This window comes from Psychrobacillus sp. NPDC093200, from assembly GCF_050280345.1.
Classification (GTDB): Bacteria; Bacillota; Bacilli; order Bacillales_A; family Planococcaceae; genus Psychrobacillus; species Psychrobacillus faecigallinarum.
Genome location: NZ_JBNNVC010000002.1, coordinates 690,941 through 921,626, shown reverse-complemented (window position 1 = coordinate 921,626; position 230,686 = coordinate 690,941). Strand labels below are relative to the sequence as shown.

Below are 230,686 nucleotides of genomic sequence, written 5' to 3'. Positions count from 1 at the left end.
GATTCAGCAGTTGATTAATGGTATTTCACTCGGAAGTATATATGCCTTAATCGCCCTTGGATATACGATGGTATATGGAATTATCAAGTTAATAAATTTTGCTCATGGTGACGTGTTCATGGTAGGTTCTTTTATTGGTTTTTATTCTATTACAGTATTTGGATTAGGTTTTTTCCCAGCACTTATTATTTCAATGACAGCTTGTGCACTATTTGGTGTGATTATAGAAAGAATTGCCTACAAACGACTAAGAAACGCTACGCGTATAGCTGCGCTTATTACTGCTATAGGGGTTTCCTTATTAATCGAGTATGGAGTGATTTATATTAGGGGCGCTCAATCTGAAGCGTATCCAGACTTCTTTAAGAAAACCTTTGAACTTTATGGTGTTCAAATAAGCATGCAATCAATTTTAATCCTCTCTGTTTCTGTTGTGTTAATGATTATTCTACAATTTATTGTACATAAAACTAAAACAGGGAAGGCAATGAGAGCTGTTTCTCATGATACAGAGGCAGCAAAATTAATGGGCATCAACGTAGACAACACAATCTCTGCAACTTTTGCTATTGGTTCAGCTTTAGCAGGTGCTGCTGGAGTTATTTTCGGAGTGTATTATACAAAGATTGATCCACTAATGGGAGTTATTCCAGGAGTAAAAGCATTTATTGCAGCGGTTCTAGGAGGTATTGGAATCATTCCAGGAGCAATGGTAGGGGGACTTCTTTTAGGAGTGATTGAATCTGTTGTCAGTGCAGTAGGATTTTCTTTGTGGAGAGATGCTGCAGCATTTGTCATTCTAATATTAATACTCATCTTTAGACCATCAGGTATTTTCGGCAAAAATGCACGAGAGAAAGTGTAGGTGTATTAAATGAAGAAAACTTCTAAACAATTTTGGCTATTTATTGCTTTGGGAATAGTTGTATATGCCGTTATACAGTTTCTTATTATGAATGGAATGTTAGATCAATACTATAGCAATACGATTATACTCATATCAATTAATATTATTTTAGCTGTAAGCCTCCATCTGATTATTGGTATTACAGGGCAGTTTTCTATAGGTCATGCTGGATTCTTGGCTGTTGGTGCCTATATATCTGCTATTGTAACGATGAAGCTGGGACTGCCATTCTTTTTAGCGATTATTGTAGGGGGAATTGTTGCAGCATTGGCCGGTTTAGTGGTAGGTATTCCTAGTCTACGGCTAAAGGGAGATTATTTAGCGATAGCCACTCTTGGCTTTGCTGAAATCATTCGTATTATTTTTTTGAATATCGACTATGTCGGTGGGGCTTCAGGCATGCAGGTTGAGCATATGACAACATGGACCTATACATTTATTTGTTTAGCCATAACAATTATAGTTATAGTTAACTTCACCAATTCACGCCATGGTATAGCTTCTATCTCTGTAAGAGAGAATGAAGTTGCAGCTGATGCTATGGGGATTAATACTACGTATTACAAGGTAGCAGCATTTGCTATTGGCTCCTTTTTTGCGGGAGTGGCAGGGGCGCTATACTCTCATAATTTTTATATTATACAACCAAGTCAATTTGGATTTTTAAAATCATTTGATATATTAATCCTCGTTGTTTTAGGAGGGTTGGGCAGCCTATCAGGAGCTGTTTTATCAGCAATTCTTTTGACGGTTGTATCAACTTACTTGCAAGGTTATCCTGAAACGCGAATGATTATTTATAGTCTTGTATTGATCATCGTTATGTTATATAGACCTAAAGGTTTGATGGGAACTATGGAAATTACGGATTACTTTAAAAGCTGGAGAGCACCGAAAGGGGGCAGTCAATATGGTAAATAAGCCTTTACTAGAGGTTCTAAACGTAGGGATACAGTTTGGTGGTCTAAAAGCTGTCCAAAATTTAAATATAGTTTTAAAACAAGGTGAACTTGTAGGATTAATCGGACCTAACGGAGCTGGTAAGACAACGAGCTTTAATCTGTTGACTGGCGTTTATGCACCTACAACAGGTGATATTGTGTTTAATGGAGAGCGTATCAATGGATTGCCCCCGTTCAAGGTAACTAGAAAAGGGATCAGCAGAACCTTTCAAAATATTCGTCTGTTTAATGAATTGACTGTCTTAGAAAATGTTAAAGTTGCTTATCATTCTTTAGCAACACATTCGATGATTAGCTCAATTTTAAGACTTCCTTCTCATTTTAAAGGTGAGCAAGAGATGGAAGAAAAATCAATCGAATTTCTGAAGATTTTTAAATTAGATAAGTATAAAGATGAGCTTGCAAAAAACCTTCCTTATGGTCAACAGAGAAGACTTGAGGTTGCTAGAGCATTGGCGGCAGGTCCAAAGCTGCTTTTATTAGATGAGCCAGCAGCAGGTATGAATCCTCAAGAAACTAAGGATCTAATGGACTTAATAGGATTTATCCGAGAAAAATTTGACCTGACCATTTTATTGATTGAACATGATATGAATTTGGTGATGGGTGTCTGTGAGAGGATATATGTGTTAGATCATGGACAGCTTTTAGCAGAAGGAACTCCACAGGAAATAAGAAACCATCCTAAAGTTATTGAAGCTTATTTAGGAGAGGAGGTTCCGGGCATCCATGCTTAAAGTAGAAAATATAGATGTATTTTATGGAAATATACAGGCGCTACATAATGTAACGATTGAAGTGAATGAAGGCGAAATAGTTACGTTAATAGGGGCAAATGGAGCAGGGAAAAGCACATTGCTTAAAACCTTATCAGGATTGTTAAAGCCAAAAAAGGGGAAAATAGAGTTTTTAGGTAAATCAATTTCCGGGAAAGCAGCTCAAACTATAGTGAAATCTGGTATTTCTCATGTACCTGAGGGTCGAAGAGTTTTTTCCAATCTTACTGTGGAGGAGAATCTAGAGCTAGGAGCATTTCTACGTAAAGACAAAGCTGGAATTTCTTCGGATTTAAACAAAGTTTACGAAACGTTCCCTAGGCTATTAGAAAGGAAAAAACAACTTTCTGGTACGTTGTCTGGTGGTGAGCAGCAAATGCTTGCTATCGGTCGAGCAATCATGGCAAAGCCTAAACTTGTCTTATTAGATGAACCTTCCATGGGTTTAGCGCCGCTTATGGTGCAAACAATATTCAAAGTTATAGAAGAAATAAATAATGATGGAGCAACTGTCCTGCTTGTTGAACAAAATGCCCATATGGCTCTCTCTGTAGCTAACAGAGGCTATGTAATTGAAACAGGGAAAGTAGTACTTTCTGGTCCATCAGCTGCGCTTCAATCAAGTGAAGAAGTTAAGCTCGCATATTTAGGTGGATAATTGGGTAATGAATTTTATTTATTAAAATTAAGGATTTAATTAAAACAAAATATTAATTAATCAGAAATAATTACAATCGATTAAGAGGATATGAATGACAATTGTCATTTGGTATCCTCTTTTTGTTTTTTTTAATGAATCTTTCTCTTAAATTATAATTTTATAGCAAAACTACCAATTTACTATAGTTTTTACTATACTAATAGTGCTATAATCAGAAAATGTGATATTAATATTGTATAATTTTGGAGGAAGTATGATAAAAACGTTACGTTTTTGGATTTTAACATTAATTTCGTTTACTATAATTGGCATACTTACTAGTTCTCTTTTTTCGAGCTATTTAGTGACTAAAAACAGCCTAATTGAGAACTCATTAGAGCAAAATCAAGTCTATTCAAAAAAGCTTGCTCAAATGTCTGAGGAGCTATTTGCCTCTATGCAATTGAATTTAGAGGGAAGAAAAGCAGATATAATAAAGTTACTGGATCAGCCAGAGGAGTTAACAGTAGTTCTTGACCAGCTAATTGTCACAAGCAGAAATTTTAATTCAGTTTCTGTTATAGACAAAAATGGTCTAGCTATAGCGACTTCACCTAACGTTGGGATTGCCGGTAATATTATTGAATCAGAAGGTGTTAGGGAAGCGTTAGATAAAAAAGAGAATATTATTACAAAACCATATATGGCGTCGACTGGGAGATTATTAATCCTTGTATCTACTCCGCTTTTTAATGAACAAACTGAATACTTAGGCATGCTTAACGGAACGATATATTTGGAAGAGGATAATTTTATAAGAAATATATTGGCCGAGCATTACTCCAAGGATGGATCCTATGTTTATGTAGTAGACCATTCAGGTACACTTATTTATCATCCTGATGAAGAACGAATAGGCGAAGTTGTAAAAAGTAATGAAGTAGTGGAGAAACTTATAAAGGGTAATAGTGGTTCTAGCTTAACTGAGAACACGAAAGGTGATCTTTACTTAGCTGGTTACTCTTTTATAGAAGCAAGTAACTGGGGAGTTGTTTCACAGACTCCATATCAGTCTAGCTTGGAGCCTCTAATTGGGATTATCTTGAAGATATTTTTATATGCACTTCCTTTTGTTGCTTTGTTTTTAGTAGTAGCTTTTATTATTTCTAATAAGCTCGCATTTCCTTTGCAGAAGCTGGCTATGTATACTATGAATAAGGAATTTAATAAGAAAGAGTTAAGAATTCCTACATGGTATTTTGAAGCGAAACAGCTGACCGAAACGGTGGAAGAATATCGCAGGCATCAGGAGGAAACAGTAGCAGACTTTAAAATGCAATCCTTAACAGATCCCTTGACAGGTCTAAAGAATAGAAGGTTCGCTGAATATTTATATAGTAATCTAAAAGAGGAAAAACAATATTTTTCCATGTTAATGGTAGATATTGATTTCTTTAAAAAAGTTAATGACGAATTTGGGCATAACTCGGGTGATGAAGTCCTTCAGTTTTTAGCTTCTCGAATGAATCTCGTTGCCAGTGATAATGACTTTTGCATCCGTTTAGGTGGAGAGGAATTTGCAATCGTTTTCCCAAATACTCATTTAGATGAGGCCTACAGACTCGCAGAAATACTGAGAAAAGACATCGAAACAACTTTGCCACCTACAAGAAAGCTCATCACAATTTCTGCAGGTGTAGGAGAATACGTAGATTTCAATGAGCCAATTACTTCATTTATAGAACGAATTGATCGCGCGCTTTATAAAGCGAAGTCAAATGGACGAAATAATACTATGAAATCAAACTGATCAATAGAAAAATAAAGAATCATGAGAATTTAAGTAGTCTCATGCCATGCAAAAGTGAAATTGAGACTTCCATTTCACTTTTTTATTTTATTTTGAAAATGCAGGGATGGCTACTCCTGTACCTACTTCTGTTGTGACTGCTAGCGGAGAACAACTGCTATAAAGTAGATAAAAAAACCTGGAAATTTTACGAATGGTAAAATTTCTAGGTTTTTTTAAATTCTAAGATGGATTTTGTTCTAGCCTCTTTTATTGATTGTTTGTTTTTTTAATGAGGTAAAATATTGCCTCAACAATCATTCCTAATACTAATCCAAATGCAGTGAAGATAAAGAGAGAAAGAATTCCGAGTAGGTCTCCATTACCTCCGGTATTAATGATAAAAGAGCGGAAAAGATCAATGAAACCTATTGCTAACCCAAACGTAAATAAATAAAATGCTTTATGAAGATTGTAAAAAAGCATAGCTCCTGCTATGACTCCAGTTACAATTGAAAAAGCTGCAAATGCAATAAAGTTCATAACAACTAGATCTTGACCTAACACGTATCTTACTCCAAGAATGAGTAGAAAAAGAGAAGCAACGATGATAAAACCAGCAATTTTTCCGTAATTTTTAAGCAATCTAAACGCCTACCTTCTCTTCAATAATATAGGAAATCAATGAAATTTCCAATACATCCATTTGAAAGGTTTGATGAAAATTATGACTGAACACATTTTTCACTTGAAAGCAAATTGGCCAGGGAATAGAAATGACGTTGGAGATATTAGTTCTGGAAATTTACAAACTAATATTTCTATACCAAAAGAGATGGATGGACCTGGTGTAGGAACTAATCCAGATGAAATGCTCCTGGGAGCTGCTGCTACCTGCTATATCATCACACTAGCAGCGATGATGGAACGGAGTAAAATAGAAAAAGAAAGTTTAGAAATGCAGTCCACTGCGATTGTTGATGTTACGAAAGGTGTATTCACATATAAAAAAATTATTCATCGACCAAGTATCTTACTTAAAAATGCAAAAGACATAGCTAAGACAGAAAAGCTAGCCATCAAGGCAGAGGAAAACTGTATGATTAGTAAGGCTTTGCGAGGAAATGTAGATATAGAATTAGAATTTTCCGTAAATATTGTTAATTAGTTATTTATTTCCTAATTTCTTTAATGTATATTCTAATCAGGTAATACTAGGGAAGGGTGAATGCAGTGGAATGGATTATAATACCGGCGCTTATTTTTTTAGTTCCAGTTATTAAGTCTGTAACTGATCATTTAGAAGAAAAAGCACGCATAAAAGCTGGAGCAGTTAAAGATGCCTTAGAGTTAGAAAAGCTTAGACAAGAAAATTTTATTATGGAAACAGAAAAGATGAGAATCGAACTTGAAACAATGAGATTACAGTCTCCACCATCAAATATAGATTTTACTTTAACTAAAAAAGAATTCTAGCTTTCTAGGAAAGGTGCTTTTTTATGATTAAACGAGCTGAAACAAAAGATGCTCTCGATGCGGCAACTCTAGCTTCACTATTATGGCCAGGGCATAATAAAGAAGAATTTCTAGAAGAAATGGAACAACTAATTACGAGCGGTGACGTCGTTGTTTTTCTTGCCTATGAACCATCAGGAGGTCCAATTGGATTTGCACAGTGCCAAATACGAAAAGACTATGTGGAGGGGACAAGTACAACACCTGTAGGCTATTTAGAAGGACTTTTTGTACTGGAGGAATTCAGGAATACAGGTATTGCAAGGCAGCTGGTCGAAAAATGCGAACAGTGGTCGATTACAAAAGGCTGTGAAGAATTTGCTAGTGACTGCGAACTGGACAATGAAGAAAGCTTAGCAGTTCATTTAAAATTAGGGTTTAAAGAGGTTAATCGTATTATTGCTTTTGCTAAAAAGCTGAAGTAACACACTTGCTCCAACGCAAAGTGAGTTTACATTAAATAATAAAAGGGTGTCCATTAAGTAATTGGACGCCCTCATTATATATTCTAAAACTTTTTATAATACGTATACATACACGCATATGAAGTGGGAAAAAGTGCCTAGCAATATAAAAATGTGAAATATTTCGTGGAAACCTAGCTTTTTAATAAAAGGAAGATTAGGCTTTAGCCCATAAATTATACCACCTATAGTGTAGAATATGCCTCCTGCAATTAAATATAGTAGACCTTGAGTACCTAGACTTTCTGAAAGGGCAGGAGCAAGGAAAATAATTATCCATCCCATTCCTATGTAAAGTGCCGTAGAAACCCATCTTGGACATTCAAACCAAACCATCTTAAATAATATTCCTGAGATAGCTAAAAGAGTTATCAAACTAAACAATACATAACCTGTAGAACCTTTTAATGTTATAAGACAAAATGGAGCATATGTACCAGCAATCAGTAGATAAATCATAGAATGGTCTAACCGACGTAAATACTGGATAACACGATCTTTAGCTAAAACTGCGTGGTAAGTAGCAGAAGCCATATACAGTAAAATCATACTAACACCAAAAATAGAAAGTGCCGTTAATGTAAGATTAGTAGTATTTTGTGAGATTCCCTTCATAATCATGAGAGTGAGCCCTATTAAACCTAAAACAGCTCCCAATAGGTGTGATAATGAATTGAATGGCTCTCTTATATAATTTTTTAGCACGAAGTAAATACCTCCATCTCATTAAGTAGTTTTAATAACTACATATAATGATATAACTATAATTATTAGTAGTCAAGGTTTACCTTTAATGAGTTTTAAGTTACTATATTTTTAAAGTATTACGAGGGGGTTTATTTATGAATGATATAAATAGCTTGATCGAACGTTTGGCGTTGGATACCGCGATTAAAGAAGATGACATACCAGAAATAGACTTATATATGGACCAGGTTATACAGCTTTTTGATGCAAAATATGGGTCCACCATTAGAAATGCTGAAGATAAGGTATTAACAAAAACAATGATAAACAATTACGCGAAGGGCAAGCTTTTCGTTCCAATTAAAAATAAAAAATACTCTAAGCAGCATATTATGTTGATTAATCTCATTTATCATTTAAAAGGATCCCTATCTATAAATGATGTGAAAGAAACGTTATCCCCTTTAAAAGAAATAATGAACTCAAGGGACTTCACTTTAAATGATTTTTATGATAACTTTATTTCCCTTCAGCAAAATAATAAACTTGTCTTTAAAGAAGAAATTCAAGTATTGGATAAGGAAACAAAAAAAATAGAGGGTGAGGAAGAAATGCAAAAGCTATTGTTAATCTCCTCTTTAGCGAACATGAGCAATCTCTATAGAAGGGCAGCAGAATTGCTCGTTGATGAGCTTATTCCAAAAGAAAAGGAGAAAAAATAATGAAAACTCTTTGGACAAATGGAAGTATTTTTACAATGCAATCAGAAGATTCTATGGTAGAAGCGGTATTAATCGAAAAAGGTAAAATTATTCAAATAGGAAGTAAAGAAGAGCTTCTTCCTCATGCGGACAAGATTATTTCCCTTGAAGGTGCAGCCATGTATCCTGGTTTTGTGGATAGTCATATTCATTTAATTGGACATGGGGAGAAGCTGTCTTATCTCGACCTTTCTTCCTTTACATCTATAGAGAAAATAATGGCTGAAGTATGTAAAAAAGTCACTCCTGGTCAATGGTACATAACAGAGGGATGGAACGATAATCAGTTAATAGATGGAAGATTCCTCAATAAGAATGATTTAGATGTAATTCAAGAAAGTCCGATCGTTTTAAAGAGAATATGCCGCCATGTCCTTGTGGCGAATTCTAGGGCCATGGAGATAGCAGGAATAACGGAAGATACACCTAGTCCAATAGGTGGGAGGATAGGGAAGGATGAAGACGGTAGATTAAACGGGCTTTTTTTTGATGAGGCTCAGCAGCTGATAACGTCCCACATACCCCCAGTCACCTCAGAATATTTAGCAAAAGTAATTCGTTTAAGTATTGAGGACTTACATAAGAAAGGGTTCACAGGTGTCCACACGGAAGATATGTCATATTACGGTCCATACGAAATACCCTTAAAAGCATATCGCGAGGTAGTGGAAGATCAATTTAAAGTTCATCTATTAAGACATCATTTAGTATTCGAACAAATGCAAGAAGAGATGTCCAATGAATTTCTAGAATTTGGTGCGATGAAAATTTTTGTAGATGGTTCATTAGGTGGTCGTACTGCATTATTATCTGAAGATTACTCGGATAAAAGTGGCACAAGTGGAGTTGCAGTTCATACAGAAGAAAAACTTGGACAGTTAGTCCAAATTGCGCGAGCTCATAATGAATGTATTGCTGTTCATGCAATAGGAGATAAGGCGACTGAGCTGATATTAGATAAAATTGAAAAATACCCTGCTCCTAAGGGAAAAAAAGATAGGCTCATTCACGTAAATGTTCTTCGAGCTGATTTAATAGAAAGAATGCACAAGCTACCTATTGTTTTAGATATTCAGCCAATATTTGTTCCATCTGATTTTCCTTGGGTAAAAGAACGACTTGGAGAGGAAAGAATGGAATGGGCCTACGCTTGGAAGTCATTGTTGAGAGCTGGTTTTGAATGCTCAGGAGGATCAGATTCACCAGTAGAGAGTGCGGATCCATTTGTGGCGATAGATGCAGCTGTTAATAATAGATGGAATCCTAGTCAATCAATATCCTTGTTCCAAGCTTTATCCCTATATACTACTGGAAGCGCAAAAGCGATTGGGAAAGAATTTCAGAGAGGGAAAATTGCTCAAGGGTTTGATGCTGATTTTACTATCCTAAATGAACCACTTAATGAAGATAATATCCAACAGGTGTTTGTTAGTAAAACAGTAGTGAATGGAAAGATTGTTTACGAAAGAAAAATATGAAACTAAAACCCTAAGTATCCGTATATATAATAAGATAAAGGAGGTTATATTTAATGGATAATAAAGGACTTAAGGTATTATTGCATGCGAGCACTTGGTTCGCTCCATTTTTAGTACCATTCGTATTATATTTAGTTGTAGATGACCATGAAGTGAAGAAGCTCTCTGTGCAGGCAGTTCTTTTTCAGTTAGTGATGTCAGTTCTACTTTTTATATCGTTTCTTTTAATATTTATCATAATAGGTATCCCATTAGTAATAATTTTTGCTATAATGGCTTTTGTTGTCCCAATTATAGGTATAATTAAAGCAATCAATGGTGAAGCATTTAATTACCCTATAGTGGGATCATGGATTAAATAAGGGTTGTAATGTAAAAGGGGACTAAGTATGACTACTAGAATTGGTATTGATGCAGGTGGAACTTTAACGAAAATAGCTTATTGGGATAGAGAAAATAAGATGTCCTTTAAAAGCTTTCTTTCCTCAGATTTTCAAGGAGTAAGAGAGTGGATAGAAAACAAGCATTCGTCAAGTGCTATCTGCCTCACTGGTGGTCGAGCAGAGCAATTAAAAAAATTCCTATTATCTAAACAGGACCTTCCTTATATGGTTGAGTTTGATGCGACAATGAATGGCGTGATGTATCAGATGAAACAGGAAGTTATTAGCAGTAGCTCGGCAATCATAGCAAATATTGGTACAGGTACTTCAATACATATTATGCATGACAAAACACATTCACGTATAGCAGGTTCTGGAATTGGTGGAGGTACATTATTAGGCCTTGGAATGGCATTAACAGGCCTAACAAATTATAAAGAAATGATTGCGCTTTCCAAAGACGGGAAGAGATCTACGATAGATGTATTAGTAAGTGACATTTATAAGGATAACAAACTTCCGATAACTGGTTCACTTACAGCTAGTAACTTTGGTGGCGTTACATTAAAGCCAGAGCAAGCTCGGTCTCGTGCCGATTTACTAGCAGGTATTCAAGGCATAATTGGCGAAGTTGTCGCTACACTATGCATACAAGCAGCAGAAGCCCACGGAGTGAAAGATATAATATATATAGGCTCAACATTAGAAGAAAATAGTTTACTTCAAGAAATAATAGAATCTTATACAATTTTAAAAAATAAAAATCCAATCTTTTTAGAAAAACATGGTTATAGTGGAGCAATTGGTGCATTATTGGAAAACAATTAAAAAAAGATTATGTATATTTGTTGCATTATTAAAAATGCCATGTTATATTTAAAGAGGATTATTTTTGTTCGGTTAGTTAGTAGGTGGCAACACTTTTACTTAACAGTGTTGAGCAAGGATAGTAACACAATGTATGCACAATTTGCATACGAGGAGGATACACACATGGAACAAGGTAAAGTAAAATGGTTTAACTCAGAAAAAGGATTCGGATTTATCGAACGCGAAGGCGGAGACGATGTATTCGTACATTTCTCAGCTATCCAAAGCGAAGGTTTCAAATCTCTTGACGAAGGTCAAGAAGTAACTTTTGAAATCGAGCAAGGCCAACGTGGTCTTCAAGCTACTAACGTAGTTAAAGCTTAATTTTAAACCTAAACTTTAACAGGCTCTCATTTCGAGGGTCTGTTTTTTTGTGTTATCATATATAGAAAGGTTAACATATTGATATGCAGGGGAGTAGTTTAGATGAAAAAATGGAAAAAAGAGATAGTTATTAATGCACCAATCGAATTTGTATGGCCTTATTTTTACGGGGACTTAGAGAAAAAGAAAGTAATTTTTCCAAAGATAATTGATGAAGAGATAATAAAAGAAACTGAGGAAGTTGTTGGAACAGTAATAAGACAGTCGTATAAAAATGGATCACTTGACGAATATTATAATCTCACCTTAAAAAAGTATATAAATGAGCCTAATCATAAGCTGGTCCAAGAAACATTTATTTTAAACAATCTTTTTAAAATGAAGGTAGATTATGAACTACATCAGGTGGATGAACAGAATACGAAGTTTACTTATGTATCCGTTAATCGCCCAAGAAATCCTTTGTTAAGCTTGTTTCAACTTTTTGGTAAAGATGACGTTATTGTTCGATTCATGGATCGTACTAAAAATAGTATCGAAAATGACTATAACTTAGATAAAGAGGAACCGCAAGACGAGATTGATACTGTTGAGGGCTATGCAGAGAAAGCAGAATAAGGCACTAACAAAAGTTTTAAGTTAACCACACCTCCAACCGATATAGCTGCTGGAGGTGTCATTTCTTTAAGGTAGGTTCTTCCTTACAGCTTCTCTCGCTAAAGCATGGGCTGCTTTGTTTTGATCATCCGGGATCCATTTTATAAAGAATAGATCGAAGGTATCTGTAATGACTAGTATTTTCTCTAATAAGGCAGCAAATTCTGCATTTTTTGCATAACGTTTTTCAACCGCAGCATACACTATTTGAGAATCTGTTCGAATGGATACGATAGTAGGTGAAAGCTTCTGAACTTCTTCCAGCCCTCTCAACAAAGCTTTAAATTCAGTTATATGGTTCGAATAGACACCTATGTATTCACTCATTTTAATTTGATGGCCTTCTCCCTTTATAAAAATTCCAATTCCACTAGGTCCAGGATTGCCAGTTGTAGAGCCATCGATATATAATTCAATCATTGTTACCATCCTTTTAATAATTGTAAGTACTTTTCTTTTTTATGTGAGCTATATTCATAAATAGTGCTTGATTAATAAAACAAACACTTTATAGAGCAATGTAATAGAATGTTACACAAGTAATTAAGTGATCGTAAAAGTCGTTAAAGCGGTAGATCATTTTTTACGTATATTAATTATGATAATTAATTTGTATAGGAGTAAAATAATTGTACAGTTCCATATGACATACCGCAAGGAGTTAAATGTATGAAAAATTCGCAAATTATAAATGAAATTGATCAGCTATTAGAGAACTATTGTGAAGGGTGTTTTGTAAAAAATCAGCTCAGAAAAGAAAAGGGCAAGTCGAAGGCCCACCAGTTTTGTATAAATGAGTGTACGGTAGGAGAAGAGATCAAAGAGGCTGGGAATAAGTTATACGGAAAATAAAAAAAGTCCCACGACCAGTTGCCGCGGGAAGAACCGTTTTACTTGGATTTTATAACGTTTGCAGCCTGAGGTCCACGGTTTCCTTCAACGATTTCAAAAGTGACTTCCTGACCTTCTTCTAAAGCCTTGAAACCTTCGCCTTGAATACCAGTAAAATGGACGAACACATCTTCCCCGTCATTGTACTCGATAAAACCATAACCTTTTTCGTTGTTAAACCATTTTACTTTCCCCTGTTGCATAACTGTTCCTCCCTCAATCCACTAAAAATTCAGTTAAATGGATAAAATAAACTATACATGAAATGCTTGCTATCGTCAATAAAATGTCGAATTATAGCTAACTTTCTATCAATTATATGATGTAAAATAAAAATAAAAAGGCTGTGATTTAGTTGAATCTACATGTAGAACCACTAACTGACTTGAGTATTGCCAAAAATGCGGAAATGCAACCTATCGTAAGGATAGCAGAAAGTTTAGGTCTTTCGAATGAAGCATTGGAGTTGTATGGTAAATTTAAAGCGAAAATTGATTTTACTAAAATCCCTGAGAGAACATCACCTGGAAAGGTAGTTTTAGTGACCGCTATTAGTCCAACATCTGCAGGTGAAGGTAAATCTACTGTAACGGTAGGACTATCAGATGCTTTAAAGCGAATGGGACAATCCGTTGTAGTGGCACTACGAGAACCTTCTTTAGGACCAGTCATGGGAGTAAAGGGAGGAGCAACTGGTGGAGGTTATTCTCAAGTACTCCCGATGGAAGAGATAAATCTACATTTTAATGGTGATCTTCACGCTATAACAACTGCAAATAATGCTCTTTCTGCGTTTATTGATAATCATCTTCACCAAGGCAATGAACTTAATATAGATCCAAGAAGGATTACTTGGAAGCGTGTGCTTGATATGAACGACCGATCTTTGCGCAATATAATCGTCGGACTTGGTGGACCTTCTCATGGTATAACAAGAGAAGATGGATTTGACATCACAGTGGCATCAGAAATAATGGCTGTTTTGTGCTTGGCAAAGAGCTTAGAAGATTTAAAAGAAAGACTATCGAGGATAGTTATTGGTTATACATATGAAAACGAACCAGTAAATGTTCGTTCTTTGGGAGTAGAGGGAGCTCTAACACTTTTATTAAAAGAAGCGATTAAGCCAAATCTCGTGCAAACAATCGAAGGAACACCCAGTATTATACATGGCGGTCCCTTTGCGAATATAGCTCATGGTTGTAATTCAATCATTGCTACTAAAACAGCAATGAATTTAGCTGATATTGTCGTAACAGAGGCAGGATTTGGGGCTGATTTAGGTGCCGAGAAGTTTATGCATATTAAATCTAGACAAGCAAATATTATTCCTAGCTCTGTAGTTATTGTAGCAACCGTTCGGGCTTTAAAGTTACAGGGTGGAAAACATAAAAATGACTTGAAGGATGAAGATGTGGAGGCTCTGTTAGAGGGGACCAAAAATCTTATGAAGCATGTAGAGACTATTCGTGCATTTGGAGTAGAACCAGTTGTTGCCTTGAACAAGTTTATAACAGATTCTGAGCAGGAAATACATACGCTACTCAATTGGTGTAAAGAAAATAACATTTCCATTGCTTTGACAGACGTTTGGGCGAAGGGAGGCGCTGGAGGAGAAGATTTAGCAAAGTTAGTTTTGAGCGAGCTAGATAAACCTTCTAACTTTTCACCGCTATATGAATTAGCGGATTCGATTGAACAAAAGGTTAGAACAATCGTTCAGAAGGTCTATGGAGGAAAAGAAGTAGTATTTGCAGAGAATGCTTTGAAACAAATCCGTCAAATAGAGGATTATGGATGGGATTCACTTCCTATATGTATGGCAAAAACCCAATACTCACTTTCTGATCAGCCAAAACTAATTGGTAGGCCTACTGACTTTACTATTACAGTGAGAGAAATAATTCCTAAGCTTGGTGCTGGATTTCTTGTCTGTCTCACAGGCGATATAATGACAATGCCCGGATTACCCAAAAAACCTGCGGCATTAAATATGGATGTGGATAATGATGGGCAAGCTATTGGGTTATTTTAAACTGTTCACTTCTTTCCTTTGAAAAGACTGCACTATAGCAGTCTTTTTTTCTTTTTTTCGTTATAATGAAGTGGACGAATAGTTTAAGGAGTAAAATATATATGAAAACAATACAACTATGCGAGAAATTAGTAAAAGAAGTCTATAACAAGTTTGATGCAAGTCATGATTTTTTGCATATCGAAAGAGTACGAAAAAATGCTTTATATATAGCATCTACTGAGGTTGATGTAGACAATGAAATTATAGAGTTAGCAGTGTTGCTACATGATGTGAGCGATCCAAAATATGTTACGACAGAAGGAAAATATATGGAGGAACATATCATTCAGCAGCTTGACCTTTCAAAAGAAACAACAGAACAAGTCAAAAACATTATACAAGCTGTCTCTTTCAACGGTGGGCATGAAATAACTGCAGATACTATCGAAGCTAAAATTGTTCGTGATGCAGATCGTCTAGATGCTATAGGAGCAGTTGGAATTGCAAGAACGTTTGCTTACGGCGGAGCAAAGGGCAGAAAATTATACGATGTGACTGAAACGCCAAGAGATAATATGTCTGCAGAAGATTATCGCTCTAAACAAACAGCCTCCGTTACTCATTTCTATGAAAAGCTACTTAAATTGGCGGACGGTATGCAAACTAGAACAGGTAAAGAACTTGCCAAAGAAAGACATGCCTTTATGGAATTATTTTTAGAAAACTTAAGACAAGAAACAGGGGAATCTATATGAGCCATTTAATCATTTCCAATCTAACGAAAACAGTGGGAGAGAAGACGCTGTTTGAAAATATTTCATTTACGATTAACAATCAAAATCGCGCAGGGTTAATCGGTATCAATGGAACGGGAAAATCTACTTTTTTATCGATTATTGCAGGAGAGCTAGAGGCAGATTCAATTGATCGAGATCATCCAAACAAATTTAGAATCGCCTATTTGGAGCAGCAACCAGTATTTGAAAAAGATGAAACAGTTCTTCAAACTGTATTTAGCGGAGACTCGCCTATTCTTAAGATTAACAGAGAATATGAGGAAGCACTGCTAGCATTAATGGCTAACTCCGATTCAACTGATTTACAAAATAGATTGATGGATTTGCAACAGAAAATGGATGAACTTCAGGCTTGGGATGTCAATGCTTTAGCTAAGACAGCATTAACTAAACTCGGTATTACTCAGTTTGAAGATTCAATTTTACATTTGTCTGGTGGCCAACAAAAAAGAGTGGCACTAGCAAAAGTATTAATAGAACCAGCAGATTTATTGTTATTAGATGAGCCGACTAACCATTTGGATAAAGAATCCACAGACTGGTTGCAGGACATGCTGCAAAGAGTAGAGGGAGCCATTATCTTTGTTACACATGATCGTTACTTTTTAGATGCAGTAGCGACTCATATTTATGAGCTTGCTGATAAAACTCTTTATACTCATACTGGAAACTATGCTAATTACCTTGAATCCAAAGCGATTCGTGAAGAAATGAATGCTGCTTCTCAGCAAAAGCTACAAAATTTATATCGAAACGAGCTAAAATGGATTCGCAGGGGAGCAAAGGCTAGATCGACAAAGCAAAAAGCGAGAAAGGATCGCTTTGAAGAAATCGATGCAAAGCTGGATCGCGACAATTCTGCACTCAATCTGGAGCTTGAAATGGCTACTACAAGGTTAGGTAAACAAGTGTTAGAAGGCAAAAATATTTCTAAACGCTTTGATTCTAAAGTAATCGTAGACGATTTTTCTTTTATCCTACAGGCAGGAGATCGAATCGGTATTGTAGGCCCTAATGGGGTCGGGAAAAGTACATTGCTAAAAATGCTTGCAGGAGAGGTCCCAATGGACTCTGGAGAAATTGTCGTTGGTTCTACCGTAAAATTAATGCATTTTTCGCAACAACTTCCAAAACTAAATGAACAAACGAGAATGATTGAATATGTACGTGAATCTTCCAATCTGATAGAAACAGGTTCTGGAGAGAAATTTTCGGCAGCTCAAATGCTTGAACGGTTTCTATTTCCACTAAATACACACGGTACTCAGATAGGCAAACTGTCTGGAGGAGAGAAAAAGCGACTTGTCCTTTTAAAAATGTTAATGGAGCAACCAAATGTTCTATTCCTGGATGAGCCTACAAATGACCTGGATATTCAAACATTATCTGTATTAGAGGATTTTATGGAATCCTTCCCAGGCGTTATTATTACGATTTCTCATGATCGTTTCTTCCTAGATAGGATTGCCAAAAAGCTCTGGATCCTTAATGGAGATGGTTTAGTTCAAGAGTGGTTAGGGCTTTATTCAGATTATTTGGATGATCTTAAAGATGTATCTAAAGTAGCGGTGGAAATAAAAAAGGAAGAGACACCAGTAAAAAGTATAAAGGAAAAGAAAAAGCTATCCTATAAAGAGCAACGAGAATGGGAAGGGATAAGTGGCGAGATTGAAAAAACCGAGCAGTTAATAGAAGAGCTTGAGCAAAAACTTTTAACTACTGGTTCTGATTTTACATTGTTACAGCAACTAACTGAACAATTAGACCAAGCGAACGCAGCTTATGAGAAGCTAATTGAAAGATGGTCCTATTTAGAAGAAATTGCTTCTTCATGATTTATAATACTGGAGGTATGAATTTTGAAAATATTAACGATTGAACCAACACCAAGCCCAAATACAATGAAGATAGTCATCGACCAGGAGTTACCCTTTGGTAAAAGTCATAACTATAAGAAGGATAACATAACAGATGCGCCAAAAGAGATTCAAAGACTCTTTGAAATTGAAGGAGTAAAAGGGGTATACCATGTTGCCGACTTTTTAGCGATTGAACGAATCGCTAAATTTAGCTGGGAATCCATTTTAGCATCAGTTGAAAATGTATTTGGTGGAGAAAACGAAGCAGAAACAGGAGATAAACCATTAGATCATTACGGTGAAGTGTATGTCCATGTACAATCCTTCAAGGGAATTCCTCTGCAGGTAAAGGTATTTGATGGTGACTCAGAATCTAGATTTGGTTTATCTGAACGTTTTACTAAAGCATTAGATGAAGCGATGGAAGGTGACAAAGAAAACTATATCATGCTTCGTAAATGGGTAGATTATGGTGTTCGCTACGGAGAACAAAAGGAAATTGGGGAACAGTTAGTAAAAGAACTGGAAGCCAGCTTCCCAGAAAGTAAGCTGCAGCAATTAATAGTTGATAAGAATAAAGCTGAAGAAGACAAAAAACCAATTCGGGTTCCTTTTACTCTTGAAGAGTTCGAGGTAGGTGATTGGGAAAAGAGATTCCAGCTTCTTAATAATCTTATCAACCCGGAACTTGAAGATATCCCTGTGCTTGCACGAGCTATTCAGGACGAGCAAGTTTCCATTAGACGACTTGCAACAGTTTACCTTGGCCTTATAGAAGATGAATCCGTTGTACCTTATCTAGAGATGACGTTAAAGGATAAAAGTTCATCAGTGAGGCGTACTGCTGGGGATGCAATGAGTGATTTAGGTTTTGAACAATTTGCTGGCGCTATGAAGGAAGCTCTTTTTGACAAAAACAAATTAGTTCGTTGGAGAGCAGCAATGTATTTTTATGAAGTAGGAGATGTGGATGCGTTACCAGCTCTGAAAGAAGCAAAAGACGATAAAGAGTACGAGGTCAAGCTTCAAATTCGTATGGCGATTGCCCGAATTGAAGGTGGGGAAGAGGCGAAAGGTTCCGTCTGGAAACAAATGAGTGAAGCAAGAAAATAAGCGAACAATTCTAGGAAGCATTGGAGATATCCTATGCTTCCTTTTTTGTGGTAATAAACTGAAAAGTTTGATAACTGCTGTATAGGAATGTTTTATTTGTACAGATTCGGGTAATTTTTAAGTAATCAATATAAAAGCCTCGTCCTGTAAAAATAAAAAAATATTCCACTAAGAGATGTGTAAATTCAGGAAAATGGGTGAATAATATAAATATAATTTAAAGCCGAAGAGAGGGATCAAAATGAGTAAGGATCAAGTTAAACAAAAAGGAGCCAACTCTAAGGGAAATAGTCATGTTACGTATTATTTTACTATTATTTTTCTAATCGTAGGTACTCTTATAACCTTATATTTACTTACATTTAAAGTAGAAGACATTAACCTTTTCATTGTAGTTTTATCTATTTTAGCTGGTGGACTTCCAATGGGATTCATAGGAGCCTTTATCGATTACAAACTCTCGCTAACAAAAGTTAAATACAAGCGTAATTCAACAGTAAAAGAAAGCAGACCTGAACATTAATTATTAATGTGGGTCTGCTTTTTTCTATTTCGAGAACACAACAAGGGTTTTGGAAATATTTGTAGAGATAAAAATGTATAATGAAATAAAGATGCACCCGAAATTGTGATAAAAGTTCTTTATACATATATCTATTGGAGAAGTATGAAGACGAGGGTAGAGGGACTTTTTAAGATAATCAGTAGTTGTCCTATTAAGGGGGGGGAGTATAATATGCAGAAAATATTTGTACCATTATTTTTAATAATTGTTTTGGCAGGATGTTCTAATGAAATAGAAATCAAAGAAAAACCTAAAGAGATTGTTTTAGTAGAAGAAAAAATACAGTTACCTTCATTTGATTCAATTGAAAATCCAATTCTTTCGCTAAATAATCAAGTAGGGTTTGATTCTATTTATGAAGAAATTTGTTGGTTGGATTGTTCTGCAGAATATAGATTAAATCATCAGTTTAATAACCAAGGACAAGCACAAATTGGGGATGTAATAAGAGTTAAATGGGATAACATGAATCCGGCTCCGAACAAGGTGGAAATTAAAGAATATACGACCGAGTATCACCAAATTGGCAATACACAATTTATTGCCGATGGACAGAATGGTTTTTACATGAAAGTTAAGGACACTTCTTACAATAAAATATATGAACTAATTTTTATTTGGGAGGAGAATGAGAAATCTGTTGGAAAGAGTAGATTAGCATTTCCCCTAACAAATTAAACAGATCAATATCAATAAAAAAGAGCTGTGAATTTACCACAGTCTCCTTTTATTGATGTTATAAGTACTACATGTTCATGTCATTCAAGCCTGGACTATGTTCGTTTGGCATTGGAGGTAGTACAGGTACTGGGAAACCTGTTGGTGGTGGGGTTACTTGTAAATCACCTTTGTTTCTACTTGGACTTGCACCTTTAAATATTTCTCCTATTCTTGTTGGGTCCAGTCTAAAGTTAAATTGAGCATTATGATAGCCCAAATCCACAAACTTTTTACACTCAGGATATTTATTAATATCATAATTCGGAATTGGGAAGATTTTTCCCCATTCTACTCCTAAAGTTTCTAATGCTTTTGCAAAAGCATTTTGGTGTGCATTATCTCGAACGATTAAAAATGCCAGCGTTTCACGGAAAGTTTGGTTTGAACTCATCTCATAAATACGTGTTTTTTGAAGTACACCAGTAGACTCTAGTACCACATTATTAAGCAAGTCTGCAATCAGATTTCCATGGGAATATACCCAAGAACCATTCCAAGGGTTGCCTGAAGCGTCTACGGGTAGCGATGCCTGAGCACCAATAATATAATGATGTGGGTTCCCATGTTGTACAGGGTCATGTAATGGTGCATGATCAGGTCCGCTGTTTCCAGCCAAATTGGTATCTCCAGAGCCATCGAGAAGTGCATTTATGGTGTTTTGTACAAGCTCGACATGTGCGATTTCTTCTAAAAATACACCTCTTAATAAATCACGGTACTGTTTTTCATTACCTCTAAAATTGGAGCTTTGAAAAAAGTACTGCATCATTGTTCTCATTTCCCCGTAGTGACCACCTAATATTTCTTGTAGGACACGAGCAGCCGCTGGGTCTGGCTTGTCTGGTTTAATAATATTTATTAACTCTTCTTTATAGTAATACATCTATTTCCCTCACTTTTCTAAATTCTAATGCTTTAGATAGCGTGAGCCTTAATAGTGGAATTATGCATTTACTTATTTCTACATAAAAAGACTTAGCTTTAAAACTAAGTCTAGTCGAAATCGTTATATAAGCTTAACAACTTTCTGCCTCTTGCTTGAATTGGGATGATTGTTTTAATAGATAATCTAAGGTTTGCACATCAGAGGTAGTGGAGAGCGTATAACTTTGTTTATAACTTTCACACCCTTTCCCTGTTATCACAATCCAGTCATTTGCTTGAGCCATTTTCCATGCATGCTTGATTGCCTCCGTACGATCAGGGATAATAATACACTTTTCATGTGTTCCTAAAAGTTGGAGCTCATTAATCATTTGCTCTGGTGATACATTATTCAAGTCATCAAATGTCAAAATGCATTGATTAGAGTGTTTTAAAGAAATCTCAATCATTTTAGCTCTTTTATTTACGTCTCGATTCCCCCGGAAACCAAAAACATGATATATATTTTTAGCATTTTGAGATTTGACTGTTTCCAAAATATGTTGAAATGCGTTTGCAGTATGGGCGTAATCAATAACAATGGTTGCTCCTGTAGGATGGGAAAATAATTGAAATCGACCAGGTAGACCTTTGAAGTCATTCAGTGCTTCCTCGACAACCCTTGCATCAATACCTAGTTGTACAGAAGTTGCGAAAGCGACAGAGGCATTCTCAATATTATGTTTACCTTGCATTGTAGTCGCAAGAGAAAATGTCTCTTTAACTTGAGTGGTTTCATCTATAAGACTTGAATCCAGTACTGAATAGGTGGGGAACAGGCCATTAATTTTAATTACCTTTCTACCAATAGACTCTACGTATGTATTTAATCTTTCGCTCCAGTCATTGCTTGAGTAAATAATTGCAGTACCGCTATTTTTTAAAAGCGTAAATAATGACTGCTTTGCTAAATAGTAAGACTCCATATTCTTATGATAATCTAAGTGCTCTTGCTCTAAATTTGTGAAGATACAAACATCAAATTCAAGACCTTCGACTCTTTGTTGAATAAGCCCGTGTGAGGACACTTCCATTATAATGACCTGATCATTACTAGTTGCAACGAGCTCATGAAATGTTAAAGGATCCAATGTAGTGTGAGAGGATGCTTGTTCTTCATTGTTTAAGATAACGGAAATACTTCCAAATAGGGCACAAGAAAAGCCTTGGCTTTCTAAAATGTGCTTAATCATGTAAGAGGTAGTCGTTTTACCGTTAGTTCCAGTTATGCCAATAAGGATTTTATCTTTAGTTGGATTTTGAAAATATTTCTTAGCCAAATATGCCAAGGCTGTCCTAGAATCATTTACTTGAAAGTAAGGAACATTTTTTAAATCCAAAGACTTTTCCCCGATGACTGCGACAGCACCATTTTGGATGGCATCTTCAATAAATGAATGACCGTCCATATGGTTGCCAGAAATAGCCACAAACAAAAAACCTTTTTCAACTTTCTTAGAGTTGAAGGCGAGACCACTTACCAAAATATTTTGTGTCATTTGAGTAGCTTTTACGTTTATTGCTGTTAACAATTCATTTAACATCATCATTTTATTTCGCTCCCCATCAAATTAACTTGTGTGTATTACGAGAGAGCTAATCCATCGTAAGATTTAGTTTCAATACATGAAGGTATCTTTTTGTAAATAGCTTTAACAGATATTAGACGTTTATGCTTTTTGAATTACCTTGTTTTATTTTTGTTGAAATTTGTCTGAAAAAGTCGATTTTTATGATATTTCTAATATTATCATAGTTAAATTTCTATCTCTAAAAATAAGAGTAGTTTAATGCAAAAATGATACCATTTTCCCTTAAATTTTTAATAGAAAGGGCTCAATTTGACAATTGTTGTTTCTAATGAGAAAAAATATTGTTCAATTGGCAAGTTATCAGTGAGAAATTAGCTGGAGATTAATACTTTAGAAATAACAAAATAAGTCCTTCTGATTTTCAGAAGGACTTATTTTGCGTTATTCATTATTTTCTTTAACTAAATTCCTTTATTGTCTCGAAGTTCTATAATTGTTCCTTCAGGAGCTTGTAATTTGCATAGGTTACCATTCTCAACTTGATAAATGAATTCATTGTTTTTCATCAGAAATTTAGCTCCTATTTCACGTAGACGAGCCACTTCTGAATTTAAATCATCAACCCATAAACAGAAATGAACTAACCCTTGCGAATTTGAGTCTCCACGACTAAGTATTTCATTTAGTTTTCCAGTTTGTAATTCAATATAAAAGTTATTTAATTGTATCCATGTGTTAAAATTTCTGTTATGAAAACCGGATGATTCTTTTACTAATTTAAAACCTAGCCCTTCGGTGTAAAAATTTAACGATTCATAATATGTATTTGTTTGAATGCATAAATGATGTACAAAGCTTTCTCCCACATAATTACCTCATTTCAGTAAATTGATATCCTAATTATTATTTCTATTTAAAAGTTTCTAACTTCCTCAATGATTGAATTTCCCTCAGTAGCTTCAGAATCAAGCCATTTCCATTTTTCATATAATCTAATTCGCCCATCAGGTAAAATTTTAGGAGTAGAAGTGCATTGGCCACCTCTAATTTCATTTTTGTTGTTAACGTGGTTATATCGAAACTCTAAGCAACCGTCGCCCTTTATAACTCCAATCAATGTGCCTTTTACAATTTCCCCACCACTATATGCTGCTGAGATAATATGTCCCTCTTGTTTGTATTCAAAAATAGTTTTTGAAGAAACTTCACCGTTATCTGTATTTTCAATTGAAACAAAGCATCGACCATTGTAATCTATCACTTTTCTCTTCCCCTTTGCCTTATGATGTTTAATAATCATACTATTTTTCATTGAACGGAACTATTGATTATTCGATGATTCGTAATAATAAGGATAAAAATTAATATTAAAAGTTAAATGAAGTGAAAAAATTTTAAAAGAGAAGTAGAATAGGAAATATAAAACCCTTTAAATAATGGGAATATGAACATAAATGAAAGTGGGCGAAACCATGAACGCGTACGATGAATATATGAAGCAAGTAGTTAAACCAATGAGAAGTGAGTTAACAGACGCTGGTTTTAAAGAATTGACTACTCCTGATGAAGTGCATAGCCATATGAAGGAGACTGGGGTTTCTTTAATTGTAGTTAACTCAGTTTGTGGATGTGCAGCTGGGCTTGCTAGACCCGCAGTAACTGCAGCCGTTGCGGAGCTAGACAAAAAACCTGAGCATTTAGTAACTGTTTTTGCTGGTCAAGATCAAGAGGCAACTGCAACTATGCGAGATTATTTTAGCGATGTTCCTCCAAGCTCGCCTTCTATTGCTATTTGGAAAGATGGGGAATTGGCTTATTTCATTCCTAGAGAACAAATTGAAAGTAATTCTATGGATACTATTAAAGATCATTTAGCTGGTGTTCTTGCAGATATTATCTAATGGAAAGTATTATTACCACTGCTGGTAGAACAAATATAAGTATGATTCAAACCGCAAAAGAAATAGCATCTCTTTTAAAAATTTCATATGTAGAAAGAAACAAAAAATCTGTTGAAAAAATACAACAAGAGCATCAGGCAAATGTAATGGTTGTGGGTAAGGAGCGGTTAGAGTATTTTCCTTATGGTTCCTTAACCCCTTTTTTCTTTCACCCAAATTCCGCTGCATTCCGAATGAAAAGATTGATCAAGGGAGATAAAGATCCTTTTTTACTCGCAACAGAGCTATCTAAAGGAGATAAATTTCTAGATACTACTGCGGGATTGTGTTCAGATAGTCTAATTGCAGCTTATGCAATAGGAGATACTGGAATAGTGAATGCATTAGAAAAAGATAAAATTATTGCTTACATGGTGCAACAAGGTTTAAAAAAATATAATACTGATTTTTCTATTCTACAACATACAATGCGTCAAATAAGCATCTGTCATGACGACGCTTTAAATTTTTTAAAAAGAGCTGAAGATAATTCATATGATGTAGTTTATATGGATCCAATGTTTGAAGAGGAAATTATTGAATCCACCAACTTTCAATCGTTGAGAGATATAGGGGTACATGGAGGCTTGAGTAATGAGTGGGTGGAACAAGCAACAAGAGTTGCTCGAAAACGAGTAGTTTTAAAAGCTCATTTCCGATCGCCAATGTTCGAAAGCTTTGGTTTTAAGCAAATAACCAGACCCACCTCTAAATTTCACTACGGAGTGATTGAAAAATAAAAAGAGGGGAAGTGACTAATGTCGCTTCCCTCTTTTTTAACAGTTTAAAAATCAGTGCGTGAAGTTTAATGAAGTTAAATAACCTAATAAAAATAAAAATCCAATTCCAATGATTATATCTGTGCTCATAAGAATTTCCTCCTTAGTTTAAAAAACCTACTGATTGTTTACCCTATTTATTGTACAATGAATACAAGGAAGATGAAACCTTTTGTTCTCGATTTCGTATATCTTAATATCCGGTTATACCAAATTTGTACATAATTGAAGGTGAAAAAGATGAAAAAATGGTTCCAAAAGTCGATTATAATTACTGTTGCTTTGCTTACCTTTGGATTAATATCGCCAAACCATGTCATTTGGGAGCAATTATTAGACAATAAAGCTCCGTTGAAATCGGTCACTTCTGAAAGCAATACCCGGGAGTATGACCATGTCAGTCTTCAAGAACCTATTGATTACAGTGAAAGTATTACCATAGCAGCTAAAGAGCAAGCATACATAAAGTTTGGGACAAGAATAGGGCCAGTTATACAAAATGAATTTGATGACATTATATTCCCAAGGATTCAAGAAGCTATTGATGCTACAATTATTACTCTAGACAGTGATAAAGCATCTCAACTAGCAATATCAGAGAGACCATCTGGGGAATATCATGAAAAAATATTTAATATTTATGATGACATTACTAAAAAAGACATAATGCGTTTCCACGTTAGAACAGATAAAAAACCGCTTGATGGTTACTACTTTAATTTTCATTATCACCTGGCAGAAGATAAATATACTAAGCATTATGCTCTAGGTGAGATTTTTTGGTCCAAGAATACACCACCTAAATGGCTCTCTTAGATGAGAGCTTTTTTTACGGATGAAAGGAAGTAATAAAATGAAGCAATACTTAGATTTATGTAAACACATTCTTGAATATGGAGTAGAAAAAGGGGATCGAACTGGAACAGGCACGAAGAGCGTTTTTGGTTATCAAATGCGCTTTGACTTATCTGAAGGTTTCCCTTTAATGACTACTAAAAAAACTGCCTTTCGACTTATAGTTAGTGAGCTCTTATGGTTCTTAAAAGGAGATACGAACGTTAAAACGTTGATAGAGGCTAATAATCATATATGGGATGAATGGGCTTTTGAAAAATGGGTGAATAGTGATAAGTACACTGGTCCAGACATGAGCAATTTTGGCGTAAGGGCTTCAAAGGATCCTGAATTCAAGGTAGTGTTGAAAGAGCAAATGAAACTCTTCTGTGATAAAATTCTCTCAGACGAATCTTTTGCGAAAGAGTTTGGCGACCTTGGCCCAGTTTATGGTAGACAATGGCGTTCATGGCCAACTCAAAATGGTGAAACAATTGACCAATTAGAAAACCTAATAGAGGGCATTCAAAACAATCCTGATTCTAGAAGACATATTATTACAGCATGGAACCCTGCAGAGGTGGATGATATGGCATTGCCACCATGCCATAGTTTTATGCAATTTTATGTGGCTAATGGAAAGCTATCCTGTCAGTTGTATCAGCGAAGCGCGGACGTTTTCCTAGGCGTTCCTTTTAATATTGCATCCTACGCTTTACTTGTTCATCTAATAGCTAGGGAATGTAAGTTAGAAGTAGGTGAATTCATTCATACTCTTGGTGATGCTCATATTTATTCGAATCATTTTGAACAGGTTGAAACTCAGTTAGCAAGATCGCCTCGTCCTTTACCGACATTATTATTAAATGATGAAAAATCGTCTATTTTTGACTTTGAAATCGAAGATATTACTATAGAAGGCTATGACCCACATCCAAAAATCAAGGCACCAATTGCTGTTTAGAGGAGAGAAGAATAATGATATCACTTATCGTAGCACATGATCCAAATCGTGTAATTGGCTATAACAAAGATTTACCATGGCATATACCAGGTGATTTGGCTTATTTCAAAGAGAAAACAATGAATAAAGCAATGGTTATGGGTAGAAACACATACGAGTCGATTGGAAAAGTATTACCAGGAAGAAAGAGTATCATTGTTACTAGAAATCCTTCATACAGAGTCGAAGGAGCAGATGTAGTAGGTAATTTGACTGATGCTGTTGAATTAGCGAAAGCTCATCATCACGAAGTAATGGTTATCGGGGGAGAACAAATATTTAGAGCAATCTTGCCAAAAGCAGATAGATTATATATTACATTTATTCAACAAACGTTTACAGGAGATACTTTTTTTCCGCCTTATAGTTATGATGAGTGGGTTCTTACGGAAAAGTCAGAAGAAATGACGACTCCTGATGGAATAACCTATGTATATTTGGTTTATGATAGAAAGGTTAGTGAATAAGTTGTTTTCTTCTTTAAGGACATTTGGATTTTTATTTGGTTATTTACCATTTAGTCTTCCAAAATTAAACAAGATTAAATCTCTAAAAAATGAGATTTCAGTAGAGGAATACGATCAATTAATTCATGAGGTGCCTCAAAAATGGGCAGGCGGTATTCTTAAAAGAACAAAAAGTGAATTTATTGTAGAGGGATTAGAAAACCTCCCCCAGGGAGCTGTGTTGTTTATAAGCAACCATGAAGGAAACTTTGATATACCGACCCTGTTAACTCATATACCTAAACCATTTGGATTTATCTCAAAAATAGAGGTAAAAAAAATTCCCTTGATTTCTAAATGGATGGAGGAAATGAATTGTGTATTTTTGGATCGGTCTAATAGAAAAAGCAGTTATCGTTCGATACAAGATACTGTGTCACAATTGCAACAAGGACATTCTATTTTGATGTTTCCAGAGGGTACACGAAGCAAAGGACAAGGCATTGGTACATTCAAATCAGGATTCATGCGTATTGCCAAAGAGGCAAACGTGCCGATTGTTCCAATAGCCATACACGGAACCTCAAATATTATGGAGAAAAATAATAACAAAATTTGCCCAGCTCACGTTCAAATTAGTATACTTCCTTCATATAGTAAAGAGATGATTCAAGAAAATGATTCAAAACAAACTATGGAAGACCTACATACAGTTATCTCAAATAAAATTATTGAGCTCCAAAGTAGACACAAATAGTTTACAGATTGGCGTCTTTCTTCTTATAATAGTACTATAGAGGAAGGAAGGGATACACAGTGCCTAAGGTTCATATAGTTACAGACTCGACAGCAGACCTAACAAAAGAGATAATTGAAAAATATAATATACATGTTGTACCTTTAACAATCCAGATTGATGGAGAGTCATACATTGACGGTGTTAACTTACAGCCAGAAGAATTTTTACATAAAATGAGCTCTTCAAAAGATCTTCCAAAGTCCTCCCAACCAGCAGTAGGTGTTTTTAAAGAACTTTATGACAGGCTTGGTAAAAATGGAGATCAAGTTATTTCTATTCATATGACCGGAGGCATGAGTGGTACGGTTAAATCGGCACAGAATGCAGCTGATTTAACGGATTCTGATGTTACAGTTATTGATTCAAAGTTTATTTCTTTTGCCCTATATTTCCAAGTAGAAGAAGCAGCAAAGATGGCGGCAAACGGTTCAACAAAAGAGGCTATTATTGAAAAGGTTTTTGATATTCGATCTAAAACCGATTTATATGTGGTTGTAGATACTTTGGATAATTTAGTTAAAGGTGGACGTATTGGCAAAGGGAAAGCAATGATTGGATCATTACTTTCTATTAAGCCAATTGCTAGCCTTGCAGACGGGGTTTATACTCCTGTAGCAAAAGCTAGAAGTCATAAGCAAGTAGTCAACTATTTGTTTAAACAGTATTTGGAAGACACTAAAGGTAAAATCGTAAAAGCAGTTGGAATATCTCATGCCCATGGGTTATCTATGGCCACACCTTTAATGGAATTAATTAAAGACTCTGGTTTTAAAGATATTCAAGTTTCCTTTACTTCTCCAGTGATTAGTACACATACTGGTCCCGGTGCTATTGGTTTTATGTATATGACAGAATAATGCTAAAAGCAGGGAGGCTCAATATTTCCCTGCTTTTATTTATAGATTTTGTGAAGTTTGCCTAGGACATTAAGTTTTCGTACAGTTAAATAGCAAGGGCGTACTTCAAAAAATAATAAAGGTATTTTTCATCCAGATTATTAATGGGTATAAATAAAGGGGTTAGATATGAAATATAAGTATTTAATAATTCTTGTTTTTGTTTTTCTTTTATCAAGTTGTGCTCCAGAAAAAATACAAGAAGTAAGCTTTTCTGAAAAGGAGACAATTTTATTTGAAGAATATATAATTCCACCTGAATTCTTTCCAAGAACTCTTGAGTTGGTTGGGCTTGGAGATTCTCTAACTCAAGGGGTGGGAGACGAATTAAAAAGAAATGGTTATGTAGGAAGGCTAAAAAATCAAATATTAGAATACAAAGGAATAGAAGATGTTGTCTTAACCAATACTGCTAAAAGAGGAAGACGTAGTGACCAACTCTTAAAATTGTTAAGAGATGGTGAAATCGACCATCAAATTCGAAAAGCAGATTTAATAACAATTACCATTGGTGGTAACGATGTTATGAAGGTATTTAAAAAGGACCTTTTTAATCTTCAAATTGAGGCTTTTGAAAAGGAACTTCAACGTTTCGAAAGAAATTATGATGATATCCTTGAAGAAATTCGAGAGGTTAATAGCAGTGCTCCAATACTAATGATAGGAATTTATAACCCTATTACCATTGTTACAGATGAAACGAGTGAGGTAGACCAAATTATCACTGATTGGAATGACACCATTGAATCACTCTCATATAGTAATACGAATGCATGTTTTGCACCGATTGATACTTTGTTTGATTCTAATGCAAACTTAGTTTATCATACCGACTTCTTCCATCCTAATAGCAAGGGATATGAGTTAATAGTCGAGAATGTAGTAAATTCTTTAGAAAATTGTGGTTTGATAGATGAGCAAAGTAGGGAATTGTTCTTTTGAGGAGTTGGTTAGATGAATAAGTGGAAGATTGCCTTTTTTTTATTGTTATTAGTTATTGTAGGAAGTATTGGTACGTTATTATATTGGATAACAGCTCCAGCAGAATCTGTAGAGGTAAAAAGCGCTGAGGAGGCTAATCCCTCTGGGCATGTATTAACTGTAAATGCCTCTAAGGAGGATTTTCAGGGCATTGCAAACACATTTATAGCGAAAGCAATGGATAATAAACCTATACCCCTTCAATTGAGTGTAGATGATCAAATTATTTTAAGCTCGGAGTTAACTATATTTTCACTAACTCTCCCAGTTAAAATGTATTTCGAACCTTTTGTAGAGGAGAATGGCAATATTCGTCTCGAGCAATCTTCTGTAGAAGTCGGTCAGCTTCAATTACCACCAGAAACTGTGTTAAAGTTATTAAGAGATTCCATTGATCTTCCACGCTGGATGGTAGTTAAGCCTGACGAGGAGGAAGTATTAATTCAATTAGCTAGCATTCCAATGGCTTCCGGAGTCAATGTCCGAGCTAAAGAATTAAATCTTCAGGAAGATAAAATTGTTTTAGAAATAATAGTTCCATCGAAATGAGGGATATATAATGGAAAAAGCAACATTTGCAGGAGGATGCTTTTGGTGCATGGTAAAACCGTTTGATTCGTATGACGGCATTGAAAAAGTAGTTTCTGGATACACGGGTGGGACTGTACCAAATCCAACTTATGAACAGGTCTGCTCAAATGCTACAGGACACTATGAAGCTATTCAAATAACATTTGAACCAAGCAAGTTCTCTTATGATCAATTACTTGAAATATTTTGGTTAAATATCGACCCGACAGACGAAGAAGGACAATTTTTTGATAAAGGTTCGTCCTATCAAACGGCTATTTTTTACCATACTGAGGAGCAACGAAAGAAAGCAGAGCAATCGAAAGAAGCACTTGATGCTTCTGGAAGGTTCCCAAAGAAAATAGCTACAAAAATTTTGCCTGCTTCAGAATTTTATGAAGCAGAGGAATATCATCAGGATTACTATAAAAAGAATCCGACACATTATAACCGTTACTTTGTTGGATCAGGAAGAGCGGCGTTCGTAGAGAACAATAGGAGGCTACAAAATGAAGGATAAACTAACTGAAATGCAATATTATGTTACACAACAAAATGGAACAGAGCCACCCTTTCAAGGAGAATATGATAAGCATTTTGAAGAGGGAATCTATGTAGATGTTGTTTCTGGAAAACCATTATTCCATTCTAAGGATAAATATGATGCGGGATGTGGATGGCCAAGCTTTACTAGACCCATAGAAGCACATGAAGTGATAGAGCACTTTGATGATTCTCATGGCATGAGAAGGGTAGAAGTAAGAAGTAAAACAGCTAACTCTCATTTAGGACATGTTTTTCCTGATGGTCCTAAGGAAGAAACAGGTTTACGATACTGTATAAATTCCGCTGCTATGCGTTTTGTTCCAAAAGCCAAGCTAGAAGAAGAAGGCTATGGAGAATTTTTAAAATTATTTTAAGAACACAAAAGCATGGAATTAATTTTCCATGCCCTTTGTAATATTTTGTTGACGATCTTAACGGATGGGCTCTATGGCACCATAGTTGATCGACCAGGTAGAAAGTGCATTAAATATTGGCACTACTTTTTTAATTTACTTACCAAAAAATTAAAATAGGCCCTCTTATCTTATATTGATTTATTGATTAAGGGTAACGATTCAAAAATACAACTGATATTAATAAAATAATAAGGCTCTGTTTATGGACAAGGTTGATTAATCATTAAAGAACGTGTGCGTAAATAGCGCAAGCACGGTTCAGTAAGGGGGAGGAACACAATCTACTGAAAGGTAGAGAGGTTCTCTTCTACTAGGTCGATAAGGACATAATAAGAGCTCTGTATCAACATTTTTTGTTAATACAGAGCTCTTATTTTTCATGGAGGAATTATTAATCCACTTGACGTAGAACCAAAAGTAGTTCATCTCCATTCGAATCTAACCAATGACCAACGTAATCCTCAGTTTTGGTGGATCGCACTAGACTGTATGATAACGTTCTGACAATGTTATTGAAGGTAGAAGTACTTGTTATAGGGAATTATTTCATAAGTTTTATAAGAGTAAATTGTAATGAGAAAAGGGAATTCTAATGAATTTAAAACATTTTCTTTCTGGTGCTTCAGTAGCGTTTGCGGTTATTCTGTTTAGACTAATTAATGAATATTTAATCGACATTCCTACATTATTAGGTGCATTTATGGTAGCTATCTTTTCAGGGGTTGTTATCAAAGTTATTCAATCTATATCAGCATTAGATAGAAAACTAAAAAAACATACATATTTGACTTTATGGATAATAGCTTTTGTCTGTTTATTAGGTTCTTTTCATTTCTTCGATTTATAATAATAGAACTCAGTATGCAGTATTTCTATAACTAACAAGTGCTTTAGCAAAATATGGCCATCATTTCGATGATCTATTTTTATGTCCAAAACATTAAATTGATCTCAGATATGCATTGTTAAATGTTACAATTAAACTAAAGCAGCAGGATAGTTGAAGAGTGTTGTTTAAATTGTGTTTAACAATCGGGTATATTGAGAGTGACAAGAAAACAGAATGAGTGACGCAAGGAATAAATATTATTTACACTTTGCTGAGGGGGTACTTATGAAAATTCACTATTATTTAGGTTGGTTTGACAATTTTTTCCCAGAGAATCTGGGTAGGGTATTACAGGAGGATATAACTGATAGAAAATCGCTAGCTATGATTAGCTCGAATCCATCTATTTATGAAGATGATGGTGCTACTGAACGCTCGTGGCTCGATCAGGCTGGCATTATGTTTGATGAGTATCATTTAATTAATTTCCGCGTACAGAAGGAAGAAGCCCAAGCGATAATTCAAAATGCTTCCGTCATTTTCTTGTTGGGTGGCAATATTCTTAGTCAAAATGGTTTTTTGATGGAATATGAATTATCGGATTCGATTAAAAAAAGCAGCACCGTTGTGATGGGAGCCAGCGCTGGAGCAATCAACATGTCCGCTAAATGGTTATGCTCGAAAAACTTTGGAGATGAAGTTGAAATGAGCTCTGTTTACGACGGAATCGGTCTTGACAATTTTTCCGTCCTGTCTCATTTTGATCTTGAAAATAACATGGCACTGGTTCAAAGCGAACTATCTCCTCTATCGGAAGAAATAAATATTTATGCGTCGAACAAAGATTGCGCTATACGTGTAAAAGGAGACAAAATCGACGTTTTTGGCAATGTTTATTTAATTTCCAACTCAAAGATTCAGAAATTGGATGAGACGCTCTAGTTGTAGCGAATCGCTAATGGGTTAATTGAAATAATTTCTTTATGCACCGTCTCTAATTTAAATTAAGTGAAGGAGAACTGGCCCGATTGATGAATATGCGTTTATTTTTTCTACTTAACCTAACAGGTGCGTTAGCAAAATCTCGCCATCGTTTCGATGGTCTATTTTTATGTCCAAAACATTAAGTTGATCCCAGATATGCAATGTGAAATGTTACAGTTAAACTAACGGTGCATTATTTGAACAAGGAATTTGTTAGCTCACGTATCAACGTTTTTGTCAGACATATACCGTTGACACATTAAATGGAACTTTTTAACACGAAATTCGACTCATTAAATGAAGGGGGGGTCAGATGAGATTTACAAAGAATTTATTTGTTTCATTAACAATGATTTTATTTGTTATTACAGGGTGTTCTAGTGGAATAGAAAACGAAGGACAAAGTATAGAAGTTCAAAAGCGTATTGGTGATGAAAATAAATATGAAGACTTCAAAGAAATTACTGATAATAAGAAAGTTCAAAAAGTAAAAAGTATATTAGATAAAGCTGATTGGGAAAACGCCAAAGTGGATATGGTGCGTCCTGCTGATTACAGGTTTGGATTTCAATTTAAAAATCCTGAAATAGAGGCTAAAGCAGTGTTATATGAAATTTGGATAAGTCCAAATATAGATAAAGTGGAAGTTGTAAAAGGTGATAATGAGTACGTTCAACTAAACGAAGAAAATTCTACTGTTTTATTTGAAATATTAACAGGAGAAAGACTTTTTGATTTGTGATTGGATAATACAGATGTTTAAAAAGAACTTGAAGAAAATTTTAAACTTTAATCTTTCTTCAATAAACGTCGTGCTTTACTTCAAGAAGGGGTAAAGCTTTTTTTCTTATTGGACTAACGCGGTAGGATAATAAAACAACAGAAAATTCAAAAATTATAATGGAGGTTATTAGTTTTGCAAAAATGCGAGAAATGCAATACATATTTTAGTTGGAGTAAAATCTATGAATCCTTCTGGCTAAATTATAAACCTATTAATTGTAACGAATGCGATACAACACATAAGATAACAACACCAAGCAGGTTAATTTTTGTTTCTTTAACTATTCTTCCAATGCTCACCTTCGGGTATTTTCTTTCTCCTTTTAGTAATGGTCTTTTGACACTTGGCATAGCTATTTTTATTTTAATAATTGGTTCTTTGTTGGCACCTTTTCTTGTTACATATAAAGGGTCTTTGTGAAATAATGTACTTAAACTAACAGGTGCTTTAGTAAAAAAGGAAATCAAAATAAAATGAGCTTAGGAAAAATACCTAAGCTCATTTTTTGTGTCTTAAATCGACCTTTAACATAGCCAAATCTTAAAGCTTAAATTCATTGACAACTTTTCGTAGTTCGTCCGCTTGATGAGACAATTCAACAGCAGATGCATTGATTTCTTGCATCGCTGCGCTGCCTTGCTCAGCAGCTGCAGCAGAGCTTTCTGTGTTGGACGCAGTATTCTCAGCAATATGAGTAACCTCTATAAAGGAGGCAGCTACTTCCTGGCTAAATTCAAGTGTTTGTCCGATTTGATTTACCATTTTATCAATAATACTGATTGTTTCCTCTGTATTTTTCATTATTTGTTCCAGGGAAGCATTTGTCTCATTGGCAACTTCTACACCTTTGATAACGCTCTCTACCCCTTCATGATTTTGCTTAACGATAGAAGTGACCTCAGATTGAATAGAAGTTACAATTCCTGTCACTTCTTTTGCAGCATTTTGAGATTGTTCGGCAAGTTTTCTTACCTCATCGGCGACTACTGCGAAGCCTCGTCCGTGCTCACCCGCACGAGCAGCCTCAATTGCTGCATTCAATGCAAGCAGATTAGTTTGCTCGGCTATAGCGGTAATCGTTTTAATAATAGATGTGATTTCATATGACTTTACCCCTAGAGCTTGTACTGTTTGAGATGTGTTAGCCATCGTTTCTTCGATATCTAGCATGACATTAGACGAGTGCTGTACTGATTTTACACCTAATCTAGCAGCAGAGGTCATATTATCTGTTGCTGATTTTACAGCTTGAGCGTCATCGTTCAAATATCTAGTTGCTTCCTCTAGTGAATTCATTTTTTGAATAGCCAGTGTCATACTTTTCAAGGTCTGTTCACTTCCGGATGCAATTTCGTTTGTAGAGTCGGCTATGGATTGAATCGTGATTGATGTATCATCAGAAGAAGCCATGAGCTGCTGTCCACTTGCTGATACGTTTTCAGTTAACAAACTAACTCGTTTAACCAAATCTGCAATAGATGCTATTAAAACATTTGTATTAGAAGCAATCTCAGCGAATTCATCCTTTGTTCTAACTTTTACTCTTCTTGTCAGATCGCCACCTGCTTGAGCAATATCTAAAATAGAACGGTTAATAGAATAAGTGCTACGTTTAATCGAATTAAATAACAAAATTCCAAATATTAAAGTTAACAATACAGAGAAAATTGTTAATCCTATAAACAAGTACAAGGAGTTTTGATTCTTTTCTTCAAGTAGTGTAATTTGATTAGCATTCTTTTTTGCTAACACTTCATTCATTGCTTCTATTTGGACATCAACATGACTCATAGATGTACGTCCATTTCCTGCATTAACTAGCTTTTGCGCAGCTTCGAAGCCATTTTTATCTCTCAAGCTAAGGGCACGTTCCGAGTATTGAAGATATGTATTAAAATGCTCATTAATTGTTGTCACTTTTTTTAGTTCTTCTGGTCTGTTCTTATAGATCGCCTCTAATTCTTTAAAACGAGTAATGATTGCATCTTTATAACTTCTATAACTTGTCATATAATTTGATTTACCTGTTATGATATAACTTTGCTCCGCGTTTGAAAGTTTCGCTATATCTGCTGACAATTGGTTGACCATAAGCTGCTCTTTAATATCCACGTTCATAAAAGTTTCTAATTCCTTCTGAGACGACTGCATGTTGCCTGAAGTAAGAAGAAGCATGGAAAATAGAATAATAATTAGGACGGAAAAAATAATTAGTACTCTTCCACGGATTGAATTTAACAGATTTGTCTTTTGAAAGCTCTTTCTCTTGTTTGTATCTTTTGTAAAACGGGAAAGTGAAAAAACAAATGGTTTTTTCTGTTTCTTTGGTTTTGGTAATTTAGGTGATTTAGGAGCTTTCTTCTTTTTAATAAAAGAGGTCAAACGAACCAATCCTTTCTATAGGTTTTATCTTCATAATTTTTAGTTTAATTGTTTTAGTTGGAATTATCTACAAATTTTTTTATTAAAGTGCTACTTCATGACTAAAGGAGGAAGAAAAGTATGCATCAATCGTTTTACTTATTTGCTTTAAAGTTCCGGGGAGGACAAAAGAACGATGCTAAAGCCCAGTTTGCTGAACATATGTTTTTACAGCATGATTTTCCTAAGGCAGAAACGTCTTTTCAGGAAATATCTGAATACATCGAAGAACTGGCTCATCCCGAGATGACGGCAATCGTTTTTGATGAAATATGGGGGTTATACGAAGATCACATTAGATAGGCTTCTGCATTGCAATTCCTAGTAAAAAAAGGTATTATTAACTCGATAAGTTTAGAAATGAGGTTATTATAATGAGTATTCATATTAACGCAAAAAAAGGTGAAATTGCAGACACAATTTTATTACCAGGAGATCCACTTCGTGCAAAGTATATCGCAGAAACATTCTTAGAGGATGTTGTGCAGTATAATGAAGTACGTAATATGTTTGGTTACACAGGTACATATAAGGGGAAAAGAGTTTCTGTACAAGGTACGGGGATGGGTGTTCCATCAATCTCTATTTATGCAACTGAGTTAATGAATGATTATGATGTACAAAAGTTAATTCGTGTTGGAACTTGTGGAGCAATTCAAAAAGATGTAAAAGTTCGAGATGTTATTTTAGCTCAGGCAGCATCTTCTGATTCTTCTATGAACAAAGTACTTTTAGATGATATTAGTTTCGCTCCTACAGCAGATTTTGACCTATTATATAATGCATATAACGCTGGTAAAGAAGCTGGGTTAAATCTTCGTGTAGGTAATGTCTTCACAGCAGACTTATTCTACAACGAAAATGCACAAAATGAAAAATGGGCAAGCTACGGTGTTCTTGCAGTAGAAATGGAATCAGCAGCACTTTACACTTTAGCTGCTAAATTTGGACGTCAAGCTTTGTCTGTATTAACAGTGAGTGACCATATCATTACAGGTGAAGTTACTTCATCAGAGGAAAGACAAACAACATTTAATGATATGATAATTGTAGCTTTAGAGGCAGCGCTTAAATAAAATCTTTAAACATAGACTGTCATTCTTGGCAGTCTATTTTTAAAAGATGAACTGTGTGAAAAGGGTGAAGATTTTGGACGAACAAGAGCAACGAAACAATGAGGAACAAGAACAAATTTCAACTGATGCTTCTAAGTATATAAAAATGAAGCCTTTCGTGTTATGGATAATGATTTTTACCCTCGTTATAGTATCATCTGGAATTACAAGCCTTTTTCTTTTGAATAACAAGGATGAGGGAAGTAAAGTCCATACTGAAAATTCACAGACAGAATATGTGGGTGAAAGAGCTGAATTTACCAAATTATATTTGGCCTATGATAAATTAGTAAAAGATTATTATAAAGAAATTGATCAGGATGCTGTTATTAACGGAGCAATCAATGGAATGATAGATGCTTTAGAAGATCCTTATTCAGAATATATGAATCAAGATGAGGCTTCAATGTTTGACGATAGTATACACTCAAGCTTTCAGGGAATTGGTGCAGAGATTCAAGAGCAAGATGGCACTATTACAGTTGTTTCTCCTATAAAAAATTCACCTGCTGAAAAAGCTGGTTTACTACCAAATGATAAAGTATTAAAGGTTGACGGTAAGGATATTCAAGGCTACAGTGTTTCCGAAGCAGTATTATTAATACGTGGTAAAAAGGGGACAGAGGTTACTCTTTCTATTCAACGTGGAGATAGTGCATTGATGGAAATGAAGATAGTTCGCGATGATATTCCTATAGAAACGGTTTACGCTGAAATGCTAAGTGACAATGTTGCCCATATTATTATTTCAAGTTTTTCAGATGATACGTATGATGAACTTGTTACAGCAATAGAAGAAATGGAAAAAGAAGGTATGGAGGCACTTGTATTGGATGTAAGACAAAATCCAGGTGGCTTGCTTGATTCAGCGGTGGACATTTCTAACCTCTTCATCGAAGAAGGTAAAAATATTGTTCAAATTGAAACTAAAACAGATAAAAATAAACTTGTAAAAGAACCGATCGCTGCTTCTCCAGGGCTTCGTGTAAATATTCCTGTAACAATTTTAATTGATGAGGGTAGTGCTTCGGCTTCAGAAATACTAGCTGGAGCGCTAAGTGAATCTTCAAATGTACCTATAGTGGGTGTAAACTCATTTGGTAAGGGTACTGTTCAATCTGTGAATAACCTACCTGATGGTTCCAATATTAAAATTACAACTGCTAAATGGCTAACACCTGAAGGTAACTGGATTCATGATAAAGGTATCGCACCAGATTATGAAGTAGCTTATCCATCCTATGCTATGCTTTCTCCTTTAAATAGTGCGGAGGTCTTAAAGTCAGGGATGACTTCAGAAGCAGTTCAAAATGCCAAGGAAATGCTGAAGGCTGTAGGCTACGAGGTTGGGAAAATAGACAGTAGCTTCAATGATCAAATGGTTTCAGCGGTTAAAAAATTCCAATCAGATAATAAGCTTGAAACTACTGGTGAAATTACTGGTGAAACGGCATATCTATTAATGGATAAACTTCGCGAGAAGCTTTTAAACGAAGATCCACAATTGTCAAAAGCTGAAGAAGTAGCGAAAGATTTGATCAAAAAGTAAATTATTATCTTTACCAACTATAATATTTAATTTAGTGAGGAAAAGAGCTGACCTATTATGGTCAGCTTTTTCTTCTAATATATAGAAAGAGGTGTATGAGCAAGTGAAGGATGTATATTTATTGAGTGGTTTTTTAGGAAGTGGCAAAACCTCTCTTCTATCTAATCTTATTGCTCAATTTAAGGCAGAAGGGATTAAACCTGCAGTTATTATGAATGAGCTCGGCAAATTAGCATTTGACAGCAGGGCAGTAGACGAAGATATACCTCTTAAGGAAATGTTAGAGGGATGTATTTGCTGTACCGGTTCTGAAAAAATGGAAGCACAGCTCCAAACATTGTTGGCAGGGGAAGATTTTGATGTGTTACTAATAGAGACTACTGGAGCTGCACATCCAGTAGAAGCTTTAGATGCTGTTTTTTCACCTTTGTTTGCTAATGAATTAAACATTAAAGGTATTATCACGGTAGCAGATTGCAAAAGATGGCTAGAACGTGAGAAGCTGAGTCCTCAGACACGCATGTTATTCCTTGAGCAAATTAGGCACGCTCATTTAATAGTAGCAAACAAAGTGGACCTGTTAACTGAGGAAGAGGTATTTAATGTCTCTATGCAGCTACAAGCTATTAATAGTAGTGCGCCCATTATTCAGACATCTAATAGCAAAATCTCTATAAATGCTATTCAAAATCTTGAAGCAACCTTTCATCAAAAAGAAGTTCAAGAAGTATCAATAGGTAAGCAACTATTCTTATCATCTAGATTACACACATTCAAGAAACCTATTAATCAGGAAACCTTTGAGGAATGGATAAGAAATCTCCCAGATACAGTTTATCGAATGAAAGGATACGTGCCGCTTGAGGGACATAAGAATCCTTTTCTCTTTCAATATGCTTACGGAATGATTCAATGGCTGCCAGAATACATGAAAATGGCTCCTCAGATTGTAATTATCGGTGAGCAAATAGATAAATTACAGATAGTTGGAGACACGGAGAATGATTGAGGCATTTAAAATGATATATAAGAACCGTATTTCTATAGAAAGAGATATAACTGAAGAAGACGTGCGAAGTATTATAAAGTCAGAACTATTAGATGAATTCACTCATCCTCGTGTAAAGCTTTCTATAGAAAGGAAGCTATCGATGGCATTGGCACGTGTGAATAATAGTAATCTATCACAAATACAAAAAGAGATGATATTATCTGTGATAAATGAGGAATATGTGAAACTGTCAATAGGTTTGAAAAACTAATATTTTAATTGTTTGGATAGTGCTTCCATTTCATTGAAAGAGAATCCTTTATTACTTCGGTATTTTTATATAGAGTTGGTCAAATTGGAATATATTATAAAATTTTTTCTACTGATTTTGTGTTTAAAATGAGAGAGCACAAAAGAAGGAGGAAATGAAAATGAACAAAAAGCAAATCATGGCGGGTGTCCTAGCAGGAGGATTATTATTAACTGTTACTACAGCATCTGCAGAAACAAATGCTAGCAATTCAAAAACTACTTCTGAGGCAAAAACATCCATCCAATGGAAGTCTCTAAAGATAAACTCTAAAGAATTGGCTTGGAGTGACAAAGCAAGTGATAAATTACTTCAAGAGGTTAATATAAATAAAGATTTAATCGTTGCTAACCTAGCAAAAATCATCAAAGCAGAAGCTGAGAAGAAACATGAAGCAACACAACAGGTAGAGAAAGATTCAAAAGAAACAACAAAAGAAGTTACTCAACCTAAAGATGTGAAAAAAGAAGAAGTAGCAGCACCAAAGGCTGAAGCAAAAGAAGAAGTAGCAACACCAAAGGCTGAAGCAAAAGAAGAAGTAGCAGCACCAAAAGCTGAAGCAAAAGAAGAGGTAGCAGTACCAAAAGCTGAAGCAAAAGAAGAAGTAACAGCACCAAAAGCTGAAGCGAAAGAAGAGGCAGCAACAACTCCTCAACCTACTCAGCAAGCTCAAGCTACTGAAAAAACTGAAACTAATACTAATTCAGAAAAAGCTCAGGTCTCTTCTGTTATTCAACAAGTGGTTGACTTAACAAATGCAGAGCGTGCAAAAGAAGGTCTAGCACCACTAAAAATCGATTCTGCTTTAACTAAATCAGCGCAGCTTAAATCACAGGATATGAAAGATAATAATTATTTTTCACATACTAGTCCTACGTATGGTTCTCCTTTTGATCAAATGAAATCATTAGGAATTAACTACAAATCAGCAGCTGAGAATATCGCAATGGGTCAAAGAAGTGCAGAAGAAGTAGTCCAAGGATGGATGAATTCTGCTGGACACAGAGCTAATATTATGAACGGAAGCTACACTCATATCGGAGTAGGTTTGTCAGATAGCGGATATTACTGGACACAACAATTTATTAGTAAATAATATTAAAAGGTGTAAGTGATTGATTTCACTTACACCTTTTTTAATGATAAACAGCTCTATATATGCTTAACTGACTTTCGAAAATTTTTTCTGTAAATATACAAGTCGAGTTCCTAACGTAATGGCTCCTATTGTTAAACCAACAATTAATCCAATCCAATAACCAAATGGTCCGTAGGAGGTGTAGGTTCCTAGTAGGTAGCCAGTTGGCAGCCCGATAACCCAATAAGATATAATGGCCATTATAAAAGTGATTGTCACATCTTTATAACCTCTCAATGCACCTTGAACCGGTGCTTGTATGGCATCCGACAATTGGAAGAGTGCTGCAAAAAAGAAAAATTGTACGGCCAAATTAATTACTTCAGAATCATTTGTATAAATACCTGCTATTGCTTCTCTGAAAATGATTAAAATAGAAACCGAGACGAAACTGAATGCTACTGCCGTACATACTCCAAGCCAGCTGTATACCTTGGCATCTTGATATTTTTTTGCTCCTACCTCGTGTCCAACTAATATAGTTACCCCCATTGCAATACTCAAAGGAATCATATATAACAACGAAGTAAAATTCATCGCTACTTGGTGAGCTGAAATTACTGCAGTAGAATATACACTCATCATAATAGTAACCGCAGAAAAAATAGTAGTCTCAGCAAAAAGGGATAGCCCAATAGGCAAACCTATTTTTGTTAACACTTTGGATTTTGAAAGAGAAGGCATAGTCCAGCACTGAAATATACGTAAATCTGCAAATGGTTGATTGTTTTTTACAATCAAAATAGTAATAAATAAAATAAGCCAATAGGTTAATGAAGAAGCTAATCCCGCCCCCACGCCACCTAAGGCTGGTAAACCGAATTTTCCGTATATCAGTACGTAATTTAACGCTATATTAATAGGTGCGGAAAGAAGTGTGACAAACATCGATACACGAGTTTTTCCTAAAGCATCAATAAAAGAGCGTAGTACACTATAAAGAAATAAAGGAATCAGACCTATACACATCATCAATAAATATTTTCTCGCCACTTCGCGTACATTAGCTTCAAGGGGAATAATATTCAAAATGGGATCAATGAGTACTATAATACCTATGAATACAAAAAAGGCTAGTAGAATTGCAATATAGAAACCCTGCTGAACAAAGGATCTTACATCTTCATGCTTTTTTGCACCGATTAATTGTGCTACAATTGGCGTGATGCCTAGTAGGATTCCGGTTAATCCAGTATATACTGGCACCCATAAAGACGAACCTATAGAAACGCCTGCTAAATGTTCGATACTATATTTACTTGTCATTAAAATATCAAAAAAAGTCATTAAATAGAGTGCGACCTGTGTGATTAAGATAGGAAGCACTATTTTAATCATATACTTAGTCTTTTCTTGTAAGGTTTTCGTTTCTTGCATTTTGGCATACATCCTTTAGATAAATAGTTAGGAGATTAAAATGAATAATAACACAATAGTGCTGACTGGTGGGGGAACTGCTGGTCACGTATCTTTAAATGAAGCGATTATTCCCGAATTGTTAAAAAAGGGCTACGAGGTCCATTATATAGGATCGTCCGATGGTATTGAAAAAACTATCATTGAAAAAGGCTTTCCTACCTTACCATATTACTCCATTTCAAATGGAAAGCTTCGGAGATATTTTTCTGTAAAAAATTTTTCAGATCCCTTCAAAGTTTTGTATGGAACTATGCAAGCTCTTAGAATTTTAAGAAAGGTAAAACCTTCTATTGTATTTTCTAAGGGGGGGTTTGTTTCTGTACCAGTCGTAGTTGCAGCTAAACTTTCGAATATACCTGTAGTTATACACGAATCCGATATTACTCCAGGTCTAGCAAATAAAATTGCTACCCCTTTTGCAGAACATATTTTTTCTGTATTCGAAGAAACCTTAAAGTATCTTCCGAAGGATAAATCCTCTTCTATAGGTGCAATAATACGCCCTGATTTATTTCAAGGAGACGAAAAAATTGCCAGGGAGCTAACAGGCTTTAGTCCTCTTAAAGAAACGATTATTATTATGGGAGGGAGCCAAGGTTCAAAAAATATTAATACTGCAATCAAGGACAATATAGAATCTTTAACAAAAAGATTTCAAATTATTCATCTTTGTGGTAAAGGAAACTTAGATCCTACCTTAAAGAATAACTCTAATTATGTAGCTTTTGAATATGTAACAAACGAATTGCCCCATTTACTGAAAATCACTAACTATGTAATTAGTAGAGCGGGCTCTAACTCCATTTTTGAATTTTTAGAGCTAAAAAAACCTATGTTGTTAATTCCTCTTTCTAAGAACGCAAGTAGAGGGGATCAAGTTTTAAATGCAAATTTCTTTGAGAAGAAAGGATACGCTATCGTACTAGAAGAGGAGAATCTAACATCCGAGACTTTTATGAGCTCAATTTCTGCTCTTGCTTTGAACAAAGAGAAAATAATAGATGCTCAGTGCTTGGCTAATTCTTCAAAGACGCCAGAGCAGTTTACAGAGTTATTACTAACCTACAAAAACTAATGAAACTCCCGTCAAAATATTTGACGGGAGTTTTTTGGTTACATCGCTTGTTCTTCTTCTCTGTTTTGATGTAGCTTTTTCATGTGGAAGAGGTCCTTTGGTATATAGTACAAATCGAATTGGTCCGTACCTTGATTGATCTCATCGTAAATCACTGTATGGGATTCATTTGCTTTTAGAGCGTATCCCAATTTTTCCGTTGCACGAATGCTCTTAACATTATTTTTTCTTATGCGTAAAAATACGGTGTGAATATCTAGGTCAAAGAACAATTCTTCTAAAAACTGTTCTTTAGCTTTTTTATTGTAGCCTTGACCTTGAAATTGTGATCCAATCCAAGTGCCTAAAAAGCCTGTCCCGTGTTTAATATCAAAAAGGTTTATTGTGCCAATAGGTTGCCCATAGTCACTCATAATTGTGCGAGAAATTGCCGTTCCAGCAAGCTCTTCCTCCATCAATTGTTTTGTTAGGAACCAGTATTCGTCTGCAGAATAAGCTTTATGACGAACAAATGGCATAATAGTAGGGTCAGACATGAGTTCAAATAGAATAGTACACTCATGTAATTCTCTTTTTTTCAACACAAAAAAACGCCTCCTCCAGAACTAACAATGAACATAGTCATTCTAGTTCCCCTGAAATTTTTCATTTCGAATTGCATAAAAAATTTCGGGGTAGGAATCGAACCTACTAGAACCAGTTTAATTACTGGTGGCGCACCATTTGCCTTCCCTCGGCAAAGTAACCTTTGCCTTATAAAATTATTTGCATAGAATAATATACTTGATGTTTGTCGTTTTGCATAGTGTTAAATTTTACATTTTTAAAAAATAATAATGTTACACACTTGTATGTTTCACAATAAATACATATGATTAAATTATATGTATTTAGGAAAATGTTTTTCCCTTGAAAATTCTTAGTCTCCCTGTTATTACTAAATAGCATTTTTTACTATTATATAATCTCACAACGGCTTTGTCATATATCTTTTCTCTCAAATTGAGTCGCTTTTTAAAGAGTACTATGATAAAAACATTAGAATGTATCGTAAGCAAGTATGTCATAGAACTGCTATACAGTTAACGAGCTTCTATAGAACAAATATTGTATATTAATATAACATCGATAAAAAACAATCATATACCACAAATGCCGTTCATTATGAGCGGTATTTTTTTAAAGGAAGTGTAAAAATGAAACAACATATTTTATTGATAGAGGACGAGAAAAATATCTCGAAGTTTGTGGAACTTGAACTTAAACATGAAAATTTTGATGTCACCGTTTCCTATGATGGTAGAGAGGGGTTTGAACTGGCTTCAAATAACACATATGACCTGTTGTTAGTAGATGTCATGCTACCAAATTTAAACGGTCTAGAAATTTGTCGTAGAGTCCGAAAAATAAAGGATGTTCCCATTATTTTAATCACTGCCAGAGATGCTGTGATTGATCGTGTATCTGGTTTAGAAGCAGGAGCAGATGATTACGTCGTAAAGCCCTTTGCAATAGAAGAGTTGCTTGCAAGAATACGTGCCGTTTTAAGAAGAGCAATACCATTAGCAACAAGCGTGCATAATATTTTAGGTATAAAAGGTTTGGAGATTGATCAACAGGCTTATAAGGTATCTTTCCATAAGAAGGAGATAAACCTTACTAAAACCGAATATGATCTTTTAGTATGCTTTATGCAAAACTGCGACATCGTATTAACTCGAGATCATATTTTAGAAAAGGTATGGGGCTTTGAAACGGAAGTGGAGACAAATGTAGTGGATGTTTATATTAGACATCTAAGAAAAAAGCTGCCCGAAGAAATTGCTTCTCTAATAGAAACAGTTCGAGGAGTAGGATATGTGATGCGCTCATGATCAAGTGGACATTGCAAAAGAAATGGACATATTCCGCAGCGTTATCCATCTTTCTAAGCTTTTTAATGATGTGTATTATACTATACTTCTCCATCTTTAGCTGGATGCTAATGTCCGAAAAAAAAGTTGCTCAAAACACACTTAATGAAGTGGTTAGCTTCTTCGAGTCGCAAGGGCCAGTTATAAGTGTACAGGACATTCAAAGAAATCGTACTCTTATTAATCAGCTTGTTAATCAAGAGCAATCGGTAAGAATTTTAAATGAAGATGGGATTGAATTACTTCGTATTAATGATGCCAGCCCCTTTAAAGAATTTTCAGCTTCTACAATCGAAGAATTCAAGAAAGACGAAGTAAATGGCCAGCCTATTTACCTAAAGTCAGCACAATTAGATTTTGGCTTATTTAAGGGTTATATAGAAATTTCTCATAGCCTAGCTAATTTTAAAGAGCTAATGCAATACATCAAATTGGCCATGATAATTTTTGCGCTCATCGCTCTTATTCTGTCCGCGTTTATTGGCTATTCTTTGTCCGCATTTTTACTTAAACCTATCAAAGAGCTACGCGATGAAATGCAGCTTGCCAAGGATACTAGGTTTTCTAAAGAAGTAAATTTTGAGAAAATCTCTAATGATGAAATTGGAGAACTGATGAAGATCTATAAAGAGCTAATGAATGAGGTGAATGAAACTATCTCTAGACAAGATGAATTCATCCATAATGTATCTCATGAGCTAAGGACTCCTATACAAGTAGTGGAAGGGCATCTTGCTCTACTTAATAGATGGGGGAAGGAAGAGCGAGAGGTCCTAGATGAATCACTGGACATTTCTCTTTTAGAAGTACAAAAAATGAAAACACTAATAGAAGAAATGCTAAAACTTGCAAAAAACGAAAGAACTATTCAAGAAGCTAGGACAAGTGTTTTTCTAGTGGTTAAAGAACTTGAACAAAAATTTCAGGTTTTATCTCCAGAAGCATCAATAGTTTATCAAGGTAGTGAAAGTATAGTAGTAAATATGCCTAATACAACCTTAGAGCAGATTCTAAGGAACTTAATTGAAAATGCGATAAAATACAATGAAAAAAAGCCTTCCATTATTATTGAAGCTAAGGAAGAGTCTGACGAGACTGTAATTATTGTTTCAGATAACGGAGTTGGTATAACAGAAGAATCACTTCCTAGAATTTTTGATCGTTTTTATACAGCCGACGAGGCAAGAACAAAAACGAAAGGTGGATCTGGATTAGGCCTTAGCATCGTACAAAGATTGGTTGGTGCATATAAAGGTAATATCCAGGTTCAAAGTAACAGTAACGGTTCAAATTTCTTGCTATTTTTCCCTAAATTTACAAGTGAATAATCATTCATTTTTAAAGTATAAAAAAATTATGGAAATAGTAATTTAATTTGCCAAAAAGGATTGTATTTTTTTGAGAGAGTAGTAAGATGGATATGGAAAAATTGTTCTTATAGTTGAACTCTTTCAGTCTAACTAAAAGAGTGGTAAACTGTAAATGTGAAGATTTAATGAATAAATAAGTATATCTTTCGTATTCAGGCTTTTGCATTTATTTTTAATGTACTATTCATTAATGCCAGAATTGGCACAATATGTTGGAGGTTTTTTTAAATGTCGAACAAGCAAACACCTTGGTCCATTTTTTCGGGGCCCAATCTTGGTTATGTGATGGAGCAGTATGATCTATACCTTCAATCACCTGAAGAAGTAGATCAAGAATTAGTTAGTTTATTTGAAGAGTATGGTGCACCTGTATTGACAGGAAATTCTACTGCAGCAGGAACAAACTCCCCAGCAGTAGAGTCAAACAATTTTGAAAAAGTAGTTCGTGCAATCGAATTGGCTGATGCAATTCGTGCACACGGGCATTTGACTGCAGATATCTATCCTTTAAATGACAGAGAAAAAAATGATTCTCGGATCAATTTTAAGACGTATGGTCTTACTCCTGCCGATTTAAAAGATGTTCCTGTAGGCTTTTTACTAGAAGATGCACCGAGTACGGTTAACAATGGTTTAGAGGCTATCGAGTATTTAAAGTCAGTTTATACGAATAAAATTGCTTTTGAGATTTCTCACATTGTTGATGTAGAAGAGCGTAAATGGTTACAGAGCAAGATTGAAAAAGGTGTTGTATTAGAGGGTTTATCTACTGAGCAAAAGAAAGAATTATTGAAACGTTTAACACAAATAGAAGGATTTGAGAAATTTATCCATCGTACGTTTGTAGGTGCGAAACGATTTTCAATTGAAGGATTAGATACTTTAGTAGTGCTAATCGATGAATTGGTAAGACAATCTAACGTTACAAAAACAAAACAAGTTAACATCGGGATGGCCCACCGTGGACGTTTAAATGTGTTGACACATGTTTTGAAGAAACCGTACGAAATGATGTTCGCTGAATTTGCACATGTCCCTTCAGAATCCTTTCTACCAAAAGACGGTTCTTTAGAGTTGTCAGAGGGGTGGTATGGCGATGTTAAGTACCATAAGGGGGCCGCTTATCATTCTCCGTCTGGGTTAACTTTAAAATTGGCATACAATCCTTCTCACTTAGAGGTAGTAAGTCCAGTAGTTACTGGGCAAACTCGTGCAGCTCAGGAAGCTACTGATCAGTCAGGAATGCCGGTTCAGGATAAGAATGCTGCGTATGCTATTTTAGTTCACGGAGATGCTGCTTTCCCAGGGCAAGGGATTGTAACGGAAGTATTAAACTATAGTAGAGTAAGAGGCTTCCAAACAGGTGGGTCTATTCATATCATTGCTAATAATATGATTGGATTTACAACTGAACATTATGATTCACGTTCAACTTTCTATTCTTCTGATCCAGCTAAAGGATATGAGGTTCCAGTCATTCATGTAAATGCGGACGATCCAGAGGCAGTTATCGGTGTTGCGAAGCTAGCGCATGAATACCGCAATAAATTTGGTAAAGATATTGTTATTGATTTACTTGGATACCGTAGATACGGTCATAATGAAATGGATGAGCCATTAGTGACTAATCCTCAGATGTACCATATTATTCACAAGCACCCTACTGTGCGTAAAATTTATGGACAAAAGTTAGTGGATGAGAAGGTAATTCAAGATAATGAGGTTACCAAGCTTGACGAGACTATTTTCAGTGGAATGCAGGAAGCATACGATCGCGTGAAAGAGCTTCCACAAACTACAGCACATGAAATTATTATTCCAGAAGTAGTTCTAGAAGGTATGCCTGAGCTTCCAACGGGAGTTGAGGAAAGCAGACTGAAGAAAATCAATGAAGAACTTTTAACATGGCCATCTGATTTTACAGCGTTTAAAAAATTGGAGAAAATTTTGAAACGCCGTGAAGAACCATTTAAAGGAAAAGGGAAAATTGATTGGGGTCATGCAGAGACACTTGCTTTAGCAACCATTATTCAAGATGGAAACTCTGTTCGCTTAACAGGACAAGATGCTCAGCGTGGAACTTTCTCTCATAGACACTTAGTATTGCATGACGAAAAAACTGGTGCGGAGTTGACTCCTATCCATAGTATAAGCGATGCAAAAGCGTCCTTTACTGTGCATAATAGTCCTTTAACAGAAGCTGCTGTACTAGGCTTTGAGTTTGGTTATAATCTAGAAGATAATAACTCATTAACTATTTGGGAAGCACAATATGGTGACTTTGCGAATATGGCACAAGTGATGTTTGATAATTTTATCAGCTCTGCTCGATCTAAATGGGGACTAAAATCAGGGCTTGTTATGCTGTTACCACATGGTGCTGAGGGTCAAGGGTCAGAGCATTCAAGTGCACGTTTAGAGCGTTATCTACAGCTTGCTGCTGAAAACAACTGGACAGTTGCCAACCTTTCTAGCGCGGCAAATTATTTCCATATTCTTCGCAGACAAGCTAAAATGTTAAAAGAAGATGCAATTCGACCATTAGTAATCGTTTCACCGAAATCATTACTTCGTCATCCATTAGTAGGTGCGGATGTGGCAGAATTGACTGAAGGTAAGTTTGAAACAATTATTGAACAACCAGGTTTAGGTCAACAAACTGACAAGGTCGAAAAAATTGTATTTGCTAGTGGTAAATTAGCAATTGACTTAGCAGACAAAGTAAAAGATGGAGATGGCCATGAGTTTATGCATATTGTTCGAGTAGAACAACTATATCCATTCCCAGAAGAAAAAATTCAAGCAATTGTAGATCGATATCCGAACCTGAAACAGCTTGTATGGGCTCAAGAAGAAACAGAGAACATGGGTTCATGGAATTTTGCACTTCCATATTTACTGGATATTGCTAAAGGAAAAGATATTAAATATGTAGGGCGTGTTCATCGTTCTAGCCCTGCAGAAGGTGATATCGACACTTATAAAGTGGAACAAGCAAGAATTATTGAAGAAGCATTAAAAAGTTTGTAAGAAAAGCATTAGAGGAGGAAAATCAAGTGGCAGAAATTATTGTTCCGGAACTAGCAGAATCGATTACAGAGGGTACCATTGCACAATGGTTAAAACAACCAGGTGATACAGTAGAAAAAGGCGAATTTATCGTTGAATTAGAAACAGATAAAGTTAACGTAGAGGTTATTTCTGAAGAAGCTGGAGTAGTAAGTGAGCTATTATTTGCAGAAGGTGATACTGTTCAAGTTGGTGAAGTTATTGCTATTGTAGGTGCTGGTTCAGGTGCACCAGCAGCTAAGACAGAAGCAAAGGAACAACCAAAAGAAGAAGCGAAAGCTCCTGAAGTTAATGGTAACAAAGCACAAGAAGTAGCAAAAGCAAATGAAGAGGCTTCTAATGAACAAGATCGTACCATTGCAAGTCCTGCTGCTCGCAAACTAGCTCGCGAAAAAGGCATTAACTTAAGTGAAATTTCACCTGTAGATCCTATGGGTCGCGTTCGAGTTCAAGATGTATCTGCGCATGGTTCTAAACCAGCACCATCAAAAGCAGAGCCTGCTAAAACAACAACACCAGCTAAAGAGGATGATGGCCGTACTACTCGTGAGAAGATGTCACGCCGTCGTCAAACAATTGCTTCTCGTCTATTAGAAGTAAGACAAAGTACAGCAATGCTAACAACTTTTAACGAAATTGACATGACTAATGTTATGGCATTACGTTCTCGTAAAAAAGACAAATTCTTTGAGGACAATGATGTTCGTCTTGGATTTATGTCTTTCTTCACTAAAGCAGTTGTAGCTGCATTAAAAAAATACCCATATGTGAATTCTCAAATTGACGGGGATTACATTGTTAAAAACAATTTCTACGATATTGGTATAGCTGTTTCTACAGAAGGTGGATTAGTAGTACCGATTGTACGTGATGCTGACCGCAAAAACTTTGCAGAAATTGAAGGAGACATTGCAGGCCTTGCTAAAAAAGCGCGTGACAACAAATTAGCTCTTTCAGACATGGCTGGTGGATCATTTACTATCACAAACGGTGGAGTATTCGGTTCCCTACTGTCTACACCAATTTTAAATGGTACACAAGTTGGTATTCTTGGAATGCATACAATTCAAAAGCGTCCAATTGCTGTTGGAAATGAAATTGAAATCCGTCCAATGATGTATGTAGCACTTTCTTATGATCACCGTGTAATCGATGGAAAAGATTCTGTTGGATTCCTAAAAACAGTTAAAGAACTTCTTGAAAACCCTGAAGATTTAATGCTAAATTCTTAATCATTTAGAGCAGACATTTAATTTGTCTGCTCTTTTTTTAGTTAAGAAAACATATACTGTTTTCAAAGTATATGTCCAGCTATGCGTAACTAGTTAAATTAGTATCGTGATTGAATTTTCCTTCATTCAATCGTATACTATATTTAAAGGAAGTGGTTAAATGATACATACAAATTGGGCAGTGAAGCCAACTATTAAGACAGTAACATGTATCCATACAGACGCTAAAAAATTCTTAGTTAGCAATGTACTGACAGTTGGAAACACATATGAAGTTAAAAATGAAACCGAAGAATTTTTATTTGTCATAGACAATACAGGTAAGGTCGGCGGCTATTATAAGGAATATTTTCAATAAAAAACTGATGATTCTTCATCAGTTTTTTTTTGAAAACAAGATAGTTTTCGCGTTTTGAGCAAGTAGGCAGTCATAGGCGCTTGAACTTTTCTTATTAAGGAGGAACAACATGATTGATTTAATAGAGAGAGAAAGACAAATAAGAACTAAAAGGTTGCACAGTGAGAAAGATATAGATTTGATTGGCTTTGGAGGATATGTTTCACCAATCGACTTTTTGTATGAGGATGTATTGATTGCGGTTTCCTTAAAAAAGCCTGTTTTATTAAAAGGTCCAACAGGAGCAGGGAAGACAAAGCTTGCTGAAACAGTGTCTCATTTCTTTTCTCAGCCTGTACAGAGCATTAACTGTTCGGTAGATTTGGACGCAGAATCCTTACTTGGTTTTAAAACTATTGTCATTAAAGAAGGAACTAATGTTATTGAGTTTGTAGATGGTCCTGTAGTTGAGGCGATGAAAAAAGGGCATATCCTATATATTGATGAAATAAATATGGCAAAGTCCGAAACCTTACCGATTTTACATAGCGTGTTAGATTATCGCCGTATGCTTACAAATCCCTTTACTGGTGAGGTCATCAAGGCTCACCCAGATTTTTCTGTTATAGCTGCCATTAATGAAGGGTATATCGGAACAACTCCTATGAATGAAGCATTGAAAAATCGTTTTGTCTCATTTACTATTCCATATATTTCTGGAGATTTACTTGCGAATCTATTTCATAATTTATTTCCTGATGCACACGAAGAGCTTCACACTCTAATGCTTAATCTTGCATCAGATTTAATGGAACAAGTGAAGCAAGGTCTATTAGCTGAAGACGCTGCCTCTATTCGAAGCCTCCAATATGCAATGGAGCTAGCACACTATATGGAACCATTGAGAGCTATAAACTATGCGATTGCTGAAAAGTTAGAGGATGAACAAGAGAAGAGACTTGTTTTAGAGCTTGCTTCCTCTTGGATTAAGTGAGGTGATGTAATTGTCTTCGGTAAATCGCTTTATCCAATTCAATAACGAAACGATTGATGCAAGGCAACTGATGCATTACGAAACAATTGCTAAGGCTATGACAAAAAATATGGATATTACAATTAATGAAAGAAAGCTAATTGAGTTTCAACCTGAGGAACAGACTGTTTCTATAAGTGTATTTTGGAGACATCGTAGTGAAGAGGTTATGCATAAAGGTAGACTATCTGATATTTATTTATTAACAGAAGGATTTTGGAAGCACTTTAGTGTTCTAGCTTGGTCACATTACCTTGATCAAAGGGATAGTATCCTACCAAAGCTCATGGATCAAATCATCTTTTGTCTGGAAGAGTTTCGATTGATGGAAAGTATTCAAAAAAAGCGGATTGGTATGAGGAAAACTTTTGATATTAGAATAGAAACATACTTAGCCTTTCATAAGCAGCAGTTAACAGTAAATTTGCAAAAAGGATTTCTAGCAGATGCTTACCTCAGTTATTTGTATATCTGTTTGTATGAGGGAACCATTTATGCTACTGGTCCAGATTCCTTTATCGGAACAAACCAAATTATTCAAAAGGTATATGACAATAAATCTACTCAGGATTCGATTGATCTTGCGTTCCAAATTATAAATATTTTATCAGAGTTTATTTTTGACGATACCCTTCTCCAGTTTTATGCCATCCTATCGCCTTCTAATATAGCAAATATAGATTTTCATTACCATCAAGGGTTGAAGGATTCTGAGATGGGGGAGGAAGAAAAAAAAGATACGATTGAAGAAGTATTTAGATCGTGGCACAGGGAAAATGAGCAGGAGGATGGAGTCCATCTTCAATATGAATTGGAGCATGGCCGGGATGGAAAGGCCGAGCAAAACGTAAATGCAGAACAAGGACAGGAAAATCATGAGATTACCGAAACAGGACGGGGAAACTCCACTGGAAATAATAGTGAAGTTCAGGACGTCAAGCATGAAGAAGAAAAAAGTGGTTATAGCAAAAAAGCGGGCAAGAATTTTGGAAACGAGCATACTAATGTGGTTTATGAAGAAAAAAGGATAGAAATTGTTCCTAACCTCATTCAAAAAACACAACTACAAGCTATTCGACAGGACCAGGCTCCCTTTGTAAAAGCATTTGTACAAGAAATGAAAAAACGAATGGAGCAAAAGAAGATAGACCGACGAACAAACCTCTCTAAAGGCAGGCTTTCCACACAAATGACATCCATTTGGACTGAAGAAAGACCAAAACCGTTTTATAAAAAAAATGCTCCAAGTACTCAGTTAAATGCTGTATTTGGTTTACTTGTGGATGGTTCAGCTTCTATGCAGGATAAAATGGAGGAAACTCAAAAAGCCGTTTTATTATTTCATGATGTTCTAAGAGAGTTGAAGATTGTACACGAAATCGTTCTTCATTATGAAGATGCCTTCGAAGCATCTGAAACTAAGCAACCAAACACCTTTGAATGGGTTCATCGTTTAGAGGATGGTCATAAAGATAGTGGTTTCAGTATTTTGTCTATGGAAGCCCATGAGGATAATCGTGATGGATTTGCTATACGCTGGATTGGTAAACGACTAGAGGCACGACCAGAAAATCATAAATTCTTACTTGTCTTCTCTGACGGAGAGCCTTCTGCTTTTGGTTATGCACAAAACGGCATTATGGACACTGCAGAGGCTGTACTGGAGGTTGAACGAAAAAAGATATCCATTCTTCATCTTTTCCTAAATGATGAGGAAGCCACTGAAGAACAGATAGAGCTTTTTCATCTGATATTTGGTAAAAAAACTGCTACTGCTGCATCTTTGGAAAAGTTCTCAGATGAAACTTTACGGTTGCTACGGAAAATGCTTCATCATATCGTTAAAAGCTGATTAGTGAAAACAAAACTATAGCGTTGTGTTTTTTTGTGTGGTTTTGAGGAGAAAGTGGAGAGAGGCTTTAATGTTAATTGTGTAATTGAATAGGAACTACTAGCTTTTTCTATAAACATATAATATAAAAGGCATCGCCAATAAAAGCAATGCCTTTTTATATTATGGTTGTACGGATCTGTTTTTAGATTGGTCAGCGATGAGAAGTAGACGTTGTTTCAGTTCTTCTTCCATACGGCTAATTTCTATTTCTGCTGCTTTACGTTTTACTCTTCCATCGGCTTGGATACGCATTGTTTCCTCGATTGTTTGAAGAAGATTTTCCTGTGTTTTCTTCAATGTGTCGATTTCTACGATGCCACGTTCATTTTCTTTAGCAGTTTCAATACTATTTACTTTTAACATTTCTGAGTTTTTCAAGAGTAGATCATTTGTTGTTTTCGTTACCTGTCTTTGGGCCGCTACTGCTTTTTGCTGACGATTTAATGTAAGAGCGATAGCAATTTGGTTCTTCCACAATGGAATAGATGTCATAATTGACGATTGAATTTTTTCAGCTAACGTTTGGTTGGTTTGCTGAATCATTCGGATTTGCGGAGCGCTTTGGATGGTAATTTGACGTGAAAGTTGCAAATCATATACTCTTTTTTCTAAGCGGTCTACAAACTGTGCCATGTCATTAACTTCTTGATATGCCATTTGATCGTTAGACATTTCCGCTTTTCTTCTTAATTCTGGTATTGTTACATTTACAATTTCATCTCTTTTAAGCTCAGCTGCAGCAATATACACATTTAAAGCCTGGAAATATGTTTTGTTTTGATCGTAAAGTTTATCTAGCATTTGAACATCTTCCACAAGTCCACGTTTGGAATGCTCTAATTGTATGCCTATTCTGTCAATCTGAGTGCTTAGCTTTTGGTATTTCGTCATCATTTCTTGCACAGAACGGTTGACACGATTAAAGAGTTTTCGGATACCTGATTTCTTTTCTGTGGAAAGCTCCTCGGGATTCAGCTCAGATAACTTTTTCATTAAATCGCCTAAAATATCACCAACTGGCCCAATATCTTTTTTCTGAACATGATCTAACATTTGGTGGGAAAAGCGAGTAAGCTCTGTTTGAGCATTGGCACCATATGTTAGTATTGCCTCATAGTTTCCAGCTGGTATTTGATCAGCTAATTGTTGAGCTTTATGTTTTTCTTCTTCCGATAAACGATCTATTAATTTCGTTGGTAATGCATCTTTTGTTTGTTCGGAAACTGCTTGAGGCTTAGCTTCATTTAGAGCAAATGGGTTATTTAGTAGTTCGTCCATTAAAAAATCATCTGTTTTATTCGAGGTATTTTCGCTCATCTTTTGTCTCTCCTTTTAAATATAAAGGTTTAGCTTTTTTAGATACTGATAATTTAGCAAAGTCTAATTCCATTCTCAAATGCTCCATGTCGCTTGCTAGAACATTTTTTAAGTCATCTTCCATTACAGTGTTGATAGATTCTAAAGTCTCGCGTGTATCTTCTAAAGCTAGCTTCATTTCTCTATTTTTAGAAGGTTGAGAAACTAAGAAAGTATACTTAGAAGTAAGTTCTACAGCTGAATCTAGATGAGCGTAGAAGAAGTTTTCTGCTTGGTAAAATTTTTTAGGGTTTGCTTTAACCAATGCAATAATTCGTTTGGCTAATCTATTTAGTTCAAAAAGCTGTTTAAAGGAACTTATAGATCGCACTTTCAAATAATGACTATTAAGAGTACGGACCTTTGCATTAGCTTCCTTGATTTGATTTCGAATGTGGAAATATTCAGATGCTGTTAAATCATATTTCTTCATAATGGATTTTTGTTGTATTTTTTTAATCGTAAAGTTAGAGGCTGCATAAACGATAACAGCTAGTCCGGAACTTCCTAAAAATCCAAAATCGAGAGGAAAAAAGAATGTAAACCATGATGCAATCATGATTGGAATATTTATAAAATGACGAATGACGGTTTGAACTGCTTCTGTCATAGTCAAGACCTCCTTATATATACACTACATTATACGAATGAGAGAAAAGAAGGTTTCATTTTGCAAAAATAAACAATATGGGAAGAGCCTTTATAAGCTTCCCCAATTTCTCCATTTTGTTTGTAGTTGTTAATTATAACTTAACCCAAAGAGAGAAGATTTTCAATTTAAACAGTTCAAGTAAGTCGTAACAGTAGACAAAATAATTTAGAGCAGTAAAATATGAATTATTATAAAGTATTAGAGGCGATATATTATGTATGAGGTAATTTATATGAAAGCAGATTATGAACCATGGTGGGCTTTCGAAGGATGGGAAGATCATATTTTAGAAAGAGTTTCATTTGAAAAGGAAGAAGATGCACGATTGTATCTTGATAACAGGCTAACAGAATTTCGTAGAAAATTTCCAAAAGAAGAATCTAGAGAGGATAAATTCTGGGCTTTTTGGTCTGTTAAGGAGCAATGCTATTGTGAGTCCTGTGAGGATGATTTACAAATATTTCATGGTATCATCTGGAAAACTATCGAATAAACGATTTAGAATAATGTAAAAATTTGTTGACTAAATTTATCCAACTGCTATAATTTAGATAACAATTAAAATGATAAACCGTATTAGCAATTCACATATCCCATGTAGTGATCGATGATGTGATGTCGGTACTTCATGGAATATGTGAATTTTTAGATTTACATATTGTTAATTTTATTTTTGGAGGTAATAACATGAAACAAGGTACTGTAAAATGGTTTAACGCAGAAAAAGGATTTGGATTCATCGAAGTTGAAGGAGAAAATGACGTATTCGTACACTTCTCTGCTATTCAAGGTGAAGGCTTCAAATCACTTGAAGAGGGACAAAGTGTAGAATTTGAAGTAGTAGAAGGAAATCGCGGACCTCAAGCTGCAAATGTTACAAAACTATAAGTTAGAAAGCCCATCATTTAGATGGGCTATTTTTTTTGTCTCAAAATAAAAAATGTTTATGAAAACACTATCCGCATAGTGTTTAACTTTAAAACTATATGGGTAAATAAGACGAGTGTTCAAATTATCATTAAAATATCTAGGGGGAAGCAACTTGGAAAAGCTATTTTTAGATGAAAGAATTATAGAGTACTTTAAAGAGAACAAGAATCGTGTTCAAGAAAATCTTCTTTCTGAAGCTGTAAATGTCCGTGACAAGATTAATGACATTTTAAGAGTTGGAGATATTGATTTAATTAATAATGCACATAGTCTTATTAAGAATATTATCGAAGGTAATGATGAGGAGTTAGACTTATTTGCTAAACAAGAAGGAATCGCTTGGGCAACTCATTCCTTAACTTTAGCCTTCAAACTTGAATGGGTGCAGGCTATCCGTAGAACAGTCTGGGCCTTTATAAAAGAAATGAATGATCTTGAAGACTATTGGAATATGGAAGATTTCTTTGAAATAGAAAAACTGCTAAATAATCGAATAGATAATTTCTTAAACGCATTTTTCATAAATTATTCTACTTATAAAGATGCATTGATACTCTCTCAAAGAAAGGTTGTCGAAAATCTTTCAGTACCAATTATACCAATTACACCTTCTATCTGTATTTTACCTTTAATTGGTTCAGTTGATACATATCGAACAGCAATTTTAGAAGAGAAAGTATTGACAGAAATAGGAAGACTACGAATACAAACTTTAATCATAGATTTATCTGGAATTGCTGAAATGGAAAATGACGTAATAGAGCATCTTATGAAAACTTTATATGGAACTGCCATGATGGGGTGTCAAACAATAATTACCGGCTTAAGACCAGAGGTTGTTCGTCAAATGATCCGATTAGGAATGATGTTTGATAAAGATACAAAAACCTATGGCACATTACAACAAGCTTTAAATGAGTATTTAAATATAGGTGAAATAACATTAAAATAAGTTTATCTCATAAACAGAACATGCATGGAACAGGGATATTTAATGGCTTATCATTCATCCTATACTTTGTTACAGGTGCCTGGCACCTGTAACAAAGTACGCAAGCTGTTGTGGAAATCAATTATTTCATTTAAGTAGTACTATATATGTTTCATTTACCTAAATATTTGGTATAGTGATAAAAAGAAGGGGGAGTTTTGTATGGACTTAGAGTTAAAAAAGGAATTGCCTTCCTATGATGAACAACAAGATTTTTATACGAAATTACGCGCTAAAATAACAAATTACGTTGATTTAAAATCAAATAAGATGGGAAAGTTTACTCCGTATCTTTTGTTTGCTCCTGATTTTTTTCATTTACTTATTAAATCAATGTTGGATGACCGCATTGACTCGAAAAGTAAAACACTTATAGGGAGTGGTATTCTTTACTTTATTACTCCAATCGATATCTTACCAGAGGGCCTAGTGGGACCTGGTGGTTTCATCGATGATATTATAGTTGCAGCATTTATCGTCAATATGCTATTAAATAAATTTTCACCTGAAATTGTAGAAGAGCATTGGGCTGGAGAAGACAAACTTTTAAACACGTTGAAAAAGGTATCGGAAACTGGAGATACTGTTTTAGGAAAATTACCGGCTCGTTCATTGCTTGGCCGATTTATCAAAACTTCAAAAAAAGCATGAGACAATAATTGTCTCATGCTTTTTTAAAAATTGATAATAGTAACTATTTTTGTTTGAGGTGGTAATAGTGGAATATTTTGAAGAAGCAAAAGCTATTTGGAAAAAATATGTTCCGCCGAATGGACAATCGGAAACCGTAGAAGGAGAATTAATTAGAGCTATTGAGAAGTTAAGATATGAGGCACAGAATAATGGCAATGCGAATTGGGATGTTGAATTTGTTCGATTCTGTGATTATATATGGGATACTCTAAATGATGATGTTGTTTTTAAGCATGATGAGTTAAAAGAGATCAAAAATGATGTAGACGAGTTGCGAAATTCAGTTGCACCTGTTTTTGATGACGAATTGTATGATCGTATTATAGATCGTGTAATCGAGTGAGGTCTGGTACATTATGGACCAATTAATAGAGATTTAGATCCTCTGCAATATAGATGAGAAAAGGGTATCCGTGAATTATCACGAATACCCTTTTTTAAGATAAGAAAATGAAGATTTTATCTAGCACTTCGCTTTTCTATATTATAATTTTTGAGCTTCTTTCCATTCCAAAAATTCATCGTATGTCAGCTGCTTATCTAAGATAGAGCCGTCCTTGCGGATTTCGATTACACGATTTGCAATCGTTTGAATGAACTGATGGTCATGAGAGGTGAAGATCATAGCACCTTTAAACGCGATTAAGCCATTGTTTAGGGCTTGGATTGATTCTAAGTCTAAGTGGTTGGTAGGCTCATCTAATAACAAAACATTACTTTCAGAAAGCATCATTTTGGATAGCATACAACGAACTTTTTCTCCTCCAGATAGTACGGAAGGCTTTTTCTTTACTTCTTCACCAGAGAATAGCATACGTCCTAGGAATCCACGTAAGAATGTCTCACTTTCATCATCTGGTGAATATTGGCGAAGCCAATCAACTAGAGACGTTTCTGAACCGTTAAAGTATTTTGCGTTATCAAGAGGGAAATAAGCACGAGATGTAGTAACGCCCCATCTGATAGATCCTTCTTGTGGCTCTTCCTCTTCAGCTAGAAGACGAAGTAGAGCAGACTTAGCGAGCTCATCACCTAACAAAATAATTTTGTCGTCCTTATTCAAAGTGAAATTCATGCCAGAGAATAGTTTTTCGTTCTCTAATGAGTAACCAAGATCTTGAACTTGTAAAACGTCATTTCCAATTTCACGTTTCATAGCAAAGTTAACATATGGATACTTACGAGAAGATGGTCTAATATCATCTAACTCGATTTTATCTAACATTTTTTTACGTGAAGTTGCTTGCTTAGATTTAGATGCGTTAGCACTAAAGCGAGCAATGAAGGCTTGTAGTTCTTTAATTTTTTCTTCTTTTTTACTGTTTTGATCTTGTGCCATTTTAGTTGCAAGCTGACTCGATTCATACCAGAAGTCATAGTTTCCAACATAAACTTGAATTTTACTAAAGTCTAAGTCTGCGATATGTGTACAAACCTTGTTTAAAAAGTGACGGTCATGCGAAACTACGATAACAGTATTTTCAAAGTTGATCAAGAAATCTTCTAGCCATTGAATTGCTTTGATATCTAAATGGTTGGTAGGCTCATCTAGTAAAAGTACGTCTGGTTTACCAAACAATGCTTGTGCTAAAAGGACCTTCACTTTTTCTGAACCTGTTAATTCAGACATTTTCTTTTGGTGCATACTATCTGGAATTCCTAAACCTTGTAGAAGGATTGCTGCTTCTGATTCAGCTTCCCAACCGTTTAAATCTGCAAATTCGCCTTCTAGCTCAGCTGCACGCATACCATCTTCATCAGAAAAGTCTTCTTTCATATAAATTGCATTTTTTTCATTCATTACTTCATATAAACGCTTATGACCCATAATAACTGTTTCTAACACATTATATTCTTCATACTCAAAGTGATTTTGCTTCAAAATCGCTAAGCGCTCATCTGGATTCATAATCACATTACCTTCTTGTGGCTCAATTTCACCTGACAAGATTTTGATAAATGTAGACTTACCAGCTCCGTTTGCACCGATTAACCCATAGCAGTTACCTGGTGTAAACTTTATATTTACATCTTCGAATAATTTACGATCGCCAAATCGAAGACTTACATTACTTACTGCAATCATACTATACCTCCTAAAATTCACAATGCTCTTATTATAGCATGTAGTTTAAACAAAAGCTATCAAACGTTGATATGTTGGGGTTTAGAGCTGAATTAATTAATGGAGTGCCCCAATTTTGGCCATACTTAATTGTAAAATTTTCTGAAACAAACTTACTGATTATTGTTCAAATTATAAATAGAATAAAAAAATTTGACTTAAGCTTGTAATTTGAACCGAAAATGGCGATAAAGCAGGACGTAATAAATAAAAATGGCTATTTATTTTTTCCTGAAATTTCAAGTTGTAAAAGCAAACAAATGTTCTTATAATAAATTAAAAGGAGGGAACAAATGTGCGTATTACAATTTTGAATTCAATGAAAACAAAACAAGTATTTGAAATGATTTATATGAAAAACAACGGTGAAATCAGCAAGAGGAGAGTAAAAGTATTGAGTATTTCAAAGGAGACATTCCAAGCCTACTGCTTTTTAAGGGGTACTAAAAGGATTTTTAAAATTAACAACGTATTAGCATTTGTCCCTGTCTTTTATAAAGAAAGGACGGTTATTTAACAAAATTACTTGTTGTAGGAAGCTGTCTGAAGAACAATATACTAATTCATTCAAAGAAAAACAAAAGCAGATGGCTTTAGTTATTCTCTAGCTAGCTAATAGGTAATTTAACTTTAAAAAAAGAAAGGCTAATCATTTTTATTGAACCTTATTTATTACATTAAAGGAGAGTTTGACTTATGGGTTTTCATGATGCCTTTTTCGAAGAAGCAAAGAAATCAAAATATAATATTGATCCACGAAGAAATATTAAGTGGGGAACTTCAATGATGCTTCCAGAGCATGTGGCATTGCTACGTGATTATTACGAGGAAGTAAAAAGAGAGCCGAAACCAGAGTTAACAGAATATGATTACGTGACACTATCAGAGAATCTGAACATAGCTTATACATCCAAAAGTGATACAAAAATTAAAAGATGGAAAAATGGTCAATTTGTTTATAATAGGGGAATTATAGAGGAAGTTGACTTAAAGCACAGGGTGATTCAGCTACAGGACCCATTTTATTTATTATCGATAAAAATAGATGAAATAGTAGATGTTACGATTATGGATTAAACTAAATGAATTTAAGAAGAATAAGTAAATAGAAGGAGAGGGTGTTGAGAAATAAATAGATAAGAAAACTAACAGTAGAATATTGATAAAATAAAAAAGAATTTTCTACCGAGTAATTTTTATCTTCTAACTTTGTTTAATAAATAAACTCTCCTCCTACAGTCCATCAACAATAACTTTAGGCTACAAGTTTTAAACCTACTGCAGCCCCTAAAACCATGCTTATAAAAACAATTCTTTTCCAATCTGAGGATTCTCCGTATAAAACCATACCCAAAATTGCTCCACCAGAAGCACCAATTCCTGTCCAAATAGCATAAGCTGTACCCATAGGAAGTGTTTTCATTGAATAAGCAAGAAGTATAAAGCTTGCTCCAAACCCTAAAATTAATATCACAAGCGTTTGCCAATTTCGATCTTTATGCAACTTACTTATCATTGCAACACCAAACATTTCACACAATCCTGCTAAAATTAAAGAAATCCAGGCCATTAGGATTCATTCCCTTCTTGAACTTTGTCGGGTGTAACTAGTTTCAAGCCAATTACTCCTGCTAACAAAAATAATATCAAAAGTACTTTTTCTACTTGGAACGGTTCGCCAAAAAATAGAATTTCAGAGAAGACAGTTCCTGCCGTACCTAAACCAACAAAAACTGCATATACAGTTCCTACTGGAAGTCTACGTCCAGACATGATCATTAAATAAAAACTGATAAAAATAGCAATGACGGTTCCAGCCCATGTCCAAAAGTCATCCGCATGTTTTAAACCAATAACCCAAAAAATCTCAAAGATAGCAGCAACAAATACCTTAATCCAGTCTTTATTCATATAAAAGCACCTCCAAATTTATTATTACCAAAAATAAAAAAGCCTAGAAGATAACTGTTTAACAGTTTCTCCCAGGCTTTTATCCTTCCGTGACACAGCAAAGCTGTGAGTTTTCTCTCGGTCCAGACTAACGTAACTGTTACGGAACCCTAGAAAACATTTAAAGTATATAATTACTTTGTATTATACACATTTTAATACTAAAATCAATATTATGTTGAAAAAAATTAATCCCTTAAGCATAAGCTCAGTCTGTAGTTAGCTTTGAGGTTTATTCCAATGCTTGCCGAGGAATTCATCTCTTCCGGATTGTGCACGATCTTCTTTATAGTGATCAGGACTTTTTTTATAAAAGTCTTGGTGATAATCCTCAGCAATATAAAAGGCCTTGGCATCTCTTATTGTGGTAACGATTGGCTTAGAAAATTTACCGCTTTCTGCTAGCTGCTGTTTCGATTTTTCTGCTAGCTCTCGTTGGTTCTCATTATAAACAAATATAGCAGTACTATAGCTTTCTCCACGGTCCTGGAATTGCCCTCCAGCGTCTGTGGGATCAATTTGCTGCCAATAAATTTCTAATAGCTTTTCATAGGAAAAGATAGATGAATCATATTGTATTTCTACTACCTCTAAGTGCCCAGAATCACCTTTTTTTACTTGTTCATACGTAGGGTTTTCAATATGCCCACCCATATAGCCTGAGGTTACTTTATGTATTCCGTCCCATGTATCAAATGGTTTTACCATGCACCAAAAACAGCCTCCGGCAAACGTAGCTTTTTCTATCATTTTTATATACCTCCTAATATAGTAAAATGATTTTACCATTACTTTTGAAGTTGTACAAAATTCTGAAACCAAGTTTATGAAAATACGTTATTATAAGAGTAGGCTACTAATGGCATTTAAGTGCCTTTTCACATAGCTGAGGAACTTAAGGGGAGATTTATAATGGATGAAGAACAAGTAAAAGAAAGAAGATACAAACCGAAGAAGAAGCTACGAAAAGGTAGAGTGATATTAACTATACTTATCGTATTTGTATTAGTTATAGGTACTTACTCATTTTTACAATATAGAGCAGGATATAATTTAGCGAAGGAAACAAAAGTTCATCAAGAAATCGTTTTCGAGGGCGACTCTTGGTCTAAAGGCGAGCGAGAAAATATTTTAGTCCTTGGTGCTGATTCAGGAGCAGGTGGGAAAGAAAAATCCAGAACTGACACGATGATGGTTATTTCCTGGGATAAGAAAAGTAATGATGTGAAAATTATCTCGTTCATGCGAGACATCTATGCAGATATTCCAAACTATCAATCATATAAGTTAAATACTGCATACTATTTGGGCGGTGTCCCGACTCTTCAGGCAACATTGAAGAATATGTTTGATATCCCGATACATCATTATGCCCTTATCGATTTTAGGAGCTTTGAGTCGCTAGTTGATATTCTTGCGCCCGAAGGGATAAAAATGGACGTGGAAAAAGATATGTCCGAAAAAATTGGTGTGTCCTTAACTAAAGGTGAGCAACAATTAGATGGGAAGGAATTACTAGGTTATGCAAGATTCCGGGCAGATAACGAAGGCGATTTTGGAAGGGTTGCCCGACAACAAAAAGTGATGGAAGCTTTAAAGGATGAAGTGCTATCTATAGATAACATTTCTAATGTTCCTCAATTCTTAGGTGCAGCAGAGGGATATATCCAAACAGATTATTCAAGAAAAGATAAAGCTATTCGAGTGATGGATGCAATAGTTAGTGGAAAATTAGAAATAGACAAAATGACGATTCCTGTAGAAGGAAGTTATTCTTTTAAGATCTATAAGCATGCTGGTTCTGTAATTGTCATTGATAAAGATCAAAATAGGAAGGCAATAGAAGATTTTTTATCAAATTAGTAGCTTCTACATTTGATATTGAATCTTTACACTCGTAAAATAAGGGTATAGGAAAGGATGTTTGGTAAAAGTGGAACCAGAAAAGCCTTCTTTTTTCTCAACGAGATACATAAAGTTTTTAGGTGGGCGTAATACTATATTCACCCTTATATTGCTATTGATGATTGGGTTAATCATTATGATTTATGATGAAATTTCCTTTATCTTTGTCCCGCTCACAGTTTTTTTGGGTAATGTTATACTACCAATCATTTTAGCGGTCATTGTTTATTATTTACTTAGACCGATATTGCGAATGCTAGAAAAAATTAAAGTTAAAAGAGTGCTCGGAATACTTCTGATCTTTTTAGCTTTAGTAGGAATTGTTACCTTATTGGTATTTCTTGTGTTTCCATTTTTAAAAGCTCAATTTTTTAGATTGGCAGAAGAGCTCCCAGGTTATTTTATAGAAGTATTGAGTCAATTAGATTCATTTTTGAGAACAAATACTTTTATTAGCTCTTATTATTTACAAATAGAGAATGATGTTGCTAATCTGTTATATGATTTACCAAAGGAGCTAGGAGCATTCTTCCAAAATACCTTCACTGGTATAGCAACTGGTATTTCATCTTTTATCGGTATACTTACTAGCTTCATATTAGCAATTGTTACTGTGCCTTTTATCTTATTTTACCTTTTAAAGGATGGAGAAAAGCTTCCTGCATATATTCTTAAAATATTTCCACCTCGTATGAGAGAGGATTTAAAATCGGTATTTACTAGCATAGACAAGCAAATTAGCTCTTACATCCAAGGTCAGATACTTGTTTCCATGTGCATAGGAATAATGATTTTTATTGGTTTCACCATTATTGGAATGGATTATGCATTATTGTTAGGCGTATTGGCTATGGTAACAAGCGTTGTCCCTTATCTAGGGCCAGTTATAGCTATTACTCCAGCAGCTATTATTGCTTTAGTCACATCGCCATTTATGTTGATTAAGCTCGCTGTTGTATGGACGGTTGTTCAACTGATCGAAGGGAAATTTATATCCCCACAAATTATGGGTAAATCACTACATGTGCATCCAATTACTATTATTTTTGTATTAATTACTTCTGGTGCATTATTCGGAGTTCCTGGAGTTATATTAGGTATTCCGGGGTATGCCATTTTAAAAGTTATAGTTTCCCATTTTTACACATTGTTTAAAAAGAGGTACAATAAATTTGAACCGGTTGTAGAAAAACATTATGAGTACACAAATAACAAGGTGGAATGAGAGTAATGGCCAAAAAATTTAACTCCAGTATAGAAGTGAAATCAATAAAGATTGATACAATTGTGGATCATCCTTATATCGAACACGGTATAAATCTTTCAGGAACTATCTATATTGATGGCGTACATGACTATGAGCAAATTGAAAATATTAAATTAGAAGTCTTTAAAGTGATTAATGGTAAAGTACCAAAGGTTGTTTCCAAGCATTCTATTGAACTGGTTGGTACTGTCGCATCTAAGGATATGCAAATGATTCCTTTTGAGATAATGCCAGATGAAAGATGGCTTCCAGATGGTGAAGAAGAAATGACTACACTTATCTTAAGAACGACCGTCTTGTTTGAAAATGGTTCCGAATACAATGACGAAGATGAAATACATTTTGATATTGAGGAATAAAAAGCAAAGAATCCCAGCATTTATTGCTGGTTTTTTTGTGGATAAAATTCTATTTGAAGACCACTCTATGTGAAAAGAGACTGCAGATTATTGCTTACAAGTGATAATTGCATCATAAAGGAGCAGCCGATGAAAAAGTTAATTGTTTTGTTAATATTAGTTTTGTTGCCTTTAACTGCTTGTGGAGAAGATCGTACTTCAAATGATGTCCCACCGCCAGAAACGATCGATAATACAAGAGATAGTATTACCCCGGAATCAGGGAATGAAGAAGTTAATAAAGAAAATGATGAAGGAATGCCAAACACGAACGAGCTTAACGATCCTGGCTTAGAGGGCTTAAAAGGTGACGAATAAAAATTCACATTGTAGGAAATAGTGGAATATGTTAAAATAGTCTTACATTAATGATCGGAGGTGAAGAAGGAATGAAAAACACTGTGAATGCACATGGATTTATTTTGGGATTTTTATCCATATCCTGTGCGATTACTCATGGATTTGCTAAGAACGGGACCAGTCTGTCCTTTTTTAAACAATTACATGAAATTCACAGCTGATAAGCCATTCTTTCTGAACCACATTTAGGAGACTGCTCGCTTATGGAGCAGTCTTTTTGTATGCAGAAAAATGCTTCCAGCTATATTTTGGAGAGGAAGCGAATTATAATGATATGTAAAATACAGGAAATTAGTAAAATGCTTGGTGGAAACACAATATTTGAGGATTTAACCTTGGATATAAGGTCTGGAGACAAATTAGGGATAGTTGGTAGAAATGGAAGCGGTAAAACAACTCTTTTTAAATTGATTGCAGGTATTGAAAAACCAGATCAAGGTACGATAACATTCAAAAAAGGGACAAAAATAGGTTATCTTGCTCAAATCCCCACTTTTGAAAATCATATTACAGGGAAAGATCTGCTATATGATGCTTTTGAGGATATAAGGCTTCTTCAGCAAAAGATGAGCGAACTAGAACATGAGCTTGCAGTAGCTGATTCCGAGATATTAGAAAAGCTCTTAAAACAGTATGGGGATATTCAGGAAAAATTCACTTTACAGGGTGGATACGGTATTGACTCTGAAATTGATAAAGTAATTCAAGGGTTACAGCTAAGTGGCTTTGTCAATCAGCCTTTTTCAAGTTTAAGTGGTGGTGAGCAAACAAAAATAATGCTTGGACAGCTTCTTCTAACCAGTCCACAGTTATTACTTTTGGATGAGCCGACCAATCATTTAGATTTGTATGCTATAGAGTGGCTAGAGGAATATTTGGTTAACTATTCAGGCACTGTAGTTTTAATTTCACACGACCGATATTTCCTGGATAAGGTTGTCACTAATGTTGCCGATCTTGAGGACGGGATGTTAACGCTTTATCATGGTAATTATTCTTCGTTTTTAATAGAGAAGGAAGAAAGGCTCACTCGTGAATTCCAGCAATATGAGGAACAACAAAAAAAGATAAAAAAAATGAAAGAAGCCATTAAGAGATTAAAAATTTGGGCTAACCAGGCTGTTCCTCCAAATGCAGGACTTCATCGACAAGCAAGAAATATGGAACGAGCTCTAGAAAGTATGGAAAAGGTTCGAAAGCCTTTGATAGATCCTAAAAAAATGAACCTGACATTTGACGCAGCACCTAGAAGTGGAAAAGAAGTAGTAATAATGGAGAGCGTCTCCAAATGCTTTGGAGATAAAAAGATTTTAAATGACACAAATATGCATGTTTATTGGAAAGATCGACTTGCTATAGTGGGAAGAAATGGAACGGGTAAAACAACCATATTAAATATTCTCAGAGGGGAAGAAACAATTGATATAGGGGAAGCTCGATTTGGGAGTAATGTAAGACTTGGCTACCTTTCTCAACATTTTGAAATAGGAGATCCAAAAGCTCGATTGATAGATATTTTCAGAGGTAAAGTGAACGTTAGTGAAGGAGAAGCGCGCCACATTTTAGCGAAGTTTATGTTCTACGGACCCGATGTTTTCAAAAGAATTGCTGATTTAAGCGGTGGAGAAAGAATGCGTCTTCGTCTAGCACAGTTAATGCATCAAGACATCAATTGTTTAATATTAGATGAACCAACTAACCATCTGGACATTGATTCTTGTGAGGTGTTAGAAGAAGCATTGGATGATTTTAGTGGAACAATTATTGCTGTTTCCCATGATAGATATTTCTTAAATAAACTATTTTCAAGAACTGTTTGGCTAGAGAATGGCAAGCTTACAACTTATGAAGGCCCGTTTGAATGGGCAAGAGAAAAATGGGTTGAATTTAGCTCTAAACAAAATTCGGAGAAAGAAATAAAGGAGCAGCTGCCCATAAAAAAATCACCAACCACTAAACAAGAAAATAAGGTTCCACTAGAACACCAAATAAATGAGCTAGAGAAGATAATAAGTGACTTAGAAAATCAGATTAACGTAGAGGCAGACTGGTCAAACTATGAGTCATTAAGCTTGAAGAAATTACACGCAGAAGAGCAGTTGGAACAATTAATGGAGAAGTGGTTAGAACTATGAGATTAATAGGCTATTCTTGAAAATGGGTTGATATAAATAAGAGACCATGCTAATATTATTTATTGACAAATAATTATAACAATTAAATATTCTTATCAAGAGAAGCGAAGGGATTAGGCCCGTTGAAGCTTCAGCAACCTCTGTTATACAGAAAGGTGCTAACTCCTACAAGACATTATCTTGGAAGATAAGAGCTAAAGAGCAACTTTATGCCCCTCTTTTCTTACATGGAAAGAGGGGCGTTTTTGTTTGAAAGAGGTATCTGGTTTTTGGTTGTCAAGCTCAGAGTTTACCCACAAGGTTCAAGTAAAATCTGAATTGCTTTGTAATTTTACCTATGTTTTCACTATACAAACGTTAGTTCTAATGCTTTTCTATAAGGAGGAAATAAATTGCCTATTAATATTCCAAAACAATTACCAGCAACAAAGTTATTAAAAGAAGAGAAAATCTTTGTTATGGATCAAGAGAGAGCATATAAACAAGATATTCGTCCACTCAACATCGTTATTTTCAATCTAATGCCTGAAAAAGAAAAAACAGAGCTACAGTTATTAAGACTTTTAGGTAATACACCATTACAAGTAAATATAACATTTATGAATACAGCAACATACGAATCTAAAAATGCTAGTAAAACTCATCTAAATACATTTTATTCGACATTTGATGAAATTAAGGAAAAAAAGTATGATGGCATGATTATTACTGGTGCTCCAATTGAGCAACTTCCATTCGAAGAGGTAGATTACTGGAGAGAGATGAAGGAAATCATGGAATGGTCTAAATTGAATGTGACCTCAACGTTACACATTTGCTGGGGTGCCCAAGCAGCTCTTTATTATCATTATGGAATTGATAAATTTCCTCTTACTCAAAAGTGTTCAGGAGTGTTTAGACACATTTTAACTAATCAGGTGGAGGATCTAGTAAGAGGATTTAATGACAAATTTAATGCCCCAGTATCCCGTTATACCTCTGTTTCAAGGGAAGAAATTGAAAGGAATGAACACTTAACCATCCTTGCCAATTCTGAGGAAGCTGGAGTATTTCTTGTGAAATCGAATGACAACAAATTTGTGATGGTGACTGGTCACTTAGAGTATGATGCACATACTTTGGCAGAGGAATATAATAGAGATCTCAACAAAGGAATAGAGGTTGAGATGCCTAAATACTATTTCCCAAATAATGATCCTTCTAGTCAACCATTGAATACATGGAAAGCCCATACGCATCTGTTATTTTCAAACTGGTTAAATTACTATGTATACCAAGCTACTCCTTATGATTGGGAATAATATGTTCTATTGTACAGTCAGAAAGAAAGTAATATTTGTCTTGTATATTGAACTCCTGTTTAAATAAACAGGAGTTTTTCTTATTTTTAGTTTTATTTATTCAGATATTAGGGAAAACAAAAGAGAAGAGACATTGTATTATACAAAGAAACATATTTTTAATGGTATTGATTTACACTTTATTGGAAGCGAGGTTAAGTCTATGAGTTTGACACCAAAACAAAGAATCGAGTTACATGGGTTTAATAATCTAACGAAAACATTAAGCTTTAATATGTATGATATCTGTTATACGAGAACCAAGGAAGAAAGGGAAAAATATATAGAATATATTGATGAGCAATATAACGCTGAACGCTTAACTAATATACTAACCAAAGTATCCGAAATTATAGAAGCGAATATATTAAATATTGCACAGCAGGATTACGAGCCGCAGGGTGCAAGTGTAACCATTTTAGTATCGGAAGGACCTGTCGATCAAACACCGATAGAATCATTTAAGCAATCTCCGGGGCCAATACCAGAAACTGTACTTGGTCACCTAGATAAAAGCCATATTACTGTTCATACTTATCCGGAATATCACCCGGATGAAGGAATCAGTACTTTTAGAGCAGATATAGATATTTCTACTTGCGGAGAAATTTCTCCATTAAAAGCACTAAATTATTTGATTCATTCCTTTGAAACTGATGTGATGGTCATGGATTATCGAGTGAGAGGGTTCACGAGAGATGTGAAAGGCCATAAATTATTCATAGATCACGATATTAATTCCATTCAAAATTATATCCCAGATGCTTTGCAGGAATTTTACCATATGATCGATGTTAATGTTTATCAGGAAAATATTTTTCATACTAAATGTAAGCTAAAGCAGTTTGACTTGAATAATTACCTATTTGGCTACAACGAAGATGAACTTTCAGAAGAAGAAAAAATATTGATAACGAAAAAGCTAAAAACAGAAATGGACGAAATCTTTTACGCAAAAAACATGACTCGATCAGAATAAAATTGAATAAAGCTCTGAGTAAATTACTCAGAGCTTTTCATTTGTGGGGAGAATGGACTTTATGACCGGATAGACCAAGTTTATGACCGGATAGAAAAATTTATGACCGGATAGACCAGGTTAATGACCGGATAAAAAAATTTATGACCGGAAAGACCCGGTTTATGACCGGATAGAAATTTTATAGCCGAATAAACCAGTTGTAAGACAATAGTCATAAAAAAGGTTGATTTATCATTTAATGTTCAGTGAACTACTTATACGACTCTTACTTCATGAAATAATTAGGCTGAAAATTAATATTCAGAAATATTCGAAACATTTTAACCCTTTCTCCGTAAATGTTAGAAAGGGGATGAAAAGATGGACTTTTTAATAAACTTCATAATTATTACTTTGTTTATTAGCCCAATTATTGCACTCATTCACGAAGCTGGACACGCATTTTTTTTGAAAATATTTGGTGCGAAAGTAAGTGAGTTCTCTATAGGGAATGGTAATACACTTTTACAGATTAATAATTTTCTCATAAAAAAAGTTTACTTCTTTGGAGGAAGAGTTTTTTCAGAAAACCATGAGAAATTAAGTAAAAGCCAAAAAACATTTTATTACTTAGGGGGAGTTTTCTTTAACTTTATTTCTGCTATAGTACTTCACTTATTAACTGGTTATGAATTCCTAGTTTTTAGAAACTATTTGGATAGTTTTATTTTTGTATCGTATCTAACTGTTTTAATCAATCTAATTCCACTTAATACAATAATAGGTGCTACGGACGGTAAACAATTAATAGAACTATATAAGAATTAGTTAGAGGTTAATAGTAAAAACATATTGGAATAGACAGGATATTTCTGGAATGATAAACTTTAATGACCATACAATATTGGACGGCAAAGTGTAATGCTACCTTTATTTTGGATAAATTTTAATGGGAGTAGCTGCCAATAACATATACCTATTTTTAAATTTGTTTTTGTCTATAAAATGACGTACAAAATTATGATAGGAGTGTAATAATGATTGAATTAGACACAGAAAGATTAATATTAATTCCACTGACTGCAGAAAATCTAAGATTACTAATTGATAATCCAAAGAAAATGGAACAGAGTTTATCTATCAATGAATCAAATAGATTTCTTAGTTCGGATCTTAAACAAGCTATGGAAATTAGACTTTCAAAACTGTTAAGTGATGAAGAAAATTATATTTGGTATACCAATTGGTTAATCGTTTCGAAAGATCAAAACTGTAGTGTTGGTGGAGTAATGTTAAAAGGTCTTCCTAATGAAAATGGTGAAGTAGTAATAGGGTACTATACTCTTCCAGAATATCAAGGGAACGGCTATATGACGGAAACTATTAATAACATGAAAAACTGGTTGCTAAATCAGGCCGATGTTATGTATGTTATTGCTGATACGGATAAAGACAATATTCCATCGCATAGAGTTTTAGAAAAATGTGGGGCGAAAATTTATAAAGAAACAGATGAATTATATTTTTGGAGATTTGTTTAAAATAAATTAACGTAGAATGAAACGAGGCATCATTTGGCAATGGTGCCTCGTTTTTTTGTATTATTACCAAGGTCTATAGCATTAATAGTTGTTCCCAACATTCTAGTTCTATTATAGGTGCATAAGTAAATATGAAATTTTGAAAAGTAGAAGTATAACTGAGATTGTGATTTTTAATTGAAGATGTGTTTCATTTCGATGATTTGTTTATCAGTGTGAAATATTAAAATTCTACTAACGAAAAAGTTTAGTATAAGAGGTTGAATATACTATACTTTATTCTGTATAATAATTCATATAAACGGACATATGAGGGTATTTATTTTTACTTTTGAGAGAAGTGTTCATTGTGAGTTTGTATTTTGCTTATGTAATGGTGGGACTTGCCATTGCAATGCCTGTAGGCGCAATTACAGTCGAAATGACGAAGCAAGGATTGAAAAATGGATTTATACATGGATGGGCAGTAGGGTTAGGTGGTATGACAATTGATTTTGTGCTAATCATTTTACTATCAACAGGACTTGCTTCTATCTTAGCGCTGCCTATTATCCAAATTCCGATGTGGCTTATTGGAGCTCTGTTTTTATTGTACATAGGTTACGATTCAATTAAAAATGCTGATAAAGATATTACTTTATCTGGAGAAAAAGTAACAAAGTCTTTTTTTAGCTCATTTAAGAACGGACTTCTTGTGGCCATATCTCCAGGGAATCTAGTTTTTTGGGTAAATGTATTTGGAGTAGTACTTGCTAAAAACTATGCCAGCGATGAAAGTCATTTTTTCATTGTTGCATTAGGAATTTTAAGTGGAATATTGCTACACGACATTGGATTACTCACTATTATATCGATTACAAGGAAAGCACTAAATAGAAATATGATTAAATGGTTAACAATAATATCGGGGATATTATTAATAGGTTTTGCGGGGTATTTTGTATATGAGTTCATTCAAAGTTTGAAGTTAAATATATAATACTTTTTCACGAACGGGTGCTGAAGTTACACAAGACCATCATTATCGATGGTCTATTTTTACATTATAAATAACAAGTAGAATTCGTTGAACCACTGTGAAATGTTACAGGTTAGTTGAACAAGCTGATAAAGTTTTTGCAATGAAAGTATAAAGAAGGTGAGGTATGTATGGAATGGGAGAAGAGGAACTTGTATTACTCTTTAAAAATGGAGTTTCTGATTTTAAAAGATGGGCTCGCAAAGCTGATAAATCCTCTGAAGAATGGGAAACAGAATACCCAAACTGGAACTGGCAATACCATCACACAGGAAATTTACTTCAAGAGTTATCAGTTGAGCGATGGAACGAAGAACTTATTGAAGATTTTCTTTATATACTAGCAAGAGATAATGAAGTCGAGAATATCATAGAAAACCTTATAGACTTACCTAATCAACTTTTATCATTAACTAAGTATGCTTTAATTTATAGTGATGCCGATGCAAAATGGCAAGTTGCTTATGCTCTCGGAGAAATCAAGGGAGAAAACTTATTGATAAGAATGTATTTAAGTGATTTTCTAAATGATGAACAGGAGTATGTGCGAAGGCGTGCTTCCTTTGCTTTAGATAAACATGGAACACAATAACTAACTTATGATGTGTTTAGTTTTATGAGCTAATTAGTAAACAATATTGGTCAACATACGGTTTGGTACTATTTCTCATTGTATGATTAACATTATATGGAGAAAGCAAAAATAAAGAATTTTTTTCTCTTGTGATGTATATTGATTATTGAGGAGGGATCATTCTTGACTAACGAAGAAATAAACAAACTATCGGATGTATTGTTACAAAGTCTGTATGAGTATCATTTTGCTAATAATGGCGGAAGCTATGTATTACCTAAAGCAATGGTAAATACTGATCTCAATAGCAAACAAGCTATTGAATACCTTATTGAAAAGGAATATGCCATAGATAACGGGCAAGGGTCAGATAACCTAGTTTTAGCGATAACAGCGCAAGGTATGGACTATATTAAAAACAAATAAGTGTATCAGCAGAGGAACGTCCACAGGGGGCGTTCTTTTTATTTTATCCAACTAACTCGAGGGGGGAGAATGATGGAGGGAGTGAGTGTAGGGGACGAAATTTTTGAATAATGGAATTAAATCGATTAGAGTACTTTTAGCGATTATTGGAAAGGTATATGCTCCGTATAGTAAGAGAGGCCATGTGGTAATCTTTCTTTCACGTTATTAGACATGGTAACAGGCCATATTCGACTTGCTTAACTTGCATTCCGTCCAATCTCATTTAGATGGCCTTCATTTTTAGTTCAGCTAGATAACTTATCTTTTTCCCATAGAAAAACACCTCCACGTAGATAAGTTAGGTATTGTTATACCCGATTTTCAAGGAAAGGTGTTTTTATTTGTCTTATTTCTTTAGGTCACTGCATATTGCAGATTTCAAGTATTTGTTACCTTTTTTTTGGTTGATTATCACTTAACGGCACTCTCGTTATGTCCTGGTACTAACCCAGCTCAAGAACACTAATGAGCGACGCTAGAGAATTGTTTCACGATATCCGTAGCAACTTTGGCTAAGGTTTGCTCAGCCATTCGAGTGGCGATGTCGGGAATGGAATCCAACCTTCTCGAAATCTTCTTGGTGGGAGGATAGTCTAGTAGCCACCTCTTGATTTAGCACCTGTTCAGTAAGAAACTCTATATGAGTTAAAATGGTTTTTACCAAAAGTCGTTGATGAGCCTCTAAGCGCTAGTTCCAGTTCAGTTGGAAATTCGTATAATGACCTTGGCAAACGAATTAGAAGATTATAAGATTGTTTGTTGGCTATTATATGCGTTCTGAAGTGTCCATAGATGTTTCTGCTGATTATTCAAATTCATTCTTACGATTTTTGAAAAAGTCGTAAAAAAATCTTACGTTTTCAAGTTCAGTCCATATATATGTTCTCAAAAGGGGTGCATCAAGACTATAAATTTTAGCATCTAGTGTTCCCAACATAAATGGAGAGTGTGTCGCTATAATAAACTGACAGTTAAAAAATCTTGCCAGTTTATTGATTTCTTCTGCCAGCTGAATTTGGTTTGTAGGTGAAAGAGATGTTTCAGGTTCATCGAGCAAGTATAATCCATTTGGGACAAGATACTCATCAAATATCTGGATGGATGTCTCACCGTTAGAATACTTTTCATTAGAAAACTTCATAATCTCGATTTGTTTGTACATCTCTGAAGAATGTTTCAACTTTTCCAAATGCTCCTTAGTATATCCCAATCGAGAGTGTTGGTACAGGTAACCTTCCTTAAGAACTGCCTCCTGTTGAATCTTCTTGATCTCATATAAAATATCTTCGCTTTTGATGTACAAACTATGCGGTATTCGATCTGACTCTCCGTCACTCTTATTTTCACCTAGTCCGTAAGAACAATCCGAAATGTAATCTAACGGGTATTTGTTATAGATATTATTTGTGATTTCCTCAGCCCCTGTAATTTTCAGCTTGTTTGCCATTAAATTTAACAGAGTGGACTTACCAGAACCGTTGTTACCATACAATACTGTAATGTTATTGAAGATTAACACTTCTCCAGTTATTTTTCTAAACACATTGTATGGATAGGCATTTGGATTCTTGACTGTATGGGGAGGAAGTTTGAAGCTTTTCAGATATATCATATGGGTAAACCTTCCTTTTGGAAAAATGAATAGCTATCATCAATAATATCATCTTTTTACCACGGTTCCAGAAATTTAGTGTGAGGGTTGAATTATGTTTTTCATAAATGCTTATTCTCCTAAAGTATAGGAAAACCTAGTCTTTGAGGTATTACAGGGTTGTATTAGACTAACTAAAGCGCACGATGATGGATACCTATTAAATTTCTATTAGCTGCTATTAAACACAATCGATTCTCAATTCTAACAGCCAGTTTTTTACTTTGTATTAATTATTGATCAACTGGACCTCAACTCGATAAGGTTATAAGTTATTACTTTTTAACAGTTTGTCTAAATTGTCAACCAGTTCATTTATGTCATTTAATAGTGTTATGGTATTGTAGCTAAGAATCATGATTATGTTTTCTTCCATCTTGTCTGGTAAATATTTGCATGTTTTTTGTGCGATCTTAATTAACTTTTTTTCTCCAGGGTGTGGCAACTCGTTAATCGCAAATAAGATATCAAAGTAACTTGCAAGTAATGCAGCAACCCTATGATTTATACTTATATAGTCTTTTCTTTTTAGAGCTTTCTCGATTTGACAATAGTAGGATGTAACACTGTCTCGCAATAAGGGGTAATTTTTGTTAAGGATATTTTCTTTTAATTCTTCTGGAAAGGCTACGTTAATTTTATCCTGTAGTTTCTTTAATTTACCATTTTGGTCATATAGTATTTTGGAATTTAAATAATTACTCCATAAGCAAGTGGAGTAACCGACTTGAGCCTGGAAATTGACTACCGTTTTCATAAGTTCATTCTCAATGCCAGCATAATTTCTATATATAATTTCTATACCAATATTGGGTTCATTTAGCTTTCCATCATCTTCTGTTTCCCAATACTGGTTATTAATCTCCATATAATCAGAAAACGGTTCTAACAATTTCTTGCGAGTGCTGGTAGGGATTTCTTGATCACTATATATATACAAATCTATATCAGAATGTTCATCTTGGCTATTTGTTGAAAGAGAGCCAGAGAGCACAACACCTTCCACTTCTTCTAACTGAGAAAAAACAGATGAAATCTTCATAATCATGTCATTAATAGTATTCATTTTGGATTTCTTCCCATCTCTTTTTATTTTTTTGTATTGTCCCAATTATAGGGTATTTATGGGATGTAAACCATTTTTATATTAGTAGATTGCTAACATTAAAGCACCTCATATTTCTAACTACTATATATAAGATTGTAAAATAAAAAAAATAAACCCATCTAAACGTTGTTCCATTCTGTTTTGGTAAAAAACAGCTCAAATAAAATTTTGGCACAGATAATCGGTATAGAAGGTTACTGTGACTCCGAATACAAATCTTTTAGTTTTTTAGCAACCAAACAATCTTTTCCACACTTTTTGTTCATCATTCATTGCTAATATTGCATAATGAAACTTTTCTAATTCGTCTAATAAAATTACAATCAGATAGTTTTATCATTTCTATATGCCTTCTTATTCAACTAAAATAATCCTTTAGTTAACATCCAAGTATAATAAGAATTTTATAACAATTAGAGATGGAGTTATTTCAATTGATTACATTTGAATAATATCTTGTTGAACTAAAGTGTGCTTTACTTAAAGAAGGAGTAAAGCCTTTTTTATTGAACAAACGGTGCAGTTTAGTTGAAGAAGCAATGATATAATATCTTATTAAATTCTCTAATAAGAATAGCTTTTCAGGAGGAACAAATGATTGAATTAAAGCATACAAAGTCTGATACTGCAATTATTTTAATACACGAAATATATGGTATTAACCAACATATGAAAAGTTTTTGTGAATTTTTATCAGAACAGAATTTTGATGTTATTTGTCCAAATTTATTAGGAAGTGATGTACCTTTTGATTATTCTCAAGAAGAATTAGCTTATCATCATTTTATGGAGAACGTAGGTTTTGAAAATGCATTACGTAAAATAAAAGCTGTATTATTGGATATTAAAAATAAATACAAAAGAATATATGTTGTTGGGTTTAGTGTTGGTGCCACTTTAGCTTGGTTATGTAGTGAGGAAGAATCTGTTGATGCAATAGTTGGGTACTATGGTTCACGTATTAGAAATTTTGTAAGCATTACACCGAAATCACCAACAATGCTATTCTTTCCACTAGAAGAAAAATCATTTAATGTCGATGAGTTAATTTCAGTTTTAGATAAAAGAAAAATTAAGATATTTAAATTTACTGGTCAACATGGATTTGGTGACCCTTATTCTTCTAATTATAACAAGGAGTCAGCACAAAAAGCAGCTAACCAAATGGTGCTTTTCTTTCAAAATTTACTTTAATTCCAATTAATTGTCAAAGGTAAAGACAACAACAAGTAAATCACTAGGAGTGTTGTAATTGAAATTTTTTTCTAAACTTTTTACAAGCACAAATATTAGTAGTATGGCTATGTTTCTTGGGTTTTTAACTTTATATACTATTATTTCAGATATAGAACCAAACATATATATTATTGCAATCATTACAATTCTTTTTTGGGTAGCTAATTCATTGCAAGTTGTCAAAGAAAAAAAGTAGAACATTAATACCTTCTGTATAGTTTTTATTAACCTACATAGGCAGTTTAGTTGAACGAAAATTTAGAAAACTAATTGATATAATTGGATAAATAAGGTAAAATAAGAATTGATAACAATAGGAGGATTAAATATGAATTTTACGATAACTGGGCATGAATTGAATCAATATCAAGATATGAAGAAGTTAGACATTGTAGTTATACAAGCTATGTTAAATGAACTACAAAAGGAAAAAGTAAATAAAAGAAAAGTAATCATCTTAACTTCAAATTGTTATATAGTTACTGACAAAATCAATACAGAAGAACCTGATAAAGGGAAATTACCTTTATTAGATCGTGCGGTACTTGAATCAGAGGAAATAATATTTAGAATGGATAATCAAAAGTTTATAAATATGACAGGTATGATTTTACTAAATAATGTTGAAATAATTCCTTTTACACATCCCGACAAGGTAATGAAAAAAGAGAGTTTTATACTCTTTACCGATCAAATAATGGGAATTACTCTTTCAGAGGAGTAAAAGATTAAAAATACTTTTTATTGAACTAACGCAAGCAGGATGTATTTACTAACTATCAACAAGTCCATCAATTTGAACTGCCCCGTAAATGTTAGTTGGTGTCTAACATTTACGGGGCAGTTCATTTCGATGGTCTATTTTTATGACCAAACATTAGAAGTGACCTCACTAATACAATGTGAAATGTTACACTTAAAATAACACAGCACTTTATTAGAGATTAGACATTTTTATCATATTAGAGAAAAGAGGGAGTTAAATGACTAATTTTTTCTTAATACTTATGGGCTTTTTTATGGTATGTGCAAATATTATCGGATTTCTATCATATAAAAAAAAGAAAAATTTATATTTTGCCGCTTTTATAATTTTGTTATTAGCAGTTTTATTTGGGGCAATCGGTGGTGCAATAGCAGTATTTATGATTCGTGATGCTTTTTCAATATTTTATGGTTTGCAACTAGGACAATATCTAATAGTAAATAGTGTCATCGTTTTATTTATAGCAATTTTAGTAACTTTAACAAAGAAATTTAGTAACTGAAAAATCTAATTCACGATTATCAACAATCGTGGTACTTCAGGTAAACAGGATCATTACTTTTATTTTGCATCTGACACAAAAAGAGTCAAAAAAGAGCATCAAAATTTGATGCTTATCAACCCTATTTGAGCATTTCCAAACTGTAATAACATCATTTATACCGTAAATTAATCTGTTATATTCTTTTTTATACAATAAAACTAATCTTATTTAACTGTATATCTAGCTTGTTTGAATATTAAAATATCTCCGTTTTCAGTATCATCGGTAGTTTGCCAAAGTTGAACTTTTGGCCTGTAGTCCGTCCTATGAGCATCTTTGATACCCTGAATGTCAAGTTCATAGGGTTCATCATTTTTAATTTTTTGTTCAAATACTTTTTTATTGGCAACAAAAATAAAAGTCACTTTATTTTCATCAATACCCTCCGTCATAAATTCTAATTGATTATCTTTTGTTGTAATAGTTGGTGTTAATAATTCAATACTTCCGTTTCCAGTTTCTTGTTTAATAGCAATTTCATAATTAGCTCTTTCACTTGAATCTATAGAATTTTCTATTATACCTGAACATCCAGGTAATGTGATACCAGCAGAAAGAATAAAACTTAATCCAATTACCTTTTTCATGAGATTACCCCCCTTGAATTAATATCGTGATATGAAAAAAATGAGCAAAGAAAGAACAGGCATAATACCCGTTCTTTTCGTGTCCAAACTGTTATACAACCGGTTCGTCTGTTCCCCATTGTTTTTTCTTTTGCTCGACGTCTATTTCTCCACCTTTTTTCTTCATGCTTCGTTTCATAATAACAAACCAAAGCTGTGCAGAGATATAAATGGATGAATATGTTCCTGCCAATAAACCTAAGAACAGTGCAAATGAGAAGTTTCGAATTGCCTCTGCACCAAATAGAAGTAGGGAAACAACAACAAATGCAATATTCAACACAATGTTTACTGAACGAGCAAGCGTTTGACGAAGTGATTTATTTACAATTTCCGCTAACTCATTTTCATTATTAATTTTCTTCACTCGATTTAAGTTCTCACGTATGCGGTCGAACGTTACGATTTTGTCGTTTATCGAGTACCCGACAATCGTTAGAACAGCAGCAATAAAGGTTAAGTCAACTTCAAAACGAGTAAAACTGAAAATTGCTACCATGAGAATGATATCGTGTAAAACACCAAGTATTGAAGCAATCCCCATTCTCCATTCAAAACGAATTGCTACATAGATAATAATTCCAATTGCTGCATAGATTAATGCATAAATCGCGTTTCTTATAAGTTCTTTACCAACTGTATTAGAAACTGCACTTATATTTGGCTCAGTTCCAAACTCAGCCTTCATTTCTTTTTTCAATTTCAAAATTTCATCTTGAGGAAACTCATCTACATAACGAACTGCGGCGATATTTTTCGTATCACCAGAAATAACAATATCGTCAGATGGATAACCTAAGTCTTCCATATAAGTTAAGACTCGTTCTTCAGTTAGTGGCTCGTTTGTTAATACCTCAACTCGTGTTCCACTGGCAAAGTCAATACCTAAGTTTAATTTAAATATACTTAATATAATTACTCCAATTAAAATAAAAATAATCGAGAAGGTGAAATATCGTCTACGTGAGTGCACGAAGTCAAATCTATCAAAATTTGTTGAAAGATCAAGTGAACTGACATTTTCTTCAATCGAATGAACTTTTGAATTTCTAACACCGAACCAACCAATTTTATTATCGAAATATCCACTTCGAATAAGTAATCCAAGTAAAACTCGAGACCCCCAAACAGCAGTAATGAAGCTGACTAAAATACTGATAATTAAAATCGTTGCAAATCCTTTTACAGAACTTGTCCCGAAGTAGAACAATACGACTGCTGCAATTAGTGAAGTTACATTCGCATCAAGAATGGCAGACCATGACGATTTTGTTCCTTCTTCGAAAGCTTGTTTAACAGTTTTACCAATTCGAATTTCCTCTCGAATTCTTTCAGCAGTTAAGATATTCGCATCAACTGCCATTGCAATCCCTAAGACAAGCCCAGCAATTCCAGGTAACGTAAGAACTCCGTTAATCCAATCAAATACTAATAAATTTAAATACACATAAACAACTAACGTAAGATTTGCTACAATTCCTGGTAGACGATAGTAGAACATCAAGAATAGTAAAATAAGTACTGCTCCAATAATTCCTGCATTGACCGTCGATGATAATGCATGTTCACCGAATTGTGCCCCTACGGATGTCGAATAAACTTCAGTTAGTTTAACAGGTAAAGCACCAGCGTTTAAAACACCTGCTAAATTCTTTGTTTCTTCAACTGTGAAGGATCCTGAAATTTGAACCTCTGAAGTATTCAAAACTTTACTTACTTGAGGTGCAGATATAAATTTAGGTTTTTCTTTTGATACTTCTTCTTTGAAAGAATCAACACCCTCTTCAAAGTCCAACCAAATTACAAGGACGTTGTTTGGAGCTTTAGCAAGAATATCTTGTGTTACTTGAGCAAATTTATTTGCGTCCTTTAATTGTAATGACACGATAGGTGCTCCATTTTGATCGAAAGAATCATTTGCACCGCCCTCTTTCAAGTCATTCCCATCAAGCATTAAGTTATCATCAGCGTCACGGAATGTTAAATTTGCTTCTGTTGATAATAATTTACGTGCAGAGGTTTCATCATCAACGCCGGCTAATTGAACTCGAATTCGATTTCCTTCTTCTACTTCAATAACCGGCTCATTAACACCTAATACGTCAATACGATTTAAAAGCGCATTTGCAGTAGCCGCTACATCCTTTTCGGTTATTTTGGGGCCATCTTTCAGAGGTTCAACTTGATATAAAACTTCAAATCCACCTTGTAAGTCTAAACCTAATTTAATATCGTTTAAGATTCCCTTTGTCGTCGTGCTCATAGAAGCACCTAATACTACGATAACAAGGTAAAATGCGACAATCCGCCATCTTGTCTTCATATGTAATTCTTCCTCCTCGCTTTAAGTAACGCACAAATCTATAACAAACGAGCGCAGCTTAAGACCGTCACATTTATTTGATAACCTCTGGAGTTACATACAACAACTTTTAAAGATATCCTTTTAATGTTTGCGCCTGATATGTATAAATGATGTCCAACTTATGTATTTAAAGTAAATATACAACAATTTCATTATGAAACACATTGAAAAAAGAGTCAATTTTACTTTAAAGAATTAATAAACTAGAAAGCGAGTTAATCCAAGAAAATAAACTCTTTTTGTTGTTTACCGAGTACTTTACTTCAAGAGGGAGTAAAGCTTTATTTATTGACCTAAGCAGAAGCTTAGCTTAAAAATAAACTGGATTTTTTAAATAAAAATGGGAAAAATGAGTAAAATTGCAACTTAAATTTATTTTAAACGTATTAAAGGAAGGTTAGTACAAAGTTTTAAGAGGAGGGAGTATATGAGTGAACGATTTGAATTAAGTTTTAAAAATAAGGAAGTAAGAATATGGTTTTATGTGATGTTACCGACGTTTATAATAGGAAGCATCTTTATATTTTATGGGGAACAAAAATATCAGTATATTCCTTTTTTATTGTTAGTAATAGCATGGTCTATCTTTTATTTATGGCGTTTCTTTTACCGTAAAAAAAAGAAAGAACAGTGAGAAATTCTTCTTAAACTAATGAGGCAGTTTGTTTTAGGAGGTTTTTTGGTTGTCATCTTACTAAGGAAGAGGTGTTATTTTGAAGAAAAGAAATATAGCTCTCTTTATAGCATTGGCGGTAGTTATGAATGTAATATGTGTATATTTATTTTTTTACATTTGGGAGATGATTGATCAAGGGGAGTATAGGAAATATGATAATGGAGTTACTATTGAGGTAAATAATTTTAGTGATCAAAATCTATCTGATCTTATATTTTCATATAGCGTCAATCAGTTGGATTTTAAAGAAGTAGGAATGATAAAAAGTCTAAAAGCTGGAGAATCAACCCAAATAACTGGGAGCAGCAAAGAGATAAAATCAAGTGATACAAGCTTGTATTTACATTATTACATTGATAATGGTGGAAAAGCAGTGAATAGTTTAGCTTATTTTTATACTGTAGAACCTAAAAAAGCTGTCATTGTTTTAGATATCCATGAAGTAAAACCTCATGGATTTTTAAAGTTTGAATATAGAGGTTATAATGGTTGGACTCAATATGGTCCAGATGAAATTAACTATTGAATAATGAATTATTCAATAGTTAATTAAGCTATCAGAATAATTCATACAATAAAAAGCACCTTAAAGGTTACATTAGTTAAAAACCTTCTTAAAGTAATATATGAACATCAAATTATAAACAAGCTCCGCTACAATTGAAATAGTTAAATCCATTAAATTTGTTTCATCCAGTGAATAATAAGGTATGAACGGAAAAATAAAAGTATATCCAATTACTGTTAAAGTGGTGAAAAGCAATATGTATCTTAGGAAAATTGGGATAGTTAAACTAATAAACGGGAGAAAAAAACCTTTTATATTTCCATTTTTATAGATACAAAATAGAACAAATAAACCGATACCATTAATGACAATAAAGCAAATTAAATCAATAATATCATATTTATTCATTGAAGAAGGATTATTAACCATGGGTAAAGATAATACAGTAATAGCTAGTATGATCCAAAAGGTTACTCGATAGCTTTTCTTCTTTTTTTCAGTAAAGGAATCTTCCTTTAAAGCTGTTACAAGTGCATTAATATTCCAAATATACATAATTGACTCCTTTTATGACTTTCATGTTAAGTATAGAGATAAAATATTTTCATAGCTATTATTATTTTATAGAAAAACTAAAATTTCTACTACTTAGTTTTACAATTCGGTTAAACTGGAGCATCCAGGACACTTAAATTAAATGATAGATTTGAATAAGCAATTATTAAAAGGTTTTAAATTGATTTCCACATTATTAAGACCTGCTAATGGAGTTTGAATAGTATTGTTCATCTTGCATTCAACAATCAGGGGTAGAAAAGGTGATGGCATGAAACTAATTCAAGTTATGTATATGTTGCTTATATGGATAATACCTATTCTGGGTACTTGGTACTCCTACAGGAAAATGGGAGAAGAGAAAAAGAAAGGGCTTATAAACGAGATTAAACATCCTTTATCTGTTTTAGGCATTATTCCTATTTTTATTGGTTTGCTTTTTTTTATTACAGGCTCTGCTTCAGCATCTGGAATAAAAGAGTTGAGCAATACGGGAATTTGTTTAGTGCTCTTTGGTTGGTTTGTGACTTGGGTGATACGTTTGGTAAAAGGAGGAAATACCCTTAAAAGTATTGCTATGATTTTAATTGGTATTTCTGGTTTTATTGCATATATCTATCTGTATTAAGCGGGTGGAGGGCTTTACTTAAGGGACTAGCATTGTTACTTCCTATAGATGATTTATTTGCTCGATGAATGTCCATCAGATTAAGAATGAGAGTGTAGGTTATTTTTTCATAATTCCTTACTACCAGAAATGATAATTTAATTTTTGTTTATAGTTAAGAGGGTGTATTACTAGAAATGGATAAAATAAAAAAACATATCTAAGTATAGAAGAGATTATTTCATTACCAACTTTATCAGATACAAATATAAGTGAAGACGGCAAAAATGTAGCATTTGTTAAGAAGACAGCTAACTGGAAAGACAATAAATAAGAGAATCATATATGGATATATGAAAAAGATAAGGAGCAGTTTTACCCTTTAACATCTAGGGATATAGATAGTACATACCCATTATGGTCTCCAGATTCTAGAAATATCGCTTACCTTAGCCCAGTTCGTGATGGGGATAAGAAGCTATTAATTTTGGGGCAATAGGGTCCATTAAAATTAGGAGAAATAATAGATGTTTTAAATGGTGGGTGGAGAAATAACGAAATAGAGGGGCAATAACTAAACAAGACATTCAGTTATCTGGGCGTTTTGTTTAATGTGAAATACACCTATTGTTTTTGGAATATTATGTTATCATATGGATAGCAGCGAAGTGTTGTTATCAATCCTTTTAGCATAATACACTCCCAATGAAAGAGGTTATGTTATTGAATGCTTCATTTCTACTGCGTTTTAAAGCCTTCATGATTGAGGCCTAAACAACAAACAATACTTATTCTGATAGTTTACATTCTTATTGTGCTGACGATGGCTTCAGTGAAGTAGAGAGCTGAAAATCCAGCTCTCTTTCATTTTGTGGCAGTTTTCCTTGTTCAATGGGAGAGTAGTGGAAGGGCAATTATTTATAAAGTCTTCTAGTCAAAGAGCGCTATTATGGACTAATGAAAAAGCCTAATTTCACATTTTTAATACTATGAAATTGATCTAGTAACAGTTGAATCTGGATTGAAATAGTTTCAAAAATAGTATTTTTGGATGACAAATTGTGTAGTAGGTTACTTCTAAAAACAATAAAGGAGGAGTTTAAATATGTTTATTCCTAAATATTTTAAAGTCACAGACATGGATGAAGTCAAAGAGTTTATTCAAGGGAACTCTTTTGGAACACTCGTTACAACAAAACAAGGGAAACCTATTGCTACACATATACCTTTGGAGTATAGAAAAAAAGGCGATGAATATTATATTACCGGACATATGGCATACGGGAATCCTCAGTGGAGAACGTTCGAAGCATGTGAGACCGCACTTGTTATTTACCAGGGGCCGGATGCTTATATTACTTCTTCATGGTATGGTCATGAAAATGTTCCAACATGGAATTACCAAGCTGTACATGTATATGGAAAACCGGTTATTTTAGAGCAAGAAGAGTTAGAACATGACCTGGTTATGTTACTAGAAAAATATGAAAAACATCGAAAAAATCCAATTTTATGGGACAAACTTTCACCGGGGCTATTGGAAAGGGAACTTAAAGGTATTGTGGGATTTAAGATTAAAGTACAAGAAATACAAGCTGCTTATAAACTAAGCCAGAATCGAAATGAAGAGGATTACCGCAACATCATTGAACAACTACAGAAGGAAGAAGATTTGAATTCTCATCAATTGGCGATAGCGATGAAAAATAACAAAAAATAAGGGGAATTAAGAAGTTGTTTTGTGAAAATTTCCCTTGTACTAATGGATGGTTTAGTCAAATGAGCGAAGGGTTATTCCCAATTTAATAGAATTATAAACATAGGGTGTTTTACAAATCGTCCAGGGTTAGTTCAATAGGATGCTGACAGTGAAGAATTAAAAGATTTGGTAAATTCCTTAGATAAGTACCCTTGTTGAAATAGGTGATGAACTAAAGTGTGACTACACCATTACGGATTTATCTGTGGTAATTGACTACTGTCGCAATATGCTGAAAATAAAGATGGAACGAAAGGTACTGGTATTTAAGATGAAAAAAATTAAGTATTTAGCCTTTGGGATTAGTATAGTTTTATTATCATTCTATCTTTATAAGAATTTCATATATTTTAGTATTCCTTTCAACCCTATTAAAGAGTACGCATCTGAATCCAAGATTGATTTTTTTATGACAAAAAATATCCCTGATGGTGAAGGAATCAATACAAAATGTAAGGATACAAATACTTGTGACTTAGTTTTGGAATATTTTAGTGATCTAAAATTAGTACCTATAAAGGATAAAGCAGCATATGAGATGTTTAAATATGAAAATAGCACTTTTTATACAGGAATGTTGACGTTTAATGAATCGGATAAGATATTAATCTCGGATATATCTATAGACTCGCCTAATATCCTTCATATCAGTTCTTCTATAGATGGATTCAAGAGTGGATATTATAAAATTGTGGATTCTACTTTTGACTATAACTATATTTATAATTTAATTAGTGAGACTGAGACATGAAACTTTGTTGCTCTCCATTAGTTACCTTTCCGCCCGCCCCTTAGCAACCCCAGAAAATGTTATAAAAAAAGAAAATTTTTGTCTTTAAACGGACCATATAACTGGGAACTCTATTTTCTTATTCAACTAAAGCAGCAGTGTAGTTGAAGGAGGAGAAGGAGGAATATACAACTTCTTTATAGAAGTTGTATTCTCAGCAAGAAAAGAGTGGAGGGGATTAAATGAATGTGGAGAAAATATATGGTGATTTACCTATCTTAGAAACAGAACGTCTTATTCTTAGAAAAGTCACTATAGAAGATATTCAAGATATGTATCTATATGGTTCAGATGAAGAAGTATCTAAGTATGTAACTTGGAATACCCATGAAACGATATCTGATACAAAAGGCTTTGTTGAATTTGTATTGAACAAATATAAAAACAAGCAGGTTTCACCGTGGGGAATTGAATGCAAGGAAAATGGGGAATTTATCGGGACTATCGATTTTGTTTGGTGGCAACCAAATAATAAAACTGCTGAAATCGGATACGTTATTTCAAAAGATTATTGGGGAAAAGGTTTAACTAGTGAAGTAGCGAAAGAAATAATAAAATTCGGTTTTGAAAAAATGAATTTAGTTCGTATACAAGCAAGGTGTGATGTAGAAAATATCGGATCAGCACGAGTAATGGAAAAAGCAGGAATGTCTTTTGAAGGAATCATTAGAAAAGGTATATTTGTGAAAGGAATGCATCGAGATTTAAAAATGTACTCTATCTTAAAGGAAGAGTTTAATTATTTCAATGAAACTCGAACTTGAAGATAAAATTTCTTTTTCAACTTACAGGTGCTTTACTTCAAGAAGAAGTAAAGCTATTTTTTTGAACTACGTATCAGGTTAGCTGAAGAAGTAATCTCTTATTTTGGAGAATAAGGAGAACACCTATATGAAAAATACAATTGATTACGACAAACTCATTAAAGTTGCTTTAGGACATTATGGGATTACTGATTTTTCATCAATATTTATAAGACAAAACGACAATATCACATTAAAAATAGAAAATAATGAAAATAATAATCGTTATGTTTTGCGGATTCATTCTCCTATTACTCCTGGGTTATATGGTGTACAGCATACCTTTGAAGGACTAAATTCTGAAGTGGAATTGCTAAATAGTTTAAACGAACAAACCTCTTTAACTTTACAACAACCAATTAAAAACAAAAAAGGAAACTTGGTTACTACAATTGTTGATATCGATAATAATTTAATTCAATTGGCAACACTCCTCACTTGGAAAGGTGGTGATGTATATACTGGGATGGAAATAAATTCATATAACATTGCTTATGAAGTAGGAGTTGTACTAGGTAAAATACATAATTTCTCAAATAACTGGATTATTCCACAACCATTTATCCGCCCAATTTATGATATTGAAAAGTATAGGGATTTAACTGATCGATTACAGTATGGTGTTGAAATTAACTTATTTACACCTGAACAATATGATGTGATATTGGATACAATGAAATATATAAAAGTTATTTTTGATAGAATACCAAAAACGAATAATAATTGGGGAATTATTCATGCTGACCTACAAGGTGGAAACATAATTGTGAATAATGATATTGTTATCCCTATTGACTTTGGTTTCTCAGGTTATGGTTATTATTTATTCGATATTGGCATTACGCTGACAACCTTTAAAATTAATCACAGAAAAAAAGTGTTAGAAGGATATAAAACATTAAGAAATCTTAATAAAGAAGACGAAATTCTAATAAGTGCGGGTTTTCTTTTAGCTATTTTTGGGGGGGTTGGATTTGTAGTCAATAACCAAGAATCTCATGAATGGATACAGCGGAGAATGCCCTATGTTCTACAAAATTATTGTAGTGCTTTTCTCGAGAAAAAATCTTTTCTGTTTGAAATAGAGTAGTAAATTACTTTTTTCCACCAACGTTGTATTTTAGTTTAATAATGACGCACAATTTTCTAGGATATCTAGTTATAAAGAATAGGTAAATTACGGTTCCAAAATTTTCTGTTCGAGGGGGACTAGAGATATGAAATATAGAAAAAAATTAGTATTTATTGCTATAGGTATAATATGTCTTGTAATCATAATTAATTTATTAAAGAAGGATTTATGGGATGTAAACGAAGCGTTATTAAGAGAAAAAGTGTTATCAATTGAACATTCTGATAAAACAGTAAATTTATTAGATATAACACCGTTTGAGTGGGAAGTGGTATATTCCTTTCAGCCATATACCCCAAAAGATGAAATATATAAAACAGTAGGATATAAATGGGATACTATCAGCGAAACAGTAAGTGAGGGAATGAATCAAATTGTTTTTTTAAATGATGGAAAAGTGGTTTGCTATTTATATGGGTATCCTGAGAATAACGGTTATGGTATATCTTTTAAATCTAGTAATTATAGTGATTCTGTTTTTATGCTACAAAAGAATGATCATGTAGATTTTAAAATAGAAAGAAGCGGTAGTATCGTATTTTTGAGAAACTAGTTATTCTTCAGCTACCGATGTACATGAGTGAGAGATCGTTGAAATGGTGCTGATCTGCACTGTCCAATAAAAACGATGCTTCCTAAAAATAGAATTTGGAAGATGCTTATATTGTAGATAGACTATCTGGAAGTGTTTATGTAAAAGTTTATGAGTAATAATTCCCTTATTGAGCTATCGGATGTTTCGTAAAAAAGTTGGGTTGTGAGTGAATAGTAAAAACGAATGAATTGCAATCTGAAATCCATTCGTTTTATACTATTTAATCTATTTGAATTGCGTTAATCGACGCACTCGCTAGTTTAGCCTTTATCATGTCCTCCATAGGTGGATTGTACAAACCTGCTCTCACATTCATGTAATAGCGATGCATTGGATTAGACTGCGATAGTGCTCTTGAGCCTACAATTTTCATGGCTAAGTCGACTATTTTTATGGCACCATTCGTTACAGCTATTTTAGTAATATCTAGTGATTCTTGGAGAGTTGTTTTATCTTCCGCCTGCTCATATCTTTCCGCCGTTCCATAGAGCATATGTCTTGCGATGGATAACTCTAGTTCCATTTCTCCTATAATTTGTTTTATATTTGGTGTCTCTGCAATTGGTTTTCCTAAGGAGGAAGGGGTATATGTAGCTGCAAATTCAACTGCATAGTTCCTCGCAGCTGCAGCAATTCCTATGTAGCAGGCAGGAATATGAAGCATCCATCCTTTAGCCTCTGGTCTTGTAGCTGGTAAGGTTTTTAGTATATTCCTTTCAGGAACCCTTACATTTTCTAGAATAAGAGTGTGACTAGCAGTTCCTCTCATAGCAAGCATATCCCAGGTTTCTTCTATTGTTACTCCTGGACTATCTTTGGGAATAACAATCATTTCAATAATTCCAACTTCATTCGTACATGTTACTAAAATATAATTCAAAACAGGTGAAGCGGACGTAAAGGTCTTTTCTCCATTAATAATTAGTTCCTTTTTATCACGAACTACGGTTGTTCGTGGAATTGCTCCACGTGTAGGGCTGCCAGCATTCTTTTCAGTTGCGGCACTATTGATAATTGCTCCTTTACCAATCTCCCCGAGCAGCCATTCTGCTGTTTCTCTGTTCCAATGGTTATTTTCTGCATACTCCAAAATAATTCCGTTATGCCAGCCGATAGATAATCCTGTGGAGCCACTGCCTTCAGAAATTGCCTCCTGAGCAAGAATATACTCATATAAACCGAACCCTTGACCACCATATTTCTCTGGTAGTGTTAACGTATGATAATTTATATTCTTTAAGTCTTGAAAGTCGGCAAAGGGAAAAGAGCCTAAATTATCTAGGTCAGGCTCTCGATGCCTGAAAACTGGTTTTAAATCATTAATTATAGATAATAATTCATACTGTTGCTCTGTTTTTATAAACTGATCCATTGACTATTGCATCCTCTCTTACTTAAATATGGTATCTATTTTCTCTATCTCTTCTTTTGAGAGGTTTACTTCCTGTGTTTTTAAATTTTCCAAAACCTGTTCGGGTTTCTTAGCACCTGGTATTACGACATCGATTGCATCGTTTGCTAAATACCATGCTAATACTAAATGAGAAACAGCAACGTCTTTAGAATTAGCAATTGTCTTCAATTCATCTACCTTTCTTAGGTTTTGTTTAAAAGCTTCCCCTTGGAATAAAGGATTTTTTGAGCGTCCATCCTCAAAGGTACTATTTACATTAAATTTTCCAGTGAGTAAGCCAGATGCTAAAGGGAAATAGGGTATAAAAGAAATATTATTGTCGATTGAATAAGGGAGCAGATTTTGTTCTGCATCTCTTTGAAGCAGGTTGTAGCCAGATTGAAGAACATCAATATAGCCATCTTTATTTCCTTCTTTCAACTGCTCTAATGAAAAATTAGAAACACCGATGGAACGAATTTTACCTTCTTCTTTCATTCTATGAAGTTCTCCAACTGCCTCATATTTAGGTATAGCTTCATCTGGAAAATGAATATAAAACAAATCGATATAGTCAGTTTGTAACCGTTTTAAACTATTTTCAACGCTTTCTCTAAGAAAAGCAGGTGAATTATCTACAATCATTTTTCCTTCAACATATTTCTGTGCGCCCTTTGTAGCTAAAACTAGTTCGCTTCTTTTACCGCCTTCTTTTATCACTTCTCCGATAAGCCTTTCGGAGTGTTCGGGACCATACATATATGCAGTATCGATAAAGTTAATATTATTTTGTATAGCAGTTCTCACAATTTCTTTGCCAACCTCATCATTTAAATTAGGGAATATATTATGGCCTCCAACTGCATTTGTTCCTAGTCCTACTGGATAGACGTGTAAGCCAGTTTTACCGATTTCTACTTTTTTAATCAAGTAAACCCTCTCCTTTTCCAAGATGTTTGACTATTTAATCTTAACAATAAATTACACAACGTACTAATAAAGAGCTTTTACTTGCTAGTGTACTGCTAGTTAAATTGCCGTTTAAGAGGATATTTAAACTTTCTTGTCGAAATAAAAATAAAAAGATATTAGAGGACAAGAGGAAAAATTACATTTCAGATAACCAGAAGTTAAAGAGCACAAGAGATGGTCATGAAAAAAATTTAAATAGAGAAAAATCTGTCTTGTTTTCTAGAGGTATGAGATTTTGGCACTGTAGCTAACTTTAATAGTGAACACATTTATGCATGTATCGATCTGTCGACGAAAACGGAGGGATAAAATGAATTTAGGTATGTTAAGGATGAGGTTAAGTTAGTTCCATACACAGCAGAGTGGAGCGAAGAATTCCAAAGGGTAAAGAAACAAATATTATTTTCAACCGGTTTAGAAACAGGTCGTGTAGAGCATATCGGTAGCACAGCTATTGTTGATATGCCTTCCAAGCCAATCATTGATATTGTAGTAGGAGTGGAAGATATAAATGCGTTAGATAAGGATTTCTTTAAAGCTATGCATTCTGTAGGTTTTTTGCGACTCCGAGTAGAGAGACCAAAGGAAATTGTACTGGCTCGATTTAAAGATGAATTATATGAGATTAAAACTCACTTTGTTCATTTGGTGAAATATAAAGGGGAGCATTGGAGAAATTTAATATTCTTTCGGGATTATTTAAATATTCATGAACATGAGAAAAAAGAGTACATGGAGTTAAAAGAGGAACTTTCTAAGAGAGGAAATATCAATATTAATAATTATACGAATTTAAAAGAAAGCTTTGTAAAATCACTGATTGCCAAAAGGAGGTCTAGTAATGATAACTAATTTATACTTTGTAAGACATGCTCATTCCACTTATACACCTAACGAGCTCGAGCGCCCTTTATCAGAAAGAGGGAATGAAGATGCAAGATGGATAACTGAATTGCTTAAAGAGGAAGGAATTGATCACGTTATCTCTAGTACTTATAAACGAGCTATTCAAACTGTAGAAGGAATTGCACGATTTTTGGGCTTACCCATTGAATTGATGGAAGACTATAAAGAACGAATATTAAGCGAACAACCGGTTGAGAATTTTAGTGAAGCTATAGAAATGGTATGGGATAATTACTCCTATGCTTTTGAAGGTGGAGAATCTAATTATCTTGCACAAAAAAGAGGGGTCGAAGTGGTTTACCATACTTTAGAACGTTTCGAGGGAAAGAACGTAGCTATTGGTACACACGGAAACATCATGGTTCTAATAATGAATTACTTTGACGCTAAATATGATTATAACTTTTGGAGAGAGTTAGGAATGCCTGATATTTACAAACTATCCTTTAAAGGTAAGGATTTGATAGATGTAGAGAGAATCAGTAATCAAAAAATCATTTGCTAAGGAGGAAGAAGATTGAGGAGCGTAGTTTATGAACATTAGAGGGGTAAATCATTTCTTATTTTCGGTATCTAATTTGGAGAAATCTATTAAATTTTATGCGGATGTGTTTGACGCAAAGTTATTAGTCGTAGGAAGAAGTACAGCCTATTTAGACTTAAATGGTATTTGGATTGCATTAAATGAGGAACCTTGTATACCTCGAGAAGAGATAAAAGAATCATATACACATATCGCTTTTACCATTGACGAAAATGATTTGGAACATATTTATTCGAAGCTTAAAAGATTGAATGTTACTATTCTTAAGGGGCGTGATAGGGTAGAAAAGGATAAAAAATCTATATATTTTACGGACCCTGATGGACATAAATTTGAATTTCATACTGGAAGCTTAATGGACAGATTAGAATATTATAAACAAGAAAAACTACATATGAAGTTCTATGAATAGAATTAGTCATATAAAAACACTTGACACCCAGCTATTAAAGAGGGTGTCAAATGCTATTAAATAGAATGATAATATGGTTAATAATAAATCTTCATCTCCTATTCATTACTTAAATCAAAGAAGCTAGGTGTATTATATGAGATTTTACTTTGTATAATCTTTATAATTTTTTCCTTTAACTCCTGCTCCAAATCCTCTCGATATTCAAAGCTAGTTTGATGAAGAACCCTTTGCATCTTTGGCTTTAGCTGCGTTATTAAGGCTAATATCTCAGCTTCGTCCACTCAATTTCCCTCCTTTCTTTTTATCGGTACCTTGGACAACAGCATCAGACAAGTCATGCATGGAATTTTCTAGAGCTTCTAGCTTGTTTTCAAATCGATGAAGTAAATAGATGGAGACTACAATTGGAAAGCCGAAGTTGCCAATCATTTGGACAATATTACCCGCTTCAATCATAAGTAAGCTCCTTTCGAATGTTATCGATTATATTGCGTCGAGATTTTGAAACAGCTTGCTGGGAGATGCCGAAATACGATGCGATTTCTCGGTCTGTCATTTGCTTCACAAAGACTAGGGATAGTATTTTCTTTTGACGTTCAGAAAGCTTCCTAATACTAAAAAATAATTTTTCAGATGATATATGATCGGCTATGTCATCAGAAAAACCAATGAAATCCGTAAAAAACCTTTCATGATAAATGACTGTAATTTTATCATCGCTGTCTAGCGATAATATATTCTTTGATCTGTGCAATCGCTCCTTCTGATCGAACCGTTTGCTTTCATAATGTAAAACCTTTATAACATAAGACAAAATTCGGATATTCTGATAAAACTTTTTGAATTCATTATCTAATTGATTTTTGATCTCTTGGCTCTTGGTGTACTGATAATCCTCAAATAGTTTTTTGTTGTCAGGGTAACTTAGAAACTCTTCTATTATCTTTTTATTACCAGTCCCCATCTTGAACATTCCCCCCTAAATCTTAGAATGTATTGCTAGGCTAGCGGTATGGAAAAAGGATTTTACCGAGGCGAGTGAAATAGTGTTGTACTATAAAGGTATTATTTTTATAATTTTTACAACTCCATTCTTCGGTTAGAAAAAAAAGTAAAAAATGTATTTCCATATCCTAAATATTACTAAATTTTAGTTGAAAAATAAACAAAATATTAATGGGAAATTAAAAGTAAAAAGTACTGTTATTTAATATTGTTTGATAAATATTTCTTCTTTTCATTCATTTTTATTATAATATATTGATTTTATAAAGAATTTTACTTTTTATTGAGAAATTTGCTGAAAATAGTCGAAAATATAAAAAAGGAATTCAGCGTTTTAAGCAGAATTATAAACTATACTACATGTAAGGAGGTGACTTCCGATGAGTAGTATTGGTCTCATTATTAAGCAGGAAAGATTAAATCGAAATATTAAACAAACAGTATTAGCGAAAGGTATTTGTTCCACTTCTTACTTGAGCAAGATTGAAAATAATTCCACCATGCCTAGTAAAGAGGTAATGGAGCCTTTGTTAGATCGATTAAATTTGATGCTGGAAGAAATATCACAGGAAGAAGAAAATAATATTATTAATAACTTGTATGAATTGTATAAAAGCTCCATATTAACAAGAGATAAAGAGAGACTTAAAGTTTGCATACAACAATATACTGCCCGTAAAGTTAATTTCTCTATGTTGAAAAACTTTTATAGCTACAATTTGTATATGTTTAGATTAATGTTAGTTGTAGATGAGGAGGTCCTTCAGGTTTATCCATATTATCAAGTTTTGATTAAAATGGAAGATGATTTTGATGAAAAACAAAAATTCCTTTTAAACTTGAACCTCGGGTTGTACAACTATCTAATTGGTGAATATTATGCGGCTTTAGAAAGGCTTGAGCAAGCTCTCAAGCTATTGAATAATAATTCTTTTGAGGAGTGGGAGCTAGCAGACTTTCACAATGCTATAAGCTTGACCTACTTTAAATGCAACGAATATTTCAATGCTATCAATCATTCTAGTAAATCACTGAAGTATTATAAGGATAATTTACTCTTTGAAAGAGCAATTGACAGTTACATAGTTACAGGAATGGCCTACAAAAACATGAAAAATTATGTAGAGGCCGAAAAGAACTACAATCTTGCGAAAAAGCTGGCTAAGGATTATAGGCTGACACAGTATAAAGGTATGCTTTATCAAAACCTTGGTTCACTTCAGGCCATTCAAGAAAACCATGAAAAGGCAATCGAGTATTATAAACATAGCTTGGAAAATAAAGAGGGCCCACACCAAGTGGAGGGGTATATGATAACTACTCTTTCAATTATTAAGGAGTATTCCAAGCAAAAGGATCATTTGCGTGTGCTAAGCTGGTGTGAAGCTGGGTTAAGTAAATTGGATGAAATAAAGGACAATCAAACAATGGCCACTCTATCTTACATACACCATTTTCACATATATAAAGCGTTTCATAGTTGCTCTGAAGATTTCGAAGCTATCATTAAAAAAGGGATTAATTATTTTGAGAAGGTCCATGACGATCGACACGTTCAAAAGTACTCTATATTATTAGCAGATTATTATTATAGGAACAGTCGTTTTAAAGCAGCCAATATTTTTTATCAAAAGGCAAATGAGATATTATTCAGACAAAAATCTATTTCAAAATGGGAGGATTTATAATATGAAAAAAATATTTATTCTTAGCTTGATAACATTAACAGTATTGTTTAGCTTTGGGACTTCTACATTTGCTGCAGAGGAAGAGGCACCAAGACCAACTTCAACAGGCAATTCGAACATCTAAAAAAAGTCTTGTCATGGGCTTTTGATAAATATTTAACTATAGACACTCACTTTTATCCAGGTGAGTGTCTATTATTTTTGCAGGTTTAGTTCTAAGTACGGTCTTTAAAGACTGATAATTACGCGTTTAATAGAGCATATCATGTATACTCGTGTTGAAAAGTGAATTGTTATCCTCCATATGATTTTTAAATTTTTCTATACTTCCTATTGACATTAGTTTTATTTACATGTTAAATTTATCCACAATAAAACCATACAAATTCGTTGATGAGAAAAAGTAGAATATGAACCTGCTCCAAAGAGAGCCGATGCTTCGCTGAAAGTCGGTGTTCAGGTCATTTTTGAAAATCCTCTCTGAGAAGTCGTGCTGAACATAGTAAGCTCGATCGGGTGTCTACCGTTAAAAGGAACGCGTATGCTTGTACGTGGCTAAGTGCTATTGGAATGTAATTTTCCATAGAATTAGGGTGGTATCACGGTTAAACCCGTCCCTTTACTGGGACGGGTTTTTTGTATGTTTTATTAAACTTAATAAGGAGTGATGCCAATTGGTTAACGAGAACAAGAAGGAAATAGTTTCAAAACGGGAAGAAAAAGTACGAAAAGTTTGGTTAGAGAAAAATGTTTTTCAAGAATCTATAAACCACCGAGATGGAAGGCCATCTTTTGTATTTTATGAGGGCCCGCCCACAGCAAATGGAATGCCTCATGTAGGGCATGCCCTCGGAAGAACGATTAAGGATCTGATCGCTAGATACAAAACAATGAAAGGATATCAAGTTATTCGTAAAGCGGGATGGGATACACACGGGTTGCCAGTAGAATTGGGTGTAGAAAAACAGCTTGGAATCTCTGGAAAGAATGACATAGAAGATTTTGGTGTGGAAGCATTTATCGAAAAATGTAAGGAAAGTGTATTTGTTTATGAGAAGGAATGGCGTGATTTCACAGAGAAGTTAGGATACTGGGTGGATATGGGCAATCCCTATATGACGATGAGCAACAGCTATATTGAAAGTGTATGGAATATCCTTGGTACCATTCACGACAAGGGCTTGCTACAAAAAGGTCATAGAGTATCACCATACTGCCCTAGTTGTCAAACTTCCTTAAGTTCGCACGAAGTATCGCAGGGCTATAAAATGGTGAAGGATCTATCGGCTACAGCGAAATTTAAGTTAACAGATGCAGAGAATGAATACTTCCTAGGTTGGACGACCACACCCTGGACGCTACCAGCAAATGTTGCTTTAGCAGTTAACCCTACGCTGGAATATGTTCGTGTGAAGAAGGGAGAAGAGGTTTATATACTTGCTAAAGTTTTGTTAGAAAAAGTAATGCAAGATGATTATGAGATTCTGTCCACCTTTAGAGGGGAGGAATTAGAAGGCATTACCTATACTCCACTTTTTGACTTTATGAGTGTTGAGTCTGGTCATAAAGTAGTTACCGCCAGCTATGTCACATGCGATAGTGGTACTGGAATTGTGCATATCGCGCCAGCTTATGGAGAAGACGATTATAAAGTGGTAAAGGAAAATGACTTGTCCTTTATCAGTGTGGTGGATGAGAGAGGGAGATACACTTCAGCAATAAAAGGATTTGAAGGTCGATTTGTAAAAGAATGCGATATAGATATAGTCCGATTTCTCTCCAATAAAGGACTACTATTCCATAAGGAAAAATATGAACATAGCTATCCCCATTGTTGGCGCTGTGACACCCCACTCCTTTACTACGCAATGGAAAGTTGGTTTATACAAACGACAGCTCTAAAAGAAATATTAATTGATAACAACGAATCTGTATCATGGCATCCAGAGTACATTAAGCATGGTAGGTTCGGTAACTTTTTGGAACAAATGATGGATTGGAATATCAGTCGCAAACGTTATTGGGGGACCCCACTAAATGTTTGGGAATGTAATAATTGTAAGATAGAGATAGTGCCGAAATCGATCGATGAATTAAATAAATATTCTTTAAATGTACTAGGGGATATTGAGCTACACAAGCCATATGTGGATAAGGTTCAGCTATCTTGTCCTTCCTGTGGTGGACCGATGCAAAGAACTTCAGAAGTAATAGATGTATGGTTTGACAGTGGTTCTATGCCCTTTGCCCAATATCATTATCCATTTGAGAACAAAGAGTTATTTTCCAAGCAGTTTCCAGCGGATATTATAGTCGAAGGAATTGACCAAACAAGAGGGTGGTTTTATAGTTTATTGGCCGTTTCTACCCTATTTACAGGTAAAGCACCATATAAGCGTGTGCTTTCCACTGGACATATTTTAGATGAGAACGGTCAAAAAATGTCTAAAAGCAAAGGGAATGCATTGGATCCTGTTGACCTAATCCAAAAATATGGAGCGGATTCACTTAGATGGGCTTTACTAATTGACAGTGCCCCATGGAATGAGAAACGGTTTTCAGAAAAAATTGTTCAGGAAGCAAAATCCAAACTGGTTGATACGCTCGATAATGTTTATCTTTTTTATGATTTATATACGAAATTAGATAAATATATTGTGACTTGCGATAGACAGGTAAAGAAAACAATATTAGATAATTGGATTATTTCATGCCTGCATAGTACTATCAGCAAAGTCAACAGTCATTTAGATGATTATAAATTTACAAGTGCCGCTAGGGATATTGCAAAGTTAGTAGAGCAATTGAGTAACTGGTATGTGAGAAGGTCTCGGGAACGTTTTTGGTCAAGTGGGATAGATGAGGATAAGGTAGCAGCATATGAAACACTTTACGAAGTTTTGACTAAAACCAGCCAATTACTTGCCCCGTTTGTTCCCTTTATAGCTGATGATATCTATTTATCGCTTACAGGAAAAAGTGTTCACCTTTCGGATTATCCTCAAGCAGAAAAATCGCTTATAGATCAAACACTCGAACAGGAAATGGAGGAGGTTCTCCAGGTTGTAGAGCTAGGAAGAAGTATACGAAATAGCTTGGCTATAAAAGTAAAGCAGCCACTTTCTCAACTGTTTGTTACGAGCAATAATTCAATAAATTGGTTCACATATGAAGGTATTATAAAAGAAGAGTTAAATGTAAAACAGTTACATTTGGCTGATAGTGATGAAGATTTTTTCACATATACCGTCAAACTAGATTTTAAAAAATCAGCGGCTAAGTTTGGAAAACAATCCAACACTATCAATAATTATTTAAAAGGCCTAGTGTCTAGTCAGGTTTCGGAGCTATTTCAAAAAGGAGGTATCATGTTCGAGGATACCTTTATTTTAAAGGAAGATGTTATGATCGAAAAGAAAGTAATGGATGGATTTGCTTCAGCTACAAATAGGGAAACAACTGTTACTTTAGATGTGAAGTTAACAGAAGCACTCGTTCGAGAGGGATGGATGCGTGAGCTGATAAGGGCTATACAGTCTTATAGAAAACAGCTGCTTCTCCCCGTAGAGCAGAGAGTGGATATTATACTCCGTACAGACAACGAGATGCATAGGATTATTAAGGATTTTCACCAAATGTTGGAGCAAAACGTACTAATGCGTGAACTCATCGTTACTCAGTCATCCGTCCATGGTTTAAAACTGTCGATAGGAGACCATGAAATTGAAATAGAATTATCACCGCTTGTATAAATGGCAAAACAAAAGGGAGCATTCTTTATTGATTGCTTCCTTTTGTTTAAGCCTCATCTTTTGTGTTTAATGCCAATAATTTCTTTCTACTAAACGAGCACATAAAACATAAAACTCTCTTTCGGGATACTTCTGTTTCATTTTATCAATTTTCTTAACAGCAAAATCTTCAGCATCCTCGTAAGTAAGATGAGCAGCTATTCCATCTGTTTTGGGGTACATCGGGGGAGTCGCTTGGTTAATTTGTATGAATGTGAATGTTATATATTTTTTATCGGGGAGGTACTTGTCGCTTTCATCTTCTGCTTTTTGATCATTTTCGGGAAAGTAGAAAGCATTTTGCTGGCTGATTAATCCCGCTCTTTTTAGTACCCATAAATCTGTATACCCCATAGAAATTTCTTCTCTCAGATTTGTATGTATTTCCCTTAAGCTATCACCTATTTTAGGGAAGGCATCTGATCTGTTCGTTAAATAAACAAAATAGTTAACGTTGCGTGTCTCATCCAGTAACTGATGGATCATTGTGTTCCTCCTTTAAAAAATATATCAAGAGTAGTTAAAGTATATTATATTTAATTGTATTAGCATTTATTTGTTTAAGTGTAACATTTATTAGTCTGGGAGGTGATGGGAGAAATGGAAGAATTACTTACTTACATGAAAACATTAGGGGATCAATCTATTCAACGAACACAGCTTAAACATCGTCTAGATTTAGTACAAGCTTTTAAGATTGAAGAGGGTATGCGAGTTTTAGAAGTTGGATGCGGACAAGGTGATACAACAGTTGCGCTTGCAAACGCTGTAGGGGAAACAGGATTTGTAAAGGCAGTCGATATTGCAAGCAGAGAATACGGTGCTCCTATTACCCTCGGAGAAGCAACTGATTTTATTAAGGCTTCTCCATTAGGCAACAGAATTTCCTTTATTTTTGAGGCGGATATTTTGAAGATGAATATAGAGGGAAAATATGATGTAGCCGTTCTCTCTCACTCTCTTTGGTATTTTCAGGATCCGGCTTTGTTGCTTTCATATTTTAAAAAGCTCAAGCATATTGCTAAATGCATATGCATCGCTGAATGGGATTTAGAATGGACGAAGAAAGAGCAACTTGCTCACTTTTATGCAGCCAGCATTTTAGCGATTTATGCTGATCAGTTTGATGACGAGGGCAATATTCAAAATTTATTTCATAAGGAGCAACTAAAAGAAATAATGAAAGAAGCAGGTTGGAAATTACTAGACACAAAAATAGTAGATGCTTCTTTTCTGCAGGACGGGAAATGGGAGATAGACTTTGCAAAATCGATTAGGGAAAAATTCAAAAATTCATCAATCAAAATAAACACGCTGGTTCAAAGTAATTATTCTATGTTAGAAAAGGCAACTTCTCATGGTGAGCAATCGTTAAACAGCGTTGTGTTAATCGCAATTTAACATAATAAATACTCCATAAGTGATCACTCTTATGGAGTATTTATTATGCATGGTTCGTTTCATCATTAACAATATCAGTTATTTCTTTGACTGCCTTAGAGGTTTTCACAAAATGGAGCCATTTTGCATTTGCAGTAATTTTATTTTTTATATGAATCTCCACAATATCTTTGTCTTTTAATATCGTTTGAAGTGAGCTTACCTTGCCGTTTACTTTAGCAAAGGCCATTTTACTTGCCATATTCGGGTTTAGAGCATAAGCAAAATCAATAATATTAGAATTTACCGGCAACCTGATAATATCCATTTTAGGTGTGTATATTTCCATTTCTTTATGAAAAAGTTCTAGGGAGACAAGTTCGCAAAAGGCAATCGAATTATTAGCAATGGATTTAGCAAAAGGAATAGAGCTTCCTAATAGGGACGAGCTCAATGTAGTGGAGTCTATCGATTTTAAGATTGCAAAAATTCCATTTTGGTAAAAATATTGGGTCTGTTGGTCTTGTAAAACAATCGTCAAAGGGACTCCAGCTACCCTTACCTTAGTTTTGAGCTGCTTGATAAAGGGATGTTTTTCAATAGCAATCTGGTCTACAAATTGATCTGGCATAGTTTCAAAGTTGGAATGTACGAGACCAAGAGCTGTATAGCAATTGAAGGGCGAATTGATAGTGATGTGGACGGTGAAAATATCTGAAAGATAAAATCCCTCACTTAACAAATTATATCCTTGAAATAGGGGGATATTAATCCATCTAGATTTTATTATTATGTTAGTTGTATCCTCTTTTTTTAATTTAGTAATAAATTCTTTATATGATTCTTCAAAAACTTTAGTGTAATTGTTTATCTTTTCTTTAAATTGCTTATAACGCTGCGGATGTAAATAGCTAAAGGCTAATTCTTCGAGCTCTCTTTGGAGTGTAAATAATCCTATTCTTTCTGCTAAAGGTGAAAAAAATAGGAGTGTTTCGTTTGAATAGGGAATTTTCTTTTCCGTTCTTTTAATGGCCAGGGTTCTCATATTATGCAATCGATCCGCTAGCTTAATAGCAGCTATTCGTATATCTTGGATAGCGTAGGAGAGGAGTTTTTCCATATTGATAGCGCTATACTCTTCCTTTTCAAAGCTTCCTTTTTCGAACTTTGTCAATCCATCCACGATAAAGGAAACATCATCTCCAAATAAATTTTCTATTTCCTTCAGGTCAATGGTTGTGTCTTCTACAACATCATGAAGTAAAGAGCAGACTAGAGTGGTTAAGTCAGCCTTATATTCCGATAAAATAAGACAAACCTCCAATGGGTGTACAATGTAAGGCTCACCAGTGGCCCTTGTTTGGCCAAAATGTGCTTTTTCAGCAAATTCCATTACTTTTTTTAATTGTTCCATTTCTAATTCCTCTAAATAGTTACAGCTATGTAAAAGCTGCTCTTTTACTTCTTTCATTTGAAATCACCTCCATTTAATAATATATGTATTAAGTCCTCCTTGAGCAAAGCAATTTAGACTATTATTTTGATACTTTTATATGTATTCTACTGAATTTTCAAAAAAACCTTTTTCTTTGTTATAGAGTAATAATAAGTTGGATAAAAGACCTCAAGGTATTCATTTCCAAAATCATGTTAATATAATATTGCATAGACTGGTGTTCGAAATAAGAGGAGTAAATGTGGAAACGCTAGTTAATGCTAGAGCTTGTCGAGAACCACTCCTAAAGTGCTAAGAAGTGTCACGTAAAACGTTGAATCTGTCCTCTAATTGAGTAGAAATCACCCCTAACGGGGGAAGTGTCTTATAAGTTATAGGAACACTCCCCTTAACCAGAGGAACGTTCTTAACAACAGGGGGCAAGAGCCACATCTAACTATTAGGAAATTCTATCACAGCATTATTTTTTGCTTAATAGCTATTTTTTGGCTACATTGTAAATGAACAATATGGAGGGATTTATATGAGATGTGGTGAAAAATACTTTCTAGTGGAGATGGAAGTGAATGGGGTTGTTCAAGTTAAGCCCGTGACCGCAAAATCTCCAATTGAGGCGAGAAAAAATATTCGATTAGAATATGGGGGAGAATCTAAGATTCTTTCTGTAACTGCGGAGAAAAAGAAATAACGGTCATTTATAATTTAGAGAAGCAGCTTCGATTAGAGAGGCTCCTTTATTAATATATCAACCTTCTAAAAATTCTCTTTTATTTGTTAATTATTGTGATATGATAATTTCATCGTAATTTTCAGACAACGGGGGAATTTTTTATGAAGGCTTTTTGGAGATGGATGCTACAGCTGTCTGTAGCATTTATTGGTATCCTACTGATTAGTGGGTTGCCTTTGTTAATCACCGGCTTCCAACAAGGAGAATTTTGGTGGGAAGAATATAGAAATCATTTACTCGGCTTGTTTTCTATAGGAGAATTTCTGGACCGATATGCTGGCATGCATATTGAGGGGTTTGTACAATATTCGTTAGAAGTTTTATTTTTGGCACTTCTGGTTGCTGTTTTGTTGGCGTTATTTTTTACAGTGCTAACTATGCTATGTAAGGAACGGGTTAGACAACGTATTAAAACAGTTTTTTTCTTTTTGGAATCGATTCCGGACATATTGGTTATTATGCTTATTCAGCTATTGATCATTATTATCCATAAGCATACAGGTATATTCTTGAAAATAGCTGTTACTGGTGGGGAAAAAATTTATTTACTTCCCGTGGTTTGTCTGATGATTCTACCAATGGTTCAGCTCTATCGTTTAAGTATGCTTACTTTCGAGGCTGAAGAACGTAAAATGTATGCAGAGCTTGCAAGGTCTCTTGGATTCGGTAAATTGGCTATTCTACTTATACATATTTTTAGAAATGCAGTTATTAGTATTTTCTTTCAATCGAAAAAGACTATGTGGTTCATGCTTTCAAACTTATTCATTCTTGAACGAATGTTCAATATGCCCGGTATTATGTATTATTTGAGCAATAACATTTCAGGAGAGTTATTTTTAATCACGGTATGCAGCTTCTTTTTCCCAGTGTTTCTCCTTTATAGTTTTGGCGAGTGGTATTTTCTACGTCATTTGAACAAAGGGAGAGCAATCGGATGAAGATGAAATCAGTTTGGAGACAGCCATATTTTGTTTTTGGATTTACTATATTAGCCTTCTTTTTAATAGGCAGTTTTATATTTGAGTGGATTTTTGGGCCAGATCCGAAACAAACTTATTTTTTAATGGAAAATGGCAGAGTAATAGAAGCAGCTCCACTATCCCCAAGCTGGATGCACCCACTTGGGACCGATCAATATGGCTATGACATGTTTGCTAAAATCATGCTTGGAGCAAAATATACCATTATATCTGCCATGGGAGTTGCAGCTGTTCGAATGCTTATTGCAGTACCACTAGGATTTGCAATCGGTACTTATTGGCAGAAGAGACGGGCCATTATTAATAGCGCTATCGATCCTCTACATTATATTCCTATGACTATTTTTTCTTATCTTATGCTTTACCCAGTGCTATGGGAGCCGATGGAGGGATTTTCTACAACTGTGTGGGAGAGAATTATTATCCAGGTTGTGCTAATGGCCATTATCACCGTACCAATTGTGGCTTCTCTCATAGGCAACGAGGCCAATCTGCTTTATCAGGAGGAATATATTCTGGCTTCTAAAACGTTAGGGGCTGGTCGACCGAGAATCATTACCCGTCACCTATTTCCAATGATGAGAGAGAAATTATTCGTTTTGTATGGACAACAGGTCGTCGAAACATTAGTTGTGTTTACGCATCTCGGGTTGCTCCAATTGTATATTGGAGGTACAGCAGTTAGCTATGACCCTATGTTTGGAGATCCTCCAAAGTCTATTGCCTATGAATGGGCAGGACTTTTTGGTTCATCTTTCCGATATCTGCAAGGTGTACCATGGCTTCCACTAGGACCTGCTATATGCTTTGCATTGCTCATCTTGGCAATTTCCGCAATGATAGAAGGCTATACTCGCGCAGTGAACGGACAAGTCAATATTCCAAAGAGAAAGAAAGTATCGTTTCTGTCTGAGGACATCATTGAATGGAACCAGCAGCAACTACAAGAAAAGATGCAACTTCTTTATGAGGATAAAGAAAAGCAAAAAGTCTGAGCTTAAGGAGGATATCTTCAATGCTTATTATGGATTCCTTATATGGAGAATTTTATGTAGATGGAGTATTAGAAGAATTAATAAATTGTAAGCCTGTTCAACGATTAAAGGGCATACATCAAGGCGGGGCAAGCTATTTAGTAAAGAAAGAATGGAATGTCACTCGATATGAGCATTCCATTGGTGTCATGCTTCTAGTAAAAAAAATAGGGGGTTCGTTAGAAGAACAGATTGCTGGTCTTCTACACGATGTTTCACATACTGCTTTTTCTCATGTCATCGATTTTGTTCTGGATAATAAGGACGAGGACTATCATGAAAAAATATATAGTAGAATAATTAACGGTTCCTCAATACCTACTATCCTAACTAAATATGGATATAACTTAAAAGACATCCTATTTAATGATTCGAGATGGTCCTTGCTCGAGCAAAGTGCCCCTGATTTATGTGCAGATCGTGTCGATTACACATTACGCGATCTGTATGCCTATGGAAATATTTCAATGGAAGAAGTTCAACATTTTTTACAGAATCTAATCGTGAAAGACGGTAAAATGGTTCTTCCAAATATAGAAATCGCCGAGTGGTTTACATCGGTCTACTATGAGGAAGTAATTGATTTCTTTATGAATCCTTTAAATTTATATGGCAACTACCAGTTAGCTTTTGTTTTAAAGGCAGCATTGGATAAACAAATCATCACATTAGAGGATTTTCTTTTGGAGGATGATCAGTTGCTCCAATTGGTAGTATGCTCACAGGATGATGAAATTCAACATGCTCTTCAAAAGCTTCATCCTTCTGTTGAAGTGATAGACGAGCTAACCAATTATGATTTTCATCAGAAAATGAAGGTTAGACTAATAGACCCTCTAGTTTGTTCGGAAAATGGTTTAGTAAGAGCTTCTGACTGCTCTAAGCAGATTCAAAAATTAAACCAAACGGCATTGCAACGAGCAGTAAAAGGAACCTATGTAAAAATTTTATCTTGCTAATAAAGACAAGCCTATATCGTGATTAGGCTTGTCTTTATTTTGTTATTAGAATTAGTGTCCCAATTACCTGTTGAAATTGTTTCTCATGAGTAATGAATTTATTCAATTTATTCGATTAAGTGTTTTCCTTCCTAATGGTCTACATTACCATTGAATAAGAACGTACGTTTGCAATATAATAATAAGAACGAACGAATGTTCCTTTCGAAGGAGAGTAGATTTTATGTATGAGGGCTTAGAAAATCGAAATATTATTTGCATCGACATTCGAAGCTTTTTTGCGAGCTGTGCAGCGGCAGAAGCAGGACTAGATGTGATGAATACGCCTATTGCTGTTATTGGAAACTTGGAGCAGAAGGGGAGCATTGTGCTTGCTGCTTCTCCTCCAATGAAAAAAAGGTTTGGCGTAAAGACCGGGACGAGGTTATTTGAAATACCAGACGATCCTTCTATCCATCTGTTGGAACCAAAAATGGAATTTTTTGTTCGAGTTTCAATGGAAATCACGCGCTATTTGAATCAGTTTGTCCCAAGTGAAGCGATTCATGTCTATAGTGTGGATGAATGCTTTGCAGACCTTGGGGGAACAGAAAGGCTTTGGGGGCCAATTGAGAACACGGTGAAACGTATACAGGACGGTTTGCATTATCAGTTTCAGCTTCCATGTGCTGTTGGACTGGGGCCAAATATGCTTATGGCAAAGCTGGCGCTTGATTTGGATGCCAAAAAAACAGGTTTTGCCAAATGGACGTATGAAGATGTTCAACAAAAGCTATGGCCTGTTTCACCTTTAAGTAAAATGTGGGGAATTGGCTCTCGTTTAGAAAAAACACTAAATAACATGGGGATTTTCAATGTAGGACAGCTAGCAAAAACTCCCTTGAAGTTGTTGGAGGATAAATTTGGAGTGATGGGAAATCAATTGTATCACCATGCCTGGGGGATAGATCTCTCTGAACTGGGAGCGCCCATTGTAGACGGCCAGATAAGCTATGGAAAGGGGCAGGTGTTGTTTCGAGATTACCGGACAAAAAAAGAAGTAATGGCAGTCATATTGGAAATGTGTGAGGATGTGGCAAGACGAGCAAGAGAGGCTAATATGGTGGGGCGCACTATACATCTTGCAGTGGGCTATAGTAAAGACTCTTTTGGGGGAGGATTTAATCGTTCACGCTCCATAGATGAACCGACGAATGCGACTATGAAGATTTATAAAATTTGCGAAAAAATATTTGATGAGTTTTATGACCGTAGTCCAGTGAGAAGGCTATCCATTTCTATCACTAATCTAGAGCCGGAGAACTCTATGCAGCTTAGCCTTTTTGAAGAAGGAAAGTGGAAGGAACGCAAGCTTGGAAAGACGATGGATTATCTGCGTAGCAAGTATGGTTCAACCGCTATTTTACGCGCAGTTTCCTATACCGAAGCTGGCACTGCAGTGAAACGAGCGGGCTTGCTCGGAGGTCATAAGAAATAGGATGAACAAATATTATAGAAAAAATACGATAAAAAAACCCTGTGAAAATTAATCATATTCTCACAGGGAAGGTCAGTTAAAGCAGCTTAATCATAATGGTGTCATTCGGCATAACTTTTGCGCTTGGCTTAATCGATAGACCATTTACTAAAATAAAACCATTTCTTATTTTGTCTACAACAGCTGTTCTGCTCCAGTCAGGTATTTGTTGAGAAAGAAGAAAATCAATTCGATAAACTCCTTCTACAGATTTAATCGTTACATGAACTTCCGATATAAGCTTTTCCATATAAAGATTTACAGGTAGCTCTGTCAACGTGCTTTCTTTGTTTACAGGTTCACGACCGTGGACTCTTTCATGTCTTCGAAAAGTTTTATAAATATCTAATTTTTTATTCCAGGTATGGTTTTTTTCGCATTTATAAATGGCAAAACGGTATATATGCTTTCCATTTGAATTATGTCTTCGAATATTTGTATCAGTAAACAAGGAATTTTTCCCGCACATTTTACAGTGCTTTACTTCTCTACGAATCGTTTGTTTTTTTAGTATTTCCCAATTGTGATATACAACGGTCATTTCCTTCACCTCATATAAGATAAAGGAACAATCGCATCCGTTTGGATGTTGGCAGGATCGTTATTAATTTGCACTAAAAAAGGCCCCTAAAAGGACCTCAAAAAGCATACGAAACTACTGGTTTGCTCTTGTCCCTTTGTAATGGTAGATGGGCAGACTAATCCCTTGGTTAAAACAGATGTTTTTAAGGGAAAGTGCTATCCAATTTAGTTGGTCCATTACAAAGTAAAAGTTGGCATACGAGTTTTTGTATCCTTTCTCCAAACAGATTTAATTATATTATAACATATAACAGTATTTTTAGAATAGTTAAATTAAGGTGAATTCTTTCGTCATCAAGATATGAGGAATACCATCTTCCATGAAGATATCCGAAGTTGTTTTGTATCCAAGTCCAGTATAAAATCCTTCAGCATGGGTTTGACCATGAAGCTTCACTTTCGAAACTTTCAATTCTTTCGCAACATCCTCCAGAGCTTTGACAATTACTTTCCCTAATCCTAATTTTCGATAAGGCGGAAGAATACAAATACGCTCTAGCTTTCCGAATTCATCTACTACTCTTAAGCGACCTGTCCCAACTGCTACATTGTCAATTAAAACTAGAATATGCTGACAATCCCCGGAAAGGGTATCAAATTGGTCAAATTCATCTTCTAAAGGCACACCCTGTTCTTTAACAAATACTTCTTCTCTAATTGCGAAAGCTTTTTTTAAATCCTCTTGGGAGGTAATTTTATTTGATTTCAATTTTTTCAGTCCTTTCCCTTTTTTCTATAAAGTTAGTTTATTTTTATTTAAATTGCAATGGGAAACCTTTGGAAATGAGAAGGTGATTAAACTGCTAAAGGCGAATATATAGGAAGAAGTTAAGGGGGGGATGTTTTTGTATTTGATTAATATAGCTGTAATTGCAGCTTCTTTTTCACTAGTAACTATTTTCTCCCTTTTTGTCTTAAAAAGATGCAACAGGCAGATGGCCATGATTACCAACTTTATAGCGAGTTTCATGCTATTAGCGTCGGCCTCTATATTTCTTTATCAACAGAACCCTAGCGAATTTCTAAAAGAGACAAATGGATTGTTAATCATGCTTCTGTTTTTCCCCATCAACGTATGGGTTACTTGTCTAATCATTATGCTGAAAAGTAATAAAGTAAACAAACCATACCAAACGTAATAGGAGCTGCTATGAAATGTGCTATGCAAACACCTTTATCACCATTTCAGAGGACTCGACAGTTATATCTGCAATAGTCCCCACACCAAAACACAATAAGCCAACAATTGCTTCTATAGAATATGATCTTATTTATCGTAATCCATACGAGTACACCCAGAAGGATGTGCAGTTTTTAACCTACTTAATAAAAAATCAAATTGAAATGAATAATTTAGAAGAAAAGAGAAGCGAGTTTTTCAGCAAATCTAAGGCATGCTTTAGAGCCTCCCCACTCGTTAAAAATTATGGTTGGGGAATTCATTATAATGAGGTTGGGAAGGTTGCTATCTATGAAAAAGGAAGTGAGCACTACAAACAATTGGAGAATAGCTCGCAGTTAAAAATTTTAAAGGGCATGCGTACTAAAAAAACTGTAAGGGTGGATTAAAATGGAGAAAATTTTTTATCGACATATGGATCAAGTACGGGAGCTCACATTAAAGGCTATCAAGCAAATACCAGAAAACCTAGCAGACGAAATTCCAAATGGCTTTAACAACAACATCCGATGGAATTTTGGGCATATTGCTTATACCCAAGAAAAGTTATGCTTTATGCTACTAGGGATAGAGATGGGTGTACCAGATACTTATGAAACCTATTTTGCAGCAGGAACAAAACCTGCAAAGTGGAGAGAAACACCTTCAACGCTAGAGGAAATTGCTCAAGTACTAGTAGAGCAATCACATAGGATTAAACAAACATTTCCAATTGAACAGTCACTACCTAAGCCTTTTACAAACAAGATGGGCGTTACATTTAATACTAGTACAGAGGCTCTTCTATTCAGCTTTTATCATGAAGGTATACATATGGAAACGATTCAACGATTATATAAACTAGTTTCCGACTACTAATTGGTTATGTTGAATACGTGGAGCACAATCAATGAATGATAGTGGATTGACTGCATAGCGTGAATTTATTTATGACCGGATAGCGAGAATTTATGACCGTATAAAAAATTTTATAACCGTATAGCCAGGATTTATAACCGTTCGCTCATTACGAGCAACAAAGGATAGGTGTTTAGATGAATAAAGTTGAAGAGGATACTATTGATCCGTACATTTTTAGCCTACTTGAACATGCTACCTCAAGCGATAAAGTTTTACGTGAATATAATCTTTATCAACAAATTAAGACAAGAAAGCTATATGGCTGGAAAAGAAACAACGATTATGTGGGCTGTATAGGCATTGAGATGACACTTAGTAATGAGGCAGAGATCAAACATATCGCTGTTTCTCCAAATCTTCGAGAACAACGAATAGGAAGTAAAATGTTGGACTATATGGTGAAGGAACTGGGAATTCGCCGTTTGACTGCGGAAACCGACCAGGACGCAGTTGGCTTTTATAGAAACTATGGATTTATTGTTTCAAGCATTGGTGAGAAATACCCAGGGGTCGAGCGTTTCTGGTGTGAATGGGAAAAAAAGAGTAAGTAACATTTAGGCTAACTGAAGAAGCCGACCGATTATCGGAAAGAGCGAACCAATTATGTTTTCAATTTTTCGTTTGATATGGAGGGAAAGTTATGTTTTTTGAGATGACAGTGCAAATTAGAGTTTCTAATTTCCAAGAAGGTCATAGATGGTATAAAACTTTGTTGAAAAAAGAGGCAGATCTTATTCCGCATGGTGGATTTGTTGAATGGGAGGTAATTCCTGGATGCTGGCTTCAAGTCTCAGAAGGAGTTCCCGCACAAGGGAGTGGACCACTTCGATTAGGAGTGAAAGACCTAACTGTGGAACGTGAAAGAATAATGAAGGAGCTTCGTGTTGATTATTTTGATATTCATTCGCGACAGGAAGTTGGTGCTAAATGGGCTACATTTTCAGATCCATGGGGAAATCAAATAGGATTTTTTGAATACATCAATAAACTGGAAGAGAAAGAGCGAATACAAACAGTAACGAATCTAAAATAGTCAAAACCGGAAAGGACTAGCTTATGCGAGTAAATGTAAACCTTTTTTCATTTATCATTGCGCTTATTTCCGTAATCCTATTTCTAGTCTTGACATCTTCTAATTATTGGATAGATTTATCCATGCAAACACTAGGCTGGCATCCCTTGTTTATAGTGCTCGGCTTAACACTAGCTACCTTTGTTTTGGCAGTTGTTGGTTTTAAGGACATAAAGGGCTGGGCGGCGATGACAAGAGGTATTATTACGCTGGCAGTATCTACAGGGTTATCAATTATTGCAATTTTCATACTTTTTATTGGTAAGCTAATGAGCTAGTCTACAACAAAAAGGAGTTTTATATGAATATTAGTATTGAAATGCTAAGCTTGGATGATTTAACAGATTTATATCTTTTTGAACAGAAGAACAGAGTATATTTTGAACAGATGGTCCCCTCTCGAGGAGAAGAATACTATCTTCCAGAAATTTTTAATAGTAGAAATAAGACTTTGCTAGAAGAACAGGCAAGAGGTGAGTCTTATTTTTATCTCATCAAACAAGATAATGCTATTATAGGACGCATCAATTTAGTAGATATTGATAAAAAACAAAAAAGAGGTGAGTTAGGCTACAGAATTGGAGAGGTGAATACTGGCAAAGGTATTGCCAGTTTGGCCTTGCAAATGTTATTGCAGACTATTTCATGGGAAGAGATTAACCAAGTAGATGCAAAGACAACAACAAATAACATCCCTTCTCAAAAAGTTTTAGAGAAAAATGGATTCCAGAAAATCTCATCTCATAAAGAATTCTATTATATGAACGGTGAGAAAATAGAGTTCATTAGTTATAGGAAAGAGGTTGAAAAGTGAATGTAAGGATACATAGGGAGTTTTAAGCGATTTCGTTTATGAAATGAAGTCTATTCCCTTGAAACAATTAGGCAAAAACGATGAGGCATATCATAAGAGGCATTGTTTTTGCCATTTTGAATTCTATAGGCAATGCACATAGCTAGAGGAGTAGCTTGAATATACATTCATTATAGAGGACATCCCCTATGTCTTCCTTGCTCCTGATTTACTCCTCGTAAATCATTTTTTTCGTCATCCCGCCATCAACGGTCACATTAATACCTGTTACAAAGTCGTTTGATGGGTCCGTCAGATATATACAAGCCTTTGCAATGTCGTTAGGTTTTCCTACACGGCCTGAGAAATGCTGGCTGTGATCCACTGCTCGTAATTTGTCATAGTTCCCAGTTTCGATCCAGCCAGGAGATATACAATTGACCATAATATGATCAGGAGCTAGCGAGCTGGCAAGAGAATGTGTTAATGCAATAATTCCGCCTTTTGTGGCTGCATAGGACTCTGAGTTGGGCTCTGACATGAACGCTCTTGTGGAAGCCATCGACACAATTGAGCCACCGTGCTCATTGTTTCTCATTACCTTGGCCGCTTCCCTAGAACAAAGAAAGACACTGCGTAAATTTGTATTGATAATGTCATCCCAATCCTCTAAAGACAAATCATAAGGGGAGCTGGGCTTAAACTTACCAGCGTTGTTAACTAGAATGTCAATGGTGCCGAATTTCCTAGTAGTTTGTGTCATTAGATTCATGACATCCTTTTCAATTCGGACATCTGTCTGTATAAAAAGGCAGGAGTAACCTTGTTGTAACAATGAAACCTCCGTTTCTTTACCTAGAGTTTCGTCGATATCGGCCAAAACCACATTAGCTCCTTTTTCCGCGTATACCAGTGCCAAACCTCTACCAATACCTTGAGCTGCCCCTGTTATAATTACCACCTTGTCTTTGAACATGCTTATGCCACCTTTCAGTAGTTTTTATTAAATGTATCATAATTATTTTTTTTGTGTTTTCGTAATCGAAAGCTTCTAATATAGCTCGTTGGAATTATTTCAGATTTCGAATTATTTTGTTTTCCCATCTTTCGTAATGTTCAAACATTTGCTAAACTAGTAAAGTCTTAATTTGTAATTTGGGGGAAATAAAGTGAAAGTATTCTTGGAGTTGGGTTGGTATTTTAAACAAAGGAAAAAGCAATACTTATTTGGTATTTTAATGCTTCTTTTTGTAGCATTTTTGCAGCTTTTTCCACCAAAAATTATTGGTTTAGTAGTTGATGAGATTCATGAGGGTACGCTGACAAGCGAATTCTTAATAAAATGGCTTGCAATTTTGGCTGCTGCCGCTTTGGGCATGTATGTTTTGCGGTATTATTGGAGAATTATGATTTTCGGCTCTTCCATTTATCTCGCAAGATTATTGAGAGAAAAGTTATTTCATCATTTCACCAAAATGGCTCCTTCCTTTTATCAGAAAAAGAGAGTTGGAGATTTAATGGCTCACGCAACTAATGATTTGTCTGCTGTGCAGCAAACTGCTGGTTCGGGGGTTTTGACATTGGTTGATTCCTTAGCAACTGGAGGTTTTGTAATTGCCGCTATGGCTTTTACGATTAACTGGAAACTTACAATCATTGCTTTGCTTCCTTTACCGTTGATGGCAATCTCTACTAGTTATTATGGGAAGCTGCTACACCAACGTTTCCGTTTCGCGCAGGAGGCTTTCTCAAATTTAAATGATAAAGCTCAAGAAAGCATTTCAGGTGTAAAGGTTATTAAAACTTTTGGACAAGAGAAAGAAGATACAGACGACTTTGTTCACCTTTCTAAAGAAGTTGTAGACAAAAATATGCATGTTGCGAAAGTGGATTCTCTGTTTGACCCTACGATTTCTTTAGTAGTTGGAATGTGTTTTTTCTTATCGATTGTGTTCGGAACACGTTTTATATTGGCAGAAGAGATGAGCGTAGGAGACCTCTTTGCATTCACTTCGTATTTAGGCTTATTGGTGTGGCCGATGCTTGCTTTCGGATGGTTGTTTAACATTGTTGAACGTGGGAGAGCTTCCTATGACCGAATTCGAAATATCCTAGAGGAAGAAATTGAAATTGATGACCATGTTGGGGCTTTAGAGATTAAGCCTGCTGGCGATATTCACTTTGATATCGAACAGTTCAAGTTTACTGGAGATGATCGTGTTGCCCTTCGTGACATTCATTTTACCCTTAAACAAGGTGAAACGCTTGGGATTGTTGGAAAGACAGGTTCAGGAAAAACAGCAATTTTAAAATTGCTTATGAGAGAGTTTGAGGGCTACCAGGGAAGAATCATGTATGGTAATCATTCCATTGATGCATATAAGAAAAGAAACCTGCGAGAAGCAATCGGTTATGTGCCACAGGATCACTTCTTATTTTCCACTACTGTTGCGGGCAATATTGCATTTGCAAATGCTGGGGCAACAATGGAGGAAGTATATGAAGCCGCAAAGTTAGCAAATATCCATGAGGATATACTGCAGTTCACAGATGGCTATAACACGATTGTCGGTGAACGTGGAGTGTCATTATCGGGCGGACAAAAGCAACGCATATCCATAGCACGCGCTCTTATGATTAAGCCTGAATTGCTTATACTAGACGATTCTCTGTCTGCAGTAGATGCAAGGACAGAGGAAGCAATTTTAGAAGCACTGAAGAAAAATCGAACAGATGAAACAACGATTATTACTTCCCATCGTTTGAGTGCTATTCAGCACGCTCATCAAATTATTGTAATGGATGAAGGTACTATTTTAGAAAAAGGAACTCATGAGGAGTTAATGAGGCTAAAAGGGATGTATTATGAAATGTATCAATTACAGCAACTAGAAACACTTGTGGAAAAAGGAGGTAGCGTCTGATGAATGAAAAGCAGCCAGTGCTTACAGGAAAAGACCAATGGCAAGTTCTCAAAAGACTGCTCACTTACCTAAAACCACATAAAAAAGCGATTACTCTTGCCTTGTTTCTATTAATATTAACAGTGACGGGAGATATTCTTGGACCATACTTGATTAAAACCTTTATGGACAATTATTTAACTCCTAGAATATTCCCAACGGGTCCACTTGTTGGACTAGCGCTAGGATATATTTTTATTCAAATAGGAAATATTATAGTTAGTTACTTTCAATTATTGAAGTTCCAAGAAATTGCCTTAAAGATAATACAGCAAATGCGTATAGACGTCTTTTCAAAGGTGCATCGACTAGGAATGCGCTATTTCGATAAAACGCCTGCCGGTAGCATCGTATCTAGGGTAACAAATGATACAGAGGCTATTAAGGATATGTTTGTGAGCGTACTAGTAGGCTTTATACAAAGTGGATTCCTAATCATCGGGGTCTATATTGCCATGTTCCTATTGAACGTGAAGCTTGCTTTAATAACAACTGTATTACTTCCGATTCTATTTGTGATTATTGTTACCTACCGTCGATATAGTTCGGTAGTATATCAGGATTTACGCGAAAGACTTAGTCAATTGAATGCCAAGCTTGCTGAATCCTTACAAGGGATGACGATGATTCAAGCGTTTAGGCAGGAGGATAGACTTCAAGATGAGTTCAATGATATAAACAACTCACATTGGAAGGCTGGAAGAAAAAACATTAAATTAGATAGCTTGTTACTACGCCCTGCAATTGATATGGTTTACGCACTTGCGATCATTATCTTGCTGAGCTATTTTGGAATCACTTCTATGAACAATATTGTGGAGGTTGGGGTTATCTATGCTTTTGTCACATATATTGATAGATTCTTTGAACCCATCAATCAAGTGATGCAGAGATTATCTATTTTTCAACAAGCAATCGTAGCAGCTTCCCGAGTATTTAAGCTATTAGATGAAAATGACCTAACTCCAGAACAGCAAAATAAAGAAACTGCAAAAATTGAGTCAGGGAAAATAGAGTTTAAAAATGTTACCTTTTCCTATGATGGAAAAACAGATGTGCTGAAAAATATCTCATTCACAGCTGAGCCAGGTCAAACAGTCGCACTAGTTGGACACACTGGAAGTGGAAAAAGTTCCATTATCAACTTGCTTATGCGCTTCTATGAGTTCGAACGTGGAGATATAAGAATTGATGATCATTCTATTAAAGAGTTTCCAATGGCCGAGATTAGAAATAAGTTGGGGCTAGTGCTACAGGATCCATTCCTCTTTTATGGAGACATTGAAAGCAACATTAGACTTCACGCACCCGATATGACAGACGAAGAAGTAAGAAATGCTGCGGAGTTCGTGCAGGCTAACAAATTTATTGAAAAATTACCAAAGGGTTATAAGCAAAAAGTTTCTGAGAGAGGATCTACATTCTCAAGTGGACAAAGGCAGCTAATTGCCTTCGCAAGAACAATTGCCACTAATCCGAAAATCCTCGTCTTGGATGAGGCAACTGCCAATATAGATACAGAAACTGAGGTAGCGATACAAAGCAGTCTTGAAAATATGCGAAAAGGAAGAACAACGATTGCGATTGCCCATCGATTAAGTACAATCCAGGATGCAGAACTAATACTTGTACTTCATCATGGAGAGATTGTAGAAAGAGGGACACATCAGCAATTATTAAATGAAAAAGGGTTATATCATAAGATGTACCTGCTACAAAATGGAGTTGTAGATGATATAGCATAAAAAATTCAAAAAGCTGTCACAAGCATTAATAGAGTAAAAGTATGGGAAATTTGATACGATAGGAACAGTAATTCGGAAAGGAAGACTGCCGTGAGTTCAGATGTTAATTTACTACTGGCGTTCGGTGCTGGGTTTTTAAGCTTTATTTCCCCATGTACTTTACCGTTGTATCCCGCATTTCTATCTTATATTACTGGAATGTCTTTAGAAGAACTTAAAACCGATAGAAAGCTAATGCAAAAAAGAGGAATGCTTCATACTTTGTTTTTCTTGCTTGGCTTCTCTGTCATATTCATTGCATTAGGTTTTGCCACTTCCTTTGTAGGAACATTTTTTATTCAATACGATGATTTGATACGTCAGGTCGGTGCTATATTTATCGTAGCGTTTGGATTAATGGTAGTCGGCGTTTTTAAACCTGAATTTTTAATGAAGGAGAAAAGATTACAGTTTAAAAACAAACCATCTGGTTACATAGGAACTGCATTAATCGGTATGGCTTTTGCAGCAGGCTGGCAGCCTTGTACAGGGCCAATCTTAGCTTCTGTATTGCTATTAGCTAGTTCTAACCCTGGGTCAGGTGTTTGGTATATGCTCGCATATGTATTAGGCTTTGCTATTCCTTTCTTTGTCCTTTCGTTCTTTATAACACGCTTGAACTGGATTCGTAAAAATAGTAACCTGATTGTTAAAATCGGTGGCTATATTATGATCGCATTAGGAATTTTGTTGTTTTTCGACGGATTAACTTATATAATTCGTATTTTAAGCCCTATTTTTGGAGACTTTACCGGATTTTAAGTAAGGAGGCAATAATATGCCGACAGTTTTAGTAGTGGATGATGCGGTATTCATGCGAACAACGATTAAACGAATGCTACAAGATCATCAATTTGATATAGTGGGTGAAGCCACTAACGGGCTTGAGGCGATCGAGCAATATAGGAATTTAAAACCGGATGTGGTGACAATGGATGTTACCATGCCGACAATGACAGGTATCGAAGCTGTAAAGCATATCGTTACTGAATTTCCTGATGCGAAGATTGTTATGGTCACTGCACTTGGCCAACAAAAACTAATTGTAGATGCTTTAGAATACGGAGCGAAGGATTTTATCACCAAACCTTTTGATCCTGATCAGCTTATTAATGTGTTACGTAATGTAACTGAAGTGTTTTAAAAAATTTAAATGAAGAATTTATATGATGTGGGGAATACCAATGTTTGATATAGTTCCGGCCAATGTTATGATAATTGTTTCTACGGTCATTGCGCTAGGTATGGGAGTACTGGTGACGACCTTGCGAGCAAAATCTGCAAAGCGACCAGCAAGTGTAAAAAAAATCTTATTACCGCCTCTATTTATGTCAACCGGAGCACTAATGTTTGTGTTTCCTTTCTTTCGAGTAACGTTAGCACAAATTGGCGAAGCACTACTAGTTGGTATGCTATTTTCCATTATTCTCATATGGACATCCAAGTTCGAATACAAAGATGGGGAAATCTATCTTAAGCAGTCGAAGGCATTTATCTTTATATTAATCGGTCTACTAATTATTCGATTAATAGGGAAGATAATACTTAGCTCTAGCATAGATGTGGGAGCACTAAGTGGAATGTTTTGGATTTTAGCATTTGGAATGATTGTTCCATGGAGAATAGCAATGTTCATAAAGTTTAAGAAAATACAAAAACAGCCAATATAAAAACGAGCATCCTCTAAGGGGTGCTCGTTTTTTTTCTGTCCTCTGATAAAGCAAAGTACTTTTCAAAAGGAGATACATCTACAGCCAATTCCTTGAGTTTCTTCCGCAAAAATTTATGATCTCTTTTAGGGGTGGCGATAATATATCCACGAATTAACAATTCTTGTGTGATTGCAGTAGCATTTTCTTCTATGGCAATCTGACCAATCTTACCAGCAATTTTCTGTTTGGCTACAGGTCGGAATAAATCAGGAACCGGAGCAACCAGCTCATTTAACAGAGCTTTTTGCTCATCATTCCAAAGGTGAATTGTTTTATCTACATAATACTCTTCCCAGTCGAGATCCGATTTACCATCGTTTTTAGGCATAGATTTGAGAAATTTTCGGAACATGAAGAATCCTCCAATTCCCATTAAAACTACTAAGACAACAACCCAAAAAAGTATAAACCATAAAAACCATCCATCTAACAATCTATTCACCTCATTCTTCTAACTATTAGTATAAAGTGTTTGAAAAGAATTTTCATCATGAATGTATCCTTTCTGCTAAAAACTTTCTATATAGAGAGTGAGAGGAGGTGATTCAGATGGCAAACTTGGCACATAAACAATCAGTTTTAAGAATAACTTTTGAAGCAGGAATTGGAACAGATGGGAAAATGAAAACAAAGTCAAAGACGTATCGCAATGTAAAGGCGAATGCAAACGCAGACCAGCTAGAAGCAGCGGTAACAATTCTTTCGGGATTTTCTACTAGCCCATTTGTGGGGGCAGAGAAAATACAAACATCTAATCTTAACTAAAAAATAAGGAGGAATAATCATGGCTAAAACTTTACAAATGCAATTTGAATCGTCAAACGGAAAAGCAGTACTTTTGACCGTTGATGACCCTCGTGAAAACCTGACTCGAAACGAAATTGAAGCTGGAATGCAAGCTATTATTACTAGTGATGCTTTTCATGCAGAAAGCTTTAGTTTAACCTCGATCAAAAGCGCGAAGGTAGTAGATCGAAACGTTAATGAAATAATCTAGCAAATATGCTAACTAACCCGAGCTTAGATTGCAGACATATATCTTTGTCCATAGCTCACGTATAATTTGTTGTCATTTAAAGATTCGAAACAGTTGATAGGGAACAAGTTCGTCATTATTACTTTTCTAAACATTAGGCTCTCCTTAGGAGGGCCTTTTTGAAAGCAACAGAGAAAATATACATTTTTCCAAATGCTTGTGTAGATTTGTGGCCCGTCCATGTGACATAAAAGCGGTGACCTATTATTCATAGCTCTTTAGTAATTTCACAAGCTTTGTGACATTTCTGAGGTGTATATTAAAACCTATCTTTGTTATGGTACGAAAATGTTTTTTCAAAAAGTTATTATAGAAAGGAGGATATCCGATGGAGCAGTGGCTAATGGTTATTCAAGATATAGGCTTTCCCATCTTTGTCTCGTTCTATTTAATGCACAGAGTTGAGAGCAAGCTTGAAGAAATAAAAAACGCACTGTTGTCCTTAAGTAAAGTGTAGACACAAAACTGTTGAAATATCTGAGACAGAGTAGTTGAATGAATTATTTTCTTTCGATAAGATTAGGCTATGATGTTATAAAGGGGTCATATGATGAAGAAATTATTAGTTATGTTAACAATAAGTATATTGGTCCTCGCAGGATGTGGCGGCAGTGATTTTAAAGCCCAAACTAACTGGGAGATAGAAGATTTTGCTTTTGATAATCAGCGTGGCGAAGAGGTATCATTAGATGATTTAAAAGGAACCGTTTGGTTAGCTACTTTTATTTTTACTAATTGTACTACGGTCTGTCCTCCAATGACCTTTAACCTTACAGAAATACAAGGAATGTTAGAGGAAAAAGGTATTGAGGATTATAAAATTGTGGCTTTCAGCGTAGATCCGGATGTAGATTCACCTGAAGTATTAAAAGAATATCTGGAATTGTATGAGGTGCCAGATGAAAGTAAATGGGAGCTTTTAACTGGATATTCTCAAGAGTATATCTCACAGTTTGCTGAAAAATCATTTAAAGCACTTGTTCGTAACAATCCAAACGATGACCAAGTGATTCACGGATCCTCCTTTTATTTAGTCGATCAAAATGGAGTAGCTGTAAAAAACTACGGCGGGGTTAAAGAAGTGCCAAAAGAAGAAATAGTAATCGATATCGAAACTTTAATTAAAGAAGGCCAATAAAAAGCTGTTTCTCGAAAAAAGTCTGTAAATAATAAATTATCCCGTAAATATTAGATCCTAAACTAATATTTACGGGGTATTTTTTTGACTACTTTTACTGCCGGAAATTCGTTTTACCTGGAAGAGAAACTTATGTATATCAATTGTTTGCTTGTTTTTTAGTAAATCTCTAATTTCTTCCAACAATACTTCCTTTGAGTCTACAGGAGGAGCATCTTGTGTAGCTGCAACCACGTCTTCTTTACGTTTAAATCTAGATAGTAATCTTATAAATATGAAGATAGAAAATGCAATCACTAAAAAATTGAAGACTGATTGAAGAAAATTTCCAATTAGGAGCTCTCCTAATTTAATACTAGTAAAATCTATATCTCCTAACAGTATTCCTACTAAAGGAGTGATGATATTTTCTACTAATGATGTAACGATGTTTCCAAAAGCAGCTCCGATTACTACGGCAACTGCAAGATCTAATACATTACCCTTGAATGCAAATTCTTTAAAGTCCTTCCACATAAAACTTTCACCTCCCGTTATTGAATATCCAAAATAGTATATATTTTAAATAGAAAGTTCGCAATTTTTTATGCAGTTATTGTCAATTTGTGCTATTGTTTTCTTAGAGAAATGGCTAGGTAGGGTTGGGGCACCCATGAACTTAAAGAAAACATATAGAGCTCTATCCTTTAGAATGTATTAATATATACGTGAAGTTAAGAAATTAGGTGTATTAAAGCATATTCCTTACCATGAAGAACTTTCAATTCTTGTTAATAGGGTGCTTAACAACGAGCTTTTTAAAATTTTCATCCACAAATTTCAACTAGTACTAGTGAGATTATTAGAGTAGAATCATTGCTAGGGTAGAGATATGAAGGGAATTTTGTTTCTCTAGGAGAATTTATTTCACTAGCTGAAAAAGTGGATTAATAATCTAGAATGGTGACTTTGTATTAAGAGAAACATGTGAGAATTTCTTGTTATAGAGAAATCTATAGGTAAAAAATTACTTTTTGTCATAAATGTGTCAGCTAGACAATTTTATCAACAGGATTATATTTAGCGTACAAAGCTAATACTGCATGAGACCAATATCTCCCCACACAAGATTGTATTGGAAATCACAGACTCAGTTATTATGGAATATACTTTGTCATCAGATTCCTTCAGAAATTAAAGGAATTCGGATTTCAAATTGCCATGGATGATTTTGGCACAGGCTACTCTTATTTTAAATATCTTGAACAGCTTCCGGTGAATATTATTAATATTGACCAAAGCTTCACACAAGAGATACATAAATCTAAAACAAGGGCAATCGTTCAATCCATCCTTTCTTTAGCTCATAGCTTGGAGGTGAAAATCTTAGCCGAGGGAGTAGAAGACCCTTATCAGGTTTGTTGCTTAAAGAATTTAGATTGCCATTACCTCCAAAGCTATTTCTTCAATAAGGCGTTAACTTTAAACCATTTATTGAAGGAGTATTCTGAAGCAAGTAATGAAAAGGTGGCTTTTAAGAATGACATCTAAGAAACAAAAATCATATAAATGGAAGCTGTGGAGTATTATCCTCTTGTTGCCAGTAACGATCACAGTATATGTTCTGTTAATAGTGAGCTGGCAGGAGCTTCGTAAAATACCTGCTGTCCAGGAATGGGCGACATCTATTCAAAAGTCTACGACAAAGATAGATGTTCCAGGGGAATACATACCAATTTATAAAGATGCTGCGGATGAATATGGGATTCCTTGGACTCTTCTCGCTGCACATCATCGAATCGAAACCAAGTTTTCTACTATGGATCCTTTGTTATCACCAGTGGGGGCAGAGGGGCATATGCAATTTATGCCTTGTACCTTTGTGGGGTGGTCGCATCCTAGCTGTGGTGGACTTGGTTTAGGAGAAATACCTGAGGAGGATAAAATAAACCCTGCAGTAATAGCTCAATACGGAGGATATGGTATAGATGCAAATGGAGATGGTTATGCGGATCCTTATGACTTAGAGGATGCTATCTACAGTGCTGCTAATTACTTGGCAGCAAGTGGTGCAGCAGATGGTGAAATTGAAAAAGCCATTTTTAACTATAACCGCAGCAATAAATATGTGGAGGACGTGCTCCACTTTTATCATCTTTATGAAAAACAGCTTGCCACACTCCAAACTGCTACCGTTCAGGATGGCCTATAAGAACTTCTAACGGTAAATAGCATTTGGCTTTCACTTCAACAATTACAATGAAAAAGGGACTGACTATGATATAGTCGTCCCTTTTTGGTGTACGTATAATTTTTTTGCTTACTTACGCATACTCTTTAAAATCAAACTTAATATTGCAACTAAAATAATTGCTCCGATTAATGCAGGAATAATTGCCATATCCCAAATAACTGGACCTAAGTCAGGGAAAATCATTCCACCGATCCATGCCCCGATAATACCTGCTACAATATTACCTATAATTCCTCCAGGTATATCTTTACCAAGAATTAATCCTGCTAGCCAACCGATGATCCCACCGATGATTAAGTATAAAATTAGTCCCATTGTCTTCATCTCCTCAAATAATTGTTATCTTGTACACTCTTTATATAACCAACTTCCACAGAAACTAAACATACCTAATTAATTTAAAAAAATTCGCACTTAAGGAATATTTAAATAATTATCGCCCCATGGTCTCCATTCTCGATAAAACTTGAAGCTCCAGCTTCATACGCTACTGTAGACAATTCAGAAATATGAGCTTCTAATATTGTTTGCCCACTGCATATATACTTGTTCAAACCTCATATCAAGAATATTTTGTAGTACTACTAATTCACCTAGAATGAATTGCTTCTCTTTTCCATACAAATCAAATGGAGCAAGACTTCTATATTATTTTAGATCGGTTGTAAAGGTTTCAGCCCTATTAGATACAATTGGATGCAATAAAGGTCACTATACAATCAAAAACCCATAAGTATGAAAAACAATACCTCTAATAGAAGTATGGATGAGTTTGATAAAATTCTCACTTAGATTACCCATTTTAAAAGAGCTTATTCAAATAAAAACCATGAATAATGTGGGGAGAAATCAAATATATACTATTAGATTGAAAGGGTTTATTGATTTCTGTTCCAAGCGGTTTCTTTTATTAATCAGGTTAAGGGCAAAATATTAAACCTCTATTTCCTTATTAATTTTGTCCCAGTATCAGTGTCAATGCTTTATCAAGCAACAAATTGATAAATGTTCGTTTTTATTGTTAAAGCTCTGAGATAAACACAAATGTAAAATTACAATCTAAAAAGGAGCGATTAAGAATTGGATAAAAAACAAACAAAAAAGCTAAATAAACAAGCAATTTGGTTTGCTATATTTCATACAATCCTCATCTTGGATATTATTCTCGAATTTAGTTCCTTTCATTAAATAAATAATTTTTAATTCAAATTTTAATAAGTATAAAGTAGAGAAATCTTGTTTCTCTGCTTTTTTATTTGCTAAATACGATAAGATAGAGTTGTCTAGTTTTAAATCGAGCGGAGTAAACCATACTTCGTGACAAATTTTAATTATTAAATTTTGATTTATTTATAGTGATTTTATCAACCTTGGATAATTATCAAATTTCCTGGATAGAACATCCATGTCTTTTCATATAAATTGGAATTGTGAAAATGGTATTTAAGTATAAACTAAATAAGAATATGTTCTGAAATTTAGATTGTATTACTAGGGAAATGGGTATAAGTTAAAAGATATGTAAACAAAGCTTAGTGGAGGTATAAAATGTTTTTAGAAAAAAATAATGAAATTCGAGCGGATCTATTCCGTCTGGTAGATTCCTTAACAGAGGAAGAGTTTAATAAAAAACCTGATAATAATGCTTGGTCGCCAAAGGAAATTATGGAACACTTAGTTAAGATGGAGAATACCATTGTAAAAGGAATAAAGGCCGAAATTGCCAATCCTCAAAGCCCACAAGTGAAAAAGAAGCCTATTGGGGTTTCGACTTTCCGATTGATCAAAGTAAAGGCACCTAAACATACAGTGCCAAAGCCTGATTATGAGACAAAAGAGGTGATGAAAAATAAATTGCATGAGGCAAGAATGGAATTATTAAAAGTATATGCTGATAATGATTATCAGGTATTTCAAAAAAAATCATTAAAGCATCCTTTATTTGGACAAGTACCACTTGTGCAGTGGTTTCCATTCGTAGGATTACATGAAAAACGTCATTTGAAGCAATTAGAGAAAACAATCAAAAAGATAAAAGGTCATTAGAATTAATTATTACTTATAATAATTTTAATGTAATTTACTTATCAATAGAGATAAGTTATGATTAGTTATGGAGAAAAGTTACTTGAATAGAGTCTTTTCAATAGATATTAGGAGGATTACTAATGGCAAAAGATAGCTTACACAATAGCCGTACTTCTTTCACGCTAAATGGAAAAGAATATACTTATTATCGTTTAGCAGCTCTAGAAGAAGCAGGAATTGCAAACGTTTCACGTCTACCATACTCAATTAAAGTATTGCTAGAGTCTGTGCTACGTCAACATGATGGATATGTTATTAAAGATGAACATGTAGAACAATTAGCAAAATGGGGTAAAGATGCAGACCCAGAAGCAGAAGTTCCATTTAAACCTTCTCGAGTTGTACTACAAGATTTCACAGGAGTACCAGTAGTAGTTGATTTAGCAGCATTACGTTCTGCCATGAACGAAATGGGCGGTAATCCGGACAAAATTAACCCTGCTATTCCAGTTGACCTTGTAATCGATCACTCAGTACAAGTAGATAAATATGGTACTGCTTCAGCTTTACAAGCTAATATGGATCTTGAGTTCGAACGTAATGCAGAGCGTTACAACTTCTTAAAATGGGCTCAAACAGCATACGATAATTTCCGTGCTGTACCTCCAGCGACTGGTATCGTTCACCAAGTTAACTTAGAGTACCTAGCGCCAATCGTACACGTAAACGAATCAACTGACGGTACATTAGAAACATTCCCAGACTCAGTAGTTGGTACTGATTCACATACAACAATGATTAATGGTCTTGGTGTACTTGGATGGGGTGTAGGTGGTATTGAGGCTGAGGCAGGAATGCTTGGTCAACCTTCATACTTCCCAATTCCTGAAGTTATCGGAGTGAAATTAACAGGAGATCTTCCAAACGGAACGACTGCTACTGACTTAGCGCTTAAAGTTACTCAAGTACTTCGTCAACGTGGTGTTGTTGGTAAATTTGTTGAATTCTTCGGCCCTGGGGTATCTAAATTACCACTTGCTGACCGTGCAACTATTGCTAACATGGCTCCTGAGTATGGTGCTACTTGTGGTTACTTCGCTATCGATGAGGAATCACTTGAATACTTGCGTCTAACTGGCCGTGAAGAAGAACATATTGCAGTTGTTGAAGCTTACTTAAAAGCAAACGACATGTTCTTTGATCCAACTTTAGAGCCTGTATACACAGATGTTATTGAAATTGACCTTGGTGCAATCCAAGCAAATCTTTCAGGACCAAAACGTCCACAAGATTTAATTCCTCTTACTGATATGAAATCTCGTTACCGTGAAGCAGTAGTTGCTCCTCAAGGTACACAAGGCTTCGGATTATCAGAAAAAGAGTTTGCTAAATCTGCAACTGTAAAATTTGAAGACAGAGATGTTGTTATGCCAACTGGTGCTGTTGCAATTGCTGCAATCACTTCTTGTACAAACACATCTAACCCATACGTTATGCTAGCAGCTGGTTTAGTTGCGAAAAAAGCTGTAGAAAAAGGATTGAAAGTACCTGCATATGTAAAAACATCATTAGCACCTGGTTCTAAGGTAGTTACTGGTTATTTACAAGATTCAGGACTAGACAAATTCCTTGATGAAATTGGATTCAACACAGTTGGTTATGGTTGTACTACATGTATCGGTAACTCTGGTCCATTGTTGCCTGAAATCGAGAAAGCGATTATTGACGAAGATTTATTCGTAACTTCTGTGCTTTCTGGTAACCGTAACTTTGAAGGTCGTGTGCATCCATTAGTAAAAGCTAACTACTTGGCTTCACCACCATTAGTTGTGGCATATGCTCTTGCTGGAACTGTAGATATTGACCTACAAAAAGATTCATTTGGTAAAGACCAAGATGGCAACGAAGTATTCTTTGCTGATATTTGGCCATCTACTGAAGAAGTTAACCAAGTACTTTCTAAAGTGGTTACTCGTGAACTATTCCAAAAGGAATATGCACGTGTATTCGATGAAAACGAAGCTTGGAATGCAATTGAAACTTCTACAGAATCACTATATTCATTTGATGACAAATCAACTTATATTCAAAACCCACCATTCTTCCAAGGATTATCTAAGGAACCTGGTCAAATTGAATCACTTGATGGTCTTCGCATAGTAGCCAAATTTGGTGACTCTATTACTACTGACCATATTTCACCGGCTGGTGCAATTGGTAAAGATACTCCTGCAGGTAAATACTTACGTGAAAATGGTGTAGAGGTACGTGACTTCAACTCATATGGTTCTCGTCGTGGTAACCATGAAGTAATGATGCGCGGTACATTTGCAAATATTCGTATTCGTAACCAAGTAGCTCCTGGCACAGAAGGTGGATATACTACTTACTGGCCAACAGGCGAAATCATGTCCATCTATGATGCTGCTATGAAGTATCAAGAAGAAGGTACCGGTTTAGTAGTAATTGGCGGAAAAGATTATGGTATGGGATCATCTCGTGACTGGGCAGCTAAAGGAACAAATCTTTTAGGCATTAAAGCAGTAATTACGGAAAGCTTTGAGCGTATTCACCGTTCAAATCTTGTAATGATGGGTGTTTTACCTCTTAATTTCTTACCAGGTGAAAATGCTGAAACATTAGGCTTAACTGGTAAAGAAGAAATTAGTGTGAATATTGCTGAAGGAGTTAAACCTCGTGATATCCTGAAAGTAACAGCTAAAGCAGAAGATGGTTCTGTAAAAGAATTCAATGTGCTTGCTCGTTTCGACTCAGAGGTTGAGGTAGATTACTACCGTCATGGCGGTATCCTTCAAATGGTGTTACGTAACAAAATGCTAGAAGCATAATAGATAGAAACGGGCCCTAAATCTTATATGATTTAGGGCTCTTTTTTTGTGTAAATTAACGAAATATTCGTTACAAGAACATACATTCGTGTTAATATATAGATAACGAGTTGTAGGAGGAAATTACATGAGACTAAAAAACTTCAATTTGGCAGAACGAATGCATTACTATAAGGTGCCAGGAGTAAGTATTACATTAATTGATCAGGGACAAATCAGTGCATGCATAAACCAAGGGGTTTTAGAGGTGGGAAGCAGAAAAGCTATCAACGAGAATTCTCTTTTTAACGCTTGTTCTATTAGTAAGTTTCTAACTGGAATGTTGGTTATAAAACTCGTCCAACAAGGGGATTTAGATTTAGATGAAAATGTTAACGAGAAACTTATATCTTGGAATATCCCAGAGAATGATTTTACTAACTTAAAAAGAGTAACTTTAAGAAACTTACTTAGCCATCAATCTGGAATTGTAGATCCTATCAATAGTTTTCCAGAGCATGTTGCAAGTAATGGCACTCCAACAATGGTGGAATTACTAGAAGGAAAAACGCCCTACAATAATTGCCCAATTGAAGTTACATATGAACCTGAAAGTGAATTTCATTATTCAGATGCTAGCTACTGTATAATTCAGCAAGTAATTGAAGACTCAATGAAAAAATCATTCATCCAAGTTATGACTGAGCATATATTTACACCATTAGAAATGGAGAATAGTAACTATGCTATGACAGCAGCAAGTATGAGTGAAGAAAACGTTTCGTGTGGTCATAACAAAAACGGAGAAGTAGTGAATGAAAAATATCCTTTATATCCATATCCCGCTGCTTCTGGATTATGGACAACCTCTGAAAATATAGCTAAATTAGTCCAAGAATTAATGAATGCTTTGAAAGGTGAAAGTAAAACCGGTATCTCTGCTATAGCAGCAAAGGAGTTAATTAGTTCACAAGGAAGAAAAAAATGGGCAGGACTTGGTGTATTTCTTGAGGAATCTGAGAACCAACTGGAAATCTCATCACTTGGATGGGGAGTAGGCTTTCAATGTATGATGGTAGCATACCCATATTTGGAGAAAGGTGCTGTCATAATGACAAATGCAGAACTAGGGGTACATCAACTGGAAGGAATCATCGGAGAAATATATAACTCTTTACTGAGCCAATTGAAGGGGTAAAAAATGCATATCTTACTAGCTAAACCAGCTTCTATACCTAATGTAATAGCTTTCTTCAAAGAAAACTTAAATCCCGATAGTAGCGAGATATATTCAGAAGAGTTTTTATGCCCTCTTGGAACTCAAGCTGCTATTAGAAGGAACCAAATGATACTAGCTATAGAAAATGGGCATGTTGTGGGAGCAATTCGTTTTTATCGAAGAAAAACAGCCAATACCATTTCACTTTATCAATTTGCTGTAAGTTCAAAGTATCGTGGTAAAGGCGTTTTAAAAAAGATGCTTCTCTTTATAAATGACGCGCCAATCGTAGCTCTATGTCCAATTGAATCAAAATTTAACCAATATTATTACAAGATGGATTGGAAACTACAAGAACAAGTTGATGGGTTTAATACGTGGATTTTTAAATGAGTGCTTGATTACGGTTTGTGTTTATTAATTAATAATACTTTCACTTAAAATGTAAGCATTTTTTTACTTGAAAAAGCAAATGAATAAATATAATCATAGCGATTTAATATTCATTAGATTTGTATAAGGATTAGCTGATAAAGGGCTATTTTCTATAGTTTTATCATGGGGCATTTCCTATTCATTTAGTCTCATTTTTGATAGACATTAATTTGCTTCGGTTCGTTGGAAGAAACGAAGCAAATTTCACATAAAGAAAAAGATTACTCTCTCCAATCAGGCTTGGTGAGGGAAAAGATGAAAGCATCATGTGAGCTGTTATCTTGATATAGATACCCTCTCAACAAACCTTCCTTTTCAAATCCTAGATTTAAAAGTAACGTAAAAGAGGCCTCGTTTTGAGGGAATGTTACTGCTCCTATACGGTATAGATTTAAAACATTAAAGCAATAGTCTATAACAGCCCTCACAGCTTCACTCACTATTCCTTTTCTCCAATGGCCAGGTAATAGTTCATAGCCAATTTCTGTTCTTTTACTAGCTAAAGATAAGTTATTTAATCCAACAGTTCCAATTAACTCTCCAGTTTCTTTCAATTCTATTCCCCAACGCATAGATTTTTTTTGCTCAAAACCTGTAGCAAATGATTTAACTAACGCATCAGCTTGTTCTTCTTTTGTAAACGGGGACATCCCGTAATACTTAATGACTTCTTCATTGGAAAAAATGGAGAAAATACTAGCCACATGTTCATCTTTAATTTCTATTAACTTTAATCTCTCTGTAGACAATGTTGGAAAGCTCATCTCAAAACCCCTTTTCTATAATTCTTATATTCTAACACAACTGTAATTATCTTTCTATTCAATTAAATTGTATGTTAGGATATGGTTATATAAATGGCATTTTCTTTGGGGGGTATTCGATGGAACAACCAACTATCTTACTGTCTAAGCTTAATCCACCGGTTCCTTCTTCAAATTATATGAGAAGGTCTTCTTTAATTAAAAAATTGAAAAGTAAAGCGGACAAAAAAGTTTGTCTCTTACATAGTGGTGCAGGCTTTGGAAAAAGCTCTGCCCTTGCTCAATATTTTCAAGATTCTAAGGAAGCGTTTTCATGGTACTCCATATCGGAGGAGGATGATAATATTCTTCCTTTTCTACGCCATTTAGTACATAGCATTCGTAAAGTTGTTCCAGCGTTTGGAAGCAGTCTCCTAGAGGATAGCCTTCTATTCATGTATCCAAAGGAGGCTGAGCTAATTAGGTGGTACTCTCTTTTCAGTAATGAGCTTTCAGTAATGGGCACCCCTTTTACAATTGTTTTAGATGATTATCATTTGGTTGATCATGTATTCCACATTAATTATGTAATTGAAAAAATAATAGAGTTTCTTCCTCCTTCTATCAATATAGTTATAGCTTCACGGATTCGACCAAAATGGACAGTTCTACTCAAGCTTAAGTTAAATGGTCAATTAGTGGAGATAAAGGAAAAAGATTTTATGTTTACCGAGGAAGAAATTCAAGTGTTCTTTGAAGATTACTTTGATAAAACAATTACAAGTGTAGAAGCGGAAAACGTTTTAAAGCTAACAGAGGGGTGGGCTATCGCGATACAATTGATTGCCATACAATTAGCGGAATCAAACAAAGTGATAGCAGATCTTTCTGATTTTGCATTGAATGAATTATTTTCCTATCTTTCGGAAGAAGTATTTTCTAATATGACCCTCAAAAATCAACATTCCTTATTGAATTTTAGTATTTTTCCAGTTTTTTCAGCAATAGAAATAAAGGAATTCTTTGGTGAAGAAGGACTTGTTCAGTTACAGTTGCTAACTTCAAGTCACTCTTTCATCCAAAAGTTAAGTGACTCTAACACTTATAGATTTCACTCATTGTTTCAACAATTTTTAGAAGATAAGTGGCTCCAAACAAATTCTTTACTGTATTATGAAACACATAAAAAAGTATCTTGGTTTTTTAAAGAGCAAAATAATATCGTACAAGCTATTTATCATGCAGAAAAATCTAAAGATGAGCTATTTTTAGCTGAAATGATTATTCAGAATGCGAACTCAATGATTATGGCTGGTCAATTCGATTGGCTGTTAGACTTGATGAAGGATCATTTGTCTCCTACTACTAGGGAAATGTTTTACGAACTCTATTATTTTGAAGGTGAATGTCATCGATATCGGGCTTTTTATGAAAAAGCCAGGAAATCATATGAAGTGTGTTTAGATATTGCTCAGACAAAGCGAAATGTTCTATTTATAAGCAGAGCTAATGCAGGGATGGCACATATTTATTTAGATACCATTCAACCTGCATTAGCAAAATCATTTTTAGAGGAAGCCATTAGATGGGCAAATGAAAGTGAGGAAATATCGATTCAGGAACAGAACTCTCTAAAAAGGCTTCATGCTGAGAATCTAGTTAATTTAGGAAAAGCCAAAGAGGCTAGTGAATGGGTATCGATGGAGAATTTAGATCCATTTATTTTAAGGAATGGTAATTTGGATGCGCGAATCTATTTAAGAACCGGGCTGCTCAATGACGCAGTTCAGGTTTTAGAATCGAGGCTAGGAGATGAAATAGCTATTCCCGATTCTCATCGAGAAACTGACATCTTACTCTCGTTTATTTACTCACTGACAGGAGAAATCGAAAAAGCTAAAAAAGCTGCTAATAAAGGCATCGAAACAGGCATCAAAGAAAAGTCAGGTTTCGTGGAGGCAGTGGGGTGGATTAGAAAGGGTCATTCTGAAATTTTGTACAATCCATTTGATCAAAAGACACCTGAATCTCTATACTTAAAAGCCGTACAACGAATGGAAGACTTAGATGTTTCAAGAGCTAAAGCCGAGCCTTACTTGGGACTTTCTATTTTAAAGTCTAGGCAGGGGAAGCTTCAGGAAGCTATTGATTACGGTGAAATGGGATTGCGTGAAACAATCAAAAGTAATGATTATTGGCTATCTGCTTATATTATGCTTGGCCTGTCCATTGTTTATTATGAAAATGGTGATTTAGACAAAGCTGAAGCAACATGTCAGGAAGCAAACGCATTATTTTATAAAAATGGAGATATATACGGAGAAATGATTAGTAACTACTGGCTTTCTAGTATTTATGCTGAGCTTCAAATGAGTGAACCTTTTTTAGGTTCCTTACTGAAATTTGCAAGAATGTGTGTGGAAAATAATTTTCTTTTCTTTCTGCTGAAAAAAACCGTATTTGGTCCAGTGGATCTACAGGTCAATTATCCCCTTCTTAAAAAGGGAAGCTTACTTCTAAAAGGAAACAAAGATCCTTTCTTGCAAAAATTGATAGAAAAATTAGATGTGCGAGATGATATACCTTACCCAGGATATTCTCTGAGACTGCAGCTTCTAGGCTCCTTTTCTCTATTTATGGGTATTCATGAAGTAGAAGAAAGGAAATGGCAAAGAGAAAAGTCGAAGGAGCTTCTTACTTTTTTATATTTGCATAAAAATCGCTTTGTACCTAAGGAAGAATTAATAAGAAACCTATGGAAAGATGATGAAAAAACAAATGATCGAGATTTTAAGGTTGTCTTAAATGCGCTGCTTAAAGTTATAGAACCAAAAAGGCAAGCGCGAGGAGAATCTTTTTTTATACTCCGTAAACAATCAATGTACCGTATTAATCCAGAAGCAGTTGTTAATAGTGACTTAGAGACATTTAATGATTACGTAACACTAGGAATGCATGAAAAAGTTGCATCGTTAGCGTTAGAACATCTATTAAAGGCAGTGAGACTCTATAATGGTAGCCTTCTAGAAGATAATCCTGCCAATGAATGGATCTCTCATGACCGTGAGAAAACAGAGCTACAGTATATGCTAGTTTTAGAAAGATTGGCTCAAACGAGTACGCGTATAAAGGATTTCGAGAACACGATATACTGGTCTGAGAAACTCATAAGGATAGATCCTACGTGGGAAGAGGCATATCGTTTGCTTATGTTTTCTTATTATCAAATGCAAAATAGAACACAGGCAGTTAAATGGTATGAACGATGTGTAGCAACTTTACATGATGAGCTTCGTGTAGAACCTATGCAAACGACTATTCAAATGTATGAGATGATTGTGAATTTTGGCTAAGGATTATTTAAGTTTTAAAAATATGGCATCAAATATAATATTTCGCTGAGAAAATTCATTACAGCAGAATTATAACACCACGGCTACTAGTAAGCGATTCTAAATTTGATGCTGATCGGCTCTGTAAGCTCGTCAAATATTTTGTAAATGGTTGACATTTTATATATAGAACTAGAGGCTTATCCAGATAGAAGCGTATCCAATTTAATGGATATGCTTTTTAATTGTATGAATAATATTTTGATTCTTTACCTAATCAATTTCATAATTCCTATTCTTAAAGAGAAACACGAATAATTATGAGGGAATACCAAAAAACATATGCTTATATAAGAATTAAGTATAATTGATTACCGCTTCAGGTGGATGCTTTCATATGATGGCTTATCTGTCTCACACATCCAACAGGAGTCCGCCTTTCGCTACAATCAATACCTAAGAATGTTCGTGTTTAATTAGTAAAACGCTATTTATGAAATGGACTCATATGTAAAATATTATAAAACTCCTAGTATTTGCAGGTAGCGAGGGGGGAATCTTATTCGCTTATAAAATGTCTTCTTTCCATAAACAAGCATAAAAAAAGTAACTAAGTCACTTAAGCCCCTGATGCCTTCTTCATAAACATGATACTACAAAAAAAGCTTGTAACTTATTTGTAACTCCTCTTATGTACATTTAAAGCGAAGCATGAGAGCGCTTACAAAATTATTTAGGAGGTATGGAATATTGAAAAAATGGAGTTTGTTTTTAACGCTATTATTGATTTTTATTTTTACTGCCGCTTGTAGTGAGGATTCTGTTAAGTCTAGTGAGGAGTCAGGTGAAACCACTCCTGCTTCGGGTGAGGTGACGGAAGGCGGGACTATTAAAATTGGGGTTCTTGCTTCTTTAACAGGAGCGCTTGAGTCCTATGGAAAGCAAACTAGAAATGGTTTTGAGCTTGGCTTAGAGTATGCTACAGACGGGACGATGGAGGTAGCAGGAAAAAAAATCGAGGTTGTATTTGAGGATACAGAAACTAAGCCTGAGGTTGCGGTTCAAAAAGCAACGAAGCTTTTGGAAGAAGATGAGGTTGATTTCTTAGTAGGTTCCTCTAGCTCCGGTGATACATTAGCAGTTCTCCCCCTTGCAGAGGAATATGAAAAGATTATGATCGTTGAACCAGCAGTTGCAGACAGTATTACTGGATCAGAGTTTAATCCATATATATTCCGTACTGCTCGTAATTCTTCACAGGATGCGGTTGCAGGAGCAGCTGCTATTGCAAAAAAGGGAGTAAAGATAGCGACATTTGCGCCTGATTACTCCTTCGGTTGGGATGGGGTTTCTGCCTTTAAAGCCGCAGCTGAAAAGTTAGGAGCAGAGGTTGTATTAGAAGAATACGCTGACCCTGCCGCTACGGATTTTACATCGAACCTACAAAAGGTGATTCAAGCAAAACCAGACTATCTGTTTGTTGTTTGGGCTGGTGCTAACTCCCCATGGAACCAAATTGCTGATCTAAAATTGCAAGACAAAGGTATTAAAATCTCTACTGGCGCACCAGATATCCCGGCACTTTCTATTATGGAACCGCTAGTTGGTATGGAAGGATTCTCGGTTTATTATCACACATTACCAGACAATAAGATAAATGATTGGTTAGTAGATGAACATAAAAAGCGTTTCAATGGAGAAGTACCAGATTTATTCACGCCTGGAGGGATGTCAGCTGCGATTGCCATAGTAGAAGCTTTAAAAAAATCTGATGGTGATACGGATGCGAATGAATTGATTAAATTGATGGAAGGAATGTCCTTTGAAACACCTAAAGGAAAAATGACTTTCCGTCCGGATGATCATCAAGCCCTGCAATCCTTATATTCTATTAAGTTAGAAAAGCAGGAAGGCATTGCTTACCCAGTACCAGTGCTGATTCGTGAATTGTCACCTGAGGAAACGGAACCACCAATTTTAAATAAGAAGTAACTATATTGAAGCAAGTGACAGCCTAACATTCATTAGGCCTGTCACTAACCTTGCTATAGACTCTTTCTAAAGCAAGGTTAGTGATAGAAGAGAGGAGTCAAATCGTATGGAGCCTATATTAAGAACTGAAAATCTGACAATCAAATTTGGCGGCCAGACAGCAGTAGATCATGTAAATTTTGTTATGCCAAACAAACACTTTAAATCCATTATCGGCCCAAATGGTGCAGGAAAAACAACCTTTTTTAATTTAATCAGCGGTGAGTTGAAGCCAACAGAAGGAGAGGTTTTCTTTAAAGGTCAATCTATGGCTAAGTATTCCTCCATAGAGAGGACTCGAATTGGACTAGGTAGATCCTTTCAAATAACGAATGTTTTTCCTAATCTGACTGTCATGGAAAACGTACGTCTTGCTGTGCAATCAAAGCAGAAAGTCCGCTATCAGATGCTTCGTCATTTCAGTAGCTATCAAGAATTTCGGACTGAAGCGGAACAATTACTCGAGATAGTTCTACTGTCTAAGAAAGCTAATGCACTTGCCAATGAGCTTTCTCATGGAGAAAAGAGAAAATTAGAAATTGCCATGCTTCTTGCTTTAGATACGGAAGTACTATTGTTGGATGAACCGACAGCTGGAATGTCCTTAGAAGAGGTTCCGGCTATATTGGATGTGATAAAGCAGATTAAGCAAAAGGGTGACAAGACGATTTTGTTGATTGAACATAAGATGGATATGATTTTAGATCTCTCTGACTCTATCATGGTTTTGTTCAATGGAAGGCTGCTTGCTGATGGTAGCCCTAAAGAAATCATGAACAATGAAACTGTTCAAAACGCATATCTGGGAGGGTTATACGATGAGCACCTTGCTTAAATTAGATAACGTACACACGTTTATAGGGCAATATCACATTTTACAGGGAGTTTCCTTCGAAGCAAAGGCTGGAGAGGTGAGTGTGCTGCTTGGTCGAAACGGTGCAGGGAAAACGACCACTTTGAAAACAATAATGGGCCTCACACCTGCCTCTAAAGGGATCATTAAATACGCGGGTTCGTCTATTATCTCCCAGCATACACACCAGATTGCATCAGGCGGTATCGGCTATGTACCGGAGGATCAAGGTATTTTCGGAGCTTTAACAGTCGAGGAAAATCTAAAGGTAGCCATGCGTAAGGAAGATGATGCTGCAAAAGAAAGACAAGAATATGTCCTAGAGCTATTCCCAGATCTTAAGAAGTTTTGGAAAAAGAATGGTGGACACTTATCTGGAGGACAAAAACAAATGCTTTCGATGGCTAGGGCTTTTGTAAATGAAAGTAAGCTTTTACTGATAGACGAACCTTCCAAGGGCCTAGCACCAGTCGTTATTGAAAAGGTTATGGAAGCAATTATTGAAATGAAGAAGCAAACAACCATTATCCTGGTAGAACAAAATTTTATGATGGCCAGCAAAATCGGAGATACATATACACTAATCGATGATGGTGAAACTGTTCAGTCGGGGAAAATGAGCGAGCTTATCCAAAATGAAGAATTGAAAAGAAAATATCTCGGTATCGGGTGAAGGAGGAAGCTACATGGAGTTAATCATCAATTTATTGATAAACGGATTGGCGACAGGCATGTTGATTTTTTTATTGGCAGCTGGATTAACCTTGATATTTGGATTAATGGATGTTTTAAACTTTGCACATGGGGGCCTATTTGCCTGGGGAGCTTTTTCTGGTGTTTGGTTTTACAGTTTGACGGATAGCTTTACCTTAGCGATTATAGGAGCCATTTTAACAGGTGTAATATTAGGTTTTATAACGGAAAAGCTAATTATTACACCTGTTTATGGGAACCATGTACAACAAATATTAATAACTTTAGGATTTATGATTGTGCTTTCTGAAATGCTGAAGGTCGTTTTTGGACCAAATCATATGGCAGCAAAAGTTCCACCTTTGTTAGCTGGAAGCTGGGAATTTGGAGATGTCATTATTATTAAATACCGTTTGTTTATCATTAGCATTGGTTTTATCGTATTCGGTATTTTTCAATTTATTTTAAAGCGTACGAAAATCGGACTGACAGTACGTGCTGGTGTGATGAATAAGGAAATGGTGCAGGCGTTAGGTATTAATATTAAAAAGGTATTTTTGTATGTATTTATGACAGGTGCAGCGCTCGCGGCTTTAGGAGGTGCTTTAATGGCACCTTACTCTGGAGTTGTATACGCTGAAATGGGAATGGAGTATGCGATATTAGCCTTCATCGTGGTGGTCATTGGAGGAATGGGTAGCTTTCCAGGTTCATTGCTGGCAGCTATTCTAGTAGGTTTAGCAGGAAGCTTCATGGCGTATTATGTTCCAGCTCTATCACTTGCGGTCAATATGCTGCTTATGGCAGTCGTATTAATCTTCCGTCCGCAAGGTTTGTTTACTGCGAAAGGATGATACAAGGATGAAGTTAAAATCTACATTTCAAATTAAACATGGAGTGCTGTTAGTAATTGTCGCGGCATTTACCATATTTCCATTTGTCTCAGACTCTCGGACATGGACTATACTATTGACTCAAATATTCATCTTTTCTATATTAGCGATGAGCTATGATATTTTGCTCGGCTATACTGGCATTGTATCTTTCGGTCACGCTATGTTCTTCGGGATGGGAGCATATGCGACGGCGATTATGTTAAATCATTTTGAGTCTACAGTTGGAACATTCTTACTTTCAATAGCTGTAGGGATGGTTATTGCAGGTGTCATCAGCTTTTTAGTTGGGTTGTTGACGCTCCGATTAAAAAGTCACTTCTTTGCTATGCTGACCATGGCAGTATCCGGCCTGTTTCTCGTCCTTGCGGAAAAGTGGAGAACCTTAACCTATGGAAATGACGGTTTTACATTTAGAGCCCCCGAGGTTTTTAGAGATCGCATGGTGTTTTATTTATTTGTGCTTGGAAGCCTCCTGCTAGTTTACCTATTTTTAAGAAGATTTGTAGATTCTCCGCTTGGTAAGGTTTTGATTGCAGTGAGGGAAAATGAGCAAAGAACCAAGTCACTTGGATTCAATACGCTTCATTATAAAGTAATTGCTTCAGTAGTTGCCGGAGTAGTTGCTAGTCTTGCTGGCTCGTTATATGCAATATCCTTACGCTTTGTTAATACAAGCGTGCTCACAATGGATATTACGCTCGATGCCTTACTAATGACAATTATTGGTGGAGTAGGCACATTAATAGGTCCAATTATAGGCGCAGGGGTTATAGAGCTAGCTCAGCATTATCTTTCCGGACTTGCAAAAGAACATCCGATTTTTGAAAGATGGATCATATTCTTCGGGGTTGTTTATATTCTCGCTGTTATTTTCTTTCCTAGAGGCATTGTTGGTACTATTCAACAAGCTTTTTGGAAAAGGAAAAACAAGAAACATAAAGTTGAAGTTGCTCCTAAAAGAAGGGAGTTAGCTAAATGAGCATAGGAATTGTCAGTACTGGTATATATATTCCTGAAGCAGTTATGACTGCTGAAGATATCGCTACACAATCCAATCTCCCTCTAGAAGTCGTCAAATATAAAATGGGTATATCAAAAAAGCCGATACCAGGGAGAGACGATCATACAGTTGCTATGGGAATATGGGCAGCAGAAAAAGCGTTACAAAAAGGAAATGTGGATCCAAAATCTATCGATCTAATTATTTATATAGGGGAAGAACATAAGGAATACCCCCTGTGGACAGCTGCTATTAAGATACAAGAGGAGCTAGGAGCCTTTCACGCTTGGGCTTTTGATGTTGCACTACGCTGTGGAACAACAATTATGGCGATGAAGGTGGCAAAGAGCATGATGTTGGCTGATCCTTCTATCCAAACGGTTTTACTTGCTGGAGGATATCGAAACAGTGACTTTATTGATTATACAAACGAAAGTACTCGTTTCATGTTTAACCTGGGAGCAGGAGGAGCGGCGATGATTTTAAAAAGAAATTACGATAAAAATATTCTTTTAGAGTCAGATATAATCACGGACGGCTCTTTTTCAGAGGACGTGTTGGTGCCAGTTGGGGGAACCAAGCAACCTCTAACCTCTGAACTCTTGGAAAACGGTATGTATCGTTTAGATGTAATGGACCCACAGGGGATGAAGGCAAGATTAGAACAAAAATCTATGGACAATTTTTTAAAAGTTGTTCGTAACGCATTATTGAAAAGTGGATACAGTGAAAAGGACATAGATTATCTTGCCATCCTCCATATGAAAAAATCAGCTCATGATTATGTATTAGGTGAGTTAGGCTTAACTAAGGAACAATCGATTTATTTAAGTGATTATGGGCACATCGGACAAATGGATCAAATTATATCATTGGAATTAGCGGAAAAATCAGAGAAAATAAAGAGTGGAGATATTGTTGTTCTAGTTAGTGCAGGCATTGGCTATGCATGGGGAGCAATAGCTGTTAAATGGGGAACTGAAGGGAGAAAAATATGAACATGACATTGCAAAAAGTAACATTGGCAAATGGGGAGTCTATCACTTATAGAAAGAGAGAGGGAGGTGATCGCGTAATCGTTCTCGTTCATGGCAATATGACTTCATCTAAGCATTGGGATGTATTAATCGATGCATTTGATGATTCTTTTACTGTAATCGCCCTTGATTTGAGAGGCTTTGGAGGCTCAACCTATTATACTCGAGTAAATGGGATAAAAGATTTTTCGAATGATCTCAAGGATTTTATAGATTCGGTTGCACTTGAAAAATTCGATTTAATCGGTTGGTCTACCGGTGGGGCAATATGTATGCAGTTTGTAATCGACAATCCCGGATACTGCGAGAAGCTTATTTTATTGGCTTCTGCTTCCACTAGAGGATATCCATTCTTTGGTACGACTGCAGATGGTACACCTAACTATACAGAAAGATTACAAACTATAGAGCAAATCGAAGAAGATCCGTCTAAAACGAAAGCCATGCAGGGTTTGTACGATACAAAAAATAAAGAGGGTTTAAGGGCAGTTTGGGATGCTGTAATTTATACGCATAGTAAACCGAATGAGCAGTTATATGAAGAGTATCTAGAGGATATGCTGACACAACGAAATTTAGCAGATGTGTATCATAGCTTAAATACTTTTAATATTGGCGCTGATCATAACGGGGTGTCAAAAGGTTCCAATCAGGCAAAGGACATAACGATTCCAGTTTTAATACTTCGAGGAGATCGAGATTATGTAGTCACAGAGGAAATGACACAAGAAATAGTTTCAGATTTAGGAGACAATGCTACATATATACCTTTAGTTAACTGCGGTCACTCTCCCCTTATCGATGATCTCGGGCAATTGTTAGGAGCTATCGAAAAGTTTTTAAAGGAGGAGAGATGATTATGGGAATTCAAAATAAGGTTGCTATTATTACTGGAGCAGCTAACGGTATTGGTTCTGCAGCAGTTCAACGCTTTGCAGAAGAAGGAGCAAAGGTGGTTTTAGCTGATTTTGATCAGAGTGCGGGGAAATCTCTAGAAAAAGAAATGAGAGAAAAGGGCTATAATGCAGTATTTATCCAAGTGGATGTGGCGAATCGGGAAAGTGTAGATGCAATGGTGGAACAAACGCTGGAGCAATTTGGAGAGATTCACATTTTGATAAATAATGCGGGAATTACTCGTGATGCCATGTTAACTAAGATGACGGCAGAGGAATTCAGCCAAGTTTTAGACGTCAATATAAAAGGCGTGTTTAACTGTACACAGGCTGTTGTTCCTCACATGGTAGCAAATCAATACGGAAAAATCATCAGTACTTCCTCGGTCAGCGGGGTTTATGGAAACGTGGGCCAGACCAATTATGCGGCTTCAAAGGCAGCGGTAGTAGGGATGACTAAAACATGGGCAAAAGAATTAGGTAGAAAAGGGATTAATGTGAATGCGGTAGCTCCTGGCTTTACTGCGACGAAAATGGTAGCGAAGATGCCAGATAAAATCATTGAACAGATGAAGTCTGTTGTAGCTCTACAGCGTCTGGCCGAGCCACAAGATATTGCGAACGCTTATTTATTTTTAGCTTCCGATGAATCTAGTTACGTACACGGACATGTATTACAAGTGGATGGCGGTATCATGATGTAAGGAAAGGTGCGTTGCCAAGATGTTTACTGAACAGGCATGGATTTATAAGAGGGCAATCCTCTCTCCAAGCAAGAACGCTTTAATAGATAGCAGTAGTGGCAAAGTATGGACCTACCATACATTATGGGAACAAATAAAAGGATGGGCCAATTATTTTGAAAGTCAGGGATTTGAAGCCGGGGATAGAATAGCCGTGCTTTCTCAAAATAGAATTGAGCTATTTGCCATATTATTTGCTTGTGGCTTGAAGGGGCTAATATATGTCCCGTTGAATTATCGACTAAGCACTAACGAATTACAGGATATACTAAATAATTGCTCTCCGGTGACGATCATTTATGATGAAAATCATATAGAATTGAGCGAATTTTTCCCAACTTATAAAACGTTTTTGTTATCGAGTGTAACAGTTTCCCATAACAGTGATTTTCATTTTAACACTGATTGGAAACCGGATGACCCATGGCTCATTATTTATACGGGAGGAACAACGGGAAGTCCAAAGGGTGCAGTTCTATCATTTGATAATGTGAATTGGAATGCTATCAATACTATTATCAGCTGGGGATTAAATGACGAAGATTGCACACTAAACTATATGCCTATGTTTCATACGGGGGGACTAAATGCATTGTGCATTCCTATTTTAATGGCGGGAGGCACTGTAGTTACAGGTAAAAGATTCCAAGCAGAGGAAGCTTTAAAGTTCTTGGATATCTACAAGACTACTCTTTCGTTATTTGTTCCGACAATGTACCAGGCTATGCTTGATACAGAATATATAAAGAAGTCTATCTTTCCGACAGTTAAGTGTTTTTTGTCAGGAGGTGCACCTTGTCCTCGAGCTATATATAATAGGTTTGAAAAAATGGGAATTTTGTTTAAGGAAGGCTATGGCCTGACCGAGGCAGGACCAAACAACTTCTTTATCGATCCCCAGCTAGCAAGGCTCAAAAAGGGGACAGTAGGCAAGTGTATGCAATTCAATGAAGTAAAAGTAATAAATGAATACGGGAAACCTTGTCAATCAAATGAAGTTGGAGAACTATATGTTTCGGGAAGGCATGTTTTTAAGCAATACTGGAATAATGAACAGGAAACGGTGAACACGTTTGAAGGGAAATGGTTAAAAACGGGGGACCTTGCGATGTTTGATGAAGAAGGTGATTTCTTCATAGTTGGCCGTAAAAAAGAAATGATTATCTCTGGAGGAGAGAATATTTACCCTATAGAGATAGAACAACTTCTTGCTGAGCATCCTAACGTTAGAGAAGCTGCCGTACTTGGAATAGAGGACGATAAGTGGGGAGAATGTGTCACTGCTTTTATCTCCTACGCTAGCTCTCCACAATCAGAACAGGATCTTATCGCTTATTGTAAAGCAACGCTAGGTAGCTATAAGGTTCCTAAGAAAATATACTTTTTAGAGGAACTGCCGAGGACAGATGTAGGTAAAATTGATAAAAAAACATTAAAAGAGATGGCTTTGAAGGCTGTAAAGTAACCCTTTACAGCTTTTTTTGCTGTCTTTTTGTATAATAAAGGTGAGGTGACTAAGGATATGTTCATAAGTGAAAAAGAAATTGAAGTGCGATACGCAGAAACCGATCAAATGGGAGTAGTGTATCATGCAAACTATTTAGTTTGGTTAGAAATGGGGCGAACTCAGCTTATACAAGATTTGGGCTTCTCCTATGCTGGTTTAGAGAAAGACGGATACTTATCACCAGTAACCAATGTAAATATAAATTATAAAGCTCCTGTAAAATACGGAGACAATGTTAAAGTACGCACATGGATTGAAAAGCATGGAAAACTAAGAACAACCTATGGCTATGAAATTGTACATACGGATGGAACACTGTCTTCTACTGCAACAACGGAGCATGTCGTGGTTCGAAAGGAAGATTTTAAACCAGTGGCGCTTGCAAAGATCGATGCGGCTTGGGATAGTAAGTATAAAGAAATTGTGAAGGAATCCTAATCGTGGCATTCGGTATAAAGAGGGAAGAGTTGACAAGCTGGAAGCAAGCAGTAGAAAACAAACAAATCGCTTTTTTAACTCATTATTGGACAGATGAACGCTTTCCTGGATGTAATACAGTAACTAAGGTGGGCTGTAGCGATATTGCTAAGCTCATTGATTGGGGTAAGCAGTATGATTTAAAAGAAGAATGGATCGATTATAAGGAAGCATACCCTCATTTTGATTTGTTTGGAAAGTATGAATATGAGATTATGAAAAAAGAAGGTTTATTGGAGCAGTTGAGAAGGTTTCGTTTCGTGCAGTAAAATTACAAGTTTTAACTAAAAAAACAAGTCGGATGAACATTTCGACTTGTTTTTTTAGTTGGAGATCGTGTTAATGACCGGTTAGCAAAGATTTATGACCGGATAGAAATTTTTATGACCGTTCACTCGGTACTTATGGCCCGATAGAATTTTTTATAACCGGATAGAAAACTTTGCGACCGTTCATCTATTAAAAGAAAAGAAGATGGTAAGATTACCATCCTCTTTTTAGCTTTTCTTGTAGGAATATTCAAGTTCATTTGATTGGTCGTTGAATGTTACGTAAAGATCATGGCCATTGAAATACCATTCATCTCTTTCCTCTATAAAAAACATGATGTCCTCATGCATGAGAGTTACAGACGGTTCAAATGGAGTATCCTTCGTTACACCTAGAGAAAAGGCCTCATGCATAGGACTTGCTCCTCCATAACGTGCGTAGAAACGAATTTTATCACCTTTGTCCGCTTCCATTTCCTCATGGAACCATTTCAAAGCATCTGTCGAGATATTGATTTTCATCTGAACCACCAAGCTTTCTTTATATTTTCGCTGTTTTTCATGAGTTTAGTCTATATTATTTTAGTACAATCCACAAAGAATTTGTCTAACAATAAAGAGTGTCTCTGTCGCAAAAATTTAAATCCACTTAACTTTTGGCTCAGTCCCATTTTTAATACGCTCGATATTGGCACGATGACGATATAAAATGAATATAGCAAGTAACGACACAATAACGATTAACGGCCAGTCCTTTTCCACTGTAAAATAATAAACTATAGAATAAATAATTGCTATAATCGCTAAGCACATCGATGTTAATGAAACCATTTTCGTTATTTTTAAGATAATAAAAAATCCTAAAACTAATATTACGAAAATCGGCCAATTATAACCTAGAAGAATACCACCTGAAGTAGCAACTGCCTTACCACCCTTAAATCCAGCGAAAACAGGATAGATATGTCCAATCACCGCTATTATTCCTAAAATAAGAGGATGTACATTTGCTGAAGCAAAGAACGGAAGGAAGCCTAATAGGGTAGCAGCAGTTCCTTTAAGAATATCCATTATTGTAACTACTAAACCAGCTTTTTTACCAAGTGTCCGAAAAGTGTTAGTTCCACCTAAATTACCACTACCATGCTCTCGTATATCAATGTTATAAAATAGCTTACCAACCCATAGCCCAGATGGGATTGATCCAATTATGTAAGCAAGTAAAAGTAAAATGATTATTGTCATAGTGTGCTCCTTCTATTTATCTACTGATAATATGATAACTTTCTTATTTTACCATGTACATGAGTTTTTATTCAATGACAAGAAAAGAGGATAAATACAGATATACATAAGAGTTTGTGCACATTTAGTATGACTGTAGCAATATTACAGAATTTTAGTATGACTTAACTCACAGAAGGACCAAATCTTAACTTTTAAAAAGTTTCCTACTGAAATAATCCAAGTTTTTACGATATACTAATTATACGATTGTTCTTTTAAACATATGTTAGAAGCTTTGTTTAAAAGTAAAGAAGGAATTATTTAGGTGAATAGAGAATGCAAGAAAAGGGTAGATTGCATTCTAATTGAACTTTCACTACAATTGAAGTCTGGCCTGTCCTTCAGCGCTATTGACATAATGACAATCTGTTTGTAGGCTTAAAATAGAAAAAGAACAAACGTTTTGTTTTTTTGGGGGGAACGAATTGAGTAAAAATAATAATTTAACAAGCTATGGCGATGATGATATTCAGGTGTTAGAAGGCTTGGAGGCCGTAAGAAAAAGACCAGGAATGTATATTGGATCTACGGATGCAAGAGGTCTTCACCATTTAGTATACGAGATTGTAGACAATGCGGTGGATGAAAGCCTTGCTGGATTCGGTGATCATATTATCGTCACTATACACCAAGATCAAAGTATTACAGTGAGAGATTTTGGCCGAGGTATGCCAACTGGAATGCATAAAACGGGTATTCCCACTGCAGAGGTTATTTTTACTGTGTTACATGCAGGTGGTAAATTTGGACAAGGTGGATATAAAACAAGTGGGGGTCTACATGGTGTAGGTGCTTCTGTAGTAAACGCTCTCTCTTCTTATGTAGATGTAGTAATTCATAGAGATGGTAAAAAATTTGCTCAACGCTTTGAGGACGGAGGAAAAGTAGTACAGTCTTTAACTCAAATTGGCGCAACGAAAGAAACAGGGACTTCTGTTCACTTCTTGCCAGATAGCAAAATTTTCTCTACCACTAAATATAATTATGAAACATTATGCGAAAGACTTAGAGAATCAGCCTTTCTATTAAAAGGTTTAAAAATTGAACTGATTGATGAACGTACGGAGTCTCATGACGTTTTCTTCTTTGAAACAGGAATAGAAGCTTTCGTAGCTTACTTAAATGAAGAAAAAGACGTTTTACATCCAGTTTTTTATATGGAAGGAAACCATGAAGAGATTGAAGTAGAGTTTGCTTTCCAATTCAATGATGGATATTCAGAAACTATTTTATCTTTTGTTAACAACGTAAGAACAAGAGATGGCGGGACACACGAAACAGGTGCTAAGTCGGCTTTAACGCGTGTGTTCAACGACTATGCTAGAAAATCAGGCTTATTGAAGGAAAAAGATAAAAATTTAGATGGTTCGGATATTCGTGAAGGGATTTCAGCAATCATATCTCTTCGAATACCAGAAAATCTTTTACAATTTGAAGGACAAACAAAAGGGAAATTAGGTACGAGTGAGGCAAGAAGTGCTGTTGACGCTGTAGTATCTGAAAAGCTACAGTATATCCTCGAGGAAAACTCCGAGCTATCTGCTTCTTTAATTCGTAAGGCAATTAGAGCTCAACATGCTCGTGAAGCAGCTAGAAAAGCACGTGAAGATGCTCGAAATGGGAAAAAACGTAAGCCTTCCGAGTTATTATCAGGTAAACTAACTCCAGCTCAATCAAGAAACGCTAAGAAAAATGAATTATATCTCGTAGAGGGAGATTCTGCAGGTGGATCTGCGAAGCAAGGTAGAGACAGAACTTTCCAGGCAATCTTACCCCTCCGAGGAAAAGTTATAAACACAGAAAAGGCAAAGCTAACCGATATCATGAAAAATATTGAGATTGCTACTATCATTCATGCAATTGGTGGCGGAGTTGGAGCAGATTTTAAAATAGAGGATATTGCATACGACAAAATTGTTATTATGACTGATGCCGATACGGATGGAGCACATATTCAGGTTTTATTACTCACGTTCTTTTATCGCTATATGAAGCCATTGATCGAAAATGGCAACATTTATATTGCTATGCCTCCTCTATATAAGGTATATAAGGGAATGGGCAAAAAAGAGGTCTTTGAGTATGCATGGACGGAAAAAGAGCTCGATGTTGCTATGGAAAGAATCGGAAAAGGTGTAATGCTGCAACGTTATAAAGGTCTTGGTGAAATGAATGCCGATCAATTGTGGGACACGACGATGAACCCTGACACTCGTACATTAATACGAGTAACTATTGAGGACGGTGCTCGAGCGGAGAGACAAGTGACTACACTAATGGGTGACAAAGTAGAGCCACGTAGAAAATGGATAGAAGCAAACGTAAACTTTAGTTTAGACGATGATTCTAACATCTTAGAAAATGACAGAATTCACACGGAGGATGAATTAGTATGACACAAACCGAAAAATATCAAAATTTACCCTTAGAAGAAGTAATAGGTGATCGGTTTGGACGTTATAGCAAATACATCATTCAAGACCGTGCATTACCCGACGCCCGAGATGGTCTTAAGCCTGTTCAGCGTCGTATCTTATTTGCGATGCTTCAAGAAGGGAATACAAACGACAAACCCTTCCGAAAGTCAGCTAAAACAGTTGGAACAGTAATTGGTAACTACCATCCACATGGTGATTCCTCTGTTTATGAAGCGATGGTCCGCATGAGTCAGGACTGGAAGCTACGTCATATGCTTGTTGAAATGCATGGTAACAACGGTTCAGTGGATGGAGATCCACCCGCTGCTATGCGTTATACAGAAGCAAGACTTTCTGCAATCTCACATGAACTATTAAGAGATATTAATAAGAATACGGTTGACTATATACCAAACTTTGATGACTCTGACATGGAGCCACTCGTTCTACCTGCCCGTTTTCCTAATCTACTAGTAAATGGTGCCACTGGTATTTCTGCTGGATATGCGACAGACATACCTCCACATGCTCTACATGAAGCGCTAGATGCAGTTTTAATGCGTATGGAAAACCCAGCATGTACAGTGGATGAGCTTATGACTGTTATTAAAGGACCGGATTTTCCAACAGGCGGCATAATTCAAGGTGTTGAAGGTATTAAAAAGGCATACGAAACCGGCAAAGGGAAAATCGTTGTACGTTCTAAGGCAGAAATAGAAACGATTAAAGGCGGCAAAGAACAAATTGTCATCACAGAAATTCCTTATGAAATCAACAAAGCTAACTTGGTCAAAAAAATAGATGAACAACGTTTAGATAAAAGATTAGATGGAATCGCAGATGTTCGGGATGAATCAGATCGAACTGGTTTACGTATTGTGATAGAGATGAAAAAAGAAATTGATGCTCATGGCATATTACAATACTTATTTAAAAACACTGATCTTCAAATAACTTATAACTTTAATATGATCGCAATTCACAATCGTAGACCTACCATGATGACATTGCCTTTACTACTTGATGCGTACATCAATCATCAAAAAGAAGTTGTTACTCGTAGAACAATTCATGATTTGAAAAAAGCAGAAGAGCGCCTTCATATCGTCTCTGGTCTTATGAAAGCCTTATCTATTTTAGACAAGGTTATTAAGACGATACGTGCATCCAAGGATAAAAAAGATGCGAAAAACAATTTGATAAAATCATATGATTTTTCTGAAGCACAGGCAGAGGCTATTGTTTCCTTGCAGCTTTACCGCTTAACTAATACAGATATAACCGAGCTTCAAGAGGAAGAGATTAAGTTAAATGATCTTATAAAAAATCTTGAAAGTATCCTTGCTAAGGAATCTGTATTGATGAAGACCATCAAGAAAGAGTTGCAAGTTGTTCGTAAGCAGTTTGCTGAACAGCGTAAATCCGTTATTGAAAATGAAATAGAAGAGATAAAGGTAACACTAGATGTGCTAATCCCTTCTGAAGAGGTTATCGTTACCGTTACAAAGGATGGTTATATTAAACGCACGAGCTTGAGATCATTTAATGCATCCAATGGACAGGACTTTGCTATAAAAGAGTCCGATTACCAGCTATATCAGGAGTCAATCAACACTCAGCATCACCTTCTGTTGTTTACTTCCAAAGGAAACTATATTTATCAACCAGTGCACGAGTTGCCGGATATCCGCTGGAAGGATCTAGGACAGCATATATCTAGTATCGTACCTCTCGAGTCAAATGAAACAATTATAAATGTAATAGGCATTGACTCATTTGATTTAGACTTATGTGTTTTAACTGCAACTAAAGAAGGACAAATAAAACGATCTCTTCTTTCAGATTATGTAGTCCAAAGATATGCACGACCAATTAAAACCATTAAATTAAAGGCGACTGATGAGCTAATATTAGCTCAGCTAGTGGCACCTTCTGATGAAATACTAATGACTACTCATTTGAGCTATTCTGTTCGCTTCTCCTTAGACGAAGTGCCAATCACAGGGGTTAAAACCAGTGGGGTTAAAGGCATCAATCTAAAAGATGAGGATTATGTTGTTAGTGTGAATGTAGTACCACAACAAAGCAATGATGATATTATGTTAATTACTCATCGTGGATCTGTGAAGAGAATGCATCTTTCAGAAGTTGAGCCTGGCGTTCGCGCGAAACGGGGACTTGTCACGCTTCGAGAATTAAAAACAAACGCCCATCGCGTATTTACTGTTGTTTTGGCAAACAAATCAGAAGGTTTAGTAGTGGAAACAGAAAGAGGACATCAAGAAATAATTGAAGTGAATAGCTTCCGTCCGACAGATCGTTATTCTAACGGATCATTTGTAATAGATACAGAGAAAGATGGGCAGCTTCTTCGAGTATGGAAGAAACCAGTAGAAGAATCCTAAAAGATGGGAAAAGGGATATGTGGAGAAATAGGAATGTTTGGATTGTTCTTATAGGGGAATTAATTGCTGGTTTAGGGCTTTGGAGCGGAATCATAGGAAACTTGGAATTTATGCAGGAAAAGGTTCCTTCAGATTTTCATAAGTCCTTGCTGCTCGCTAGTGGTTTGCTTGCCGGAATCCTTGTTGGACCACTAGCGGGTAGAATAATTGACCAATCAAACAAAAAGACGGTACTAATTGTTTCTGGTATTGGTAGAGTGTTTAGTGTGTTTTTTATGTTCGTTGCTATTGCAACTGGTTCCATATGGTGGATGTTATTGTTTTTAATATGCCTACAGGTGTCAGCATCTTTTTACTTCCCAGCTTTACAGGCAACGCTGCCGTTAATTGTTAAAGATGAAGATTTACTGCAGTTAAATGGCTGGCATATGAATGTGTCGACCATTGCTAGAGTTGCTGGTACTGCGATAGGGGGACTTGCACTTGTTTACTGGCCTATTCAATCATTGTATATTATTTCCTTGATGGCTTATCTAGGCATATTAGTATTTTCTTTTATGCTTCGAATTGATGAAGCTGGAACGGATAAAGTGATCATTACTAATGGACCGAGAACGGATGGGTTTAAAGAAGTTTTTCCTATGCTTAAGGGTAATACTCCTGTATTGCTGACACTCTTTTTAACATTGATACCTGTTTTGTTTTTAGGGTCGTTTAACCTGATTGTCATTAATATTAGTGAGATTCAGGACTCATCTTCTATCAAGGGCATCATTTATGCAGTGGAGGGTGTTGCTTTTATGGTTGGGACCTTGGCTATTAAGTACATTGGAAAAAGATATAGTACAAAATCTATTCTTTTTACATTTGTTTTCATCATTGGTTTTGCTGAAATGTCTATGTACTTTGTTGCAAATCCATTCTTAACATTAGTAAGCTTTGCTTTATTTGGTTTTTCCATAGGCTGCTTTTATCCTACAGCACTGACTATTTTCCAAAAGCAAGTGTCTAAAGAGTATCATGGTCGTTTTTTCTCCTTTCGCAATATGTTGGACCGAGTTTCTTTCCAAATTGTCTTATTGTCCACTGGAGCAATGCTAGATTTGATAGGTCTTGCTTATATGATGGTGATTTTCGGAGTATTTAGTATAGGGCTAACAATTGTTTTCCTTTTACAAATTCAAAGGAGAAAGCTTTCTTTTCAGATTCCAACTGCAAGAACATAATAAAAAGCATTTCCCTCGAGGTGTACACCTTGCTGGAAATGCTTTTTATGTTTGTTATTATAGTGAAGTAGTTTTTCCTTTTTAGTCTTAGTCACTCTTACATGAGTACTAAAATCTACTTCGTTTCTCATCGATGACACATCTTTACCGGTTGTTCTCAACTGATGTAATCTTTTTTTCTTGGCATTTGATTTGGCCATATAGTTCTCTCCCTTTAAAATAATTTTCTCCTTCTATATTAAAGAAAGTGATTGTAAAATTCAATCTTTAACATATTTCTTTAGATTGTGGTATAAGTAATAGTAAGCACTACATTAATCTAAGGTACTGTTAAATTCGAAAGTATACATAACAATACCTACATAATATTTTGGAGGTAATAGAATGAAAAAAATCATATTTTTAGTCACTATCTGTTTACTGGTAATTGGAGGGAAAGCATTTGCCCATACGGGATTAGAAAGTTCAAATCCCTCTAACGGAAGTACTGTTACTGATCCGATAGAAGAAATTACACTTACCTTTTTAACAAAAATTGAACAAACAAGTTCATTTAAAATACAAGGAGCAAATAATGTAGAGGTTCCGGTTAAAAATATTGTAGTAGTTGATGATATTATGACTGGTTCTGTAGATGGGATGGAAAATGGCGAATACACATTGACGTGGAATATAATTGGAGCTGATGGCCATCCAATTCAAGGAGACCTAACATTTGCTGTAAATCTTCCTGTTGAGGAAACTCCAGTGCAAGTGACTGAAGAAGAGTCACAAGTTAAAGAGACTGAAGATAAAGAGACTGCTCCTATTAATGAAACTAAGGATGTAGACAGTGATCAATCTTCTAACAGTTTTTTCATCGGTATGATTATCGTATTAGCTTTAGTAATAGTTGTTAGTATATGGTGGATGAATGGACGCAAGAAGAAATGATGATGTTTCTATCAACAATTAGCGAGGCCATACTATATTCCTGCTTTGCATTGTTAATGGGCAGCTTCATATTTTCTTTAATTCCAACTGATTTAAAACCTGCAATTTTAGTTTCTAAAAAGTTTAAACTAATAGCCCTCGCTGGAATAGCAGTATTTTCCTTCATGCCAATATTAAATCTAATGGTTTATTTGCTAGAGGAATACACTTTTTTATATGTATTAAAATCATTGTTGCTAACTTTTGAAATAGGAAAAGCTTGGATTGTAACTGTTATTTTAACAATCATTCTTGGATTCTTTATTTACTTATTTGATAATAGAAATACTCCTATCTATTATATAATTGGAATCCTATTATTGTTTGGTATAGTTGCAGCGATGAGTTGGACTACCCATTCGCATGCAGTCTATGGTATACAAGGCTTTATTACACATTTTATTCACTTTAGCACTGTTATCGTTTGGGTTGGTATATTAATAATAGTCGCTTGGTTTTCTAAAAACAAAGAGAATTGGATCCCTTTTTTAAATTGGTTCCATGTAACGGCATTGTTTTGTTTTGCCATTATTACCGTTACTGGTCTTTCATTAATGAATTACTCAATGAATATATCTGAATATCCAAACTCGTGGTTACAGCCATATGGCCAAAGCCTGCTCATCAAACATTTGTTCATCCTTCCGTTAATAGGATATGCCTTCATTAATGGGATTTTGATGAAAAGAAAGCTTGGAAAGAAGGAAAAACTGGATCCAAGACCTTGGACTAAGCTGGAATCAATTATTGTGCTAGCAATTTTTGCTGCTACTGGGGCTATGAGTCAGCAGGAACCGCCACATAACAATGCATCGTTAAGTAAAGATACATTTTTACAAGCTTACGGCATTTTACCTTCTGGTCAGGGCTCTTTAGTTCCTTTAACAGTGGATATTGTTGCCAATTTTAAAGGGATATCATTAGGTATTCTAGCAGTGGCATTTCTAGTAATCAGTATCTATTCCTTTACGAAAAAGATGCCGCCATTGTTCTCATTCATCATGAGTATTTTACTAGTCGTATGTGCATTATTAGCGCTATCTTATAGCGTCGTAGCATATTAAAAGAAAACACTTCTTAAAAGGGATCTAACCCTTTAGGAAGTGTTTTTTATTTGTATAATAAATATCGTAGATAGATGGATATCCATCAAATCAAAATGAAAGTTGAATTAATTTCATGAGAAAAAACTTGAAAAAACTTTTTTAGATAGATTGCTTGTCTTATAATATGAGAAAACATATTTAGAAATGAAGGGATAATGAATGAATCATAAAGAAATAGTCATTAGAAAAATGATTGAAGGCGATTGGGACGATGTGCGTGAGATTTTTATAGAGGGAATACAAACAGGTAATGCTACCTTTCAAACAGAGGCTCCAACATGGGAAGAGTGGGATGCTAGCCATACAGCCAAATGTAGGTTCGTAGCGACGTTTAAAGAGAAAGTGGTAGGTTGGGCTGCCCTTAGTCCGATTTCAAGCCGAAAAGCCTTTTCTGGCGTTGCTGAAGTAAGTATTTATCTATACGGTTCATCTACTGGTATGGGCATTGGTGGAAAGCTACTCAAGCATCTAATAGAGGATAGTGAGCAACAAGGATTTTGGACAATCCAATCCATGATTTTTCCCGAGAATGAAGGGAGCATACATTTACATAGAAAACATAGTTTTGAGATAGTCGGTACTCGAAAAAAAATCGGGAAACTTAATGGAGTTTGGAGAGATGTAGTATTATTAGAGAGAAGAAGCTTTTTAACTGGTAAAGATTAAGAAAAAATTTAAATATAGTTGCAATATAAGATATAATAGGTAGCAAATAGATTAGTAATCTCATGGGTGGTTGGCACATACAACCCCTTTTGTCACGGTAAATTCAGACAGAGGGGAGGTGCTGCCTTTTTGACTGTATTTGAATCGCTTGTAATAATGATTAGCTTTGGTTCGCTAATTATTGCTTTAATTACTTTGGCTCTTTCAATGACACAAAAAAAGTAACCCACCTATGAGTTAGCGCTCGGATGGGTTACTTTGCCTTAAGAGCCAATCCCCATTGAAGGGAACTAGTCTATTTTACCGTTTGGATGCTACCAACATCTAAGCGGTTTTTTATTTTATACATTTATTGACCTAATTATACCAATATTTATAGTGAGTATCAATTTAAAGGGAGTGTTCATATGAATATTAAACTGGCAGAAAAAAATGACATTGCTACAATTCTTGACATTTTGAATAAAGCAACCTTAAAGCTATTAAGTAAAGATATTAAGCAATGGACTTATCCGTGGCCAATCTCTGAAGTGGAAGATCAAATAGCACAAGGGCAAGTATTTAAATACGAGATAGAAAATGATATTGTTGGAACTTTTATAATTAAACCAATCCTTCAATTGAATAATCTCTCAATCAGGGAAAATAGTTTATACGTAGGCAGAATCGCAATTATACCTGAATACCAAGGAAAAAACATTGGTGCATCTATTATAGACTACTGTCAATCTATTTCTGTAGTACAAAATAGAGATATGTATTTAGATTGCTGGGCCGGAAATAACAAGCTCAAGGATTTTTATAATGGCTGTGGCCTAAATTATTTAGGTGATTTTCCCGTAGACGATTATTTTGTTAGTATCTTTCAGTTTTAGTAAGGGTACTCACGCTTAGGTGGTGGATTTTATAAAGAACTTCTTTAATATCATATCAAGCACATAGGCTATGCTAACCCCTAATGTATATCTCCATAGATCCACGATTAAAAATCCTCTCCCTAAGATTAAGGCTCCTAGTGTTGTTCCTCGGATACTATTAATCCACTCTCCTTGGTATATCTGGCTAAACTCAATTGCAAAACAAAATATTAAGCTTACCAATAAGGAAAACTTCGGAGGTCTAGTAACTAAAATAAATCGTACTCCAAAATAAACCATAGCTGCCCAAAGTGCATCTCCAGCATTTAGCTCTAACACATCAAAAAGCAAATAACCATATATTCTAGAAGCTAATCCTAACAATATCATGAGAAAAGTAAGTGCCAAATACGTTAATTGATTGCGAAAGATTTGGTTCAAGGAAATCACTCCCTATAAAATAAATATGTTGAAAATGTGAATAGTAGTTTGAAAATACTAACTTTTATTAACCATATAATGGTTTTTATGTATTTTTATAATATAATGGAGGTTGAATTGTCTGAAAAAAATGGTTAATGGGGGATACATATGTCTTTTGATTCTTTGACATCAATAAGTAGTGCTTCTTTATATTTAGCTTTTATTTTGTATTTGATTGCAATTTTACCATTTGGCTTTGCAATCCGCTCCAAAAATAAGACAGCAACCACCCTAGCGTTGAGTCTAACTGTATTAGGATTTGTTGCTCAGTTAAATTATTTTGTCTTAAGATGGATTGCTTCAGGTCATGCTCCTGTTAGTAATCTCTATGAGTTTATGACCTTCTTTGGCATGATGCTAGTTGGTGGCTTTTTCCTAGTCTATTACCTCTATAGACAGGTTGTGATTGGATTATTCTTAATGCCAATTGCTATATTAATCATAGCTTATGGAAGTATGTTCTCCAAGGAGATTACACCTTTAATCCCTGCCTTACAAAGCAATTGGTTAACAATACATGTGATTACAGTAGCTATTGCAAGTGCAATATTATCTCTTTCATTTGTAACTGGGCTAATCTATTTGATCAAGAAAGTAGACCATAACAAAAAAGGAGCAAGTACATTTTTTTTAGAATTTGTATTATATCAATTAATAGTCGTTTTAGGTTTTGTGACTATAACTGCAATATTTGGCTTTGTCCATTATAACGCTAGTTACCAATTTGTTAATCAACAAGGCAATCAGGAAACCTATCAGTATAGTCTACCAGCTATCGTAACACCTAATAATGCACTATCAATAGATGATTCTGGTGATGAATTAAAAGGGAGTTTCTCCGGGCTAGTACAGGTACCAGTTATTTTTGACGCGGCAAAGTTGAATACGTTAATTTGGTCCTATTTTATAGGCTCCATACTTTACATACTTATTCGGTTATTTTCTCGTAAGAGTATATCAAAGCTTTTACAGCCACTCACACAAAAAGTAAACCTTACTCTAATGGACGAAATATCTTATCGAGTTATCGTTATTGGATTTCCTCTGTTTGCATTAGGTGGTTTGTTCTTCGCAATGATTTGGGCACATTTAGCATGGAGCAGATTCTGGGGCTGGGATCCTAAGGAGGTATGGGCATTAATCACCTTCTTATTCTACACAGCATTTTTACACCTGCGCATCAACAGAGGGTGGGATGGAGAGAGAACAGCTTGGTTAGCTATCATTGGATTTGGGACCATCATGTTCAATCAAATCTTTGTCAATCTAGTCATCGCCGGCTTGCATTCATATGCTTAAATACTATAACCTTAAATATTTTGAGAATGGAGAATACAACTAAAGAAAATAATTTTAACCTAGCTAGTTCCCCAAGGAGAAAAATTGCATTTTTAGTGGATAGCCTTCTTTTTTACTGCTGAGTATTATCGTTTCATTGATAAAAACTTTTAGACAGTAAATTTTTGGATGTTATATATGCGCTGTATTTAACGATTCTACCAATAGTTTGGAGTGGTTATATTATTGGTAAGAAAATGTTTAATATAAAAGTAGTACAGGTAGATGGAGAGTAGGTAACCATCACTAATATGCTACTAAGAGAAATTGTCGGTCGATTCTTATTAGGCATTGTAAGTTTTGGGATAACTCATATCATAAGTTTCTTTATGATAATATTTCGGAAAGACAAAAGAAGTATACACAATATTCAACTAAAGAAGAAGTCTTAAAGGGAGAAAGAGAAATTATTCATATTTAAAAGTTATGAACTTTGTACTTGGCGATATCAGTTAATTTTTTAATCTGTAAGAGGATAATATTAAGTAAAGAATGGCAGGATGGAGCAGATGAGCGATCGATTTGATTTAAGCTTTAAAAATAAAGAAGTTCGAATGTGGTTTTATATTATATTACCAACGATTGTTGTATGTAGCATAACTTTTTTGTTCATTGATCTTGATTATAATTACATTCCACATTTGTTAATTTACTTTGCTTGGATAGTATATTATTCATGGAGACTTTTTTATAGACGCAACTAAAAGAAATCTCTGTAATACTATTACCAATAGAAAGCTCGGCTAATAATTACAATGGATTTACTCAGAGGACTCATATTTACATTATAGTGAATAGTGAGAAAAGTCTATTTAATAGAAAAAGGTTAAACTCATTAAAAGTAGGAAGGGAGAGGTTTCTATGGAAAAATTATTAGAACAAGCACTTAAATTGAGAAAAAAAGATCTTCTTCTAGATTCCAATACTATTTTGCTTCAATTGGTTAAAGATTTTCCTCAAAATGCTTATATTAATTATCAATGTGCCTGGAGCTTTGACGCGCTAGGAGAGGAGCTTAAGGCTGTTCCATTTTACGAGAGAGCAATTAGTCTAGGATTACCTGAAAAAGATCAGGAAGGGGCTTTTATTGGGCTTGGGAGTACGTATAGAACACTCGGAGAATATGTAAAGTCCCAAAAAACCTTGCAGCAGGGTTTAAAACGATTTCCAGATAATAGAGCTATGCAAGTATTCTTAGCGATGACATTATACAACTTAAATAATCATAACAAAGCTATGGAACTATTACTAAAAAACATTAAAGATACGTCAATAGATGAAAATATACAAAGCTACAAAAAGGCAATTGAATTTTATTCAGATAAGCTGGATGAGATTTGGAATTGAAACAGAAATAAGTGATAAATAAGGTAAAACAAAATAAATGATGTGTATAGTGTCTGAATTGCAATTTACAGTTAATTTGAAAACAAGGAAGACAATAACTTGAACAATTGTAACAACTAAAACTATGAGTTATTTAAATGCAAAAAAGCTATAAATTTATAATCTATAAAAATCATGTATTTACGTGTTTTTCTCAAATATCTCACTGTTTCAAGTATACTTTTCAAATGAAACGTAACTTCGTATAATTTATATTATGTAAACTAAAATTAAAATTTAAGGAAAGAGGTGCGCCTACACCTCTTTCTTATTTCGACTGACACAAAAGTTTAGACATTCGCTCTATAATAAGTCACTTAAACATTTACTCGCTTGCCCGTTAACTTTTGATTACCTAACAGGCTTATTAAGTTCGCCTTAACTTGTTCGTGAAAAACAACTCTGTCGTAAACTCCAACGCTTATAACATTATTAAAATATTTACTATTTCTTTATATACTTATGCAGCAGTTCAATTACTGGAATTTTACTCTTGTGCAACTCCTATTTAGCCTTTGGCAGTATTCTTTATGACTTTACCTAGATCTACATCGAACACTTTTTTATTGCTTAAGTAATGCTAGCTTGCTTTTAGATGGTGTTTCGTATTTTACATTTGGTGATTTTTGAATGTAATTTCCACCACCTACACCATATAAACCACCATGATTGCTCTTATAGTTATAAACACGGTATTCTTCACCTTTTTTCAAAGTTCGAACAGTAGTCAATGAACCATTGCTTTCCATCTTGACCAAGCTTGTATTGGATAAAATAGTAGCTTTACCTATTTGCCCTAATTTTAGCTCTGTTTTTCCCCACATCACTTTTTTTATAGATGGAACATCTGTCTTTTTCTTAATATAAGCAGAGGAAATATAACCTGTTAGCTTTTGATCTTCAGTTTTAACAGGGTACCACACAAATTGGTTTATGCTCGTTGGAGATTGGTCGTATAAGAATTTATCTTCAATAATTAAGGTAGTGTTTTTGGCTAAAGTATTTGCTACTGAAGAAGTACTAGGTTGCGATCTTAATTTTACATTGTCTGCTGTTAGCAATACCTTGCTTCCTTTTTGGAAATGATATGAAGAGGTATGCAATTGATCCGTTAATGTATATTCCTTCTTCGTAAAGGCAATATTGTCACTGCTGTTAGGGTCATATTCAAAATCAGCTAAACTGAAAGGAAACTGCGCTAATTTAGTGCTATTCAAGTAACTATCCTTTTCAATAAATGTAAAGACTTTTTCTTGATAAGCACCAATGTTCTTCAATCCATTGGACTTATATAGTGGACTGTTAGCAGGTTTTATACCGTTATAAGCCATGACTGGAAAGTACCAGTTCTCGATTATTTCAGGTCCTCCGCCTATTATTTTAGGCAAATCATTACGTTTATACATACTGTTAAGAATTTCGACGCCTGCTTGAATATTATAAGTGATATCGTATTTCAATCTTTCTTGATCATAGCTTAGTTGATTGGTAACTTGCATAAGACCAATCCCTTGATCCGTTGAGATTACAGGCTGACCATTTGCATCGAATTGTTTCCAACCGCCATTTTCTTTAGTAGCAACAGCCTTCACAACTTCAGGAGGAATTTTTGCTTCTATGGCTGCATTCGTAAGTAGACAGTTCATATACTGAAAAGATGGATTTTGGTTTGGCTTTATTTCCCCATATGAAGAGCATTTAGACGTCCATGCTGACTCAGCGGAAGCTTCTCCATTGGACCAAGCCAATAGCATTAAGCAAGCTAAGAATGCTAAACTCATTTTTAATAGTTTCATTGATTTATTCCCCATTTCATTGAATATTTTATATTTATTAGTATATTTTACCATAAAATATGAATGGAGAAATTATTATTGGAATAAAGTGGTGCAATCTACAAAACTAACTAAATTCAATAGAGTTAAAAAAGAATAAACACTTAGTTATCGTAATCCTCCAGCAAACAAATTTCGATGAATTCAAAAAAGCTATTTGCATCAAGGGATCTATCCTCCCAATCGTGCCAGTAGTATAAAACCTGACCGATTGTTCCAGCTTCAGTTGGATCCATGTCCATGCAAAGATAGTCACCAGCACCATTGTCGGCAATTGGAATCCACCTAGAATTCCATATAAATGGCTTTATTTCTTTTTCATTTTCTGGCTGCATATCATCGGGATCATATTCTTCCTGCAAAAACGACCAATCCTTTATAATTTTGTGGATGGGAGAAAGAACCAAATTTCTTACAAATGGATTCACACCAGGCTCCCAAACTTGTCCGTTATACACTCTGTAAAAATTCTGTACTTCTTCTGGTAGCTTAACTTCCAGCTTTTGTTGGAGTAAATCCAATTCTTTGTCAGTGACGCCAGGTTGAAGGTTTAATGACTCTTTAAACCCTTCCTCAAATTTTTCACCTCTTGCGATTATCTGATTCCATAGGTTTGCAGCATTGTTCATTCTGTTCTACCTCTCTCCTTCGTAAATCCATACATAAATATTTTACATAGTACTAGCAACAAAAAACAGATATAAAATCTAGATCTTTATTTCATAGGCTAAATTATTGAGAAAGAAAACGATATCAATCATTTGACCAATTGTACTTAAAAGGCTTGCATATACTATTTAGAGGGTTTAATCAATTGTTATTGGAATGATTTAAATGTGGAATGTATCACAAATAAGCTCTTGGATTATTGCAGTAGGTACAGTTATATCTGCAATAGGTAGTACTCCTTCACAAGTATTATCAAACGCAATGTTAAGAGACCTGAACATCATAGGGGATGCTCTACAAGCAGTTGGGAGTGGTATAATCCCCACGGATGCGGATTATCTGGATAAAGTAGGAAGTCAACTAGGGGCCATAGGTAATCTCATTACGCTCGAGTCATTTTTTATCGAGGATCAAAATACGAGTTCCCTCATAAGTGCACAGGGTGATTTTGTTCAAGCGCTAGGTGGAGTTCTCACGATAGATTATTCTGGAAATCAGTCGATAGAAGACGCACTAAACAATATTGGAAATGTACTCCAAGTGATTGGAACTATTTATCAAGCATTATCAATTAAATATCCTTCAAATAGTCAAAAAGCGCAAGAAATGAATACAGTCGGTAGTTGGATACAAGCCGTTGGAGCAGTTCTTTCAGCCCTAACGGTTGATGAATGAGTTGAATGATTTCTCCAGGCAATACAAGTCAATCTTCTCATGTGAATGAAATGTAAAATAAAGACAGTGGATTATCGTATTCCTCTGTCTTTATTTTAGGTATAGCATCCTTATTGAAGAAGCTGTTAGTTCTATAACTATTAAATATCTTACTTAAATTTTATACTCTATTTCCAGCTCTTTTGTAGCTTCCTAATATAAACAATTTGACCGATGTGATATGCATTATGTGTGGTGACATTCCCTACTACTTGCCACCAATTGGCATTCGAGTATTCTTGAACACTTTTTTCTAGTTGTTCTTCTGTTAATATCATTTGCCAATGTAAAAGAACTTCTATAAGTTGTTTCTTTAGTTCATCGAATGTTTTATTTTTTGAGATGGTAAACGTACTGTCATTACTTCCAACTGCTGAAACTGCATTAACACTAGATTCCTTATACCTTATTTGCCAGGTTTTATTCCAATAAAGCAAATGCTGTACAATTTCTGCAATACTATTATTTTCTTTACTCGCCTTCCAAAAAGCTTGTTCCTCTGTCAAACCATTTACAGATTCTGAAAATGGTACGTACCAACTGGGATCGTTTGCATTGGCTAACAGTTGGTCAGACAAAACATCTTTTGCATGAAACATACCTGCTATACTCCCCCTTAATGTTTATCATCATTTAAATGCCTCTATCTATAGTTAATTATTCTAGTTGATAAGATTATTCTCCTCTTTTTCAATTACTTGCTGCATTAGTAACAAACCTGTTATTTAGCTGTTAAATGAATAGTTGTTTAAAGTTAAAAATTAATCCTTGTAAGAAATGCGAAATAATATGCAAATGGTTTCATTAAAAAAGAAACGTTTATGGTTGAAACCATTAAACATTTCTTTTTAAGAACAAAAATATTTGTCTAGTTTTGTGAAACTTAGCTTTTCGAGGTTAGCTGTATAAAAATACGGTTGATTGATAGCTAACCCTCCGTTTCTTTATTTGCTTGTTTTTAAAATGTATATTTAACTCTGTCTCTGAAAATATACTTCTTCATAGGGCTGGACAATGACAAAGCCATCTCCTTCGAACTTCATTTGTATTGATTCTCCACTTCCTCTACCAACAAAGGTTTTAAAGGAGATATCTGTTTGGAAATCAGGCTGTAGATTACCGGACCAAGCCACTGTAGCATTTGGGTCTGTGAAAATGGGCTTTCCTGGTGTCACACGCAGTGTGAGAGGCTCGTAATGAGAAGTTATAGCAACTAAACCATTTCCTTCACATCTCACATTAAACAACCCGCCAGACATCATTCCTGCCACTTTTTTCATGATTTTGATATTGTGATTAATGGACGGCTCGAAAGCAAGCAAATCGTTCCCATTTACATAAATCGCTTCATTTTGAAGATGAAGAATAATGATTTTCTTTCCACTGTCAGCTAGATATAATTTACCGTGGCCATTTGCCTTCATTAGTGAGGCACCTTCACCAGTCAAAGCCTTTTTAAACATTGCGCCCACACCATGCTCTAAAACGCCCTCACGCTCAAATTTAATTTTTCCGTGATAAGCGACCATGGCACCTGCTTTAGCCCAAACAAGCCCCTCCAGGTTAACCTCCAATAAGCGCTCTGTTTCTAGTTCGAAAAAGCCTTCTCCTTTATCCTCCTGCTCCGTTTTGCGTATAAATTCAGCTACTGAGTATCGATTCATCAACAAACACCCCTTCCTCTTATCATATACGATGATGAATAGAACTATGTTTAAAATCATCCTTAAATTGGTTTTCTTATCTATAAATCTAGCAAAATATCTATGATTTTACTGCTAATATAACGATGGACGGTGCTATCAAAATTCAATAGAACAGCTACCCCAATGTTTTCCTCTGGAATTAATGAGATTAATGCCCTTACAGCCATCTGTCCCCCGCCGTGCTCGATGATGGTTTTTCCCTTATAGTCCTCGATAAACCAGCCTAATCCATAAAAACATGTATTAGTTTCATTATCCCACTCTTCTGACACTCGACATACAGGATTTTGCATTTGCTTTTTGAGAGTATTTTCTAGCATTTCCCTTGAACTGTAGTTCAAATGAAAGGACATATACTTGGCCAAATCTGTTGCTGTAGAGTAAAGAAAGCCTATTGGAGCAGCCAAAGAATTCATTGGATAAGGGGTTTCAACCTTGTCGGTACCTAAATAATATTTTGCGTAATTATTGTCAGTCAGAATGATATTTGTATCTGTAGTAGTTCGCGTCATTTGTAGTGGGGTTAAGAACTGATTTTGAAGGAAAGTCTCCCAGCTATCCCCGGTAACCTTCTCGATTAAATCTCCCAAAATAACATATGCATCTGTACAATAGTTCCAATCATGTCCAGGAGGTGATTCTAGCTTAACTTTTCGAAACCACCTAGTAATATCCTCTCTAGTATGGATACTAGTTAATTCATCTTCTACTAACCTATAATAGGCTAGAGCCTCACTCCATTCAGTAGGTGTGTCTGAATAGATTTCTTTAACATTTGGAGCAACTAAATTGGCTATACCTAAATCAGCTGGAAAGCCTGTTGTATGGCTTAAAACATGTTTTACAGTTATTTGATCGCTTAAGTTTTTATCTTTTGTTCTGAAATAAGGCAAATACTTAATGATTGGTGTATCGAGTTGGATGCTGCCCTTTTCAACAAGCTTCATAATGCAGACTGCTACAAAGTTTTTTGTTACACTTTGAATACTCATGATTGTATTTTCATCAATTAGGCTCGTAGTAGGCTCCAACTGAGCGTAACCGTATCCTTTTGCAAAAATTAGTTCATCTTTTTTAACTATAGAGACAGTAATCCCGACTCCTTGTTCTTCTATGACTCCATTTATTAAACTGTTTATTTCTTCTATCTTTTTATCAATTGTTTTCATTATTTGCTCCCTACATATTGCTAAATTTTCTAATTAAAGTGCTCCTTTTTGGTTAATGCCACACCCTATGCTGCATTTTTATATAGTTAGAACAATTGGTTGTTGTAACGATCTACCTCTCTGTCTGAGTTGGCTTGAGCGGCTACTTGATTCATTGTCTTCTTATGCGTTAAGTTATAATTCCTACTACTTAACCGATCTACGAGATAGGCACCTATTATGATAGCAGCAAAGAAACCCCAAAAAATCCACATAATCCAATGCATAACATCCTCTCCTTCTTCAGATATAGTATGTTCACTTAATATACATACGGAAAAACATTGAGAAAGTTTCGAATTTTAAGTTTAATGAAAATGACATCAGTAAAATGTGGATTTACTTTAAGTTAATATCAAGTATAAAAGCCTGTTTCTCTATAAATTAGAAGGAAATCAGGCTTTTTAGTCAAATATAACTTGTTGATTTATTAGTCCGTCCCTCGTTTAGAGGATGTTACGATGGTCGGTCTATAAAAAGGCTAATATTATATTTCCATTCCAAAACACAATGATTTATTCTTCATAGCTTCTGTTAATTTCTTTCTTAAACCTGCTAACCATTCCGGTTCCTGGTCCCACTTTTCTTCCGCAGATCGTAGAATACGCACATAACTATACAAATTTGCAAATCGTCTACAAGCTGGCATTATTGACATCATATCTTCTGATATCTCAAATTCAGTACGATATCCGTCCAAAAAGCTTTCTTTTTGCTGCTGAAAAATATCAGGCAGAATACAATCCTGTAAACTATCAAGTGATTGCTCGATATCCATTACATACCAGTGATACATGGCATCGTCAAAATCAATAACGTTACAAGAGTTATACTCTTCATCATAGAATACATTATCAAATTCAAAATCATAATGAATCAGTCCAAAATTGTTGTTTGTCTTAGGAATTGAGTCAAAATAATCTTGTAATAACAGGGTTTCCTTCAATGCAGATTTTTCGAGAGGAAAATCAACTAGAATATTGTGAATCCAATTTAATACGTCGCTATATGACCATCGTTTGTATTGTGAAGTTTTATACTCACTGGATAACTGATGGAGCTTTCCTAAAGCTTTTCCATAATTGAAAATAACTGTGTCACTTAAATCGGTCTTGATGATTTGCACACCTACAACACGTTTAAATACAGAGGCAAAGTATACGCCCCATGGAGTTTGTAATTTGACGAGCTCCTTCCCATTCTTTGATACAGCAGTTTCTACTGCTCCATACTTTTTGGATCGAAGGTATGAAATAAAGTCCAATTCTGCTAAAATATTTTCTTCGAATTTCTCCGTTTTTGGAGAAAATCTTAAAAAATGAGTTTTGCCTTTGGCTTGAAATGGATAAATAGCATTTGAAGATATTCTGTAGTACTTGAACATTTCAAGAGAGCGTTCATCAAATTCCCAACTTCTTAACAACATTTCTGCTAAATCCTCATTTTTAAAAAGATATTTCAATTTCAACATAAACTGACAACTCCCTTTACTTAAAGATATATTGCATCATTTTTTGTTTAATTTTTTCTTGAAATCTCTTCTCCTTGTATCTAATCTCTGTAATTCAGCTAACTGTTTTTTATAACTATTAACTCTGCTTTGACTTAGACGTTTATCATGTATGGCTTTTTGAATGGCACAGCCCTGTTCTTCTCGATGTTGACAATTCTTAAATTTACAATGGTAACTCAGTTGTTTGATTTCCTCAAAACTTTGGTCAAGTATCTCTACATCTCCCCATAGCTGCAATTCTCTTATACCAGGGGTATCTATGATTATGCCACCAGTTTGAAGGAAAATAAGTTCACAATTTGTAGTTGTATGCTTTCCTTTGCCCGTTAATTTACTAATAGACTGTATTTTTTGTATTTCATTACCCACCAAGAAGTTAGTTATTGTTGATTTTCCTACTCCAGATGATCCAAGAAATATAACTGTCTTTCCAGACATTAAATATTTAAAGAAAACGTCCATATTTACATTTTTTTCTGCACTGACAGAATGAACAGTTACTTTATTTGCTATTTCTTTCACTTGATTTATATATTCGGCAATATTAATACATAAGTCTACTTTGTTTAAAATAACTACTGGTTCAATTCCACTGTTATAAATCAAAGTTAAAAATCTTTCTATACGTCGAATTTCAAAATTATTATCTAAGCCAACTACGAAAAATGCTGTATTAATGTTTGAAGCTATTACTTGTTCTTCTGTTCTTCCTCCTCCAATAACACCATTTTTTAATTTTCTCCCACCAGAGATAGGAAGCTTCCTTACATAAGTGTTTTCTCTAGGTAAAATAGCGTGAATGAAAGCATGAGGATTACTATTTTTAATTTCGTACACTACCCAATCTCCAACTGCCGGAAAATCTTTATTTAATTGAGCATTATGTCTAAACCTTCCTGTTATTCTAGCTGTAATTGATTTCTCTTCAAATGTTACAAGATAATTATCTTTTATTTTGCATGTCACTCTACCAGCTCTTAGACCTTTTATTTTATAAGGTCTAAAATATTCATCAAAATTAGCATTCCAACCTAGTAAATGTGGTTCCATTAATTTTGCCCCCAGTTAGTTATAAATTTGGAGAAGAACAACTGGAATTATATTTATTTAATATATTTTGTACTCACACGAAAAAAGCCACAGGATATATAAAATAACCCTGTGACTAGACATTCCGTTCTTCTTTACAAAAAGTCAATTTTCTCTCTTGACATGTCCTATATTAATAAGTTTAAAAGCCTAATAACTTAGTCCGCATGAGTGAGATGCAATAAATATAATTCCAAGGTTATCTTCATTAAATTAGTCATTGCTTAATCTCACTCCCTTCAGTAATTGTAAGAAAATTATACCATTTCAATTATTGATAAATCAATAACTTATCTTGTCCAATGGCAAAATTCCTTGGAAGAAAAAAAAAAGAATCCTATTTCTAGGATTCTTTTAGTAAATTTTTTTCTTTCCTATATCCAGTGATGATTTTGACAGATAATAATATCCAAAAAATAGTCATACATGTTAAAAGGTACTTTAAAACAGTATTAATTGTAGAAGAATCTGTGTCAAGAACCCATTGCATATACATGGACTGTGCTAATACAAACAACAAGAATATAGCGATTGTCATATTCATCCTAAAGGCTTTTTTTATTTGGAGTCGCTTTTCTGATACGTCATAGGAGAATGCTGGTTTATTATTAGCCTCGTCATAAGGCATCGCCCAAATAGAGTAATTTAATAAAGACATATTAGATGTATATTTTAGTTTCCATCCTATTTCTTTATGAATTATATAATAATCAGATTTAAGTTTTGGTTCAAATGTAACCTCATATGCAATCTTTTCGTGCCTAGAGGGAACAAAAGAAAAGATTGTAGCAAATACACTTTCAAGCTCGTAGCCCTTATGATGCATCTCATCCAACCATATTTTAGTCTGGAGTGGCTGATACATCCATGCTAATCGAATTTTCCTTATTTTTTTTCTATCGTATTTTATTTCGTCCTTAAGATTAAAAGTTTTTTTCTCAAAAGTTCTATAGGAAATGAAAACAAAAGTCGATAGTCCTGCTAAAGCCAAGAATACTAGTACGGTAATAATAAGTGCTGCATAATTAGGGTCATTAGTATTTATGGTTTCAAAAATTAACAAGTTAATAGGGCCAGTTGATAAATAAAATATGGACAGCATAAGAAATAAATACGCATGCAAACGAATCCTTTTGAACAAGCTTTCACGGGAGGGATAAAAAGAAACATTTATATCTTCATTTTTTAAAATACCCCATTTACCGGTAGTTGAATGCTCCTGCCAGCCATCGCTTTTTAAGCTTTCTGATAACGCTCCGGAATTATATTGTATTGAAAAGGTAACCTTGTTAGGAGGCACAGTTTTATCAAACGTAAATATCCGTGTGAATCTGTTAATGTCTTTGAGTATATAGCCTTTATAAGCCATCCTTTCTAGCCAACGTTCAGTGGATGATATACGATAGCTCCAAAATAATTTGAACTGTTTCAATCGAACTCCCCCTCATAAAGCAAAATATTGCTATGTACTTCTTTTAAACGCTCCATTTCCTTCCGAATGATAACCTTGCCAAGCTCGGTAATTTCATAAATTGTTTTTCTCTTTTCGTCCGAAAATACAGAAATCATTTTATCGTTCTGCATTTTAGTGAGCGTTCCATAAATAGTGCCAGATCCTAAATGTAGTCTGCCGTTAGTCAGTTCTTCTACTCTTTTGATAATTCCATAACCATGCCGTGGCTCAGTCAATGAAAAAAGTATATAGAAAGCTGTTTCGGTCATTGGTATGTATTTCTTGATTAATTTATCCAAGCTGCTCCACCCTTTTGTACTATGTCACAATACGACTATATCACGACGTGACATATTTGCCAAGCAAAACATGTAAAATTTAACCTAATATTTACTAGTTAAGCAATATAAAAATTTCTTTCATGATTTTCCCTCATAAATAAACTATTTAAAGTTCATACTTTAAATAGTTTATTTAATCAGGAGGTATTTTTTTGAATACAAAAAATTCTACCGTTTCCGTGTTTGCGCTTGGCGGTATAAATGAAATTGGAAAAAACATGTATGTTATTGAATCACACGATGATATTGTAATAATCGACTGTGGAGGGAAGTTTCCCGATGAAAGTCTTCCAGGCGTAGATTTAATCATTCCTGACATCACCTATCTGAAGGAAAATGAGGATAGAATACGTGGTTTGATTGTCACACACGGTCATGAGGATCATATTGGTGGAATACCTTACTTTTTAAAACAGTTGAATGTACCCGTTTATGCCACAAATCTGACGCTGGGCTTGATTGAAATTAAGTTAAAGGAACATGGAATTCTTCGAGATAGTAAGCTTTTTATGATAGACGAGGATAATGTCTTAAGGCTGGGTACTATTCGGACAACCTTTTTTCGGACGAGCCATAGCATACCAGATTGCCTTGGTATAGCCTTTCAAACGCCACTAGGCACAATAGTGCATACAGGAGACTTTAAATTTGATTGGACTCCCGTGGATAAGCAAGCTGCAGATATACATCGTATGGCAGCAATTGGTCAGGACGGAGTACTATTGCTACTTTCAGAAAGTACGAATGCAGAGCGACCTGGCTCTTCCCCGTCGGAAAGGCTAATAGAAGAACATTTGGATGAAACCTTTAGAAAGGCAACTCGCAAAATTTTCATTACTACTTTCGCTTCAAACGTACACAGGGTACAGCAAATAGTTGACACTTGCATTAGAAACAACAGAAAGATTCTTTTACTTGGAAGAAGCATGGTAAATGTAGTTAGGGTAGCGACTCAGCGAGGATATTTAAAAATACCAGAAGGAATGTTGCTAGAGGAAAGCGAGGTTCCTTCAATGTCACCAGAAGAAGTGGCGATTCTTTGTACAGGTGGACAAGGTGAGCCAATGGCAGCTCTTTCTCGACTAGCCAGCTCTCGGTTCCGTAAATTAGAAGTTCTCCCAGAAGATACAGTAATCTTTTCTTCTAGCCCTATCCCTGGAAATGAAACGAATGTTACGAGGGTTGTAGACAATCTATTGCGCCTAGGAGCGAATGTAATATATGGTTCAGGAAGCGCAACAGGGATGCATGTATCTGGCCATGCTTACCAAGAAGAGCTGAAGCTCATGCTGACCTTGATGAAGCCAAAGTATTTTATCCCTATACATGGTGAATATCGCATGCTGCATATTCACAGAGAGCTCGCACAGTCGATCGGTGTTAAGCGTTCCCATATATTTTTACTGAACAATGGGGATGTTGTCGATATTATTACCGAAAATGAGGTCATACAAACTCGCTCGATAGAGGCCGGTGATGTTTTTGTGGACGGTTCCGGTATAGGAGATGTAGGAGAAATAATTCTTCGTGACCGCAGGGTTCTTGCTGGAGATGGAATGATTGTTATAGTCGTAAGTCTACAAAAAGGGCTGAAGAAAATATGGAATGGTCCAGATACTCTTACAAGAGGCTTTGTATATGGACCAGATTCAGAAGAGCTTATTAACTCTATCAATCAAAATGTACGCACTACTGTAGAAAAATGGGATAACAATAAAAACCAACGTACCCTCAAAAAGAATATTAAAAACTCCGTAGAAAACTTGATTTACAAACGAACAAAGAAAAAACCGATGATTTTGCCTATTATTATTGAAATTTAAACTAATCAACGCATCCTAGTAAAAAGGATGCGTTGATTTTTTATCGGATAGAATTTTTTATGACCGGATAGGCAAGATTTATAACCGTTCAGAGATCTTTTATGACCGGATAAAAAAAATTATGACCGTTCACCCTATTTGCCATCATCCAAAAGCTACATCTAGAATCATCATAATTGTAAATCCAATCATCAAGCAAACAGTTGCCAAATCTCCGTTTCCGTATTCCTGTGAACCAGGAATTACCTCCTCCACTACAACAAAAATCATAGCACCAGCTGCGAATGCAAGAGCAAAAGGTAAGATTGGAGACATAAAGGACACTGCTAAGACACCGATAATTGCAGCAATTGGTTCTACCATTCCAGAGAATTGTCCATAAAAGAAGCTCTTTCTACGAGACATCCCCTCTCTTCTTAGAGGCATTGCAACCGCTGCCCCCTCAGGAAGGTTCTGAATACCAATTCCGATTGCTAGAGCTACAGCTGCAGTTAAAGACGCTGAATCGAGACCAGCTGCAACTGCTCCAAAAGCGACACCGACAGCTAGACCTTCCGGAATATTATGTAAAGTGATTGCAAAGACAAGCAGTGTACTTCTTCTTTTCCCCTTCGGATTAATCCCTTCGGTTTGATTGGTGTGAGAGGAAGGGTGCATATGGGGGATGATTTTATCTGCGATCCAAAGGAAAAATCCACCCAAGAGGAATCCAGCAGCTGCTGGAAACCAAACTGGAAAAGGGCCTTCTTTTGACATCTCTATAGCAGGGGAAAGAAGCGACCAAAAGCTTGCTGCAATCATTATTCCGCCAGCAGAGCCAAGCATACCATCCATTAATTTTTGGTTTACTGTCTTTGTTGTAAACACTAGGGAGGCGCCTAGCGCTGTCATTCCCCAAGTAAACAAAGTTGCTAATAATGCCTGCATAACTGGGCTAAGCGTGGATATGTACGCAATCATCATTTCCTGTCCCTTCTTTGTCTTCTTTTATTATCACTATATGATTTTGTAGAGAATTTAATAATAAAGAAATTAAACGGTACCAACCTGGTTATTTAAATCATTATTTCTTCCAATCGGCTGCTAGCATGCCGTAGACCTCATGATCGACATAATGGTCGTATAGCCACTCTGATTGACGAATAGTTCCCTCATGGGTAAACCCAAGTCTTTCAGGAATTGCTCTGCTTTTCTTATTCTCAACCGCAGCTCGGATTTCTACACGATTTAATCCTAAATCGATTAATGCATAATCTACAAATGCCTTTACTGATTTAGTCATTAGGCCATAGCCAACAAAGGCATCGCCCAACCAATATCCAATGCTCGTAGATTTGTTGTTCCAGTCAATTTTATGAAAACCAATTATACCAGCAAGATTGTCTTCATACCAAATCCCTGCTTGGATTCCATTATTTTCACTAAACTGTTTCATAGTAGATTTGATGAAATTCTCCGTGTCAGAAACAGTTTTTGTAAAATCAATAAAAGGTAACCATTCCTTTAATGTATCCTTGGACATGATAGTCAAATCGAACACTTGTTCCGAGTCCCGTAAATCTAGCATTTTTAGTTTAGTTTTTTCGTCAATATTAAATGTAAACATAGTATATCTCCCTCCTTATAGAGCATTATAAATTAACTTTACAATAATGGAAATATTTTATTTGTTTACATAATAATATTATCAAACATAAAAATGGTTATCCAAATTATTCGGATAACCATTTTACTTTTTAAAATGGACTACTATCTTTCGAAAACGTTTTTTTGTGACACTGCACATGAGTTACGAACTACTAGTTGATGCGGAATGATAATACGCTTTACTGGTTCATTTTCATTCTCCAACACCTGAATCAGGCTTCTGGCTGCCTGATATCCTAATTCAACTATGTTGATATTAATGGATGTTAGAGGTGGACGAGACATTTCCGCAAACAAAGCATTATTGAAGCTTATAATGGAAACCTGACTCGGAATGTCAATTGCCATTTCTGTAAGAGAGTTTACAACTCCTAGCGCTATCAAGTCATCTGTAACGATTAACGCTGTAGGAGAAATGGTACCCGAGAAAAGTTTACTTACTGCTTTCTGGCCACCCTCTCTTAGAAATTGTTCAGAATGTATAATATAATCTTCTTGCAAAGATATATCATTTTCTTGCAGAGCTGCCTTATAGCCATGGAGTCTGTCCAAAGTTACTGTGAGGTTAGGACTGCCCCCGATAAAGCCGATATTCTCATGTCCAAGACCGATAAGGTACTCTGTTGCCTCTTTCGCTGCTAGGAAGTTATCATTATCTACATGAGTGATTTTTGCCACATGCTCATAAGGCTTCCCAATCATTACAAATGGAAAGTTTCTAGATCTCAAATAGTTTAAGATATCGTCATTTATTCGAGAGTAAAGGAGTATAATTCCATCCACTCTACCCCCCTGAACCATCTGCACTACACCATTGAATAGTTCTTCCTCAGTCGTTCCAGTAGTCATCTGAAGTGCATAATGCTTTTCATGCACTCCTTCACTTAATCCGTGCATAACCTCAGCAAAGAATGGGTTTTGAAAGAATGCACCAGTCGATGGAGGCAATACTAGACCGATTACCTTTGTCGATTGGCTAGCAAGACTACGTGCAATAAAATTAGGATGATATCCTAGCTGCTCCATTGCTTCTCTAACACACTTCTTTGTCTTCTCACTAATCCGGGGATTATTGGCAATTACCCGAGAGACGGTTGAGGGAGCGACATTTGCTAATTTTGCTACATCTTTAATCGTAATTGCCACAGGATATCACCACTCTTTTTCTGTTTTCATAATGTTTCTGTAAAATATAATTATATAGATAAGTGTTATTATTAACTAGGCCAATTAAGTCATATGACCAATTGCTAGTGACTGTATCTATTCCTCAGAGCTTTCTTACTTTGACAAATATATTCTCGTTTCGTATGGCTTTAATATCACTTTCTCTGTTAGTGAATCAGGTGTTTCTTTATAATTGCTTAACATAAGATGGTAATCCTTTTGCTCCAACTCGTGAAGATTAACTTCTACCGTTTTGTTACGGAAGTTGCATAGGACAACTGCTGTCTTTTCATTCAGACAACGTTTATAAATATATACATCTGGGTCATTTTCTAATAATAGATCATAAGAGCCATATACAAAAACTTCATTTTCCTTGCGAAGCTTAATCATATTTTTAAAGAAGTGATAGATGGAATTCTCATCCTTAAGCTGAGCCTGTACATTAATATTAGAATAGTTTGGGTTAACGTTCATCCATGGAGTACCACTTGTAAATCCAGCATTCTCAGAATTATCCCATTGCATTGGAGTTCGTGAGTTGTCCCTTCCGTTTGTCCAAATGGTTTCCATTACTTCCAAATGAGGACGACCTTTTGCAATTTCGATCTCATAAAAATTTTGCATACCGATATCGTCATAATCTTCTATAGAAGGGAACTGAACATTCGTCATGCCAATTTCTTGGCCCTGATAGATAAAAGGTGTACCCTGCATTAAGAAATAACAAGCACCCAGCATTTTTGCACTTTCATTCCAATATTCCTGGTCATTTCCCCAGCTAGAAACACTTCTTGTTTGGTCATGGTTTTCTAGAAAGAGTGCATTCCAACCTCTTTCGTGAAGTCCCTTTTGCCATTTTGTTAGTGTTTTTTTAAGTCCGAGCACATCAACAGTCTTATTTTTATCCTTATTCCAAAGTCCAAGGTGTTCAAACTGAAAAATCATATCAAACTTCCCGTTTGTCTCACCAACCCATTCGTCTGCCTCGTCTATACCAACGCCATTAGCTTCTCCGACCGTCATAATATCATATTTTGCGAACGTTTCTTCTTTTAATTCGCTTAGGAATGTCTGTATACCTGGTTGGTTAGTATGCATGTCAAATGAGGAAACGTACTGATTGCCTTCTGGATTTGGCATATCAGGAAAACCCTCACGTTTTTTAATATGACTGATAGCGTCTACACGAAAACCATCGATTCCTTTGTCCAACCACCAATTGACCATCTTATGTAATGCTATTCTTACTTCTTTGTTTTCCCAATTTAAGTCTGGTTGTTTAATGGCAAAAAGGTGCATATAATACTGCGCTGTCGCTGTATCGTATTCCCAAGCACTACCAGAAAAAATACTCTCCCAATTGTTTGGCGGCTCAGTACCTTTACCGTCTCTCCATATATACCAATCTCTTTTTGGGTTATCTATAGAAGAACGTGATTCAACAAACCAAGGATGCTCGTCACTTGTATGATTAATAACAAGATCTAGAATAAGTTTCATGTCACGGGCATGAGTTTCTGCCAATAACTCATCAAAATCCTTCATGTCTCCATACTGCTCTGAAATACCTTGGTAATCACTTATATCGTAACCATTATCGGCATTTGGAGATTTGTAAAATGGAGATACCCATATTACGTCTATACCTAAATCCTTCAAGTAATCTAGTTTTGAGATTACTCCACGCAGATCACCTATTCCATCCCCGTTACTATCCATAAAGCTTCTAGGGTATACCTGATAGCTGACTGCTTCTTTCCACCAATTTCTCTTCATGTAATAAAATACTCCTCTCGCTTAAGCTTTTTTAAGTATATGTAGCCACAACCAATCGGCTATCCGGATGATAGCATCATGCTATCCACGGTATACAGAGAGGGTTAGCATAAACTAAAATACTGATCGTTTTTTAACTTCTCTAATTCCCAATGTGAGAATTATTATAAATGAACCTAATACGGCTGAAGATAAGACTATAAACAACCAGTTAGTGTCAGCTTTATCCGTTAGCTCGTATATTTCTGATTGACCACTTTCTATATTAATCGTGTACTGGTTGCCGTTAGATTTAATAACAGTGTCCGACAGCAAGCTCATTAATCGTTTCCCATTTTCTAGCTTTCCCTCTAGAACGACCCTTTGTTTCTCTGAAGTGTTATTAATAGCCACCACAATTGTTTCTTCTTCATACACTCTAGAATATATAGCTATTCCTTCATCCTCGTGAAGGACCTCCATTTTTCCTCTTGTAAGGGAAAGATGTTCTGTCCTTAACGACCCAAGTATGGAAATATAGTCAACTAAATCGTTTTCACTATCAAATTGCATCATTCTTCGATTGTCAGGGTCATTTCCGCCATCCATCGCTATTTCAGTCCCATAATAAATTATCGGTATACCAGGAGCGGTGTACAAATAGGTAAGACTCTTCTTGAGTTGAGATTTAGGCTCTTCTTTTTGGTTAAGTACCAAATTACTAAATCTAGTCATGTCATGGTTATCAATAAATTGGCCGAGAAAATTGGAACGATTAAATAATTTTTCGTTTCTTTCAACGTTTGAAAATAACCAGCCAAGTGATTGGTTAGATTTCTCAAAAGCTGTACGAAGGCTATCATTTTGAGAAAAATCAAAAAAGCCATCAATCCCTGTTTCTTCATATTCAGCAATTACATTTGGATTATCATGCCATACCTCACCTATAAGATAAAAGTTTTCCTTTTCAGCTTTAATAGCACTCGAGAAATCGATCCAATATTCCTTAGGAACATGCTTAACTGTATCTAAACGATAACCGTCTATATCGGTTTCCTTGATCCACCACTTTGCAGCTTCTATCAAATATGCAGCTACTTCTGGATTGCTTTGATTTAAATCAGGGAGGTCATACAACCATCCGTTTTCAACTTCAGCTTGGTCATTCCAATTAGAAATTGGCTGATTTGAATGAAACCACTCTTCCTTAGAGGGATCATTTAGCCATTCATGATTCGGTCCAACATGATTCACAACAAAATCTAAGATAATCTTTATGTCTCTTTCATGAGCTTCTTGCACTAACGCTTTAAATTCTTCCATTGTACCGAAATACTCGTTAGTTTTATAATAATCTTTTGTCCAATACCCATGGTACCCTTTTGGAGTGTTCTCGAAGATGGGCGTCAGCCAAATAGCTGTAAAACCCATTTCTTTTATATAATCAAGCTTATCCATTATTCCTTTAAAATCCCCACCATGATAGGCATAAGGATCTTCTAGGTTAGCGTCCTTATCATTTGAAGTGTCACCATTATTAAATCTGTCCACCATAATCATATAGACAATCTCATCCTGCATTGTAGCATCTACATTAGCAGAAGCATGATAGGGATTGAAGCTAACTAAAAGCACTAGCAATATTAGTAAATGTAAACACCTTTTTATAGTCACACACCCCCGCCAATTTCCATGAACTATTGTCAGCCTTTTGTTCCACCAGCAGTCAATCCAGAGATAAAATACTTTTGGAAAGTTAAGAACAAAATTGTTATAGGAATTGCGATTAAAACGGAACCAGCTGCAAATGTCGTAAACTCATTACCAAATTGCTTAGATACTAATTCATACAGTCCTACGCCCATCGTAAATTTTTCCTCGGAGCGTAGCATTACACGGGCAAGTATAAAGTCTCCGAACGGTGCTATAAAGGAGAACAAAGCAACTACGGCAATAATTGGCTTAGCTAATGGCATAATGATTTGCCAGAATATACGGAGGTGACTTGCGCCGTCCATCCTTGCAGATTCATCAAGCTCTTTAGGGATAGTATCTAAATATCCCTTCATAAGCCATGTATTCATAGGGATTTGCCCACCTGTATAAATTAGGATTAATCCTAAATGAGTATCTAAAAGTTCTGTTCTTTGTGCAAGAACAAAAATTGCTATAAGAGCTGCAAAGTTAGGGATCATTTGAAGTACTAAGAACGTTAATAATCCATTCTTACGGCCCACAAATCGGTATCTAGAGAAGGCGTATGCAGTTAGAGATACACTAATTACAGCTAAAGCCATTGTGATCAAGCTAATTTTCATTGAGTTGATATACCATAGTACATAATTAGAGTTTTCCATATCGAACAGGTCTAAGTAATGTTTGAAAGTCGGATTTTCAGGAAACATGGTAGATCCCGAAAGGCTTTGACCCGGATTGAGTGATGAACCAATAACCCAAAGAAGTGGATAAATAACAACTACAGCAGCTACCAGGAGAATAAAGTATGAAAGTGTCAGTCTGATGATTTTTTCAGTCTTCATATTCATATCACATCATATCCTCCTCTTTAAATGAATTTGTGCGTTTAAACTGCCATAGGGCAACGGCTACAACAACTAAGGATAATAGCATCGTTATGGCTGCAGCTTTACCATACTGAGCGGAAGTCATCGTTAACTTGTAAATCCATGAGATTAAAATGTCTGTACCTCCAGCATTTTGCCCAGGCAATGCTGGCCCACCGCCGTTGAATAAGAAAATTACGTTGAAATTATTAAAGTTAAATGTATATTGCGTGATTAAAATCGGAGCAGTCGCATAAAGTACCATCGGTAATGTGATGCTTCGAAACTTTTGCCAAATAGAAGCACCATCCACGTTAGCTGCCTCATATAATTCATCAGGAATAGACTGTAGAACACCAGTTGTCATAGCAAATATAAAAGGAAATCCAAGCCACGATTGTATACCTATTAAGGCGATACGGGTCCACATTTCAGAAGTCATCCATGGGACAGGATCTATTCCAAAAAAGCTTAGTATGCCATCATTTATTACTCCGAATGATTCATTGAACATTCCAGAGAATATCAAAATCGAGATAAATGCTGGTACTGCCCAAGGAAGTATTAAAATCGTACGGAAAACAGCTTTTCCTTTTAAATCCTTTTGGTTAATCACAACTGCGAGGAATATACCGATTGCTACCTGGATTGTTGTTGCTCCAAAAGTCCATACGATCGTCCATCCAAGAACACTAAAGAAAGTAGAGCGCCATAACTCTAGTTTGAAAATATCAATATAGTTTTGTATTCCTACCCAATCGACTAATTTAGCCGGTGGCGTGTGGTATAAATCATAGTTAGTAAAAGAAAGTAATATTACGAAAAAGATAGGGAAAATTACAACAAAGATTAACAGTAAAAAACCAGGGGAAATCATAAGATAAGGAAAACCATTGTCTATTAAATTATGATATTGCTCTCTTACACTGTTTAACTCGAAGCCTTTATCTCTTTTTTTTCCGTTGTTATACGCATCGTAAATGTTAAATGCATAAATACCTAAACCGATTGCTGCTACTAGCAAAGCTATGACTCCATCTACTAATAAGAATACGGAGTGGTCTAGACCTGGTATTTCTCCAAGTGTGAACAATCCCCAAAAGCCCCAATTAAGCGTTTGATAAAAACTACTAAAAAATGCGGCTGTTAAAACTAAGAAAATGATTCCTTTAACATATTGTTTATTGTAAAACTGACCAATGCCTGGAATAATCGATAATAACCCAGCTGTTTTTCTATGTTTGTTGGTGGCATTACTGTCCATTGCTAATGCGGCCTCCTTCTTTCCTTTGAAAGGAGTATTTTCTCTCAAAATTGTATTCACAATCCTTTAAATATAAGCAAAGCCATGCCCCCGTGTAGGAAACATGCCTTTGCGATTAAAAATCATTTAAAATCATTTAGGGTGATTTGTTTCAATATTTGTTTTGATGTTTTTAACTGCATCATCCATTGCGGCCTTAGGCTCAGCTTTTCCAGTTGCAATAGTTTGCAATGCAGAAGCAGCCGGACTCCATACTTCAGCCATTTCTGGAATGTTTGGCATTGGAACTGCATATTGAGATTGAAGTGCTACAGCTTTAGCTCCTTCGTTATCTGCAATGATTGGATCTTCTACAAGTGTTTTAACTGGTGGAATTTCTTGTGTAGTTTCAAAACGAATTTTTGCATTTTCTTCGTTTGTTAACCATTCGACTAATTTAGTAGACCAGTATTTATGTTCTGTAAAAGCAGTTACATGCCATCCTTTAACTCCCATGAACGTTTTCATTGGTTCACCATTCGGAAGCTTTGGCATTGCTGAAATACCGATATCTATTCCAGCATCCTTCATGCTTTGGAAAGACCAAGGACCATTCATAACTGAAGCAATTTTTCCTTCGTTGAATAGACCGTCTCTAGTAGAACCACCACTTTCCCCAATAATTCCTTTAGGGAATAATCCTTCTGAATACCATTTTTGAATGTAAGAAGCTCCTTCAATTGCTCCCTCGTTATTTAAACCGATATCGTCTCTGTCAAGAGCACCATCATTTTCCTTGAAAACGTATCCGCCCATACCAGCAATTACCCCATGTGCAAAATAGAAATCATCCCAAGTTGCGATAAATCCAAATTGTTTGCCATCTGTAAAACCTTTTGAAAACTCATATACCTCATCCATAGTTTCCGGTGCTTCAGACATCAATGCCTTGTTATAGATGAATACTGGTGTCTCTGTCGCTTTAGGAAGCCCATAAAGCTTGCCATCGTATTTTTGTGCATTTACAGAAGAATCACTGAAGGTTGATAGAACTTCATCACTTACTTCAATTTCTTGTATAAGACCTTCTGTTACTACCTGGCCGATTTGGTCATGAGGTAAAGTAACAACGTCTGCACCAGTTCCAGATGGACCGTCCATACGAAGCTGATCACGCATTTTATCAGCCATACCTAATTCTTTGAATTCTACTTTAATACCATATTCTTTTTCAAAGGACTCTATTGCAGGTTTTAAGGCTACAGATTTATCTGTATCTTCCCATACAATTAGCTTTTCTGGTTTAGCAGGTTCATCCGAGCTACCAGCATTTTCATTATTGTTTGAAGTAGACGTGCCCGTGTTAGTTTCTCTATCTGGTCCACATGCTGCTAAAATAGCCATCAGTAGAACCAAAATAGATAAGAATGATAGTGACTTTTTCATTTCTTTAACCCTCCCAATTTGTGTCTCTCTTTTTTACCAAAGTTGTACAACCGTTTGCACAATAAATTTAATGAAAACGCTAACATAAAATTTATCTATGAAAATAATTTTCTATTTATTCCTGTTATTGCATGGTATGTAAGTTAAATAGAAAAATATTATTTCAACTAAATTTTATGAAAGCGATTGCACAACTTATGGTTTTATTATACATTTAAAGTAAGTTTACACAAACACTTTTTTAAATTTTTTAAAAAAATATTTTATTTGTGTAAAAATATAGTCAAATTAGTAGAAGTGATAATTGGAAAAGGGGAGTTATATGGAAAGAGCTGCTGTATTTCATAGACCGGTAGACAACTTAGCGTATCTATTAGAAGAAAAAACAATGCATATACGCTTAAAGACGAAAGCAAATGATCTTAACGAAGCATTACTAATCCATGGAGATCCATACATTTGGGAAAATGGAGAATGGAAATATAACGTGGCTAGAATGTATTTGGTAGGATCTGATGAAGTGCATGATTACTGGGAGATTAAGGTTTTCTCTGAGACGAATAGAATCCGTTATGGCTTTAAGTTAATTTCAAATGATGAGCAAATTGTTTATACAGAAAAAGGGTTCTACTCGGAAGCTCCTAATGATTCCGACTACTATTTTTGTTTTCCATATTTGCACAGCAATGATATTTTTGAGGCCCCTTCCTGGGTAAAAGACACTGTTTGGTATCAAATTTTCCCAGAGCGCTTTGCAAACGGTGATCCCTCTATTAATCCTCCAACCGCTAAGGTATGGGGTTCCGAGCCTCCTGCAATAAATAATTTTTTTGGTGGGGACTTTGCCGGGGTCATTCAACATTTGGATTATTTAAATGACTTAGGTATAAATGGAATATATTTTACACCTGTATTCCAAGCTAGTTCCAACCATAAGTATGACACAATCAACTACTTAGAAATCGATCCTCAATTTGGTGATAAAGAATCCTTAAAGCTTCTTGTGAAAGAATGTCATAAACGTGGCATAAAGGTGATGCTAGATGCTGTTTTCAATCATAGTGGGTACTACTTCCCCCCTTTTCAAGATGTATTAAAAAATGGAGAAAGTTCTCATTATAAGGATTGGTTCCATATTCATGACTTCCCTGTCCGAGGTGGAGAGAGACCAAATTATGAGGCGTTTGGTTTTGTAGAGTCTATGCCAAAGTTAAATACAGCTAATCCTGAAGTAAAGAAATACTTATTAGATGTAGGAGCTTACTGGATTGAGGAGTATGACATAGACGGCTGGAGATTAGATGTTGCTAATGAAGTGGATCATCATTTCTGGCGAGAGTTTAGAACTGTAGTAAAAAATATTAAGCCAGATATATATATATTAGGGGAGATTTGGCATGATTCGATGCCTTGGCTTCGAGGAGATGAGTTTGATGCGGTCATGAACTATCCCTTTAAAACCAATTTGTTTAATCTTTTAGTAAATGGAAGTATTAGTTCTCGACAGTTTGTAGAAAATATTACTAAAGTTTATTACAACTATCCTAAAAATGTTTTTGACTATACTTTTAACCTTGTTGGAAGTCATGATACGGCAAGAGTATTAACAGAATGTGATAACAATATTAACAAAACGAAACAAATCTTCACTGTTCTTTTAACCTTTATGGGGACACCTTGTATCTATTATGGAGATGAAATCGGATTAACTGGTGGTCAAGACCCTGGTTGTAGAGAATGTATGGAATGGGATGAATCAAAGCATAATCTGGAGATGAAAACCCATATTAAAACCCTTATTAAATTAAGAAAACAAGAGAAGCTACTTGCAAACGAAGGCTCTGTGAGATTTATCCGTCCTTCTTCTGAAAATGGTATTTTTGGTTATGAGAAATTCAATGATGATTATTCCGTACTAGTATTATATAATCCATCACAAACGGAGCAGGCCCTGGATTTAGACCAAACAAGCAAATATGATCTATTATATAGCGATACTAAAAGTTTCAATAGCACCGCAATAAGCTTAAATGGTTATGGTTTTGCAATTATAAAGAAAAATGCAAGCGTTGTAGTATGAGCATAACTTCAATTAATCAAATAAAAAATGTTTAGTATGTACAATAAACTCTAACTAATAGAAAAATATAGATAGGATGGTGTGACATAAGGTCTCACCATCTTTTTTAACGTTATTTTATGTCAATGGTCTGTCCGTTGTTCTCGCATGTCTGGATAATAGCACATTAAATGCATTTTTAGCTACTAGGTCAACCCACCTTAAATTTTTCCATTCTATTATTCTATCGCTACTATCAATTTTTGGAGCAACCTTTCATATGATAAATAGGAATCAGGTAATATTTTGGGCTCTGTCACATACAATCAATTGATAAAACAAATATACAACTCGTTTTATATGACGGAGGCGTAGCCCATATGAATTCCCGTTTTCAAGAAAAACGTACTCTTTTTCAATGGATAAACATGATGATTCCCTATATTTATACGATAGGAATTCTGTTAATTTTGGTGTGGATGGCCACCTCCTCCCTAATCATTGGCATTTCGACATGGCAGGAGAACCCTAAAGCATTTTTTCTTCAGGAAATTGAGGTAGATAATTCTAATACAGTACAAACTGTTCAAGAAACTACTTTTTCACTTATTATAAAACCCTTTGTTGAATCAAATTTTAACCAAGTCATTTTTAGAGGACTCTTTTTACTATTTATATGGTTTTTATTATTTTTAATAATCCCAGTTGCTTTTAAGAGATTAAAAAGGTTTAAGTTTTTGAATTTAGAATTTGAAGTAGATAATATTGAGCAAGCCGCTATTGAAACAGTGGAAATCAGTGGTACAAAAGCAAAGCTCATGGCTTATTTTACAGGTGACGACGCCTCTGGAAGAACTCTGGAGTTCTTATTCAGGTCGGCAATCGATTTTAAAGAGGTTTTAGAATATTTTTTAGAGGAAACACAAATCGGTTACAAAAATCAACCAATCAATGGTGCGTTTTCTTTTGCTGTGTATACTGGAGACACCCCTGAAAAGTTTGTGAACCTAATAGATGAATCAAAGGAAACTGGAGAGGCAGTAGTGTTTAATAGGACAGATGACTTAAATGTATGGAAGAAAAATTATTTAGTTTACTATTTTGCATATGACAATTTAGAATTTACAACAGTGATTGAAAGCTTTACTTACTCGTTTGATATTATTGATAAATATCTTTTTGAGCTTCTTCATAAAACAATTGCCAAAAATATTGAAAATATTGAATACATGGTGGCATTGACTAACTCAGAATCAATTGAAAACCAATAAAATATAATTTATACATTAAAGGAGTGTTGAGTATGCTAAGTGAAAAGGTACCTATTTGCACCGAGGATGTTAAAAATCGGGCAGCAAGAAAACTGGGTAGATTCAATACGACAAAAAAAAGTTCGAAACCTGTAAAGACTGCTGCAATAACCGGAGATTTAGTTAAACCAATCCATGTAAACAAGTCCGAGCCGCTAGTAAAGAGAATGACTTATTTTCAAAACAACAGTTAGTACCCACTTGTTCAAAGTGGGTACTTTCTATTTTTTTCTTTAAAATGTTTGGAGTGCTTTTCAGCTATCTCCTGCATAATTGGCGAAGGCCCAACCAAATCTGCTGGTCGTTTTACGGGTAAGTGGTTTAACTTTATTTCATTTACTCCTTTGAACTTCTCTCCCCTTAGAAGTCGCTCATAAATATCCCTTATTTTCATTGCTTCCCCTCGTTTTCTACATATTCCTTTTGTAGTATATTCAGTTATGCTAATTAGACGTATGTACTTGCTTGCATAATATGGAAGATAATAATTAGTTTACATAATATTATTATAGTAATTTAGTGGATGTGGAACATGAAATGGAACATGCATAAAAAGCAGGAGCTATTAGTATAAACCATACTCATGCACCATCTAGGGTGGTTAGTCTTGATATTTTAAGCTCCAGACGTACATAGAAGTTCTATTAGAATAAACGCATATAAATATCACTTTTCTCTCATTTTAAGCAGATGTATGCGATTCGAATTACGAAAATCTCCATTTCTCAAATTCAATTCATGAGAAATGGAGACCGTTTTTAATTATATAAGCAATCGCTTTTCTTTCGTATATTTATGGGCAATGGTATTACATCAGCTTCTCCATATATACTTGGACAATTTTCTTTTCAAATCCAATCTCCATAAGAACTTCTGCTAGAGGATTATTTGATGGAAAGTTAAATGTTGATAGTTCAATCGAATTCTCCATACTTGCTGTTAAGTAAGATATAAACTTCCTCGTAAATTCTGTACTATTTATTTTTTCAGGTTGATAATTCAAATCGTAGATGTTGACCTTTTCAACCTTGCCTTCTGCATTTATCACTTTTTTGTAAAGACCATAGCCTACACTGCCTCCCAGCTGATCTTTAACAACAAAGGCATCCCCGTGTTTAAGGCTCTGCCACTGGCACTGCCATGGAATATTTGATGTATAGAAATCAATTTTAGCAAGCTGTTCAGGTAAAACTGCTTCCATTGTCCACTTGTTATTTTGCAATGGAAATTCATCGCTATTAATCTGTTTACTTATGAATAATAAATAATCCTTCACTTCATATCCTAACTTTTTATATAAAGCGATCGCTCTTTCATTTTTTTCAAGTGCCTCAAGAGTTGCTGTTGAAACATTATTTTTCCGATAGATTTTAAAAAGTGCTTCCATCATTTTAAGTGCAGCTCCTTTGCCTCTATAGGATGGAGCAACACCTGTTCCACCATTCCAGGCTAATTTTTTGCCGCCATCTTCCCTTATGCCAGTTAAAATAATGCCAACTGGTTTGCCATCCATAAAACCGACGATAGAAAAATCAGTCGAAAGCTCCTCACCTACTATTTTCTTGATTAATGAGTGAGTATCCATCGTAGCAGGCAATAAATAACCTTCAAATCCTTTATTCCATGCTTCAGTGATCTCATCTAAAGTGCATTTAGCTAATGTCTTTATTTCCATTACATATTCCCCTTTATCGATGATTCTACTAATGCTCTATAACCCATATTTCCAGAATCATTGGTTGAAGTAGTTTGTATTAAGTGCCAAAGTCTATTTCTAAAGTATCATCACCAAAATATATTAAGAATTCTATTTGACAATGTAAGAGCATTATCCTCCTTAAATTTAATAATTTTTCGATGACGTTGAAATAAGATCGTCACATCTAGTAAGTAAGTTGTAAAATCAAGTCCTTATTTCGTTCTGCATACTTTTACATGATTAAAAAGGAATATTTGAATGTATAAAGAATCAATATAAAATGTATAAACTCCCTGCTGTTAAGTTAATACAATGTTATGGATTTAAAGAAATAGGTTTACATAATAATATTATGTAAACCTCTTAATTAGTTTGATTGAATGGATTACTCTCCAAAACATGTTGAATCTCTTTATCTTCAACATGTGTATAGATTTGAGTGGTAGAGACACTTGTATGACCTAAAATTTGCTGCAGGCTTCTAATATCAGCTCCGTGTTTATACATAATGGTTGCAGCTGAATGGCGCAGCTTATGTGGAGTGATATTATCGTTTTTTAGTCCAGAATCCATATTGATCTGTTTAATAATTTTAGCCACAGTTTGTCTAGTTAGGCGTGTCCCTTTTTGGGATAGAAATAAAGCAGTATTACTATTCCCCCCATGTATAGATGATCTTTCCTTTTCAAAATAATTGCGAATAGAGCTGAGACAGGCATTATTTAAATATACCGTTCGTTCCTTGTCTCCTTTACCTACAATTCGAAGTGTTCGATCATGAATCGAATTAATGTTTAAGCCACATAGCTCCGATACTCGGAGTCCTAAATTTAAAAAGAGTATTACCATGCAATAGTTACGGTAATAGTGGTTGCTATGCTTGATAGCTGCTATAAACTGCTCTGCCTCTCCTTGGTTCATGTAAATGGGAGATTTTTTTCCTATCTTGGGGCTTTCCAGCTCATCAGCTGGATTATCCTCCAATAATTTTCTTTTCCCTTTTAAATATTTGAAAAAAGATTTTAGTGTAGCTACCTTTCTTGCTCTTGTAGCAGCACTATTGTTTCTTTGTATCTCACAAAATTCTATAAACATGTATAAATCTTCTAATGTAATTTCACGTATTCGATCAATGGTAACATCTTTTATGTTTATCTCGTCTATTTTCCTAGCTGGTATATCATCATCCAATGATTTAATAAATCGAAGAAACAAACTTATATCATATTCATACTCTTTTCTCGTACGGGGAGATTTCCCTTTAATTGTTGTTAAATATACTAAAAAGTCCTTAAGCAATCTTGGAATTTCTCGTTGCAATTCGCTCACCTCATAACACCCATTTTATCACAAAAAAAGGTTCCCAAATATGAATTTGGGAACCTTTTTAAAATTTCTTTAAATATTTTACTTTATTTAGGATTTTTGTCGTTTTTTATGAATGCTTGAGATTGGCTCTGAGAGCACTTTAGAAAATCATTTCCGTATAATTACCTTGAAGGGAGCTCTGAATCTAATCTAGTATAATTCTCTTTTTAGCTTTGAATGTACTCCTTAATGGAATCAAAATCCTTTTTCATGTAACTAGAGGTTTGCGAAGTTTCTACATACCAATTTTTTATTTGTTCCTTTTCTTTTTCTGATATCTCTTTGCCTTCTGTTTCTTTTTGTACTACAGCATTTACTAGTGCTACTCGATTTCTGTAATATAATATTTGTTGCATGAACCGATCTTGAATTTCTGGATTAAATAACTCGCCCATTTTTATGATTCCATTATTTATATGCTCCTCGGCGTAAATGGTAGAGGCAACTACTGCGAGCTCATCCTTAAAGGTTTTGCTATTTAAGATTTCATTTTTGTATTCATCAGACATTTCGCTGCAAACATTAGCTATGTCTAACAACAAAGCCTGATTTGTTTCATCTAATTTTTTATTGTTGTCAAATACATCTGTAATGTCATGTATTTTCTTTAAATGTTGTGTAATAATATCTATTTTCTCCACGTTAAAAGCTCCATTATCAAGCAACCTTTTTGTTCTTTCATGAACGTATAACCTTTGAAGATAGCCATAAAGTAATACCAATCCGTTATATTGGATTGCAGCGTTCATATTCTTCCCCCCTTTTCCTATCATTATTAATTGGTTTCCCTGAGTAGAACGTAGTAAACAATAAATTTTAAAAAATTGGAATAAAAAAAGACCCAGCAATGAATTCACTCATCACGGATCTGTTTCAAGTGTTTTATTTTGTGCCTTTAATGATTTTCTGCGGATAGAATACACAAGCATCATTAAGATTGGGATGAATAAAAAGCCAAAAATACTCATAGAAACGACAGTACTCCCAACAAAATTTCGTTGCACTACTACATTTGGAAATATGATTATGGAAAGAGCGGTAACAATTATTCCAATGGGATAACAAAGTAATTTATAATTTTTCAGTCTGAATAGTTGGACAATGCCAAATATTGCAGCAAAAAAATATAAACATAACTTCAAGAATATACTAATAATCCAAATACCAGCCATCAAGGCTTCAATACGGCTTACTGCATCTCCAATCGTAATTTGTTTTGCAAGGTAATAGCTTGGATAAGTCAATCTCGAGGTTAAAGGTGCACTTAGTACAGCAATGCACAAGATAGTAACAATAAATACTAATACTCCCCCTACAAAGTTACCGAAAAGATAAGCTTTTTTCGCCTTCTTCACGCCTTCTGAAACGTAAGGGTAAACCATAAGTAAAACGAGTGAATTGGTAGTAGATATTACAATGTAAAATAAAGAGGAATCTGCTAAAGTGCCAATATTTTTCTGAAACACTGGCAATAAATTATGTGTATCTACTATTGATAAAGTAGACAGCACTAGAAAGGAAAAGAAGATGAGAAATATAAATAATAATATTTCTGCAGAAAGTGCAAGTGTATTCAATCCTAATCTAAGAGCTACTACCACCAATAATGCGAGTAAGGCATTAATAATAACCGGAGGTGTTTTAGGTAGCATCTGTGTGGTGAGAAATGAACCCGCATCTGCCAGTAATATTGCAGCGAAAATGATTACCAAAATAATAAAGAAAATAGAAAAAATGGACCCGAGAAAACCTCCAAATATTTTCTTATTAATAGCAATATAATTTAAACCTGGAAACCAGCCAGCTAATAAGGTATACATATAGACAATTACTATACTCCCCAGTATTCCCATAATACTAGCTATCCAGGCATCTTGCTCTGAATGCTGTGCTAGATGTGACGGAACGAATATGATGCTAGAACCAATTGTAAAAAAAAGAACGAGCACAAAAAATTGAAATGAATTTATGTTATAGGAAGTTATAATATTTCGCTCCTTTCTTTACAATTTTTCGTCCATAAGTAAATTACTAATAGGCTTAAATAATTTGGACAAAAAATCTGCTAATGGAATTGGAATACTGAATGCTATAAAAAAGCAAAGACCCAATCCTAAAAAAAATAAAATCCAATATAAAAATTTCTCTTTTTTTTCTGATTTATTTTTCAATAAAGGTAAATCCAATTTGATGATTAATGCCCCAATAGATATGATAATTAAGCTATTTACCATTCAATTTAATCCTTTACATTACCCAAAAGAGAGTTATTGGTTATTCCTGTATTTTTTATTGTTGCTTCCACTTCAATAATTACTTCCAGCTCTGCGAATAATTCCTCTGTCCACTGATCTTTTATTTTGTTCCATCCCTTTGGATCATTTTCATATATAGTCCTCCCAAAACCGAATATATCTGAATGATGCTCGTCCTGTAATTTTTTTATTGTTTTTAGCATAGAGGCTTTCAGTTGTTTTTCGTAGTTTGTTTCTAATTCCTTAATGATATTTTCATCTTGGAGATCAATGTCACAAGCAATTGCATTTATATTTCCTGATAATTTTATGTTCATATCAATTTTTGGCTGACCATTGATAACATTGCCTTTCAATTTGGATTTAGCCTTGTTTATTCTTAGTTCAATATTTCCTTCTTTAGGACAAGAAACAGTATCTACTGTTGATTTTAGATGATTCGTTATAATGTTAAAATTGACTGTATCCTCTTGCTCTAACCATCCAACTAATTTATCCTTTTTAAATACACTAAGTCCTGACATGTTAAGATGAGCCTCTGGATTTATCCCTTCTAAATTTTGTTTACTTGCACCTTTTTTTGTATCCCCTTTTAATTCTACTTTTGCTAATACTGGTTGTTTTCCAACCTTCTCTAATTCTTGTGCAATTTCGATTAATGAAATCCTAACGCTTTTACCACTATTTTGGGCAGTTTGCTGGATGCTGTAAAACATATGAATAGGAGCAATTTCAAGAGGGGTCTGTACCTTTAATATCTCCTCTGCATTAGTATCCTTTGCTACAGCAATAAAAAAATCAGACCGAACCTCCCAATTTCTAGTGAATGAATCAACTGTCTCTACAATTCCTTTTTCTCGAGCTAATGTTTCACCAAAGACTAATATTTGAAGGTGACCAGGATATATTGCTCGAGGTGAAGCTTCGGTGACTTTATTAATTGCTCCAAGTACACTTTTATCTTTTGCTTTCAGCATTGTAATTTGCGAGTTCCCAGTCCCCCCATTTTGAGAAAGTTCTGATGGTACAATGACTTGAGCTGTTACCACGTATTCATCATCTATTAAATCGATACCAATAGCCAATGCTATTGCTATTTCATTTAACTCAGACTTATCCCAACACCCGGAAAGTAACAATAAACAAATCATTAAGGACATTTTTTTTATCATAATCTTTATGTTTTCCCCTTACTCTTTTTCTCTTTAGTGCTTGGAGCATGCTGTCTCACCAAATTCTTAGAAAAGTAGGAAGAACGATGAGTCATTTTCTGAAGAGGTGAACGCAATACTGTGTCTTTCTGTCCAACTAAATTAAATGGCGCAAATGGATACATGTATGGGATTCCGAAAGATTTAAGATGACACAAATGAAGTATCAACAAAATTAGTCCTAGTACTATACCAAATAATCCGAACATACCGGCCAATAATATAAAACCAAAACGTAGTAATCTTCCTGAGATTGCAATGTTATAGGTCGGTGCTACAAAGCTAGCAATTGCAGTGAGCGAGACTACAATTACCATTACTGCAGATATTAACCCAGCTTCTACTGCTGCAGTTCCTATTACAAAAGCCCCGACAATTGACATTGCAGATCCTATAACTCGAGGCATCCGGAGACCAGCCTCTCTTAATAGTTCAAAAGCTATTTCCATCACGACTACCTCAGTAAGGGTAGAAAAAGGGGTATTTTCTTTTTGAGAAGCTATACTTACTAATAATTCAGTAGGTAACATTTCTCTATGAAAGTTTACTAAGGCTATGAACATGGCGGGAAATAACAAGGATATACTAAAGGCGAAAAATCTCAATAATCGAACAAAAGTAGCCATCCAATGTCTTTGATAAAAATCCTCTGGGGAATGAAAAAATTGCACAAATAATGTAGGCACTATGAGAGCATAAGGAGAACCATCTACAAATATTGCTACCCTACCTTCTAACAAGCAAGCAGCTACAGAATCAGGTCGCTCCGTATTATAGATTGTTGGAAAAGGGGTGTTGGGTTCATCCTGTATTAATTCTTCGACATAAGCACTCTCTAATATTCCATCAATATTAATTTCATTCAAACGTGCATGAACCTCTTTAATAACAGACTCTTCTGCAATTCCGTTAATATACATAATGGCAATATTGGTTTTGGTCCTAGTACCTAGCTCAACTTGTTCCATCCATAGATTTGTATCCTTTATAATTCTTCTGATTAGGGCAGTATTAACTCTTAAATTTTCTGTAAAAGCTTCTTTAGGACCTCTTATGACAGTTTGTGAAGTCGGCTCTGCTACCGCACGTTGCTGCCAATTTTTGTTTCCGATTATAAAACCTAATTCTGCACCGTCAATCAATAAGATAGTGTTTCCTGATAGTAAAGAGGTGAACAACACATTAAAATCTTTCACTTCTTTTAATTCTCCAACAGTTAATGCATAATTCTTTAATGTATTCATAATTTCAGATTCATTCATTATAGTTTCGCCAATTGGAATATCATTCAAATCAATCATTAATGATTCCATTACAAATTCTTGTATAGCATTAGCATCACTAAGTCCATCTGTATATATAATTGCAGCTTTTAAAATTCCGTTTGTTCCAATTTTTATTTCTCGAATGATAATATCATTACTATTACCAAGGGAGCTTGTTATAGTCTTGAGATTTTCATCAAGTTGTTGCTTGAGGGATTGTTGTTTATCGAATTGTTTCGAATCAAATCGATCACCAGTGCTCGATGATGATAATACGACTTTCTTCTTTCGTTTTAAAAAAAACATTTCTTCCCTCTTTTCGTGAGTATCCTACGAAAAAGTGTTTCCATTTTATGCATTATTTATTCAAAATCAAACTGCAATATACAGTTAAAATAGGTAAGTCTAAATAGTCCTAAATACAAAAAGATGGAGAAAATGATTCATTTTCTCCATCTTTTTAAGTTGTGCTCGAACCTTTGTTGTCCACTTTTAAGTTTTCAACTACTTATTATATTAACAATCCTCTATGAGAAGTTCTTTAAAACATTGGGCACAATAATATACCTTTCTCCAATAGGAATCATTATCTTCAATTGCCCAACACATGCTTAAGGTTGCCATTACGAAACTAGCTTCAACTAATTTTTGTTTGTCTAAGTGTAAAAGATTTGATAAACGGTTAATTCGATTATTGAGAACCTGTTTTACATCTTTGTTTTTTGGCAGATGATTAACCATAAAAGAGGTGAAGTCTAAGTAAAGATGACCTACCACTCCTTTTGGATCAATTACGGTCCATCCTTTTTCATCTGAGTAAAGGATGTTTTCATGGTGTAAATCACCATGTAAAAGAAATTCATTGGATGGATTCATAAAGTCCAGAGAATGAAGCTTTGCTTCAAGTACAAACTTCTTTGGAGGATATTCGACAAAGTCATAATCACTTTCTACATATCGGTCAAAGGCGGAGAACCAATTACTAATATTAGGCGTCGTAAGTGATAGATTTACCTTCCTAGGGAGTTTTGACCACACAGTGGCGTATTGTTCAATTGCTTCTTCTTCTGATAAATCAAACAGCATGTTGCCTGGAATAATTTTCTCCAGTAGCATTATTCCATGTTTCTTTTCATATCGCAAAAGTTTTACGCTTCCATTTCCATCATATGAAGCAAGGGTGTTGATTTCATTTGAAAAATCTATATTGGGGACACCGATTTTTAAAATTGCTGGACAGCCGTTTATTTGCTTAACATTTAATACATAGTTGTAGGATATGTTATCTACCGGGCTTAATATTGTTAGTTCCCACTTTTTTTCGTAAACTTCTATGATTTGATGTAAATGACTAAGCCATTGTATGCCTTCTTCTCCAAAAGCCCCCTTTATCTTTTGCACAAACGATTGGGGATACTCCATAACCCTACCTCCATTCTCTAGCTCTTAATTTACCATTTCTAAAATATATTAGCTTCTCTTATAAGTATAAAATAATTACTAATATCTTTGGTGCTTCTTATTTAATTTGTGAGAATTGTTATTTATATTTAAAAAATACTTTAGTAAAATAGAATGAAATAACTACTGAAAGTTGGAGATAAAATGACTATTGCAATAGAAACTGCAACCATAGCTGATTTTGATGAGGTTAACTCCATAGTAAAAGAGAGTCAAGATGAACACCACCGAGCTTTACCCCATATTTTTAGCAGAGTCGACCAAGTAATGCCACTCGATTACTTTCAATCGTTATTAATCGAACCAGCAAGTGAAGTATTAGTAGTTAGAAAAAATAATCAAATCATAGGTTTTGCTGTATTGGAGGTAATGGAGGCTCCACCTTTCGACTCACTTGCTCCAAGAAAATATGCATATGTGAACGATTTTGGAGTAAAAAACAGTCATAAAAGAAAGGGTATAGGAAAAATTCTATTTGAAGAGTGTATGTACTGGGCAAGTAGTAAAGGAGCAACAGCCTTGGAACTTAATGTGTGGGATTTCAATGAAGGTGCTATTACCTTTTATGAAAGATTAGGAATGAAAACAATCAGCAGGAAAATGACGATAAACTTAGAAAGAGAAACCGAAAATTAATATAATGAGAAAATGGACTATAAATAGAAAATTCATAGTCCGCTCACTTATTATTCTACTTTCGAACAGAAATTCTACCTAAATCAGTATCAAGTTTGATGAGATATTCTCCCTTACCGTAAGTGATAGAAGAATCAGATGAACCGAAAAGATCGATTCCGCCTAAGTCATTTTTTGTTTGAATAGTTGCATTCGTCGGTTCATTCTCTGTCTTTATTTCAATAGCTCCATTATCAGTGCTGAGGTTAATATGTTGATCAAGATTTTTCGTTTCTAGACTTATCGCACCGTTATCTGAATCAGCCACAATGATTCCAGCTATATTTTTCAAAGCAACTTTTCCGTTATCCGTTTCAGCATGAACATTTTTTCCAACGATGTCTTCTAGTAATACTGACCCGTTATTGGATTCAAAAATAAGTTGATCACCCTGAATATTGTTTGCTTTGATACTTCCATTTGAAGTTGAAAGATTAATATCATCATAAACCTTTTCTGGAAGATAAATCGTTAGTTTCGTGCTACCCGAATTAATACCAAATTGAAAAGTATTCCATCTCTTTTCTAACAACTCTACATAAAGAGTATCACCCTTAACTTTTGCTGAAAACTTATATTTTTTCTTCTGTTTTGTATTTCCTGTATATTCTACCTTAGTGTTTGAATCGGTTGTTGGTAAAACTGTAATGGAAGCATTGTCTGATACAACCTCCACATTTTCATACGTCTCTGCTATAGTTGACACTTTAGCTGCGTCTGCTTGAAATAGACCTTTTATATCAAAACCAATATTGATGATAGCTCCTACGAGTAAAATTGATACACATAAGATAATAATTTTTTTTAAGTTCATATATTTCCCTCCTTAACTTCATTATAGTGTGTTTGAAAAACATATAAATGGTCTGAAGAGCTGTTTAAGTGTAAGACCTAAGCCGTATATAGATTAATATATGCTCTTCATATTATTGTTATAGCATGGTTTTATCGACTTCCACATAGAAAAAGCAAGATATATCCAGGAGCTATTTGCTACTAATAACCTTCAAAAGTTAACATTTACCAAATTATAATAAAAATATGTAATGTTAAAAATAGACCTAAGTCTCTTGTTATGTAAGGCTTAGGTCTGATTATTATTTCTTATTTTCTAATGTGGTTTGTATTTCTTCTTCTAATAATTTTGTTCTTTCATTAAGTAGTTCTGTATAGCTAGCTAGTTCGTCTTTTTTTTGAACATTTATGAAAATTGGTTCACCAAACATTATTACAGCTTTTTTCATTCTTTTTAACTCCTTCAATGTTCGAGGACCGTAATAATAGGCTGGAACAATCGGGGATTTCGACAAGTTTGCAATAGTTACTGCGCCTCTTTTTAAGGGCGCTCCCTCTGAATTTCGAGTTCCGCTTGGGAAAATGCCGACAACTTCTTTTCTTTTTAATAGTTTAACGGGAATTTTAATAGTGCTAGGAGAAGGATTTTCTCTATCTACCGGAAATGCATTGATTTTGCGTAAAAGAAATCCGATTATCGGATTATCAAATAGTTCTTTTTTTGCCATGAAATGAACTGGTCTTGGAATAGCAATTCCTAATATAACAATTTCTAGCCAGCCCCTATGAGTACAAGTAACAATGTATGCTTCTTGTTGCGGCAGCAGTTCCTTGTTTAGCACTTCTACTTTCCCGAATATCCTTACAATTATTTTAGCAATACTTAATACAAATTTATACATATAACCCACCTTATTATCTACGATTAGCACCTAGTGCTAATTGTAGAGTAAATATCGGGAAATTACTAGGTTTTTTTAATTTTCACTTATCTACTTGTTTCACTAGATTCATATTCTTACTAATCCTTTCAGGGGGTTCTTGCTTTTTTCATTGTTTAAATATCGGAGCAGACTGTTGACCTTGTGTTTCTACTATTTCCTATAGGCTATGAGCTCATACTTCAATTCAAAACCTACCGATTTATATAAAGCCAATGCTTTGTCATTTTCAGCTCTGACACTCAATGTAATTTCTTTAATAGTGTCATAAGAAAATAAGTAATTGAGAGCGGATTGAATAAGTTGAGTCCCGATTCCTTGCTTCTGATACTCACTGGAAACTGCTATATATTCAATAGAGCCATTGTTTTGACTTGATTCTATCTCTACGTAAACATATCCTTTAACTTTTTCTAGACCCTCTGCAAAAATAAAAAGCTTATTTTTATTGTCCAAACGTCTCAGAATATCGGAGCTATTATAGTAAGTATTAGAAAATGATGCAGTATGGAGAGCTGTAAAGGAATCTTCGAATGATGGGCTGTATTGTATAATTTTGATGTTTTGCGGAGATGAGTGGTTTTTCTTAATGATAGATAATATCAGATGCTGTCCTATTTCCACTCCCCCTTTTTCCCGAATGTACTCTCTTGTAAGAAAATTCTCCTTATGAACAAAGAACTGAAAGGATTTTACGTCAAATGGCATCTGTGAAACTAAATGATTCCACATTCCATCTGCTATCTCCCGGTATTCCTCTGAAGCTAAAACAAATGGTCCCCAAACTTCAATAGTTCTTAATTGCTCATCCACATCAAAGCCAAGAGCACCTTTAATAATGGCATGTTCAGTGGCAATGACAAATGAGTGCTCAAAGTCTAAGTCAGAGAAATCATGTAGAATAGTATCTTCAATTTCTTTAGCAATAACTCCACAATAACCGATATGATACTCAGGCTGGAGATTCAATTTCTCGAGAAATTCCGAAAGAAGATGAATATCTTTTGGATTCTTTATCTTTAACATTTAACCGCACCTACTTATCAGTATTTTTTGTGATTGTATTTCAACCGCCTTTAGTTTTGAACAATCTTTTTTCTACTCTTAGGGACAAGTAATATCATTTGTTTCTAATAATCTTGAAATTAATATCCATCTTAATCACTAGTAATCTTTTTCAAGAGTAAATCCTTGTTCAAAACCATTCAACTGGAGATTAATTTCGTTGGTTATCCGAGTAAAGCAGCTTTTATAATAAATTCTAGCTTTCCTTTAAAAATCCTTTTTATTCCCTTTTAAAAATAGATGCTTCAATAAAAAAGCAATCCGATATAGTATTATTTCGGATTGCTTAAGATCATTTTATTAATTGTTAGTCTGTAAGAAAGACGTTTATGTGTCTATGTTTTTAAGATATAATTTTTCGTTTAGAAGCTTTCACCAAGATTTTAATTTTATTCAAATCTTTTTTATTAAATGCCTCTACAATTGCACTTCCGACAATGACTCCATCAGCCATACTAGTCATTTCCTCTACTTGCTCAGGAGATGATATGCCGAATCCTGCCATCACTGGTATATTACTAAGTTCTTTGATAGATTTCAAATGCTCTACTAAGTCTTTATTGAACTTTTCACGAGTACCAGTTATTCCGTTGACCGTGACAGCGTATATAAAACCTTCTCCAGCATTCACGATTTTAACTATACGTTCTTTCGGGCTAGTCAGTGACACAAGAGGCACTAAAGCTACATCTGTTTCTCTTAAGGCGATTCTCAAAATGTCACTCTCCTCATAGGGCACATCCGGTACGATTAACCCGGCAATACCAAGTCGTTCACAATCCTGTGCAAAATTACTCAATCCATAGCTCAACAAAGGATTATAATACGTCATAATAACTAATGGAATATGGATCTCTTGATAGATTCCTTCCAGTTCAGCAATGATATTTTTCAATGTAGCATCCACTTTAAGTGCTCGTTCACCAGCTTGTTGGATAGTTGGTCCATCGGCCACTGGATCAGAAAATGGAATTCCTAATTCAATAGCTGTTGCTCCAGCCTCTTGGAGAAGTAGAACTCTCTCCTTTAACTGATCCAGCCCCCCGTCCCCAGCCATAATATAAGGAATAAATACTTTATCGCCGCTGCTTAAACAATTAACTAATGCATTTGTAAGTTTTCTTTTAGACATGATTTGAGCCTCCTAATGCATCTCTAACTGTGTGTACGTCTTTATCACCACGACCAGAAAGACAAATGACTATTGTATCCTCTGGGCTCATTTTCTTAGCAAGTTTAGCTGCAAAATATATAGCATGGGAACTCTCTAGAGCTGGAATAATTCCTTCCGTTCTAGCTAGTAATTGTAATCCTTCTAATGCCTCAGAATCCTTCACAGAAAGATACTTCACTCTTCCAATGTCATGTAAATAGCTATGCTCCGGACCAACCGCAGGATAATCTAAACCGGCGGAAATTGAATGTGCTTCCTGTATAAATCCGTCTTCATTTTGCAGGACGTACATATAAGCTCCATGCAATACACCTTCTTTCCCCCCGGCAATTGCCGCTGCATGTCTCCCAGTTTCAATTCCCTCTCCCGCTGCTTCAACACCGTACAAAGCCACTTCTGAATCGTCTATAAAGGGATGGAACATTCCTATTGCATTGCTTCCTCCGCCTACACAGGCAACGATGGCATTAGGGAGTTTTCCATCCTTTTCTAGTACTTGCTTCTTAGTCTCTACACCGATAACACGTTGAAAATCTCGAACAATTCTCGGAAAAGGATGGGGACCAAGAGCTGAGCCTAAAATATAATGGGTGTCCTCGACATTTGCAACCCAATATCTAAGTGCTTCGTTGACTGCGTCCTTTAAAGTTCCAGAGCCTTGGTCTACCGATACAACCTTTGCACCGAGTAGCTCCATCCGGAAAACGTTCAGTTCCTGTCTGCGAACATCTTCTTTTCCCATAAAAACAATGCACTCGAGATTAAACAGTGCACAAACAGTAGCAGTAGCAACTCCATGCTGGCCTGCACCTGTTTCTGCTACAATTTTCTTCTTACCCATTCTGACTGCCAGTAGCGCTTGGCCGATTGTATTGTTTATTTTATGAGCGCCTGTATGATTTAAATCTTCCCTCTTCAATAAAATTTTTGCTCCACCGATTTCCTTTGTAAGACGTTCAGCAAAATAGAGAGGAGTTTCTCTTCCCACGTAGTCCTTTAAGTAATATTCTACCTCTTCTAAAAAGGAAGCATCTTCGATTGCTGTTTTATAGGCATTCTCTAATTCTACTAATGCAGTCATAAGTGTCTCAGGAACAAATTGACCTCCGAAACGTCCATATCGCCCAGCTTTTGTTTGTACCATGCTTATCTCTCCTCATCTTTGACCGTTTGAATGAATTCGCGTATCAATTGCTCATCTTTTCTACCATTTACCTCTACTCCACTAGATACATCCACCATAAAGGGCTTCACTCTTCTAATCGCTTCTTTTATATTTGATGCATTTAAACCACCAGCTAGAATTATCTGATTAGGGGAAATGCTGAGATCATTTAACAGTTGCCAATCAAACGTTACTCCACTTCCTCCTTTAAAATCTTTTCCTGGAGCATCGAACAGCATATAATCGGTATTAAACACTTTCGCTTTTTCCACATCACGACTTTCTCTGATAGATAGGGCCTTAATGGTTGGAAACTTAATATTTTCTATAAAATCTGGTTCCTCATTACCATGTAATTGAATTAAATCCAACGGAACCTCTCGAATTGCCTGTTCTAGTTCATCGCTGTTTGGATTGACAAAAACGCCAATTTTTAACACTTCTTTAGGGATGCATTTTGCTAAGTCATGAGCCTGTGATAATGTGACTCTCCTTTTACTTGGTGCAAAAACAAATCCAACAGCATCCGCGCCAGCTTCTATTGCTGCTACCACATGTTCTTTCTCCATCAATCCACATATCTTCACCTTAGTCATTGGACCATCACTTCACGTTCCACCTGCAATGTACGAAGTGTCTTATACGGATCATCACTTCGCATTAAAGCTTCACCTACTAATACAGCACTTGCACCGTATTTTGCAACCTGTATTGCATCCACATTATTGCAAATACCACTTTCACTAATTAATACCCGTCCCTCGTTAAAAGGGAAATTACTTGCCAATTCACCGGTGTGAGATAAATCTACTTGGAAAGTACGTAAATCTCTGTTATTTACACCTATAAGCTTAGTGTCTAATTGAAGTGCTACCTCTAGCTCTTGGATATTGTGAACCTCTACTAGCACCTCGAGACCTTTCGCTATTGCATATGTGTATAATTCTTTTATTTTTTCCTTTGATAATGCTGCGACAATGAGAAGAACAACAGAGGCACCAGCACTTTTAGCAAAATCAATCTGTACTTTATGAATGATAAAGTCCTTACACAAGATCGGTAAATCTACGGTTTCTGCTACTGCTTGTAAATCCTTAAAAGAACCTTGAAAAAAGGGGGAATCTGTCAAAACAGATATTGCAGCAGCCCCAGCTTCTTGGTAAACTAATGCTTGTTTTGCTGGATCTACTATTCCTTGAATTAACCCTTTTGAAGGAGAGGCTCGTTTAATTTCGGCAATTACTTGGAGCTTATTGTTCTGAAACAACCTATCAAATAGCGAAGGTCTTTTCAGTCTCTTTTTACATACAGGAATTGTTTCATGAATCATTTGATTGATGAGCATCTCTTTTTCTTTAAGAATTTTATCTAGAATAGTTGTCATGATAGTACCTCCTGAGCAAAATTAGGATTGCTATAAGCAACAACTGCTTTCAATTTATCAAGTGCTTTGCCAGAGAGAATACTGTCTTTTGCTAGTTTTACACCTTCAGGTATATTATTCACTGCTCCATTTGCGTAGAGTCCTATTCCTGCGTTAAAAATTACGCTATCAAAATAAGCATCCTGTTTACCGTTAAGCAAATTCAACATAATTTGAGCGTTTTCCTCTGCTGTACCCCCTCTTACAGCAGCAGGAGAATAAAAGGAAAGTCCCACATCCTCCGGACTAAGGGTGAAGGGTATCAGGTCACCTTTTTCGACTAATACTAAAGAGTTTTTTCCTACAAGCGATGCTTCATCCATCCCACCCGTCCCACAAACTACAATTGCTCTCTCTCTTCCAAGCATATGAAGTACTTTTGCGTATTCTATTGTAAAATCAGGACGGTTTATGCCAGTGTACTGGCTGAGAAGTGGAACCGGATTGGTAAGAGGCCCTACAAGATTAAAGATAGTCGGTTTTCCAATTTGTTGTCTCACCAGTCCAATTCTTTTTAGTTTTGGATGTACAGTCGGTGCATATAAAAAAGTAATACCTTCTTTGTTTAATATATTCAAGGAAGCCTGGATATCTAAGTTCGTTTGAATACCTAATGCCTCTAATACATCTGTACTTCCAGATGAACTAGAGATTTTTCTATTTCCATGCTTTGCTATACTCACGCCAGCTCCAGCTATTACAATGGCAGATGCTGTACTAATGTTAAAGCTATTTGATCCGTCACCACCTGTTCCACAGTTATCCATATAATTTCCTTCAGGAACATTTAAAGTGATTGCAAATGATTTAATTACTGTCGCAAGAGCAGCTACCTCATTTGCTGTTTCTCCTTTTATAGCTAAAGCAATTAAAAATTGTTTTATCAATTGCATATCCGTACTCTCATCCAAAATAATTCTAGATGCTTCCTGCATTTCTTCGAATGATAAATCTTCTTTTCTAAGGACCTGTTCAATATACTCTCTCATCTAATCTCTCCTCTGCTCTCTTCTCGTCTAAGCTAAATAAAAAAAGTCCCCTTCATAGGAATATAAAATTCCCATGAAGAGGACGATGTTAACCGCGTTGCCACCTCTAGTTGGAGTATATATACTCCCCCTTTTTTCCTTGTAACGTAGGAAATACGTCCACCTCTAAAACAAAAAGACATTCTCAAGGAGGCTCTCATAAGTCCATTCACATCAGTTGCAAATCAGTTCTCACCAACCACTGACTCTCTAAATTGCAGAACTAATGCTACTTCTCTTATTTAAACAATTTCTCAGCTATCTCATCTCGGCTCGTCTGTTCTCAAGGCGACATTGCTCTCAATGTCTTCAACCTATACCCGAACATAAAAGTTATTGTCTATGATAATAGGAATACTTTAAATTGTCAAATTATTTTTAAGCATTTTAATCACTAAATCATGATTTCAATTTCAAGACCACCATTAGTCATACTTGAAAAAGGCATGTGACTTAATTCTTTTGAAGGCTTTAGAACAATAAAGACATTTTTATGAGATTCTTGACAACTGTAAATATAGTCGATTGAATGCTCAGCTCCTAGAAGTCCTTTTTGTCCTGTTTGAGATACTTTCACCGTAGGTATAATGCCTGACGAAATATTCTGAAGTTTGACCTCCAGTCCCATTTCATGGCTCTCGATTATCGACACATATGATTGGCCATTTTTAAAACGAACATTTCCATTTCCTTTATTTGCTTCTATAGTAAATATAATGGCTTGACCCTGTAGAGGCTGAAATGCAGCATTTCCACCAACCAAGGTGTTGTGTGCAACTACTCCAGTTGTTTCTGCATCTAAAGGCAAACCTTCTGTGCCCATTTTTATTGTGTTGCCGACTGCTCCAACCTCTTTACAGTTCCATAATCTCAAGCCATATAAAGTCAGAGTGTTAACGGTTTTGATTGTGTTGCCCTGAACAGTACCGTCCTGTAAATTTCTAACTAATATTCCACCTGCAATTCTTGGGTGGTTAACATCTATTACATTATTAGAAATATTGCCGGCAAAGTTCGGCTGAGAAGCTATGGAATATCCTGCATATATGACATATGGCTCAAAAATAGTGTTAGTGGTATCTAACTCCACTGGTATTCCATGAATGATATTTCCCTCAATTATGAGACGATTGAATGCTCCTGCAAAGATCACACCCTCTGTGCCAAAGCAATTTTTTATATGATTGTTAGATATGATAGTGTTCATTTCTTGATTTTCTTTTGACTCTCGCTGAACACCGCCAATATAAATGGCTCCTAGAGGGTTTTTGGCATAGCCACAATCCTCGATTTTATTGTTTACTATGATGCAGTCTTTTGTAAACTGGTCTACATTTGTCCATTTATAGAAAACACCACCGACCATCGAGTCTGATATTAAATTGTCTGTTGCGATTAAACCGCCTGCAGCATGACCATCAATAGCTTTCCGCTTGTTTCCTCTTAAAGTACATCCAGAAACTAAAAGATCATTTGCTTTAGGAAACATTGTTCCAAGTGCATTTATACCGTAGCCTGGATCAACGTAAGTATGGAGCTTCGAGGCATTCGGGTGTCCAGCCCGATCGCTTATACAGTTGAGCACTCGAGGTCTTTCAACAGCTGAGAACACAAAATTGCTAGAGTAATTGTCGTGTGCATTACACTCTACGAAGGTAATGTTTGCATTGTTTTCGTATTCTAAGTCTGTTGGCAAATAGTCCCCTAGATGTCCAACCGTGAATCCGGAAAAGTTAAAGCCACTGCTCTCACATGATCTAAAGATAATATTTTTGCAACCTCGATGTACTAAAACACCACTACCTACGTTTCCTATAAATCCACCACCAAATATGCCAAAAGGCTTCCCATCATTTCTGGCGCGCTCACTCGTATCAAAGCTATTGTTTTTTCTATAATTCCAAAAGCCTGAAGTTGGATAGCCTCCAGCTTTGGTCCCTTTTTCTCCATAGCCAGTCACTGGGTCTATTCCTGGAAACTCCCCATACCCCTCAAACTTAATGCCTTCGATTATACAATTTTCACATTGTTGTAGCTCTAAGATCCCTTGGGCATGTGTTCTAGTAAATAACACAGCACCGTAACCAACCAAATGAATTCTTTTTTTCCCCCTAAGTAGCAAGCATGGTTGGTCATTGTTTGGAAAATCATCCAGTTTGGTGTTTTTCTCAAGCCAATAACGGCCCGGTGGAAGGATCAAGGTATCCCCATCCCTAGCATGATCAAAAGCAATTTGAATTAATTCTTGAATCCGTGTACGTCCAGTTGTATCGGCCTTAATCGTCTTAGCTGTTCCACCTTCCATCTCATCTAACATTTCAAAATTACGCGTGATTCCCTGAACGAAGTCCTTTGAAAGTTTGTCCTCAATGTTAGTTGGAATATAATATTTTTTCTTGGGTGTATAATTGGTCATTTTTATATCTCCCCTTTAAATTATTGTTCTAAGATCAACCGGCTGTTTATATATACATCTTTACTTTCGTATCTCCCCCTTTTTTGTGTGCTAAATAACGAATAACCCCCTACTATCAGGATTAGTAATTACTAATTCGATAAGTAGAGGGTATTTTCCTTTACAATTGTTAGTAGAATCTGTATTTCAGTTAAAAAGACCAGTCCATACTATGCTTAATTTCCTATTTGTCAAAGAAGATTTGGTCGTTATGACCGGATAATTTTTTTATGACCGTTCAATCGAGTTTTATGACCGGATAAAAAAATTTATGACCGTTCAGTATAATAAGTTACCATTCAGCTTTTACGAGCAACTAATATAAATCGATGTTCATAGCTTTCTACATATCCTTGAAGCTCCATCACTTTTTCAAGTTCTATTAGACGTTCAAGGCATGAATCGACCGTAAACCCAGGAAATTCCCATTCTATAATTTTAGCGTAGTAAACAATTGCACCTACATCCAAAAACTTTAAAGATGGAAAATACTCACCCTCATATAAAATAGCAAAGCCTTCAGAAGTAAATCTTTTAGTTTCATTCTCTAGATTTAAGCTAGGATATAGGGGCTGAAAGTTATTTATTAATGCATTGGACAGCCACTCGTTGTTCTTACCTCCAACCTGTTGGGTTATAAAGATGCCTCCCTTTTTCAGGATTCTCCGTATTTCATTTACGTCATAGGATTCATGTCGATTAATAATAATATCAAAAACATTATCCTCAAATGGAAGTTCAGAGTCATTGAATACCTGCTTAACGCAAATTCCGAGAGGTTCCAATTTTTCTTTACACAAATTCACATTTGGTTCCCATCCCTCTGTAACAGAAGTCCGTTCGAAGGGATGGCCTAATGTTATCAGAAATTCACCGCCACCTGTTCCCATATCCAGAAGTACGTTCTCTGGAGAAAGAAATTTATCGATGATTTTCCGATAATCCCACGGTGTAGCTTGTTCCTTCCACCGACCTTCCAAATGAGAAAAATCCCACCCTTTAAAGCTTTCAATTTCTTCCATCTTCCAATCTTTTTTCAGAGTTTCTATATTCATCTATGCTACGCTCCTATTCTTAGTTAGTACAAATAAGATAGTGCAGCCTAGGTGATAGCATTAGTACTCGGTTGCATGCTGCTATCCATCAAAACTGCACCGAGTATTTATCTCGTTTGCTTCTAATCACTTAGTTCACATCCTTTAAAGTATTTGTTTACCTAATAAATTTATTTGAAAAATTAACCGTTTTTTTTTAAATGAATCAATTGAATTTTATTTGAAACTGACAGTAAATTAACATTTCTCACCCTTCAAGTAAAGCAATATAAGGCACCTCTTTTTCCCCTACAATTGCAATAACAAATCCCTGACCTGTCTCGTATATTTTGGTGCCGACCGGTAGTATATTGGCTGTTCCATTGTTGAATCCTATTGCACGGTTCTGTTGCTTACTAATTTCAGCAACTTCCTCTCCAATTGTATATTCAGACTCAGTGACCCAATCAATATCACTAGCTTTCGCATAAACGACTTCGTTCATTAGGAAAATATCAACATCCTCTTCGCCCAGCAACTCTCTAGGGGTAGGATTTCCATTTTCGGAGCAGCCCATTAAAAGAAATATTAAAAAGAGTACCAGGTAAAATTTGTTCAAATTAGATACCTCCTATATATGCTCTTATATAAAGTATTCAATCAATAGAAGCTAATTCCCTTCAATTCCCGAAGAATTGTTTAAGGATTTAAAATAAGGAAAAGTCAGGCCTATTATGGATACCGTACAAATAATTGAACCGATGAAGAAATATAAGGGCCGTATCCCCCATGTCTCACTTAAAAGTCCTCCCACTAAAACACCTACTGGCATTGCGCCTCTAATAATAAGCAATCGGACGGAAGCAACTTTACCCATCAATTCATTTGGAACTGATTTTTGAAAAATGGTGATATTATGTACTCCAAAGAAGGCCATCGCAATTCCTGCTATCCCTTCCGTTAAGAGAGCAAGGACAATACTTGTATTGAAGCAAAGAAAGATAAATGTTAGCCCGCCTACAGCTAAGGAGCCTAGCATTAACATTCTACGGCTTCTAGCCTTTACTTTTCCAACCAACATAGTGCCAATCACATAACCTAGTGGGAAGCTAGCCATAAAATATCCGACTTCAGTGTAGGAGCCAGAAAGCTCATCTGTAATATAAGGCAAAGTAATAACCATTGTTACTCCTACACCAAATTGCACAAATGCTAAAAAAATCCCTAGCCAAACTATTATACGCTGCTTAAAAAAATATAAAATCCCTTCTGTAAATTGCTCTAGCCACGTTTTCCTCACAGTAAATGCATTCCTTTTTTCCTGTAAAGACAATAAGAGAATACCACTAGTAAGTAGCGTTAAGCATACTACTAATAACGAGGGGATTAACCCTAGAAACTCAATGATCATACCTCCAACGAAAGGAACTACAAATGTCATTAATCTTATAGCACCGTCATTGTATGCATTCGCTGAAGTCAAAAGCTCTTCAGGAACAATCGTAGGTGTAATAGCTTGATTGGCTGGTGTATAGATCGGTGTGATTAATCCGACAACTATTTGTACTAAATAAATATGCCATACTTCTAATTGATTTGAAGCAAGAGCTATTAATGGAAGAATAAAAATTATTCCCCTAGCCCACTGTGATAGAATCATGATCCATTTTCTGCTCCAACGATCAATGAATGGGCCAATAAATAATTGAAGAATCAATGATGGTATAAAATATAGAAGCCACATACTACTAAGCGCTAAAGTAGAATTGGTCAGCTGATAGATTAAAAATGAGTTACATAGTGTACCTAGGACCCCTCCTAGTTCCGAAATGATATTTCCTATCCATAGTACTAAAAAGCTCTTATTATGAAAAACAACACTCTGTTTCATTGATTTAGAAAGGAATTTAGTTCCATATAAATGGAATCTAAAGGCTTTCTTTTTAAAGTGTATTTATTATCTTTTATTGCAACAATTCTCGCTGACCTTAATATTTTTAAATGATGATGAACAGTTGATTTCCCAAGGTTTAAGTGGTCTGTAATTTCCTGTAATGTATGGTCATTTTCGTAAAGCATTTTTACCATTCGTAATCTAACCTCATCACCCAGCGCCTTATATTTAAGAACTAGTGAATGATTGGGTGTATATGGGTCCTCTGGTGTAATACTTTCATTTGCCACAGGATAATAAAATACTTTTGTACCTTCTAAATCCGCTTCTATATTCCATGGTCTATAGATGTACTGAGGAATTAATAATACCTTTGTGACGCTCGGCTCCGGATGGTAAGTAACTCCGCCTGTAGCCCATTCCACTAATTCAAAACTATTTAAAGTTTCTTTCATCTTACTCTTTGATTCATAATCTGCCTGAAGTATTTTAGTAATCTCTTTCTGCTTATCAATTGTTATAACCTCTTCAACCCAAACGCTCATTATTTTAGTCAAATGCTGTTTAAGCTTATCTGCATCTACTTGGCAGACAAAATCAATATAAGCAGGGTAAAATGGATTATCTTTAGCAATTTCCTTCATTTTTTGTAAAGAAGTCAAATCACCCAATGAAGCACTTTGTCTTAGGTATTGATGTTTTATTCCTAAGTATGGCATACAAGTCAACCTTAGTTCCTCTGCAGATAACTCATCTATATAAGAAGTAAATTCCTTAAGACTCTTAAAATCCTTCACATGTAAAAGTAAAAGCAAAGCTTTCCAAGTATTATTTTCTTCAACATAATTTAACTCTTTTAGTATTCCCGCTGACAAACTACTTTTAATGGAATCCCAAAAAGATGCTTGCTTTTCTAGAGTGTCTAATAGACGTGTATTAGTAATTGCTGCGATACCTAAGGCAGATTCCCATAATATTGAATAGTTAATCTCTACTTCATAAGTTTCTCTTTCTTTACTTGAAAGATTTAAAACATCCATGCATTTCTCTCCTTATAATTCTATTTATTTAGAATATAGCATTCTATATTTTTAGAATAAATAGAATATTAATAAAATGGACAATCTTCTATCTTAGGTGGTTAGAGTTTATAGGTTGGACATAAAGGCTCTGTTAAAGGTTGTTTTTCTTGAGGAGGTATTGTTTGTGTAATGATACACTTAAACTAACGGCGCAGGTTAGTTTAATAATGAGGAATAAAAAATAACTAAATATATCTTTAAAAATAGAGGTGTTTAGAGTGAGATTACTATTTAGTGTATTAAGAAAAATATTGGAGAAAGAGTCTTTTTCACACAAAACATACAACATTGATGAATCTGAGTTTCGAGATTTTATGAATATGGCTATAAAGAAGGATTATATCTCTGTCCTAAAGGATCGTATTGAAATTACATATGCTCCTACAGAAAAAGGATTAGAGTTCCTGAAGTCTAATAAAAGATTCAATAGTGAGGTTCCGAATAGTCCTAAAGAACTACCTCGATGGGTCCGGTTCGAAGGGGAAATTTATATATCAAAAAACAAAAAATCAGAGCCGGTACAGAATAGGTACGAACCGGAAACTATCGAATATTTTCATTGGAGTGAAATTCTACATTCAACACTTAATTCCATCAAAAACAAGGGCGGCATAGGGGAACTATTTATTGATCAACCTGCATCAGAAAATGATGTGCTGCAGATTGAAAGCACTATTGGTTTTGAACTTCCAGAATCATTTAAAAAGGTAGTGATAGATTATTCACGTCGATGTGATTTTTATTGGAATACACAAGAAAATTCAACATGTGTATTGGATGATCCTAATATCTATTCAGCACATGGCGAACCATATATGAACAGGAGTGTATTGAATGGGGGCCTATTTGATTTTGGGCTATGGAATATCGATAAGCTAATCCATTTAAACGCCATAAGGATAGACCATGAGAACATTGATGAAAAGAATGAAGAATTTCACTTTTGGTCAAATTCATTTGTTTTTACAGGGGATGGGATGGGGAATTACTTTGGAATAGACCGAAAATACAATATAGGGGAAGTTATCTATTTAACAAATGATAAAGATTTTCACGGTTGGAGGCTGGGAAAATCTTTTGAATCCTTCTTGAACAACTGGATTCATGTAGGTTGTGCTGGCGGTTTTATCAATGATTATAATGCCCTATCATCACCACACATCCCTTATATTAACAATAAGACAATTAATTCTCTTAAAATAAAGAAATGGCTAGAAATTGTTTAGAATGAGATATCAATGGCTATAGGGTTTTGTATGAAATAGGATATGAAATTTTAAAAGATGGAGACAAGTGGAAATTTAGGTTCTCGAATCTTAAACTAACAAGTGCTTTAATAAAAAAGCAAATCAAAACAATAATGAGCTGGAAAATGTATCTCCAACTCATTTTTTAAAATTATAAATTAACCTGTCACTTTAATATAGCCGATTTAAAAAAGATATGAGTTCAGATGCTCATATCTTTTTTGCAATTTTATCAAGATAGGATGAGATTTGTTCGGAAGTGGTACCATCTCCATATGGATTATTAGCTTGAGCCATGTTTTCATATGCTTGTGGATTATTGAGTAACATTCGAGTTGCTTGTAAAATATCGTCTTTCTCAGTTCCAACTAATTTTAAAGTTCCTGCCTTTACTCCTTCCGTACGTTCTGTACTTTCCCTTATAACTAAAACGGGTATATCTAATGCTGGAGCTTCTTCCTGTATACCTCCTGAATCTGTGATTACTAGATAGGATTTCTTCATAACATGTGCAAAACATTCATAGTCTAGCGGCTCGATAATATGAATAGTGGAACTCTTAGTACTTGCTAGAAAATGATCTTTAACCTCTTTTCTGACATTAGGGTTCGGGTGCACCGGGAAAATAATTTCAATATCCTCAAACTCTTCTACTAGACTGGTAAGAGCTTCGTATATTCCTTTTAGCTTTATAAAATTTTCACGTCGATGAGTAGTAACTAATAGAATTCTCTTTCCTCTATCAAATATTTTTTGCAGATGATCAGGAAAGACATATGGTCTATTTGTAATGTCATAAAGAGCATCTATTACTGAATTCCCTGTTATTATAATTCTTTCTTGTGGAATTCCTTCAGCTAATAAATTCTCTTTGTTTTTTTCAGTTGGTGCAAAGTGATAATCACTTAACTTAGTTACGATTCGTCGGTACATTTCTTCGGGAAAAGGAGAAGAAATATTGTGTGTGCGTAGACCTGCTTCCACATGTGCTACCGAGATACGTTTTAAAAACGATGTATATGCTCCTGCAAATGTAGTCGCAGTGTCTCCTAGAACAAAAACAAGATCAGGTTTTTCTTTATCCAAAACCTCACCTAGTTTTTGTATTAGTTCTGCGGATAATTCCTCTAGCTTTTGATTGGTTTTCATAAGCTTTAGTTCGTATTCGGGTTTTATGGAGAATAAGGATAAAACTTGGTCGAGCATTTCTATATGTTGCCCGGTGTTAACCAAAACAGTTTCAAATTTATTATTCGTTTGAAGCTCTTTAATAATAGGCGCGAATTTGATTCCTTCAGGTCTTGTACCGAATATAATCATCACTTTCATTGTCTGTCACCTTTTCTCCGTTTTTCAAGCTTTATTTTAGTAATATAGCCATCACTTTCTTCAAAATTTGCTTTATAGGAATCTCCCCAACGGATAAGCATTTCATCAACTACCATACGAAACTGTTTATTTAAATTTTCCTTCTGAATAATTGTTATATTTTTATTATGTCTGCGCTGATTATATAAGGTTTGATCAATCCAGTGAACTTTGAAGAGTTCTGCGACTCGTAAAAACATCATGAAGTCTTCAGCAATTAGTGGTTCTCCTCGTAAAGTAGTCATCCATCCGCTTAGCTCTTTTAGTGCAGAATACCGATACATTCTAGGGCAGTGAGTCTGAAAACTCTCTAGAATTTTATATTTATCTTTTAATGGTGAGCCTTTATAAATGTCCCCCTCGACTAAAACGCCGTTTTCCTCATACCAGAGCCTTCTATTTGCAAAAACCATCCCTACTTTAGAGGATAAATTATCCATTTCACTAATCATGACCTCCAAAGTAATGGGTTCTATCCAGTCATCACCATCAAGTTCAAGGACATATTCACCCAACACATAGTCTAAAGCAATATTTAATGCTTCTGCTTTAGTCCGTTGCTTAATATGAATAGGGATAGTACGGGTATCATGTAAACTATATATCTCTTCTAAGGTATTATCCGTAGAGCCAACGTCTACAACTATTACATGAAAGTTTTTAAAAGTTTGATCAAAAACACTTTGTAAGCATTTTTTTATAAAGTTCCCATGATTGTGAGCAGTAATTATTACTGAAACCTTAGGTATGTCTCCATTTTTCGTTCGATGTTCTAAGCTAGCAGACATGCTGTTAAGATATAGTTCCTCAGGAGGAGTAAGAGTTGTTAATGAGTGTTTCCCGTTTAAGCGATATTCCATTAAGGGTTCAGGTATAAAAACAAATTCTCCTTGTTTCATTAATCTAATCCAAAATTCATAATCAGATACTAAGTCGTATTTAGAATCATAGCCACCAGTCTTTTCAAAAGCCTCTCTTGTATAAAGAAAAGATGCACCGATGAAACTGACCATCATGATCTCTTCTTTTGAACGATTCATCATCTTGTATAGAGCTGGGTAAAAATATGGAGTGGAAGGATGCGGCATTCCATTTTCATCAATTGGACTATACATGGAGTAAACGAGAGCAGTATTTGATGGTGAAGTGTTCATAGTTTCAACTAACTTTTCTAGGAAATTGGGAGCTTGTCTATTGTCACTGGAGATCCAAGTTAAATAGGAACAATCTTTGAGTTTGTCAAATCCTTCATTTAATGAGTAGGCAATTCCTTTGTTTATCTTCCTATCGATTATGATGAAGTCGCAAGTTAAGTAACTGGATAATTCATAAACGGTTTTAACGGTTTCCTCATTTGCACCATCAATTACAATCACAAGTGAAAAATTTTTATAGGTTTGTTGTTCAATAGCATGTACACATTCAATCAAATATTGTTTTTCTTGATTGTAAACAGGCATTACGATACCTACCTTATTTGGTATACGTTCGATATTATTTTGCTTTGTACTTGTTTTTAAATGACTTTGCTTATCTTTAGGCTTACTTGGTAACCAAAAGTGCTTTTTATTTTTAAAGAACATATATTCACTACTTCCTATTATTTATACCGAATTTCACATCGGTTAAGTAGTATATGAAACCCTTTCTAAGAGAACACGGCTTTTATCTAGTGAATAATTAATGGGAATACTTCGCTAGGGGTACCATCAGGAAAATGCGGATTTACAACGTTAAGGAATTTTCAATACTAAAAACCATGCTTTGACATTGTCTAAAGCATGGTTTTTATTTAACTTATATAAATCTGCTAAGTTGATTTTTTTAGCTCATCTATTTATTGAATTCATTAACTGGAAGAAGTATTCAGGTTTATGAGTCTTATTTAGGTTATACCAGGAATGTAATGTATCTGGTGCAAATACATCTAATTTTTTTAATACTTCCATCGTAAATTCCAGAGGTGCAACCCCTGATGCAGTAACCAAATTCTCACCAGATACCGCAGGTCTCATCTCATAATATTTTTCTCCTTTATAATTAGGGCAGACCATTTTAATATACTGTAAGTCATTGCTTGTGTGTTTTCTAGAATCTAAGTATCCCATATTCGCAAGAGCCTCAGTTGCACCACAAATTGCAGCGACAATAGTGCCGAGCTTTAAGGCTTCGCCAATTTTTTTCATGATTGGTTGATGAATAACTTCTCCCCAAGTAGTCCCTCCAGGCAAAACTAAAAGATCTTTACTCTCAAGAGTACACTCATCAAGGGAAATGTCTGGTTTTATACTAAGTCCCCCCATCGTGGTAATCATTTCGCTATTAGCTCCTACTGTAACTACTTTTAAAGGTACTATATCTTTTTTGAAATATCTTCCTGTGTTTAGTTCGGCAATTAAATACCCATATTCCCAGTCTGACATTGTGTTAAATACATATAGATAAACTTTTTTTGTTTGCATCCAATAACACTCCCAATCACATTTATATACTAATTATAATATAACTTCCCTGACAGCTAGCGTCAGGGAAGTTATCATACTTGATGAAATTTTATTAATTCCGACAGAACTTCAATAAGTCTTTTTTTTAGACTTATTGGCTCTATAATTTGAATAGATTTACCGTACGGTAAAAGTAAATGAGGTATATATGTATGTACTATATCTCTTTCAAGAAGGAAAACTGCTTGATTTGAATTTCGTTCATGTAAATAATGTCCTAAAAACCAATGTTGGCAAACATCATTCAGCGTACTTTCATTTCCATTAATAACTAAAGAAGTAATCCCTTCCTTATCTTCTATAGTAGGAAGGAGATTTTTCATAAAAAAGTCACGTGCTGAAAAATTTTCTGGTCGGTTAAACTTTTTTGCGGTTAGCATTAGACTTTCAATTCGATTTACTCTAAAACTACGGATATCATTCCTAAGATGACAAAAGCCAATCACATACCACTTATTATTCCAATAGATAATTCTGTACGGATCGACCAATCTATAATTTAATTGCTTTTCGCCACTTTTATGGTAAAGAATTTTTACTGAGTACCCGTCAGTTACAGCCTGCTCCAACTCCTTCAAAAAAGGTTCCATAGAGAGTGAACTTAATCGACTTATTACTTCAAGACTAGTTAAATGTTGGTTTATCTTTGTTTCCTGCTCTTGATTTGAGTATTTACTTAGTTTTGAAATGGCCCTATTTAGTGCTTCACCTCCATAATATCCGGCTTCTTCTGCAAAAACAGCAGCGTGAAATAGTGAAGTTTGCTCTTCAAAATCAAAAAAAAGAGGTGCCTCAATAAAATTGTTCAATAAAGTGTATCCACCGTTATGTCCTGGTTCTGAAATTATAGGTACGCCACTCGTTGAAATTGTATCAATATAACGATACACAGTCCTTATATTCATCTCTAACTTTTCTGAAATTTGTTTTGCAGTAATTTTTTCACCTGAACGAAGCATCCATAGAATCGCTAACAGATTGTCAATTTTAGGCATATATTCCCACCTCTATATGGAACTTTTTTTCTATTCTATATTTCCGCTCTTTGGTATATCTCATCAAAATTTCCTTTCCGATAGCTTTCTATATAATGAGATCCTAGATACATATGTGATTTCACAAATTTGATTTACAGTCATTTCTCCCTCTTTATAAAGCTTTACTGCATAATTCATTCCTGCATAGTTTTTGTGCTACTTCTTTAACCGACCTTTAAAATTTCCTTCTTTCTTAGCCAGTTCAATCCCTTCACGCTGCCGCATACGGTTAAGATCACGTTCTAATTGGTTTACACCCGCCATAACAGGAATTAAGAATTGGCTGTAGGGATTATCTTCTGATAAATCTAGCCATGTATCTTTTAAGGATTTTAAAATTGCCTTTTTACTTCGTATGTTATCGATTAATTCAAATAAATCTTGTTTAATACGAGTAATCCGAGTTAAATCCGAACATAAATGATGTCACCTTCTTGTATTTCCTCTAACATTTTTTGAAGTTGCTGTAATTGACTTGAAGGATTCAGGCAAGTTGAACTGACACGTATATAACCGATTTTTCGCAAAATATCACCTCGTTTTTGAGACAAGTCTTATGAGACACTCTTAACTATGATTTTATCTGTCTCCGACACTTGTATCAATAGAGTACACTCTATTGTTATTTAATTAAATTAATTAACTGAATAATTACAGAAATGAGATGATACTTTATGAAAATTCCGAGAGGTAGAGAATTTCTTACACCGGAACATTGACGGGCTCTTATGCAAATTCCTGAAGATGAGTGGGATGCTAGGAACCTACTACATTTGGGTTCATTTGGCTCACAATCCCGCCGTTGTCGCCGCCTGCCGCTACAATTATGCTAATTAATGAATTAAAAAGAGCATCTTTTCTTTTGTAATGTAGTGTTCACCTTCATTACAGGAAAAGATGCTAAATTGTGTTTTTCTTATTAGAAATATACTTATCGTTAACTAAGAAAACTATCTTTGAATTGTTGTTCTTTCCACATAAATGTAATCCCTAGGCCGACTGCCATGATTATACCCGCGAAAATGTATGGAAAATTGATGTTAACATCAAACAAGATACCACCTAGTGCAGGTCCAATAATATTTCCTAAACTCGTATATGTTGAGTTCATGCCCGCAACAAATCCTTGTTCTTTTCCGCCTGCTCTGGATAAAAATGTTGTGAGTGCTGGACGGAGTAAATCGAATGCAAGAAATATAAAGCTCGTTACTATAAGGACTATTATAAAGCTAGAAATGACCGTAGAAATGAATGCCAAAATCACTCCTATAATTAGGCAAATTTGAATTAGTTTTTTTTCGCCTAAAAGGTCTACTAACTTTCCAAACATAAATACTTGTACTACTACTCCAAATATGGAACTTATGGTAATAATGACAGCGATGTCCTTTGGTGTAAAACCAAACTTATGATCAGAGAATAGGCTAAAAACCGTTTCGTATGCAGATAGACCAAAGGCTAAAACAAATATAATAATGAAAGCTATAAAGTACATTGGTTTTAGTGATTTTTTTAAATCGCCTACAAAATTGGTTTGTTTACTGTTAGCTGATATTTCCGCTAATTCTTCTTTTGAAAGTGGTTCTTTCAGTATAAACAAAGAGGAAATACAGGCGATAAATGCTATTCCTGCTGCAAAGTAGAATGGCAATCTAACCCCAAATTCTGCTATAAATCCGCCAATCCCTGGCCCTATGATAAAACCTGTGCTAATGGCTGCTGAAATATAGCCCATTGCTTTAGGTCTCTCCTGAATCGTCGTAATATCAGCAATATATGCTGTAACACCCGGCATAATAAATGCAGCACTAACGCCTCCTAATACTCTTGAAAGGTATAGTACCCAGACGTTTGTACCCGCCCCAAAAATAAGCTCGGAAACACTAAATAATAGTAAACCGATGGTAATCATTTTTTTACGACCAAATTGGTCTACCCAGCGGCCAGCAAATGGAGATGTGATCAGTTGAGCGACAGCAAACACTGCTACTAAATAACCCATTGTGCTTCCGGACAAATGCATGATATTCATAAACGATGGCATCACAGGAATAATGAGTCCTATTCCTAAAAACGCGATGAAAATATTACTTAATAAGATAATAATTACTGATTTTTGTTCTTTTATAGATTTATTCATATATACACTTCTTTCTTTACTATCAATGAATAGATATGCCTCGCCAAAATACTTTCCACGAGGCATTTAGCCTCTCGTGTAAACGTTTTTCTTCATTGACATATACCAGTTCAAGCATCATTGAATCTACCATGCTTAGAAATGCATAAGTCAATATTAACGCGGACTCACCAATAACCAAATTTTCATCCATCCATTGTTTAAATTTGTCTTCTAACATAGCTTGCACTTGTTTCTCTATATCAAGTACATCCTCTTCAATTTCCTTCGCTAAGTGAGCAGGTGGGAAAAATGACATACGTAACCAAAACTTTAAATGCTCATCTTTTTGAAAAAGATTAATGACCATTTGCAGGAATCCATACAAATCATTCTGGGGATCCTTAGAGTTTAATGGACGAAAGTACTCTAACTTAGTATCCAATTCAGTTTGCTTGGCATCTCTTAAAACCTGAAGAAAAAGGTCATCCTTACCTTTATAGTGTGCATAAATAGACTGTTTTTTCATACCCACATCTTCAGCGATTTGGGAAAGCGAAGCACCTTCATAGCCGTGAATTGTAAAATATTTAAGAGCTGATTCTTTGAGCTCTTGGCTTTTCACATCTCTCACTCCTTTTAACGAACGTTCGTCAGTTATATTAACAAAATTTAATCATGGAAGCAAGTTAATTAGATCAAAGTATTAAAAAATTCCACAAAAAAGCATCAGGATATAATCCTGATGCACTTTAGTTACCTATTGTTAAGTCCTTTACTTCATCTGAATTCGCCTTATAAGTAATATCCTCTAAGTTAGTTTTAAGCTTTTTGCTTACTTCGTTTATAGAGTTTTCATCTGCTATAAAATACCAGAGATCATGGCCAGCCTCTTTATTGTATATGGTTTTACCTGTACCATCTAACTGTAAGTGTTCAATGGGCGTTCCTTTTATCTGCTGATACATTTTAGCTAGCTTTATATAGTCTGAGGAAGGAATATTGGTTTTGACATTTTCTCCAACATCCTTGATTAAATCATCTATTTTAGTAATCATACTCACATTGGTCATTTCGCTTAAAAGTGATTGGATGACTTGCTTCTGTCTTTCATTTCGTCCTTTATCACCCTCTGGATCTTTTTTACGCATACGTACATATGCTAGAGCCTCGTCTCCCTCTAAAAACATAGGTCCCTCTGTATAGGTCTTCCACTCAAAATTAGCGAGTTGAATTTTAAAGGTAAAAGGAACGTCGACTTCGACCCCTCCCAAAGTTTCAACTATATCCTGGAAACCTTGAAAATCTGTCGATACGTAATAGTCAATAGGTATCCCTAACATGTTTTCTATTGTATCAGTTGTCCAATTAATACCACCATTTGAATAAGCATGGTTTATTTTGTCTTCTTTATCTAATCCTTCTATATAAACTAAAGTGTCTCTAGGTATGCTAACCATTGACATTTTGTTGGTAGTTGGATTGACTGTTGCAACAATTAGCATATCTGATCGACCATATTTTTCATTTTCTCCATGCTCAATGCCAGCTAAAAGTATTGAAAACGGAGACTTAGCTTTTACTTCTTTCGTACTTGTGTCTTCTTCAAGGTCCTTAATCAATGGCGCAAATATTTTATTATTTGCATGCTTTGCCTCCCACGATAAATTAATGGCAAAGAAAATGACTGCAGACATCAGTAAAATAGAACTAATCAGTATAGTATATATAACTTTCTTTCTTTTAAAAGTCTTTCTTTTCACTCGACTTCGAGAATTTTTCATCTTGTTCTTTTCTCCCTTAAGTCTAATATATGTTTTTCTTGAAATTATCTTATAATTATTTTTCTAAATTATACCATTTATATTTTTAATTACAAGTTTATAAAGACTTTTAGGTTTTATTCATGAGACTATTTTACTTTTTCATGTATTTTTAAATTGGTCTGCTAGAGTAATATTTCTCTTGAAATAATCAGGGAATTCATCACTACTTAATATTTGCTCAGTCGTCAGCCAAACTATTTCATCCACTTCTTCTCTGCATTTGACGTATGGTTCACCAAATGAATGGTCACAGACAAAGACAATATCAACAACAGATTTTCCAGTATCTGATATAAAGGAAGAACTGTTTACATATTGAAGGTTTGTAACTTCAATACCTACCTCTTCTTTGATCTCTCGGTGCAACGTTCTTTCAAATATGTCAATTGCATCACCCTCTTGATCTACTGTGCCACCCACAAATGCCAAACTTCCAGCAGCATGTTCTTCCTTCTCGCTTCGTTTCACTAAGAGCCACTTTCCCTCTTTGTATATAGCGCCCTCCACATTAACGATGAACATTTAACTCCTCCTTAAATGTGTATATTTTAAATTCTCCGTTGTTTGAGGAATAACATAAGATATTTTTATCTTCAGGTATTCCTTTGAAGTAGGCCCCTATACATCCTGTAGTACAACGATGACCGGTTATAAGTATATTTCCACTATTACTTTTATATTGCTCTTCAAGCTGCACCATGAAATCAAATATACGCCCAACATAGGATTTTATATCCTCCACGCCTTTGTATATAGTTGGATCAGGTATTGCACCTTTTAGTTTTACTTCTTCTTTTTTTGATTGATCTGCCTCTCCTAAGTCAAAAACGTCTAACCTAGAATCTACTATAGGTTCTAAATTTGTTATAATTTCAGCAGTTTGAACTGCTCGTTCTTGGGGAGAAGAAAAAACTAGATCAAATTGTACAGTTTTTAACATTTCTTTCATTTCTCTTGCTTGCTGTTTACCTTTCTCGTTTAAAGGTAGACCCATGCGTCCTTGTAATCTGCCTTCTTTATTTAAATCTGTCTCTCCGTGACGCACTACATAAATCATTCGGAATGCCTCCATATTTGTTTAATCGTATATCGTATCTTTATCCGGATTGTGCAGGTATTCAAACATAGTGATTATTTGTGATTCTGTGTTTCTGTTAGTAGAAAGTGGCGGTAAATTAGTAGGAGAGAAAAATTGAACATTACTTGTCTCGACACCGCTTGCTGGTGTCCCTCCAATTATTTCGCAGCGGATAAATATTTTATAATAATGATATGCCTCTGGTGGATGAGGATGCTTATTTTTGTCCAATAATGCAAGCAATTTAATAGGTTTTACCTCATACCCGGATTCCTCTTTTATTTCTTTTACAATATTTTCAGATGCAGATAACCCAATATCGCAAAAACCACCTGGTAAGGACCATTTGTTGTCGATACTCTCACAAACCATGAGAATCTTGTTATCCTTGAAAACTACTCCACGGACGTCTACTTTGGGAGTTTGATAACCTGTTTCATTAGTAAATAAATCCTGTACCTTTTGAAATTCTATTCCTGTATGTCCCGCTATAATTTCAGCACTTATAGCTCTTAATTCCTCGTATCGTTCGATATCGTATATATCCTTAGAAAAGGCTAATCCAGATTGTGATAAAGCTTGAATCCTCTTTGCCCATTCCAACCATTTTTGGCTCATTTCATAACACTCCTATGTATTAGAGACATTTTTAAATTATTGTCTATTACTTTTAAAAAGATAAATAGATACTTTGTCTGACTTTGCACCTTGCCTCTGTATGATCCAATAGAGAAAAATTTATTTAGCTGTGGAGTTACATACACTTTTTTAGGGAAGACACTGACTCTGGCAGTTTTACTTTGTAAGTGCTAACTGATAATAATCAATGAAGCATTAAACTTAAAAGTCTAAAAATTCACATTAAATATATCATTATGGCTCGAATAAAGATAGAAAAAAATTAAAAGCTGCCGACATTTGTATGTCACGGTAGCTATCAAGGGGAAAAAACTATTAAACTATTATCAAGCAATTCACACTTTATAAACTCAAATAAATCGTTTTCAAGCGCTATGCTAACCACCGACACGGCCTCAGACTTCTCCCTCTCTACGTTCAGTTCTGGTGCTTCAGGCCAAGAGGATGTCGGTCACAAAGGCGTTGCCAATTGAAAAAGCTCTCCACTTGGACTTGAATCTGACTAATGAATTGAAAAACCTAGATTGTGGAACAAGATTCATCTTTTTTCATAGATTTTAATTAAATCGTAGAGAAGCTGTATTTGTAGTTCGTATTGACTGTACATATTGTGAAAAATAAGTTCTGTAACTTCATCCGCTTTCATATGTTCTTTCTTAACTTGAATACCTCTTTTTTGCTGTTCTAATTCTGTTTCAATTTGTAATTTTTGATTATAGAGAGCTTCTAAAACATCATCTTTTGGAAGGTCTTGTATAAAGCTTAATGCTGTGTATAGATTACTTGGCAGGTTAACAGATTGTTCCTGCAATGTTTCTTTTAGCAATGTTTGAAATTCCTTTTTGCCATGTTCAGTGATTCTATAGATGGCTTTACTTCTGTTCCCAATATTCTCTACTGCTTCTAGCTCTACTAGTTGCTCCTTTTCCATTTTCTTAAGAGCGTGATAGATAGAACCAGCTAAGATTCCTGCCCAACGATCCGCTTCACTTGTTTGAAGTGTTTGTTGAATTTCATAACCACTCATCGGCTTCAATTTTAGTAGGCCTAATACCATCAATCTTGTCATAAAGTTCTCCTCAATTATAAATAATCAATATTGAGTATTATTATAGCACAAGACGATTGTCAGCCTAGTTAGAAATAGGTTTGTATTCACTACCTATCCGTTCTTCCCATTTAAAGGTAATAACAGCCAATAAAAAGCTAAACAGTGTGTAAATTAACAATATTAGTATAGAGGATCCCATAGGTAACATCATTCCATCGGTTAAGCCTTTCAACGCTTTAACGTAGTGTTCAAAAGGTGATAGTTTGCTGATGAAGTGGATCCAACCGGGTGCTTTACTTAAAGAATAAAAAGCTTCACTTATTAGTATAAAAGGAATTTGAATCAGGTTTGCAATCATATTAATATGGCCCTCATTATTAGCTAAGTTGGCTATTAAAAAACCAAGACTAGTAAAACAGAGTGTTGCTATTGTAACAAGTAGCAAAGTTCCTATGATTGCTTCACTACTAATCGATATTTGAAAAAACAAGACTCCAATAATCCATACACCCATATTTAAGATTACCCCCAATACAGTTCTAGCGAGCACCATAGCGATGATAAAATGGCCAATCGGTAAAGGAGTTATTTTCAACATTTTATAGACACCTTTGTTTCGTTGATAAAGAATTTGAAAAGCGATTCCTTGCATACCCCAAAATAATGTTCCAATTGCTGTCACGCCTGTTAAAATACGTTCATCCATATTATTAAAATAGAGACCTAATCCAATAATCATTCCTATAGGAAACAAAAGAGAATAAAATAAGGTAATTTTATCTCTCAAAGAACTTACAATCATAGAACGAAAAATAATTAACATTCAGAGACCTCCTCAGAGATTAATTTAATATATAGGCTTTCTAAATTAGCTACATTGTGTTCTTCTATCAATAATTTAGGATCACCTTCACAAATAATCCTGCCTTTATTTATAAATATAATTCTGTTCGCTAGATAGTTTACCTCCTCCATGTCATGTGAAGTAAACACAACTGTTCTTCCTTCCTTATTTACTTGGCGAATTAGGGAATGTAATTCTTTTTTTGAAAGTGGATCTAATGCAGCTGTTGGTTCATCTAGAAATATTAGCTTCGGATCATGTATTAACGTAAGAGCAATTGCAAGACGTTTTTGCTGACCTCCGGAAAGCTTGGATGCTTCCATATTAGCGCTTTGAGTTAAGTTACATTTTGAAAGGATTTCTTTCATTTCGTACTTATTTACATTCTTTTTGTAAAAGGCTCCAAACAACCTTAAATTTTCAGAGACAGATAACCTTGGGAAAAAGGATATTGATTGTAGCTGTACTCCAATATTGTTTTTAAAATCCTCCATAAAATATTGAATAGTCCCGCCGTCCTCTTCCTTTAATCCGATTAGTAACTCAATACAAGTTGTCTTACCTGCACCATTGGGACCAATTACACCTAGGATTTCGTTTTGGCTAATATTCATATTAATATCTTTAACTACATCTCGGTTACCATATTTCTTAACTAAATTTGTAGCTTGCAAATATAACATTTCACCACTCCTTCTTTTTTATTCAACGTTGACTATTCAACGTTAATTAAAATTTATAGTAGTGCTGTTTAAATGTCAATAGAAAAAGGTACAGAGTTTACTCCATACCTTTTGTAAATAAATTTATTGTTCAATCCATCCGATTTTTCCGAGAACATTTTTAACAAGCATGTAACCGGCACACCCGTCATCTACTACCCAAACCTTTTCTCCTCTCATTACTGGGAGAAAGGTAGTACTTAAATCTGTCCTGCAAAAGTTTGTCCCGTTTTTTTCAATAATATATTCATTTTTAATCCACTGTTCTATACCTAGTTTTACATTTTCGCATAAGGTAAAGTATTCTTCTTGTCTTATAATTTTTAATTCGTAATTAGGATAAGCTACAGTACCAACTCTATTTGAGCATCCTCCGAAATCATTGTGTGCAATTATGTATTTAGAAAGATTGTCGACATAGGTATATGAATATGTATCGCCTTCTATGATTAAAGCATTTAATTGTCCATCCTGTTTTATTTGGTTTCCCCCATCAATTGAAATTATGTTTTTATCTATATCTATCATAGGGTTATGGGAGCTTACTGAAGTTGAACGGTAGTTTATAACCGGCCAATGTCCTACAATGACTAGCTTATTGGCTTGATGCCCCTTATCTAGAAAAGAGGAAATATTTAATGCGGTTTCTTCATCAGTAAGTTTCCAATCTTTTATAGGATCAATTCCTGCATGAACGACTATAAAATTTTCTGTTTCAAAGGCAATTGGAAGCCCCTCCAGCCAGGCAATCATCTCTGAATAATGCTTTTGATAAAACTTAGATAGTTCGCTTAAGCTAGTATATTCATCCAGACTCTTTCCATGTTGATTGAGCATCTCGTTTAAAACAGATTTTTTACGATTTTTCATATAAGAAATAATGGATTTATCTTCCTGAATTATATATCGATGAACAACATCACAATTACCCTTCGTTATAAATACGTTACTAGAGCTTTCTTGGAGCAACCGAACAAATTCTATGACTTCTAGGCTGTTATCACCTTTCTCACATAAATCGCCGTTTATAAACAAATAATCTTCCGATTGGTAATTGACTTTTTCTAATAAGCTTTTGAATAAATGTAAATTTCCATGTATATCTGAAATTATAATAACTCTTTTGTTATGTTCTAAATTGAGCCTTTTAAAATTTAACATTACTTGATTTCTCCTAAGTTAAGCTTTTTGATTTGAGTTATTTAGCCTAAAAGAGTCTAAACTACAAATACAATCAAATATTATTTAAACCTCAGATTCTGAATCATCGGGGTTAATAATTGCTAATATAAGATGGTCTTGCCATTTTCCGTTAATTTTCACATTTTCTTTAGCAATTCCCTCTTTGTGAAAGCCGGCTTTTTCTAGAACATTTATAGAAGGAATATTGTGAGGCATAACTCCAGCTTCTATTCTATGTAATTTCAACGTCTTAAAACCATAGTCAACCGCTAACTGGACAGCCTTCGTCATATAACCTTTCCCATTCTGATTTTTATCTAAGTAGTAACCAATCATACAGCTTTGAGCCGGACCACGTGAGATATGCGATAATGATACATTGCCTATTAACTCATCCGTACCTGACAAAAAAATTCCAAAAGCATATAAAGTATCATTCGCTGCTCCTTCAATCCCATTTTCGATCCGTTCCTTTATTTTTTCAAATGTATAAAAGCTTGGTTCTCTTAATACTGTGTAATGCTTAAAAAATTCCTTGTTTTTTGTTTCTAGAGCTAATGAGGCTTCAGTGTCCTCTATTTTAAGTAAACGAATATAAATACCTTCTTGAGTCTCCATAATTCTCCTCCTTTTGTTTCTTAAATTATATGAAAATTCGTTCAAAATTAAAAGCCCTGTGAAACACAGGACTTATCAAAAAACCTATTTAACTACTAAAGCTGGACAATTTACGCGTTTAATCACCTTATGACTGACGCTACCTAAAACCATTTCCTGCAAGGAATTTAATCCCCTACTACCTATAACTAAAAGATCTACATTATTCTCATTAGCAAATTTCACAATTTCTGGTCATGGGATACCATGCAGTATTCTTACTTTATAATAAATCTCTGATTCATTTAATAGTTTTTCTACATTTTTAATTTTTCTACGTCTTTCTAACTCTAAAGCCTCTTTAGAGCTAGAGTGCAAAACCTCGGTCTTCGCATTTTCAAAATCCGCAACATACACTACTTCCACTACGCAGTCCTTACTCATAGAAGCTATTTTTATAGTTTCCTTCGCTGCACGGACAGCATTTTCAGAGCCATCAGCTGCTAAAACGATATGTTTATACATTTGTGATTCCCCCTTAACGAGATGATAAGCCATCGATCTGTGCAATCATTTTTTGGCTATATGTATCTAAGCCAACTAATTCTACTTGTATAGCTCGGTCACTAAGTAAATCTTTTACTTTAAATAATGCAACTACCCCTGAATCATCCCAGATCCGACTATTAGAAAAATCGATTTGTATACTTTCCGAATGTATGGATACTTTTTTAAAGTAATCCACAAAGCTATCAGTAGAAGCAAAAAATAGCTGTCCTTCTATAATATATCGCTGTTCCTGTTGAATTATCTTTAAGGTTGAAATTTTTACAACAAAGAAAACAGCACTTAAAATTACCCCTGCGATAACTCCCTTAGATAGGTCATGTGTATAAACTACAATAATTACAGTTGTTAGCATGACAATTGCATCGGTTCTTGGGGCCTTAACTAAATACTTAAAAGAATTCCAGTCAAAGGTACCGATACAAACCATGATCATGATTCCAACCAATACCGGCATTGGAATTTTAATAACTAAATCACCTAATACAATAATTAAGAACATAAGAAACAATCCAGCAACTAATGTAGATAGTCTTCCTCTACCCCCTGATTTCACATTGATTACCGATTGACCTATCATGGCGCAGCCAGCCATTCCTCCAAAGAATCCATTGATAAAGTTAGCAATACCTTGACCTCTTGCTTCCTTATTTTTATCACTTTCCGTAGCAGTCATATCATCGATGATTTGTGAAGTGAGCAGAGATTCCACTAATCCTACGATTGCAAGGGCGATTGAATAAGGGAATATAATCTGTAACGTTTCAAAATTTAAAGGGACGTCTGGTAAAAAGAAGGAAGGCAAAGTTTGAGTAATGTTACCTAAATCTCCAATTGTTTTTAAATCTAATCCACTGTAAATTGCAATAATAGTCAAAACGACAATTGCAATTAACGGTGCTGGTATTACCTTTACAAAACGTGGTAATGTATATACAAGAATAAGCGTAATGCCTACAAATATATATGTCATAGTTGAAATACCGATGAAATGTGGAACCTGAGCCATAAATATTAAAATAGCAAGCGAATTGACGAAACCGATCATTACAGCATTTGGAATATATTTCATCAATTTAGCAATTTTAAATACACCAAACATTATTTGAAAAATACCTGTTAAAATAGTTGCTGCTAATAAGTAATCTAAACCGTATTCCTTAACTAGTGGTACCATTACTAACGCCATAGCTCCTGTAGCTGCAGAAATCATACCTGGTCGTCCGCCTACAAATGCTATAATGACCGCAATACAAAAGGAAGCATACAGACCAACCATAGGGTCGACACCTGCAATAATTGAAAAAGCGATTGCTTCTGGTATGAGGGCTAGCGCGACCACAATACCAGACAGTATATCCCCCCGTATGTTTCCAAACCATTGTTGTTTTATATTTTCCATGATAATCTCCTTCTAAAAAAATCTTCGATTATCATACCATCTTCATTCCCAAAATGGAACCTTTTTGGGGACAAATGTAAGGAGTTGCTTTTATATGATTTATGGATATGTTAGACCCCTCTATAATGATGTTACTTGCAAACAACAGCTAGCATGTTTAGGCTCTCGAACACAAAATATTTTTCAGGAGAGCCACGGCTCATCAAAAAAACGTACAGAGCTAGAGTCACTTCTAATGAACTTAAAAAAAGGAGACATCATTGTAGTGGAAAGAATGTTTGTCCTTGCCGATACAACAAGACATCTTGTAGATCTTCTTAAGCTTGGTGAAAGAGACGGCGTTGTCATTCAATTCATTCATGAGGGAATACAAAGTGATGAGGTACTTAATCTTTCATTGAGAGTATATATGCAGTATTTAATGGATTTTCAGACAGACATAGTAAAACAGACTACAACAATTGGCATAGAAAATGCAAAGGAACAAGGAAAAACATTAGGACGACCAAAAAAACCGGATACTAATATAAAAAAAGCAATTGCCATGTACCATTCAGGAGATTTCACTCTCCATGAGATTAAAGAAGAAACGGGCATAAGCAAGTCAACACTATATCGCTATCTGGAGTCCGCTGAGTAAAATTAGTAGCTTACTAAATAACATACAAAGAAAACCCGCAGAAATTGTGTTTATCCATTCCTACGGGTTTTACTTTATATTAATCGTTTTTTAGCTTCTTCTATTTGAATTTCAACCTGATTAAAGCCTGTTCCACCGAGCGAATTTCTTCTTCTGACAGCAGCTAATGGTGATAATACCCCGTAAATGTCCTCTTCTATTAAGCTATTAGCTTCTTGTAAATCATTTAAAGGAAGATCTAAAAGGAAATATCCACGTTGAATACATAGGAACACCAGCTTACCAGTCACCTCATGAGCTTCTCGGAACGGAAGTCCCTTTGCTGCTAAATAATCTGCAAGCTCTGTAGCGTTTGAAAAATCCTTATGCACTGTATCATGCAACCGCTTAGTATGTACAGTCATTGTCCGAATCATTCCCTCAAAAATTTTAAGAGATCCAACAATTGTCTCTACAGTATCAAACATACCTTCCTTATCCTCTTGCATATCTTTGTTGTATGCAAGCGGCAACCCTTTTAAAGTGGTTAAAAGTCCCATTAGGTTTCCATATACACGACCAGTTTTACCACGGATTAACTCCGCCATATCTGGATTTTTCTTCTGAGGCATAATACTTGATCCAGTAGAGAAGGAATCGTCCAATTCGATAAAGTTAAACTCAGAGCTAGACCATAAAATAATTTCTTCTGCAAAACGTGATAAGTGAGTCATGAGCAAGGAAGAGTTACTTAAAAATTCAACGATAAAATCACGATCACTTACTGCATCCATACTATTAGCATAAACATTACTAAATCCAAGATAATCTGCTGAAAGCTTACGGTCTATCGGAAAGGTAGTTCCTGCAAGTGCACCGGAACCTAGCGGTGAAATATCAATGCGTTTCATAGAATCTAAAAAACGTTCTTTGTCTCTCTCAAGCATCCAAAAATATGCCATTAAATGATGCGCAAAGGAAATTGGTTGGGCACGTTGTAAATGAGTATAACCTGGTGCAAGTGTTTCGATATGATCCTCTGCTTGATTCACGATTGTTTTTTGGAAGACTTGGATCAACTCAATAATTTCTTCTACTCGGTTCTTTAAATACAAATGCATATCTGTTGCAATTTGGTCATTCCGGCTTCTCCCAGTGTGTAACTTTCCACCAACTGGTCCAATTAAATCTATTAACATCTTTTCTAAATTCAGATGTATATCTTCATTAGCAATAGAAAACTCAAGCTTATGTTCCACTGCAAGCTGCTTAAGTTGAACTAGGCCACCGAGAATTATGTCTACATCATCAGTAGATAAAATATCGCAATCGCCAAGCATTTGGACATGTGCAATACTACCATCT

Annotated in this window: 242 protein-coding genes, 4 pseudogenes, 2 riboswitches and 2 other annotated features (2 of these 250 cut by a window edge); of the genes and pseudogenes, 146 read left to right on the top strand and 100 right to left on the bottom strand. The window is 35.1% G+C overall.

What is annotated here, in order from left to right:
- The 5 genes from ACQKNZ_RS12355 to ACQKNZ_RS12335 form a co-directional block, all read left to right on the top strand.
- Positions 1 to 865, top strand: partial view of a branched-chain amino acid ABC transporter permease gene (locus tag ACQKNZ_RS12355; RefSeq protein WP_144536727.1) — the 3' portion only. Its footprint begins 8 nt before the window's first position; 865 of the gene's 873 nt are visible here — the last part of the coding sequence; the start codon falls outside the window, past its left edge; it ends in the stop codon at positions 863 to 865.
- Between the two features lie 9 nt (positions 866 to 874).
- Positions 875 to 1,828, top strand: a complete 954-nt coding sequence (locus ACQKNZ_RS12350) for a branched-chain amino acid ABC transporter permease (protein ID WP_144536725.1) — start codon at positions 875 to 877, stop codon at positions 1,826 to 1,828.
- Positions 1,818 to 2,606 carry an ABC transporter ATP-binding protein gene (locus ACQKNZ_RS12345; RefSeq protein ID WP_144536722.1) on the top strand — a complete coding sequence of 263 codons (789 nt, stop codon included), beginning with the start codon at positions 1,818 to 1,820 and terminating at the stop codon, positions 2,604 to 2,606. Before ACQKNZ_RS12350 ends, ACQKNZ_RS12345 begins: the two co-directional genes overlap by 11 nt.
- Positions 2,599 to 3,303, top strand: coding sequence for an ABC transporter ATP-binding protein (locus ACQKNZ_RS12340; RefSeq protein WP_144536720.1), 705 nt, complete (start codon positions 2,599 to 2,601; stop codon positions 3,301 to 3,303). The genes ACQKNZ_RS12345 and ACQKNZ_RS12340 overlap by 8 nt, the downstream gene beginning before the upstream one ends.
- Before the next feature lie 256 nt (positions 3,304 to 3,559).
- Positions 3,560 to 5,095, top strand: a complete 1,536-nt coding sequence (locus ACQKNZ_RS12335) for a sensor domain-containing diguanylate cyclase (protein ID WP_144536718.1) — start codon at positions 3,560 to 3,562, stop codon at positions 5,093 to 5,095.
- Between the two features lie 249 nt (positions 5,096 to 5,344).
- On the opposite strand, the gene ACQKNZ_RS12330 is transcribed toward ACQKNZ_RS12335, so the two are convergent.
- On the bottom strand, positions 5,345 to 5,719 hold the full coding sequence (locus tag ACQKNZ_RS12330; protein WP_144536716.1) for a hypothetical protein: 375 nt from the start codon (positions 5,717 to 5,719) through the stop codon (positions 5,345 to 5,347).
- A gap of 82 nt (positions 5,720 to 5,801) precedes the next feature.
- Here ACQKNZ_RS12330 and ACQKNZ_RS12325 point away from each other — a divergent pair, with 82 nt between their 5' ends.
- The 3 genes from ACQKNZ_RS12325 (at position 5,802) to aac(6') (ending at position 7,014) form a co-directional block, all read left to right on the top strand.
- The gene (locus ACQKNZ_RS12325) at positions 5,802 to 6,242 is read left to right on the top strand and encodes an OsmC family protein (RefSeq protein ID WP_151110052.1); all 441 of its coding nucleotides are present in this window, start codon (positions 5,802 to 5,804) and stop codon (positions 6,240 to 6,242) included.
- Positions 6,243 to 6,307: 65 nt separating this feature from the next.
- The gene (locus ACQKNZ_RS12320; RefSeq protein ID WP_154310896.1) at positions 6,308 to 6,550 is read left to right on the top strand and encodes a hypothetical protein; all 243 of its coding nucleotides are present in this window, start codon (positions 6,308 to 6,310) and stop codon (positions 6,548 to 6,550) included.
- Between the two features lie 23 nt (positions 6,551 to 6,573).
- Positions 6,574 to 7,014, top strand: a complete 441-nt coding sequence (aac(6'), locus tag ACQKNZ_RS12315) for an aminoglycoside 6'-N-acetyltransferase (protein ID WP_427659931.1) — start codon at positions 6,574 to 6,576, stop codon at positions 7,012 to 7,014.
- Between the two features lie 93 nt (positions 7,015 to 7,107).
- Here the strand turns inward: aac(6') and trhA are convergent, their stop codons facing one another.
- A complete protein-coding gene (gene trhA / locus ACQKNZ_RS12310) occupies positions 7,108 to 7,758 on the bottom strand; it encodes a PAQR family membrane homeostasis protein TrhA (RefSeq protein ID WP_144536710.1) in 651 nt (216 codons plus the stop codon).
- 137 nt (positions 7,759 to 7,895) lie between these two features.
- On the opposite strand from trhA, the gene ACQKNZ_RS12305 reads away from it, so the two are divergent.
- From ACQKNZ_RS12305 to ACQKNZ_RS12280, 6 genes are all read left to right on the top strand, one after another.
- Complete coding sequence (locus ACQKNZ_RS12305; RefSeq protein ID WP_340863084.1) at positions 7,896 to 8,462, top strand: DUF1836 domain-containing protein; 567 nt, start codon at positions 7,896 to 7,898, stop codon at positions 8,460 to 8,462.
- On the top strand, positions 8,462 to 9,979 hold the full coding sequence (locus ACQKNZ_RS12300; RefSeq protein ID WP_427659928.1) for an amidohydrolase: 1,518 nt from the start codon (positions 8,462 to 8,464) through the stop codon (positions 9,977 to 9,979). The genes ACQKNZ_RS12305 and ACQKNZ_RS12300 overlap by 1 nt, the downstream gene beginning before the upstream one ends.
- 53 nt (positions 9,980 to 10,032) lie before the next feature.
- Positions 10,033 to 10,341, top strand: coding sequence for a DUF4870 domain-containing protein (locus tag ACQKNZ_RS12295; protein ID WP_144536704.1), 309 nt, complete (start codon positions 10,033 to 10,035; stop codon positions 10,339 to 10,341).
- Between the two features lie 27 nt (positions 10,342 to 10,368).
- Positions 10,369 to 11,190 carry a type II pantothenate kinase gene (coaW, locus tag ACQKNZ_RS12290; protein ID WP_144536702.1) on the top strand — a complete coding sequence of 274 codons (822 nt, stop codon included), beginning with the start codon at positions 10,369 to 10,371 and terminating at the stop codon, positions 11,188 to 11,190.
- 165 nt (positions 11,191 to 11,355) lie between these two features.
- The gene (locus tag ACQKNZ_RS12285; protein ID WP_053589685.1) at positions 11,356 to 11,556 is read left to right on the top strand and encodes a cold-shock protein; all 201 of its coding nucleotides are present in this window, start codon (positions 11,356 to 11,358) and stop codon (positions 11,554 to 11,556) included.
- Positions 11,557 to 11,658: 102 nt separating this feature from the next.
- Positions 11,659 to 12,174, top strand: coding sequence for an SRPBCC family protein (locus ACQKNZ_RS12280; RefSeq protein WP_427659925.1), 516 nt, complete (start codon positions 11,659 to 11,661; stop codon positions 12,172 to 12,174).
- Between the two features lie 66 nt (positions 12,175 to 12,240).
- Here the strand turns inward: ACQKNZ_RS12280 and ACQKNZ_RS12275 are convergent, their stop codons facing one another.
- Positions 12,241 to 12,633 (bottom strand): reverse transcriptase-like protein, encoded by a 393-nt coding sequence (locus ACQKNZ_RS12275; protein ID WP_427659923.1) that lies wholly within the window; start codon positions 12,631 to 12,633, stop codon positions 12,241 to 12,243.
- Between the two features lie 249 nt (positions 12,634 to 12,882).
- Between ACQKNZ_RS12275 and ACQKNZ_RS12270 the strand changes: the two genes are divergently transcribed.
- Positions 12,883 to 13,065 (top strand): zinc-finger domain-containing protein, encoded by a 183-nt coding sequence (locus ACQKNZ_RS12270; RefSeq protein ID WP_144536696.1) that lies wholly within the window; start codon positions 12,883 to 12,885, stop codon positions 13,063 to 13,065.
- Positions 13,066 to 13,103: 38 nt separating this feature from the next.
- Here the strand turns inward: ACQKNZ_RS12270 and ACQKNZ_RS12265 are convergent, their stop codons facing one another.
- A complete protein-coding gene (locus ACQKNZ_RS12265; protein WP_144536694.1) occupies positions 13,104 to 13,307 on the bottom strand; it encodes a cold-shock protein in 204 nt (67 codons plus the stop codon).
- 152 nt (positions 13,308 to 13,459) lie between these two features.
- Here ACQKNZ_RS12265 and ACQKNZ_RS12260 point away from each other — a divergent pair, with 152 nt between their 5' ends.
- The 6 genes from ACQKNZ_RS12260 to ACQKNZ_RS12235 all read left to right on the top strand — a co-directional run bounded on the left by ACQKNZ_RS12260 (position 13,460) and on the right by ACQKNZ_RS12235 (position 20,133).
- Entirely contained in the window at positions 13,460 to 15,139 is a 1,680-nt protein-coding gene (locus ACQKNZ_RS12260; protein ID WP_427659921.1) for a formate--tetrahydrofolate ligase, read from the top strand.
- 101 nt (positions 15,140 to 15,240) lie between these two features.
- A complete protein-coding gene (locus ACQKNZ_RS12255; protein WP_144536692.1) occupies positions 15,241 to 15,876 on the top strand; it encodes an HD domain-containing protein in 636 nt (211 codons plus the stop codon).
- Positions 15,873 to 17,753: an ABC-F family ATP-binding cassette domain-containing protein gene (locus ACQKNZ_RS12250; RefSeq protein WP_427659918.1), complete on the top strand. Its 1,881-nt coding sequence runs from the start codon at positions 15,873 to 15,875 to the stop codon at positions 17,751 to 17,753. Before ACQKNZ_RS12255 ends, ACQKNZ_RS12250 begins: the two co-directional genes overlap by 4 nt.
- Before the next feature lie 24 nt (positions 17,754 to 17,777).
- Positions 17,778 to 18,890: a conserved virulence factor C family protein gene (locus ACQKNZ_RS12245; protein ID WP_427659916.1), complete on the top strand. Its 1,113-nt coding sequence runs from the start codon at positions 17,778 to 17,780 to the stop codon at positions 18,888 to 18,890.
- Positions 18,891 to 19,131: 241 nt separating this feature from the next.
- Complete coding sequence (locus ACQKNZ_RS12240) at positions 19,132 to 19,413, top strand: hypothetical protein (protein ID WP_144536686.1); 282 nt, start codon at positions 19,132 to 19,134, stop codon at positions 19,411 to 19,413.
- A gap of 213 nt (positions 19,414 to 19,626) precedes the next feature.
- Positions 19,627 to 20,133, top strand: coding sequence for a hypothetical protein (locus ACQKNZ_RS12235; RefSeq protein WP_427659914.1), 507 nt, complete (start codon positions 19,627 to 19,629; stop codon positions 20,131 to 20,133).
- A gap of 67 nt (positions 20,134 to 20,200) precedes the next feature.
- Here ACQKNZ_RS12235 and ACQKNZ_RS12230 read toward each other — a convergent pair whose 3' ends face one another.
- The 4 genes from ACQKNZ_RS12230 to ACQKNZ_RS12215 all read right to left on the bottom strand — a co-directional run bounded on the left by ACQKNZ_RS12230 (position 20,201) and on the right by ACQKNZ_RS12215 (position 23,892).
- Positions 20,201 to 21,058, bottom strand: coding sequence for a manganese catalase family protein (locus ACQKNZ_RS12230; protein ID WP_191697048.1), 858 nt, complete (start codon positions 21,056 to 21,058; stop codon positions 20,201 to 20,203).
- Positions 21,059 to 21,191: 133 nt separating this feature from the next.
- Positions 21,192 to 22,649: a UDP-N-acetylmuramoyl-L-alanyl-D-glutamate--2,6-diaminopimelate ligase gene (locus tag ACQKNZ_RS12225; RefSeq protein WP_427659912.1), complete on the bottom strand. Its 1,458-nt coding sequence runs from the start codon at positions 22,647 to 22,649 to the stop codon at positions 21,192 to 21,194.
- Between the two features lie 443 nt (positions 22,650 to 23,092).
- Positions 23,093 to 23,497, bottom strand: coding sequence for a VOC family protein (locus ACQKNZ_RS12220; RefSeq protein WP_154310890.1), 405 nt, complete (start codon positions 23,495 to 23,497; stop codon positions 23,093 to 23,095).
- A 47-nt stretch (positions 23,498 to 23,544) separates the two neighbouring features.
- On the bottom strand, positions 23,545 to 23,892 hold the full coding sequence (locus tag ACQKNZ_RS12215; RefSeq protein ID WP_191963859.1) for a n-acetylglutamate synthase: 348 nt from the start codon (positions 23,890 to 23,892) through the stop codon (positions 23,545 to 23,547).
- A 211-nt stretch (positions 23,893 to 24,103) separates the two neighbouring features.
- On the opposite strand from ACQKNZ_RS12215, the gene ACQKNZ_RS12210 reads away from it, so the two are divergent.
- The 15 genes from ACQKNZ_RS12210 (at position 24,104) to ACQKNZ_RS12140 (ending at position 34,858) form a co-directional block, all read left to right on the top strand.
- The gene (locus ACQKNZ_RS12210; RefSeq protein ID WP_144536676.1) at positions 24,104 to 24,532 is read left to right on the top strand and encodes a BrxA/BrxB family bacilliredoxin; all 429 of its coding nucleotides are present in this window, start codon (positions 24,104 to 24,106) and stop codon (positions 24,530 to 24,532) included.
- Positions 24,532 to 25,311: a class I SAM-dependent methyltransferase gene (locus tag ACQKNZ_RS12205; RefSeq protein WP_427659909.1), complete on the top strand. Its 780-nt coding sequence runs from the start codon at positions 24,532 to 24,534 to the stop codon at positions 25,309 to 25,311. Before ACQKNZ_RS12210 ends, ACQKNZ_RS12205 begins: the two co-directional genes overlap by 1 nt.
- 279 nt (positions 25,312 to 25,590) lie before the next feature.
- Positions 25,591 to 26,166 (top strand): YpjP family protein, encoded by a 576-nt coding sequence (locus ACQKNZ_RS12200; protein ID WP_151110026.1) that lies wholly within the window; start codon positions 25,591 to 25,593, stop codon positions 26,164 to 26,166.
- Between the two features lie 37 nt (positions 26,167 to 26,203).
- Positions 26,204 to 27,148: a thymidylate synthase gene (locus ACQKNZ_RS12195; RefSeq protein ID WP_427659907.1), complete on the top strand. Its 945-nt coding sequence runs from the start codon at positions 26,204 to 26,206 to the stop codon at positions 27,146 to 27,148.
- A gap of 14 nt (positions 27,149 to 27,162) precedes the next feature.
- Complete coding sequence (locus tag ACQKNZ_RS12190) at positions 27,163 to 27,654, top strand: dihydrofolate reductase (RefSeq protein ID WP_340863094.1); 492 nt, start codon at positions 27,163 to 27,165, stop codon at positions 27,652 to 27,654.
- Positions 27,617 to 28,390 (top strand): lysophospholipid acyltransferase family protein, encoded by a 774-nt coding sequence (locus ACQKNZ_RS12185; protein ID WP_225321676.1) that lies wholly within the window; start codon positions 27,617 to 27,619, stop codon positions 28,388 to 28,390. Before ACQKNZ_RS12190 ends, ACQKNZ_RS12185 begins: the two co-directional genes overlap by 38 nt.
- Positions 28,391 to 28,449: 59 nt before the next feature.
- The gene (locus ACQKNZ_RS12180) at positions 28,450 to 29,289 is read left to right on the top strand and encodes a DegV family protein (protein ID WP_151110020.1); all 840 of its coding nucleotides are present in this window, start codon (positions 28,450 to 28,452) and stop codon (positions 29,287 to 29,289) included.
- Positions 29,290 to 29,457: 168 nt separating this feature from the next.
- Positions 29,458 to 30,270 carry a GDSL-type esterase/lipase family protein gene (locus tag ACQKNZ_RS12175; RefSeq protein WP_151110018.1) on the top strand — a complete coding sequence of 271 codons (813 nt, stop codon included), beginning with the start codon at positions 29,458 to 29,460 and terminating at the stop codon, positions 30,268 to 30,270.
- Positions 30,271 to 30,282: 12 nt separating this feature from the next.
- Positions 30,283 to 30,858: a YpmS family protein gene (locus ACQKNZ_RS12170; protein ID WP_151110016.1), complete on the top strand. Its 576-nt coding sequence runs from the start codon at positions 30,283 to 30,285 to the stop codon at positions 30,856 to 30,858.
- A gap of 10 nt (positions 30,859 to 30,868) precedes the next feature.
- On the top strand, positions 30,869 to 31,399 hold the full coding sequence (gene msrA / locus ACQKNZ_RS12165) for a peptide-methionine (S)-S-oxide reductase MsrA (RefSeq protein ID WP_427659903.1): 531 nt from the start codon (positions 30,869 to 30,871) through the stop codon (positions 31,397 to 31,399).
- Complete coding sequence (msrB, locus tag ACQKNZ_RS12160; protein WP_144536655.1) at positions 31,389 to 31,799, top strand: peptide-methionine (R)-S-oxide reductase MsrB; 411 nt, start codon at positions 31,389 to 31,391, stop codon at positions 31,797 to 31,799. The genes msrA (ACQKNZ_RS12165) and msrB overlap by 11 nt, the downstream gene beginning before the upstream one ends.
- A gap of 634 nt (positions 31,800 to 32,433) precedes the next feature.
- On the top strand, positions 32,434 to 32,688 hold the full coding sequence (locus ACQKNZ_RS12155) for a hypothetical protein (RefSeq protein WP_144536653.1): 255 nt from the start codon (positions 32,434 to 32,436) through the stop codon (positions 32,686 to 32,688).
- 267 nt (positions 32,689 to 32,955) lie between these two features.
- Complete coding sequence (locus ACQKNZ_RS12150) at positions 32,956 to 33,612, top strand: Type 1 glutamine amidotransferase-like domain-containing protein (protein WP_427659900.1); 657 nt, start codon at positions 32,956 to 32,958, stop codon at positions 33,610 to 33,612.
- A 355-nt stretch (positions 33,613 to 33,967) separates the two neighbouring features.
- Entirely contained in the window at positions 33,968 to 34,396 is a 429-nt protein-coding gene (locus ACQKNZ_RS12145) for a hypothetical protein (protein ID WP_154310886.1), read from the top strand.
- Positions 34,397 to 34,570: 174 nt separating this feature from the next.
- Positions 34,571 to 34,858: a TIGR04104 family putative zinc finger protein gene (locus tag ACQKNZ_RS12140; RefSeq protein ID WP_427659898.1), complete on the top strand. Its 288-nt coding sequence runs from the start codon at positions 34,571 to 34,573 to the stop codon at positions 34,856 to 34,858.
- 120 nt (positions 34,859 to 34,978) lie between these two features.
- On the opposite strand, the gene ACQKNZ_RS12135 is transcribed toward ACQKNZ_RS12140, so the two are convergent.
- On the bottom strand, positions 34,979 to 36,820 hold the full coding sequence (locus ACQKNZ_RS12135; RefSeq protein WP_427659896.1) for a methyl-accepting chemotaxis protein: 1,842 nt from the start codon (positions 36,818 to 36,820) through the stop codon (positions 34,979 to 34,981).
- Positions 36,821 to 36,940: 120 nt separating this feature from the next.
- Here ACQKNZ_RS12135 and ACQKNZ_RS12130 point away from each other — a divergent pair, with 120 nt between their 5' ends.
- From ACQKNZ_RS12130 to ACQKNZ_RS12105, 6 genes are all read left to right on the top strand, one after another.
- Positions 36,941 to 37,162, top strand: coding sequence for a YozE family protein (locus tag ACQKNZ_RS12130; RefSeq protein WP_144536646.1), 222 nt, complete (start codon positions 36,941 to 36,943; stop codon positions 37,160 to 37,162).
- A 71-nt stretch (positions 37,163 to 37,233) separates the two neighbouring features.
- On the top strand, positions 37,234 to 37,935 hold the full coding sequence (gene deoD / locus ACQKNZ_RS12125) for a purine-nucleoside phosphorylase (protein ID WP_144536644.1): 702 nt from the start codon (positions 37,234 to 37,236) through the stop codon (positions 37,933 to 37,935).
- 73 nt (positions 37,936 to 38,008) lie between these two features.
- Entirely contained in the window at positions 38,009 to 39,523 is a 1,515-nt protein-coding gene (locus ACQKNZ_RS12120; RefSeq protein ID WP_427659893.1) for a S41 family peptidase, read from the top strand.
- Positions 39,524 to 39,626: 103 nt separating this feature from the next.
- Positions 39,627 to 40,532 carry a CobW family GTP-binding protein gene (locus ACQKNZ_RS12115; RefSeq protein WP_154310884.1) on the top strand — a complete coding sequence of 302 codons (906 nt, stop codon included), beginning with the start codon at positions 39,627 to 39,629 and terminating at the stop codon, positions 40,530 to 40,532.
- Positions 40,525 to 40,785 (top strand): hypothetical protein, encoded by a 261-nt coding sequence (locus ACQKNZ_RS12110; protein WP_427659891.1) that lies wholly within the window; start codon positions 40,525 to 40,527, stop codon positions 40,783 to 40,785. The genes ACQKNZ_RS12115 and ACQKNZ_RS12110 overlap by 8 nt, the downstream gene beginning before the upstream one ends.
- 160 nt (positions 40,786 to 40,945) lie before the next feature.
- A complete protein-coding gene (locus tag ACQKNZ_RS12105; RefSeq protein WP_427659889.1) occupies positions 40,946 to 41,920 on the top strand; it encodes a CAP domain-containing protein in 975 nt (324 codons plus the stop codon).
- 66 nt (positions 41,921 to 41,986) lie between these two features.
- On the opposite strand, the gene ACQKNZ_RS12100 is transcribed toward ACQKNZ_RS12105, so the two are convergent.
- Positions 41,987 to 43,339 carry an MATE family efflux transporter gene (locus ACQKNZ_RS12100; RefSeq protein WP_154310883.1) on the bottom strand — a complete coding sequence of 451 codons (1,353 nt, stop codon included), beginning with the start codon at positions 43,337 to 43,339 and terminating at the stop codon, positions 41,987 to 41,989.
- Positions 43,340 to 43,379: 40 nt separating this feature from the next.
- Here ACQKNZ_RS12100 and ACQKNZ_RS12095 point away from each other — a divergent pair, with 40 nt between their 5' ends.
- Positions 43,380 to 44,456, top strand: a complete 1,077-nt coding sequence (locus ACQKNZ_RS12095) for an undecaprenyldiphospho-muramoylpentapeptide beta-N-acetylglucosaminyltransferase (RefSeq protein ID WP_154310882.1) — start codon at positions 43,380 to 43,382, stop codon at positions 44,454 to 44,456.
- 38 nt (positions 44,457 to 44,494) lie between these two features.
- Here ACQKNZ_RS12095 and ACQKNZ_RS12090 read toward each other — a convergent pair whose 3' ends face one another.
- Positions 44,495 to 45,040, bottom strand: a complete 546-nt coding sequence (locus ACQKNZ_RS12090; protein WP_144536633.1) for a GNAT family N-acetyltransferase — start codon at positions 45,038 to 45,040, stop codon at positions 44,495 to 44,497.
- A gap of 612 nt (positions 45,041 to 45,652) precedes the next feature.
- Here ACQKNZ_RS12090 and ACQKNZ_RS12085 point away from each other — a divergent pair.
- The 7 genes from ACQKNZ_RS12085 (at position 45,653) to ACQKNZ_RS12055 (ending at position 55,262) form a co-directional block, all read left to right on the top strand.
- On the top strand, positions 45,653 to 46,330 hold the full coding sequence (locus ACQKNZ_RS12085) for a response regulator transcription factor (protein ID WP_144536631.1): 678 nt from the start codon (positions 45,653 to 45,655) through the stop codon (positions 46,328 to 46,330).
- A complete protein-coding gene (locus tag ACQKNZ_RS12080) occupies positions 46,327 to 47,697 on the top strand; it encodes a HAMP domain-containing histidine kinase (protein ID WP_144536629.1) in 1,371 nt (456 codons plus the stop codon). Before ACQKNZ_RS12085 ends, ACQKNZ_RS12080 begins: the two co-directional genes overlap by 4 nt.
- A 270-nt stretch (positions 47,698 to 47,967) precedes the next feature.
- Positions 47,968 to 50,769: a 2-oxoglutarate dehydrogenase E1 component gene (locus ACQKNZ_RS12075; protein ID WP_144536627.1), complete on the top strand. Its 2,802-nt coding sequence runs from the start codon at positions 47,968 to 47,970 to the stop codon at positions 50,767 to 50,769.
- 26 nt (positions 50,770 to 50,795) lie between these two features.
- Positions 50,796 to 52,040, top strand: a complete 1,245-nt coding sequence (gene odhB, locus ACQKNZ_RS12070; protein WP_144536625.1) for a 2-oxoglutarate dehydrogenase complex dihydrolipoyllysine-residue succinyltransferase — start codon at positions 50,796 to 50,798, stop codon at positions 52,038 to 52,040.
- 160 nt (positions 52,041 to 52,200) lie between these two features.
- Positions 52,201 to 52,398, top strand: coding sequence for a DUF6501 family protein (locus tag ACQKNZ_RS12065; protein WP_144536623.1), 198 nt, complete (start codon positions 52,201 to 52,203; stop codon positions 52,396 to 52,398).
- 109 nt (positions 52,399 to 52,507) lie between these two features.
- Positions 52,508 to 53,371: an ATP-binding protein gene (locus ACQKNZ_RS12060; RefSeq protein ID WP_427659882.1), complete on the top strand. Its 864-nt coding sequence runs from the start codon at positions 52,508 to 52,510 to the stop codon at positions 53,369 to 53,371.
- Positions 53,372 to 53,381: 10 nt separating this feature from the next.
- Positions 53,382 to 55,262: a vWA domain-containing protein gene (locus ACQKNZ_RS12055; RefSeq protein ID WP_154310878.1), complete on the top strand. Its 1,881-nt coding sequence runs from the start codon at positions 53,382 to 53,384 to the stop codon at positions 55,260 to 55,262.
- A gap of 162 nt (positions 55,263 to 55,424) precedes the next feature.
- On the opposite strand, the gene ACQKNZ_RS12050 is transcribed toward ACQKNZ_RS12055, so the two are convergent.
- Together ACQKNZ_RS12050 and ACQKNZ_RS12045 are read right to left on the bottom strand one after the other, a co-directional pair.
- Positions 55,425 to 56,621 carry a toxic anion resistance protein gene (locus tag ACQKNZ_RS12050; RefSeq protein ID WP_340863109.1) on the bottom strand — a complete coding sequence of 399 codons (1,197 nt, stop codon included), beginning with the start codon at positions 56,619 to 56,621 and terminating at the stop codon, positions 55,425 to 55,427.
- Positions 56,599 to 57,270, bottom strand: coding sequence for a 5-bromo-4-chloroindolyl phosphate hydrolysis family protein (locus tag ACQKNZ_RS12045; protein WP_144536615.1), 672 nt, complete (start codon positions 57,268 to 57,270; stop codon positions 56,599 to 56,601). The genes ACQKNZ_RS12050 and ACQKNZ_RS12045 overlap by 23 nt, the downstream gene beginning before the upstream one ends.
- Positions 57,271 to 57,544: 274 nt before the next feature.
- On the opposite strand from ACQKNZ_RS12045, the gene ACQKNZ_RS12040 reads away from it, so the two are divergent.
- The 5 genes from ACQKNZ_RS12040 (at position 57,545) to ACQKNZ_RS12020 (ending at position 60,269) form a co-directional block, all read left to right on the top strand.
- On the top strand, positions 57,545 to 57,805 hold the full coding sequence (locus ACQKNZ_RS12040) for a DUF1033 family protein (RefSeq protein ID WP_229654078.1): 261 nt from the start codon (positions 57,545 to 57,547) through the stop codon (positions 57,803 to 57,805).
- Positions 57,806 to 57,999: 194 nt separating this feature from the next.
- Positions 58,000 to 58,200, top strand: coding sequence for a cold-shock protein (locus ACQKNZ_RS12035; RefSeq protein WP_144536611.1), 201 nt, complete (start codon positions 58,000 to 58,002; stop codon positions 58,198 to 58,200).
- 154 nt (positions 58,201 to 58,354) lie between these two features.
- A complete protein-coding gene (locus tag ACQKNZ_RS12030; RefSeq protein WP_144536609.1) occupies positions 58,355 to 59,194 on the top strand; it encodes an STAS domain-containing protein in 840 nt (279 codons plus the stop codon).
- A 201-nt stretch (positions 59,195 to 59,395) separates the two neighbouring features.
- Positions 59,396 to 59,884 (top strand): YkvA family protein, encoded by a 489-nt coding sequence (locus tag ACQKNZ_RS12025; RefSeq protein WP_427659878.1) that lies wholly within the window; start codon positions 59,396 to 59,398, stop codon positions 59,882 to 59,884.
- A 58-nt stretch (positions 59,885 to 59,942) separates the two neighbouring features.
- Entirely contained in the window at positions 59,943 to 60,269 is a 327-nt protein-coding gene (locus tag ACQKNZ_RS12020) for a hypothetical protein (protein ID WP_427659876.1), read from the top strand.
- Between the two features lie 141 nt (positions 60,270 to 60,410).
- On the opposite strand, the gene ACQKNZ_RS12015 is transcribed toward ACQKNZ_RS12020, so the two are convergent.
- Positions 60,411 to 62,012: an ABC-F family ATP-binding cassette domain-containing protein gene (locus tag ACQKNZ_RS12015; protein ID WP_340863112.1), complete on the bottom strand. Its 1,602-nt coding sequence runs from the start codon at positions 62,010 to 62,012 to the stop codon at positions 60,411 to 60,413.
- A 334-nt stretch (positions 62,013 to 62,346) separates the two neighbouring features.
- On the opposite strand from ACQKNZ_RS12015, the gene ACQKNZ_RS12010 reads away from it, so the two are divergent.
- Together ACQKNZ_RS12010 and ACQKNZ_RS12005 are read left to right on the top strand one after the other, a co-directional pair.
- A complete protein-coding gene (locus ACQKNZ_RS12010) occupies positions 62,347 to 62,568 on the top strand; it encodes a transcriptional regulator (RefSeq protein ID WP_427659874.1) in 222 nt (73 codons plus the stop codon).
- Between the two features lie 179 nt (positions 62,569 to 62,747).
- Positions 62,748 to 63,128, top strand: coding sequence for a YolD-like family protein (locus tag ACQKNZ_RS12005; protein WP_144536603.1), 381 nt, complete (start codon positions 62,748 to 62,750; stop codon positions 63,126 to 63,128).
- A gap of 178 nt (positions 63,129 to 63,306) precedes the next feature.
- On the opposite strand, the gene ACQKNZ_RS12000 is transcribed toward ACQKNZ_RS12005, so the two are convergent.
- The 3 genes from ACQKNZ_RS12000 to msrA (ACQKNZ_RS11990) all read right to left on the bottom strand — a co-directional run bounded on the left by ACQKNZ_RS12000 (position 63,307) and on the right by msrA (ACQKNZ_RS11990) (position 64,751).
- The gene (locus tag ACQKNZ_RS12000; RefSeq protein WP_144536601.1) at positions 63,307 to 63,621 is read right to left on the bottom strand and encodes a DMT family transporter; all 315 of its coding nucleotides are present in this window, start codon (positions 63,619 to 63,621) and stop codon (positions 63,307 to 63,309) included.
- Positions 63,621 to 63,962, bottom strand: a complete 342-nt coding sequence (locus ACQKNZ_RS11995; RefSeq protein WP_144536600.1) for an SMR family transporter — start codon at positions 63,960 to 63,962, stop codon at positions 63,621 to 63,623. The genes ACQKNZ_RS12000 and ACQKNZ_RS11995 overlap by 1 nt, the downstream gene beginning before the upstream one ends.
- Positions 63,963 to 64,028: 66 nt before the next feature.
- Positions 64,029 to 64,126: riboswitch (guanidine-I (ykkC/yxkD leader) on the bottom strand.
- 94 nt (positions 64,127 to 64,220) lie between these two features.
- Positions 64,221 to 64,751 carry a peptide-methionine (S)-S-oxide reductase MsrA gene (gene msrA, locus ACQKNZ_RS11990; protein ID WP_144536599.1) on the bottom strand — a complete coding sequence of 177 codons (531 nt, stop codon included), beginning with the start codon at positions 64,749 to 64,751 and terminating at the stop codon, positions 64,221 to 64,223.
- 162 nt (positions 64,752 to 64,913) lie between these two features.
- Here msrA (ACQKNZ_RS11990) and ACQKNZ_RS11985 point away from each other — a divergent pair, with 162 nt between their 5' ends.
- The 13 genes from ACQKNZ_RS11985 to ACQKNZ_RS11925 all read left to right on the top strand — a co-directional run bounded on the left by ACQKNZ_RS11985 (position 64,914) and on the right by ACQKNZ_RS11925 (position 75,926).
- On the top strand, positions 64,914 to 65,864 hold the full coding sequence (locus ACQKNZ_RS11985) for an LCP family protein (RefSeq protein ID WP_427659870.1): 951 nt from the start codon (positions 64,914 to 64,916) through the stop codon (positions 65,862 to 65,864).
- Positions 65,865 to 65,934: 70 nt separating this feature from the next.
- Entirely contained in the window at positions 65,935 to 67,131 is a 1,197-nt protein-coding gene (locus ACQKNZ_RS11980; RefSeq protein WP_144536596.1) for an AI-2E family transporter, read from the top strand.
- A gap of 5 nt (positions 67,132 to 67,136) precedes the next feature.
- Complete coding sequence (locus ACQKNZ_RS11975; RefSeq protein WP_191697063.1) at positions 67,137 to 67,532, top strand: sporulation protein; 396 nt, start codon at positions 67,137 to 67,139, stop codon at positions 67,530 to 67,532.
- Positions 67,533 to 67,661: 129 nt separating this feature from the next.
- Entirely contained in the window at positions 67,662 to 67,889 is a 228-nt protein-coding gene (locus ACQKNZ_RS11970) for a hypothetical protein (RefSeq protein ID WP_144536592.1), read from the top strand.
- A gap of 50 nt (positions 67,890 to 67,939) precedes the next feature.
- Complete coding sequence (locus ACQKNZ_RS11965) at positions 67,940 to 68,092, top strand: RAxF-45 family protein (RefSeq protein WP_427659867.1); 153 nt, start codon at positions 67,940 to 67,942, stop codon at positions 68,090 to 68,092.
- Between the two features lie 108 nt (positions 68,093 to 68,200).
- The gene (gene abc-f, locus ACQKNZ_RS11960) at positions 68,201 to 70,066 is read left to right on the top strand and encodes a ribosomal protection-like ABC-F family protein (RefSeq protein ID WP_427659865.1); all 1,866 of its coding nucleotides are present in this window, start codon (positions 68,201 to 68,203) and stop codon (positions 70,064 to 70,066) included.
- 89 nt (positions 70,067 to 70,155) lie between these two features.
- Positions 70,156 to 70,260, top strand: a riboswitch (SAM riboswitch).
- A 198-nt stretch (positions 70,261 to 70,458) separates the two neighbouring features.
- A complete protein-coding gene (gene metA / locus ACQKNZ_RS11955; protein WP_151109969.1) occupies positions 70,459 to 71,367 on the top strand; it encodes a homoserine O-acetyltransferase MetA in 909 nt (302 codons plus the stop codon).
- A gap of 202 nt (positions 71,368 to 71,569) precedes the next feature.
- Positions 71,570 to 72,385, top strand: coding sequence for an adenosylmethionine decarboxylase (speD, locus tag ACQKNZ_RS11950; RefSeq protein WP_427660165.1), 816 nt, complete (start codon positions 71,570 to 71,572; stop codon positions 72,383 to 72,385).
- A 363-nt stretch (positions 72,386 to 72,748) separates the two neighbouring features.
- The gene (locus ACQKNZ_RS11945; RefSeq protein ID WP_151109967.1) at positions 72,749 to 73,195 is read left to right on the top strand and encodes a site-2 protease family protein; all 447 of its coding nucleotides are present in this window, start codon (positions 72,749 to 72,751) and stop codon (positions 73,193 to 73,195) included.
- Positions 73,196 to 73,404: 209 nt separating this feature from the next.
- Positions 73,405 to 73,908, top strand: coding sequence for a GNAT family N-acetyltransferase (locus tag ACQKNZ_RS11940; RefSeq protein ID WP_151109965.1), 504 nt, complete (start codon positions 73,405 to 73,407; stop codon positions 73,906 to 73,908).
- Between the two features lie 349 nt (positions 73,909 to 74,257).
- Entirely contained in the window at positions 74,258 to 74,887 is a 630-nt protein-coding gene (locus tag ACQKNZ_RS11935) for a LysE family transporter (protein WP_427659862.1), read from the top strand.
- Positions 74,888 to 75,053: 166 nt separating this feature from the next.
- Complete coding sequence (locus ACQKNZ_RS11930) at positions 75,054 to 75,518, top strand: hypothetical protein (RefSeq protein ID WP_427659860.1); 465 nt, start codon at positions 75,054 to 75,056, stop codon at positions 75,516 to 75,518.
- Between the two features lie 165 nt (positions 75,519 to 75,683).
- The gene (locus tag ACQKNZ_RS11925) at positions 75,684 to 75,926 is read left to right on the top strand and encodes a hypothetical protein (RefSeq protein WP_151109961.1); all 243 of its coding nucleotides are present in this window, start codon (positions 75,684 to 75,686) and stop codon (positions 75,924 to 75,926) included.
- 847 nt (positions 75,927 to 76,773) lie between these two features.
- Here ACQKNZ_RS11925 and ACQKNZ_RS11920 read toward each other — a convergent pair.
- Both ACQKNZ_RS11920 and ACQKNZ_RS11915 read right to left on the bottom strand, forming a co-directional pair.
- Positions 76,774 to 77,580, bottom strand: a complete 807-nt coding sequence (locus tag ACQKNZ_RS11920; protein ID WP_154310868.1) for an AAA family ATPase — start codon at positions 77,578 to 77,580, stop codon at positions 76,774 to 76,776.
- A 304-nt stretch (positions 77,581 to 77,884) separates the two neighbouring features.
- Positions 77,885 to 78,667, bottom strand: coding sequence for a nucleotidyltransferase domain-containing protein (locus ACQKNZ_RS11915; RefSeq protein ID WP_427659857.1), 783 nt, complete (start codon positions 78,665 to 78,667; stop codon positions 77,885 to 77,887).
- Positions 78,668 to 79,321: 654 nt separating this feature from the next.
- Here ACQKNZ_RS11915 and ACQKNZ_RS11910 point away from each other — a divergent pair.
- The 3 genes from ACQKNZ_RS11910 to ACQKNZ_RS11900 all read left to right on the top strand — a co-directional run bounded on the left by ACQKNZ_RS11910 (position 79,322) and on the right by ACQKNZ_RS11900 (position 81,231).
- Positions 79,322 to 79,921, top strand: coding sequence for a dienelactone hydrolase family protein (locus ACQKNZ_RS11910; protein ID WP_427659855.1), 600 nt, complete (start codon positions 79,322 to 79,324; stop codon positions 79,919 to 79,921).
- Between the two features lie 370 nt (positions 79,922 to 80,291).
- A complete protein-coding gene (locus ACQKNZ_RS11905; protein WP_340863123.1) occupies positions 80,292 to 80,687 on the top strand; it encodes a hypothetical protein in 396 nt (131 codons plus the stop codon).
- A 259-nt stretch (positions 80,688 to 80,946) separates the two neighbouring features.
- Positions 80,947 to 81,231: a 3-isopropylmalate dehydrogenase gene (locus tag ACQKNZ_RS11900; protein ID WP_427659853.1), complete on the top strand. Its 285-nt coding sequence runs from the start codon at positions 80,947 to 80,949 to the stop codon at positions 81,229 to 81,231.
- A 206-nt stretch (positions 81,232 to 81,437) separates the two neighbouring features.
- Here ACQKNZ_RS11900 and ACQKNZ_RS11895 read toward each other — a convergent pair whose 3' ends face one another.
- Positions 81,438 to 81,860, bottom strand: coding sequence for a hypothetical protein (locus ACQKNZ_RS11895; RefSeq protein WP_427659851.1), 423 nt, complete (start codon positions 81,858 to 81,860; stop codon positions 81,438 to 81,440).
- A gap of 91 nt (positions 81,861 to 81,951) precedes the next feature.
- Positions 81,952 to 84,222: a protein translocase subunit SecDF gene (gene secDF / locus ACQKNZ_RS11890; RefSeq protein ID WP_427659849.1), complete on the bottom strand. Its 2,271-nt coding sequence runs from the start codon at positions 84,220 to 84,222 to the stop codon at positions 81,952 to 81,954.
- A gap of 469 nt (positions 84,223 to 84,691) precedes the next feature.
- On the opposite strand from secDF, the gene ACQKNZ_RS11885 reads away from it, so the two are divergent.
- Entirely contained in the window at positions 84,692 to 84,898 is a 207-nt protein-coding gene (locus ACQKNZ_RS11885; RefSeq protein ID WP_144536564.1) for a hypothetical protein, read from the top strand.
- 79 nt (positions 84,899 to 84,977) lie between these two features.
- Positions 84,978 to 85,466 carry a hypothetical protein gene (locus tag ACQKNZ_RS11880; protein WP_427659847.1) on the top strand — a complete coding sequence of 163 codons (489 nt, stop codon included), beginning with the start codon at positions 84,978 to 84,980 and terminating at the stop codon, positions 85,464 to 85,466.
- Positions 85,467 to 85,538: 72 nt separating this feature from the next.
- Here ACQKNZ_RS11880 and ACQKNZ_RS11875 read toward each other — a convergent pair whose 3' ends face one another.
- A complete protein-coding gene (locus tag ACQKNZ_RS11875; RefSeq protein ID WP_427659845.1) occupies positions 85,539 to 86,003 on the bottom strand; it encodes a hypothetical protein in 465 nt (154 codons plus the stop codon).
- A gap of 271 nt (positions 86,004 to 86,274) precedes the next feature.
- Between ACQKNZ_RS11875 and ACQKNZ_RS11870 the strand changes: the two genes are divergently transcribed.
- The 7 genes and pseudogenes from ACQKNZ_RS11870 to ACQKNZ_RS11840 all read left to right on the top strand — a co-directional run bounded on the left by ACQKNZ_RS11870 (position 86,275) and on the right by ACQKNZ_RS11840 (position 91,647).
- Positions 86,275 to 86,631 (top strand): hypothetical protein, encoded by a 357-nt coding sequence (locus tag ACQKNZ_RS11870; RefSeq protein WP_427659843.1) that lies wholly within the window; start codon positions 86,275 to 86,277, stop codon positions 86,629 to 86,631.
- Between the two features lie 205 nt (positions 86,632 to 86,836).
- Positions 86,837 to 87,088 (top strand): annotated as a pseudogene (locus ACQKNZ_RS11865) (S9 family peptidase); the annotation flags it as partial.
- Positions 87,089 to 87,715: 627 nt separating this feature from the next.
- Positions 87,716 to 88,330 (top strand): FMN-binding negative transcriptional regulator, encoded by a 615-nt coding sequence (locus ACQKNZ_RS11860; RefSeq protein ID WP_427659841.1) that lies wholly within the window; start codon positions 87,716 to 87,718, stop codon positions 88,328 to 88,330.
- A 310-nt stretch (positions 88,331 to 88,640) separates the two neighbouring features.
- A complete protein-coding gene (locus tag ACQKNZ_RS11855; protein WP_427659840.1) occupies positions 88,641 to 89,120 on the top strand; it encodes a hypothetical protein in 480 nt (159 codons plus the stop codon).
- 221 nt (positions 89,121 to 89,341) lie between these two features.
- Positions 89,342 to 89,923 carry a GNAT family N-acetyltransferase gene (locus ACQKNZ_RS11850; protein WP_427659838.1) on the top strand — a complete coding sequence of 194 codons (582 nt, stop codon included), beginning with the start codon at positions 89,342 to 89,344 and terminating at the stop codon, positions 89,921 to 89,923.
- A gap of 127 nt (positions 89,924 to 90,050) precedes the next feature.
- The gene (locus tag ACQKNZ_RS11845; RefSeq protein ID WP_427659836.1) at positions 90,051 to 91,052 is read left to right on the top strand and encodes a phosphotransferase; all 1,002 of its coding nucleotides are present in this window, start codon (positions 90,051 to 90,053) and stop codon (positions 91,050 to 91,052) included.
- Positions 91,053 to 91,179: 127 nt separating this feature from the next.
- Entirely contained in the window at positions 91,180 to 91,647 is a 468-nt protein-coding gene (locus tag ACQKNZ_RS11840) for a hypothetical protein (protein WP_427659834.1), read from the top strand.
- 262 nt (positions 91,648 to 91,909) lie between these two features.
- Here the strand turns inward: ACQKNZ_RS11840 and ACQKNZ_RS11835 are convergent, their stop codons facing one another.
- Both ACQKNZ_RS11835 and ACQKNZ_RS11830 read right to left on the bottom strand, forming a co-directional pair.
- Entirely contained in the window at positions 91,910 to 93,061 is a 1,152-nt protein-coding gene (locus ACQKNZ_RS11835; protein ID WP_427659832.1) for an acyl-CoA dehydrogenase family protein, read from the bottom strand.
- 18 nt (positions 93,062 to 93,079) lie between these two features.
- The gene (locus ACQKNZ_RS11830; protein WP_427659830.1) at positions 93,080 to 94,012 is read right to left on the bottom strand and encodes an aldo/keto reductase; all 933 of its coding nucleotides are present in this window, start codon (positions 94,010 to 94,012) and stop codon (positions 93,080 to 93,082) included.
- 390 nt (positions 94,013 to 94,402) lie between these two features.
- Between ACQKNZ_RS11830 and ACQKNZ_RS11825 the strand changes: the two are divergent.
- The 3 genes and pseudogenes from ACQKNZ_RS11825 to fosB form a co-directional block, all read left to right on the top strand.
- Positions 94,403 to 94,906 (top strand): annotated as a pseudogene (locus tag ACQKNZ_RS11825) (GrpB family protein); the annotation flags it as partial.
- Positions 94,899 to 95,465 carry a histidine phosphatase family protein gene (locus tag ACQKNZ_RS11820; RefSeq protein WP_427660163.1) on the top strand — a complete coding sequence of 189 codons (567 nt, stop codon included), beginning with the start codon at positions 94,899 to 94,901 and terminating at the stop codon, positions 95,463 to 95,465. The pseudogene ACQKNZ_RS11825 and the gene ACQKNZ_RS11820, both read left to right, overlap by 8 nt.
- 28 nt (positions 95,466 to 95,493) lie before the next feature.
- The gene (gene fosB / locus ACQKNZ_RS11815) at positions 95,494 to 95,916 is read left to right on the top strand and encodes a metallothiol transferase FosB (RefSeq protein WP_154310856.1); all 423 of its coding nucleotides are present in this window, start codon (positions 95,494 to 95,496) and stop codon (positions 95,914 to 95,916) included.
- A gap of 98 nt (positions 95,917 to 96,014) precedes the next feature.
- Here fosB and ACQKNZ_RS11810 read toward each other — a convergent pair whose 3' ends face one another.
- Genes ACQKNZ_RS11810 through ACQKNZ_RS11800 form a run of 3 tightly spaced genes read right to left on the bottom strand, consistent with a single transcriptional unit; the run spans position 96,015 to position 96,883 of the window.
- Positions 96,015 to 96,200 (bottom strand): hypothetical protein, encoded by a 186-nt coding sequence (locus tag ACQKNZ_RS11810; protein ID WP_144536540.1) that lies wholly within the window; start codon positions 96,198 to 96,200, stop codon positions 96,015 to 96,017.
- Positions 96,187 to 96,375, bottom strand: a complete 189-nt coding sequence (locus ACQKNZ_RS11805) for a YvrJ family protein (RefSeq protein ID WP_144536538.1) — start codon at positions 96,373 to 96,375, stop codon at positions 96,187 to 96,189. Before ACQKNZ_RS11805 ends, ACQKNZ_RS11810 begins: the two co-directional genes overlap by 14 nt.
- The gene (locus ACQKNZ_RS11800) at positions 96,368 to 96,883 is read right to left on the bottom strand and encodes a sigma factor-like helix-turn-helix DNA-binding protein (RefSeq protein WP_191697080.1); all 516 of its coding nucleotides are present in this window, start codon (positions 96,881 to 96,883) and stop codon (positions 96,368 to 96,370) included. The genes ACQKNZ_RS11805 and ACQKNZ_RS11800 overlap by 8 nt, the downstream gene beginning before the upstream one ends.
- A 421-nt stretch (positions 96,884 to 97,304) precedes the next feature.
- Here ACQKNZ_RS11800 and ACQKNZ_RS11795 point away from each other — a divergent pair, with 421 nt between their 5' ends.
- From ACQKNZ_RS11795 to ileS, 3 genes are all read left to right on the top strand, one after another.
- On the top strand, positions 97,305 to 98,612 hold the full coding sequence (locus ACQKNZ_RS11795; RefSeq protein ID WP_144536534.1) for a tetratricopeptide repeat protein: 1,308 nt from the start codon (positions 97,305 to 97,307) through the stop codon (positions 98,610 to 98,612).
- Between the two features lies 1 nt (position 98,613).
- Positions 98,614 to 98,736: a hypothetical protein gene (locus ACQKNZ_RS11790; protein WP_260866579.1), complete on the top strand. Its 123-nt coding sequence runs from the start codon at positions 98,614 to 98,616 to the stop codon at positions 98,734 to 98,736.
- Between the two features lie 257 nt (positions 98,737 to 98,993).
- Positions 98,994 to 99,234 (top strand) — a binding site (T-box leader).
- A gap of 76 nt (positions 99,235 to 99,310) precedes the next feature.
- Positions 99,311 to 102,364, top strand: a complete 3,054-nt coding sequence (ileS, locus tag ACQKNZ_RS11785) for an isoleucine--tRNA ligase (protein ID WP_427660161.1) — start codon at positions 99,311 to 99,313, stop codon at positions 102,362 to 102,364.
- Positions 102,365 to 102,430: 66 nt separating this feature from the next.
- Here ileS and ACQKNZ_RS11780 read toward each other — a convergent pair whose 3' ends face one another.
- Positions 102,431 to 102,889 carry a hypothetical protein gene (locus tag ACQKNZ_RS11780; protein WP_340863138.1) on the bottom strand — a complete coding sequence of 153 codons (459 nt, stop codon included), beginning with the start codon at positions 102,887 to 102,889 and terminating at the stop codon, positions 102,431 to 102,433.
- 114 nt (positions 102,890 to 103,003) lie between these two features.
- Here ACQKNZ_RS11780 and ACQKNZ_RS11775 point away from each other — a divergent pair, with 114 nt between their 5' ends.
- Positions 103,004 to 103,804, top strand: coding sequence for a class I SAM-dependent methyltransferase (locus ACQKNZ_RS11775; RefSeq protein ID WP_427659825.1), 801 nt, complete (start codon positions 103,004 to 103,006; stop codon positions 103,802 to 103,804).
- Between the two features lie 43 nt (positions 103,805 to 103,847).
- Here ACQKNZ_RS11775 and ACQKNZ_RS11770 read toward each other — a convergent pair whose 3' ends face one another.
- Entirely contained in the window at positions 103,848 to 105,254 is a 1,407-nt protein-coding gene (locus ACQKNZ_RS11770; protein ID WP_427659823.1) for an HD domain-containing protein, read from the bottom strand.
- Between the two features lie 508 nt (positions 105,255 to 105,762).
- On the opposite strand from ACQKNZ_RS11770, the gene ACQKNZ_RS11765 reads away from it, so the two are divergent.
- The 5 genes from ACQKNZ_RS11765 to ACQKNZ_RS11745 all read left to right on the top strand — a co-directional run bounded on the left by ACQKNZ_RS11765 (position 105,763) and on the right by ACQKNZ_RS11745 (position 110,422).
- Positions 105,763 to 105,927: a hypothetical protein gene (locus tag ACQKNZ_RS11765; RefSeq protein WP_427659821.1), complete on the top strand. Its 165-nt coding sequence runs from the start codon at positions 105,763 to 105,765 to the stop codon at positions 105,925 to 105,927.
- 143 nt (positions 105,928 to 106,070) lie between these two features.
- On the top strand, positions 106,071 to 106,910 hold the full coding sequence (locus tag ACQKNZ_RS11760) for an ABC transporter permease subunit (protein WP_427659819.1): 840 nt from the start codon (positions 106,071 to 106,073) through the stop codon (positions 106,908 to 106,910).
- Positions 106,907 to 107,947: an ABC transporter permease gene (locus ACQKNZ_RS11755; protein WP_229654076.1), complete on the top strand. Its 1,041-nt coding sequence runs from the start codon at positions 106,907 to 106,909 to the stop codon at positions 107,945 to 107,947. The genes ACQKNZ_RS11760 and ACQKNZ_RS11755 overlap by 4 nt, the downstream gene beginning before the upstream one ends.
- 20 nt (positions 107,948 to 107,967) lie before the next feature.
- Positions 107,968 to 108,945, top strand: coding sequence for an HD domain-containing protein (locus tag ACQKNZ_RS11750; protein ID WP_427659817.1), 978 nt, complete (start codon positions 107,968 to 107,970; stop codon positions 108,943 to 108,945).
- Between the two features lie 223 nt (positions 108,946 to 109,168).
- Complete coding sequence (locus ACQKNZ_RS11745; protein ID WP_144536520.1) at positions 109,169 to 110,422, top strand: DNA polymerase thumb domain-containing protein; 1,254 nt, start codon at positions 109,169 to 109,171, stop codon at positions 110,420 to 110,422.
- A gap of 76 nt (positions 110,423 to 110,498) precedes the next feature.
- Here ACQKNZ_RS11745 and ACQKNZ_RS11740 read toward each other — a convergent pair whose 3' ends face one another.
- Positions 110,499 to 111,002 carry a cytoplasmic protein gene (locus ACQKNZ_RS11740; RefSeq protein WP_154310850.1) on the bottom strand — a complete coding sequence of 168 codons (504 nt, stop codon included), beginning with the start codon at positions 111,000 to 111,002 and terminating at the stop codon, positions 110,499 to 110,501.
- A 309-nt stretch (positions 111,003 to 111,311) separates the two neighbouring features.
- A complete protein-coding gene (locus ACQKNZ_RS11735) occupies positions 111,312 to 111,752 on the bottom strand; it encodes a GNAT family N-acetyltransferase (RefSeq protein ID WP_427659814.1) in 441 nt (146 codons plus the stop codon).
- A gap of 136 nt (positions 111,753 to 111,888) precedes the next feature.
- Here ACQKNZ_RS11735 and ACQKNZ_RS11730 point away from each other — a divergent pair, with 136 nt between their 5' ends.
- The 7 genes from ACQKNZ_RS11730 to ACQKNZ_RS11700 all read left to right on the top strand — a co-directional run bounded on the left by ACQKNZ_RS11730 (position 111,889) and on the right by ACQKNZ_RS11700 (position 115,009).
- Positions 111,889 to 112,182 (top strand): hypothetical protein, encoded by a 294-nt coding sequence (locus ACQKNZ_RS11730; RefSeq protein WP_427659812.1) that lies wholly within the window; start codon positions 111,889 to 111,891, stop codon positions 112,180 to 112,182.
- Between the two features lie 16 nt (positions 112,183 to 112,198).
- The gene (locus ACQKNZ_RS11725) at positions 112,199 to 112,612 is read left to right on the top strand and encodes a DUF6157 family protein (RefSeq protein WP_427659810.1); all 414 of its coding nucleotides are present in this window, start codon (positions 112,199 to 112,201) and stop codon (positions 112,610 to 112,612) included.
- A gap of 1 nt (position 112,613) precedes the next feature.
- Entirely contained in the window at positions 112,614 to 113,081 is a 468-nt protein-coding gene (locus tag ACQKNZ_RS11720; protein WP_340844427.1) for a DinB family protein, read from the top strand.
- 176 nt (positions 113,082 to 113,257) lie between these two features.
- Positions 113,258 to 113,674 (top strand): GNAT family N-acetyltransferase, encoded by a 417-nt coding sequence (locus tag ACQKNZ_RS11715; RefSeq protein ID WP_427659808.1) that lies wholly within the window; start codon positions 113,258 to 113,260, stop codon positions 113,672 to 113,674.
- A gap of 89 nt (positions 113,675 to 113,763) precedes the next feature.
- Positions 113,764 to 114,156 (top strand): VOC family protein, encoded by a 393-nt coding sequence (locus ACQKNZ_RS11710; protein ID WP_340863144.1) that lies wholly within the window; start codon positions 113,764 to 113,766, stop codon positions 114,154 to 114,156.
- Between the two features lie 23 nt (positions 114,157 to 114,179).
- Positions 114,180 to 114,473 (top strand): hypothetical protein, encoded by a 294-nt coding sequence (locus tag ACQKNZ_RS11705; RefSeq protein ID WP_340863145.1) that lies wholly within the window; start codon positions 114,180 to 114,182, stop codon positions 114,471 to 114,473.
- A 23-nt stretch (positions 114,474 to 114,496) separates the two neighbouring features.
- The gene (locus ACQKNZ_RS11700) at positions 114,497 to 115,009 is read left to right on the top strand and encodes a GNAT family N-acetyltransferase (protein WP_144536501.1); all 513 of its coding nucleotides are present in this window, start codon (positions 114,497 to 114,499) and stop codon (positions 115,007 to 115,009) included.
- 208 nt (positions 115,010 to 115,217) lie between these two features.
- Here the strand turns inward: ACQKNZ_RS11700 and ACQKNZ_RS11695 are convergent, their stop codons facing one another.
- Complete coding sequence (locus tag ACQKNZ_RS11695; RefSeq protein WP_144536499.1) at positions 115,218 to 115,964, bottom strand: SDR family NAD(P)-dependent oxidoreductase; 747 nt, start codon at positions 115,962 to 115,964, stop codon at positions 115,218 to 115,220.
- Positions 115,965 to 116,157: 193 nt separating this feature from the next.
- Between ACQKNZ_RS11695 and ACQKNZ_RS11690 the strand changes: the two genes are divergently transcribed.
- The 5 genes from ACQKNZ_RS11690 to ACQKNZ_RS11670 all read left to right on the top strand — a co-directional run bounded on the left by ACQKNZ_RS11690 (position 116,158) and on the right by ACQKNZ_RS11670 (position 121,405).
- Complete coding sequence (locus ACQKNZ_RS11690) at positions 116,158 to 117,912, top strand: ABC transporter ATP-binding protein (protein ID WP_427659804.1); 1,755 nt, start codon at positions 116,158 to 116,160, stop codon at positions 117,910 to 117,912.
- A complete protein-coding gene (locus ACQKNZ_RS11685) occupies positions 117,912 to 119,696 on the top strand; it encodes an ABC transporter ATP-binding protein (protein ID WP_151109895.1) in 1,785 nt (594 codons plus the stop codon). The genes ACQKNZ_RS11690 and ACQKNZ_RS11685 overlap by 1 nt, the downstream gene beginning before the upstream one ends.
- A gap of 90 nt (positions 119,697 to 119,786) precedes the next feature.
- Entirely contained in the window at positions 119,787 to 120,497 is a 711-nt protein-coding gene (locus ACQKNZ_RS11680) for a cytochrome c biogenesis CcdA family protein (protein WP_144536493.1), read from the top strand.
- Between the two features lie 16 nt (positions 120,498 to 120,513).
- Positions 120,514 to 120,879 carry a response regulator gene (locus ACQKNZ_RS11675; protein WP_144536491.1) on the top strand — a complete coding sequence of 122 codons (366 nt, stop codon included), beginning with the start codon at positions 120,514 to 120,516 and terminating at the stop codon, positions 120,877 to 120,879.
- 40 nt (positions 120,880 to 120,919) lie between these two features.
- Positions 120,920 to 121,405, top strand: a complete 486-nt coding sequence (locus ACQKNZ_RS11670) for a CcdC family protein (protein ID WP_144536489.1) — start codon at positions 120,920 to 120,922, stop codon at positions 121,403 to 121,405.
- A 13-nt stretch (positions 121,406 to 121,418) separates the two neighbouring features.
- Here the strand turns inward: ACQKNZ_RS11670 and ACQKNZ_RS11665 are convergent, their stop codons facing one another.
- A complete protein-coding gene (locus tag ACQKNZ_RS11665) occupies positions 121,419 to 121,880 on the bottom strand; it encodes a DUF2621 family protein (RefSeq protein WP_144536487.1) in 462 nt (153 codons plus the stop codon).
- Between the two features lie 116 nt (positions 121,881 to 121,996).
- Between ACQKNZ_RS11665 and ACQKNZ_RS11660 the strand changes: the two genes are divergently transcribed.
- The 4 genes from ACQKNZ_RS11660 to ACQKNZ_RS11645 all read left to right on the top strand — a co-directional run bounded on the left by ACQKNZ_RS11660 (position 121,997) and on the right by ACQKNZ_RS11645 (position 123,621).
- Positions 121,997 to 122,212 carry a DUF1659 domain-containing protein gene (locus ACQKNZ_RS11660; RefSeq protein WP_151109889.1) on the top strand — a complete coding sequence of 72 codons (216 nt, stop codon included), beginning with the start codon at positions 121,997 to 121,999 and terminating at the stop codon, positions 122,210 to 122,212.
- A 19-nt stretch (positions 122,213 to 122,231) separates the two neighbouring features.
- On the top strand, positions 122,232 to 122,444 hold the full coding sequence (locus ACQKNZ_RS11655) for a DUF2922 domain-containing protein (protein ID WP_144536484.1): 213 nt from the start codon (positions 122,232 to 122,234) through the stop codon (positions 122,442 to 122,444).
- A 367-nt stretch (positions 122,445 to 122,811) separates the two neighbouring features.
- The gene (locus ACQKNZ_RS11650; RefSeq protein ID WP_144536483.1) at positions 122,812 to 122,940 is read left to right on the top strand and encodes a YvrJ family protein; all 129 of its coding nucleotides are present in this window, start codon (positions 122,812 to 122,814) and stop codon (positions 122,938 to 122,940) included.
- A 90-nt stretch (positions 122,941 to 123,030) separates the two neighbouring features.
- Entirely contained in the window at positions 123,031 to 123,621 is a 591-nt protein-coding gene (locus tag ACQKNZ_RS11645; protein ID WP_427659799.1) for an SCO family protein, read from the top strand.
- 69 nt (positions 123,622 to 123,690) lie between these two features.
- Here the strand turns inward: ACQKNZ_RS11645 and mscL are convergent, their stop codons facing one another.
- Complete coding sequence (gene mscL / locus ACQKNZ_RS11640; protein WP_427659797.1) at positions 123,691 to 124,137, bottom strand: large conductance mechanosensitive channel protein MscL; 447 nt, start codon at positions 124,135 to 124,137, stop codon at positions 123,691 to 123,693.
- A gap of 597 nt (positions 124,138 to 124,734) precedes the next feature.
- Here mscL and ACQKNZ_RS11635 point away from each other — a divergent pair.
- Both ACQKNZ_RS11635 and ACQKNZ_RS11630 read left to right on the top strand, forming a co-directional pair.
- Positions 124,735 to 125,151 carry an EAL domain-containing protein gene (locus ACQKNZ_RS11635; RefSeq protein ID WP_427660159.1) on the top strand — a complete coding sequence of 139 codons (417 nt, stop codon included), beginning with the start codon at positions 124,735 to 124,737 and terminating at the stop codon, positions 125,149 to 125,151.
- A complete protein-coding gene (locus tag ACQKNZ_RS11630) occupies positions 125,141 to 125,812 on the top strand; it encodes a lytic transglycosylase domain-containing protein (protein WP_144536479.1) in 672 nt (223 codons plus the stop codon). The genes ACQKNZ_RS11635 and ACQKNZ_RS11630 overlap by 11 nt, the downstream gene beginning before the upstream one ends.
- Positions 125,813 to 125,920: 108 nt before the next feature.
- Here the strand turns inward: ACQKNZ_RS11630 and ACQKNZ_RS11625 are convergent, their stop codons facing one another.
- Together ACQKNZ_RS11625 and ACQKNZ_RS11620 are read right to left on the bottom strand one after the other, a co-directional pair.
- Positions 125,921 to 126,169, bottom strand: coding sequence for a GlsB/YeaQ/YmgE family stress response membrane protein (locus ACQKNZ_RS11625; protein WP_144536478.1), 249 nt, complete (start codon positions 126,167 to 126,169; stop codon positions 125,921 to 125,923).
- A gap of 110 nt (positions 126,170 to 126,279) precedes the next feature.
- The gene (locus ACQKNZ_RS11620; protein WP_427659794.1) at positions 126,280 to 126,408 is read right to left on the bottom strand and encodes a hypothetical protein; all 129 of its coding nucleotides are present in this window, start codon (positions 126,406 to 126,408) and stop codon (positions 126,280 to 126,282) included.
- 994 nt (positions 126,409 to 127,402) lie between these two features.
- On the opposite strand from ACQKNZ_RS11620, the gene ACQKNZ_RS11615 reads away from it, so the two are divergent.
- From ACQKNZ_RS11615 to ACQKNZ_RS11600, 4 genes are all read left to right on the top strand, one after another.
- On the top strand, positions 127,403 to 127,900 hold the full coding sequence (locus ACQKNZ_RS11615) for a DinB family protein (protein ID WP_144536477.1): 498 nt from the start codon (positions 127,403 to 127,405) through the stop codon (positions 127,898 to 127,900).
- Positions 127,901 to 128,022: 122 nt separating this feature from the next.
- On the top strand, positions 128,023 to 130,731 hold the full coding sequence (gene acnA, locus ACQKNZ_RS11610; protein ID WP_144536476.1) for an aconitate hydratase AcnA: 2,709 nt from the start codon (positions 128,023 to 128,025) through the stop codon (positions 130,729 to 130,731).
- A gap of 127 nt (positions 130,732 to 130,858) precedes the next feature.
- Positions 130,859 to 131,908: a serine hydrolase domain-containing protein gene (locus ACQKNZ_RS11605; RefSeq protein WP_342578625.1), complete on the top strand. Its 1,050-nt coding sequence runs from the start codon at positions 130,859 to 130,861 to the stop codon at positions 131,906 to 131,908.
- A 3-nt stretch (positions 131,909 to 131,911) separates the two neighbouring features.
- Entirely contained in the window at positions 131,912 to 132,322 is a 411-nt protein-coding gene (locus ACQKNZ_RS11600) for a GNAT family N-acetyltransferase (protein WP_144536472.1), read from the top strand.
- Positions 132,323 to 132,585: 263 nt separating this feature from the next.
- On the opposite strand, the gene ACQKNZ_RS11595 is transcribed toward ACQKNZ_RS11600, so the two are convergent.
- Entirely contained in the window at positions 132,586 to 133,128 is a 543-nt protein-coding gene (locus tag ACQKNZ_RS11595; RefSeq protein ID WP_427659791.1) for a GNAT family N-acetyltransferase, read from the bottom strand.
- 119 nt (positions 133,129 to 133,247) lie between these two features.
- Between ACQKNZ_RS11595 and ACQKNZ_RS11590 the strand changes: the two genes are divergently transcribed.
- From ACQKNZ_RS11590 to ACQKNZ_RS11535, 12 genes are all read left to right on the top strand, one after another.
- A complete protein-coding gene (locus ACQKNZ_RS11590) occupies positions 133,248 to 136,460 on the top strand; it encodes a BTAD domain-containing putative transcriptional regulator (protein WP_427659789.1) in 3,213 nt (1,070 codons plus the stop codon).
- Positions 136,461 to 137,189: 729 nt separating this feature from the next.
- The gene (locus tag ACQKNZ_RS11585; RefSeq protein ID WP_151109866.1) at positions 137,190 to 138,431 is read left to right on the top strand and encodes a substrate-binding domain-containing protein; all 1,242 of its coding nucleotides are present in this window, start codon (positions 137,190 to 137,192) and stop codon (positions 138,429 to 138,431) included.
- Positions 138,432 to 138,537: 106 nt separating this feature from the next.
- On the top strand, positions 138,538 to 139,305 hold the full coding sequence (locus ACQKNZ_RS11580; protein WP_427659786.1) for an ABC transporter ATP-binding protein: 768 nt from the start codon (positions 138,538 to 138,540) through the stop codon (positions 139,303 to 139,305).
- Positions 139,289 to 139,996 (top strand): ABC transporter ATP-binding protein, encoded by a 708-nt coding sequence (locus tag ACQKNZ_RS11575; RefSeq protein ID WP_144536463.1) that lies wholly within the window; start codon positions 139,289 to 139,291, stop codon positions 139,994 to 139,996. Before ACQKNZ_RS11580 ends, ACQKNZ_RS11575 begins: the two co-directional genes overlap by 17 nt.
- Before the next feature lie 13 nt (positions 139,997 to 140,009).
- A complete protein-coding gene (locus ACQKNZ_RS11570) occupies positions 140,010 to 140,870 on the top strand; it encodes a branched-chain amino acid ABC transporter permease (RefSeq protein WP_427659784.1) in 861 nt (286 codons plus the stop codon).
- A 7-nt stretch (positions 140,871 to 140,877) separates the two neighbouring features.
- Positions 140,878 to 141,891 (top strand): branched-chain amino acid ABC transporter permease, encoded by a 1,014-nt coding sequence (locus ACQKNZ_RS11565; RefSeq protein ID WP_151109861.1) that lies wholly within the window; start codon positions 140,878 to 140,880, stop codon positions 141,889 to 141,891.
- A complete protein-coding gene (locus ACQKNZ_RS11560) occupies positions 141,888 to 142,910 on the top strand; it encodes a 3-oxoacyl-ACP synthase (protein ID WP_151109859.1) in 1,023 nt (340 codons plus the stop codon). Before ACQKNZ_RS11565 ends, ACQKNZ_RS11560 begins: the two co-directional genes overlap by 4 nt.
- A gap of 2 nt (positions 142,911 to 142,912) precedes the next feature.
- Positions 142,913 to 143,806 carry an intracellular short-chain-length polyhydroxyalkanoate depolymerase gene (locus ACQKNZ_RS11555; protein WP_154312308.1) on the top strand — a complete coding sequence of 298 codons (894 nt, stop codon included), beginning with the start codon at positions 142,913 to 142,915 and terminating at the stop codon, positions 143,804 to 143,806.
- 2 nt (positions 143,807 to 143,808) lie between these two features.
- Positions 143,809 to 144,549 carry a 3-oxoacyl-ACP reductase FabG gene (gene fabG / locus ACQKNZ_RS11550; RefSeq protein ID WP_427659781.1) on the top strand — a complete coding sequence of 247 codons (741 nt, stop codon included), beginning with the start codon at positions 143,809 to 143,811 and terminating at the stop codon, positions 144,547 to 144,549.
- 19 nt (positions 144,550 to 144,568) lie between these two features.
- Complete coding sequence (locus ACQKNZ_RS11545; RefSeq protein ID WP_427659779.1) at positions 144,569 to 146,053, top strand: class I adenylate-forming enzyme family protein; 1,485 nt, start codon at positions 144,569 to 144,571, stop codon at positions 146,051 to 146,053.
- A gap of 57 nt (positions 146,054 to 146,110) precedes the next feature.
- On the top strand, positions 146,111 to 146,533 hold the full coding sequence (locus ACQKNZ_RS11540; RefSeq protein WP_144537192.1) for an acyl-CoA thioesterase: 423 nt from the start codon (positions 146,111 to 146,113) through the stop codon (positions 146,531 to 146,533).
- A 2-nt stretch (positions 146,534 to 146,535) separates the two neighbouring features.
- Positions 146,536 to 146,841: a hypothetical protein gene (locus tag ACQKNZ_RS11535; RefSeq protein WP_151109855.1), complete on the top strand. Its 306-nt coding sequence runs from the start codon at positions 146,536 to 146,538 to the stop codon at positions 146,839 to 146,841.
- Positions 146,842 to 147,069: 228 nt separating this feature from the next.
- Here ACQKNZ_RS11535 and ACQKNZ_RS11530 read toward each other — a convergent pair whose 3' ends face one another.
- Together ACQKNZ_RS11530 and plsY are read right to left on the bottom strand one after the other, a co-directional pair.
- Positions 147,070 to 147,363: a HesB/YadR/YfhF family protein gene (locus ACQKNZ_RS11530; protein ID WP_144536449.1), complete on the bottom strand. Its 294-nt coding sequence runs from the start codon at positions 147,361 to 147,363 to the stop codon at positions 147,070 to 147,072.
- Between the two features lie 117 nt (positions 147,364 to 147,480).
- Positions 147,481 to 148,086 carry a glycerol-3-phosphate 1-O-acyltransferase PlsY gene (gene plsY, locus ACQKNZ_RS11525; RefSeq protein WP_144536447.1) on the bottom strand — a complete coding sequence of 202 codons (606 nt, stop codon included), beginning with the start codon at positions 148,084 to 148,086 and terminating at the stop codon, positions 147,481 to 147,483.
- Between the two features lie 467 nt (positions 148,087 to 148,553).
- Here plsY and parE point away from each other — a divergent pair, with 467 nt between their 5' ends.
- From parE to ACQKNZ_RS11510, 3 genes are read left to right on the top strand one after another with little or no spacing between them, the layout of a single operon-like run.
- On the top strand, positions 148,554 to 150,524 hold the full coding sequence (gene parE / locus ACQKNZ_RS11520) for a DNA topoisomerase IV subunit B (protein WP_144536445.1): 1,971 nt from the start codon (positions 148,554 to 148,556) through the stop codon (positions 150,522 to 150,524).
- Complete coding sequence (gene parC, locus ACQKNZ_RS11515) at positions 150,521 to 152,950, top strand: DNA topoisomerase IV subunit A (protein ID WP_151109853.1); 2,430 nt, start codon at positions 150,521 to 150,523, stop codon at positions 152,948 to 152,950. The genes parE and parC overlap by 4 nt, the downstream gene beginning before the upstream one ends.
- Before the next feature lie 17 nt (positions 152,951 to 152,967).
- Positions 152,968 to 154,176, top strand: coding sequence for an MFS transporter (locus tag ACQKNZ_RS11510; protein WP_151113666.1), 1,209 nt, complete (start codon positions 152,968 to 152,970; stop codon positions 154,174 to 154,176).
- On the opposite strand, the gene ACQKNZ_RS11505 is transcribed toward ACQKNZ_RS11510, so the two are convergent.
- On the bottom strand, positions 154,152 to 154,376 hold the full coding sequence (locus ACQKNZ_RS11505) for a hypothetical protein (protein WP_151109851.1): 225 nt from the start codon (positions 154,374 to 154,376) through the stop codon (positions 154,152 to 154,154). The genes ACQKNZ_RS11510 and ACQKNZ_RS11505 overlap by 25 nt on opposite strands.
- A gap of 184 nt (positions 154,377 to 154,560) precedes the next feature.
- Here ACQKNZ_RS11505 and ACQKNZ_RS11500 point away from each other — a divergent pair, with 184 nt between their 5' ends.
- The 5 genes from ACQKNZ_RS11500 (at position 154,561) to ACQKNZ_RS11480 (ending at position 157,795) form a co-directional block, all read left to right on the top strand.
- Complete coding sequence (locus ACQKNZ_RS11500) at positions 154,561 to 155,109, top strand: copper resistance CopC family protein (RefSeq protein WP_144536439.1); 549 nt, start codon at positions 154,561 to 154,563, stop codon at positions 155,107 to 155,109.
- Positions 155,082 to 156,212, top strand: a complete 1,131-nt coding sequence (locus tag ACQKNZ_RS11495) for a copper resistance D family protein (RefSeq protein WP_191963854.1) — start codon at positions 155,082 to 155,084, stop codon at positions 156,210 to 156,212. The genes ACQKNZ_RS11500 and ACQKNZ_RS11495 overlap by 28 nt, the downstream gene beginning before the upstream one ends.
- A gap of 201 nt (positions 156,213 to 156,413) precedes the next feature.
- Positions 156,414 to 156,920, top strand: a complete 507-nt coding sequence (locus tag ACQKNZ_RS11490) for a GNAT family N-acetyltransferase (protein WP_154310830.1) — start codon at positions 156,414 to 156,416, stop codon at positions 156,918 to 156,920.
- Positions 156,921 to 156,986: 66 nt separating this feature from the next.
- On the top strand, positions 156,987 to 157,145 hold the full coding sequence (locus ACQKNZ_RS11485) for a putative holin-like toxin (RefSeq protein ID WP_225321671.1): 159 nt from the start codon (positions 156,987 to 156,989) through the stop codon (positions 157,143 to 157,145).
- Positions 157,146 to 157,327: 182 nt separating this feature from the next.
- Positions 157,328 to 157,795: a GNAT family N-acetyltransferase gene (locus ACQKNZ_RS11480; RefSeq protein ID WP_427659774.1), complete on the top strand. Its 468-nt coding sequence runs from the start codon at positions 157,328 to 157,330 to the stop codon at positions 157,793 to 157,795.
- Between the two features lie 15 nt (positions 157,796 to 157,810).
- Here ACQKNZ_RS11480 and ACQKNZ_RS11475 read toward each other — a convergent pair whose 3' ends face one another.
- On the bottom strand, positions 157,811 to 158,227 hold the full coding sequence (locus ACQKNZ_RS11475; RefSeq protein ID WP_225321670.1) for a DUF2809 domain-containing protein: 417 nt from the start codon (positions 158,225 to 158,227) through the stop codon (positions 157,811 to 157,813).
- A 141-nt stretch (positions 158,228 to 158,368) separates the two neighbouring features.
- Here ACQKNZ_RS11475 and ccsB point away from each other — a divergent pair, with 141 nt between their 5' ends.
- On the top strand, positions 158,369 to 159,559 hold the full coding sequence (ccsB, locus tag ACQKNZ_RS11470; protein WP_154310828.1) for a c-type cytochrome biogenesis protein CcsB: 1,191 nt from the start codon (positions 158,369 to 158,371) through the stop codon (positions 159,557 to 159,559).
- A gap of 900 nt (positions 159,560 to 160,459) precedes the next feature.
- Positions 160,460 to 160,945, top strand: a complete 486-nt coding sequence (locus tag ACQKNZ_RS11465; protein ID WP_154310827.1) for a tetratricopeptide repeat protein — start codon at positions 160,460 to 160,462, stop codon at positions 160,943 to 160,945.
- Positions 160,946 to 161,547: 602 nt separating this feature from the next.
- On the opposite strand, the gene ACQKNZ_RS11460 is transcribed toward ACQKNZ_RS11465, so the two are convergent.
- Both ACQKNZ_RS11460 and ACQKNZ_RS11455 read right to left on the bottom strand, forming a co-directional pair.
- Positions 161,548 to 162,780: an SH3 domain-containing protein gene (locus ACQKNZ_RS11460; RefSeq protein ID WP_151109837.1), complete on the bottom strand. Its 1,233-nt coding sequence runs from the start codon at positions 162,778 to 162,780 to the stop codon at positions 161,548 to 161,550.
- 143 nt (positions 162,781 to 162,923) lie between these two features.
- Positions 162,924 to 163,448, bottom strand: a complete 525-nt coding sequence (locus tag ACQKNZ_RS11455; protein ID WP_144536423.1) for an SMI1/KNR4 family protein — start codon at positions 163,446 to 163,448, stop codon at positions 162,924 to 162,926.
- Positions 163,449 to 163,653: 205 nt separating this feature from the next.
- Between ACQKNZ_RS11455 and ACQKNZ_RS11450 the strand changes: the two genes are divergently transcribed.
- Positions 163,654 to 164,163 carry a DUF6944 family repetitive protein gene (locus ACQKNZ_RS11450; protein ID WP_144536421.1) on the top strand — a complete coding sequence of 170 codons (510 nt, stop codon included), beginning with the start codon at positions 163,654 to 163,656 and terminating at the stop codon, positions 164,161 to 164,163.
- A gap of 167 nt (positions 164,164 to 164,330) precedes the next feature.
- Here the strand turns inward: ACQKNZ_RS11450 and ACQKNZ_RS11445 are convergent, their stop codons facing one another.
- The 8 genes from ACQKNZ_RS11445 to ACQKNZ_RS11410 form a co-directional block, all read right to left on the bottom strand.
- Entirely contained in the window at positions 164,331 to 164,801 is a 471-nt protein-coding gene (locus ACQKNZ_RS11445) for a DinB family protein (protein ID WP_340863163.1), read from the bottom strand.
- Between the two features lie 372 nt (positions 164,802 to 165,173).
- Complete coding sequence (locus ACQKNZ_RS11440) at positions 165,174 to 165,866, bottom strand: AIM24 family protein (protein WP_144536417.1); 693 nt, start codon at positions 165,864 to 165,866, stop codon at positions 165,174 to 165,176.
- Positions 165,867 to 165,946: 80 nt separating this feature from the next.
- Complete coding sequence (locus ACQKNZ_RS11435) at positions 165,947 to 167,077, bottom strand: serine hydrolase domain-containing protein (RefSeq protein ID WP_340863164.1); 1,131 nt, start codon at positions 167,075 to 167,077, stop codon at positions 165,947 to 165,949.
- An 86-nt stretch (positions 167,078 to 167,163) separates the two neighbouring features.
- Positions 167,164 to 167,343 (bottom strand): hypothetical protein, encoded by a 180-nt coding sequence (locus ACQKNZ_RS11430; protein ID WP_144536412.1) that lies wholly within the window; start codon positions 167,341 to 167,343, stop codon positions 167,164 to 167,166.
- A 260-nt stretch (positions 167,344 to 167,603) separates the two neighbouring features.
- On the bottom strand, positions 167,604 to 168,587 hold the full coding sequence (locus tag ACQKNZ_RS11425) for a phosphotransferase enzyme family protein (protein ID WP_340863165.1): 984 nt from the start codon (positions 168,585 to 168,587) through the stop codon (positions 167,604 to 167,606).
- Between the two features lie 36 nt (positions 168,588 to 168,623).
- Complete coding sequence (rsgA, locus tag ACQKNZ_RS11420; RefSeq protein ID WP_427659769.1) at positions 168,624 to 169,679, bottom strand: ribosome small subunit-dependent GTPase A; 1,056 nt, start codon at positions 169,677 to 169,679, stop codon at positions 168,624 to 168,626.
- 382 nt (positions 169,680 to 170,061) lie between these two features.
- On the bottom strand, positions 170,062 to 171,150 hold the full coding sequence (locus tag ACQKNZ_RS11415; RefSeq protein ID WP_340863167.1) for a DUF2812 domain-containing protein: 1,089 nt from the start codon (positions 171,148 to 171,150) through the stop codon (positions 170,062 to 170,064).
- Complete coding sequence (locus tag ACQKNZ_RS11410) at positions 171,147 to 171,440, bottom strand: PadR family transcriptional regulator (protein ID WP_144537186.1); 294 nt, start codon at positions 171,438 to 171,440, stop codon at positions 171,147 to 171,149. The genes ACQKNZ_RS11415 and ACQKNZ_RS11410 overlap by 4 nt, the downstream gene beginning before the upstream one ends.
- Before the next feature lie 224 nt (positions 171,441 to 171,664).
- Between ACQKNZ_RS11410 and ACQKNZ_RS11405 the strand changes: the two genes are divergently transcribed.
- Positions 171,665 to 173,335, top strand: a complete 1,671-nt coding sequence (locus ACQKNZ_RS11405) for a ribonuclease J (protein WP_340863168.1) — start codon at positions 171,665 to 171,667, stop codon at positions 173,333 to 173,335.
- Positions 173,336 to 173,479: 144 nt separating this feature from the next.
- On the opposite strand, the gene ACQKNZ_RS11400 is transcribed toward ACQKNZ_RS11405, so the two are convergent.
- From ACQKNZ_RS11400 to ACQKNZ_RS11365, 8 genes are all read right to left on the bottom strand, one after another.
- Positions 173,480 to 174,295: a ZIP family metal transporter gene (locus tag ACQKNZ_RS11400; RefSeq protein ID WP_144537184.1), complete on the bottom strand. Its 816-nt coding sequence runs from the start codon at positions 174,293 to 174,295 to the stop codon at positions 173,480 to 173,482.
- Between the two features lie 103 nt (positions 174,296 to 174,398).
- Positions 174,399 to 174,941, bottom strand: coding sequence for a GNAT family N-acetyltransferase (locus ACQKNZ_RS11395; protein ID WP_144536401.1), 543 nt, complete (start codon positions 174,939 to 174,941; stop codon positions 174,399 to 174,401).
- Between the two features lie 143 nt (positions 174,942 to 175,084).
- Positions 175,085 to 176,128 carry a LacI family DNA-binding transcriptional regulator gene (locus ACQKNZ_RS11390; protein WP_144536399.1) on the bottom strand — a complete coding sequence of 348 codons (1,044 nt, stop codon included), beginning with the start codon at positions 176,126 to 176,128 and terminating at the stop codon, positions 175,085 to 175,087.
- 135 nt (positions 176,129 to 176,263) lie between these two features.
- Positions 176,264 to 177,928: an alpha-glucosidase gene (locus ACQKNZ_RS11385; protein WP_340863170.1), complete on the bottom strand. Its 1,665-nt coding sequence runs from the start codon at positions 177,926 to 177,928 to the stop codon at positions 176,264 to 176,266.
- A 114-nt stretch (positions 177,929 to 178,042) separates the two neighbouring features.
- Positions 178,043 to 179,575 (bottom strand): alpha-amylase family glycosyl hydrolase, encoded by a 1,533-nt coding sequence (locus ACQKNZ_RS11380; protein WP_427660155.1) that lies wholly within the window; start codon positions 179,573 to 179,575, stop codon positions 178,043 to 178,045.
- 35 nt (positions 179,576 to 179,610) lie between these two features.
- Positions 179,611 to 180,453: a sugar ABC transporter permease gene (locus ACQKNZ_RS11375; RefSeq protein WP_144536394.1), complete on the bottom strand. Its 843-nt coding sequence runs from the start codon at positions 180,451 to 180,453 to the stop codon at positions 179,611 to 179,613.
- A 1-nt stretch (position 180,454) separates the two neighbouring features.
- Positions 180,455 to 181,735, bottom strand: coding sequence for a carbohydrate ABC transporter permease (locus ACQKNZ_RS11370; RefSeq protein ID WP_144537180.1), 1,281 nt, complete (start codon positions 181,733 to 181,735; stop codon positions 180,455 to 180,457).
- A 132-nt stretch (positions 181,736 to 181,867) separates the two neighbouring features.
- Positions 181,868 to 183,160, bottom strand: coding sequence for an extracellular solute-binding protein (locus ACQKNZ_RS11365; protein ID WP_154310792.1), 1,293 nt, complete (start codon positions 183,158 to 183,160; stop codon positions 181,868 to 181,870).
- A 322-nt stretch (positions 183,161 to 183,482) separates the two neighbouring features.
- On the opposite strand from ACQKNZ_RS11365, the gene ACQKNZ_RS11360 reads away from it, so the two are divergent.
- From ACQKNZ_RS11360 to ACQKNZ_RS11350, 3 genes are all read left to right on the top strand, one after another.
- Positions 183,483 to 185,240: a glycoside hydrolase family 13 protein gene (locus ACQKNZ_RS11360; protein WP_340863172.1), complete on the top strand. Its 1,758-nt coding sequence runs from the start codon at positions 183,483 to 183,485 to the stop codon at positions 185,238 to 185,240.
- Positions 185,241 to 185,599: 359 nt separating this feature from the next.
- A complete protein-coding gene (locus ACQKNZ_RS11355) occupies positions 185,600 to 186,490 on the top strand; it encodes a hypothetical protein (protein ID WP_144536385.1) in 891 nt (296 codons plus the stop codon).
- A 32-nt stretch (positions 186,491 to 186,522) separates the two neighbouring features.
- The gene (locus ACQKNZ_RS11350; RefSeq protein ID WP_144536382.1) at positions 186,523 to 186,723 is read left to right on the top strand and encodes a hypothetical protein; all 201 of its coding nucleotides are present in this window, start codon (positions 186,523 to 186,525) and stop codon (positions 186,721 to 186,723) included.
- Between the two features lie 11 nt (positions 186,724 to 186,734).
- Here the strand turns inward: ACQKNZ_RS11350 and ACQKNZ_RS11345 are convergent, their stop codons facing one another.
- The 9 genes from ACQKNZ_RS11345 to ACQKNZ_RS11305 all read right to left on the bottom strand — a co-directional run bounded on the left by ACQKNZ_RS11345 (position 186,735) and on the right by ACQKNZ_RS11305 (position 195,749).
- Complete coding sequence (locus tag ACQKNZ_RS11345; RefSeq protein WP_144536379.1) at positions 186,735 to 186,923, bottom strand: hypothetical protein; 189 nt, start codon at positions 186,921 to 186,923, stop codon at positions 186,735 to 186,737.
- 414 nt (positions 186,924 to 187,337) lie between these two features.
- Positions 187,338 to 188,204: a GNAT family N-acetyltransferase gene (locus ACQKNZ_RS11340; RefSeq protein ID WP_340863173.1), complete on the bottom strand. Its 867-nt coding sequence runs from the start codon at positions 188,202 to 188,204 to the stop codon at positions 187,338 to 187,340.
- Positions 188,205 to 188,591: 387 nt separating this feature from the next.
- On the bottom strand, positions 188,592 to 189,548 hold the full coding sequence (locus ACQKNZ_RS11335) for a tyrosine recombinase XerC (protein WP_154310789.1): 957 nt from the start codon (positions 189,546 to 189,548) through the stop codon (positions 188,592 to 188,594).
- A gap of 215 nt (positions 189,549 to 189,763) precedes the next feature.
- A complete protein-coding gene (locus ACQKNZ_RS11330; protein ID WP_427659762.1) occupies positions 189,764 to 190,345 on the bottom strand; it encodes a hypothetical protein in 582 nt (193 codons plus the stop codon).
- Between the two features lie 111 nt (positions 190,346 to 190,456).
- Positions 190,457 to 191,566, bottom strand: coding sequence for a GerAB/ArcD/ProY family transporter (locus tag ACQKNZ_RS11325; protein ID WP_427660153.1), 1,110 nt, complete (start codon positions 191,564 to 191,566; stop codon positions 190,457 to 190,459).
- 33 nt (positions 191,567 to 191,599) lie between these two features.
- Positions 191,600 to 191,830, bottom strand: coding sequence for a hypothetical protein (locus tag ACQKNZ_RS11320; RefSeq protein WP_427659760.1), 231 nt, complete (start codon positions 191,828 to 191,830; stop codon positions 191,600 to 191,602).
- A 5-nt stretch (positions 191,831 to 191,835) separates the two neighbouring features.
- Entirely contained in the window at positions 191,836 to 193,011 is a 1,176-nt protein-coding gene (locus tag ACQKNZ_RS11315) for a Ger(x)C family spore germination protein (RefSeq protein WP_427660151.1), read from the bottom strand.
- 17 nt (positions 193,012 to 193,028) lie between these two features.
- Positions 193,029 to 194,633, bottom strand: coding sequence for a spore germination protein (locus tag ACQKNZ_RS11310; RefSeq protein ID WP_427659758.1), 1,605 nt, complete (start codon positions 194,631 to 194,633; stop codon positions 193,029 to 193,031).
- A 210-nt stretch (positions 194,634 to 194,843) separates the two neighbouring features.
- Positions 194,844 to 195,749 (bottom strand): aminoglycoside phosphotransferase family protein, encoded by a 906-nt coding sequence (locus tag ACQKNZ_RS11305; RefSeq protein ID WP_427659756.1) that lies wholly within the window; start codon positions 195,747 to 195,749, stop codon positions 194,844 to 194,846.
- Positions 195,750 to 195,932: 183 nt separating this feature from the next.
- Here ACQKNZ_RS11305 and ACQKNZ_RS11300 point away from each other — a divergent pair, with 183 nt between their 5' ends.
- The gene (locus ACQKNZ_RS11300; protein ID WP_427659754.1) at positions 195,933 to 196,424 is read left to right on the top strand and encodes an N-acetyltransferase family protein; all 492 of its coding nucleotides are present in this window, start codon (positions 195,933 to 195,935) and stop codon (positions 196,422 to 196,424) included.
- 55 nt (positions 196,425 to 196,479) lie between these two features.
- Here ACQKNZ_RS11300 and ACQKNZ_RS11295 read toward each other — a convergent pair whose 3' ends face one another.
- The 13 genes from ACQKNZ_RS11295 to ACQKNZ_RS11235 all read right to left on the bottom strand — a co-directional run bounded on the left by ACQKNZ_RS11295 (position 196,480) and on the right by ACQKNZ_RS11235 (position 210,477).
- The gene (locus tag ACQKNZ_RS11295; protein ID WP_427659752.1) at positions 196,480 to 197,277 is read right to left on the bottom strand and encodes a DUF4097 family beta strand repeat-containing protein; all 798 of its coding nucleotides are present in this window, start codon (positions 197,275 to 197,277) and stop codon (positions 196,480 to 196,482) included.
- Between the two features lie 283 nt (positions 197,278 to 197,560).
- Positions 197,561 to 198,160, bottom strand: coding sequence for a lysophospholipid acyltransferase family protein (locus tag ACQKNZ_RS11290; protein ID WP_144536362.1), 600 nt, complete (start codon positions 198,158 to 198,160; stop codon positions 197,561 to 197,563).
- A gap of 192 nt (positions 198,161 to 198,352) precedes the next feature.
- Positions 198,353 to 199,225 (bottom strand): GNAT family N-acetyltransferase, encoded by an 873-nt coding sequence (locus ACQKNZ_RS11285; protein WP_427659750.1) that lies wholly within the window; start codon positions 199,223 to 199,225, stop codon positions 198,353 to 198,355.
- Between the two features lie 382 nt (positions 199,226 to 199,607).
- Positions 199,608 to 200,396, bottom strand: a complete 789-nt coding sequence (gene trpA / locus ACQKNZ_RS11280; RefSeq protein WP_427659748.1) for a tryptophan synthase subunit alpha — start codon at positions 200,394 to 200,396, stop codon at positions 199,608 to 199,610.
- The gene (gene trpB / locus ACQKNZ_RS11275) at positions 200,389 to 201,582 is read right to left on the bottom strand and encodes a tryptophan synthase subunit beta (protein WP_151109782.1); all 1,194 of its coding nucleotides are present in this window, start codon (positions 201,580 to 201,582) and stop codon (positions 200,389 to 200,391) included. Before trpB ends, trpA begins: the two co-directional genes overlap by 8 nt.
- A gap of 2 nt (positions 201,583 to 201,584) precedes the next feature.
- Entirely contained in the window at positions 201,585 to 202,199 is a 615-nt protein-coding gene (locus tag ACQKNZ_RS11270) for a phosphoribosylanthranilate isomerase (RefSeq protein WP_340863180.1), read from the bottom strand.
- Complete coding sequence (gene trpC / locus ACQKNZ_RS11265) at positions 202,196 to 202,987, bottom strand: indole-3-glycerol phosphate synthase TrpC (protein WP_427659745.1); 792 nt, start codon at positions 202,985 to 202,987, stop codon at positions 202,196 to 202,198. The genes ACQKNZ_RS11270 and trpC overlap by 4 nt, the downstream gene beginning before the upstream one ends.
- Complete coding sequence (trpD, locus tag ACQKNZ_RS11260; RefSeq protein ID WP_151109778.1) at positions 202,984 to 204,015, bottom strand: anthranilate phosphoribosyltransferase; 1,032 nt, start codon at positions 204,013 to 204,015, stop codon at positions 202,984 to 202,986. The genes trpC and trpD overlap by 4 nt, the downstream gene beginning before the upstream one ends.
- Positions 204,016 to 204,090: 75 nt before the next feature.
- Positions 204,091 to 204,309: a binding site (T-box leader), on the bottom strand.
- 139 nt (positions 204,310 to 204,448) lie between these two features.
- Positions 204,449 to 206,470 (bottom strand): hypothetical protein, encoded by a 2,022-nt coding sequence (locus ACQKNZ_RS11255; RefSeq protein WP_427659742.1) that lies wholly within the window; start codon positions 206,468 to 206,470, stop codon positions 204,449 to 204,451.
- A 338-nt stretch (positions 206,471 to 206,808) separates the two neighbouring features.
- Positions 206,809 to 207,564, bottom strand: coding sequence for a class I SAM-dependent methyltransferase (locus ACQKNZ_RS11250; protein ID WP_427659740.1), 756 nt, complete (start codon positions 207,562 to 207,564; stop codon positions 206,809 to 206,811).
- 247 nt (positions 207,565 to 207,811) lie between these two features.
- The gene (locus tag ACQKNZ_RS11245; RefSeq protein WP_186318063.1) at positions 207,812 to 208,162 is read right to left on the bottom strand and encodes a hypothetical protein; all 351 of its coding nucleotides are present in this window, start codon (positions 208,160 to 208,162) and stop codon (positions 207,812 to 207,814) included.
- Between the two features lie 51 nt (positions 208,163 to 208,213).
- Positions 208,214 to 209,434, bottom strand: coding sequence for an MFS transporter (locus ACQKNZ_RS11240; protein WP_427659738.1), 1,221 nt, complete (start codon positions 209,432 to 209,434; stop codon positions 208,214 to 208,216).
- Positions 209,431 to 210,477: an ArsR/SmtB family transcription factor gene (locus ACQKNZ_RS11235; RefSeq protein WP_427659736.1), complete on the bottom strand. Its 1,047-nt coding sequence runs from the start codon at positions 210,475 to 210,477 to the stop codon at positions 209,431 to 209,433. Before ACQKNZ_RS11235 ends, ACQKNZ_RS11240 begins: the two co-directional genes overlap by 4 nt.
- 260 nt (positions 210,478 to 210,737) lie before the next feature.
- Between ACQKNZ_RS11235 and ACQKNZ_RS11230 the strand changes: the two genes are divergently transcribed.
- Positions 210,738 to 211,745 carry an SMI1/KNR4 family protein gene (locus tag ACQKNZ_RS11230; protein ID WP_427659734.1) on the top strand — a complete coding sequence of 336 codons (1,008 nt, stop codon included), beginning with the start codon at positions 210,738 to 210,740 and terminating at the stop codon, positions 211,743 to 211,745.
- 231 nt (positions 211,746 to 211,976) lie between these two features.
- Here ACQKNZ_RS11230 and wecB read toward each other — a convergent pair whose 3' ends face one another.
- From wecB to ACQKNZ_RS11140, 18 genes and pseudogenes are all read right to left on the bottom strand, one after another.
- A complete protein-coding gene (wecB, locus tag ACQKNZ_RS11225) occupies positions 211,977 to 213,095 on the bottom strand; it encodes a non-hydrolyzing UDP-N-acetylglucosamine 2-epimerase (protein WP_151109766.1) in 1,119 nt (372 codons plus the stop codon).
- Complete coding sequence (locus ACQKNZ_RS11220; RefSeq protein ID WP_154310772.1) at positions 213,092 to 214,717, bottom strand: glycosyltransferase family 2 protein; 1,626 nt, start codon at positions 214,715 to 214,717, stop codon at positions 213,092 to 213,094. The genes wecB and ACQKNZ_RS11220 overlap by 4 nt, the downstream gene beginning before the upstream one ends.
- Positions 214,718 to 214,963: 246 nt before the next feature.
- Entirely contained in the window at positions 214,964 to 215,596 is a 633-nt protein-coding gene (locus ACQKNZ_RS11215; protein ID WP_427659731.1) for a type 1 glutamine amidotransferase family protein, read from the bottom strand.
- A 74-nt stretch (positions 215,597 to 215,670) separates the two neighbouring features.
- Positions 215,671 to 216,633 carry a helix-turn-helix transcriptional regulator gene (locus ACQKNZ_RS11210; RefSeq protein ID WP_191697131.1) on the bottom strand — a complete coding sequence of 321 codons (963 nt, stop codon included), beginning with the start codon at positions 216,631 to 216,633 and terminating at the stop codon, positions 215,671 to 215,673.
- Between the two features lie 63 nt (positions 216,634 to 216,696).
- Positions 216,697 to 217,202 (bottom strand): annotated as a pseudogene (locus ACQKNZ_RS11205) (recombinase family protein).
- A gap of 410 nt (positions 217,203 to 217,612) precedes the next feature.
- The gene (locus tag ACQKNZ_RS11200; RefSeq protein ID WP_427659728.1) at positions 217,613 to 218,815 is read right to left on the bottom strand and encodes an MFS transporter; all 1,203 of its coding nucleotides are present in this window, start codon (positions 218,813 to 218,815) and stop codon (positions 217,613 to 217,615) included.
- 22 nt (positions 218,816 to 218,837) lie between these two features.
- Positions 218,838 to 219,419, bottom strand: coding sequence for a TetR/AcrR family transcriptional regulator (locus ACQKNZ_RS11195; protein WP_151109756.1), 582 nt, complete (start codon positions 219,417 to 219,419; stop codon positions 218,838 to 218,840).
- A 127-nt stretch (positions 219,420 to 219,546) separates the two neighbouring features.
- On the bottom strand, positions 219,547 to 220,578 hold the full coding sequence (locus ACQKNZ_RS11190) for an LCP family protein (RefSeq protein WP_427659726.1): 1,032 nt from the start codon (positions 220,576 to 220,578) through the stop codon (positions 219,547 to 219,549).
- Between the two features lie 141 nt (positions 220,579 to 220,719).
- Positions 220,720 to 221,142, bottom strand: coding sequence for an NUDIX domain-containing protein (locus ACQKNZ_RS11185; RefSeq protein WP_144536319.1), 423 nt, complete (start codon positions 221,140 to 221,142; stop codon positions 220,720 to 220,722).
- Complete coding sequence (locus ACQKNZ_RS11180) at positions 221,129 to 221,677, bottom strand: histidine phosphatase family protein (protein ID WP_191697132.1); 549 nt, start codon at positions 221,675 to 221,677, stop codon at positions 221,129 to 221,131. Before ACQKNZ_RS11180 ends, ACQKNZ_RS11185 begins: the two co-directional genes overlap by 14 nt.
- A 21-nt stretch (positions 221,678 to 221,698) precedes the next feature.
- On the bottom strand, positions 221,699 to 222,316 hold the full coding sequence (locus tag ACQKNZ_RS11175; RefSeq protein WP_144536314.1) for an NUDIX hydrolase: 618 nt from the start codon (positions 222,314 to 222,316) through the stop codon (positions 221,699 to 221,701).
- 559 nt (positions 222,317 to 222,875) lie between these two features.
- Positions 222,876 to 223,406: a PadR family transcriptional regulator gene (locus tag ACQKNZ_RS11170; protein ID WP_427659723.1), complete on the bottom strand. Its 531-nt coding sequence runs from the start codon at positions 223,404 to 223,406 to the stop codon at positions 222,876 to 222,878.
- Between the two features lie 64 nt (positions 223,407 to 223,470).
- The gene (locus ACQKNZ_RS11165; RefSeq protein ID WP_151109752.1) at positions 223,471 to 224,211 is read right to left on the bottom strand and encodes an ABC transporter permease; all 741 of its coding nucleotides are present in this window, start codon (positions 224,209 to 224,211) and stop codon (positions 223,471 to 223,473) included.
- Positions 224,205 to 224,915 carry an ABC transporter ATP-binding protein gene (locus ACQKNZ_RS11160; protein WP_427659720.1) on the bottom strand — a complete coding sequence of 237 codons (711 nt, stop codon included), beginning with the start codon at positions 224,913 to 224,915 and terminating at the stop codon, positions 224,205 to 224,207. The genes ACQKNZ_RS11165 and ACQKNZ_RS11160 overlap by 7 nt, the downstream gene beginning before the upstream one ends.
- A 123-nt stretch (positions 224,916 to 225,038) precedes the next feature.
- On the bottom strand, positions 225,039 to 226,115 hold the full coding sequence (locus ACQKNZ_RS11155; RefSeq protein WP_427659718.1) for a metallophosphoesterase: 1,077 nt from the start codon (positions 226,113 to 226,115) through the stop codon (positions 225,039 to 225,041).
- Positions 226,116 to 226,199: 84 nt separating this feature from the next.
- The gene (locus tag ACQKNZ_RS11150) at positions 226,200 to 226,754 is read right to left on the bottom strand and encodes a GNAT family N-acetyltransferase (protein WP_144536301.1); all 555 of its coding nucleotides are present in this window, start codon (positions 226,752 to 226,754) and stop codon (positions 226,200 to 226,202) included.
- Positions 226,755 to 226,838: 84 nt separating this feature from the next.
- Positions 226,839 to 227,258: pseudogene (locus ACQKNZ_RS11145) on the bottom strand (universal stress protein).
- Between the two features lie 13 nt (positions 227,259 to 227,271).
- A complete protein-coding gene (locus ACQKNZ_RS11140; protein WP_427659716.1) occupies positions 227,272 to 228,702 on the bottom strand; it encodes a SulP family inorganic anion transporter in 1,431 nt (476 codons plus the stop codon).
- A gap of 94 nt (positions 228,703 to 228,796) precedes the next feature.
- Here ACQKNZ_RS11140 and ACQKNZ_RS11135 point away from each other — a divergent pair, with 94 nt between their 5' ends.
- A complete protein-coding gene (locus tag ACQKNZ_RS11135; RefSeq protein WP_154310763.1) occupies positions 228,797 to 229,342 on the top strand; it encodes a recombinase family protein in 546 nt (181 codons plus the stop codon).
- A 74-nt stretch (positions 229,343 to 229,416) separates the two neighbouring features.
- Here ACQKNZ_RS11135 and argH read toward each other — a convergent pair whose 3' ends face one another.
- Positions 229,417 to 230,686: the 3' portion of an argininosuccinate lyase gene (gene argH, locus ACQKNZ_RS11130; RefSeq protein WP_427659713.1), read on the bottom strand. It continues 104 nt past the right edge of the window; 1,270 of the gene's 1,374 nt are visible here — the last part of the coding sequence; its start codon lies beyond the right edge, outside the window; its stop codon occupies positions 229,417 to 229,419.

Excerpts from the sequence above, each read along its gene's own strand:
- ACQKNZ_RS12350 (WP_144536725.1), top strand. The coding sequence starts at position 875 with ATGAAGAAAACTTCTAAACAATTTTGGCTATTTATTGCTTTGGGAATA.
- ACQKNZ_RS12345 (WP_144536722.1), top strand. The coding sequence starts at position 1,818 with ATGGTAAATAAGCCTTTACTAGAGGTTCTAAACGTAGGGATACAGTTT.
- ACQKNZ_RS12340 (WP_144536720.1), top strand. The coding sequence starts at position 2,599 with ATGCTTAAAGTAGAAAATATAGATGTATTTTATGGAAATATACAGGCG.
- ACQKNZ_RS12335 (WP_144536718.1), top strand. The coding sequence starts at position 3,560 with ATGATAAAAACGTTACGTTTTTGGATTTTAACATTAATTTCGTTTACT.
- ACQKNZ_RS12325 (WP_151110052.1), top strand. The coding sequence starts at position 5,802 with ATGACTGAACACATTTTTCACTTGAAAGCAAATTGGCCAGGGAATAGA.
- ACQKNZ_RS12305 (WP_340863084.1), top strand. The coding sequence starts at position 7,896 with ATGAATGATATAAATAGCTTGATCGAACGTTTGGCGTTGGATACCGCG.
- ACQKNZ_RS12300 (WP_427659928.1), top strand. The coding sequence starts at position 8,462 with ATGAAAACTCTTTGGACAAATGGAAGTATTTTTACAATGCAATCAGAA.
- ACQKNZ_RS12295 (WP_144536704.1), top strand. The coding sequence starts at position 10,033 with ATGGATAATAAAGGACTTAAGGTATTATTGCATGCGAGCACTTGGTTC.
- coaW (WP_144536702.1), top strand. The coding sequence starts at position 10,369 with ATGACTACTAGAATTGGTATTGATGCAGGTGGAACTTTAACGAAAATA.
- ACQKNZ_RS12285 (WP_053589685.1), top strand. The coding sequence starts at position 11,356 with ATGGAACAAGGTAAAGTAAAATGGTTTAACTCAGAAAAAGGATTCGGA.
- ACQKNZ_RS12280 (WP_427659925.1), top strand. The coding sequence starts at position 11,659 with ATGAAAAAATGGAAAAAAGAGATAGTTATTAATGCACCAATCGAATTT.
- ACQKNZ_RS12275 (WP_427659923.1), bottom strand. The coding sequence starts at position 12,633 with ATGATTGAATTATATATCGATGGCTCTACAACTGGCAATCCTGGACCT.
- ACQKNZ_RS12270 (WP_144536696.1), top strand. The coding sequence starts at position 12,883 with ATGAAAAATTCGCAAATTATAAATGAAATTGATCAGCTATTAGAGAAC.
- ACQKNZ_RS12265 (WP_144536694.1), bottom strand. The coding sequence starts at position 13,307 with ATGCAACAGGGGAAAGTAAAATGGTTTAACAACGAAAAAGGTTATGGT.
- ACQKNZ_RS12255 (WP_144536692.1), top strand. The coding sequence starts at position 15,241 with ATGAAAACAATACAACTATGCGAGAAATTAGTAAAAGAAGTCTATAAC.
- ACQKNZ_RS12250 (WP_427659918.1), top strand. The coding sequence starts at position 15,873 with ATGAGCCATTTAATCATTTCCAATCTAACGAAAACAGTGGGAGAGAAG.
- ACQKNZ_RS12240 (WP_144536686.1), top strand. The coding sequence starts at position 19,132 with ATGAGTAAGGATCAAGTTAAACAAAAAGGAGCCAACTCTAAGGGAAAT.
- ACQKNZ_RS12235 (WP_427659914.1), top strand. The coding sequence starts at position 19,627 with ATGCAGAAAATATTTGTACCATTATTTTTAATAATTGTTTTGGCAGGA.
- ACQKNZ_RS12230 (WP_191697048.1), bottom strand. The coding sequence starts at position 21,058 with ATGTATTACTATAAAGAAGAGTTAATAAATATTATTAAACCAGACAAG.
- ACQKNZ_RS12225 (WP_427659912.1), bottom strand. The coding sequence starts at position 22,649 with ATGATGATGTTAAATGAATTGTTAACAGCAATAAACGTAAAAGCTACT.
- ACQKNZ_RS12210 (WP_144536676.1), top strand. The coding sequence starts at position 24,104 with ATGAACGCGTACGATGAATATATGAAGCAAGTAGTTAAACCAATGAGA.
- ACQKNZ_RS12205 (WP_427659909.1), top strand. The coding sequence starts at position 24,532 with ATGGAAAGTATTATTACCACTGCTGGTAGAACAAATATAAGTATGATT.
- ACQKNZ_RS12200 (WP_151110026.1), top strand. The coding sequence starts at position 25,591 with ATGAAAAAATGGTTCCAAAAGTCGATTATAATTACTGTTGCTTTGCTT.
- ACQKNZ_RS12195 (WP_427659907.1), top strand. The coding sequence starts at position 26,204 with ATGAAGCAATACTTAGATTTATGTAAACACATTCTTGAATATGGAGTA.
- ACQKNZ_RS12190 (WP_340863094.1), top strand. The coding sequence starts at position 27,163 with ATGATATCACTTATCGTAGCACATGATCCAAATCGTGTAATTGGCTAT.
- ACQKNZ_RS12185 (WP_225321676.1), top strand. The coding sequence starts at position 27,617 with ATGTATATTTGGTTTATGATAGAAAGGTTAGTGAATAAGTTGTTTTCT.
- ACQKNZ_RS12175 (WP_151110018.1), top strand. The coding sequence starts at position 29,458 with ATGAAATATAAGTATTTAATAATTCTTGTTTTTGTTTTTCTTTTATCA.
- ACQKNZ_RS12170 (WP_151110016.1), top strand. The coding sequence starts at position 30,283 with ATGAATAAGTGGAAGATTGCCTTTTTTTTATTGTTATTAGTTATTGTA.
- msrA (WP_427659903.1), top strand. The coding sequence starts at position 30,869 with ATGGAAAAAGCAACATTTGCAGGAGGATGCTTTTGGTGCATGGTAAAA.
- msrB (WP_144536655.1), top strand. The coding sequence starts at position 31,389 with ATGAAGGATAAACTAACTGAAATGCAATATTATGTTACACAACAAAAT.
- ACQKNZ_RS12155 (WP_144536653.1), top strand. The coding sequence starts at position 32,434 with ATGAATTTAAAACATTTTCTTTCTGGTGCTTCAGTAGCGTTTGCGGTT.
- ACQKNZ_RS12150 (WP_427659900.1), top strand. The coding sequence starts at position 32,956 with ATGAAAATTCACTATTATTTAGGTTGGTTTGACAATTTTTTCCCAGAG.
- ACQKNZ_RS12145 (WP_154310886.1), top strand. The coding sequence starts at position 33,968 with ATGAGATTTACAAAGAATTTATTTGTTTCATTAACAATGATTTTATTT.
- ACQKNZ_RS12130 (WP_144536646.1), top strand. The coding sequence starts at position 36,941 with ATGCATCAATCGTTTTACTTATTTGCTTTAAAGTTCCGGGGAGGACAA.
- deoD (WP_144536644.1), top strand. The coding sequence starts at position 37,234 with ATGAGTATTCATATTAACGCAAAAAAAGGTGAAATTGCAGACACAATT.
- ACQKNZ_RS12110 (WP_427659891.1), top strand. The coding sequence starts at position 40,525 with ATGATTGAGGCATTTAAAATGATATATAAGAACCGTATTTCTATAGAA.
- ACQKNZ_RS12105 (WP_427659889.1), top strand. The coding sequence starts at position 40,946 with ATGAACAAAAAGCAAATCATGGCGGGTGTCCTAGCAGGAGGATTATTA.
- ACQKNZ_RS12100 (WP_154310883.1), bottom strand. The coding sequence starts at position 43,339 with ATGCAAGAAACGAAAACCTTACAAGAAAAGACTAAGTATATGATTAAA.
- ACQKNZ_RS12095 (WP_154310882.1), top strand. The coding sequence starts at position 43,380 with ATGAATAATAACACAATAGTGCTGACTGGTGGGGGAACTGCTGGTCAC.
- ACQKNZ_RS12085 (WP_144536631.1), top strand. The coding sequence starts at position 45,653 with ATGAAACAACATATTTTATTGATAGAGGACGAGAAAAATATCTCGAAG.
- ACQKNZ_RS12080 (WP_144536629.1), top strand. The coding sequence starts at position 46,327 with ATGATCAAGTGGACATTGCAAAAGAAATGGACATATTCCGCAGCGTTA.
- ACQKNZ_RS12075 (WP_144536627.1), top strand. The coding sequence starts at position 47,968 with ATGTCGAACAAGCAAACACCTTGGTCCATTTTTTCGGGGCCCAATCTT.
- ACQKNZ_RS12065 (WP_144536623.1), top strand. The coding sequence starts at position 52,201 with ATGATACATACAAATTGGGCAGTGAAGCCAACTATTAAGACAGTAACA.
- ACQKNZ_RS12060 (WP_427659882.1), top strand. The coding sequence starts at position 52,508 with ATGATTGATTTAATAGAGAGAGAAAGACAAATAAGAACTAAAAGGTTG.
- ACQKNZ_RS12050 (WP_340863109.1), bottom strand. The coding sequence starts at position 56,621 with ATGAGCGAAAATACCTCGAATAAAACAGATGATTTTTTAATGGACGAA.
- ACQKNZ_RS12045 (WP_144536615.1), bottom strand. The coding sequence starts at position 57,270 with ATGACAGAAGCAGTTCAAACCGTCATTCGTCATTTTATAAATATTCCA.
- ACQKNZ_RS12040 (WP_229654078.1), top strand. The coding sequence starts at position 57,545 with ATGAAAGCAGATTATGAACCATGGTGGGCTTTCGAAGGATGGGAAGAT.
- ACQKNZ_RS12035 (WP_144536611.1), top strand. The coding sequence starts at position 58,000 with ATGAAACAAGGTACTGTAAAATGGTTTAACGCAGAAAAAGGATTTGGA.
- ACQKNZ_RS12025 (WP_427659878.1), top strand. The coding sequence starts at position 59,396 with ATGGACTTAGAGTTAAAAAAGGAATTGCCTTCCTATGATGAACAACAA.
- ACQKNZ_RS12015 (WP_340863112.1), bottom strand. The coding sequence starts at position 62,012 with ATGATTGCAGTAAGTAATGTAAGTCTTCGATTTGGCGATCGTAAATTA.
- ACQKNZ_RS12005 (WP_144536603.1), top strand. The coding sequence starts at position 62,748 with ATGGGTTTTCATGATGCCTTTTTCGAAGAAGCAAAGAAATCAAAATAT.
- ACQKNZ_RS12000 (WP_144536601.1), bottom strand. The coding sequence starts at position 63,621 with ATGGCCTGGATTTCTTTAATTTTAGCAGGATTGTGTGAAATGTTTGGT.
- ACQKNZ_RS11995 (WP_144536600.1), bottom strand. The coding sequence starts at position 63,962 with ATGAATAAAGACTGGATTAAGGTATTTGTTGCTGCTATCTTTGAGATT.
- msrA (WP_144536599.1), bottom strand. The coding sequence starts at position 64,751 with ATGATAGAAAAAGCTACGTTTGCCGGAGGCTGTTTTTGGTGCATGGTA.
- ACQKNZ_RS11985 (WP_427659870.1), top strand. The coding sequence starts at position 64,914 with ATGGATGAAGAACAAGTAAAAGAAAGAAGATACAAACCGAAGAAGAAG.
- ACQKNZ_RS11975 (WP_191697063.1), top strand. The coding sequence starts at position 67,137 with ATGGCCAAAAAATTTAACTCCAGTATAGAAGTGAAATCAATAAAGATT.
- ACQKNZ_RS11970 (WP_144536592.1), top strand. The coding sequence starts at position 67,662 with ATGAAAAAGTTAATTGTTTTGTTAATATTAGTTTTGTTGCCTTTAACT.
- ACQKNZ_RS11965 (WP_427659867.1), top strand. The coding sequence starts at position 67,940 with ATGATCGGAGGTGAAGAAGGAATGAAAAACACTGTGAATGCACATGGA.
- abc-f (WP_427659865.1), top strand. The coding sequence starts at position 68,201 with ATGATATGTAAAATACAGGAAATTAGTAAAATGCTTGGTGGAAACACA.
- speD (WP_427660165.1), top strand. The coding sequence starts at position 71,570 with ATGAGTTTGACACCAAAACAAAGAATCGAGTTACATGGGTTTAATAAT.
- ACQKNZ_RS11945 (WP_151109967.1), top strand. The coding sequence starts at position 72,749 with ATGGACTTTTTAATAAACTTCATAATTATTACTTTGTTTATTAGCCCA.
- ACQKNZ_RS11940 (WP_151109965.1), top strand. The coding sequence starts at position 73,405 with ATGATTGAATTAGACACAGAAAGATTAATATTAATTCCACTGACTGCA.
- ACQKNZ_RS11930 (WP_427659860.1), top strand. The coding sequence starts at position 75,054 with ATGTATGGAATGGGAGAAGAGGAACTTGTATTACTCTTTAAAAATGGA.
- ACQKNZ_RS11920 (WP_154310868.1), bottom strand. The coding sequence starts at position 77,580 with ATGATATATCTGAAAAGCTTCAAACTTCCTCCCCATACAGTCAAGAAT.
- ACQKNZ_RS11915 (WP_427659857.1), bottom strand. The coding sequence starts at position 78,667 with ATGATTATGAAGATTTCATCTGTTTTTTCTCAGTTAGAAGAAGTGGAA.
- ACQKNZ_RS11910 (WP_427659855.1), top strand. The coding sequence starts at position 79,322 with ATGATTGAATTAAAGCATACAAAGTCTGATACTGCAATTATTTTAATA.
- ACQKNZ_RS11905 (WP_340863123.1), top strand. The coding sequence starts at position 80,292 with ATGAATTTTACGATAACTGGGCATGAATTGAATCAATATCAAGATATG.
- ACQKNZ_RS11900 (WP_427659853.1), top strand. The coding sequence starts at position 80,947 with ATGACTAATTTTTTCTTAATACTTATGGGCTTTTTTATGGTATGTGCA.
- ACQKNZ_RS11895 (WP_427659851.1), bottom strand. The coding sequence starts at position 81,860 with ATGAAAAAGGTAATTGGATTAAGTTTTATTCTTTCTGCTGGTATCACA.
- secDF (WP_427659849.1), bottom strand. The coding sequence starts at position 84,222 with ATGAAGACAAGATGGCGGATTGTCGCATTTTACCTTGTTATCGTAGTA.
- ACQKNZ_RS11885 (WP_144536564.1), top strand. The coding sequence starts at position 84,692 with ATGAGTGAACGATTTGAATTAAGTTTTAAAAATAAGGAAGTAAGAATA.
- ACQKNZ_RS11875 (WP_427659845.1), bottom strand. The coding sequence starts at position 86,003 with ATGTATATTTGGAATATTAATGCACTTGTAACAGCTTTAAAGGAAGAT.
- ACQKNZ_RS11870 (WP_427659843.1), top strand. The coding sequence starts at position 86,275 with ATGAAACTAATTCAAGTTATGTATATGTTGCTTATATGGATAATACCT.
- ACQKNZ_RS11860 (WP_427659841.1), top strand. The coding sequence starts at position 87,716 with ATGTTTATTCCTAAATATTTTAAAGTCACAGACATGGATGAAGTCAAA.
- ACQKNZ_RS11855 (WP_427659840.1), top strand. The coding sequence starts at position 88,641 with ATGAAAAAAATTAAGTATTTAGCCTTTGGGATTAGTATAGTTTTATTA.
- ACQKNZ_RS11850 (WP_427659838.1), top strand. The coding sequence starts at position 89,342 with ATGAATGTGGAGAAAATATATGGTGATTTACCTATCTTAGAAACAGAA.
- ACQKNZ_RS11845 (WP_427659836.1), top strand. The coding sequence starts at position 90,051 with ATGAAAAATACAATTGATTACGACAAACTCATTAAAGTTGCTTTAGGA.
- ACQKNZ_RS11840 (WP_427659834.1), top strand. The coding sequence starts at position 91,180 with ATGAAATATAGAAAAAAATTAGTATTTATTGCTATAGGTATAATATGT.
- ACQKNZ_RS11835 (WP_427659832.1), bottom strand. The coding sequence starts at position 93,061 with ATGGATCAGTTTATAAAAACAGAGCAACAGTATGAATTATTATCTATA.
- fosB (WP_154310856.1), top strand. The coding sequence starts at position 95,494 with ATGAACATTAGAGGGGTAAATCATTTCTTATTTTCGGTATCTAATTTG.
- ACQKNZ_RS11805 (WP_144536538.1), bottom strand. The coding sequence starts at position 96,375 with ATGATTGAAGCGGGTAATATTGTCCAAATGATTGGCAACTTCGGCTTT.
- ACQKNZ_RS11800 (WP_191697080.1), bottom strand. The coding sequence starts at position 96,883 with ATGGGGACTGGTAATAAAAAGATAATAGAAGAGTTTCTAAGTTACCCT.
- ACQKNZ_RS11795 (WP_144536534.1), top strand. The coding sequence starts at position 97,305 with ATGAGTAGTATTGGTCTCATTATTAAGCAGGAAAGATTAAATCGAAAT.
- ACQKNZ_RS11790 (WP_260866579.1), top strand. The coding sequence starts at position 98,614 with ATGAAAAAAATATTTATTCTTAGCTTGATAACATTAACAGTATTGTTT.
- ACQKNZ_RS11780 (WP_340863138.1), bottom strand. The coding sequence starts at position 102,889 with ATGATCCATCAGTTACTGGATGAGACACGCAACGTTAACTATTTTGTT.
- ACQKNZ_RS11775 (WP_427659825.1), top strand. The coding sequence starts at position 103,004 with ATGGAAGAATTACTTACTTACATGAAAACATTAGGGGATCAATCTATT.
- ACQKNZ_RS11770 (WP_427659823.1), bottom strand. The coding sequence starts at position 105,254 with ATGAAAGAAGTAAAAGAGCAGCTTTTACATAGCTGTAACTATTTAGAG.
- ACQKNZ_RS11765 (WP_427659821.1), top strand. The coding sequence starts at position 105,763 with ATGAGATGTGGTGAAAAATACTTTCTAGTGGAGATGGAAGTGAATGGG.
- ACQKNZ_RS11760 (WP_427659819.1), top strand. The coding sequence starts at position 106,071 with ATGAAGGCTTTTTGGAGATGGATGCTACAGCTGTCTGTAGCATTTATT.
- ACQKNZ_RS11755 (WP_229654076.1), top strand. The coding sequence starts at position 106,907 with ATGAAGATGAAATCAGTTTGGAGACAGCCATATTTTGTTTTTGGATTT.
- ACQKNZ_RS11750 (WP_427659817.1), top strand. The coding sequence starts at position 107,968 with ATGCTTATTATGGATTCCTTATATGGAGAATTTTATGTAGATGGAGTA.
- ACQKNZ_RS11745 (WP_144536520.1), top strand. The coding sequence starts at position 109,169 with ATGTATGAGGGCTTAGAAAATCGAAATATTATTTGCATCGACATTCGA.
- ACQKNZ_RS11740 (WP_154310850.1), bottom strand. The coding sequence starts at position 111,002 with ATGACCGTTGTATATCACAATTGGGAAATACTAAAAAAACAAACGATT.
- ACQKNZ_RS11725 (WP_427659810.1), top strand. The coding sequence starts at position 112,199 with ATGTGCTATGCAAACACCTTTATCACCATTTCAGAGGACTCGACAGTT.
- ACQKNZ_RS11720 (WP_340844427.1), top strand. The coding sequence starts at position 112,614 with ATGGAGAAAATTTTTTATCGACATATGGATCAAGTACGGGAGCTCACA.
- ACQKNZ_RS11715 (WP_427659808.1), top strand. The coding sequence starts at position 113,258 with ATGAATAAAGTTGAAGAGGATACTATTGATCCGTACATTTTTAGCCTA.
- ACQKNZ_RS11710 (WP_340863144.1), top strand. The coding sequence starts at position 113,764 with ATGTTTTTTGAGATGACAGTGCAAATTAGAGTTTCTAATTTCCAAGAA.
- ACQKNZ_RS11705 (WP_340863145.1), top strand. The coding sequence starts at position 114,180 with ATGCGAGTAAATGTAAACCTTTTTTCATTTATCATTGCGCTTATTTCC.
- ACQKNZ_RS11700 (WP_144536501.1), top strand. The coding sequence starts at position 114,497 with ATGAATATTAGTATTGAAATGCTAAGCTTGGATGATTTAACAGATTTA.
- ACQKNZ_RS11695 (WP_144536499.1), bottom strand. The coding sequence starts at position 115,964 with ATGTTCAAAGACAAGGTGGTAATTATAACAGGGGCAGCTCAAGGTATT.
- ACQKNZ_RS11685 (WP_151109895.1), top strand. The coding sequence starts at position 117,912 with ATGAATGAAAAGCAGCCAGTGCTTACAGGAAAAGACCAATGGCAAGTT.
- ACQKNZ_RS11675 (WP_144536491.1), top strand. The coding sequence starts at position 120,514 with ATGCCGACAGTTTTAGTAGTGGATGATGCGGTATTCATGCGAACAACG.
- ACQKNZ_RS11670 (WP_144536489.1), top strand. The coding sequence starts at position 120,920 with ATGTTTGATATAGTTCCGGCCAATGTTATGATAATTGTTTCTACGGTC.
- ACQKNZ_RS11660 (WP_151109889.1), top strand. The coding sequence starts at position 121,997 with ATGGCAAACTTGGCACATAAACAATCAGTTTTAAGAATAACTTTTGAA.
- ACQKNZ_RS11655 (WP_144536484.1), top strand. The coding sequence starts at position 122,232 with ATGGCTAAAACTTTACAAATGCAATTTGAATCGTCAAACGGAAAAGCA.
- ACQKNZ_RS11650 (WP_144536483.1), top strand. The coding sequence starts at position 122,812 with ATGGAGCAGTGGCTAATGGTTATTCAAGATATAGGCTTTCCCATCTTT.
- ACQKNZ_RS11645 (WP_427659799.1), top strand. The coding sequence starts at position 123,031 with ATGATGAAGAAATTATTAGTTATGTTAACAATAAGTATATTGGTCCTC.
- mscL (WP_427659797.1), bottom strand. The coding sequence starts at position 124,137 with ATGTGGAAGGACTTTAAAGAATTTGCATTCAAGGGTAATGTATTAGAT.
- ACQKNZ_RS11630 (WP_144536479.1), top strand. The coding sequence starts at position 125,141 with ATGACATCTAAGAAACAAAAATCATATAAATGGAAGCTGTGGAGTATT.
- ACQKNZ_RS11625 (WP_144536478.1), bottom strand. The coding sequence starts at position 126,169 with ATGGGACTAATTTTATACTTAATCATCGGTGGGATCATCGGTTGGCTA.
- ACQKNZ_RS11615 (WP_144536477.1), top strand. The coding sequence starts at position 127,403 with ATGTTTTTAGAAAAAAATAATGAAATTCGAGCGGATCTATTCCGTCTG.
- acnA (WP_144536476.1), top strand. The coding sequence starts at position 128,023 with ATGGCAAAAGATAGCTTACACAATAGCCGTACTTCTTTCACGCTAAAT.
- ACQKNZ_RS11605 (WP_342578625.1), top strand. The coding sequence starts at position 130,859 with ATGAGACTAAAAAACTTCAATTTGGCAGAACGAATGCATTACTATAAG.
- ACQKNZ_RS11600 (WP_144536472.1), top strand. The coding sequence starts at position 131,912 with ATGCATATCTTACTAGCTAAACCAGCTTCTATACCTAATGTAATAGCT.
- ACQKNZ_RS11595 (WP_427659791.1), bottom strand. The coding sequence starts at position 133,128 with ATGAGCTTTCCAACATTGTCTACAGAGAGATTAAAGTTAATAGAAATT.
- ACQKNZ_RS11590 (WP_427659789.1), top strand. The coding sequence starts at position 133,248 with ATGGAACAACCAACTATCTTACTGTCTAAGCTTAATCCACCGGTTCCT.
- ACQKNZ_RS11580 (WP_427659786.1), top strand. The coding sequence starts at position 138,538 with ATGGAGCCTATATTAAGAACTGAAAATCTGACAATCAAATTTGGCGGC.
- ACQKNZ_RS11575 (WP_144536463.1), top strand. The coding sequence starts at position 139,289 with ATGAGCACCTTGCTTAAATTAGATAACGTACACACGTTTATAGGGCAA.
- ACQKNZ_RS11570 (WP_427659784.1), top strand. The coding sequence starts at position 140,010 with ATGGAGTTAATCATCAATTTATTGATAAACGGATTGGCGACAGGCATG.
- ACQKNZ_RS11565 (WP_151109861.1), top strand. The coding sequence starts at position 140,878 with ATGAAGTTAAAATCTACATTTCAAATTAAACATGGAGTGCTGTTAGTA.
- ACQKNZ_RS11560 (WP_151109859.1), top strand. The coding sequence starts at position 141,888 with ATGAGCATAGGAATTGTCAGTACTGGTATATATATTCCTGAAGCAGTT.
- ACQKNZ_RS11555 (WP_154312308.1), top strand. The coding sequence starts at position 142,913 with ATGACATTGCAAAAAGTAACATTGGCAAATGGGGAGTCTATCACTTAT.
- fabG (WP_427659781.1), top strand. The coding sequence starts at position 143,809 with ATGGGAATTCAAAATAAGGTTGCTATTATTACTGGAGCAGCTAACGGT.
- ACQKNZ_RS11545 (WP_427659779.1), top strand. The coding sequence starts at position 144,569 with ATGTTTACTGAACAGGCATGGATTTATAAGAGGGCAATCCTCTCTCCA.
- ACQKNZ_RS11540 (WP_144537192.1), top strand. The coding sequence starts at position 146,111 with ATGTTCATAAGTGAAAAAGAAATTGAAGTGCGATACGCAGAAACCGAT.
- ACQKNZ_RS11530 (WP_144536449.1), bottom strand. The coding sequence starts at position 147,363 with ATGAAAATCAATATCTCGACAGATGCTTTGAAATGGTTCCATGAGGAA.
- plsY (WP_144536447.1), bottom strand. The coding sequence starts at position 148,086 with ATGACAATAATCATTTTACTTTTACTTGCTTACATAATTGGATCAATC.
- parC (WP_151109853.1), top strand. The coding sequence starts at position 150,521 with ATGACACAAACCGAAAAATATCAAAATTTACCCTTAGAAGAAGTAATA.
- ACQKNZ_RS11510 (WP_151113666.1), top strand. The coding sequence starts at position 152,968 with ATGTGGAGAAATAGGAATGTTTGGATTGTTCTTATAGGGGAATTAATT.
- ACQKNZ_RS11505 (WP_151109851.1), bottom strand. The coding sequence starts at position 154,376 with ATGGCCAAATCAAATGCCAAGAAAAAAAGATTACATCAGTTGAGAACA.
- ACQKNZ_RS11500 (WP_144536439.1), top strand. The coding sequence starts at position 154,561 with ATGAAAAAAATCATATTTTTAGTCACTATCTGTTTACTGGTAATTGGA.
- ACQKNZ_RS11490 (WP_154310830.1), top strand. The coding sequence starts at position 156,414 with ATGAATCATAAAGAAATAGTCATTAGAAAAATGATTGAAGGCGATTGG.
- ACQKNZ_RS11480 (WP_427659774.1), top strand. The coding sequence starts at position 157,328 with ATGAATATTAAACTGGCAGAAAAAAATGACATTGCTACAATTCTTGAC.
- ccsB (WP_154310828.1), top strand. The coding sequence starts at position 158,369 with ATGTCTTTTGATTCTTTGACATCAATAAGTAGTGCTTCTTTATATTTA.
- ACQKNZ_RS11465 (WP_154310827.1), top strand. The coding sequence starts at position 160,460 with ATGGAAAAATTATTAGAACAAGCACTTAAATTGAGAAAAAAAGATCTT.
- ACQKNZ_RS11460 (WP_151109837.1), bottom strand. The coding sequence starts at position 162,780 with ATGAAACTATTAAAAATGAGTTTAGCATTCTTAGCTTGCTTAATGCTA.
- ACQKNZ_RS11455 (WP_144536423.1), bottom strand. The coding sequence starts at position 163,448 with ATGAACAATGCTGCAAACCTATGGAATCAGATAATCGCAAGAGGTGAA.
- ACQKNZ_RS11450 (WP_144536421.1), top strand. The coding sequence starts at position 163,654 with ATGTGGAATGTATCACAAATAAGCTCTTGGATTATTGCAGTAGGTACA.
- ACQKNZ_RS11445 (WP_340863163.1), bottom strand. The coding sequence starts at position 164,801 with ATGTTTCATGCAAAAGATGTTTTGTCTGACCAACTGTTAGCCAATGCA.
- ACQKNZ_RS11440 (WP_144536417.1), bottom strand. The coding sequence starts at position 165,866 with ATGAATCGATACTCAGTAGCTGAATTTATACGCAAAACGGAGCAGGAG.
- ACQKNZ_RS11435 (WP_340863164.1), bottom strand. The coding sequence starts at position 167,077 with ATGAAAACAATTGATAAAAAGATAGAAGAAATAAACAGTTTAATAAAT.
- ACQKNZ_RS11430 (WP_144536412.1), bottom strand. The coding sequence starts at position 167,343 with ATGCATTGGATTATGTGGATTTTTTGGGGTTTCTTTGCTGCTATCATA.
- ACQKNZ_RS11425 (WP_340863165.1), bottom strand. The coding sequence starts at position 168,587 with ATGTTGAAATTGAAATATCTTTTTAAAAATGAGGATTTAGCAGAAATG.
- rsgA (WP_427659769.1), bottom strand. The coding sequence starts at position 169,679 with ATGGAACCACATTTACTAGGTTGGAATGCTAATTTTGATGAATATTTT.
- ACQKNZ_RS11410 (WP_144537186.1), bottom strand. The coding sequence starts at position 171,440 with ATGACCGAAACAGCTTTCTATATACTTTTTTCATTGACTGAGCCACGG.
- ACQKNZ_RS11400 (WP_144537184.1), bottom strand. The coding sequence starts at position 174,295 with ATGATTGCGTACATATCCACGCTTAGCCCAGTTATGCAGGCATTATTA.
- ACQKNZ_RS11395 (WP_144536401.1), bottom strand. The coding sequence starts at position 174,941 with ATGTTTACATTTAATATTGACGAAAAAACTAAACTAAAAATGCTAGAT.
- ACQKNZ_RS11385 (WP_340863170.1), bottom strand. The coding sequence starts at position 177,928 with ATGAAGAGAAATTGGTGGAAAGAAGCAGTCAGCTATCAGGTATACCCT.
- ACQKNZ_RS11375 (WP_144536394.1), bottom strand. The coding sequence starts at position 180,453 with ATGAATATGAAGACTGAAAAAATCATCAGACTGACACTTTCATACTTT.
- ACQKNZ_RS11370 (WP_144537180.1), bottom strand. The coding sequence starts at position 181,735 with ATGGACAGTAATGCCACCAACAAACATAGAAAAACAGCTGGGTTATTA.
- ACQKNZ_RS11365 (WP_154310792.1), bottom strand. The coding sequence starts at position 183,160 with ATGAAAAAGTCACTATCATTCTTATCTATTTTGGTTCTACTGATGGCT.
- ACQKNZ_RS11360 (WP_340863172.1), top strand. The coding sequence starts at position 183,483 with ATGGAAAGAGCTGCTGTATTTCATAGACCGGTAGACAACTTAGCGTAT.
- ACQKNZ_RS11355 (WP_144536385.1), top strand. The coding sequence starts at position 185,600 with ATGAATTCCCGTTTTCAAGAAAAACGTACTCTTTTTCAATGGATAAAC.
- ACQKNZ_RS11350 (WP_144536382.1), top strand. The coding sequence starts at position 186,523 with ATGCTAAGTGAAAAGGTACCTATTTGCACCGAGGATGTTAAAAATCGG.
- ACQKNZ_RS11345 (WP_144536379.1), bottom strand. The coding sequence starts at position 186,923 with ATGAAAATAAGGGATATTTATGAGCGACTTCTAAGGGGAGAGAAGTTC.
- ACQKNZ_RS11340 (WP_340863173.1), bottom strand. The coding sequence starts at position 188,204 with ATGGAAATAAAGACATTAGCTAAATGCACTTTAGATGAGATCACTGAA.
- ACQKNZ_RS11330 (WP_427659762.1), bottom strand. The coding sequence starts at position 190,345 with ATGAACGCTGCAATCCAATATAACGGATTGGTATTACTTTATGGCTAT.
- ACQKNZ_RS11320 (WP_427659760.1), bottom strand. The coding sequence starts at position 191,830 with ATGGTAAATAGCTTAATTATCATATCTATTGGGGCATTAATCATCAAA.
- ACQKNZ_RS11315 (WP_427660151.1), bottom strand. The coding sequence starts at position 193,011 with ATGTCCTTAATGATTTGTTTATTGTTACTTTCCGGGTGTTGGGATAAG.
- ACQKNZ_RS11310 (WP_427659758.1), bottom strand. The coding sequence starts at position 194,633 with ATGTTTTTTTTAAAACGAAAGAAGAAAGTCGTATTATCATCATCGAGC.
- ACQKNZ_RS11305 (WP_427659756.1), bottom strand. The coding sequence starts at position 195,749 with ATGGAGTATCCCCAATCGTTTGTGCAAAAGATAAAGGGGGCTTTTGGA.
- ACQKNZ_RS11300 (WP_427659754.1), top strand. The coding sequence starts at position 195,933 with ATGACTATTGCAATAGAAACTGCAACCATAGCTGATTTTGATGAGGTT.
- ACQKNZ_RS11295 (WP_427659752.1), bottom strand. The coding sequence starts at position 197,277 with ATGAACTTAAAAAAAATTATTATCTTATGTGTATCAATTTTACTCGTA.
- ACQKNZ_RS11290 (WP_144536362.1), bottom strand. The coding sequence starts at position 198,160 with ATGTATAAATTTGTATTAAGTATTGCTAAAATAATTGTAAGGATATTC.
- ACQKNZ_RS11285 (WP_427659750.1), bottom strand. The coding sequence starts at position 199,225 with ATGTTAAAGATAAAGAATCCAAAAGATATTCATCTTCTTTCGGAATTT.
- trpA (WP_427659748.1), bottom strand. The coding sequence starts at position 200,396 with ATGTCTAAAAGAAAACTTACAAATGCATTAGTTAATTGTTTAAGCAGC.
- trpB (WP_151109782.1), bottom strand. The coding sequence starts at position 201,582 with ATGGTACAAACAAAAGCTGGGCGATATGGACGTTTCGGAGGTCAATTT.
- ACQKNZ_RS11270 (WP_340863180.1), bottom strand. The coding sequence starts at position 202,199 with ATGACTAAGGTGAAGATATGTGGATTGATGGAGAAAGAACATGTGGTA.
- trpC (WP_427659745.1), bottom strand. The coding sequence starts at position 202,987 with ATGACAACTATTCTAGATAAAATTCTTAAAGAAAAAGAGATGCTCATC.
- trpD (WP_151109778.1), bottom strand. The coding sequence starts at position 204,015 with ATGAGAGAGTATATTGAACAGGTCCTTAGAAAAGAAGATTTATCATTC.
- ACQKNZ_RS11255 (WP_427659742.1), bottom strand. The coding sequence starts at position 206,470 with ATGACCAATTATACACCCAAGAAAAAATATTATATTCCAACTAACATT.
- ACQKNZ_RS11250 (WP_427659740.1), bottom strand. The coding sequence starts at position 207,564 with ATGAATATAGAAACTCTGAAAAAAGATTGGAAGATGGAAGAAATTGAA.
- ACQKNZ_RS11240 (WP_427659738.1), bottom strand. The coding sequence starts at position 209,434 with ATGAAACAGAGTGTTGTTTTTCATAATAAGAGCTTTTTAGTACTATGG.
- ACQKNZ_RS11235 (WP_427659736.1), bottom strand. The coding sequence starts at position 210,477 with ATGGATGTTTTAAATCTTTCAAGTAAAGAAAGAGAAACTTATGAAGTA.
- wecB (WP_151109766.1), bottom strand. The coding sequence starts at position 213,095 with ATGAAAGTGATGATTATATTCGGTACAAGACCTGAAGGAATCAAATTC.
- ACQKNZ_RS11220 (WP_154310772.1), bottom strand. The coding sequence starts at position 214,717 with ATGTTCTTTAAAAATAAAAAGCACTTTTGGTTACCAAGTAAGCCTAAA.
- ACQKNZ_RS11215 (WP_427659731.1), bottom strand. The coding sequence starts at position 215,596 with ATGCAAACAAAAAAAGTTTATCTATATGTATTTAACACAATGTCAGAC.
- ACQKNZ_RS11210 (WP_191697131.1), bottom strand. The coding sequence starts at position 216,633 with ATGCCTAAAATTGACAATCTGTTAGCGATTCTATGGATGCTTCGTTCA.
- ACQKNZ_RS11200 (WP_427659728.1), bottom strand. The coding sequence starts at position 218,815 with ATGAATAAATCTATAAAAGAACAAAAATCAGTAATTATTATCTTATTA.
- ACQKNZ_RS11190 (WP_427659726.1), bottom strand. The coding sequence starts at position 220,578 with ATGAAAAATTCTCGAAGTCGAGTGAAAAGAAAGACTTTTAAAAGAAAG.
- ACQKNZ_RS11185 (WP_144536319.1), bottom strand. The coding sequence starts at position 221,142 with ATGTTCATCGTTAATGTGGAGGGCGCTATATACAAAGAGGGAAAGTGG.
- ACQKNZ_RS11180 (WP_191697132.1), bottom strand. The coding sequence starts at position 221,677 with ATGATTTATGTAGTGCGTCACGGAGAGACAGATTTAAATAAAGAAGGC.
- ACQKNZ_RS11175 (WP_144536314.1), bottom strand. The coding sequence starts at position 222,316 with ATGAGCCAAAAATGGTTGGAATGGGCAAAGAGGATTCAAGCTTTATCA.
- ACQKNZ_RS11170 (WP_427659723.1), bottom strand. The coding sequence starts at position 223,406 with ATGACAAGATTGATGGTATTAGGCCTACTAAAATTGAAGCCGATGAGT.
- ACQKNZ_RS11165 (WP_151109752.1), bottom strand. The coding sequence starts at position 224,211 with ATGTTAATTATTTTTCGTTCTATGATTGTAAGTTCTTTGAGAGATAAA.
- ACQKNZ_RS11160 (WP_427659720.1), bottom strand. The coding sequence starts at position 224,915 with ATGTTATATTTGCAAGCTACAAATTTAGTTAAGAAATATGGTAACCGA.
- ACQKNZ_RS11155 (WP_427659718.1), bottom strand. The coding sequence starts at position 226,115 with ATGTTAAATTTTAAAAGGCTCAATTTAGAACATAACAAAAGAGTTATT.
- ACQKNZ_RS11150 (WP_144536301.1), bottom strand. The coding sequence starts at position 226,754 with ATGGAGACTCAAGAAGGTATTTATATTCGTTTACTTAAAATAGAGGAC.
- ACQKNZ_RS11140 (WP_427659716.1), bottom strand. The coding sequence starts at position 228,702 with ATGGAAAATATAAAACAACAATGGTTTGGAAACATACGGGGGGATATA.
- ACQKNZ_RS11135 (WP_154310763.1), top strand. The coding sequence starts at position 228,797 with ATGATTTATGGATATGTTAGACCCCTCTATAATGATGTTACTTGCAAA.